Origin of the sequence: Synechococcus sp. C9 (assembly GCF_022984075.1) — a bacterium.
Lineage (GTDB): Bacteria > Cyanobacteriota > Cyanobacteriia > Gloeomargaritales > Gloeomargaritaceae > Gloeomargarita.
Genome location: NZ_JALAAD010000001.1, coordinates 114,069 through 344,754 on the forward strand (window position 1 = coordinate 114,069; position 230,686 = coordinate 344,754).

Sequence of the window (230,686 nt, forward strand, 5' to 3'; positions counted from 1 at the left end):
CACACCGGAGGAACTGGCCGCCCGCAAGCAAGCCAGCCAACCCAAGGATGCCAAGGGCAAAACCCCGGCCACCCAGCAAAAATCGCAGTAATGTTCCGGTGCAACCACCGGCAACAGCATCAACCCCAACATCACGTGACTGGAGGAGTGAACAATATGCGTCAATGGTTACCAGGTACATCTTTAGGGCTGGGTGCCGCCCTGGTGGTGCTTGCCCAACCTGCCCTGGCGGGTACGGCCAAAATTACCGATGTGGAACTCAAGCCGGTGGGGAACAACCTTGCCATCGTCTTGAAAACCCAAGGGGGCAAGCAGATGCAGGTTTTGGGGAGTCGCCAGGGCAATACCTGGGTGGCGGAAATTCCCAACGCCCAACTGCAACTGCCCCAGGGGAATTTTCAACAGGAGCGTCCTATCCCTGGGATTGACTCGGTGCGGGTAGCTCCCCTGAGTGATGGGGGTGTGCGGGTGACGGTGGCCGGGAGTGGTAAAAATCTGGCCGGTCGCATCGGGCAACGCACGGATGACCAGGTGAGTTTTTTGATTGAACCCCAGCGGGTGGCCCAAGCCAATCCCACCGTAGCCCAGGCGGAAGCCACCGACCCCACCCCCCGGCCAGGGACGGGTTCCCCCCGGACGATTCCCCCCAATTTACCCCAGGGGCCGAACCCTGTGCCTCCGGTCTTGCCGCGGGCGGTTGCCCCGCCAGTGGGGGATATTGCCGTCGGACAGGTGAATGTGTCTGCCGAAATCATTGACCTGGGTCCGAAGGGTGCGACCCGGATTCCCCGGTTGGTACTGCGGGATGCGCCGGTGCGGGAAGTCCTGACCCTGTTGGCGCGGGCGGCGGGGATGAACCTGGTCTATGTACCGGATACGGAAAAAACGACGGTGCGGGAAACCGAGTTGCAGGAAATCACGGGCGGGTTCCGGTTGCAGACCAAGGGTGAAGCCACAGTGGAACGGGAAATTGGGCAAACCACTGTTTCTCTGGATATTGAAAACGAGGCCGCCCAAAATGTGTTGAACTACGTCCTGCGGGTGGCACGTCTGCGGGCGAATCGGGTGGGCAATACCCTGTTTGTGGGGCGGAACTTGCCTGCTGAAGCGGACAATGTGATCAGCCGTACCCTCCGGATCAACCAAGCCCAAGCGGCGGGGGTAGCGGCTCATTTAGCCTCCCAAGGTGCCGAGGTCTATCGGACGATTGTGGAAACCGTGTTGGTGACCAACCAAGTGGTGGCTTCCCCCGGTTCGCCGCCAGTGGTGCAGAGTTTTCCCCAGGAGCAGGTGCGGGTGGAACGAATTGCGGCTCCGGCAGGGATTTCCAATGCGGTCTTAACGGGACTGCGGGCGGTGGTGGATGCCCGTACCAATGCTGTCACTCTGACTGGGCCAGCCCGCTTGGTGGAAATCGCCAGTGCGACGGCGGCGCAGTTGGATGTGCGGAAACGGCAGGCAATGGTGAATGTGAAGGTGATTGATGTGGTGTTGAACAATACCCAGGCGCAGGGGTTCAGCTTCTCCTTTGGTGCCAACCAAACCTTCTTCCGGTTTGACAATGGGGCAGCCGTGATCAATTTTGGTGCCAGTCCCCTAACCGGCGTTGGGAGTTTAATTCCAGGGGGATTTCCGCCTGGCATCGGCACACCTTCCCAACCCCAGCCGTTTAGCCAGACCTTCTTTGCCGCATTGCAAGCCCAGATCGCCCAAAACAATGCCAAAGTCCTCACCGACCCTACCCTGTTGATCCAGGAGGGGGAACTGGCGACGGTGCAATTGACAGCGGAGGTGGTGACGAATGTGCGGGTGACCCCCTCTGCCACTGAGGGACAGCCGCCTACCATCACGGTGGAGCGTGATCCGGCGGGCTTACTCCTATCTATCAATGTGGAGCGGATTGATGACAACGGGTTTATTACCCTATCGGCAAGCCCCGATTTGAGTGCCCCCTCTGGAACCTTTACGCTCACCACCCCGGGGCCAGTGGGTCAAGGGAATGCGGTTAACACCATTACCCTGTTGTCCCGGCGCCGGGTGACTACGGGGCGGGTGCGGTTGCGGGATGGACAACCCCTGGTCTTGAGCGGTGTGATCCAGGACAGCGACCGGGTGCAGGCATCCAAAGTGCCGATTTTGGGCGATATTCCTATCCTGGGTGCCCTATTCCGCTCCACCAGTAAAATTAATCAGCGCAACGAGGTAATCGTGGTACTCACCCCGCAGATTGTCAACGATAACGATGCCGCCACCTTCAACTACACCCCGGTGCCGACCAACCCTGGCCCCCGCAGTGCGGTTCCGGGGCAACCAGTGAGCCAGAATGCCCCCGTGTTGGATGCCACCGGCGGTCAACGTTAAATTTGGCAGTTTTAACCTCCAGTGTGTTGCCCTCTACCAGGGATGGTGGGGGGCTTTTTGCACTCGATTCCCTTTGCATTTTTTCATTCACCCCACCGGTAGGCTTTGATTGGTGTAGTGACGCACCAGGGCATAAAATTCTTCCCCTTCGATGGTTTCCTGTTCTAATAAACGCTCTACCAACTGGTCCATCAGGGGGCGGTGGGCACGCAGTAGGCGGCGGGCTTCCTGATAGGCTCGCTCAGTCATGGTACGCACCAAATGATCCACCTGATTCGCCAGTTCATCGGAATAGGTAGGGCGTTGCCACCACTCGGTTGTCTCCTCCAAACTCACCAATCCCAACTCGGACATCCCGTAACGGGTGACCATTTCCCGCGCCAATCCCGTGACCATTTGGAGGTCATTACTGGCACCCACGGTGATTTCACTGTCCCCAAATACCTCCGCTTCGGCGGCCCGCCCCCCCAGGGTAGCAATGATCTGGTTCTCCATCCAACTGCGGGTGTAGAGACCGCTGTCCACCCGTTCTTCATTAAAAATCTGCTGGCTAAAACCGCCAATCCCCCCGGAGCGGGGAATAATCGTCACTTTATTGAGCGGGTCCGTGTCCGGCAGAAGCGCAATCAGCAGGGCATGGCCGATTTCGTGGTAGGCGATCAAACGCTTTTTTTTGCTGTCCAGCAGGGGATTGAGCGTCAGGCCAATCGTCACCCGGTCAATGGCATCTTCAATTTCCGCTGGCGTCATGGCTTCCTTGCGGCGACGGGCCGTGAGAATAGCCGCTTCGTTGAGCAAATTCGCCAAGGCGGCCCCGGAAAACCCCGGCGTGCGGCGAGCCACCGTTTCCAGCGAGACCTCCGGTGCCAATTTTTTGTCCCGGGCGTGTACCCGCAAAATTCCCAACCGCCCCTGAAAGGTGGGCAAATCCACCATCACCTGCCGGTCAAACCGCCCTGGGCGCAGGAGTGCCCCATCCAACACATCCGGGCGATTGGTGGCCGCAATCACGATCACCCCCGTATTCCCCTCAAACCCGTCCATTTCCGTCAAAAGTTGGTTGAGGGTTTGCTCCCGCTCATCATTGCCGCCGCCGATGCCTACCCCCCGCTGGCGACCCACCGCATCAATTTCATCAATAAATACAATACAGGGTGCCTGTTCTTTGGCTTTGCGGAACAAATCCCGCACCCGGGACGCCCCCACCCCCACAAACAATTCCACAAACTCCGAACCGGAAATACTCAAAAATGGCACCCCCGCCTCCCCCGCAATCGCCTTGGCCAACAGGGTTTTCCCCGTCCCCGGCGGCCCCACCAACAACACCCCCCGGGGAATTCGAGCCCCAATCGCCGTAAACCGCTCTGGATACTTGAGGAAGGTCACCACCTCCTGCAACTCTTCCTTGGCTTCCTCAATCCCCGCCACATCGTCAAACTTGACCCCAGTTTTAGCGGCCACCTGGAACCGGGCCCGGGACTGCCCAAAACTCAGGGCTTGCCCCGGCCCCCCCGGCGCATTACTCAACCGCCGCAACAGGGCAATCAGCAACAGCAACAGCACCAAACCCAACAGCAGATTCGCCAGCAACCCCATCACCGCCTGATTGTTGGGCTGATCCAGCACGGTTAATTTGACCTTGGCCTGACGAATCTGGCGCAGGAGTTCCGGGTTTTGCTCAAACAACTGCACCTCCAGGGGCGGCTCATTGGCGGGACGGTCTTTCAAGCGCACCCGTGCCACCTGGTTTTGCCGGTTGATGGCAATTTCCGATACCTGGTTCTGCTGAATTTTTTGTAGCAATTCCGTATAGCTCAAGCTCAAATCCGCCGGTTGCCGCACCTGTGCCAGCCCCGGTGTCGCCGTCGTCAGTGCCAGACTGAGTACCGCCGCCGAGAACCAACGGTGGGGTCGGACGCTGTCTTTTGCCCTCATATCGCCTCGAATGCCAGACCTTTATCCTATCCTAGCTTGGGAGCCGCTCCTCCCTAGCACTGGGCATGGCATGGGTGACCAACAGATGCCGGTCCGTGCCCCAGTCCACCCAGCCCCAGGTGTGAAACCGCCCCAACAACCGGGTACAGGTTACCCGACTGGTGCCAATCGCATTCGCCAAACTCTGGTGGGTCAGCCGCACCTGCAAGCGCACCCCCCGGGGCACCGGTTCCCCCACCTCCTGCGCCAACAGCAACAGCAAATGCCGCAACCGATCCTCCACCCGTCGTTGCCCCGCCGTAATTGCCAACAACGCCTCAGTTTGCCGCAACCGCCGCATCAATGGGAAAAACAACGCCTGCGCCAATGCACTCGAACGCTCTAATTCCGTCAAACTCAGCCACAGGCAGTACACATCCGTCAACGCCCGCGCTTGGTAGGACACCAACCCGGTCAAGGGCATTCCCAAAGGCATCCCCGGCCCCGCCAACCCCACCAACACCTCATCCCCATTGCTCTGAGCGGTGCTCAACTGCACCACCCCCTGGCTCACCTGCCACAACCCATCCCCCTCCAGGGGCAACAGCTCATTGCGGGGAAAAAAACGCCCGTGCCGCACCCTGCCGGTCAGTTCCAACGCAGAACCCACCAGCTCCCGCCAACTCGTTTCCAGGGCAAAAACGCCGGAATCCCCCCGCATGGTCACGGTCATGGCGTACCCCCTACCGAGGCTTGATACCTGTCACTTTACTCCCCCAAAATCAACAATATGTAATCAAAAGGTTAGGATTTGGTTAAGGACATCTTGATTGGCATGGGCAGAAATTTACGTTCCTGGCATGACCCCATAAATGGCTAGGTTACGCAGGCTATTGAGAAGGAGAGCCGTACCCTGCGATCTTTGATTTTTGCAAGGGCACTTCTAAAAATTAGGTCGCAGGGGCACCATCCCCTCTTTGGTTCTCGATAGTATGGGCATTCCAGCGAGATAACCTTCAATGAGTGCAAATAAATAGAGGTGTCCTGTGAAATTATTCTACTTACAGAACGGCTCAGTTATTTTTATATCCAAAGCACCGCATAGATAATCTGAGATGGCTACATAAGTACAAAAAATAACCCATACAGGTATCCTGAAGTCATTTTTCTTGATCCCCGGCTCATCGTTGACTATTCTAAAAGCAGAGTTACCTAAAAAACCATGATTCCTGAAACCCTTGGTGCCGATGCGGTGGATGTAGCCATTGCCCAGGGCATTGACTTGGATGGCACCCCCATCCCTGCGTCACGCCTGGCACTTTACCATGAGGTGATGGCCTTGGAAGCCAACCGTCAGCGCAGTGGTGTGACCAATACCATGCGTTCTCGCATTGTTCGCATCGGTGCCAAACATTTGCCCTTAGAGACATTAAATGAAAAACTAGTGGCGGCAGATTTTGCACCCCTCAAACCGAAGGAAATTGCCTTTTACTACGGGGAAAAGTAAATTCCCCACCAGGGCTTTTTATGTGAATAACCAGGTGGCTTAGAACCAAAACGGGGCTAGGCTCGGTGACCCTCAACGCTCCAAGCATAAATTTTTTTACTCACAATACAGGTGAAATTACCCTAGGGGGATACCCGTATTTTTTCCCCAACCATGTGTGTATATTAGAAACATATTGTAATCTCACGTTGATTAGGATGCGTCTGGTTGTTTGGACAGGATTGTTGGTGACTGTGGTGCTTTGGGGGCAACCCACGCCAGCGCAACCGGGCAACCCGGAAGCCCAGATCAAATTTCAACAGGCGACTCAGTCCCTCAGCCGCAACGAAAACACCAAAGCCCTGCAGGAATTTCAAGAAGCCCTCAAAATTAACCCCAATTTGGCTGGGGCATGGCGGGGCATGGGGGTCGCTCTGGGACGCTTGGGACGCTGGGCGGATGCCGCTCAAGCGCAGGCACGGGCAACGGCTTTGGCACCGAAACACGCCCCCGGTTGGGTGATGCGGGGCTGGGCCGAACATCGCAGTGGCAATTCCGCCTTGGGGGCACAGTGGCTCAACCATGCCCTCACCCTTGACCCCAAAAATGTGGAAGCCCACAATGCCCTGGGGGTGGTGTATTTGTTCCTCAATCAACCCCAAAAAGCGGAAGCCAGCACCCGCCGGGTCATTCAACTCGACCCCCAAAATGGCACCGCCTATTACAATCTAGGGTTAAGTTTAGACCGGCAGGGACGCTACGCCGAAGCCATTGCCGCCCAAACCCAAGCCCAAAAATGGGAACCCCGCAACCCCCATCCTTTGCTCGCCCAAGCGGTCAGCTATCTGGGGCAAAACCAAATGTCCCAGGCGCAAACGGTGTTTCGACGTGCCTTGACCCTTGACCCCTGGTATGGGCAAGCCGCTGGGATGGATGACCTGGTGCGCGCCGGGTTTAGCCCTGCCCAAATCGCCCGGTTAAAAAAATTACTCTAAATTACTGCAATCCGGTTAGGCGTTCCAGGGAGCGATACTGCACCGCTTCTTTAATATCTTCCCAATCCAAGTAGGGGCTGGTCTGCCCTCGCAAATCCGCAATGGTACGGGCGACTTTCAGTAACCGGTCCATCCCCCGCACCGACAATCCCAGCCTGCGAATTACCATTTCCAATTTACTGCGGTTTTCCGGGGACAATTGACACCACTGGCGAATCTGGGCGGACTGCATCTGGGCATTGTGCTGAATGTGTAATGTTTGAGCAAATCGTTCCCTCGCCAATTGACGGGCGTTTTGCACCCGTTCTCGCACGGTCGCTGAATCTTCCCCCGTGGGTTGTTGTACCATTTCTTCCGGTTTGAGCCGACCCACCTGCACCTGCAAATCAATCCGGTCCAACAGGGGCCCCGACAATTTGCCCCAGTACTGCTGACGTTGATGTGGTGTACAGACACAAGCCTGCACCGAATCCCCATAGTAACCGCAGGCGCAGGGGTTGGTGGAAGCTACCAGGGTAAAGCGAGCCGGAAACGTGACCGTCTGCCGTGCCCGGGAGACCGTGACCAGTCCATCCTCCAGGGGTTGGCGCAGAAATTCCAGCACATCCCGCTTAAATTCCGTCAGTTCATCGCAGTACAAAATTCCGTGATGCGCCAGGGACACCTCCCCCGGTTTGGGAATACTGCCCCCTCCCACCAAGGCAGGACCAGAGGCGGAGTGGTGCGGGCTACGAAAGGGACGCTGATTCACCAACGCCCCCCGTTCCGGCAGTAAACCGGCGACGGAATAAATCTGCGTGACCTCCAGGGCTTCCTGCAGGGTCATGGTGGGCAAAATCCCAGGTAACCGCCGTGCCAGCATGGTTTTGCCACTCCCCGGCGGTCCCACCAGCAACAGGTTATGTCCCCCGGCGGCGGCAATTTCCAACGCCCGTCGAGCCAAATGTTGCCCCTTCACATCCCGCAAATCCAGTTCCATGTGCCCCGCCTGCTGATGCAATTCCTGCAATGGGTCCACTTGGGCAGGGGTAAAGCGTTCCGGGGCTTGGAGCAATGCCGCCACCTCCCGCAGATGGGCGCACCCATACACCCGTAACCCTTGGATCAGAGCCGCTTCCCGCACATTCGCCGCAGGTACAATCAGCCGAGTAATGCCCAATTTCTCCGCCGTTGCTGCCATTGGTAGCACCCCCGCCACCCCCCGCAGGGCACCATCCAGGGACAATTCCCCCAGAAACAAAGTTGTCTCCACCCCCTCCGCAGGCACCTGTTCGGAAGCCAGCAAAATCGCTACGGCAATGGGCAGGTCAAACCCCGGTCCCTCCTTGCGTAAATCCGCTGGGGTGAGATTCACCACCACCTTCCGCTGGGGCATGGCAAACCCGGAATTTTTCAACGCCACCCGCACCCGCTCCCGGGATTCCTGCACCGCACTGTCCGGCAGACCGACGACCACCAGTCCCGGCAGTCCCCCGGCAATGTCCACCTCCACGCCGACTTTCACCGCTTGAATACCCAGCAGGGCGGCACTCCAGACCCGGGTGTGCATGGTGAATCCCCCATCCTTTGCCTCCAGTGTAATCCGGGCGAAGTACACTAAAAGAGCCGAGTCAAGGGAAAACCAAAGTGACCGATTGGGATGCGATTGTGATTGGGGCAGGCATCGGCGGACTGGTAACCGCCAGCCAACTCGCCCGGCGGGGTGCCAAGGTTTTGGTGTTGGAAAAATATTTGATTCCTGGGGGGAGTGCAGGTTATTTCGAGCGGTCGGGCTATCGGTTTGATGTGGGCGCTTCCATGATTTTTGGGTTTGGCACCCAGGGGACGACCAATCTTCTCACCCGTGCCCTCGCCGCTGTGGATCAAAAGTTAGAAACCATCCCCGATCCGGTGCAAGTCCATTACCATTTGCCAGGTCATCAAGAGGTGCGGGTGCATCGGGATTATGAGCAATTTATCCAAGAATTAACCCAGATTTTTCCCCAGGAAAAGCAAGGGATTCGCCGCTTTTATGATGAATGTTGGCGGGTGTTTCGATACCTGAACTCTATAGAACTTTTATCCCTGGAAGAACCCCGGTATCTCCTGCGGGTTTTTACCCAAAATCCCTTAGCTTGTTTGGGACTTGCCGCCTATTTACCCTGGAATGTGGGAACCATCGCCCGCAAATATATCCGTGACCCGGAATTACTCAAATTTATTGATTTAGAATGCTACATCTGGTCGGTGGTTCCCGCTAATCAAACCCCGATGATCAATGCGGGAATGGTGTTTTCCGACCGGCATTACGGGGGGATTAATTATCCCAAAGGCGGGGTGGGACAAATTGCCCAAAAATTAGTCGCTGGTCTGCAAAAGTACGGCGGTGAAATCCACTACAAAAGTCGGGTAACCCGCATCCTTATTGAACAGGGAAAAGCGGTGGGGGTGGAATTAGCGACCGGGCAAACCTATCGAGGCAAACGGGTCATTTCCAATGCCACCCGTTGGGATACCTTTGGCAATTTATTATCAGATATTCCCCGCTCTGAACAGCGCTGGCGCCAATGGTATCAACCCTCCCCAAGTTTCCTCAGTTTACATTTAGGAGTACGAGCGTCAGCCATTCCTGAAAATACCGATTGCCATCATGTTTTATTAGAGGATTGGGCGCAGATGGAAGCCCCCTACCAAACCCTTTTTGTTTCCATTCCCACCTTACTTGACCCGGATTTAGCCCCGGAAGGATACCACATCATTCATGCGTTTACCCCCTGTTGGTTGACGGATTGGGAACAGTTGCCTCCTACGGAATATGAGCAAAAAAAAGAGGCAATGGCGGGGCAAATCATTACTCGGTTAATGAAATTATTCCCCCGGCTGGATCAAGATTTGGACTACATGGAAGTGGGCACCCCCCGCACCCACCGGCGGTTTTTAGGACGGATGGACGGTTCCTATGGTCCCATGCCCCGGCGACCTCTCCCCGGACTGCTCACCATGCCGTTTAATCGCACCAGTGTTCCAGGATTGTACTGCGTGGGGGACAGTACCTTTCCCGGTCAAGGTCTGAATGCGGTGGCTTTTTCCGGCTTTGCCTGCGCCCATCGGGTCGCTACGGATTTGAATCTTTGAAGCAATGTTGCGGAAATGTAAAATTTTAGTTACATTATGGGTATAGGGATTTAGTGATGGGTCAAGCAGGAGTCAATCATGGACAATCAAGATCGCAATGTTTGGAGTTGGGGTTTTACCGCCGGTGCCGAAAACTGGAATGGTCGTTTGGCGATGCTGGGCTTTGTTTCCGCTTTGATTGTGGAAGCCATTAGTGGTAAAGGTGTACTGCACTTTTTGGGGTTGATGTAGTTTTGAGCTGGGGGATTCTCGCAGTGGGGAGTCCCCTATTCCATGAAAACTAAGGCTTTAGCGTGAACATAATCTAAAGTAGTGAGATCAGGACACCTCATGGCGATTTTTGGCTTTGGTAAAAAAGTGATGCTCCCTCAGCCGGAGGAGGCTTTACCCGGTCGTCCTACCCCCATGCCCGTGCCGGAAAACCATTATGTAAATGGTTCTCGGTTGACCCCACCGTTTCCTGAGGGAATGGAATTGGCGATGTTTGGCATGGGCTGTTTTTGGGGAGCGGAGCGGAAGTTTTGGCAAATGCCGGGGGTGTACAGTACGGCGGTGGGCTATGCCGCTGGGTTTACGCCTAATCCCACCTATCAGGAAGTGTGTACGGGGATGACGGGGCACAATGAGGTGGTGCGGGTGGTCTTTGACCCCCAACAGGTCAGTTACAGCGATTTGCTCAAAACCTTCTGGGAAAGCCACAATCCCACCCAGGGGATGCGCCAAGGTAATGATGTGGGAACGCAATACCGTTCGGGTATTTATGTGTACTCTCCCCAGCAGAGGGAATTGGCAGAACAATCTCGGGATGCTTACCAAAAGGTACTCAGTGCCGCTGGGTATGGTGCCATCACCACGGAAATTTTGGATGCCCCGGAGTTTTACTACGCCGAAGCCTACCACCAGCAATATCTAGCGAAAAATCCGGGGGGCTACTGCGGTTTGGGGGGTACGGGAATTGCTTGTCCCGTGGGTGTCACCGCCGCCCAAGGTTAAGCTAATATAGGAATCTGTGCGTGTGGCTCAGTAGCTCAGCGGTAGAGCAGGGGACTCATAAGCCCTTGGTCGCGTGTTCAAATCACGCCTGAGCCATTTCCTTATAACCCCATCATCATAAGACTCTTAGCCTTACCTATGTACTCGTAAAGTACATCGTTATTCAGAGACCACTTCACCAAAAATAGGGGCTAGAAGGCGCAAGAATCGGCTATGGTGGACTGAAAAGTAGTCCAGATTTAGTCCAAGATGGCAGAGCAGGAGACTGGAATAGAAGTCAAAATCACCGAGGTCAACCAGAGACTGAAGCTATGGCAATCCTAATTGAGAGTGGAACAGGGGTCGCAGGGGCACCGTCCCCGTATTTGGTTCTGGAGAATTGCTGTTTGTTAATCAAGCAGGATTGCTATATAGAACCCATTTGAGATTTCAAGGAGGAGATGCGAGACGCTTCAACATAAGGCGAATAAATTTAGTGACGGCATGGGTCAGAGTTCGTTCAAAGTTCTTGACCAGACTCTTGCACCGCTCCATCCAAGCATGGGATCGCTCAATCACCCACCTAGCTGTCACGGGCACAAAGCCTGATTTCTTTTGTTTTGACGGCTTCGTTGACATTTCAAAGCGGATTTTGGTCATAATTTGTGGATAAATCTGCCCCAATTTTTGATTAAAAAGTTAATATGATACCCCCGGTCTAACAAAATCGTAATTTTGGGAATCGTCACCGGCTTAGCCCTGAAATAATCCATATTTAGGGTCAACATTTCCACTAATCCCACATCATCCGGTACATTGGCAGGCGTACAATGAGTGAAAAAAGGAAACCCAAGGGTATCGACAGCCAGATGTCGCTTGATACCATGAGTGGCTTTATAAAAACAATATCCTTTAGCATCAATACTCGCATTACAAGTATTTTTTACCGCTTGGGAGTCAACGATGATTAGGGTTGTCCATTGGGATTTTTTTTTACAGTCTTTTAAGTAGTTATGGGATACAGTTGAACCCCGTTTGCCGTAGGTCAATCATGCTGAGGTTTTAGAATAATCAAGACTTTTTGTATCCTTTAATTGACAAATAGACTGTACCTGTTGGTGCAATCGGTGCATCAACTCGGTCAATACGCCAGCGGCTCGCCATTGTTTATAGTGCCAGTAAACAGTTGAATAAGGGGGTAAGTCGCACCAATTACAACCATTTTTGAGTTGATACAAAATGCCATTCATGATTTGTCTATTTGTCCATTTGGGGGGACGAGTTTTTTCTTCTTAGGTAGTAATTCCAATAATAGCGGTTCAACAATCTCCCATTCTGCATCACTAAGGTCGCTGGAATACGCCATACTATCTCCACTGAGTCCATGCAATTTCTCTATATTCTATAAGATGTCAAATGGGTTCTATAGATGCGCCAATATACATCAATAAAACCTTTTATGATCCAGTCACCTTCATTAGTAGCAACTGCCTCGGCGAAAGACCTTGTATGAGATGGCAAATAAAGGAGAAATTGGTCTGGGATCATTTGTGGCGTATAACGTCTTAGTTGATTGTAGATGTTAGCGGTGCAAAAATTACAACAACTCCCGCACATCCGTCACCCGCCCCGTGACCGCCGCCGCCGCCACCATCGCCGGACTCATCAACAGGGTACGCCCCGCCGCCGAACCCTGCCGCCCCTTGAAATTGCGGTTGGAAGAGGAAGCACTCACCTGCCGCCCCTGCAACTTGTCCGGGTTCATCGCCAAACACATGGAACACCCCGGCGACCGCCACTCAAACCCAGCCGCCAGAAACACCTCATGCAGCCCCTCCTGTTCCGCCTGCCGTTTCACCGCCTCCGAACCGGGCACCACAAAGGCTTTCACCCCCGGCACCACCCGCCGCCCCTGGGCTACCCGCGCCGCCTCCCGCAAATCCGTAATGCGCCCGTTGGTACAACTGCCGATAAAACACACCTCCACCGGCATCCCGGCAATCGGTTCCCCCGGCGTCACCCCCATGTACTGATAGGCTTCGGCGGCTAAATCCCGCTCCTTCGGGGGCAAATCCGTTAAATGGGGCACCCGTTCATCCACCCCGATGCCCTGTCCCGGCGTAATCCCCCAGGTCACCGTCGGGGCAATCTCTGCGGCGTTAAACGTCACCGTATCGTCGTAGGTGGCATCCGGGTCACTCGCCAAACCCTGCCACAGGGACACCGCCCGTTCCCAATCCTGGGGCGCATGGGGACGTTCCCGCAGATAGTCGTAGGTCACCTGATCCGGGTTCACATAACCACAGCGGGCACCCCCTTCGATGGACATATTGCAGACCGTCATGCGTTCTTCCATATTTAGTCCATGAATTGTACTGCCCGTGTACTCATAGGCATACCCCACCCCCGCCTGCACCCCCAGACTGCGAATGATATGCAAAATCACATCTTTGGCGTAAACCCCAGGGGCTAAATCCCCGTCCACCTGAATCTTCCGCACCTTTAACCGGGAAATCGCCAAGGTCTGGGTCGCCAACACATCCCGCACCTGGGACGTGCCAATCCCAAAGGCAATCGCCCCAAACGCCCCATGCGTCGAAGTATGGCTATCCCCACAGGCGATGGTCATCCCCGGTTGCGTCAACCCCAATTCCGGCGCAATCACATGGACAATCCCCTGATTCCCGGAGCCAATGTTGTACAATTTAATGCCAAAATCTTTGCAATTTCGTTCCAGGGTTTGAATCATTTCTTCCGCCAAGCTATCCAGAAACGGGCGTTGCTGGTTTTCCGTCGGGACAATGTGATCCACCGTCGCCACCGTGCGTTCAGGAAACAGTACCGATAACCCCCGTTCCCGCAACATGGCAAAGGCTTGGGGGCTGGTCACCTCATGGATCAGGTGCAGACCGATAAACAATTGGGTTTGTCCCCCCGGCAAAACTGCCACCTGATGCCGTTCCCAGACCTTATCAAACAATGTTCCCCGACTCATGAATACTAAATTGACTCGTACCAACGCCATTGATCTATTTTAGGGTCAAACCGCCAGACCCGGGGGTATTTTTTTTGCCACCGCCATTGGCACCAGTCCCAGGTGTGCTGTAATTTTGCCCCCAGGGGAGCCGGTTGGGTCATCTGCGCCACCTCCTGATTGTACCTATCCCGCCGTTCGGACAATTGCCCCGGATGACGTTTGAATCCCCCCAAATAACTGCTGACCACCTGCAATTCCGTCTGGTTTGCGAACTGTAACCAGAGAAAATAATCCCCCGCATATTGCCAGGATTTTAAGCGTTGTAAATCTAATTTTTGATGAACTTTTTGTGTCCAAAACGTGGATTCCTGTTGCACCCGACACCAGGCTTGGTTGTACAAACCATAGGCAAACAATTCCCGCCGGTAGGGGTAGGGCAAATCCATGTGAATCACCTGGGAATGTTGGTTGTAAATTACCCGATAACCCGTTAACCAATCCACCTGACCGGTTTGGATAATATCCGCCACCACCGCAAAGGCTTGGGGGTAATAAAAATCCCCCGCATTTAGATAGGCAATCACATCCCCTGTGGTTTGCGAAAACCCCTGCGCCAAAGCATCATACATCCCCTGGTCTTTGGCAGAATGAATATGCACATTGGGGTAATCGTAACTTTTTAATAATTCCAGGGTGTGATCCGTCGAACCCCCATCCATGACCCAATATTCCAACTGCACCCGCCCGGAACGTACTGCCGTTTGATTCAGTACCGAATCTAAGGTTTCCGCTAAGTAGGGGGCGGCATTGTAACAGGGGGTAACAATCGAAAATTTCATCTGGCAGTGGGGTTCATTCTGCATTAAAGTATAGAAGCCGGTTGGTTGGGGGGTCAGCCCAGCCAGGTAACGGGGAAAGTGTGGTGCAAATCCACCGCTGTCCCGCAACTGTGAGGGAATTGTGCGTCAATTCCTGAGTCAGGATGCCCGCCGGTGTTGTCCTAAATTCTGCGAGGTACAGATGAATGCAATTGTTTCCCCCGCCCCAGGTTAGTTGATCCTTACTCAAATCGGCACCGTTGAACCGTTTTCACCGGTGGGAATAGCCGATTTTCACAGCAATTTTCATGGAATTGGGAATAGTAGCTGTCGGGGCTTAATTCCCGGACTTACTTTCCTTGAAAATCCATCTCTAAATTGGGTGAAATTGCTATGGGTCGCTGGAATAGACGGGTTCTTTCCCGTTTTTCAAGATTAATTTTTGCAGGATTCAATTGACACAATCATTTGGGGTGTGATTTATGACCGTTGATTCCACTTTGTTTGTCTGCACCACCTGTGGGAGTACCTGGGAAGATGGCAAACGCATTGGCACCAGTGCGGGAGAATTTTTGCTTCAGGATTTGCAGGTGGCTTTAGCGGATTCGGGCATCCAACTCCAAGCCGTTAAATGTTTAAGTGCCTGCCTCAATTCCTGTGCGGTAGCGATCACTGCCCCTGGTAAATTTTCCTATGTTTTGGGGCAATTACCGGCGCAAGACCAGCGTTCGGAAACCGTAACCGCCCTGGTGCAATTAGCCCAATTACATCGGGAAAAAACGGATGGCTTTGTACCCTACGGGGAACGACCAGAATTATTAAAAAATCGGGTGTTGGGACGCATTCCGCCCCTGGTTCCGTCTAAGTAGTTCCTGGGTAATTTTATCCATTGGACATCACCAATTTTAGGGGCATCTCCTAATTTGAGTTCTCCCGAATTTCTACATCGCATGGCTAAGATGTTCGGTTGATTCCAGTAATACTGATGCCCTGTATTTCGTTCCACTTTTGAGGTAGCGATGAGTAAAATTCCAGTCACAGTAATCACTGGCTTTTTGGGAGCAGGGAAAACCACTTTAGTTCGCCAGGTATTGCAATCACCCCAGAGTGCCGGTTTAGCGGTTTTAGTGAATGAATTTGGGGAAGTGGGAATTGATGGCTCCCTATTGGAAAACTGTTGCGATACGCCGGTGGTGGAACTGACCAATGGATGCCTGTGCTGTACGGTGCAGGAGGATTTTTTACCCACCATGCGGTATTTGCTGGAGCGACCGACCCCACCGACGGGGATTTTGATTGAGACTTCCGGGCTGGCTCTGCCCAAACCCCTGGTGCAAGCCTTCACCTGGCCGGATATTCGCACCCGGACAACGGTGGATGGGGTGATTACCCTGGTGGATGGGGAGAATCTGCTCACCGGGCAATTGTCCCGCTATTATACTGACGGTGTACCCCTGACTGAACACGATACCCCTTTGGCAGAATTATTGTCAGACCAATTGGCTTGTGCTGACTTGGTACTCCTCAACAAAGCCGATACCCTGACCTCCGAGCAACAAACGCAATTAATCACCTGGTTACAAACCCAAGTCCGTCCGGGGGTAAAAATCATACCTTGTCATTACGGGCAAGTGCCGGTGGAAGTATTGCTTGCCCAGGGGATGGCGGTGGAAGATGATTTAGCCCAACGTCCTAGCCACCATGACCAGGAACACGACGAGGACGACCACGACCAGGAAGTGCAGGCGGTGGTGCTGACCGGGGGAGCCATTGCCCAGCCGGAATTGCTCATCCAACGGTTGCAGGAAATGATCAACCACTATGAAATTTATCGAGCCAAGGGTTGGGCGAATGTGGCAGGCAAACCCCTGCGTCTCGTCATCCAAGGGGTAGGCACCCGCATACATACTTACTACGACCGCCCTTGGAAGGAACAGGAATCTCGGCGCACCCAAGTCGTTTTGATTGGTCGAAACATTCCCGACGGGTTGGGGTTGGGATTTTAGGGTGGGGCAATTCCAGAGGGTTTAGGAACGCTTGACCATCGGCGTTAGTGTAGCCATAAGCCCCGTGCTCAGCAGTTATGAACAACTCAGGGGTCATTCTTAATAGCCATGAATGAATACAGGTGGCTTTTTGAGTAGCCCTGTGGCTGACATAAATTGCTTGAGATTACTATAGCCATCCGACTCGATGAACGAACAAAAATTTTCCAGAACCAAGAAGTGTCCATAAATTAAAATTAGTAGATGGGGTGAGATGGCTACCAATTCGTAAGAGGGTTCATTATTTTAAGAGAGTCTCACAATGGTACAAACTCCTGCGAAGCCCCTGAACTTGGAGGAATTTCTCAAGTTGCCGGAGACGAAACCCGCCAGCGAGTATATTCATGGGGTGATCATCCCAAAACCCATGCCCCAGGGAGTGCATAGTGCCATTCAGACGGAATTAGCTTCGGCAATTAACGGGGTTATAAAACCTAAAAAAATTGCCCGGGCTTTCACTGAATTACGTTGCACCTTTGGCGGATGTTCAACGGTGCCGGATATTTCCATATTTCTGTGGGAACGAATTCCCCGCCAGGAAAATGGTGCAGTGGCGAATGTTTTTGCGATTGCTCCAGATTGGACGGTTGCAATTCTCTCCCCTGGGCAGAACCAAACTCAAGTCATTAAAAATATCCTGCATTGTCTCAAGCATGGAACTCAGATGGGATGGCTAATTGATCCAGAAGAACAATCTATTTTTGTCTATTTCCCTGACCAACCAACCACTGTTTATGATACGCCGGGGGAACCATTGCCAGTGCCAGCATTTGCCCAGGATTTTCACCTGACGTTGGATGCGTTATTGAATTGGTTAATGGAGTAAATTTCAGCTTGTATCTTGCCTCTTAAGGGCACCTCCATAAATTCAAACTTAGCGGTCGCAGGGGGGCATCCCTGCCCTTGGTTCTGGGTCATATGGGCATTCCCACGATGGGATTGATGATTGGTTCCAAGGAATAGAGGTTTCCTATTCTACCATTTCAAGAGATTAAAACGTTCCATATCAATGGTGTCCCGATTGCGGTAAATCGCTAAAACAATTGCCAATCCGACAGCGGCTTCAGCGGCAGCAACCGTAATCACAAAAACCGCAAATACCTGCCCCTTGATGTCCGCCGGGTCAAGATAGTTGGCAAAAGCCAGAAAATTCAAATTCACCGCATTCAACAGGAGTTCCACCGACATCAACACCCGCACCGCATTCCGACTGGTCACCAAGCCATAAATGCCAATGCAAAACAACGCCGCCGCCAACAGTAGAAAGTAATTGAGTTGCAGAGCCATAATTTTCCCCAGCACATCTGTGGGTATGATAACTCAGTTTCCGCTCCGAAAGACTTACACAATGCTGAACGAAAGCGAACTTTTGTTCAACTTGTTGCTGACTTCCTGATTCAACGACTCATGCCTAGTTGGCGAACCAACCCCGGCAGAGGAATCTCCACAGGCGTAACTTCCCCTAGAGCTTAGGGTAGTTTGATACCACTTCACCAGGTTTAAGGTTGCATTCTTCTATAGACCCCAATATCTTATTACACAACAAAGAAAAAAGAACAACAACAACGGGATTTTATGTGCTAGGCTATATGTGTCTTAGATTCTTTAACGTATAATGAGTGTGACCGTAGAGACAGCGATTGACCCCGCCACAGGTGAGCACTTTCGTTGTGTATTTGACTCCAAGACCTGTTTGCCCGTTGAACCAATTCAGAGATTTCTGAACTACTGCCGGAAGCGAGGGTTAGCGGCCAACACGGTCGAAACCTACGCTTACCGCTTGGTGGATTACTGGCGGTGGCTGGAGTACAAAGCCTTGAGCTGGGATAGTGTTGGACTAGATGAGTTGGCTGATTTCGTAAACTGGTATTTGCTCGGGGGTGATGTGGAGGTCATCCACGAGTCCTTAAGGGAGCGAGTTTCCAAGCGTAGCCCCAAGACAGTCAACCAGGCGATGACCGCCATTCAAGGGCTGTACGAGTTTCATGCGGCGGAGGGGCGGATTGACGATAAGCGGTTTATCAAGCTGGCTCACGGCTGGGGTAAACGTGGCGGCTTCCTGCGGGGCATCGTCAAGAGCGGGCCGGAGCGTCGTAAGCGGCTCAAGCTCAAAGAACCCAAGGTCTTCCCTGGTTGCCTCAGTGATGCGGATGTCGTGCGCCTGGTTGAAGGTTGCCTCTGCTACCGCGACAAGCTGATTGTGATGCTCTTACGTGAGACGGGTCTGCGCCGTGGCGAGCTACTGGGGTTGCATCTGATTGATGTTCAGGATGTGGATGTGACAGGGCGGTTGCGTGTTGTCCGGCGTGATAATCCCAACGGTGCCTGGGCGAAAGGAACTGAGCGAGTTGTACCTATCCTGCACAACCGCCGCACTGTGCAAGAGATGCTGCGTTCGTACCTGCTGGAGGAGTATCCGCCCGAAGCGGAACAGCTCGGTCACGGGATGCTGTTTGTCTCCTTAGAGGGGGAGCAGCGCGGTCAGCCCATGAGCCTTGTGCGACTGAACAAGCTCTTTGAAGAATTGCACAGTCGTACTGGCATCAAGGCGCACCCACATCTGTTCCGCCACACTTTTGCCACACGGATGTTGCAACAGGGCTACCTCGACCAGTATGTGCAGCAATTGCTTGGCCATCGTTCCATCAGCACCACCAAAGACATCTACAGCCATGTTCTCGATGAGATGAGTTTGGGAAGTTTTATGGATGGGGAGGAAGAGCAATGAGTGCTGTACTTTTAGCTGACCTGTATGAGCGGGTCAAGCAATCAGAGCTAGGTAGTCAGTGGTGCAGTGACCCGCTGATGCAACAAGATGTCTGGCCACTAACAGCATTGGGCTTCGACGAAGAGTATTGTCGTGTCCACGGCGCAAAGAACGTCTATTTCACACGCATTACGCTTCCTTGGCTGAATTATTTAGCAAAACTTACGGCGAAGGCGCGGGTGCGAGAGAAGTGTTCAGCCAGACGAATCATTGCTGATACCCTCTGCTTAGCCCACCTCAATGAGTTTTTGCTGGCTCATGGCTACAGCCAACCCGTAGGCATCACAGACAGTCTCCTTAAAACGTTCATCTCAGAGGCTAACAAGGGGCATCGGCACAGCACCTTGGTATTTGCAACACGCCTTTGGGCAGAGGAGGGTTGGTTGACCCTGCCATTCACCCCCATGCGAATGAGGAAGCCGACACCCAAGGTGGAGACTATTCCTGAAGAGGTGTTGCACCAAATCTACGAGCATCTTGACCTTTTTCCTGCGCCCTTGGAACGCTTGTTTCGGTTGCAAATTGCTTTAGGGTGCCGCATCAACGAGATGTTGCTCATGCCGCGCCATTGCCTCAAGCAGGAAGGAGAGCACTGGTTTTTACTACGCTGGGTAGCCAAACGGAAGCAGTGGCGTTATTTCCAGGTGCATCCTCTGGTTGCCGAGTTAGTGCAAGAGCAGCAACGTTTTTTGGACGAACAGTTTGGCAAGGATTCTCAGTTCAACAAACTTTTCTGTAAAACATCCACAGCATTTAAGGACGGGGCAGAAGTAGGAGGGCGTTTTCAAGTTGAGCCTGTTTATGAGCCTAGCCCCTTGTCGTTTATGGTAATTCACTTATGGCTCAAAGCGTTCAGGGAAGTTGCCAATCTCAAGGACAAGCAGGGCAAGCCTTTTCCTCTCACCAGCCACATGTTTCGTCGCACCAAGGCCAGTGTGATGGCGCATTGTGAAGTTGAAGACGAGTACATTGCTGCGGTTTTAGGGCATGGTTCCCTCGACATGTTGCCTCATTATCGTAAGCGGTCTTTAGAACGGCTAGAGAAACAGGCAGAAACCAAGGGATACGTGGACATGTACGGGCGGGTAACCACCTACAAGCCCCGCAAGCAACGCTACGAAAAGTTAGCTGACCTGATGAAGGTTACGACTCCCCTTGGTGAGTGCCATCGCCCCAGTATGTTGGGCGATTGCCAGTACCGTTACGCCTGCCTAAGTTGCACCCATCACCGAGTTACAGAAGCAGACATTCCACAACTAGAGGCAGATAAGCAACAAATGGAGCTTGACCTTGAACGTGCCCAAATAGCTCAACAAGAGCGGCGCGTAACCGAGATTCAAAGGTTGCTGGAACTTGTAAACAATCGCCTGCAAGGATTAAAGGAACTGCAAAAAGTACGGGAGGAAAATCAACATGAGTCAGCGTAAACACCTGCCGATTTCAAGGCATCAAACGCTCAACGGGATTCTTGAAGTGAATTGGCTGCAAGACTACCAAGGTGAGTTTACCTGCCCACAATGCAATCAAGGAAGACTTACTAAGGCTTACTTCGCACACGGAAGTATTAATGGTGTTCGGCTTGAATGTAACTCCTGCGGTCAGTACACTTACCTCTCATGTACAAGCCAGCGTAAGCATCTGCCGATTTCAAGGCATCAAACACTCAATGGGATTCTTGAAGTGGATTGGCTTCAAGACTACAAAGGTGAGTTTACCTGCCCACAATGCAATCAAGGAAGACTTACTAAGGCTTACTTCGCGCACGGAAGTGTTAATGGTGTCCGTCTTGGATGCAACTCCTGTGGTCAATACACTTTCCTCTCCTGTGAAAATCCTGCTTACATCTACAACTATCAAGCAGACTTGGAATGTCCTAACCCTCTTTGTACTGGCATTGGTCCAAGGGGTCAAAGGGGATGGATTTACAAATGTAACGATCTAGGGTACGGCAGATGTCGCTATTGCAAGATAATTTTTGAGCCTTCAGCTACCGTTCAATACAACTGGCAGGGTAGGCAGAAGTTGCAAGAACTACTCCCGTTTGACTTTGCCGCTAATACCTGGGACTTGCGGCACTTCTATGAAAAGCCCTACTACCGACTCCTTACTTTTGATGGCATTGAACCTGATTGGTTCTGCTTGCAGGCAAAACAGTATTTGCACTACCTACTCAAAGCTCAAGTATATTCTTCAACATCCCAAATCCGTGCCATCCGTGCTGTGCTGGGACAGTTGGGCGAAGTGCTTAAGCAAAGAAAATGTTCATCACTGCAAGACATCAAGCGCAGTGACATTCTGAACCTGATTGATGCTTGGCAAAGCATAAAAGGGCGAACAGTATACACAAAGCTCTATCAGCTTAAGGAGTTTTTGAGTTGGGCTGGCCTTGAGGCTGAAGCCTTAGTTAAACGCAGAGACTTTCCCAAGATTCGTCATGATGACCCCGTATGGTTGGATGAACCCACTCGTTCTGCTATCAAGTCGCACCTGCACAAATTACCAGAGCCACTAGCAAGGCACTACTTGGTTCAGGAGTACACAGCCGCACGACCCGGTGATGTCTGCCAGATGCAGTTTGACTGCCTCGTTGCGGAAAACAGCAAGTGGTACATCCGTTTCTTTCAGCAGAAGACCAAACGTTGGCATCAGATTCCAGCTAACCGTGAAATCCGGCGCATCATTGAAGCACAGCAAGCTTGGATACGACAGACCTTAGGCCCAGACTACAATTACCTGTTCTGCCACTTCAGGGTTTTCAAAAAAGGTTCTTACCCGAAATTCAGCCGTATTAAACCTCTCCCAGAACCACCTAAGACAAATGCTGATGTTAACCCAATGGTGCGAGCGATTCGCTATCTCATTGAAGCGGAGGACATTCGGGACAGCAACGGTCAACAACCCCACTTCACGGGTCGAATCACCCGCTCTAGCCGCCTCCAAGAGATACGGGTCAAGCACGGGATAGAAGCAGCCCAACTCTACGCTGACCATGTTTCCAGCACAACAACCTTTCAGCACTACGCCCCACCCACTCGTGAGCAGGTTGCAACGGCTGACCTCCCCTTCCAAGAGCTACTGCTTAACCCCGACAACAAGTTCCTGCCCTGGCAATCCCTGCCCGAGAGCCTGCTGAAAAACCCTAAAGCCCATGAGTTAGACATTGAGATAAACCCCCGTCTTACCGTCTACGGCCATTGCGCTCTTGACCCCAAGACTCCCTGCCCTCACAACCTTTACCCCAAGTGCTACGGCTGTAGTAGTTTCCGACCCAGCACTGGCAAGTTGCCCCTTTACGAGCGGCAGTACCAAAGCGAAGTACAGCGTATGGAACAAGCAAAGACAGCAGGCGCAGAGCTGTCCTACGAGGAGGCTAAAGCGACTGTGGAAGCGATGAAGCAGTGGCTACCACAACTCAGGGAGGTGGCTCATGGCTAGAGGCAACCGTGAGAAGCAGACTGAAACGCTCCGCCAGGCACAACAGCAACGCAAAGAGCAGAAGCGGCAACAGGTGTTTGAGGCGGTACGGACGCTCCAGCAACAGGGCAAGACCATCACCTTTGCAGCTATTGCTCGTGTTGCTCAAGTTTCTATCAGCTATCTCTACAAATGGCCGGAAGTCAAGGACTACATTCAGTCGCTTCGCGAGGAACAATCTCATCAGCTTGCCCCCTTACCTCAAGAAGCTGAACCTGGGCCATACAGCCTCAAGACCCTGCATGAGGTCGCCCGCAAGCGTATCAAAGAGCTAGAGGCTGAGATTCAGGAGCTAAAGCGCCAGAACGAACTGTACCGAGGGCATGTTGCGGAAATCTTTGAGTTGCGCGATGAGGTAGAACGCTTGCGGGAGTTGTTGCGGCAGTTCACTGAGCCTCGCCCCACCTCCAAGGTTGTGGCACTCCAAGCGGTAGCCCCCAGCACCGCCTCAGACATTGATCCAGACATTGTACAGAAGCTAGAAACTTTGGGTGTAAAGCTCGGTGTACGCCTCCAGCGTGAGATTAAGCAACACAAGCCAGAGAAAGTCATGCTGGCAATTGAAGCCTTTGAGCAGTACCGCTCGCAGCATGTGGTGGAGAACCCTGCGGGTTGCCTCCTACAGATGATTCGAGATGGGGCGGAACCGAACGTACCCTTGGAGGCACCTGTACCTGAGATGGATGAGTTTGACCGCTGGTACGCTGAGGCCATTGCTCAGGGATTCTGCCTTGACATCCCCCGCCGCTACCTAAGCACGATGGGAACGGAGCCTTTGGTTAAGGTAGTGGATAAGAGCCGTTCTGAGGGCTATCAAGTCATGCCCTGGAGGGAGGCTAGAGAGTATCAAAAGAGCTTACGTCGTGGAAGATAGAGACTATTATTTAGGCTAAACAAGACTTTTACAACGTGGAGTATACATAAGAATTTAAGTCGCGATCTATCTCCTCTAAACTGCAACTTTCACAACTAAACACCCTTTGGCTCAGCGGTATCTTTTGTTGATGACCACAGCGAGAACACAGCTGGCTGGACGGATAGAACCTATCCACCACCACCAACTGACAGGCGTAGAGTTTGGCTTTGTACTCTAGCTGTCGCTTGAACTCATAAAAACCGCAGTCAGCGATACTACTCGCTAACTTATGGTTCTTGAGCATACCTGATACATTCAGGTTCTCAACTACCACCACCCGGTGTTTTCGGGTTAAGTAAGTAGTAATCTTGTGCAGATTGTCTTTCCTGATGTCTGCAATTCTTTTATGAACTTTTGCCACCCGCTTGACCGCTTTCTTCCGGTTCTGCGAGCCTTTTTTCTTCCGGCTTACCTGCCTTTGCAACCGCTTTAAGCGCTTCTTCGCTCTTCGGTAGGGCTTAGGGTTAGCAAAGACTTTCCCATTAGAACAAGCGGCGAGGTTGTTAATGCCTAAATCAACCCCGACAACTTCTTCTTCTTTCTCTGGTAGTTCTGGCTCAGGAGCTTCAAACGTAAAAGAGATAAACCAACGGTCGGCTTGACGACTGATGGTTACGTTCTTAGGGCATACCGCTGGCAACTGCTCATGGCATTTTAACCACCCAAAGATGGGAACCTTGATTTTGTTCCCAGAAATTCTCGTGCGCCCCTCTAAATAGAAACTATCTCGTCTGCCCCTTTTCTTGAATACAGGGAATTTTCTCTCACCCTTACACCAACTCTTAAAACCTGCCTCTAAGTTTCGTAAAGCTTGCTGTGGGGCGCATTTAGAACATTGGTAGTACCAAGGATTTTCCTTCTTAACCTCCGCAACCAACCGCTTATGCAAATCTATAGCCGTGGGAACCTTTTGCTTTTCCTCTATTGCCTTTTTGCAGACCGCTAAACCCCAGTTGTAAGCGTGTCTGGCTACCCCAGCGTGTTGGCTTGCCAAGGTTCTTTGCTTGTTATTCAGGTCTAGCTCTGTTTTGAAAGCTAACAACACAAGTTGAATCGCTGAAAGCCTAATTCACAATAACATACCCCCAGAAAAAGCGAATTGTGTTAATTAAAGTAAGGACTCCGTCCCGCTTACGTGAGCAGTATTTCTCAGTAAAAACCCGAATAGAAACATACCCTCGGTGAACACGGTCAAAACGAAATGGTAGCGGTGGTTGGTCGGGCCACTACTCGCCAAAACATAATAGTCCCCGCTGGCGGGCAGTTGGTATTCCCAGGGACGAGCCCCATTACCCAAGCCGACCAGTTGCTTCCCCTGTGGATCAAACACCAACACCATCGCCCGGGCACCCATACTCTGGGGTTCCACCCGCAACCATTGCCCCCGCTGGGCATTCACCACATACACCCGGTTCACCGCACCGGCAATGACCACGCCAATCGTGTGGGGCGAAAATTGCAAACGGCTGGTGGGGGTTGTCGGCAATACCTGTTTGAGGTTGACCTGAGCCAACGCCAGCGGTGCCTGGAGCAACCAACTCACTAACACCAAAATGCCATAACGCCAACCCACAACCGGCTTTCCCAAGGTGAACGATTTGCTCTCACAATAACATCAAAAGGTCACGGGGTAATGATTCCCAACCCATAGCCCAGCACCCCCAAAACTGCGCCCAAACCAATCAACCAGGGCGCCGCCACCCACCCCCGAAATAATAGAATTCCACTCAAAATCGCAATGCCCAGCACCCAGACCCCCTGCCCCACGGTCATCGTAAAAGACCCCACCCCCATCTGCCAACCCAAACGCACTGCTACCACTCCAATCAATGCCACCGCCCCCACATTCAACCCATCCAAAAACGCCCCCGTCCAAGCTGTGCGCCGACACCAGAGCAAAATCGGATGCAACAGTGCCACAAACACAAACGAAGGCAGGAAAATTGCCACCGTTGACACCACCGCCCCCGCCCACCCAGCGATTTGAAACCCAATAAAACTAGCAGTGGAGGACACCGGCCCGGGCGTAAATTGCCCCACCGCAATCGCATCCAATAGCTGTTGTTGGGTCAGCCAACCGTAGCGATTCACCAAATCATTTTCAATGAAGGCGATCAGCAGATAACCGCCCCCAAATAAAACCGCCCCCACCTTGAGAAAAAACAACGCCAACAACCCCAAATTCGGAGCAGGCAGTTCCGCCCCGGGCATCGCCGCCACCCCGACCGGGAACCCCAGCCAAGGCCACCCAGCCCCCTGGGTTGGTTGCGGAGGTCGCCGTACCAAAATCCCCAGCAGTCCCCCCGCCAGCAGTGCCAGCACTTCCCCGACCCCCAGCCAGGATAAAATAATCACCCCCACCCCCACCCACAGCAGGAGGGAGCTTTTCACCGCCTTTTGCCCCAACCGCCAGCCCGCATCCAGAATCAACACCACCGTCACCGGCTTAATCCCCACCAGCAACGGTGCCACCTGGGGCAATGTCCCCCATTCCCGGTACCCCCAGGCAACCAGGGTGGTGATCAGAAATGCTGGCAGGATAAAACACACCCCCGCCACCCCTAACCCCGCCCAACCCGCCCGGCGCAACCCCACCAAAATCGCCATTTCCGTAGAATTGGGACCAGGGATGAGATTGACCGCCCCCATCAAGTCCAAAAATTCCGCCGCCTCCAACCACCGACGCTCCTCCACCACCTCTTTTTGCATCAACGCCGTATGCGCCGCCGGTCCACCAAACGCCACGGTTCCCAAACGCAGAAAGACCTGGGCTAGTTCCAACAGACGTGGGGTCATCGGGGAGTTGGGGATAGGCTGGTTTTTTATCATCCTAGTAGGAGAATGATTCTGCCTCGAAACTAAGCGTCAGCTTCAGCCAATTTTGCCCAGCGGTCGTCAACGTACTGCCCCTGACCCAATTTCCGACCCCAAACATGATATAGCAATCCTACTTGCTTAGTGAACAGAGATTCCCCAGAACCAAGGACGGGACCCCTATTCCATTCTCATTTAGGACTGCTATAGAAGGAATTACATGGGAATAACCCAGGGAATGTCATTACAGGTTAGGGGTGGAAATGCCTTTAGTAGCGGTGTTTTTGGCTTAATGATTGGTAAGCGGGCGATGGGACTCGAACCCACGACGTTCAGCTTGGGAAGCTGACATTCTACCACTGAATTACGCCCGCAGTGCTTAGATATAATAGCACTCTACTTGGACAACTGGGGGCAGGTAATTAAAACCTTATCCACCCGATTGCCATCCATATCCACAATCTCAAACCCCAGCCCACCCCATTCAAACTGCTCCGCCACCTGGGGAATATGCCCTAAATGGTCAATAATTAACCCGGCGAGGGTGTGATAAGAGGGATTTTCTGGCAATTCGGGAATGGGAAATAATTCCTGAAATTTGTCAATGCCCAACAGTCCATCCACCAACCAAGAGCCGTCTTCCCGTTGGATTGCCCCCGGTTCATCCTCATCATCCAGCGAGGGAATATCCCCAATCAGGGCTTCCAAAATGTCCTTAAAGGTCACCAATCCCTGAATTACCCCGTATTCATCCACCACCAAAGCCATGGGCGAGCCGGACTGGCGCAGGAGTTCCAGCACCTTCAGGGCATGGGTATTTTCTGGCACATAGAGGGGCGGGCTGAGTTGACGGGTGAGGTCAAAGGGTTGATTTTGAATCGCTTGCGCCAATAAATCCTGGGCAGAAACAATCCCCACCACATGGTCTAAATCCCCTTGGCACACGGGGAAACGGGAGTAACTATTTTCGCAGATTTCCTGCTGATTTTTACTGGGCGGGTCTTCCAAATCCAGCCAGACAATATCCGGGCGGGGGGTCATCAGGGCACTAATCCGTTGATCCCCCAACCGAAACACCCGCTCGACCAAGTCCTGTTCCGATTCGGCAAAGGTACCCGCTTCCGTACCCTGTTGGATGAGAATTTTAATTTCTTCCTCGGAAACCTGCGGCTCTTGGATGGGTTCAATCCCCATCAGGGTGAGAATGGTCTGCGCCGAAATGCTGAGGACGGTCACGAAGGGTGCCATCAGCCGTGATAACCAATCCAGGGGGGCGGCCATGAAAATGGCAATGGGTTCCGGGTGGCTCAAACCTATCTGTTTGGGTACCAATTCCCCCACCACTAGAGCAATGTAGGTACTGCCTATGGCTACCCCTAAAGTCGCCAGGACAGACGCATAGGGTGCCAGGAAGGAAATTTGGGTTAAACTAGCCTCTAAACTGTTGCCGAGGGTCGCTTCCCCAAAAGCCCCAATCAGGATACCGATGAGGGTAATCACGATTTGAATGGTGGAGAGCATACGGGTCGGATTGCTGGCTAAATCCAAAACCCTTTGGGCACCGGCATTACCCTCGTTCGCCTGTTGTTGGAGGCGGGCTTTGCGGGCGGAAATAATTGCCAGTTCTGACATGGCAAACAGACCACTGATGAGGGTCAGAACCAGAATTAAGCCGAGCGCAGACAAGGTGTTCATGTATAAAGGGTTAGGAAGCCACCCTAGTACCTCATTATGACCCCCGCCCGTACGATTTGTCTCGGTTTTCTTCTGGTGATTGGGGTGGGAACCCTGTTGTTGTGGTTGCCCCTGTCCACCCAGGCACCGGGCTGGGATTCCCTATGGACGGCTTTATTTACCGCCACATCGGCGGTGTGCGTCACCGGCTTGTCCGTGGTGGATGTGGGCACCCATTACTCCTTCTGGGGACAGTTGATCCTGCTTTTGTTAGTACAAATTGGCGGGTTGGGCTACATGACCTCCATGACCCTATTGATGTTGTTATTAGGGCGACGGTTTCGTTTGAAGGATAAATTGGCGGTGCAACAGGCTTTGGATCAAACGGGAATGGGTGGCATCCGCGGACTCCTGCGTTCCATTCTCCTGGCAACCGGGATATTGGAATTTTTGGGTGGGTTAGCGTTGATGGCATTTTTTGTGCCAAGATTTGGATTTTGGGGCGGTCTGTGGCACAGCATTTTTCATAGTATTAGTGCATTTAATAATGCGGGATTTAGTTTGTTTTCTAATAGTTTCATGAGTTATTTTAATGCACCTCTGTTAGTATTTACAACAACGGTTTTGATTATTTTAGGGGGGATTGGCTATCAAGTCTTGCTGGAATTTTACTTAAGGCTCACCTGCAAACATCCAGAACGGTTTACCTTTAGTCTGAATACGAAAGTAGTGGTGAGTACGACCCTAGTGCTTTTGGGGGTCGGAACCGTAGCGTTTTGGTTGATTGAGGGGAATAATCCCGATACCCTGGGGCGGATGAATTTAGGGGAACAGTTTTTGGCGGCTTGGTTCCAATCGGTTACAACCAGAACGGCGGGTTTTAATACCATTGATATTGGCAAAATGACGGCGACCGGTTTATTTTTTACGATTGTTTTGATGTTTATTGGGGCGAGTCCTGGGGGCACCGGCGGGGGGATTAAAACGACAACCTTACGGGTGTTATTGCGGGCAACCCGGGCGATTTTACGGGGGCATGAGGAGGTGATTATTTACGAACGGGAAATTCCCCCCATTTTGATTTATAAAGCAATTGCCGTATTGGTGGGTTCCATGAGTTTGGTACTGCTGATGCTGACCTTGATTTCAATTACGGAAGCGGAACATGGATTTACTTTTTTGCAATTATTCTTTGAGGTGGTTTCCGCCTTTGCGACGGTGGGACTTTCGACGGGGATTACCGGTGGTTTAACCCTATCAGGAAAGCTATTGATTATTCTCACCATGTATGCGGGGCGGGTGGGGGTATTATTACTGATGGCGGCTCTGTTTCGAGAACCCCGTCCCCTGCGTACCCATTACCCAGAGGAGACTTTTTTGGTAGGGTAAAATAAGCGCACTGGCAGGAACTTTATGCAGGCTTTTTGGAACCGGCGTCGCCAACACAGCCAGCAATTTGCGGTGATTGGTTTGGGTCGCTTTGGGCGGTCGGTCTGCCGGACATTGAAAAGTATGGGCTGTGAAGTCCTGGGGGTGGATAAGGATGAACACCTGGTGGCGTCTGTTTCCGATGAGGCGGTGGTGGATCATGCGGTGGAACTGGATAGCACGGACCCAGGCGCTTTGAAGGATGCGGGTTTATTTGAATTTGAAACGGTGATTGTGGCGATTGGAAATTTTATCCAGGAAAGTGTGGTCACCACCTTGAATTTGAAGGAAGGGAATGTTGCCAATATCATCGCCAAGGCTTCCACGGATATTCACGGTCGTTTGTTAGAAAAAGTAGGGGCAACCAAAGTGGTTTATCCTGAGAAACAAATGGGAGAACATCTGGCTCGTTCGTTGGTGCGTCCCAATATCATTGAACGGTTGGAACTTGACCCGGAAAATAGCATTGTGGAGGTGCGGGTACCGGAGGCATTTGTGGGCAAAAGTATTGTGGATTTGCGACTCAGAAATGAATACGGTATTAGCGTGATTGCCCTGGGTCGCCAGGGGTCCCATTTTGAGATCAATCCCAACCCCACGGCGCCGTTGGAAGCGGGGATGATGATGTGGGTGATTGGCAGTAACCAAGCCCTAAATAAAATTACGGATTTGGGGCGATGAAACCCCTCTGGATAACTTTGGTGTTAGCCATTCTCACCGGCTGTACGGCGGTTCAACCGGAGGTTGCCCAGGAATCCACTGCCCCGGTCACCCAAGCGGAAGCCCTCTCCGCCACCCAGGTTGCCAAAACGGTGGATACGGCTAAAATCCAGCCCCAACTGGCGAAAACTGCCCAAATATCCCTGGAAGTGGACAATATGGACAAGAGTGCCCAGCAAGCCGTTGGTTGGACACGCCAAGCGGGGGGGGAGGTGCTGAACTTGACGGATAACGGGATGAAGGGGGAGGTGCGCCGTTTGAGCTTGGAGGTGCAGGTGCCCGCGCCCCAACTGGATGCGGTGTTGGCTCAATTCAGCACGCTGGGCAAGCTGGAAAGCCGGGAGGTCACCGCCGAGGATGTCAGCAACCAACTGGTGGATGTGGGAGCCAGATTGCGGAATTTGCGTAAATCGGAAGAATTGCTCTTGAAAATCATGGAGCGCTCCGGTTCGGTGGGGGATGTGCTGAAAGTTACCCAGGAATTGAGCCAAGTGCGGGAACAGATTGAGCAGTGGGAAGCACAACGGGTGAATTTGCTCAACCGCGTCCGTTTTTCCCGCATTCGCCTAAATTTGACCAGCCCGCTGGCGGCAACCCCTGGTCGTTCTATCCCTGAGCGGTTGGGGGAAACCTGGCAACAGGCGACGAGTACCCTGGGCAATATCACCCTGGGTTTGGTGCAATTGGCTTTGTGGTTGCTCGTATTTAGCCCTTACCTTTTGGTGGTGGGGCTGGTGGGGTGGCTGGTGCGACGGCGTTGGCGCGCTTCCCGCCCCTGAATGATCGAAGGCTCATTAGGGACAATCACGGAGGGGACAACGGCTGGCTCCCCGGCATATTTCCGTAATTCTACGGTATTAGTAATTTCTATCGAAAAGCCTGTAGTGAGCTACAAGCTGTCTGGGTAATTTAACGGTGAGTGATGGGAATCACAGTCAAGCGAGGATCGCTTTATGTCCACCCTTCTCCTCCTACGGTATCTGCGCACCCAACAGCGTCAGCGGATTGGTAACGGCGGCTTTACGCTGGTTGAACTTTTGGTGGTGGTGGTAATTATTGGGATTTTGGCGGCCATTGCCCTACCCTCGTTTTTAGCCCAGTCGGCGAAAGCCAAACAATCCGAGGCGCAGGTAACGCTCAACGCCTGGATCAAGGGGCAACAGCTCTATCGCTATGAATACGGTCATTTTGCGAAATTTAACAGTTTACCCATAGGTATGCCTGCGGATACCAAAAACTACAACTATGTAGGTGGCGGCGGGGACGAAGACGTGAATCAAGATTTTGTGACCTTGACGCCTTTCACGAAAGACTCGGCGCTCAAGCGATATTCAGCGGGGGTCGAGTGGGATGTGCTGGAGGTGACCTTGCCCGATGGCACAACGGAGCGGAAGTCTATAGATGCGCCGGTTTTGTGTGAAAGCATTGCCCCTAGTTCAGGTATTTCGGTCGCCCCGAATGTGAATGGGGCAGGGGATGGAACCCCGCCAACTTGCCCCGGCGGTTATGTGAATATTTTCCGTCCAGGGAATTAACTCCCCCAGGGCACGCAACAATAAATCCGGTTCCCAGATCAGGTTCATGGCTTCGTCCTGCAGATGTCGCCACAACCATGCCCCATCGCCCCCAGTGATCACCACCTTGCCAGCCCATTGCCGCAGGTAAAACCGCAAGCCCGCCAGGAGTGTATAAGCCATCCCGCCTTGCATCGCCTGCACCGTATCCTTTGCCCACACGGGGGGTAAGGTCTCCGGCCAGTTCACCAAGGGTAACGCCCCTGTCCCCTGATGCAGACCTTTACATTGTAATGTCAAACCTGGCAGAATCGCCCCGCCCATGAACTGCCCCTGAGCATCCACCGCACTAATGCTAATCGCCGTCCCCGCATCAATCACCAGCACCGGCGTCCCGTAGAACCGACGGGCACCCCAGGCCGCCAACGCCCGGTCCACCCCTAAGGTCGGATAAACCCCTGGCAAGGGAATGTCTGACAAAGTAATTACTTGCACATGGGGATAGGTCTGCCACATCTGCACCTGCGCTGGCACCGGGGAGACCCCATAGACCGGCCAAACGCAATGGTTTTGTACCCAAGTCGTGGTGGGACTATGCCAAGGGGTGTGCCAGGTGCGTTTTAATTGCCCGTTGCGCCACCAACCCCAGTGATAACGGCTATTTCCGGCGATCAGCCCCAGGACATTCACGGGGTACCAGGGGGCAAAAGTAACACCGCATGGGGCGTGGGACGGGGTTCGTAGTACGTGTACCGTTTCCCCTGGTAAGCTAAGGCGGCACTGGCCCCCGAATCCAACATCACCGCCTCCCGAAATCCCGCCTGCGCCAACACCCGCCCCAGCCGCACCGAATCCACCCGATTGGTGGAAATGCCAATCATGGGCTGGCCGCTCTGGTTCAACCCCCAGAACGCCCGGTGACGCTCGGCATCAAAGCCATACAACGTCCCAAAACTGGCGGTATCCCGGGGCTGTCCGTCCTTGACCAACCAGGCAGAAGCCACAAACAAATCCGTGACCCCCGGCACCTGCGCCTGCACCCCTGCCAAGGTGTTGTGTTGCAGAGGGTCAAAGGGCAAAAATTGCACCGTCTTGGGCGTAATCACCACCAAGGGTCGCCCCTTCAGCTTGGGATTGTCCCCATTGCCGCCGGGGATAAATTGCCGGGTATTTTGGGCGTACACCGGCCCAATCATCACATTGGACGTCAGGGATTCCAGGGAGAAAAACCCCCCATCCACCACCGCCGTCGCCCGGGGTTCCTTCTGCAAAAATTCCTCCACCTGGTAACGGGAATCCGCATGGTAGGTGACCGGCCGCCCGCCGCTGACCAGCACCAAATCCACCCCGTCAATGGTCGTGCGTTGCAGGGCAATGGGTGCGCTAAAATCCACCCCCGCCAAGGGAGCCGCCGGTGCCGCCCCTCCCCAGACCGTATCCACCAAACTCGCCAAACGGGATTGCCCAAACCGCTCAATGGTCAGCAGGTCCCCCGATTGCCCCGCATAAAATTCCTCTCCATTCCGCATCGTAAACGCCGCCACATAGCCCGCCTTTTGGGTAGCCGCCTTCACCCGGTCGTCATAATGCCCCACCGGATAGGTGAAATAATGAACCGGTTTGCCCAATTCCCGCTCCAAAATTTGCTTCGATTCGCTCAATTCCCGCTCCAGGTCGCTATCGCTCAAGGGACGCAAATCCAAGGGATGGGTGACGCTGTGGGAGGTAATCGTCACCAAGGGGTCTTGCGCCATCTCCCGCAACTGCGCCCAGGTCACCTTGGGTCGCCCCGCCGTTTGCCCAACCCCCTGGGTGTAAATGGAAAACGCCGCCGGGTAATTGTACTTTTTCAACAGGGGATAAACGTACTCATAATGCCCCGCATACCCGTCATCAAAAGTCAGCAAAATCGGCTTGGGGGGCAGGGGTAAACCGGTGCGCAAATGGGTGACCAGCGCATCCAAACTCACCGGCGTTAACCCCCGTTCTTGGATCAATTGCAAATGGTCTGCAAATTCCTGGGGGGTGACATCAAAAAAAACCTGTTTCTCCGGCAGAATATCGTGGTACATCAGCACCGGCACCCGAGCGGTTTTCGCCGCCGCCGCTATCTCCGGCCAGGGGGCTTGCCGGACAAAAGGGATAAGGGAGTCCCCCAAATTCGCCGCAAAGGTAACCGCATCCCACCGTTGTTGGGTCATGGTTTGGGTCATGGGCAGGTGCCAGCAGGTGAGCATATCCAACTCGGTTAATGCCCCCGCTGTACAATCTTCACTCTTACTGTCAACGGATTGCCCCGCCCAGAGGGAACCCCAGCGTTCCGGGTTGAGCACCAGTACCGCCGCCACCCCCACCAAAGCACCCACCCCCAAACCCGCCACCAGGGGAGGCCAAAGGGAACGTTTCCGCTGGATTCGACCCTTCGCTTTGACCATAAAAAACTGCGTGAGAGAATCATGACCCAGAACCCGCCCCCATTGTACGATGTACCGCCAGTTCTGCAAAGGGGCACCGGGATTTAGCCCGCCGTCACCTGCGCCCCCCGCTCGCTCACCTGGGCAATCCGACCCACCGCCGCTATCCCCACCCCTTGCCACGCCTGCACCATCGCCTGTGCCACCCCATCCGCATGCACCGGAGCCGTTAACGCCAACAACGTCGGCCCCGCCCCGCTGATCACCATCCCGTAGGCACCTGCCGCCAGCGCCGCCCGCTCCACCAGGTCATAACCGGGAATCAAACCCCGCCGGTAGGGCTGATGCAAACGGTCTTGCAACCCCGCCCGCAACAATTCCGGCGACCCCTGCTGTAACCCCTGGAGCAAACACCCCAACGCCCCCAGATTCGCCACCGCATCCCGGTAGGGGACATGACTCGGCAACACCGCTCGAGCCTCCGCCGTAGATAAGGCAAACTCAGGAATCGCCAAAACGGGGGTCACTTCAGGATGCCAAGGAATCCCAGCAACGCATTCCCCGCAGGTCAACCGACAGCCCCCCCACCAGGCAGGCACCACATTATCGGGATGCCCCTCCAACGCCACCCCCCAAGCCAACACCTGGGAAGCCGGGAGCGGTTCCCCCAGGAAATAGTGCGCCGCCCGCAGACCCGCCACAATTGCCGTCGCCGAACTGCCCAACCCCCGCGCCAAAGGCACCTCCAATTCCAGGGTTAACGTCACCGCTGGCACCGCCTGACCCAACCGTTCATACACCAGGGCAAAAGCCCGATAGGCTAAATTTTCCCCCGGCACCGTCGCCCCCAAGGTAATGACCGGTTCCCCCCCCGGCCGCAGGGCAAACTGAAACCGGTTGCCAAAATCCAACGCCGCCCCCAGGCAGTCAAACCCCGACCCCAGATTCGCCGTCGTCGCCGGTACCCAGACCGTAACCGCTTGCCCCATCTAGCCCTGGCACCGACGTTGCCGCCGCACCCACAAGCTCAACAAAAGGTAAATGCACCCAATATAACCCGTCGCACCCAGCAAGATTGCCATCGGTAACGGAATGACCATCGCCCCCATCCCCAATAATTATGATGCCTGCACTGGCTCCTCACCCACCACCGCTCTGCCACCTGAACCGCACAGTCAACCACTGCCCGATTCCCACCGTAACCCCTCACTGCCCTTCATCAAAATTTACTAAAATTAAACTTCGCAATCCCTGCTTCCCAGGCAAACCCCCAGAAACAGCGATCACGACATCCGAACCCGTTAAACTTGTACCTTAAACTTAACACAAAGCGGGAGAAATCTGAAAAATTTATAACCGTTTTGTAAAGGTAAGCATGGAAAAGATATCTATCAGTACAATAGCAATCTGACCACCGCCCTGCCATGCCGTTTCAGCCAAGGAAAACCCAACCCAAGTACCCCTTAAACCCCAGGATATTCCCTTCCCAGTGGTCTGCCCCGGGTGCAATCCCTTAGAATAGAGATACATAATGTAAAAAAATGTAACTCAACCGCCATGACTCTTGTGACCGCCCCTTTTGCCCCTGTGGAAGCTGACCTCCAGCAGTTGAGTGAACATTTGCGCCAGTTGGTGGGGGGGCGGCATCCCATCCTCTCCGCCGCCGCTGAGTATCTGTTTGGGGCGGGGGGAAAGCATCTGCGCCCAGCCTTGGTGCTGTTGGTGGCGCGGGCCACGGCAGGGGAGGTGACCCTCCGGCATCGGCGCTTGGCGGAAATTACGGAGATGATCCACACGGCTAGTTTGGTGCATGACGATGTGGTGGATGGGGCGGATTTACGCCGGAATGTGCCCACAGTACACAGTTATTTTGGCAACCGGGTGGCGATTTTGGCGGGGGATTTTTTATTCGCCCAGTCCTCCTGGTATTTGGCGAATTTGGATAATTTAACCGTAGTCAAGTTGCTCTCCCGGGTGATTATGGACTTTGCCGAGGGGGAAATTCGCCAGAGTATGACCCATTTTGACCCGGATTTATCCTTTGAAGATTATTTAGAAAAAACGTTTTTGAAAACCGCTTCCTTGATGGCAGCCAGTTGCAAGGCGGCGGCGGTGTTGAGTGGTTGCCCGGAGGAGTTGTGTGAACAAATGTATCAATACGGGCGGTATTTGGGTTTGGCATTTCAGGTGGTGGATGATATTTTTGATTTCACAGCTTCTACGGCGGTGTTGGGGAAACCGGCGGGGTCGGATTTGCAGGAGGGGAATCTGACGGCACCGGTGTTGTTTACCTTGGAGGAAACCCCGGCGTTGCGGACGTTGGTGGCACGGAAATTCAGCGAACCGGGGGATTTGGAGCAGGCGGTGGCGTTGGTGCGGATGGGCAATGGGATTGAGCGTTCCCGGCAAATGGCGCAGGAGTATGCCCAGGTGGCGGCGACGTTTTTGACGGATGTGCCCCCCTCCCCGGCGCGGCAGTCCTTGGCGGATTTAACGGATTATGTGTTGTCCCGGTTACACTGACCCGGATCATGTTAAGGTCAAGTTCACGATTGCCCAGGCAGTTGTCCATCGGAGAAGGTTAAAGCGTCTATGTCCACGTGGCGGCAGGATTTGAAGAATGATTTGATCGCCGGGTTGCTGGTGGTGATTCCCCTGGCGACGACGATTTGGGCGACGTTTGTGAGTGCCAGTTGGGTGGTGCAGTTGTTGACCCGCATTCCCAAACAACTCAATCCCTTGAGTTTGCCGCCGCTTCTGCAGGATTTGGTGAATTTATCCGTGGGGTTGACGGTGCCCTTGTTGGGGATTTTGCTGATTGGCTTGATGGCGCGCAACATCGTCGGGCGGTGGCTGTTGAATTTGGGGGAGCAGATTTTGCAACAGATTCCCCTGGCCGGGTCGGTGTACAAAACCCTGAAGCAATTGCTGGAAACCCTCCTGCGGGATTCCAATCAGAAATTTCGCCGGGTGGTGTTGGTGGAATATCCCCGCCGGGATGTGTGGGCGGTAGCCTTTGTGACGGGAACGCCAGGGGAGGTGATTGAGCGGTCGTTGCCGGTGCCCCGCCAGGAAACCCTGGTGAGTGTGTTTATCCCGTCCACGCCGAACCCGGCCACGGGCTGGTATGCGATGGTGCCGGAGCGGGATGTGGTGGCTTTGCCGATCACGGTGGAGGAGGCGTTCAAGCTGTTGATTTCCGGGGGTATCGTCAATCCGACCCTGGGAGTCCGCCCGGAAACCCTCCTGCGTTCGGAGCATACCTAATGCAACCCCGCCGGGTGGCTCGGGAATTGGCTTTGTTGGGGTTGAGCCAGGTGTCCCCAACCCGGGAGGTGACCGCCCAAGATTTAGAGGAACTAATTCTGGGGGCGGTGCGGGTATTGACCCAGGAATTAGAAGACACCCTGGAGCAGGCGAGCAGTCACCTGAAACGGGCGTACCAACACATCGAATCCCATCCGGCCCTGACGGAGGCGAGTTTGCGGGAGGCGATGGCAACCACCCGGACAGCGATCAACCACCTGGGGGCGGCGACCCATTTACCGGAGTGGGTCTATTTGGCGGGGCAGGCGGAGGTGCAGGCGTTTGCCCACAAATTGCTGTCCACCTGGCAAAGCCACCAGTCGGAGATTGACGACCTGATGCAACGGGGGATCAAGGGGTGGCAAATCCAACGTCTGCATCGCATGGAGCGGGACATTCTCCGCTTGGGGACGGCGGAATTGGTGTTTCTAGGAACGCCGGTGCAGGTGGTGATGAATGAGGCGGTGGAGTTAGCCAAACGTTATTGCGGCGAAGACAGCCATCGGTTTATCAACGGCACCCTGCGGCAAATTTACCTTTTGCACCAAGATGCCTCCCACACTTGAAAACCTGGTCAAAGGGGATGAGTTGCCCCCGCAGATCACCACTCCCAGAATGATTTGGTTACCCTATTACAACAGTTGCTAGCAAGCATTTTGGTAAAAGAGTATAATTATTGACAGTACTTCACGAAGATTCAAAACAACTATAGAGAGGAAAATGGAGATAAATAATGTTCGAGCAAATCACGCTATGGAGTCAGCAAGCAACCACCAGAGAAGACAGTCCTACCATAGGGAAAGTCCTCTTATCATTAGATGGTGAAGTTGTTTTCTACAAGGGCTTTTTTAGCAATGATGAAAGTGACAAATTCTTTGACAAGTTACACCACGAGACCGAGTGGCAACAAGAAACCATACAAATTTTCGGCAAGTGCACTCCTTTGCCAAGGCTTACCGCATGGTATGGTGATCCCGGTAAAACCTATATCTACTCAGGGATAGAACAACATTCTAAACCTTGGACTCCAACCTTGCTATCTATTAAAACCAGAATTGAGAAAATTGCAAAAGTAGAATTTAATAGTGTTCTTTTAAATCTCTATCGTCATGGAAGGGATGGGGTTGCTTGGCATAGTGATGACGAACCAGAATTAGGACAAAATCCAGTCATTGGCTCGGTTAGTTTTGGTGCTACTCGCCGTTTCTCTTTCAGGCATAAACAAATGAAGGAGCGCAAAATTGATATTGACTTACCTCATGGTAGCTTTTTGTTGATGAGAGGCGAGACTCAGCATCATTGGCAACATCAAATTCCTAAGACCACTAAGGATGTAAGTCCCAGAATTAACCTAACCTTTAGAATAATTCATTAGTTGAACTTACTAAGCTGGAAAGAAGCAATGCAAAAGCTCTATGAAGCTATCCTAAAGGGCTTACAAGAGTCGGGAGGGTTTTATAATGCCCGAATACAGGGTCATTTTGAGAGTTATTTAGCATCTCTTCAATCTTTCGTAAAAAGACTTCGTCAAGCCTATCGTAATAACAGGGTTGCAGTCGATTACTCCAGCACGGACATGCAAGCAGCTTACTTGATTGCATATTATCCTCACTATGTGGAGATGACGCTTAAGATTCTAAAATTACTGTCCTCATATCTGAAATTTAATCAAGAAATTAAAGCCTGCTTCTTTGGAGCCGGTCCTTGTCCAGAAGTCGCTGGTTTGACTCAATTCTTAGCCGAGCAATTTCCAAAAACCAAGCGACTAGTTGCCAATGTTTACGATATTGCTTCCAATACATGGACTCCAAGCAGGAATATCACGCACCAATATGTTATCCCACAGCTCTGGCAAGGGCAAGTAGAACTAAACAGCTATAGTCTAAATTTGTGTGCAAGACAGTCCTTTCAAGGCATTAGATCGAGTCTTGAAGGAGCTGATCTTTATATATTCCAAAACTGTTTAAATGAACTCGGTGATACCCTACCCGCTCAGGAAAATGTCAACTTTTTATTCGATACATCTTCTCAGGGAAGCATAATCATTATCGCAGACCTTCAGTACGGTCAAAATCATACCTTTGTTCAAGTCGTAAGAGAGATGATTAATAGGAAAAATGATTTTAAGATTCTTGCGGATGAAAGAAGATTAGCGATCCGCTGTTCATTGCCCCCGCTAATGGTGCGACGAAACTTATTAACCGACCCGTTAGGTCCTAGTCTTCTAAGTCCCCGTGTCAACGTTAATTTCTTAGTTTTAGCCGCTCGCAAGAATAAACAAGCTTATAATTATTCCGATGATGTCCCATTCTGACACCCTCATAATCATAAAAAGTATCTGACGATACCTTTTCACAAGAATATCAACTGGTGAATAATTCCAATTGTTTCTGCTGAGAACTATCTTTGCTTTCATGCCACCCAATCAAGGATGGCGAGCGAAAATCATGCTTTTTGTTATTTTCTTCTGATTTCTTGAAGTCTGTAGTTGCATAGCAGTACTGGCAACCAAACAAGCAAGAATCATACATACCAATATCTTTACTTACCACACATCCACAAGCTTCTCTTTGAGCTGAATCCTTTTTGTGGCTCACGGCTAAATGAAATACTCTTTCAATGTATTCATCATCTATACACTTACCTGGAAGAATTCCATAAGAACTAAAATCAATTGCTTCAGCACAACTAAATATCTCCATGCCATTTGAGTGAGCTATTTCCGCTAGAGATGGTAACAACTTGGTAAGTAAATGCTGAGAATCAGCTATATTTACAATCTTAAGGTTATATGTATTTTCAACTTCTCGCAATCGCTTGTTATTTTTTGCATAGCCATCCATTATACTAATAACAGACCTACGAGTGTAGCCTGACAGTAAAGCCGCAATTTCTTTGTATGTTTTGATATGAAAATCAATACCTGTAGCATCGCTCAGCACAATAGGATCGTATCTCCATATAACCCGATCCGGGCTCACATAATTAGCTAGCTTTTGAAAAACCTTGACAGCAGAGGTGTATGGCGGACTTTTAGTATCTAAGAAGCGGGGATTATTCATAAGTGTAAACTGAAAATAATACTTATAGCCACGCTGGTCTAGCTCTTCTAAATGTGGAATTAAAGGAGCGGGATTCCTCGACCAAAAAACAATCACATCTACATCTTCTGGCTTTAGGGATATGTGTGAAACCTGATTCTTATTAAATGGATTCGGCACTGTGCAGTAACCGGCACGAATTCTATTGATAAACCACTTGGCGTAAAAAGCCGGAATATCAGTGCGACGACTTGCGCTGATAATCATAACATACCTACCATTTCATCTAAGAACGAAGTATTTCATTTAAGAAAAATAATAACGCAAGTCGAGAAAATTAGGATGTATGTACAGAAAAACTTAACTTTATCTGTCAGTCATAACATGACTATTTAATCAGGATTGTTGCATTTATTCACTAAGCACCTGAGATGGCCACCAGTGCTCCTGAACACCCCGGTTAACGCCGTACCTTGGCACTAAAGCCCATCGCCTTAAACTGACTCAACTGGAGGGGTGCGGGTTGCGCCGCCGGTACCATCAAGGGCAGATGAAACTCACTCACCCCCGGCGGAATCTGCTCAATGGTTCCCACCCGTCCCCGATTGGGCAAAGCCGGTTCCCCGTTGGCATCGTAAATCCGCCCAAACACATCCGCATCGTAAACCGTCTTGTTGGTGGGATTTTCCGCCTGCCCCGTCAGCCAATAACAGCGGGCCGGGAGGGTATTGCCCCCACTGGTCACGGCTCCAGCCGCCAAGTCCGCCGGACAGTCCTCCACCTGCAAATGGGACAACCGCACTTCCGTCAGCGCATCGGCGGGTTGGATGTGCCCCCACCCAAAGACCAGAAGTGCCACCAGCGCCACCAGGAAACGTAACACAGGGATCACCGCAAACGCTATCTCTAGGGTATCAAAATTGGGAAGCGGCGAGAAATTAAACAAATATCTCCTCCAGTCACAATCTGCAAAGAGTTATCACAATCATGTAATAAGGGTTGCCAAGGGGGGAGGGGATTTTTTATCTTGATAGTAGGCACCTAGGAAATACCTCCTGAAAGTCGGATCGAGACGCAGGTGCCCCGGTCGAGATCCAACCCAGTTCCGATCCAGATTGAGTCTAACCCGTGCTAAACCAATGGATTGCTGGTTTGGTTGGGTATTCCAAAAGGTTCTGAGTTCGGTGGCAAGAGATGAGGGCGGTGTAACCCAGAGTTCTTGGTTGGCTCAAGCGGGTTAAGCCCTGGAGATGGGTCTGGATTGACCCAGCCACCATCAGAAGAGCAGGATGCGGAAGTGGGCGTGTTGTCCATTACATTCACACCTTAGTTCACCAAACACATTCTGAATACCTTGATGATCTCACCCTGAGGGTTTGGCTCCATGCGACAGCCAAGCCCTTGTTGCGTTATGGGGCATTTTGGGGCAATTTTAGGGTAGGCTGGGGGTAGTGGTGGAGGTGTGGTGATGGTGGCATCCCCGGAGTTGGTGAAGCAGGCGAAACAGGCGGTCGGTCGGCAGGCGGCGCAGTGGGTGCAATCGGGCATGGTGGTGGGGCTGGGGACGGGTTCGACGGCGGCATTTATGATTCAATCCCTGGGGGAGCGGCTCCAGCGGGGGGAAATCCAACAGGTGCGGGGGATTCCCACCTCCTTTCAGGCGACGGTGTTGGCTCGGCAAGCGGGGATTCCCCTGACCACCCTGGATGAGGTGAGCGAGATTGACCTGGCAATTGATGGGGCGGACGAGGTGGACCCCCAGAAAAATCTGATCAAGGGCGGCGGGGCGGCGCACACCCGGGAAAAAATTGTGGATAGCCTGGCGAAAGAATTTATCGTGGTGGTGGATGGCTCCAAGTTGGTGGAGCGGTTGGGCAGTACGTTCCCTGTGCCGGTGGAGGTGTTGCCCCTGGCGGTGGTGCCGGTGATGCGCGCCTTAGCCAAACTGGGGGGGGAACCGGAAATCCGCATGGCGGTGAAAAAGGATGGGCCGGTGATCACGGACCAGGGGAATATGGTGGTGGATGTGAAGTTTACAGCAATTCCTGACCCAGCCCGCCTGGAAGCCCAAATCAACAACATTCCTGGGGTGTTGGAAAATGGCTTGTTTGTGGGTTTAGCGGGGCGGGTGCTGGTGGGGGAAGTGGTCAATGGTCAACCCCAGGTGCGGGTATGGTGAGGGGAATTCTGATAAAATGCTTAACCGATGTGCTGGTGATGGCGGCATGGCGGTAAAACGGCCCCGGATTGCGGTGGATGCGATGGGTGGCGACCACGCTCCCGAAGAAATAGTGACGGGTGCCCTCCGGGCGCAGGCGGAATTGACAGCGGATATTCTCTTGGTGGGTGACCCCGAACGGTTGCACTCCCTGTTGGGGGCGCATCAGCACCGGATGACCCTGGTGCCCGCTCAGGAGGCGATTGGCATGAGCGAGGAACCCCTGACGGCTTTGCGCCAGAAACCGGATGCCTCGATTACGGTGGCGATGAATTTGGTGCGGGACGGGCAGGCGGATGCGGTCTATTCGGCGGGGCACACGGGGGCGGTGATGGCGGCGGCATTATTGCAGTTGGGGCGGTTGCCGGGGATTGACCGACCGGCGATTGGGGTTTCTCTGCCCACCCTGCTCCCGGATAAGTCGGTTTTACTATTAGATGTGGGGGCGAATGTGGACTGCCGCCCGAAGTTTTTGAACCAATTTGCCCTGATGGGTTCTATTTACAGCCAATGTGTGTTGGGCATTCCCTCGCCCAAAGTGGGTTTGCTGAATATCGGCGAGGAAGCCTGCAAGGGGAATGATGTTTCCGTGCGGGCGTATCAATTACTGGCGCAAAATCCCCAGATTGAATTTGTGGGGAATGCGGAGGGGCGGGATGTGATTTCCGGTGCCTACGATGTGGTGGTTTGTGATGGATTTGTGGGGAATATTTTGCTGAAATTTGCGGAGGGGTTTGGGCGGGTGATTGTGCAACTCCTGCGGGATGAATTGCCCCGGGGCTGGCAGGGTCAGTTGGGGGTGCCCCTCCTGCGGGGCAATTTGCGGCGGGTGAAGCAACGCCTGGATGATGCGGAACACGGGGGTGCGCTCTTGCTTGGGGTGCCGGGGGTGTGCGTGATCGGTCACGGCAGTTCCCATGCCCCTTCGGTGTTCAATGCCATCCGGCTGGCCGCCGAAGCGGTGGAGCAAGGGGTGGTGCAACGGTTGCAGGAACAGGTGGGTGCCCTGACCCGGCGGGACGGTCGTTAGTGGTGCCGGGGGTGCGTTGGGCGGGAACGGGGCGGGCAGAGGTATCCCCGGTGCTGGATAACCACCAGTTGAGCCAGTTGGTGGACACCAATGACGAGTGGATCACGACCCGCACCGGGATTCAGACCCGGCGTTTAGTAGCGGCGGGGCAAGGGGTGACGGATTTGGCGGTACAGGCGGCGGAAAATGCCCTGACGGCGGCGGGCTTAACCCCTCTGGATGTGGAGTTGATTGTCCTGGCGACTTCGACCCCCGATGACCTGTTTGGTTCCGCCAGTTTAGTGCAGGAGCGGTTGGGGGCAAAACGGGCGGTGGCTTTTGACCTGACGGCGGCCTGTTCCGGGTTTGTGTTTGGGGTGGTGACGGCGGCGCAGTTTTTACGCACGGGCACCTACGGGACGACCCTGGTGATCGGGGCGGATGTGCTGTCCCGCTGGGTGGATTGGCAGGACCGACGCACCTGTATTTTGTTTGGGGATGGGGCGGGGGCGGTAGTGTTACAGCCCAGTCCTGAGGAGCATCTCCTGGGATTTGAATTGCAAAATGATGGCAGTCAAAATGCCTGTCTCACCCTCACCTACCAGGGGCAACCGCAACCGTTGATTGATGAATTGATCGTGCATTCCGGTAGCTATCAACCCGTGTGGATGAACGGTCAAGAGGTGTATAAATTTGCGGTGAAACGGGTGCCAGAGGTGATTGAAAAAGCCCTATTTCGGGCGGGGCTGGACAGTCAGCAGGTGGATCATTTTGTGCTTCATCAGGCGAATCAACGGATTTTGGATGCGGTGGCGGCAAAATTGAGCGTACCCCCCACCCGGATGCTCAGTAATTTGGCGCATTACGGCAACACCTCGGCGGCTTCCATTCCCATCATGTTGGACGAAGCGGTGCGGGATGGGCGGATTCAGCGGGGGCAGACCTTGGTGCTGGCGGGGTTTGGGGCGGGTTTGACCCTGGGTGCCGTCGTCTGCCAGTGGGGGTAAATTACCTTGGTTTTTTGCATCTGGGAAATCGCAGAATGCCCATCTTACCCAGAACCAAGGGCGGGGCTAACTGTGAATTGATAGAGGTGCCCTACAAAGACCGGGGAGCGATGGACTGGGAACCGTTGTTCTCAATTTAATTAAATTAAGATTGCTATGGAGTTGCGCCAACGATCACCCGTCAGCATGGATGTTTTAATCATTGGGGGAGGCATCATCGGGCTGAGCATTGCCGTTGAACTCGCCAAGACCCAAGGACGTGTGGGCATCATTGATGGGGGTTTCCCCGGTACCGCCGCCCAGGCCGCCGCTGGGATGTTGGCCCCCGGTGCGGAGCAGATTCCCCCCGGTGCCATGCGGGATTTGTGCGAAGCCAGTTTACAGTGCTACCCGGCTTGGATTCAGGATTTAGAGGAGCGCACGGGACAAAGCACCGGCTACTGGCCTTGCGGGATTGTGGTGCCGGTGACCAGTCAAGCGGCGGGTCACCACCGGGGTTTATGGCTCAACCGGGAGCAACTCGACCAACGCCAGCCCGGTTTGGGGGCAGATTTCATTGGGGGTTGGTGGTATCCCAACGATGGTCAGGTGGATAACCGCTTGCTCCACGCCGTTTTGTACCAAGCCGCCCAATCCCTGGGGGTGCAGTTCTTTTCCCATGAAACCGTGGTACGCATCGCCTCCCAAGGCACCCAAATCACCCAGGTCGTTACCCATGAGGCTTCCCATCAGGCCGGGCATTATGTGTTAACCACTGGCGCCTGGACCTGCAAACTTTTGTCCCTACCCGTACGCCCCCGCAAAGGGCAAATGCTGGCTCTCCAGGCCCCCCACGCCCCGGGCTTAAATCAGGTGGTTTTTGCCAGTGCCTACCTGGTACCCCGCCGGGATGGACGCTTGGTGGTGGGGGCGACCAGCGAAGATGTGGGCTTTCAAGATGGCATCACCGCTGGGGGATTGCACCAACTCCTAGCGACGGCAATGCAAACCTACCCACCGCTCCAAAATTGGCCGCTCTTAGAAACCTGGTGGGGCTACCGACCCGCCACCCCCGATGAATTTCCCATCCTCGGCCCTAGCCCCTGGGAGAATCTCACCCTCGCCACCGGGCACTACCGGAATGGAATTTTACTCGCTCCCATCACCGCTCAAGTGATTGGCAAGTACCTGAATGGTCATCCCTGGCCTGCGGAGCTGGCGTTTTGCCGATGGGATCGCTTTGGTCATGCGCTGAACCTTCTGTAATTTTTTAGGTCATTTTCTGGTAATTAACTATCATCTCTTTACAAATAGTTTATGTACAATTTATAGATAATTTATATACATCATTAGGACATCATCCAACTTTGACCCCGCCAAAGCCAGGGATGGAATTGTTAAAAATTATTACAATTTTTTGGGTCAAACCTGTGGATAAGTTGTGGATAAGTGGCAAAAATCTGTGGATAAGTCGGGCTAAAGCTGTGGATTATTTGGGGATAAGTCGGGGGGGGCTGTGGATAAAAAAAGGGGGCTGTGGATAACTTGGCATTTTATCCACAGGTTATCCACAGGTTATCCACAGGGGGGGGTGGTCTGAAACCCCGTCGCCGTCAATCATCCCCATAAGTTATCCACATATCCACAGGCTCTACTACTATCTACTAAAGAAAAATTTTTATTCTTGAAGACCGGAGTAGAGCGACGCTGGGGCAAGGGGGGTGGTAGGATGGCATCACTTTGGGGTACATTGCCGGTATGCACGTGACCTGTTCCCAAAAAGACCTGAGCAACCATTTGAGCATGGTCAGCCGTGCCGTCGCCAACCGACCCACCAATCCGATTTTGGCGAATGTGTTGTTTTCAGCGGATGCGACCTCGGCCCAGTTGACCTTGAGTGCCTTTGACCAAACCCTCTGCTTACAAAGTCGTTTGTCCGCAACGGTTTACGAACCGGGAATGATTACCTTGCCCGCCCGCACATTGGGGGATTTGGTTTCCCGTTTGCCGGAGGCGGTGGTGGAACTGAAAATCAGCGATACCCAGGCGACGGTGCGGGCCCGTTTGGAACGGGAGGGGAAAAAAGATACCCTGGCGGGACCCTACCAGATTGCCGGTTTGCCGGGGGAGGAATTTCCCGCCCTACCGGAGGTGACGGCAACGGCGGTGCCCCTGGACCGAGAAGCGTTTTTGCAGGGCTTGCGGGGGGTGTTGTTTGCCGCCAGTAGCGATGAAACCAAACAAATTTTAACGGGGGTACATCTGCAAACGAGGGGGGAAAGCCTGGAATTTGCCGCTACGGATGGGCATCGGTTGGCGATTGTGGAAACGGAGTTAGCCAGCGGGGGACAGCCGGTGCAAGCCACGATTCCAGCCAGGGCACTGCGGGAGGTGGAGCGGCTCTTGGCAAAATACGAGGGGGAGGTGGTGCGGTTTTGCTTGGAACCCCACCAGGCGGATTTTCAACTGCCCCAGGAGGAGGGGTTTCAGCAGCGGTTGGTCACCCGTTTGTTGGATGGGATGTACCCCAACTATCGCCAGTTGCTCCCCAGGGAGTTCGCCCGGCGGGTGGTGATGGAGCGGGAGGATGTGATCCATGCCCTGGAGCGGTTGGCAGTGTTGGCGGGCAGTCGCAATGTGGTGAAATTTTCCCTGGATTTGGACAATGTGATCCTGGCGACGGAGGGCGGCGAATTGGGGCAGGGACAGGAGCAAATCCCGGCGGAAATTGAGGGGGAAGCCCTGGATGTGGCGTTCAATGTCAAGTATGTCCTGGAGGGTTTGAAAGCCATGTCCACCAGCCAGGTGCAAATGCAGTTAAATTCCGCCACCGCCCCGGTGATTTTTTCGCCCCTGGGGGATGTGAAAATGACCTATCTGGTCATGCCGATTCAATTGCGGGGTTAGCTAGGGGTCACAGGTTCACCACATAGGCATCCTGAATCCCCTGAATTTGCACCACCTCGCTCACCACCCCGTCCGGCAGGGGGTCATCAATGCTCAAGACCATCACCGCATCCCCCCGCACCAGTTTGCGCCCCACCTGCATACTGGCAATGTTTACATTAAAACTGCCCAGTAGGGAGCCAATTTTGCCGATGATCCCCGGCATATCCTGGTGCAAGGTAATCAACATATAGCGGGTGGGAGCAACGCTGATGGGAAAACCGTCAATGCTGGTGATCCGCAGTTCCCCCGTCCCCAGTAAGGCACCGGCGACGCTGTGTTCCCCCTGGGTGCCCTGGGCAGTGACCACCAAAGAGCCGCTGTAGTCCCGCACGGATTCATCCCGGGTTTCCACCACCCGAATTCCCCGTTCTTTGGCTTCTAGGGCGGCATTGACGTAATTCACCCGCTCCTGCAACGCTGGTCCTAGCAAACCCTTGATGGCGGCAATCACCACCGGCTGGCTGGCATTGTTCGCCAATTCCCCTTGCAACCGCACGCCCAGGGTTTCCACCCGTCCCCCCGCCAACTGCCCCGCCAGATTGCCTAGGAGTTCCGCCAATTCCAGGTAGGGTTTTAGGCGGGTTAAGACCTCCGCACTCAAACCGGGGATATTCACCGCCGAGCGAGCCGGTAGTCCCAACAGCACATCCCGGATTTGCTCCGCCACATCGGTTGCCACGTTGCTCTGGGCTTCAATGGTCGAAGCTCCCAGATGGGGTGTAAGGACAACTTCTTTACCCAGTAATAACAGGGGGCTATTGGTAGGCGGTTCCTGTTCAAACACATCCAAGGCAGCCCCGGCAATCCGCCCCGCTTTGATGGCATCTACGAGAGCCACTTCGTCAATCAGTCCCCCCCGGGCGCAGTTGATGATCCGGGTGGTGGGCTTCATTTTTTTGAAACTTTCCCGGTTGATCAGATGGGTGGTGTCCGGGGTTTTGGGAATGTGCAGGGTGATGTAGTCCGCCTCCCGCAGGAGAACCTCCAACTCCATCAACGTACAGCCCAACTGTTCCGCCCGTTCCTGGGAGATAAACGGGTCATAGGCTAATAGACGCATTCCCATCGCCCGGGCAATGGTCGCCACATGGGAGCCGATTTTCCCCAAACCCACGATGCCCAGGGTTTTTTTGTAAACCTCCACCCCCAAAAATTCCTTGCGGTTCCACTCCCCGGCTTTGACCATCTGGTTTGCTTGGGGAACGTAGCGGGAAAGCGCCAGCATCAGGGCAATGGTATGCTCGGCGGCGGCGATGGTGTTGCCCTCCGGGGAATTGACCACCACAATCCCTTGGCGGGTAGCCGCTGGGACATCAATATTGTCCACCCCCACCCCGGCTCGACCAATGATTTTCAGGTTGTGCCCCGCCGTGATCACGTCCTGGGTAACTTTAGTAGCGGAACGCACCAGCAGACCATCGTATGCGCCGATACAGGCTTTGAGTTCCTCGGGGGAAAGGTTGTGGCGTTGGTCCACCTGGGCGACCTGGGATAAAATGGCGACCCCTGCCGGGTCAATGGGTTCCGTCACCAATACACGGGGCATAGCAGTTCACATTAAACAATTGCCCTTTAATTTACCCTGTTTGGTAGGGATTCGGATAGGATTTTTTTATGAATTGGTGGCACCATCCCCTGGCTCGTTGGGGGGCAATGATTCTCCTGGTATTGTACTTGGGAATGGTAGGGGCGGATTTTTTGGCTCCCTACGACCCCTACGCCAGCCAAGAAAACGGGGCACTACTCCCCCCCACCCAAATATACTGGCGACCCTGGCCGCAGGTTTACCCCACCACCCAAGGCCCCTTGGATTTGGAAACCGGGGAGCGGGAATTGCGGGTGGATCGCACCCAACCCAGACCAGTGCGGTTTTTTGTCCGGGGTTATGCCTACCGTTGGTTGGAATTGACCGTGCCCGTACCCCAGTGGACGCAACGGGGTTGGCAGGTGACGGATTGGCGGGTGTTTCCCGGTATCCCCAGCGACTGGCATCTGTTTGGGGTGGCGGCACCGGCGTATCTCAATCTCTTGGGCACCGATGACCAGGGGCGGGACCAGTTCAGCCGGTTACTGTTGGGGAGCCGGATTAGTTTGTCGGTGGGCTTGGTGGGAATTCTCATCACGTTTCCCATCGGTATCCTGCTGGGGGGGGTGGCGGGTTATGCGGGGGGGTGGGTGGATGCCCTGCTGATGCGCCTGGTGGAGGTGTTGATGACCATTCCCAGCATTTATCTTTTGGTGGCCTTGGCGGCGGTTTTGCCCCCCGGTTTGACCAGCAGTCAACGGTTTTTGTTAATTGTACTGATTACTTCATTTATCAATTGGGCGGGGTTGGCGCGGGTGATTCGGGGGCAGGTGTTGAGTATCAAAGAGCAGGGTTTTGTCCAAGCGGCTCGGGTGTTGGGGGCGAGACCCTTGGGGATTTTGTGGCGGCATATTTTGCCCCAGACCACGACCTATGTGATCATTTCTGCCACCCTGACGGTGCCGGGGTTTATCGTGGCAGAATCGGTGTTGAGTTTGATTGGCTTGGGAATTGAACAGCCGGATGCGTCTTGGGGGAATATGCTCTCTCTGGCGACGAACGTATCGATCATGTTATTACACCCGTGGTTGGTGTGGCCCCCGGCGCTGATGATTGTCCTGGCGGTATTGGGTTTCAATCTCCTGGGGGATGGTCTGCGGGATAGTCTGGACCCCCGGCAGAAAGGGCGTTGATCGGGGGATTGATATAGTAAAAATAGCCTTTTTTTGTCTAGCAGTTGCCACCGTGACTCCCCCTCTGGAATCGGATGAATTTTTGGCTCGTTATGCGGAGGGGGAACGGGATTTTAGTGGTAGCAATTTAACCAAACTCATTCTTGTCCAAGCGCACGTGCCGGGGTTGAATTTAACCAATGCAGATTTGACCGGAGCTATTTTTTACATGGGGAATCTCGCTGGTTCCTGTTTCCAGGGGGCTTGTTTACAGAATGGTAATTTTTACCGCGCCCAGATGTACCGGAGTGACTTTACGGAAGCGGTAGGTGTCGGGGCGAATTTCGTAAATGCTAACCTGAGTTGGTCAAATTTAACCGGTGTTATCCTGCAGGAAACATCCATGAGTATCGCCGATTTGACGGGCGTGATTTTGCATCAGGCGAATTGTCGCCGGGTAGATTGGGTGGGAGCCAATTTGACCCAAGCCTATATGCAAGGATTAAATGCTGCTGAGGCGACGTTAACCAACGCTCTTTTGGTAGAAGCCAACCTGCGGGGTGCCAACCTAATGGGTAGTAATCTGGTCAATGCCAATCTGTCCTATGCCAATTTGGATTATGCGGATTGCGATGGAGTGAATTGGAGTGGTGCAAATTTATTCAAAACCTCACTCCGCTATGCCTGTCTGCGTTTTGGTCAGTTTTTTCAGAGCAATTTACTCCTAGCGGATTTATCCGGGGCGGATGTCACAGGCATTAACCTCGAAGAAGCCCAGGGTGCAGTTAAAATACCCCGGTCAGAGGTGCCTAAATTTCACCCGCCAGCGGCTTCCGGCTGACTCTTTGCTCCGGCTTTAACCATAGGCAATGTGGTAGCTTGGGGGATGGATGATAAACTGATATTGCTACCTTTAGTTGCATCTTCGCTGAATAAATTTATTTATGGCTATGATCGCCGTACCCAATAACGACCATTATTTTTCACCAGAGGAATATTTTGCTTGGGAAGCACAGCAATTAGAGAAACATGAGTTAATCAATGGTCGAGTGTATGCCATGACCGGTGGCACCAGGAACCACAGTGATATTGCAGGCAACATCATGACCATTTTCAAAACCCATCTACGGGGGAGTGGTTGCAAGGTTTACAACTCTGATTGTCGTATCAATATCATCGGTACTAATGATTTTACTTACCCTGATTTGAGCGTGACTTGCGACCCCCGAGATCGGGAGCATTCTTTGTATATCACCTATCCCTGTTTGATTGTGGAAGTCTTATCCCCAACAACCGAAGCCTACGACCGGGGTAAAAAGTTTGCGAGATACCGCCGCAATCCTCACTTAATTGACTATGTTTTGGTCAGTTCTGAAGAGATAGCAATTGATATTTATCACAAAAATCAGGCGGGGGATTGGTTAATTTTGAGCTATCGGGCGGGAGATACGGTGGAATTTCAAAGTATCAATTTACGGGTGCCGATTGAGCAAATTTACGAGGAAATCATTTTTGAAGAATCGCCAGGGGGGGCTTAGGGTGATAAACTCTCTGCCTCATAATTCTCTATAATTACCACTAAAATTACCAGTAATTAGAGGTGCCCTAGCTATGATCGCCGTACCCAATAAGGATCACTATTTTTCGCCAGAGGAGTATTTTGCTTGGGAAGCACAGCAGTTAGAAAAATATGAGTTAATCAATGGTCGAGTGTATGCCATGACCGGTGGCACTCAAAATCATAGTGCGATTAAATTAAATCTTGCCAGTTTAATCAGAGGATATTTGCGAGGAAAACCTTGTCGTGTTTTTAACTCCGATTTGAAGGTTAACATTCTTTACACGTCCAACTATACCTATCCTGATTTGAGCGTGACTTGCGACCCCCGAGATAGGGAGCATTCTTTGTATATCACTTATCCCTGTTTGATTGTGGAGGTCTTGTCCCCAACTACCGAAGCCTACGACCGGGGTAAAAAGTTTGCGAGATACCGCCGCAATCCTAACTTAATTGATTATGTTTTAGTCAGTTCTGAAGAGATGGCAATTGATATTTATCACAAAAATCAGGCGGGGGATTGGTTAATTTTGAGCTATCGGGCGGGAGATACGGTGGAATTTCAAAGTATCAATTTACGGGTGCCGGTTGAGCAAATTTACGAGGAAATCATTTTTGAAGAATCACCGGGGGAGATTTAGGGTGATGATTTTTTCACAACCAGCCATGATTTAATAGTGCCTCAGCCCCTTTGTCGTTGTTTCCCCATGCCAATTGCCATTTCTGAGCAATTTCGCCGACTGCAAGCCCAATCCCGGTGCGCCCTGATTCCCTTCATTACCGCCGGTGACCCGGATTTAGCCACCACTGCCCAAGCCTTGCTCACCCTGGCGCACGCCGGAGCCGACATTATCGAACTGGGGGTGCCCTATTCCGACCCCCTGGCGGATGGTTCTGTGATCCAAGCGGCCGCTACCCGTGCCCTCAAACGGGGAACCACCCTGACGCAGGTTTTAGAATTAGTACATACTTTGTCTGGTCAAATCACTGCCCCGATTGTTTTATTTAGTTATTACAATCCCATTCTCAACCGGGGCGTGGAACCCTTCCTAAAAGACATTGCCCAGGCGGGGGTGCGGGGGTTGGTGGTGCCGGATTTGCCCCTGGAGGAAGCCCACGTTCTCGCCCAGCCTGCCCAGGATTACGGGGTCGAACTTACCCTGCTGGCGGCTCCCACCAGTCCCCCGGAGCGGTTGGCAGCCATTGCTCGACAATCCCAGGGGTTTGTGTATCTGGTCAGTGTGACGGGGGTGACGGGGGCACGACAGGCGGTGTCGGAGAAAATTCCCCATCTACTGCGCCAACTGCATCAGGTCACGGAGAAACCGATTGGGGTGGGGTTTGGGGTGTCCCAGCCGGAACAGGCGCAACAAATTCGGGATTGGGGTGCGGATGGGGTGATCGTTGGCAGTGCGTTTGTCCAGCGGTTGTATGAACAGGGCATCCCGGCGGTGCAAACCTTTTGCCAGCAGTTGCGTCAAGCCTTAGATAGCAACGATTGATATAGGTTGGCTGTGCGCTCCACCATTTTGGCGACGGTAAATTCCTGCACCAAGCGGGCGTAACCGGCGGCACCCATGCGGGCACGTTGTTCCGGGTTGGTTAGTAACTGCACCACTGCTTGCGCTAGGGCGGGCGGGTCGTTGGGGGGAATGAGTAACCCGGTTTCGCCGTCTATGACAATTTCGGGAATGGCACTGACCCGGGTGGCGACAATCGGTAGGCGGGCGGCCATCGCTTCCAACAAAACCAGGCCAAAACCCTCATGTTGGGAAGGGTGGATCAGCAGGTCAAACTGCCGCATCCATTCGACGGCTTGGGATTGATAGCCCCAAAATTCCACATAGGCAGTGAGATGTAATTGGTCGGCTAGGGTGGTTAATTCCTGACGTAGCGGGCCATCCCCCAGAATGACTAACCGCACCTGGGGAACACTTTTTAAGATGATTGGTAATGCCTGTATGGCGGTGGCGTGGGACTTTTGGGGCACCAACCGCCCGACCATCCCCAGGGTCAATGTGCCAGAGGGTTTGGGAGGAATCGGGGCTTCCCGAACCGGCGGGTCATAGCCGTAGGGAATCACGGTGATTTTATCCTCCGGCACCCGCTGGTAGTACTGGTTAAACCGCTTGATATGTTCAGAAATGGCGATCACATGGTGAAACCAACGGGTATTCCAGGTGATCAGGGGACGCATGGGCCACCGCTGGCGATACCGGTTATCGTTGTGCCGGGTACACAGGACTTTCACGCCGGGGAGACACCGGGCGGCTAACCCCCCATACAGGTCGGCATAGAGTAAATGGGTATGCACAATGTCATAATTCCCCTGGCGCAGGATATGTACTAATTGGGGGAGAATTTCCGGTTGCCATTCCGACGCTACCCGCTGGTCAATCACGGGCACACCCCGGCTGTGGAGGGCTTGGGTAAAGGGGCTGGGGGCTTCCTGGGGTTTGGTGAGGGCTAAAAAAGTTACGTCATAACCCCGCTGGCGCAACCCCGGCAGTAGCTGGAGCAGGTGGTTTTCCGCCCCGGCGATGGCACCCGCCCGTTGGATGTGCAAAATTTTGACCATAGGGGAGAAATCTGTTTGCAAAAGTTTACACTGGGTTACGATAGGAATAATTATTTCATTGGCTCAACGTTCGTAAACCTTTGCCTATGCATCCCCTGTGGTTGGTCAGTCCATTTTTCTTTTGGGGTACAGCCATGATCGTCATGAAGGCGATCCTACCCCAGACGGCTCCCCTGTTTTTGGGGGCGTTTCGTTTGATCCCGGCGGGGCTGTTGGTGTTGGCGGCGGCGGTGGTGCTGGGACGTTCGCAACCCCGTTCCTGGCGGGCGTGGGGCGCAATTCTCCTGTTTGCGTTGGTGGATGGCACCTTGTTTCAGGGGTTTTTGGTTACTGGGTTGGCACGGACTCAGGCGGGGTTGGGTTCGGTGATGATTGATTCCCAACCGTTGGTGGTGGCACTGTTAGCCTGGTGGCTGTACGGGGAAGTGATTGGTCTGTGGGGCTGGCTGGGATTGGCTCTGGGTTTGACGGGGATTGGTATGATTGCCCTGCCTCCCCAGGAATGGGCGCATCTGGGGGACTATTGGGCGCAGGTGGCGGGACATGGGGAATGGTGGATGTTGTTGGCGGCGGTGGCGATGGCATTGGGGACGGTGATGATGCGCTGGTTGAGCCGTTGGGTTGACCCCCTGGTGGCGACGGGCTGGCATCTGGTGTTGGGGGGCATTCCCCTACTGGCGCTGTCCGGGCTGTGGGAAGGGGCGGCGTGGAGCCAGGTGAACGCCTGGGGCTGGCTGGGCATGGCGTACAGTGCGGTGTTGGGCAGTGCCGCTTCCTACGGGTTGTTTTTCTACCTCGCCGCCCAGGGGAACCTCACCAGCTTGAGTGCATTAACGTTTTTAACGCCGGTGTTTGCCCTCACCTTTGGGGCGTTGTTTTTGGGCGAAACCCTGACCCTTTGGCAGTTGAGCGGCGTGATTTTGACCCTGATCAGCATTACGTTGATTAACCAACGGCATCGCTTGCAAACCCCAGTGGCGCAACCTGTACCTGTCCCCGTATCCGTAAAACCCAGCCCTTGAGATAATGGGATTACTTCCGGGCACTGGCTGTGTACATTCCCTTACATCACAAATACCGCCCCCAGACCTTTCAGCAATTGGTGGGTCAGGCGGTCATCGCCACCACCCTGAGTAACGGGGTACGCACGGGACGGATTGCCCCAGCCTATATGTTCACGGGGCCCAGGGGTACGGGGAAAACCTCCTCCGCCCGGATTCTCGCCAAGGCATTGAACTGCCAAAGTACGAACCAACCCACTCCGGAACCCTGCGGGGTCTGCGCCCTCTGCCAAGCCATTACCCAGGGGAATGCCCTGGACATCATCGAGATTGATGCCGCCAGCCATACGGGGGTGGACAATGTGCGGGAGATGATCGAGCGGGCGCAGTTTGCCCCCGTCCAAGCCCGGTACAAAGTCTTTATCATTGACGAATGCCATATGCTCTCCGGGGCGGCGTTTAATGCCCTGTTAAAAACCCTGGAGGAACCGCCGGAGCGGGTGGTGTTTATCCTGGCGACGACCGACCCCCAACGGGTGCCTGCTACGATTATTTCCCGGTGTCAGCGGTTTGATTTTCGCCGCATTGCCCAGGCGGACATGGAAGCCCATTTGCGCCAGATTGCCGAGCAGGAGGGGATTGAGATTACCCCGGCGGCGTTGACCTTGGTGGCGCAGTTGGCACAGGGGGGGATGCGGGATGCGGAAAGCCTGCTGGATCAACTCAGTTTACTGCCGCCGCCGATTCAGCCGGAACAGGTGTGGCAGTTGGCGGGACGGGTGCCGGAACGGGATTTGTTGGAGTTAGTACAGGGGATTTATACCGAACCTTTGATGGCGGTGTTGCAACGGGGGCGGGCACTGCTGGAACGGGGCTGGGAACCCCTGCAACTGTACCAACAACTGGTGGGGTTTGTGCGGGATGGGTTGATCGCCCTCACTGCCCCGCAGGAACGGCATTTGACGACCCTGATGGCGGATACCTGGCAGGCTTGGCAGACCTTGGGGGAACGGATCACGGCGACGGATTTGCTCCACGCCCAGGAGTATTTGCGCCAAAGCGAACCTCAGCTTCGCCATACGACCCAGCCCCATCTATGGTTGGAGGTGACGTTGTTGGGATGGTGGCATCTGTGGCAGGAGAAAACCGCCTCCGCAACACCTGCGCCTGCTTCAGCAATAAATTCATCTTCAATAGCTAAGGCTTCACCCGCTCCGGCAATCACTTCATCTACTCCGGCGATTAATTCATCTGAACCGGCAATACCTTCGCCTGCTTCGGCAAATAATTCATCTCTAATTGCTAAGGCATCACCTGCTCCGGCAATCGCTTCATCACCACTGCCAACGCCTACGCCTACTCCGGTAGTTAAATCATCGCAACCCGCAACAGCTTCACCCAGTTCAACAATTAATTCATCTCCAGCGGCAACAACTTCACCGAGTTCCGAGATTCAATCACTATCTGCGGCAATTGCTTCGGCTAAACCAGCAGTAAATTCATCCCCAACGGCAACCGGGACTACTTCAGAAATGCCGGATTTAGCCACCCTTTGGGCACAGGTGGTAGCACATATCAAAAAACCGCCTGCCCGTTCCCTATTTCAAGAAGCGAGCCTGGTGAAATTAGAAAACCAACACGCTGAAATTGCGCTCAAAACTCCAGCCTTACTGCGAAATGCTGAAGGGAAAATCAAGGAGGTGCAGGCGGCTTTCCAGAAGGTGCTTGCCCAACCCATTACAATTACGCTGACGGTACCCAAGGGAAACGCTCCCCCCATAAGCGATTCGCCGGTTAGCAATACGGTTAGTAATAACAGTAATAATAATAGTAATAGCAATGCCCATCATTCCTCAGTTCAGACACCGGTTCCAGCCACGCCCCCAGAACGCCCGTCTTTATCTACCATTCCCAGCGAGGATGGGGTCATGATAGCCGCCCGACGGTTGGCGGACTTTTTCCAGGGAGAGGTGATTGTCCCCCCAGATGAGAGCGAAGATTTTTAGAAGTCAACCATCAGGGCACCTCTATCAATTCAAAGTTAGCCCCGTCCTTGGTTCTGGCTAATATGGGCATTCCCACGATGGGATTTATGATTGGTTCAAATAAGGTTCAAATAAATAGAGGTTCCCATCAGTCATCCCTACCTCAAATCATCTGGAACAAACCCGCCCATAGACCGCTAAAGTTTCCCGTAGCAATCGTTCAAACGTGAAATATTTCTCATAACGTTGTCGCCCCGCCTGTCCAAGGAGTCGCCGTTGTGCCGGGTCAGCCACCAGTCGCTGGAGGCAAGTCACCAATTGTGCCTGATCGCCTGGGGGCACCACATAGCCCGTCACCCCGGGAATAACCGCTTCGGCGGCACCCCCCACATCGGCAACAATCACCGGCAAACCCGCCCGCATCGCTTCTAAGGTCGAACGGGGAAAAGCCTCCCAATGGGAAATCAAGGCAAAAATATGGGCTTGAGCCAGCAAATTGGCAACATCACTGCGATAGCCCCAAAAAGTTACTCGTGCAGTTAAATTTAACTGGTCAACCAACTGTTTTAATGAGGTTAATAAAGGACCATCCCCCACCAAATCTACCCGTACATCCGGTGGTTGTAAAACTGCCACTGCCCGCAGTAAATCCGCCTGAGCTTTTTGGGGTTCTAAACGCCCGACCATGATAATCCGTACCGGCTGACCCTGATCCGGTTGTGCCATCAATTCGGGATGAATATCCGGCATGGCATTGTAAATCGTGACTAATTTTTCTGGTGGTAAACCTAATTTTATCCCCTGTTGGCGGATGGTTTCGGCAACACAAATAATTTGGGGGGTAATCGTCGCAAAGATTCGTTCTAAAACTTGATAAACAAAAGCTGTCCAGCCGGGAGTGGCAAAGGACCAACCATGTACCGTAAAAACAAAAGGAATTTTTTGTTGATAGCAAACTAAACGCCCCAAAATACCCGCTTTACTAGAATGAATCGAGACTAAATCCGGTCGCAAGTCACCAAGTAATTGATGGAGTTTTACGAGGGCTTGGGCATCTTTTATGAAATCAATGGGACGCACCAATTCGGGAATAATATAATGGGGGATTCGATAGTTTTTTAATAGATTTTGCAAAGGTTCCCCTGCCCCGGAAATCACTCCCACCTGATGCCCCTGTTGCCCTAACTGTTGGGCTAAATCTTTGACGTGAATTTGTGCCCCGCCAATCGCATCCCCCCGGGTGACCAAAAAGCAAATATACATTACGACACCTCGATTAATTTACAGTGATAAAAAATCATCTTTTAGGAAACCTTGTAGTTAGAAGAACCAAGTTGGGAACCTACCCCCTGGGATCGTTAATTGGTCATTTAATTGGTAATTTTTAGGGTTGCTCATTAGGTAATGTGGTAGTAATCTCGATACCAGGCGACGAATCGGGGAATTCCTACCTCAATGGGCGTTTGCGGTACAAATCCCACAGCGTTGGTTAAATCCTCAATGTCCGCATAGGTAGCTGGCACATCCCCCGGTTGCATGGGCAAAAATTCCTTGATGGCTGGACACCCTAAGGCTGATTCTAAAACCTGAATAAAATCGAGTAACTGCACGGGGCGATGGTTGCCGATATTATATAAACGGTAGGGGGCAGTGCTGATCCCTGGGTGTAAATGTATATTCGCTTGGGGCGTGGGGATATGTTCTAAAACCCCTAACATTCCCGCCACAATGTCATCAATATAAGTAAAATCCCGTTGCATTTTACCGTGGTTATAGACCTGAATGGGACGCTGTTCTAAAATGGCTTGGGTAAACTTAAATAAAGCCATGTCCGGTCGTCCCCAGGGTCCATAAACGGTGAAAAATCGCAGTCCGGTGGTGGGGATATGAAACAAATAACTGTAGGTATGTGCCATCAGTTCATTGGATTTTTTGGTAGCCGCATACAAACTAATGGGATGATCCACGTTATCTTGCACGGAAAAAGGCATTTTTGTATTTAATCCATACACGGAACTAGAGGAGGCAAAAACCAAATGTTTCACCCCATACTGCCGACACCCTTCTAAAATATGCAAAAAACCCACCACATTGCTTTCCACGTAGGTATGGGGATGGTCGAGGGAATAACGCACCCCCGCTTGGGCGGCTAGATGCACCACAATTTCCGGTGGATGTTCGGCAAACAATTGCTCCATACCCTGACGGTCAGCCACATCTAACAGGAGAAAAATAAAGTTAGGATGATTTTTTAATTGATGCAAACGATCCTGTTTTAATTGCACCGCATAGTAGGGATTGAGATTATCCAAACCCACCACCGACCGCCCTTGTGCCAATAATGCCTGGGCAAAATGAAACCCAATAAAACCCGCCACCCCTGTGACCAACACCTTACCCGTCATGTTTACAATTCCTCAGCGGTGTGATTTTTGATCTTATGCTGAAGTGCCCGCCGTACCCCCAACACCAGGGTCAAATTTGCCACCGTCAGCCAAAGTTCCGCCGCTCCGTGCAGGACATCCACATTCGCCAAAGTCTGCCCGTAGAACCGCTGTGCCACAATCCCCGCCGGAATGGTAATTGCCACAAACAGCAGGGTCAACCCAAACCCCAGGAGAATCCCCCGGGGTGCCTGCGCCCGCCACAAACACCAGAGAAAACCCAGGTAGGGAAACAGGGACAACCCAAACAACAGGCTCTCGGTCATGGTTTCGCCACCCGCATTAGCCCCCAAGCCGCCCACCAGAGGGCAATATTCCCCACCAGGGTTAACCCCGCTTGCCAGGTCACCAACCAATCCAGGTGGGGGTCATTGTCAAAAAAATGCCAGGTAATCGCACAGAGGGCACTGCCCAAAGCGGGAATCATTGCCCAGGTGATCCGGCGCCAACCGTACTGCCAAAATAAATACATCGCTACGCTCCATTCCAACACACTGGCGATGTGGATCATCCAAGTGGGCAGGGACAGGACGTGCATCGTACTAACTCCGACTGCGGTTGATCAGCAGGCAATTTACCAGATAGCCTACCAGAAATCCCCCGACCGCCAACCAAAAACCCGGGTGATACTCCAACCGCAGTACCCCCGCCCCCTCCGTCGCCACCCGCTGGTCAAAGCGGGATTTGAGCATCAGCAACAGGGTGCCGCCCACCGCCCCGGAACCCACTGGTAACCACAATCCCCAGCGGGAGGGGAGAAAACTGGTGGTCAACCCCACCCAAGCCGCCGTGAAAGCCACCCCCGCCGCCGGTTGCGGTTGAATTTGAGGGATGCTGGTCGGGCTAGGACTAGGTTGAGTGCCGGTTATCAGTTGGATACCGGAGATTTGGGTTTGCAGGGGTTGCACCGTGCAGGACAAAGTTACAAAAGGCAGGAAGAAAGCGACAATCACTACCCCAAAAATCCCCGCCCGCAGGCGATGCAACCACCGCCAAGCCCCGTCAAGAGGACTCATTCGCCAAACGTACTTTGGTCGCCAGCCCCAACTTCTGCAACAGCCACACCGTCATCCAAGTCGCATCAATCTCCCACCAGCGCAGACCGTGCCGGGCGGAATGGGGATAGGCATGGTGGTTATTGTGCCAGCCCTCCCCGTAGGACAACAGCGCCACCCACCAACAATTCGTGGAACGATCCCCGGATTCATGGGAACGGTAGCCAAACTGATGGGTCGCACTATTCACCAACCAAGTGCAGTGATACACCAAAACCAAACGCACAAAAATGCCCCAAATCACCCAAGGCCAGCCCCCTAGAGCCAACAGCAATAAACCAAATGCCACCTGAATCCCCAGCATCCAATTCTGCATAAATAAGTAAACGGGGTCCGTATTAATATCTTTGGTGTATTTTTCCACATCCGCATCGGCGGGAATATGGTGCAACATCCAGCCCAAATGGCTCCACCAAAACCCCCGGTTGGAATCATGGGGATCCCCCGGCTGATCCGAGTGCAGATGATGAATCCGATGCAAACCCACCCAATCAATGGGTCCCCCTTGACAGGCTAAAGTGCCACAAAAAACCAAAAAATACTCCAACCATTTGGGGGTTTGAAAACTGCGATGGGTCACCAAACGATGAAATCCCAAGGTAATGCCCAACCCGGCGGTCACCCAGTGCAGCACCAGCATCACCCCAATCGCACTCCAATTGGTCATCCCCGGCACCAAGGCGACCAGGGCACCCAAGTGAATCCCTCCCATGAAGATAATGGTTACCCAATCCAGGGGCAAACGTGTCTCTGCGGCAGTGGTCATGAAATAAATCCTTATAGTCAACGCTCTCACCCTATCATGAAATTCCCCTTCTGTGGATCATTGCCCGGGGGTCTTATGTTAGGGTAAACTCGATCCGCCCCTTTGCCCGTGAATATGGCTCTCCTTGCAATTCAATCTGTGCTAGTTTTGTTAGTCATTTGTAGTGCAATATTTTATGTAATGACGGGGGTGGTGGTGCGCCAATTTGCCCAGGAATGTCACCAAAGTTACCCAATGGTTGATCCCGGTGGGGTTTCCCTCCTGATTCCTGTGCGGGGCTTGGATGAAGATGCGGCGACCAATTGGCGTTCCTTCTGTCAACAAAATCATCCCCAATACGAGGTCATTTTTGGGGTGATGGAACCTGATGATCTAGCGGTTCCTACGCTTCAAGAGTTATTAAACAGCTATGATCATGTGCGCCTGATTTATTGTTTGCAGATTCACGGTATCAACTATCAAATTAGTAATCTCATGCACCTGTTGGATGTTGCCCGTTATGAAACCATCGTTTTTGCCGACAGTGATATTCGGGTGACCCCGGATTATTTAACCAGTGTAACGACTCCGTTACAATTGCCCGAAATTGGTCTAGTGACCTGCGGCTATATGGATCATCATCCCCGCTTTTTGGGGGCGGCTCTGGCATCCCTGAACCGGTGTGTGGAATTTCTCCCCGCTTTTCTGCTGGGGCGGGCGTTGGACGGGGGGTTGCGGTTTGCCCTGGGGCCGACCATTGCCACCCGTAAGGAGGTGGTACGGGCGTGGGGTGGTTTAGAGCAGGTGGTGAATCGGATTGGTTCGGATTTCCACATGGGACGGTTGGCGCGCCGGGCGGGATTTCGGGTGGAATTGTCCGGCTACATCCTGGATAACTGTTGTGGGCGGGAATCCGTACCCCAGGTGTTACAGCGGGAATTGCGTTGGGCGAGAACCATTCGCCTCAATCGGGGTGCCCAATACTATGGCTTGGGGGCAACGTTTGGGTTGATTTACGGGGGCGTGCTCCTGCTGACCACCGGGTTGGCTGTCTGGTCGGTACTGCTGGTGTTGGTCTTGTATAGCCTCCGGGTGGCCCAGGCGGGGATAGCCATCCACACCTTCCGTTGTCCGGGGTTGTATCCCTGGTTGTGGGCATTGCCCCTGCGGGATGTGTTGAGTTTTGGGGTATGGCTGGCGGGAGCGTGGGGGCAACGGGTGTACTGGCGGGGGCGGTGGTTGGTGATCCAACCGGGGGGCACGTTACAGGCATCTTAGCGGATGAATGCCCCGATGATTAGATAGGGCATCTCTATTTATTTAAGCCAACCCATAGTCTGCGTGGCGTAGCCATAAATCTCATCCTTGGCATACCAATATTACCCAGAACCAAAGGCGGGGGTGCCCCCCTGCGACCGCTAACTTGGAATTGATAGAGGTGCCCTAAAGTTAACTACCTATTGATGAAGAAATTTTCAAATGACCATTGGTATGATTCGGCATGACTTACCTATGGGTGCCCATTCCCCCGGCTTGCTTTTCCCTTCCTGACCGGGAACCCACACCGGGGTCGCCACCGTCTCAGGGGTGGTACAGTAAAAAACTACCGCCGTTACTTTGGGAGTGAATGGGATGCGTTATGGGATGCTGATGGGTTTGATTCCCGCCGTTGTCATCACTATGGCTGTACCAGCCTATGCACAGGATGGGGAAGAGCAAATCCAAAATGCCGCCGATACCTTCGCTTCGTTCATGGCGAATCCCAACCAACGGATTCCCAGGAGTGTCATGCGCCAAGCCCAGGGAATTGCCATTATCCCGAATGTCACCACCGCTGGGTTTATTTTTGGCGGCACGGGAGGGGAGGGCATTATTACCGTCAAAGATGAAAAAGGCCGTTGGAGCAATCCCATTTTTGTCAACCTTTCCGGGGGTAGTTTCGGACTGCAAGTGGGGGCAAAGTCCTCGGACATTGTCCTGGTCTTTATGAACCAACGGGCGGTGCGTACGCTCCTGCGCCAGTCTTTTAATTTGGGGGGGGATGTGGGGGTTGCCGCCGGACCCGTGGGGAGTAATGCGGTCATGCCTACGGATGCACCGGGAAATAACGATATTTTTGCCTATTCCCGCAGTGCTGGTCTATTCGCTGGGGTCAGCCTCTCTGGGAACAAAATTTCCTATAACCGGGATCGCACCGAAGAATTTTATGGACGGGCACCCCTGACGGCTCAAACCGTTTTCAATGACCCCAACATCCCAGTGGTGCCAGTGGTGGAGCGACTCCATCAAGTCCTCAACCGCTCCATGCAGTAGGAGATTCATTAATTGGGGTTATGGCAATCCTATTTGATTAACGTTAGCTTGCGTGCCGTAGGCGTACAAAAACTCTTTAGAACCAAGGGCGGGGCTAACTCTGAATTTATAGAGGTGCCCTTAAGATTTTAATTATAAAACTATTATTCACAATGCAAATGTGATTGCCATATTCGTAAAGATATAACGCTAACAAACCACGACAGAGATCGCCCTAGCGTTTTTTGTTAGTTTTAATCAGTAAAAATTCCCGTCCGTAGGTTTGACCTCGACAGAGCGTGATATTTGACACTCCCCGACCTAAAGGTGCGAAGATTCTTGGTTCAACGAGATGACTTGTTGAAAACAATTCTCATTGCTCAAAGTAGCGGTCAAACTCTCCCCAAGCGTTCCCTCTTGCGTTCACAAAGTGTTGTGAAGCAATGGCGGTTCCCTTATGCCCTAAGGTACCGTTGAACTAACCAAAAACCTTGGTTGTTTTTTTAGCCGTTAGGCTATCGGGTTTTTAGAGAGGTTGATTACCCTCGCCTCTGATTTTAGTATAGCAAAAGCCGCCTTCCTAGGCGTAGCCGTGCCGGAGGCATTAGGCGGGGTTTTAGACCCACGTTTTTTGATAAACAACAGGGCTTGGAGGCAATCTCGGATGAAATGGTCCGTACTGAGTCGGCGGGTGGCGGTTTTCGTGGGGTTGGTGGTGATTAGCCTCTGGGTGGTGGGGCCGGGGACACGCTGGATCACGCCCAAAATTCAAACGACGGAAGCCTTGGCGGGATTTGTGGCGACCTTGGCGGAAGTGTTGGCGGGGGTGTTGGGATTTACCATCTCGGCGGTGGCAATTGTCGTCCAGTTGAGTGCGGAACGGTTTAGCCCCAAAGTGACAGAATTATTCCTGCGGGAACGCACCAATTTGTTAACGATTTTATTTTTAATTATTGCCAATTTAATTAGCGTTTGGACAACGTTAGCCTTTGCATTTCACCCCATTCCCTTAGCATTAGTAGTGATTAATTTAATCCTGGGAAGTATGGCATTTATTATTTTGATTCCCTATTTTATTTTTGTGCTAGATTTTCTGCAACCGAATTCGATCATCCAAAATTTAGAACGGCAAGTGCGACAGGGAATCATGCAACGGTTTGAACCCTCCGAATCCCCGATGCATATTCAACAGGTTCACCGCATTTGTTTATCCGCATTGGGGGAATTTCGCTCCATTGCCATCAGTGCCATTCAACAGCGGGATCAGGCAATCATCTTGGGATGTTTGGAGAGTTTACGGAATTTGGCGGTCTTTTATGGGGAATATAAATCCCAACTGCCAGAACTCTGGTTCCGCCTGACGCCACCCGTATATAAAGATTCAGAATTTGTCTCGGTGGATGCCATGAAACTGCGGGAAATTGAGGCTCAAAAAATTTGGTTGGAAGTAAAGATTTTCCGCCAGTATCAAGGGATATTGACCAATTCCCTATTGGTCTCAGCGGAAACCTGTACCCTGGTAGGCATTTGCACCCGGGAGATTGGAGAACAGGCTCTGGATTTGGGACATACCTATATGATTCATTTGACGGTGAAATTTTTTAATACCTATCTGCGTTTGGTGATCAATCAACGGGATATTCGGGCTGGATATAATATTATTAAACAATATCGTTTATTGGCGGAAGAAGCCCTCTTACAAGGTTTTGATGAAACGGCGTTAGAAATCGGCCACCATTTTCGTTACTACAGTATTATTGCATACAAAACCAATCTTTATTTTTTATGCGAAACCTTTGCCTATGATTTGGGGCATTTGGTGCAAACCTGCTCAAATTTGGGGGATGAGGTGCATCGGAATTTGTTAGATATTTTCTTAAAAATTGACCATGACCCGGAGAGCGAACAGCAGGAACAATCTTCTCGGGGGGTGCGGAAATCCCAGGTGAAATTGGCGGCCTATTACCTCAGCCGAGGGGATCGGGAATTGGCGGATTTAATTTTCCAGGATATGCACCACGAACCCTACACCCGGGTGCAGATTATTTGTGAGGAATTGTTAGCCACCACGGAGGATTTTTGGGAATTTACCGACCGGGGGGAAAGTTTCTATTACCTGGAACCGGAGCTACGTCCCTACGTGCAGGAGTTTTTCAGCTGGTTTGCCCAGCCATCAATTCCGGTTCAGGGATAATCTCGTAGGCCGCCGGGGCAATCAGGGATTGGCCAGTCATGTCCGCTGGTTGGGGCAATCGTAAAATTTCCAAAATCGTGGGCGCCACATCCGCTAAGCGTCCCCCCGTCCGCAGGTGCACGTCCCCCCCATGCCCCGGAATTTTTGCCCCTTCCCCCTCGACCAAAATAAAGGGTACGGGGTTGGTGGTGTGGGCGGTCCAGGGGTTGCCTGCCTCATCCTGCATGGTTTCGGCGTTGCCGTGGTCGGCGGTGATCAGCACGGTTGCCCCGACTTGGCTGGCGCTGGCAAGCAGTTGTCCCAAGCAGTGATCCACCGTTTCAATGGCGGTGATGGCGGCGGGCATTTGCCCCGTATGGCCGACCATATCGGGATTGGCATAGTTGACCACAATCAATTGGTACGCCCGGGACTCCAGGGCATGGATAACGGCATCGGTGACGGCCTGGGCAGACATGGCGGGTGCCTGGTCATAGGTGGGGACTTGGGGGCTGGGAATCATCACCCGTTCCTCCCCAGGGAATGGCTGTTCCCGACCGCCGTTGAAAAAGTAGGTCACATGGGCGTATTTTTCCGTTTCGGCGGCACGCAACTGCTTTAGCCCGTGGTTGGCAACCACTTCCCCCAGGAGGTTGGCAAAACTTTGGGGGGGAAAGACCATTGGCACCCCGAGGCTGGGGTCGTATTCCGTAAAGGTGACCACATCTAAGGGGGTTACATAGGGCCGCTCAAACCCCTGGAATTGGGGGTCCACAAACGCCCGCACCAACTGCCGCATCCGGTCGGGACGGAAATTGTAAAAAATTACCCCATCCCCACTGCGAATCGCCCCAGGGGTCAACCGCACCGGTGGGATAAATTCGTCCGTCACCCCCTCTGCATAACAGGTGGTTAATAATTCCACCGCCGGGATGCCTTTGCCCGCCCCATCCGTGGTCATGACTGCATAGGCCTGCTGAATGCGCTCCCACCGCTTGTCCCGGTCCATCGCATAGTACCGACCGCTGACCGTGGCAATTTTGCCGATGCCCAAATGGGTTAAATAATCCTGAATGGTCTGCAAGTACTCCTGCCCGGAGGTGGTCAAGGTGTCCCGCCCGTCCGTGATGGCATGGACGCACACCTGGTCAAAACCCTGCGCCTTGGCAAAATCCAGCAGTGCCAACAGGTGATCCAGATGGGAATGCACCCCTCCGGTGGAACACAGCCCCACCAGATGCAGATTGCCGCCCCGCACCCGCACCCGCTCCGCCATTGCCAGCAAAACCGGGTGGCGCAAAAGCTCCCCCTCAGCGGCGGCATCGGAAATACGCACAAATTCCTGGGGGATGACCCGACCCGCCCCCAGATTCAAATGCCCCACCTCGGAATTGCCCATTTGCCCGGCTGGTAAACCCACATCCCGCCCCGACGCTTGAATCAAGGTGTGGGGATACACCCGCCACAGGCTATCCATCACGGGAGTTGTGGCACTGGCAATGGCATTCGCCCTCGGGTTTTCCCGATAACCCCAACCATCCAAAATCACCAAAACAACCGGAGCAGTAGGGTGGGTCATACGTGGCTCTCTCTAGGGATGGATTTTGTCCTCAATGATACTATTTACGATGAAATCCCCAGAAATGGCAAATCCTCACCCGCTGGCGGCTTCCATCCGAGGTTAAAAGTTCCGGCGCAGCGCCAGATCACCACCAGATCACAGCCGTAAGACCCCAGGAGCCACCCGTCCCCAAACCGCCCGCTGTGACCTGGGAGCCTGTCCGTGGTTACCATGATTGGCTTAATTATTGGATTTATTTAACTTAAACTTAAGGTGCTTGTTGATGCACTTGTACGGTAATCTCACCTGAATTATGAGTAAAAATTGAATCACCAGAGAGCCAAGGATTAGAGTACATAAATCTGTTTTGGTTGCCAGTAGCTTTATTCATCCCATGAATCATTTGGGATGGCTATAGGGCACCTCTATCAATTCAAAGTTAGCGGTCGCAGGGGGGTACCCCCGCCCTGGTTTCTGGATACTATGGGCATTCCCACGATGGGATTGATGATTGGTTCAAATAAATAAAAGTTCTCTTTAACAAGCTCTTTCAACTATATCGTGCTTTCTCACGAGTCAGATATATATAGCAATCCTAAATGAGAACAGTCTATTTTTGAGAGTTTCAAGTAAGTAATGATGTCGTATGGTGATCAACGCCCAAAATCCTTTCAGGGAGAGAAGTTTGCTAAGATTATGTCCCATGCCAACATTAGTAAAGTGAAACTCTCTAAAATTGAAACTCTCAATTATAAATCTCTGTTTGCCATACATCATCTGAAATACGCTACAATTTCCAAAAGCGAGACCGAATCAGCCCAATCCCTACAAGTACTGGGAAAATAATAAATACGCTAATCAGTCGCATCGCATAGCCTACGGAATCCCAAGTCAAAATTCCTTGTTGTTGTTGCCAAACTAAGACAGCAATCCAGAGAACTACTAAGACCACCAACAAAATTAGAGTCTTGCGAGAGATGCGTTGCCACTGCCAGACAATAGGTTGTCGGATGATTCCCAACATTTTATTGGCATAGTGACCCATCTGATGAAGTATGGTGCCACGAAAGCGCATCTCCAGGAGTAATACGGAAGTGATTAAGCAGAAACCTACCCATGAATCAGCACTGTAGCGTAGTAGGTGAAATCGGTCATAAATTAAGCCAAAGGGCAAATTAAATGCCAAGCTGGGAAGCCCCCAAATCCCACTGGGGAATGCCCCAATCGAACCAGCAGTGATAGCGTTGACAACCAGAGCCAAGAGAAATAGCCCGTAGCCAAGGGTGATATATCCCAGCAATCCCCTAAGACTGGCACTCCCAGGTGTGGGCTGGCGTTGATTGTAATGGGCGATGAGTAGGGGGACGAATCCGGCAATTGCCATCCCAGAACCAAAACTGTGGCGACCCAGCCAGTACATCGTGACCAGACTCACACTGGATATGAGGGGGGCAAGTCGCCCATACCGCTTCAAAAGCTGGGTGTACCCTAGGAGTAACAATCCCAGAAAACCGACACCACCGAATACCCACCCCATCACCAATGGTTGGGAGACCAGTGGCAAGGCAGTGACGGGTAAACCAAAGGATTGTTCTGCCCAATGCACCATCGCCAATTGCAAATGGGCATCGTAGGGAGCCAGGGCGTGGTCAGTGGTAGCCGAGACCACCAGCGACCGGGCAGTTCCTCTCTGAAAGTCCCCCAGGACAACAAACGGGGCGGTCTCATGGCGGGCATTCGTCTCGGCAAAGAGGGTCTGCATCGCTGGTACTGGATTTAATTCCTCATACATACCCGTTGCCAGCAGGAGATTGGCGGGGTGGGTAGGGCTGGCAGCACCTGCCATAGACAGCAAGAGCGTGGTGCGGATGCTGGGGTGCGCCTGGGCAAGAGCCAAAGCGGTTGTGCCACCCATCGAATGCCCCATGACTCCCAATCGTTGCGGGTCAATCCCCGGTTGTTGGGCAAGCCAAGTAAGGATGCGGGTGGCTTCCTCATAGTTAGCGGTCAGGGAATTCGGTCGCCAGTCGGAGCGTCCATAACCGCCAAAATCAAACACCACTGCCGCCATACCCCGGCGAGCAAATTCCCGTGCTAGAGGTGCCAAGGTGTCTTTACTGGAATTAACCCCGTGGCAAAGGACAAGACCAGGCACCCGCTCCCTCCCGACTGGGCGATAGAGCCGTCCGACCAGGGTGTGATGGGGGCGCACCTCGACCTGGAAGCCCTGAACCATGAGTGTGCCATCCAAACTCGTCGCCCAGAGTGCCAGACCAAGTGCCAAACAAATTCCTGGTAGGAGTAGTCCACGCATGGACAGTTTCGCAAGCAAGGGGAAACTGCCATTCATGTTCTCATAAGTTGGGATCAGGTGGTTATGTTTTCGACACAAGTGAAAATGATAATAACTACCAGTTCTTAGCTTGATTTGAAAGAAGTTAGGCTCTGATTATTCTTAGGTTCTCTGCTTGTTGCATTTGATATATTTGTGAGCAAAAAACTCCAGGAGATAACGGTGAATAAAAATATAACCTCCTCCCACTTTTTGGAGAAACGTTAGCTGGGTTCCATAGTTCATAAACTGTGCATAATTCCAGGGCATATACCCATACCCCCACAATACAATTCGTAGGATAAAATAATGTTGATAACACGCCAAACCCGCTGGTGAGAACAGCCCAAATAGAAGCCCCACGACCATACCAAAAAAACTAAGACCAAATGTATAGCCGACAATACCGAGGGTGATGGTACCGATTGTGCCAAATAACAGGGCATTGTGATTAGTAAAGTGAAACTCTCCCCTAAACCAATACTCACCTCGTTCTATTCTCATTTAGGATTGCTATATAAGGCTCATCAGCCATCCCTATCCATTGAGCAGACACAGCCAATCCATGCGCCCGTCTGACCTGATTGTGTCGGGGAGATTAGGCCATCGGGCGAGAACTATCTAACCATCTCAGCGAATCTATTTGGGGAAATTGCCCCCTTTGCGTATAATTAGGGTTATCGTCACGCCTTGTCGTTACCCATGACCCGTTGCGCTCTGAGCGTTTGTACTGTGCCCATGTTGGCGGTGGTACTTCTGGGGGCAGGGTGGCAACAGGTGAATCAAACGCTGGGGATTTGGGCGCAAGAGGTGTTTCGGGGGGAACGGTTACCCGTGTTGCCCGCACCGACTGGAGAATAGCTTCGTTAGAGCCTTGCCGTGGCTAGGGGCTGAGGATAGGCGGCAATCCTACAGGAGTCTGAAAGATGAGTACGCTGTTGAGTGCCAGTCTGGTGGAATCGGCGGATGTGGTACCGGTGGTCGGGATGCGCCATCTGGGTTTGATTGAATCCCTGTTGGCATCGGTACTCCAGCAGGAAGGTGGGCAGCATTTGGTGGATTTACTGCGCCAGTTGCAGTCCGTGTGTCTGTTGGAGGGGAAGGCGCAGAGTGTCGCCAGTGCGGAGGCGGCGGCTTTGGTGGAAAAGTTAGATTTGAATGCGGCGATCCGGGCGACCCGGGCGTTTGCTTTGTATTTTCAATTAATTAATATCGTCGAGCAATACCACGAACAATGTGAGAAAAAACGGCGGCAGAAACTTCCGGCAACCAGCGGCAATGGTCATGCGCCCCCCACCTGGTCCTATTTGGAACAATCCCTGGCACCCCCGGAGGAAGTGGGCAGTTTGCGCTGGCTGTTTCCCCACCTGAAGCGGATCAATGTGCCCCCGGGTCGGATTCAAAGCGTGATTGACCAGATGGAAATTCGCCTGGTGTTTACCGCCCACCCGACGGAAATTGTGCGCCATACGATCCGGGACCGGCAACGGCGGATCGGGCATCTGTTGGCGAAATTGGACTGGACGGAAGCGGGTTTGGAAAAGGGGGTGACGGCGCTGTGGGAAGTGGAGGCGGTGAAAGCGGAATTATTGGAGGAAATTCGCCTCTGGTGGCGCACGGATGAATTGCACCAGATCAAGCCGACGGTGTTGGATGAGGTGGACTACACCCTGCACTATTTCCAGGAGGTGCTGTTTGATGCGGTACCGCTATTGCATGAACGGTTTCGCCAGTCCTTGCACGCCGTGTTTCCCCATCTACGCCCGCCGAAGCTGGATTTTTGCCAGTTTGGTTCCTGGGTGGGGGCGGATCGGGACGGCAATCCCTCGGTGACCCCCCAAGTGACCTGGCAAACGGCGGTATTCCAACGCAGTATCGTATTAAAAAAATACTTACAATCTATAGAAAAACTTACCAGTTTGCTTAGCCTGTCCCTGCATTGGAGCAATGTGCTACCGGAGTTGTTGGAGTCTTTGGAGCAGGACAAGTTGCAAATGCCGGAGGTGTATGACCAGTATGCGATTCGCTATCGGCAGGAGCCGTATCGGTTGAAGTTGGCGTATATGCGCCAGCGGTTGCAGAATACCTTACAGCGCAACCAGCAGATGACCCACCCGGATTGTGTCCTGCCGGGGGGGCTGGTGTATTACGCTACGGGGGCGGAATTTTTGCAGGAACTGAACCTGATCCAGCGCAGTTTGCAGGCGAGTGGCTTGACCTGCCGGGCGTTGGAGCATCTGCTGATCCAGGTGGCGACGTTTGGGTTTATTTTGGCACGGTTGGACATTCGCCAGGAGAGTAGCCGCCATGAGCAGGCGTTGGCGGAGATTGCCCGGTATGTGCAGGTTTTGCCCCAGGATTATCTGGAGTTGGGGGAGGCGGAGCGGTGTGCCTGGTTGTTGGGGGAATTGCAAACTCGCCGTCCCTTGATTCCTGCCCGGTTACCGCTTTCGGAGGCGACCCAGGAGACGGTAGCCACGGTGCAGATGGTGGCACGGTTGCAACAGGAATTTGGCAGGGAGATTTGCGAGACGTACATTATCAGCATGAGTCATGCCTTGAGCGATCTGCTGGAGGTGTGGCTGTTGCTTAAGGAAGCCCAAATTTACGACCCGGTGACCCATCGCAGTTCGGTGCAGGTGGTGCCCCTGTTTGAGACGGTGGAGGACTTGCAACGCTCGCCCCAGGTGATGGAGCAGTTGTTCCGTCTGCCCTGGTATCAGCAGTATTTGGCGCAGGAGCGGGAGCCGTTGCAGGAGGTGATGTTGGGCTATTCGGATAGCAATAAGGACTCGGGGTTTCTCAGTAGCAATTGGGAGATTTACAAGGCGCAGAGGGCATTGCAACGGGTGGCGGCGCAGTACGGGGTGACCCTGCGCTTTTTTCACGGGCGGGGGGGTTCCGTCGGGCGGGGGGGGGGACCCACCTATGAGGCAATCCTGGCGCAACCGGGGGATACGGTCAACGGGCGGATCAAAATTACGGAGCAGGGGGAGGTGCTGGCTTCCAAGTATTCCCTGCCGGAATTGTGTTTATTTAATCTGGAAAATGTCAGTACGGCGGTACTCCAAGCCAGTTCTTTGAAGTTGGGGTTTGATGAAATTACCCCCTGGCATGAAATTATGGACGAGTTGGCACAGCGTTCCCGGCAACACTATCGCCAATTGATTTATGAACACCCGGATTTTTTAGATTTTTTCCATCAGGTCACGCCGATTGAGGAAATCAGCCAATTGCAGATTAGTTCTCGCCCATCCCGCCGCAAGGGGAAACGGGATTTTGCCAGTTTACGGGCGATTCCTTGGGTGTTTAGCTGGACGCAAATGCGCCTGTTACTGCCCGCCTGGTATGGGTTGGGAACGGCTTTGGCGGAATTTGTTGCCCAGAACCCGGAGGAACATTTGAAATTGCTGTGTTATTTTCATGCCAAGTGGCCGTTTTTTCGGATGGTGATTTCCAAGGCGGAAATGACCCTGGCGAAGGTGGATTTGAAGATGGCGCACCACTATTTAGAGCAGTTGGCGCAACCCCAGGATAAGCCCCGGTTTGAGCCAATTTTTACCCAAATTACTGAGGAATATCAGCGCACCCGGGAGATGGTTTTGACGATTACCCGGCGGGAACGGCTGTTGGATGAGGATGTGAATTTACAGCAGTCGGTGCAGTTGCGGAATGGGACGATTGTGCCCTTGGGATTTTTGCAGGTGTCTCTGCTCAAGCGGTTACGGCAACCCCAGCCGGTGGGTTTGTCCTCTCGTTACAGCAAAAGTGAGTTGTTGCGGGGGGCGTTGTTGACGATTAATGGGATTGCCGCCGGGATGCGAAATACGGGTTAAAAAGGTCGGTTCCGTTGGCGAACTTTGCCCGGGGGGGATTCGCAGATGGTGCGTCCCGAACGGGAAAACTATGGGATACTGAACGTGGCGTGTGTGGGGCTGTGCCATGAGAACCTTTCCGACCACCGAGACCCTGCGGCGGTTGCCCTTCGGTTTGGCGGATGTGGCGGTCATCCTGGGGACGTTGGTGCTGTTGGCGGTGATCGCCCGGGTGGGGGTGGGGACGTTGGATGTGTTTCACCCGCCCATGAATGTGCCCCGGATTGACCTCGACCCCCGGAATTTGCCCTACTATGCGGGGCGTTCCACCCTGCGGATGTTTGTGGCGTTGTTGTTTTCGACGATGTTTACGCTGACCTACGGATATATTGCCGCCAATAGTCGCCGGGCGGAGCGGGTGATGATTCCGCTGTTGGATATTTTGCAATCCGTGCCGGTGCTGGGGTTTTTGGCGATTACGGTGACGGGGTTTATTGCCTTGTTTCCGGGGAGTTTGTTGGGGCTGGAGGCGGCTTCCGTGTTTGCCATTTTTACCAGCCAGGTCTGGAATATGACGTTTTCGTTTTACCAATCCCTGCGGACGGTGCCCCAGGAGTTGCATGAGGCGGCGACCTTGTATCAGCTGTCCCGCTGGCAAAGGTTTGTGAAATTGGAAGTGCCTTCGGCGATGATTGGGTTGCTCTGGAATGGCATGATGAGCTTTGGGGGGGGCTGGTTTTTTGTGGCGGAAAGTGAGGCGATTAGTGTATTGAACCAGGAATATACCCTGCCGGGGATTGGTTCCTATATGGCGGGGGCGATTGCGGCGGAAAATCTCCCGGCTTTGGGGTGGGCGGTGGTGACGATGGCGGTGGTGATTGTGCTGGTGGATCAATTGTTTTGGCGTCCTTTGATTGCCTGGGCGGATAAGTTTCGCATGGAGCAGAGTGCTTCGGCGGAAGCCCCGGAATCCTGGGTGTATGACCTGATCCAAGCGGCGCGTTTGCCCCGGTTGTTGGGACAGGTATTTTTACCGGTGCGGGAGGGGGTGAATCAGTTTTTGTCCCGGTTGACCCGGATGGTGCCGCCGCCGGAGATGGCTCCTGAGGTGAACCCCCAGCAGGACCGGATTTATAACGCTTTTTTATTGTTACTGATTGGGGTGTTGTTGGCTTGGGGGTTGCATTTTGTCATTACCGAGGTGGGGTTGGCGGAGGTGGGGGTGGTGTTCGGGTTGGGGTTGTTGACCTTGGGGCGGGTGTTGATTTTGTTGGCGGTGGCGACGGTGATTTGGACACCGATTGGGGTGGCGATTGGGTTTCAGCCCCGCTTAGCCCGTTTGTTGCAACCGGTGGTGCAGTTTTTGGCTTCCTTCCCGGCGAATTTTATCTTTCCGTTTGCCACCTTATTTTTTATCCGCACGGGGATTAGTTTGAATTGGGGCAGTATTCTCCTGATGGCGTTGGGTTCCCAGTGGTATATCCTGTTTAATTCGATTGCCGGGGCGCAGAGTATTCCCACGGATTTGCGGGAGATGTGTGCGGATGTGGGGTTGACGGGCTGGCAACGGTGGCGCAAGTTGATTATTCCGGGGATTTTTTCCGCCTGGGTGACGGGGGGGGTGACGGCGAGCGGCGGGGCGTGGAATGCTAGTATCGTGTCCGAGGTGGTGAGTTGGGGGGGGCGCACCCTGAAGGCGACGGGGTTGGGGGCGTATATTACGGAGGCGACGGTGCAGGGGGACTGGGCACGGATTACCCTGGGAATTGGCATGATGAGTTTGTTTGTGGTGGGGCTGAATCGGGTGTTTTGGCGCAGGCTCTACACCCTAGCTGAAAATAAATATCATCTGTGAGGTGAGCTATGACCCCGTTGATTTTGGTCGAACAGGTTTACAAGAGTTTTCCGCTTCCCCAGGGCAAGGGCGGGTTTTTGGTGCTGAATGATATTAGTTTGCAACTCCAGGCGGGGGAGGTGGTGGCACTCCTAGGGCGCAGTGGCAGTGGCAAAAGTACCCTCCTGCGGATTATGGCGGGGTTGATTCCGCCGACGCAAGGGCGGGTGTGGAGCAATGGGGTGTTGTTGCGGGGGGCAAACCGGCACGTGGCAATGGTGTTTCAGAGTTTTGCCCTCCTGCCCTGGTTGACGGTGCAGGAAAATGTGGAGTTGGGGTTGGAAGCCCGGGGGGTGGCGCGGGAGGAACGCAGGCGGCGGGCGTTGAAAGCCATTGACCTGGTGGGGTTGGACGGGTTTGAAAGTGCCTATCCCCGGGAGCTATCCGGGGGGATGAAACAGCGGGTGGGATTCGCCCGTGCCTTTGCCCTGGAGCCGCAAGCCCTGTTTATGGATGAACCCTTTAGTGCGTTAGATGTCCTGACGGCGGAAAACCTGCGGGGGGAGATTGACGACCTGTGGCAGGCGGGGATGTTTCCGTCCCAAAGTATTCTCATCGTCACCCACAACATTGAGGAGGCGGTGTTTTTGGCGGATCGGGTGATCGTTTTGGGTGCCAATCCCGGTCGGATTCGGGGCGAGGTGGTGATTGATTTACCCCGTCCCCACGACCGGACATCCCCCCGGTTCAAAGCCCTGGTGGACTACATTTACACGGTGATGACCAACCCGGATATTGAAGTCACGGGCAAGGTGGAAGTGGCACAGCCGCCCCAACCTACCTCTCCCTTTGCCCAGCCGTTGCCCCATGTGCGGGTGGGGGGGATCAGCGGTCTGCTGGAATTGGTGGTGGATCAACCGGAGGCGCAGGTGGATATTCCCCTGTTGGCGGAGCGGTTGCAAATGGCGGTGGATGACCTCCTGCCCATTTTGGATGCCGCCCAGATGCTGGGGTTTGCGGAGGTGTCCCAGGGGGATGTGCGCCTAACCCCGGTGGGGCAGGACTTTGCGACCACCACGATTTTACGCAGTAAGGATTTGTTCCGTCAGCAGGTATTGCAGAATGTGCCGGTTTTGGTGAGCATGGTGCAAACCCTGCGGGAAAAGCGCAGTCATTCGATGGGGGCGGACTTTTTCCTAGACCTGTGGGATGACTATTTTCCCCGGGCGGAGGCGGAGCGGTTGTTTGCCACGGCGGTGGACTGGGGACGCTATGCGGAGTTGTTTGAATACGATGCCAGCGAAGAACGAATTTATCTCTCGGAACCAACGGCGGTCAACGGTAGTAATATGCCCCCGATGGAGGAGGAGTTGGGCTAAGATTTAGGGATTCATTAAGTATTTTTTTATTTTTTTGAGAATTGCAAGTAAGTAATGCTAAATTAACAGGCCCATTAATCCTTAACTTAGCCAACAGGGGCAGAGTTAATTCAACCATTTTCTTACTTTTAGGGAACCTCTATAGCAATCCTACTTGATTAGTGAACAGAGATTTGCCAGAACTAGGGACGGGGGCACTGCCCCTGCGACCCCTGTTCTATTTTCATTTAGGACTGCTATAGTGTTAGGAACTGGTTTGTTGGATAACCCAATTCAAGTACCGTTCCGAGGCGGCCACCACGGGCAGGGCAAGGATTTCCGGGATTTCGTAGCTATGAAGTTCTAAAATTTTGGCTTCCACTTGGGGATAACGGCTTTTCACGGTTTTAATTAATAGTTGAAATTCCACCTGGTTTTCCCATTCCCCTTCCCAGAGATACATGGATTCAATCGGCACAATCCCCACGCAGGCGGCCAGCTTTTCCCCCACCAGGGCTTGGGCGATGTTGTCCGCTTCGCTCCGCTCCCCCACGGTGACCAGGACAATCAGTGCTTCCGCCATTGGGTCAACCTAGGCTCCGCCGGATATGCTCAAACACCTTTTGCTTGCGGGCATCTCGGTCGCTGGCGGTGCGCTGAAAATTGATGTCCGTGGTGCGGCGCAAGTGTTCCTGAATTTGCCTCTGCCGGGATTCTGAGTTGGCCATGAAATTCCCCTCTGGTCTCCAGCCCCTATCATACCCGAATTTAGGCCGGGAAAATACGGAGACGGCGGTTGGGTTCTTCCCCAAAACTATCGGAACGCAGACGGTAATGCTCCACCAGTTCGTGTTGCATTTTGCGGATGGCGGGGGGACGGGGCAAAAGTTCCACCGGCTGACCCGTGGGAATGACGATCTGCTCCACGGCTAAACGGGCTTCCTCCAGGGCTTCCACCTCGTCCTCCTCCCGCCCCTGGGTGAGGAGCGGCCAATCGTCCCCCGGTTCCCCCTCATCCAGACGTAGGAGCCGCCGCAATGCCCGGGTGATGTGGGGCAGGGTATTGCCTTTGACCGTGTAAACCGGAATTTGCCGGGATTTGGACATCTGCCGCACCTTGGGATTTTGCCGGGCCTGCACCCGGGGGGTCAGCATTACATCCGCTTGGTGAATATCCCGCACCAAAATCACGGGCAAATCCAGAGCCATGATCACCTGGTTGAGCAATTCCAAACTTACCCCGTAGGGATACAGATGCACCGGGTCGTCCCCCTCCCGCTGTAAGTATGCCTCAAAGGGCAGGGGGTCTTCGTTCATGGCATGGTCGAGCAGTTGGGCAAATTCCTCCCCCGCTTCTGAGGTTTCCGGGAGAGCCACCATCCGTCCCGCCCGTCGCCACCGCCGCAGTTGGGTCGGGGGTTGGGGTTCCGGGGTGGGCAGTTCGTGGGTGGTGATTACCTGGCCGTTTTCCCCCAGGGTACGCAGTTGGGTCGCCCCTTTCCGCCCCCGCAAGAGGTTGTCCACCGTGTCCGCCACCTGTTCGTGGATTACCCAGCGGTACCGCTCCTGCATTTCCACGGCGATGGTAAAGGTGGGGGGGGCTTTGCGCTCCAAAACGGTTTTTTGGGTGCCCCGGCGGCGGGCTTCGTCATCTCCCAAGGTGACCGCCTGAATGCCACCGATCAAATCCGCCAGGGTGGGGTTTTTCATCAAGTTTTCAATTTGATTGCCATGCGCCGTGCCGATCAACTGCACCCCCCGTTCGGCAATCGTCCGGGCCGCCAGGGCTTCCAATTCCGTGCCAATCTCGTCAATGATGATCGCCTCGGGCATATGGTTTTCCACCGCTTCGATCATCACCTGATGCTGCAATTCCGGGCGCGCCACCTGCATCCGCCGGGCCCGACCAATGGCCGGATGGGGAATGTCGCCATCCCCGGCGATTTCATTCGAGGTGTCAATGATCACCACCCGTTTGCCCAGGTCATCCGCCAGCACCCGGGCGATTTCCCGCAGGGCCGTAGTTTTCCCCACCCCCGGTCGCCCCAACAGGAGAATGGACTGGCCCGTTTCCACCAAATCCCGGATCATGCTCACCGTGCCAAATACCGCCCGCCCGACCCGACAGGTGAGGCCAATGATTTTCCCTTGCCGGTTGCGGATGCCGCTGATCCGGTGCAGGGTACGCTCGATCCCCGCCCGATTGTCACCGCTAAATTCCCCCACCTGGGCGATGGCGTATTCCAAATCCTGGTGGGTCACGGGTTCAGTCCGCAGGTATTCCGTGCCGTTGGGAAACCGGGCCTCCGGCGGTCGCCCCAAATCCAGGACAATTTCAATAATTTCTTGACGCTGGGGGTGAACTTCCAGGGGTTGGCGAATCGGGGGCGGAATAATGGCCAGTAGCTGATCCAGGTCGTCGGTAACGGTGAGATGTTCGGGATGGGCGGGGGAATGAACCATGCCTTCGCACCCACGGGTGAGCCGCTTAGTATTACTTATCATATTTAGCATTATTGCAGGCAGTTTTGCTAGAGCCGGGGGGAAATTTTTGGCCCTGGTTTTGCCCCTCCCCCAGCAGTCGCCCAAATGGAGGGGGAATTCCCTGATCCCTGGGGGCATTGGGCCAAAAAAACTTTAGATTTGCTCTAGCTTTCATTACACTGGAGGGGTAACCATTGGGGCAGAGGATTATGGCAGGAAAATCCGTGGTCATTGCGCCGTCGATCCTATCGGCGGATTTTAGCCGTCTGGGGGCGGAGGTGCAGGCGGTGGATGCGGCGGGGGCGGACTGGATTCATGTGGATGTGATGGATGGCCGGTTTGTCCCCAATATCACCATCGGGCCCTTGATTGTGGAAGCCCTGCGCCCGGTGACGGCCAAACCCCTGGATGTGCATTTGATGATTGTGGAGCCGGAGCGGTATGTGGCGGATTTTGCCAAAGCCGGTGCCGATATTATTTCCGTTCACGCCGAAAGTAGTGCCACGATTCACCTGCATCGCACCCTGAGTCAGATTAAAGAATTGGGCAAGCAGGCGGGGGTGGTGCTGAACCCGGCCAGTCCCCTGGATTTGATTGAATATGTTTTGGATGTGGTGGACTTGGTGCTGATTATGAGCGTGAATCCGGGGTTTGGCGGTCAGGGGTTTATTCCCCAGGTGGTGCCCAAAATCCGGCGACTGCGGCAGATGTGCGATGAACGGGGGCTGGACCCCTGGATCGAGGTGGATGGGGGTCTCAAAGCCAACAATACCTGGCAAGTCCTGGAAGCGGGTGCCAATGCGATTGTGGCGGGTTCGGCGGTGTTCAAAGCCCCGGATTACCGCATGGCGATTGAGGGGATTCGTCATTCCCGTCGCCCGGAGTTGGTACCCGCCTAAGTTACCCCATTGAATTGGGGGCTGATCCTGGGGTATAATTTGGAGCAGGGCCCCGCCGGGTGATCAACCAGCGATCAACCTGGGGGTTAGTGCCTGTTAATCAGCCGCCGGGCAAGGGTTTCGCTCCTGACTGCTATTGATTAACACGATTGAGGGGTGTCCTGGCAAATCCAGGGTAATTTTTTCATGCGGTGGTGGCGTGGAGTGATAGGCCTGCTGGTCATGGCAGGGGTGTCCGGTTGGCCTGGGTCGAGCCAGCCGCAAAGTGTGGCAACGGGGGGTTGGCATCAGGCTTCCTTTCCGGTGGAACAGTTTGTCAGCTACACCTCACCCTTTGGCCCCCGGGGGGAGGAATTTCACTACGGACTGGATATTGCCGCACCCGAGGGGAGCTACATCCGCAACTGGTGGGTGGGGCAGGTGGTGGAGGTGAGCCAGGATGGGCTATGTGGCACAACGTTGATCATTGCCTCCGGGCGGTGGCGGCACATTTACTGCCATTTGCGGGGCCGGGCGGTGGCGGTCAAAGGGGTGAATTATTTGGATGACCCCGGTAGTGGCCTGGTGATCCGGGAGGGGCAATGGGTCGCCACGGGGGCCCGGGTGGGGCGGGTGGGGATGACGGGGCGTACCACGGGGCCCCATCTGCACTGGGGACTCAAGTACGACGGGGGATGGATTGACCCGGCCACCATTCTCCGGGTGATGTATAGCCAACGGCGGGCACAGAATTCCCCCCTGCCCAAGGTAGGCCTATAGCCATCCCACTTGATTAACCAATGGGAATTACTTAGAACCAAGGACGGGGACGGCTCCCCTGCGACTCTTATTCTATTTCTATTTTCATTTAGGATTGCTATATTTATTCTATCGGTGTATTTATCCCGTAGAAATTTACTCTGGTAAAAAATCCTCATCTAAAACTTGCTCAGGAGTGAATGGGGATGCTTGGGGAAAAGTGGTAATTGCCATCTCGGTTTCCACGCTAGCCAGTTTTCTTGCCCCTTGGTAACACTCGGCAAAGGTTTCTAAAAAATATCGTTTCAAACTGGGACTGATTCTAAAGTCTCTTTTCAATCTCCGGCGATGCTCCAAAAGAGTCACCCGCCAACTATTTGAACGTTTTTCTGGTTGATATTTGTATTTTAATAAATGTACTAAAATCACTTCTAAATTACTTTCAACACTCTTTTTTTCACTCCTACCCATACATTCAATTTCTTCCACGAGGTTTTCCACATCTAGCTTTTCAAATTTTCGTGCTTTCAATAACGCCGCAGTCTCTTCCAACCACAAATAAAAATCCTGCTCGTAAAGATTAGAGATGGGAGTGTTGGTCATCGGCGGTTACTCTGGTAAAAAATCCTCATCCAAAACTTGCTCAGGAGTGAATGGAGATTCTCGGGGAAAAGTGGTAATTGCCATCTCGGTTTCCACGCTAGCCAGTTTTCTTGCCCCTTGGTAACAATAGGCAAAGGTTTCTAAAAAATAGCGTCTGAGACTGGGGCTAAATTGAAATATGTCCTGTAACCTACGCCGATGTTCTAACAGGGTGTAACGCCAACTATTTGAACGCTTTTCTGGTTGATATTTATACTTTAGTAGGTGCATTAAAATCACTTCCAAATTGCTACGCAAGGCTTGTTTCTCACGCCTCCCCATACATTCGATTTCTTCCACGAGGTTTTCCACATCTAGCTTTTCAAATTTTCGTGCTTTCAATAACGCCGCAGTCTCTTCTAACCACAGATAAAAATCCTGCTCGTAAAGATTAGAGACGGGAGTATTAGTCATGGGGATTAAATCTAAACAAGTTCTGGATACTGAATCTATCTTACCCAGGGGTATGGGATCAGGGCAACCAATATCGAACCATGATTAGGCTGGGTGGTAATAAAACGCCGAGGCGATCACCACATAGCTGGCTAAGAGCAAACTTCCTTCTAACCAATTGGAACGCCCGTCCAAACTAATCAAATTTGCTACCGTTACCGACACCGCCACCGCCACGACCTCGAATAAATTGAAATTCAAATCCATCGGTTGCCCCAAAAATTCCCCAGCAATCACCAATACGGGTGCCACGAATAAAGCCACCAGAGAACTCGAACCCATCGCCACCGATACGGACAAATCCATATTATTTTTCAATGCCACATTCACCGCCGTGACATACTCCGCCGCCCCACCCAACAAGGGCAGAACAATCACCCCGGTAAATAGGGGTGTGAGACCAATTCTATGGGTAGCGGATTCAATCACCCCCACAAAAATTTCCGACTCCACCGCAATGCCAATCGTCACCACCCCTAAAACCCCTAACCACAGCCAGAGACTGGGTTTTTCGTGCGCTTCGCCCAACTCCGCCACCCCCACATCGTAGAGATAACTATGGGTTTTGAGGGAGAAAAATAGGGTCAAAGCATAGACAATGATTAACACTAAAGCGACGATTTCCGATAGGTTTTGAATGGCACGGGGGGCAATGGTGGTTCCTTCGATGGTACTCCCTAATAAGGTGGGTAAAAAGATGGCAATTACTGCTAAGGTCATCGCCGGTGCATTCACCTGGGGGACAATGGCTTGGAAATTTTGTTCCTTGTGCTTAATTCCCCCCAAAAACATCGCTAAACCCAACACTAATAATAAATTTGCCACCACGGTGCCAGTAATGCTCGCCTTGACCACCTCTACCAATCCCGCCCGCAGAGCCACAATGGCGATAATTAACTCGGTGGCATTCCCAAAAACCGCATTCAGCAGTCCCCCCACCCCCGGCCCGGTGACCAGGGCAATTTCCTCCGTCGCCGTACTCAGCCAAATCGCCAAGGGCACAATCGCCAACCCCGCCGTCACGCAAACGACCAATTCATCCCAGTGGAGCCACTCCGCCGCCCAGGAAACGGGCAGAAAGACCAGTAAACCAAAGGCAATCACTTGCTTGAATGTCATGGGAAAAAGGGGCTTGTGCTAAAAGAATTTTCTCATGATAGCAGGTTGTGATACGGGCTAAAGCTACCAGGAAAAGGCGACGCTAAACTAGAAGCAAATCCACCCCCTGGCGTGATGGTGGCACCGGCGGAGCCTAACCTGGTCTGGCAGAAACTCAAAAGCGGTGATTTGACCCCCACCGCCGCCCTAGCCTTACTTGTGCAACCGGATGGAACGGTGAACTTACCGCTACTCAACCCGGATGTCAGCCGCCGCTTTTTTCAAAAAGTCCCCCCCAGCCCCAATCTGCCCAAGGTATTGCCCCTGTTGCTGTGGCGCAATTGTTATTACCTGGGCATTTGCGAACCCCTGACCCCGGAGCAGGTGGAATTTATCAGCAATCGCACCCGCACGGGCATTGAAACCATCCCCATTCGCCCGGAAAGTTATCGGCAATGGTATCGGCAACGGCACGCCACCCCCCCCCATCAGATTACCCTTGCGCCGCTGGTCAACCCTTGGACGGGGGAACCGGACCGAGCCGATGTGACTGAGGATGCGGAACTGTATTTGGGCAAAGCCGATAATTCTATTCACCGCATCAATGCCCTGTTGGCGGTTGCCCTCAACCACCGGGCCAGCGACATTCACCTGGAACCAAGCAGTGAAGGCTTGCGGGTGCGGTTTCGGATTGACGGGATTATGCGCCCGATTACCACCCTGCCGCCCCATTTGAGCCGTCCCACCGTAGTTGCCACCAAAGTGATGGCGGAGATGGATATTGCCGATAGCCGCCGTCCCCATGATGGTCGGATTGGCAAAAAATACCTCAAGGATGGGGGTGGGGCGCAACATTTAGACCTGCGGGTGAGTACCCTACCCTGTGTCGGCGGGGAAAAGGTGGTGATTCGGCTCCTGCCCCAGGAAAACCCCTTCACCTGTTTGGAAGATTTGGGGTTCAGCGGTTCCACCCTCGCCACCTACACCCGTTGGCTGGAACAACCCCAAGGGTTAATCATTCTCACCGGCCCGACCGGCTCTGGCAAAACCAGTACTTTGTACACCAGTTTGCAACGGATTGCTACCCCGGAAGTGAATGTGACCACGGTGGAAGACCCGGTGGAATACGTTTTGCCCCATATCACCCAGACCCAGGTACACGGGCGGGCGGGGATGACCTTTGCGGCTGGTCTGCGCTCGATTTTGCGCCAGGACCCGGACATCATCATGGTGGGGGAAATCCGGGATGGGGAAACCGCCGAAACTGTGGTGCGAGCGGCTTTGACCGGGCATTTGGTGCTGACGACCATGCACACCATTGATGCGGCGACGGCGATTCCCCGCCTGCGGGATTTGGGACCTGACCCCGGACTGATCAGCGATGCCCTGCTGGGGGTGGTGGGGCAACGGTTGGTTCGCAAAATCTGCCCCCACTGTGCGGTTCCCTACACTCCGACTGTGCAGGAGTTGACCTGGTTGGGACTCACCCCGGAACATCCCTGGGCGCACAACTGGCGGATGGGCAAGGGCTGTGACCAATGTCTGGGCACTGGGTATCTGGGGCGGTTGGCGGTGGTGGAAGTGCTGAATGCGGACGACCGGATTCGCCAACTGGTCTATGGGGGCACCATTGGGGAATTGCGCCGCTATCTCACCGAGATTGATTTTGATTCCTTTCGCAAGGATGGCATTCGCAAAATTAGCCAAGGGTTAACCACCTTGCCGGAATTGCGCCGAGTCCTCCCCTACAGCATTCACCAGTGCGGCGAAATTTAATTAACTATTCTTGGGTGACAGGTTTCACGCCCCGATTGCTCAGGACTTCCTGAAGTTCCGCCTCTTTATCCTTGGTCAGGGACGTGCGTAACACCTTACCACCGTAGGGGGCAATTTCCTCCAACACCTTATCCGGCGTGAATTTCCGCACCAGGACAAACAGGGCTGACGTGCCGGGGCGCATGGTTTCCGCCAACTCCCGCATAAAATCATCATCCACCCCAATATCGGTCAAGGCACCGCTAATCGCTCCCGTAGTCGCCCCAATCGCCAACCCCGCCAAGGGCATGAAGAACAACGTACCAATGAGCAAACCCCAAAAACCGCCGCTCACTGCGCCCATAGCCGTCAAATTCACCGCCTGTTTGAGTTGCACCTTGCCTTCCGTATCCTTGACCACCACGGCGGCATCCCCCAGTTCAATCAAATGTTCCTTTTGCAATTTCGCCAGGGTCAAACGCACTTCCTCAGCTTTGAACATATCATCGTAGGCAATGGCAATTAGTTCACTCATGGCTAACCTCCAAGACGTACCCCCACCCTATCACATCTGCACCCAGCTACCCGTTTAAGTTCAGATTAAGTAAACACGACGGTTTTGTTGTGGTACACCAGCACCCGGCGTTCCAGATGCCAACGCACCGCCTGCGCCAATACCCGCCGTTCCACATCCCGCCCTTGGCGAACCAAATCCGCCACCGTGTCCCGATGACTGACCCGCACCACATCCTGTTCGATAATTGGTCCGGCATCCAGTTCTGGGGTGACGTAGTGGGCGGTGGCACCGATAATTTTCACCCCCCGTTGGTGCGCCCGTTGGTAGGGATTGGCACCAGGAAAAGCGGGTAAAAAAGAATGGTGAATGTTAATCACTGGCGGGCATTGATCAATAAAATCTTGACTCAAAATTTGCATATATTTTGCCAGAATAATTAACTCAATATTATAGGCTTTAATCAGGGTTAATTGCTCCATTTCTGCCTGGAATTTATCTTCTATTTTGATGCAATAAAAAGGGATATGAAATTGCTCCGCAATGGGGGCACATTCCCAGTGATTGCTAATAATGAGCGTAATTTCTCCCGGTAATTCTCCCGCCCGGTATCGCCAGAGTAAATCCCACAGGCAATGGCTTTGTTTGCCCACAAAAACTGCGACCTTGGGGCGTTCATCCCGGGTGTGGTAGAACCACTGGGCATGGATGGTTTGGGCAAGCGGGGCAAATTCTGCACGGGTCGCCGCTGGAGAGAGTTCAAACCCTGTCAATTCCCATTCCAACCGGCTGAGAAATAACCCCTCATCCAAGTGATGATCCGCATGGACAATATTGCCGCCCCACTGGTGGACAAACTGGCTGATTTTAGCAACCAACCCCCGTTGATCCGGGCAACACACCTGTAAAATTCCGTGCATAGGGACACCTCTATGTTTGGGTACTCGCAGAAAATTATCCCATTTCATTAGCGAACTAAGATTCTGAAAACCAGATAGGGGGGCGGTGCCCCTGCGACCTCTATGCTCTTCTCATTTAGGATGGTTATATCTATAAACATAAACAGAAATTCCCTAGAATTAAATAGGGGGGTAATGCCTCTGCGACCACTGTGCGGTTCACCATACCAGCCAGGTTCCTCCCGAGCGTGGTAAATTATTAAAACCCATAAAATTACACCCAACGGGTTCATCTAACCCCTGCCCCATGTTTGAAGCCCTCTCTGAACAACTCGAAGCCGCTTGGAAAAAACTCCGAGGTCAGGACAAACTCACCCCTAGTAACATCCAAGAAGCCCTGAAGGTTGTCCGCCGTGCCCTGATTGATGCGGATGTGAATGTGCAGGTGGTGCGGGAATTTATCCAGGGGGTGGAAGCCAGGGCGGTGGGCAAGGAAGTCATCGCCGGAGTGCGCCCGGATCAACAATTTATTAAAGTCGTTTACGACGAACTCGTGCAGGTGATGGGCACGGAACAGGCTCCCCTGATTGCCGCCCCCGCACCTCCCAGCATTATTCTCATGGCGGGTTTGCAAGGGACAGGGAAAACCACCGCCGCCGCTAAACTGGCTTTGTACTTAAAAAAACAGGACAAGAAACCGTTGCTGGTGGCGACTGATATTTACCGTCCGGCGGCCATTGACCAACTGCAAACCCTGGGGCGGCAGATTCAGGTGCCTGTGTTTGCCCTGGGGACGGACGTAAACCCGGTGAGCATTGCTGAGCAAGGGGTCGCCCATGCCCGCAGTGAGGGCTACGACTGGGTGATCGTGGATACGGCGGGGCGGTTGCAAATTGACCAGGACATGATGGCGGAACTCGCCCAGATCAAAGCGGCCATTCAACCCCAGGAAGTCCTGCTGGTGGTGGATGCCATGACCGGTCAGGAGGCGGCCAACCTCACCCGCACCTTCCATGAGCAAATTGGCATTACCGGGGCGATTTTGACCAAATTGGATGGGGATTCCCGGGGTGGGGCGGCGCTGTCCGTGCGGCATATTTCTGGTCAGCCGATCAAATTCATGGGCACTGGCGAGAAGGTGGAAGCCCTGCAACCTTTTTATCCTGAGCGGATGGCCTCCCGGATTTTGGGGATGGGAGATGTGCTGACCCTGGTGGAAAAAGCCCAGGAAGCGGTGGATTTAGCCGATGCGGAACGGATGCAGGAGAAAATCCTGCGGGCGCAGTTTGATTTCACGGATTTTGTCCAACAGTTGCGCCTGCTCAAAAATATGGGTTCCCTGGGGGGGTTTCTCAAGCTCATCCCCGGCATGAATCAGATCAAACCGGAGCAAATCCAACAGGCGGAAAAGCAGTTAAAACGTGCCGAAGCGATGATCAATTCCATGACCCCGCTGGAACGGCAACAACCGGATATTCTGGCCAGTAGTCCCTCCCGTCGCCGCCGCATTGCCCGGGGTTCGGGGCACACGGAAGCGGAGGTACAAAAGCTGGTACAGGATTTTCAACAGATGCGTACCATGATGCAACGGATGAGCATGGGGGGAATGCCAAACCTGGCCGCCGCTGGGATGGGTTCAGGACGGTCGGCTCGCCGCAAGCAACAACCCAAAAAACGCAAGGGCTTTGGTCAATTATAGGGTAGCGCTATGACAGCCTTGTAAGTGGCTACGGGATAGGGCGGTAAACCCACTGGCTCTAAGGAACTATAGCAATCCTAAATGAGAATGGAACAGGGGTCGCAGGGGCACCGCCCCCGCCCTTGGTTCTGGGTACTATGGGTATGCCAACGATGGGATTTATAACACAACAATTTTTAGATATTTGTAATCGCTCTATTTCCTGGCACCTCTATCAATTCAAAGTTAGCGGTCGCAGGGGGCACCCCCGTCTTTGGTTCTGGGTAGTATGGGTATGCCAACGATGGGATTTATGGCTACGCCACGCAGGCTATGGGTTAGCTCAAATAAATTAAAGATGTAAATTAAAGATGCCCTAAAACCATTCCTGGTCATTGAGATGATTCTTCGATTACAATCACGCACAATCAGTTAAAATCACGCAAAGAACGCATGGATTGGCAATGGTTTCGCACCCAACTGTTGACCTGGTATGCCGTGCATGGGCGGGATTTACCCTGGCGGCGCACCCGTGACCCCTACGCCATTTTGGTATCCGAATTGATGCTCCAACAAACCCAGGTGGCAACGGTGATTCCCTATTATCAAAAATGGTTACAACAATTGCCCACATTGACTGCCTGTGCCGAAGCGCAACCCCAGGATATATTCAAACTTTGGGAGGGTTTAGGCTATTACCGCCGGGCGACCTATCTGCATCAAACCTGTCAAAAAATTGTGCAGGAATACGGGGGGCAAATTCCTCAAGAATTGAAGATTTTAATGACTCTGCCGGGGATTGGACGCACCACCGCCGGGGGGATTTTGAGCCATGCGTTTAACCTGCCAACCCCGATTTTGGATGGCAATGTCCAGCGGGTATTGAGCCGTTTATTTGCCCTCACCACGCCCCCCCATCGGAATCAAAAACAACTCTGGCATTATTCGCAAAGGTTGCTTGATCCGGTGGTGCCGGGTCGGTTTAACCAAGCCCTGATGGATGTGGGTGCCGGGGTGTGTTTGCCCAAAGACCCCCAATGTGGGCAGTGTCCCTGGCAGAATGGATGTATGAGTGCGCAAAGCCAACAACAGCATGACCTGCCGGTGCGGGAACCGGGCAAGGAGATTCCCCATCGCACGATTGGGGTGGGGGTGATTTGGAATGCCCAGGGGCAGGTGTTGATTGACCAGCGTCCAAGCACGGGTTTGTTGGCGAATCTGTGGGAATTTCCGGGGGGTAAAGTAGAACCTGGAGAATCCATCCCCGACTGTATTCGGCGGGAAATTGACGAGGAATTGGGCATTGATATTCAGGTTGGGGAACATCTGATCACCGTGAACCATCGCTATACCCATCTACGGGTGACGTTGGTGGTGCATCATTGTTTTTATCGCCGGGGCACGCCCCAATTGCGGGGATGTCAAGCCTATGCCTGGGTGGCATTGCCGGATTTGTGCCGTTATCCTTTTCCCCAGGCGAATCAGAAAATTATCCAGGCTTTGCAGGCACGTCCGATTCCCCCTGATCCTCTCGAAAGGGGCGGGGGGCGGGTACAATCGAAATGAACTAGGCCAGCCGCAGGTATGATTTTAACGAGGCAATGTCTGAGGTTACTGTGACCCTAGCCCATGCGACGGCGGTCATTCATCCGGGGGCGCAGATTCACCCGACGGTGCGGATCGGTCCCTATGCGGTGATCGGCGAGCGGGTCAAGATCGGTGCGGGGACGGTGATTGATGCCCATGTGGTGATTGATGGGGATACGGAAATTGGCACGGGGAATCACATTTTCCCGGGGGCGGCGATTGGTCTGGAACCCCAGGATTTGAAGTACGACGGTTCCCTGTCTCGGGTGCGGATTGGGGATAATAATTTGATTCGGGAGTACGTCACCATCAACCGGGCGACCCGGGCGGGCGAAGAAACCGTGGTGGGGAACCATAATCTGCTGATGGCTTATGTCCATGTGGCGCACAATTGTGTGTTGGAAAATTCGATTGTGATTGCCAATAATGTGGCTTTGGCAGGGCACGTGCATATCGAGTCCCGGGCGACGATTGGCGGGATGTTGGGGGTGCATCAGTTTGTGCGGATTGGGCGGTTGGCGATGGTGGGAGGCATGAGCCGCATTGACCGGGATGTGCCGCCCTATATGTTGGTGGAGGGGCATCCGGCGCGGGTACGTCTGCTCAACCGGGTGGGTTTGCAACGGGCGGGGCTGGCGCAAGGGGAGGAAGGTCAGGCGCTCAAACGGGCATTTCGCCTGCTGTATCGTTCCGGCTTAACCCTGTCCCAAGCCCTCGAACAACTCCAGCCCTTGACCGACCAGTACGAAACCCTGCGGCATTTGCATCAGTTTTTGGTGGAGTCCCAGGGCCCGGGGCGACGGGGACCCATTCCAGGAATCAAACAGCGTGCCGAGGATTCTGATTAGTACGGGGGAAGTGTCCGGGGATTTGCAAGGGGCGTTGCTCGTCCGAGCCTTGCGTCACCTGCGCCCGGATGTGGAAATTCTCGCCATTGGGGGGGAACGGATGGCCCAGGCGGGAGCCAAATTACTGGCCAATACGACGCACCTGGGTTCCATTGGTCTGCTGGAACATTTGCCGTTTGTCTTTCCCACCCTGCGGTTACTGCAAAAAATGCGCCGGGTTTTAGCCCCCCAGCCCCCGGATGTGGTGGTGTTGATTGACTATGTGGGGTTTAATCTGCCCCTCGCCCGCACCTGCAAACGCTGGGGGTGTCCCCTGATTTATTACATCGCCCCCCAGGAGTGGGTTTGGCGGACGGCAAATACCCAGGGCATTGTGGCACTGATTGACCAGGTGTTGGCGGTCTTTCCCCAGGAGGCGGAGTATTACCAAAAGGTGGGGGTGCCCCGGGTGGATTGGGTGGGACATCCCCTGGTGGATGACCTAGCGACCGCCGAATCCCGCCAGGAGGCTCGCCAAAAATTAGGCATTGCCCCGACGCAAAAGGTGGTTGCCCTATTGCCCGCTTCCCGCCGCCAGGAACTCAAGTATCTTTGGCCGGTACTGGCGCAAACCGCCCAGCAACTGCAACAGCATCACCCGGATGTGGAATTTTGGTTGCCCCTCGCCCTGCCCCAATATCAGGCGCAACTGCAAAAAACTATTGACCAATCCCATCTGCGGGTGCGGGTGGTGAACGAACCTGCCCGCCGGGTAATTGCCGCCGCCGACCTCGCCCTCGCCAAATCCGGGACAGTGAACCTGGAAACCGCCCTGTTGGATGTGCCCCAGGTGGTGATCTACCGGGTAAGTCCCGCCACTGCCTGGTTAGCCCGCCATCTCCTGCGCTTCCAGATTCCCTTCATGTCGCCGGTGAATTTGGTGGTGATGCGGGAAATCATCCCGGAGTTATTACAAGAGCAGGCGGAACCCCACCGGTTGACCCAACTCGCCCTCACCTATTTGGCAAACCCCGCCCCCATGCGCCAACGGTATCAGGAATTTCGCCAAGCCCTCGGTGCCCCCGGTGCCACAGCCCGAGCCGCCCAAGCCATCTTAGCCCATTGTGCTAAAGTTGGCTGAACAGACCCGCACCCCATCCTGCCCCACCCCGATCACCGAACAGTCTTGCCCCCAGGCATTAAACTAAAATTAATCTTGAATGTTGTGAGGCAATGCGTCCCCCGCTGACCACCCATACGGTTTTACAAAATCGGTACCGGATTGTGCGGGTATTGGGACAGGGCGGGTTTGGGCGCACCTATTTAGCCCAGGATCAAAACCGCTTTAATGAATACTGCGTCCTCAAGGAATTTATGCCCGCCCGGGGGGAACCCCACCAAATCCAAAAAGCTAAGGAATTATTCAAACGGGAAGCTGCGGTTTTATACCAACTGCGCCATCCGCAAATTCCCCGGTTTCATGCCCTCTTTGAGCAGGAACAACGGTTATTTTTAGTGCAGGATTATGTGGAGGGCAAAAACTATCGCACCCTCCTAGCCGAACGCCTGCGCCGCCAACAAACCTTCACCGAACCGGAAGCCTATGAACTATTAATCAAAGTCCTGCCCGTCTTGGAATACATCCACAGTTGCGGGGTGATTCACCGGGACATTTCCCCCGACAATTTGATGTTGCGCCAACAGGATCAAATGCCGGTTTTGATTGATTTTGGGGTGGTGAAAGATATTGCCAGCCGCCTGCAACCCGCCCAGGCATCCGCCGCCACCTCGGTAGGCAAACTCGGCTATGCCCCTTCCGAACAACTGCAAACCGGACGGGTGTACCCCGCCAGCGACCTCTATACCCTCGCCGTGACCGTGTTGGTGCTCCTCACCGGCTGTGAACCCCAAGAACTGTACGATGACCACACATTGACCTGGCGATGGCAACAGCGCATTACCCTGAGTCCCGCCTTGACCAACGTCCTGAATAAAATGCTCAGCCATCGTCCGGGAGACCGCTACGCCAGCGCCAAGGATGTCCTGAAAGCGCTCGGGGAAATGCCCCCCAGTGGCACCAGCCCAGAATTGCCTCCAGTGACCAGCCTGCCTACGGTGGTCGCCCGTCCCCCACTGACCCCGCCCTCCCCCGTCTATGCCGCCAAACCCACCCCCCTGGCGGTGCCCAAGCCTAGCCCCTGGGAAAGTCCCATCGCCCTCGCGTTGGTCAGCGTTTTACTCGTCCTCTTTACGGGCACCCTGTCCTGGGTGGTGGTGAGTTGGTTGATGCGCCGTACCCCAGACACCCCCACCTGGGAAAATCCCGTGGTTCCCACCCCCCAAGCCAGCCCCAGCCCCACCGTAACGAAAGACCCCCTACCAGTAGTACCCCTCCCCTTGCAGGTGGGTATAGAAAGTACCCTCAACGACCGCCTCGCCCCAGGGCAAACCCAGGTCTACGAATTTACCACCCCCGCCCCCCGGCAATTAACCCTCACCTTCAATGGGGACGGACTCACCGCCAGCCTGGTCATGCCGGACAAGAAAACCATTGCGTTGTCCAAACAATGGCAGGACAAAATCCCCGCAGGCAAATATCAAATCCTAGTCACCAATCCCACTGATGTCCCCCAGGAGTACCGGTTAAGCGTCTTGTTGAGTGGAGCCCCACCCCCTGCCCCCACCCTGGAAGCGGTGCCCATTACCCTGGCGGAGGGAGCCACCCAGACCGAAGTAACCGCTCGCATCAGCCCCACTCAAGGCAAACGGTTTTTGTTCACCGCCCCCCCGGATCAGGAATTATTTGTCGAGCTTCGCAGTATTGGCATGGCGACCCTCACCTGTCGTACCCCGGAAGGGCGGGTATTGGCGGCACAGACTTTGTACTGCACAGCCCAACCCACGGTAGCGGGCACTTACGAATTGGACGTGACCAGCACGGATGTGACCAACGCCACCCTAATTGTGGTACTCCGACCATTGACTAATTGATGAATCCAGAGCAGTTGCACTGACCCACCGTTATTAAAATTATTAACTTTCTACCAAATTTGCCTCGGTTGCAGGGATTTCTTAGCCCTCCACAACTGAAACTGAATAATGGGAATCTCTATTTATTTGAACCAATCATCAATCCCATCGTGGGAATGCCCCTATAGTCAAGCAGGGTAAGTTTGTCCTATTATAGAATAGATATTTTGGAGAAAAGCGATGGCAAGACCATACAGTTACGATTTGCGTCAAAAAGCAGTCGAAGCAGTCTTAAATGGGGCAAAACTGGTTGAGGTTAGTGAGTTATTTGGTATGAGCAGAAGAACCGTACAAAGATGGTTAAAAATGTGGTCAGAAAGTGGTGATTATCGCCCGAAACAGAACTATCAAAAAGGTCATAGTGCTAAGATCACTGATTTGGAGGGATTTCGCCAATTTGTAGAAGCAAATCAAGGGTTGACGCAAAAAGAAATGGGAGTCATTCTCGGTGTAAGTCATACAACCGTTGGTCAAGCCCTTAAAAAAATCAACTTTACCCGTAAAAAAAAACATACTCTTATGAAGAACAAAACGAGGAAGAGCGACAACAATTTATCAAGATGATAAAAGAGGAAAAGAATGAAGATTTAGTCTATGTTGACCAGTCTGGGATGGATAATCGAGATATTTATGAATATGGTTGGGGGCTAGAAGGACAAAGAATATATGGTCAACGACCTGGCAAAAAGAGAGAGAGAATAAGCATGATGAGTGGTTATCATTTAGGGAAATTGGTTGCACCATTTACTTGGATTGGTAGTTGTAATTTGCAAGTATTGATTACCTGGTTAACAGAGATTTGGAGCAGGGAAGAAAATTGTTTTAGATAATGCAAGTTTTCATCGTTGCCAACTGGTTAGGAAGGTTGTGGAAGCCGCTGGGTGCGAATTGATATATCTACCAAAATACTCTCCCGATTTAAATCCGATTGAGCATCAATGGCATAGAATCAAGCAGAGAGTTAGAAAAACCATGACATCTACAACCCAAAATCTTCATGATCTTATAGATTCAGTCATCTGCTCTATATGCCAACCTTTGCCTGCTTAGCTATATTACCCAGAACCAAGGGCGGGGGTGCCCCCCTGCGACCGCTAACTTTGAATTGATAGAAGTGCCCAACAAACAGAAATTTCCCAGAACCAAAAACGGGGGCGGTGCCCCTATGACCTATTTTTAGAAGTGCCCATAATTCAGATGCGATGGTTAGAGTTCCTGCCAGCCGGAAATTGCCCCAAGGCTCGGTTCGGTTCTCAGCGCAGGTTTTGCTAAGGTGAGGGTAAGCAGTCATCAACCGTTGCACCATTGCCCGCCCATGAGTGACCCCCGCACCACCGAAGTGATTGAACGCTTGGCCGCTGATTTGGGCGACCGGGTATATATGGACATTGCCCGCTGGCATTTGTACCTGAAAGATGCCCATTTAGACAAAATCCTTGCCCAACGCCTCTACGCCCAGGCCGAACAGGGCACCCTCAAGGAAGACCAAGCCCTGGCCATTTTGCGGGAAATTCTGGTGGATATTGGCGGCGGGCGGCGGCAAATTCCCCTGCTGGACTTGGTGCCCGTGCAGGCGCAGTTGGCGTACATGGATGTGGTGGAAGCCTTCCAAAAACGCCTCCCCTAAGTTCGGAAACCCCACCTTTTAAGTCGGAAATCTATCGCCCATCATAGGAAATACGGGGGTAAACCCACCGAAATTTGCTTTTTTTAGGAGCGGCAGAGATTCATGGCTAAAGTTGTGGGCATTGACCTAGGGACAACCAACTCGGTGGTGGCAGTGATGGAAGGCGGACAGCCCGTTGTCATTGCCAATGCGGAAGGATTTCGCACCACCCCTTCGATTGTGGCTTATGCCAAAAACGGCGACCGTCTGGTAGGGCAGATCGCCAAACGTCAGGCGGTGATTAATCCCGATAACACCTTCTATTCGGTGAAACGATTTATCGGGCGTAAGTACGATGAAGTCACCAATGAAGCCAAGCAGGTTCCCTACAAAGTCCTGCGGGATAGTAATGGCAATGTGAAGATTGACTGCCCCCAACTGGGCAAGCAATTTGCGCCGGAGGAAATTTCGGCTCAGGTGTTGCGGAAACTGGCGGATGATGCCAGCAAGTACCTGGGGGAACCGGTGACCCAGGCGGTGATTACCGTTCCAGCGTATTTCAATGATTCCCAGCGGCAAGCGACTAAGGATGCGGGCAAAATTGCCGGTTTGGAAGTCCTGCGGATTATCAATGAACCGACGGCGGCTTCCCTGGCGTATGGGCTGGATAAGAAGGCTAATGAAACCATCCTGGTGTTTGACCTGGGGGGTGGGACATTTGACGTGTCCATTCTGGAGGTCGGGGATGGGGTGTTTGAGGTACTTGCCACCTCCGGGGATACCCACCTGGGCGGGGATGACTTTGACAAAAAAATCGTGGACTGGATGGCGCAGGATTTTCTGGCCAAGGAAGGCATTGACCTGCGCAAGGACAAGCAAGCCCTGCAACGGCTGACCGAAGCCGCCGAAAAAGCCAAAATCGAACTTTCCAGCGTCAGCCAGACGGACATCAACCTGCCCTTTATTACCGCCACCCAGGATGGGCCCAAGCACCTGGAAATGACCCTGACCCGGGCGAAATTTGAGGAACTCTGTAGCGACCTGTTTGACCGGTGTAAGGTGCCGGTGGAGCAAGCCCTGCGGGATGCCAAGCTGGACAGGAGCAAAATTGATGAGGTGGTGATGGTAGGGGGTTCCACCCGGATTCCCGCCGTGCAACAACTGGTGCGCCAAATCCTGGGCAAAGAACCCAACCAGAGCGTCAACCCGGACGAGGTGGTGGCAGTGGGAGCCGCCGTGCAAGCCGGGGTACTTTCCGGGGAAGTCAAGGACATTCTGCTGTTGGATGTCACGCCCTTGTCCCTGGGGGTGGAAACCCTGGGCGGGGTGATGACCAAAATGATTCCCCGCAATACCACCATTCCCACCAAAAAAACCGAGGTGTTTTCCACCGCTGTGGACAACCAAACCAATGTGGAAATCCACGTCCTGCAAGGGGAGCGGGAATTGGCGTCCGGGAACAAGAGCCTGGGTACCTTCCGTTTGGATGGGATTCCCCCGGCGCCCCGGGGAGTGCCCCAGATTGAAGTTACCTTTGACATTGATGCCAACGGCATTCTGAATGTCACCGCCAAAGACAAAGCCTCCGGCAAGGTGCAGTCCATCACCATTTCCGGTTCCTCCACCCTGTCCAAAGAAGAGGTGGAGCGGATGGTGCGGGATGCAGAAATGAACGCCGCCGCCGACCGGGAGCGCAAGGAGCAGGTGGAGTTGAAAAACCAAGCCGACTCCCTCGCCTACCAAGCGGAACGGCAACTCAAAGAGTTGGGGGACAAACTCCCCGCCGCCGATAAAACCAAAATTGAGGGCTTGGTCAAAGACCTGCGGGAAGCCATCAACCAGGAAAACTGGGAGCGGATCAAAACCCTCAACAACGACCTGCAACAGACCCTCTACAGCGTCAACACCAACCTCTACCAGCAGGCCAGTGGGGACACCCCCCAATCGCCGCCGCCAGGGGATGGGGACGTGATTGATGCGGACTTCTCGGAAGGGAAATAGGACACCAAACCGGCCATGAATCCAACTGCCAGTGGGCTACCCCGCTGGTTTTTTTTGGCGATAGATTTTTTACAAAAGTTAACATTCATGGTAAGGTGTTAACATAGTTTGAACTTTAGGAGTTTGACCATGACCACCCAACAAGAGACCCTGCGTCCCCGGAGCTACACGGTGGAAGACGGCGGGCGTTTGAATAACTTTGCCATCGAACCCAAGATGTATGTGGATGAGGAGTCCCGGGTTGGGTTTACCGAGTACGCCGAGCGGTTGAACGGTCGTTTGGCGATGATTGGCTTTGTCTCCCTGATTGCTTTGGAATTGCTGACGGGTAAGGGACTGGTGGCGCTGTTGTCCAGCCTGCAATAGAGCATCTAACGGGCACCGGCCTGGATGGCTGTGTTAGCGTACTGCACCAAGCCGTCCAGGTCAGCATTTCTAGCGGTCATGCGGTAACGCACCCCCTGGTTGAGCCATTCCACCATGGCTGTACAGTACGCCCCGCAACTGTTGACAAACTGACCTGGGATGCCCCCCGCTAAGGTTACTTTTTGACGGGTTTCACCAGGAAATTCCCGGTTAGGGGTGGATAATTTGCCGCCCCGTTCGCCGCTGAGGGAACCAAACGTACAGGCACCGGCAGTACAACCGGGAAAGGTGTACAACCCAATGTCATAACGGTCGGGCTGGACAGTTGCACTCACAAAAAAGAGTTGCATCGCTCCCGCTCGCAGGGGTTCCTGGGGCAGAAAAACTGGGATTTTGGTGCGTTTTAAGGTGTCCATGATCTGGCGTACCTGACCAGCGGCATCCACCCAGGGGCGAAAATTTGCAGTCACATCCAGCCATTGGGCGATTCGTTCCCCGGTGAGGTTGAGGGTGGTCACCCGTAGCGTTTGGGATTGGTTGCCCACTTGGAGGGGGACGGTTTGCTCCTGTCCCTTGCCAAACCTATTCAGCATCGTACTCGCCATCTCGCAGGGGATGCGAAATTCCCCCATCGGTATCTGCCCACCCCCCGCCCGGTAATCCCACCGCCAGCCCTGCACCTGGGGAAATTGGCGGCACAGTCCCCCGGTCACGGCAAACATCTGGGCAATATGCTGGTCATAAATCCGCAGGGGACGGCCTGGGGTGGTGCGGGTTTCCTGGGCAATCAACTGGGCAGAAAACCAAGTGCCTGGGGCGGGAGTCCCGGCTAAACGCACCTGGGGAGATGGCGTAGCACCCAGGGCATGGGAGGTTAAAGTGGAGACAAAACCCGCCAGAAGCAAACCCGCGAGTTTAGAGAGATGCGCCATAGGGATTTTTAGGGAGCCAGGGGCAATTGTACCAAGTCATTCCCCCGCCAATTGCCACCAGCCCAAGCCAGGACCAATGAAGCGGATGGTGACCCAAAAAAGTCCCAGAATGATAATGCCCGCCCACGTTCCCCGAGTTGTCCAGGTCATAAATTGTTGCATTAGAACGGCACGCCGGTTGGGAGAGGCAGGGGTGGTGGTAGCTTGACGACGTTTGGCTTCGCCCATAAAATCAGCCGGTGGGTGGGTCAAACGTATTATACAATTTCAATAAACTTTCAATAAACTTTGAGATTTCGATGTCCGACCGCCAGTTTCTTTGGATTTTTGGGGGCATCTTTGCCGGAGTTGGGGCAATTTTTTTTGCCGTTGGGTTGGTTTTTTTGCACCACACCCGCACCTTTTTGGCAACAGCGGCGACTGCACCGGGGGAGGTCATCGCCCTAGAACGCAGGGGGGGTTATCATCCCGTTGTGCAATTTCAATTACCGGACGGGGAACCGATGCGATTTGCCGGTCAGGTGGGGCAATCCGTAGAGGTGTTGTACAACCCGGAGCAACCTCGTTCGGCTCGCATTCGCAGTTTTTTAGAACTTTGGTTTGTCGCCACCCTTTTCACTAGCATGGGGGGATTATTCCTACTCATTGGCGGGGTGCCCCTGCTCAGTCAATTCCGACCTCGGTAAGCAAAATGATTTCCCGCTTTTTTTATGCTTCCCCCGCCGTCATCCCCATAATTTCATAGCCCGCATCCACGTAGAGAATTTGCCCCGTAATCCCACTGGCTAAATCGCTACACAGGAACGCCGCCGCATTCCCCACCTCCACCTGGGTCACCGACCGGCGCAAGGGCGCCACCTGCCGCACCTGCTGAATCATGTCCCGAATCCCCCCCACCGCCGAAGAAGCCAGGGTTTTAATGGGGCCAGCGGAAATCGCATTCACCCGCACCCCCTGCGCCCCCAACTCGTAGGCGAGATAACGCACACACATCTCCAACCCTGCCTTGGTAATCCCCGCCGTATTGTAATTGGGCACCACCCGCACCCCGCCCAAATAGGTCAATGTAATCACAGAAGCCGTTGGGGTAAACAGGGGTTTCGCCGCCCGACATAGAGCAACCAGCGAATAGGTACTGACATCCAAGGCTTGCATAAACCCAGCACGGGAAATCCGGCTAAAATCCCCTTCCAAACCCTCTTTCGGGACAAAAGCCAGACAATGCACTAATATATCTAAACTGCCCCACTTGGCTGTTACGGCTTGAAACAGCGCTTCAATCTGCTCATCTTTTTGCACATCGCAGGGGAGAAACAACTCCGGCTCCAGGGGGGCGGTCAACTGCCCGACCTTTTGCTTGAAGCGGTCTTTTTCATCCGGGAGATAGGTCACCCCCAAAGTCGCCCCCGCCTGATGCAACTGTTGGGCAATCCCCCAGGCAATCGAATACTCATTGGCAATCCCCAAAATTAAGGCTTTTTTCCCCTGCAAATTCAACATGAATGTTTCGCCAAAAATGTCTGTACCCTGTTTCACCCTACCCTGGAATGTGCCCGAACACAAGAGCAAGCCAATGGTTACAAGGGATACAATCTATTTTGACCAGTTCCCGATAGGTTGAAATGATAGTTATTTATCCTTAGAACTGGTGCCCCCAAGCGATGGCTGTACTGCAAGACAAACCCCTTTACACCCTTTTACAGCGTCTATCGAACGGCACCTTTCCCCAGGGCGTAGAAACCTTTGAGCGGGGTAAAACCATTTTTTTCCCTGGCGACCCTGCCGAGCGGGTTTATTTTTTAATCAAAGGGGCGGTCAAACTCTCCCGGGTCTATGAATCAGGGGAGGAGATTACCGTAGCATTACTGAGGGAAAATAGTGTGTTTGGGGTGCTTTCATTTATTACCGGACATCGCTCGGATCGGTTTTATCATTCCGTGGCTTTTACCACCACGCAATTGTATTCGGTGCCGATTGAACAGATTGAAATCCTGTTGAAAAGTGACCCGGAATTATCCCTCATGTTGCTACGGGGGTTGTCCTCACGCATTTTGCAAACGGAAATGATGATTGAAACCTTGGCGCATCGGGATATGGGGGCACGGTTGGCGAGTTTTTTATTGATTTTGTGTCGGGATTTTGGGGTACCTGCCAGTATGGGGGTGACGATTGATCTGAAACTTTCACACCAGGCGATTGCGGAAGCGATTGGTTCGACGCGGGTGACGGTCACCCGTTTGCTGGGGGATTTGCGCCAAAGTGGCATGATTTCAATTAGTAAGAAAAAAATTACCGTCCATGACCCGATGAATCTCAGTCAACAATTTACTTAGGAACACTTTCTACAGCATTTACACTTGCAGTCCCACCGCATCCACAGGGGAGCGGCCATAGAAGGGTTGGGCGGCTGACCAATGGGGACGTTCCCCGTTCACCCAAAGCTGTCCCGCCCAGTGGAGCAGTTGATCCGCCGGGGCCTGGGTATGAATGTCCTCTGCCACCTGCACCGGTTCCGGCCAATTTTTGATCAGTTCCTGCCAGGCAGCGAGGGTAAAGACCTGGTCGGGGTGCTGAACATAGCCCCGGTGGTAGATGCCCCCATAGATTAAATCTGTCCCCGCCGGCCAGGAGAGGGCGACCGGTTCCGAGTAGGCAAAACTGGCAACCCCCAGGGTGGACAGGGCAAATAGGGGAATGTGCAACTCCTGCGCCAAAATCCGTGCGGTTACCAGCCCCAACCGCAGGGTGGTAAAGGAACCTGGACCCCGGGTCACCGCCAGCAAGTCCAGGTCTGCCCACCGATAGGGCTGGAGGAATTGGGCGAGTTGGGCATGAAAGTGACGGTTGGTGTCCCACCCCCAGGCGTATTGCTCGACCCGATAAGGTTCACCGATCTGACCCACCGCCAGCCCCACCGTGGCACCCGCCGTATGGAGTGCCAGCCCCAGGGTCATGTGGGCACCGGTTCCCCCGGACGCAGGCGGCTCCACCGTCCCATTTCCAGGGCAAAGGACTCGCACCCCACCACGTCCCATTCCATCTCAATCACCTCTGCCCGGGAGCGGATATTCACATTGATGCTGGGGGATACCGGCTCAAAGGTGGGCGTATCGGTCAAATGGGGTTGCTGGTGTTGGTGTTCCACCGCATGGTAGGTGACGCACTGATCCACATAGGCACAATTCACACAAATACACATGGTCGCTAGCCCTCGGGGGCGGAATTACCTTACTGCTAATCTAACCCAGACAGCAGGGGTCAGGATTGGGTGCCAAAAATTTCTTCAATTAATTCCGGGTTGGTGGGGGTGGGGGGCATGGTCAGTTGCGCTCGCCGCAGGGGGGGGTGGGTGCCATCCTGGGGTAAAATCGCATCGGTTAAAATCGTCTCTTGCAAATTCACCCCCGTGAGGTTGGCGCCGCTCAGGTTGGTTTCCGTCAGGTCTGCCCCTGTAAGAATGGCACCCCGCAAATTCGCCACGATCAAAAACGCCCCCCGCAGGTTGGCACCCGTGAGGTTGGCACCGTAGAGATTGGCTTCAATCAGGTTGGCACCGCTCAAATCCGCCCCGCTTAAGCCCGCCCGGGTCAAATCCGCCCCCCGCAAATAAGCCTTGCTCAAATTAGCGTGATCCAGTTTTGCCCCGTTCAAATTCGCCATGTATAAATCCGTTGCCCGCAAAATTGCCCCGGTCAAATTGGCACCGCTGAGATTTACCCGGCAGGCGACCGCATAGCTGAGATTGCTTTTTTCCAATTGGGCGAGCAATAGGTCAGTGCGAAACAAATTGGCACGGTTCAAACTGGCTTCGCTGAGGACAATCCGGCTCAAATCCAAACGGCTTAAATCAGCGCCATCGAAATTGCGCTCCCCACTGCGATACCGTTCCTGCAATTCCCGATTGCTCATGCCTTGTCCCCAGGGATTACCGGCATTTTACCCCAATTCCTGGGCAACCTGAGCCAAGGTACTGGTAATGGACTGGACCAAGCCCGCCACCTGCTCCGGGTTCTGCTCATGGCTGGCGAGTTCCTCCAACTGCTGGGCAAGGCTTCGCATCCCGTCCGCTCCCACGTTGGCACTGGCACCCTTGAGTTGATGGGCTTCCTGGCGCAGGCGTTCCCATTGCACCGGCTGACTCGCCTGTTGCAACGCCGCCACCCGCTCCTGGGCATCGCTGAGATACAACCCCAGCAATTCCTGGATAAATTCCGGGTCATCCCCAAAGGTTTCCCGTAAATAATCTTTATTAATCACCCCGTTGACATTTGCCATTCGCTGATCCTCCTGTTGTGGTGCCGTAACCCGTGCCCCCCATTGCTGGAGGGCTACCCCCAGATGCTCCCGGGCAATCGGCTTACTTAAATAATCATCCATCCCGGCGGCTAAACATTTCTCCCGGTCATCTTTCATCACATGGGCGGTCAGGGCGATGATCACCGGCTGGGGAATAGCTAACTGCCGTATGCGTCGGGAGGTTTCATACCCGTCCAAATCCGGCATCTGACAGTCCATGAGAATAATATCATAAGTATGATGTTCTAATAATTTTAGTACTTCAACCCCGTTGTTTGCCACCTCCGCCTGGTAGCCCAACTGGCGCAGCTGTCCGAGGGCGACTTTTTGGTTCACCACGTTGTCCTCTGCCAGCAAAATCCGCAGGGGCAGGGCATTGGGGGCACTGGGTGGGGGCGGGGGCGCTGGGGTGGGTGCCTGCCAGAGTTCTTGCAAGAGATTCACCAGGCGTTCCTGGCTGACGGGTTTGGGCAAAAAACCCCGCACCTGGCGGTCCAAGGGGGGAAACAGGGTGGGACTTTGGGTGGAGGTGGTCAACAGCACCAGCGGCAGGGGACGGTCAGCGGTTTTGGCTAGTTCCGCCGCCCAATCCACCTGGGACACCAGCACCCCCTGGTAGGTTTGGGTACGCAAGTGCTGAAGGGCATGGGCAACATCCTCACACAGCGTCACCTGCAACCCCAGACTGGCTCCCTGGTAAAAGAGACTGCGGCGGCTGGGGCTATGGTCATCCACCACCAATAGGTGATTGCCGCGCCAGGGGTATTCGGGGGGCGGTGGGGGCGGGATTTGCCGGGGCAGAGTCAAATCGAACCAAAAACAGGAACCTTCCCCCAAAATGCTGTCCACCCCAATCCTGCCGCCCATCAACTGCACCAACTGTTTGCAAATGGTCAACCCCAAGCCCGTACCCCCTTGCCGCCGCGCCGGGGACGCATCCACCTGCACAAACCGCTCAAAAAGACTGTCCCGTTTGTCGTTGGGGATGCCAATGCCCGTATCGGTAACGCTGAAATGCAAGGTCGCCTGGGTTTCCTCCACCTGCACCGGGTCAACTTGAATGGTGATACTCCCCCGTTCGGTGAACTTGATGCCATTCCCCACCAAATTCACCAAAATCTGCCGCAGACGGGTGCTGTCTCCCCGCAAATGCACGGGGATTTCCGGGGGCAAAAGCAGGGTTAAATACAGCCCCTTTTCCAAAGCCAGGGGCGCCTGCAAATCCAGCACCGCTTCCAGGCAGTGGCGCAGGTTGAAATCCTCACAGACCAACTGCATTTTCCCGGCTTCCAATTTCCCCAGGTCGAGCAGTTCATTGATTTGGTGCAGGAGAATTTTGGCACTGGTTTGGATGGTGGTCAGGTAATCCCGTTGCTCCCGAGTCAGCGGCGTATCCAACAGCAGTTCGGTCATCCCCAACACCCCATTCATCGGGGTACGGATTTCGTGGCTGATATTGGCTAAAAATTCCGATTTGGCACGGCTCGCCGCCTCCGCCGCCCGCCGGGTTTCCTCCAAAATGCGGTTTTGCGCCGCCAACTGCGCCCGCTGTTCCCGCTCCTGCTCCAAGAGACGGGCTTGCGCCAGGGCAATTCCCACCTGGTTCGCCACGTCCTCCAACAGGGTAATTTCCGCCGTCGTCCAGTCCCGGTACCGGTCGCACTGGTGTAACCCGATCACCCCATTGGCTTGTCCCTTGTAGGAAGTGCGTACCGCCAACATCGAGTGAATCTGCAAGGTTTGGCACAGGGACTGCATCGGTGCCAGCAGGGGGTCCTGGGTAACATCCGCCGTCGCCACCGCCGTATCATGAGCCAGTACCTTTTGGGCGTGGGGATTACCCAGCACCGGAATGGTGTAGGTCTGACTGGGGGCAACCCCTGGAGCCACGTATTCCGCCACGCATACCAGGTAAGGTTCCGGTTTCGGCTCATAGACCAACAACAGACAACGGCTCGCTTGAAATGCCGGACCGACCTGTTGCACGGTGGTCTGGAAAATCTTTTGGGCATCCAAACTGCGGCGAATTTCCTCGGTGATCTGTTTGAGCAAAAGCGAGCGTTGCAGTTGTTGGTGCAAAGCCATGGCCGCCTGTTTCCGCTCGGTAATATCACTCTGGGAACCTGCCATGCGGTACACCTGCCCATCGCTATCCCGGATCGCCAACCCCCGGCTGAGCATCCACCGATATTCCCCCGATTCATGGCGCATACGGTATTCGCTTTCAAAATACTCCCGTTCCCCCTGGAGATGGGCCGCCACATCCTGCCGCACCCGCCCATAGTCCTCCGGGTGAATGCGCTCAAACCATTGTTCCGGGTCCCAGACAGCGGCTTCCGGCGGCAGTCCCAAAATGGCGTGCCAGCGGGGGGAGACGTAAATGGTATTGGCCTCCAAATCCCAGTCCCACAGCCCGTCATTGGCCCCATTCATCGCCAGCACATACCGTTCCTCATTCAAACGGCTGGCTTCTGCCATTTGTTTGCTAGCGGTAATGTCACTCAAGGTACAGACCAATTCCTCCACCTGCCCCTGGGCATCCAGTTCCACCGCTACGGAGATCATCAACCACACCCGCTCCTGGGTATTCGCCCGGTACAAGCCCATCACCACCTGATGCACCGGCTTGCCCGTGAGCAGTGCTTGGGTAATCGGATGGGTATCGAGGGTGTAGAACGTACCATCCTCCTGAATGGCATTCCAATCCAAACTCAAGCGGTCAGAGCTAAGCAATTGCCGTCCCGTCAGCCCCAGCAGTCGCAGCGCCATCGGGTTAATCAACCGCACTTCCAACTGGCGACCCAAAACCAACACCCCCACCTGCAGGTTTTGGATCAACCGGCGGTTGCGGGCTTCACTGGCAGCCAGGGCAATTTGCGTCGTTTTTTGCTGTTGTTCCAAGCCCAATTGGGTCAGCCCCCGTTCCAAAAATTGCGCCAACAACTGCGCCAGGTGTTTCTGCAGGGGGGACAGGGGTGCCGGGGGCGTGAGGGCGGCAAAACGCAGATACCCCACCCCTTTTTGGGGAACCTGCACGGGCAAAGAAATCCCCAAATACAGCCCTTTTTGGCTAAAGGCATTCACCCCCGCCAGGATGCTCCCCGTCCGCAAGGGACAGTCCCCGCCCACCAAACGCACGGTTTCCCCCTCCGTCCAAAGCCCAATGGGCAGACCCAAAATCTGGCAACCGGTATCCAGATAGGCTTGGATCATCGCATCGGGTTCGGCATAGGTGGTTTGCCCCAGGTGGTGCAATTGGCTGAGCTGTGCCTGGGGGGCATCAGCACAAGGCGGTTCCACCCGTTGGAGTACCCCTTGCACCCGTTCCAAAGTCATATCTTGGCGGGGCAGATAGGCATACGCGCCCCTATGGAGACTGGTGATGGCTAGGGCGCTATCCCGGGGACCAAGCACACAGTGGGGCAACCCCTGCCAAACCTGCACCACCCGTTGTTGCCGTTGGATTTCTCCCGTTTCCCCCAAATCCACCCAGACCATCGGCGCCAGGGGACAGGTTTGGGGCATCACTTGGTCAGGGATCAGGCAGTCCCACTCGACACCTAATTGCGTCAAATACTGCCCCAATTCCTCGACCAATTGGGGGTCAGCACTGACCAGTAATACCCGTTCCATGCCGCTGGTTTGTAGGATGAGCACTAATGGAAATTCTAACGCTCTACACGGAACCATCGGGCTGAATTACCGCCCCCGCACGGAACCATCGGGCATCAACGTCCCCCGCCAAATCACACTGGTGAGCAATGCCCCCTGCATCTGCGCCCCGTACAAATTCGCCCCACTCAGATTCGCCCCGGTGAGATTTGCCCCCCCCAAATTCGCCCGGGTTAAATTCGCCCCAGTCAGATTTGCCCCCCGCAAATTCGCCCCCTGGAGGTTCGCCCCGCTCAAATTGGCTTCATTCAAATTGGTCAAAGACATCGCCGTAAACTGCAAATTACTCTCAGATAAATTCGCCTGGTAAAGTTGGGCTTTGATCAAGAGAGCGCCGCTGAGATTTGCCTTGTGGAAATTTACCCCTGTTAAATCCGCATCCCGCAGGTCAGTTTTGATGAGCGTCGCCCCCGGTAATTCAGCTTTAATTAGTTTGGCTGTGACCAAAAAAGATTCATTCAAAATGGCACCGGTGAGATTCGCCTGGGTGAAATTGCTCAAAATCAAATTGCATTTACTCAAATCCGCCCCCTGAAGATTTGCCCCGGTAAAATTCGCCTGTTGCAGAACGCTACCTGTGGCTTTAATTCCCGGTAAATTCGCCCCCTGCCAGTCGGTTTGGGCAAGATCGCATCGCAAACATTCCCCTTGTTTCAGCTTTTGGATATGTTCTGGGTTGGCTTGCCGGACTTGTGCCTGGGCAATTGCCGCTCCACCCACCGCCAGCAGTGCCATGCCGATGATTAACCGCGCCTGAGTCATGGGGAAATTTCCTCTGTTGGGTCTATGGCTAATTTAGATGATCCCCCCTAGAGACGGTGAACCATTGGGGGAAGTTTCCGTTAAAAATAGGTTGCAGGGTCGTAATTACTGGCGTTCCATAAAGGGCATTTTTATTTATTTGCGGCAACTATAAATCTCATCCTTGGCATACCCATATTACCCAGGATCAAGGGTGCTAAGACCGCTAACTTGAAATTGCTAGAGCTACCCTTTTATCAAGATGATTTCTGGCTAATTCAAAAAAAATAAAAATGTGGTTAACTCGATCAGAATATATAGCAATCCCACTTAATTTAGAAACAAGAATTTTCTAGAACCAAGGGCGGGGGATGCCCCCTGCGACCGCTAACTTTGAATTGATATGTAGCAATCCCACTTAATTTAGAAACAAGAATTTTCCAAAACCAAGGGCGGGGGATGCCCCCTGCGACCGCTAACTTTGAATTGATACATAGCAATCCCACTTAATTTAGAAACAAGAATTTTCCAAAACCAAGGGCGGGGGATGCCCCCTGCGACCTATTTTTAGAGGTGTCCTAAATATAGAGGTGTTCTAAAATGATAAAAACGGCTGATGAACCAATAATGGATGGGTTTTTGAACCTGAATAAACCCCTGGGCATCACCTCCCATGACTGTGTGGCACAGGTGCGGCGATGTCTGCGACTCAAACGGGTGGGGCATGGGGGTACGCTTGACCCTTTGGCTACCGGGGTTCTGCCCATTGCCCTCGGACGGGCGACCCGTCTGCTGGATTTTCTCCCCAAAACCAAACGCTACCGAGCCACCCTTCGCTTCGGTCTGCAAACCACTACGGATGACTTGGGGGGAGGTATATTAGTACAAAAAACTGCTGAAGATTTGACGCTAAACCAAGTCCAGAGCGTCCTCCCAGAATTTATCGGCTCGATTCACCAAACCCCGCCCGCCTTTAGTGCCATCCATATCCAAGGACAACGAGCCTACGACCTCGCCCGCCGGGGGGAACCCGTCCACCTGCCAGAACGGTCAGTGGAAATTTTTGAGATCACCGTTGAGGACTGGCGACCGGGGGACTTTCCTGAATTGACGTTATTAGTACATTGTGGCGCAGGCACCTATATCCGTTCCCTAGCACGGGATGTGGGACAAAAATTAAGTATCCCCGCCACGCTGAGTGCCTTAACCCGGATGCAGAGCGGGGGCATGGTTATAGAAAACAGTATGACCTTAGAACAATTGCAGGACAAAATCCGGGCAAAAACTTGTCCGATCCAAGCCCCGGATCACCTGCTCAACCATTTGCCCGCCGTCACCTTAACTTTAGCCCAGGCGCAGGCGTGGTGTCAGGGACAAAAGCAGGTGTGGTCAGCCCCCCCATCGCCCTGGTGGCGGGTGTATGATGAACAGGGACGTTTTTTGGGAATCGGGCAACAAATTGGGGCAACGGAACTGAAGCCGCATATCGTTTTGGTTGATCCCCGCCGAGAATGCTACCTTTGATCTATGGATTTTTCTGCGGTTAGCACCTGTATTCTGCCTACCACTTCCCTGGAACGGGACCCGCAACAGTTCTGGGGAAACCTGACTTTGGAACAGCGGCAGGAGTGGTTACACCAGTTGCGAACCTTGTATTCAGTAGTGTTGAATGTCCGTAATAAAACTTAACATAAGGGGTCAGGGTTATCCTACGAGCGGCTCTACCCCTACGAGTTCCATGAAGCTACAGTGTCGGCCTATTTCTATTTGTAAATATCGCAACTTGTCAATCAATTCATAGGTCTTATTGTGACCTATCTCCAGCAATCTTAAAATTAGATAACCAATCAATACGGCATAAATCTGTAGCCGCACACCATTCTCATTCTTGGTAATGATTCTATCCAATTTCAAGTGCATCTTTAGTGCCTTCCAAAGCAACTCAATTCGCCAGCGCAAACGATAGGCTGAACAAATCTCTTCATCCGTCATCGAAGTCACGTTAGTCGCTAGCCTATATTCTGTGTTTTCCTCTTCATTAAAAAATTGAATTACCCGAATATCCGGATTGTCAGGTTGCAACTTCATATTATTTCTAATCCGCACAATAAACAATGTATTTCGTTTACACATTTCGTCCATTAATTTCCAGGAAGCAAAACCCCTATCCATGATACCAACGGCATTCTCAGGTATCGTCCCAATCACAAGATGCCCAATTTTATGGTCATTAGTCTTTCCAAATATAATTGATTCGTCACCGATATTGCCCTCATTTATATCCAGGCCAAGCGTCAATTTTACCTGCTTGTAGTGCCAGAATAATTTGCTGGTCAGGGTGATAATGGTAGAATCTAATGGGAATAAGTGCTTAAATTCACCTTGATGATGTTTAAGCCGTTTTTGCAGTTCTCTTAGGATCACTTGAAACGGCTCGGTGCTACGATGTTTACACGCCTTAGAAAACGTTGATATGTCAACTTTAAAATTGAGATGATTCAAGAGGAAGAATAAGCCCCGCATGGTGGCGACTCTTGCATCTAAAATGAAGTGCATCCATATGAGTACAAACAAGCGAGTATCCAAGACTGGATAGTCGTTTTTGGGAAGAAGGTTCAGCAAGGGCTTGATAAGTCCCTGAATTTGTCGTCTCATAAAAATACTGTTACTCGTGGTTTCTACCAATCTAAAATACCATTTTTAGTCTCCCTTTTCCACCCTTTCGTTAACATTCAACACTACTGCCTTGTATTATCAAATCATTTTGCTCTACTTTCGGGATGCCCCGGATGTCCACGAACGGATTGCCCAGTTCACCTACATTGCCTATATGCTGAATTTGCCGATTTCCGAGGTATTGGGGATGCATATGCACTTTATGGATGAAATCATCAAACAATTGAAACTAGAAGGACGCAGTGAGGAGGTGGTATTGGACTATCGGCTGACGTTAATTGATGTGATTGCCCATTTGTGTGAACGGTATCGCCGTGCTATGGTCGAAGTGACGAGGGAAACACCATGAATCGCACCACCAAAAAAGTCTATATTCTCAAACTGTATGTGGCGGGCAATACCCCCAATTCCGTGCGGGCTTTAGCCACCCTGCGGGACATTTTGGCTACCGAATTTAAGGGGGTTTATACTTTGAAAGTGATTGACATTTTAGCCAACCCCCGGCTGGCGGAGGAGGATAAAATTTTAGCCACCCCCACCCTGTCCCGGATTTTGCCCCCACCGGTGCGGCGGATCATCGGGGATTTGTCGGATCGGGAAAAGGTCTTGATCGGACTTGACCTCCTGTATGATGAATTAGTGGAAGACGAATCATCGGGTTAGTTATGTCCGCTGGAAGCGTAATGGGTGTGCAAAAAATTCGCACCTTAATTGAAGGATTTGATGAGGTAAGTCACGGGGGATTACCGGCGGGTCGTTGTACGATTGTCAGCGGCACCTCCGGGACGGGAAAAACGATTTTTGCCATGCAGTTTTTATACAATGGCATCATCCATTTTGATGAACCAGGGATTTTCGTCACCTTTGAGGAGTCCCCGGAGGATATTATCAAAAACGCCCTCAGTTTTGGTTGGAATTTACAAGCCCTGATTGACCAGGGAAAGTTATTTATTTTGGATGCTTCCCCGGAGCCGGAGGGACAGCAAATTATTGGGGAATTTGATTTATCCGCCCTGATCGCCCGGATCGAATATGCGGTGGAGAAATTCAAAGCCAAACGGGTGTCTATTGATTCGGTAACGGCGATTTTTCAGCAGTATAGCGGTAACAATGGGGTGTCCATGATCCGCAATGAGTTATTCATCATGGTCGCCCGGTTAAAGAAATTGCAAGTTACGACGGTGATGACCACAGAACGGATTGATGAATATGGTCCCATTGCCCGGTTTGATGTGGAAGAATTTGTCTCGGATAATGTGGTAATTTTACGCAATGTTTTAGAGATGGAACGCCGCCATCGCACGATTGAAATCCTCAAATTGCGGGGCACGACCCACATGAAGGGGGAATATCCATTTACGATTAGCCAGGATGGGGTGAATATCTTTCCTTTGGGGGCGATGCAGTTGACCCAGCGTTCTTCCAATGTGCGGGTGTCTTCCGGGATTCCCACCCTGGACGAGATGTGTGGCGGGGGCTTTTTCAAGGATTCGATTATTTTGGCGACGGGGGCGACGGGGACGGGCAAAACCCTGTTGGTGAGCCGGTTTTTGGAAAATGCCTGTCAACGGGGGGAACGGGCGCTGTTGTTTGCCTATGAGGAATCCCGGGCGCAATTGTCCCGCAATGCTTCTTCCTGGGGGGTGGATTTTGAGCGGTTTGAACGCCAGGGGTTGCTGAAAATTATCTGCGCCTACCCGGAATCCACTGGGTTAGAGGATCATATGCAGATTGTGCGCTCGGAAATTTCCAGTTTTCGTCCTTCCTGTTTTGCCATTGATTCCCTATCGGCGCTGGCACGGGGGGTGAGCAATAATGCGTTTCGGCAGTTTGTGATTGGGGTGACGGGGTTTGCCAAACAGCAGGAAATTACCGGATTTTTTACGAATACGTTAGACCAGTTTTTGGGTTCTCATTCGATTACGGAGTCCCATATTTCCACGATTACGGATACGATTTTGCTCTTGCAATATGTGGAGATTCGGGGGGAAATTTCCCGGGCGATCAATGTGTTCAAAATGCGGGGTTCTTGGCATGATAAAGGCATCCGGGAATATGTGATTACCAACCAGGGTCCAGATATTCAGGATTCCTTCCGCAACTTAGAACGGATTATCAGTGGTTCGCCCACCCGGGTGATGGTGGATGAAAAAACGGAACTTTCCCGGATCATGCGGGGGGTACAGAATCCAGAAACGCCCCTCTAGGCACGGGTTGCCCTAATTCAGTGAGGTTGATTGCCCACCCCCCGGTGACGAGGTACACCTGGTCAGCGATGGCACCAATTGCCTGCACCAATTCTCCCAAACGATCCCGAAATGAACGCCCGGAAGGATAGGCGGGCACCACCCCCCAACCTACTTCTTCGGCGACCAAAATGATCGGGGTAGAAATGGTTTTTAAGGCAGTCAGCAATTGGGTTTCTAGGGTGAGCCATTCGGAGGGATTTAATGCTAAAAATTCTGCCACCCAAGTCCCCAGGGAATCCACCAATAAACAGGTATCGGGCGGCGGATTGTGGCAAAGGGCGACCAAATCCAGAGGCGGTTCCAGGGTACGCCAGTGGGCGGGTCGTCGCTGTTGGTGGTGGCGAATCCGGTTTTGCCATTCCGGGTCGTCGGGGGCGGGGTGACTGGTGGCGACGTAAATGACGGGTAATTGCGAGCAGTGCGCCAGATGTTCCGCCCAGCGGCTTTTGCCGGAGCGACTAGGACCGGTGACCAGGGTGATCGGGCAGGGCATGGGGGATTGTGAACTTGGGATCGATCTAATCTTAAGTTGGGGCAAGCATGGGTCAAAAAGCTGACGACCGCAATCTGCCCAAATTTATTTTTATCCCCCATCCCTCTTGCCATTCTTTTGGATGGGTTCTGAGGCGCATTTTGAACATTCAATCATTCATGCTCCCACTGGGCAACGCCTTTATTTATTGACCTGCGCCAAAAATGCTTTCACCAAATTTTCCTTTTCAGATTCTGATAGCTGATTATTGGGATTTGAATAAATACGAATTTCCGTAAACCGGTCATTTTTCACTTGTGTTCCCGATGACTGAAATCCATTGCCCCAACGGGCAGGAGGCTTGAGCAACGGTGAAAAACTATTTTCTTTGGGACGATAAACATCATGTAAAATGACGTAATTTCGCTCCGAAACTGTTATTTGTTTGTGAAAGGGAAAAATGGATTGGGGTTCCTCGGCAAGGGTTCTGTCCCTGGTGTAAGCAATCAAAATTACTGGCGATGGATTGGTGGAAGCGTCTATGGTAAATTCCCGGGAACTGTAACCATACCACAGTGCCACGCCAGCCAAGAACACAACTTCTACAGTGGAAAGTAGCACTAACGGCACTGTCATTGAAAGCCATCGGTCCAGTCCCCAAAGTCCCCCTAAAATGGCAATGCCAATCAATAGATATATGCCGCCAATCGCTGACACGGAATCTCGGCTCAGGAGGTAAAGCGCATAGGGCAATCCTATCGCCATGAGCAACGGACACAGGACAGAGAAAATAGTTACCCTTTGGAAGAATAGATTCATTTGGCAGTGACCCCTAGGGTGGACTTAGAAAGGTTGGGTTTTTCGTCTTCAAAAATAACATGAATCTCCAAAAACTCCCTTCCTCTCACCGTAACCACTAGGTTGTTAGTGGTACCCGAAGTTATCTCTTTACCGTTACCATAAGGACACCTCTATTTATTCACAACGATACAAAATTATCTCGCTGGAACCCTTATATTCAGGAGAACCAGAGATGGGGGCTACGCCCCTGCGACCTATTTTTAGAGGTGTCCATAATTTATTTTTTTGATCCACTCTAGCAATCCTACTTGATTTACAAACAAAAATTTTCCAAAACCAAGGACCGGGGCGGTGCCCCTGCAACCCCTGTTCCATTTTCATTTAGGATTGCTACAGATGGGGTTTGAGCCGCATTTTAGACATTTATAGTCGTTTCACAAGAAAATGCAACACTTTGAGGCACTGGTAATCACTGCATCCCCTTCTAGGACAGGGTTTGCAGGTAAAGGCGAATGTCGCAAACTTGTTTGAAATTACTACAATCCTGGGCTAATCCCATAGGCAACGCTGAAAATTTGATGCGGATGGCGAGACTCGAACTCGCAAGGCGAAGCCACACGCCCCTCAAACGTGCGCGTATACCAATTCCGCCACATCCGCATTCAGAGCTTTAGTTTAGCATGGGCAAAAAGCACCTGCCCTGCCTCCGCCGCCGTGCGCCCAAAACTAAAGATACCGTCCTGGTGACCCGCCATGACAAAGCAATTGCGCTCAAAGGGGTCATGGGGGTAGAGTGCCCGGATCGCCTGCGCCATCGCCTGGGTGCCGTAGGGAATCTCCGGGGGGGTGCGGGGCATCTCCGGCTGTTGCAGTAACTGCGTCCAGAGGGTGGGGCAGTGAATATGAAACACGACCTGAATCCGGGGGTCCAGTTGGTAGATTGCCCAGTGGGTGGGGGCTTCGCTACTGGCACAGGTAGAACCGATGACGGTGAGGGTATGGGTCGCCGGGTCGTAATCGGTCACCAGTACATAATCAGCACAAGTTAATTTTGTCCGATGCGCCACCTGGGTCGCCGTGATCACCAACCCGCCTTGGGGATGGCGTTGGCTGACATTCCCATAGCTCACCCCGTCCGGGTACTGCCCCAACCACCCCTGTTGGTGTAACCGTTGCCGCCAGGATTCCAAAAGCTGGAGGTCTGCCCAGTCCAGGGGCGCACCTGGTTGATGAACCACCCGGTATTTGACGACCCCTTCCCGATCAGCAGTCCTAGCTCCCAATGCCCTGCGCTCCTTGCACCAATTTCCACATCCCAAATCCCATCAGCACCACTGCCGCCGTGACATTTACCCACCGCTGGGGAAATTTCGCCCGGGTGTTTTGCCCCAGCCATTGTCCCAGGGAGATGGGCAGGATGCTAAAGACAAACATCAGGAGCGTCATCCGCCCCGGGTCAAAGCCCGCCAGTCCCGCCCCAACCCCACCGGCTAAATTGCTAACGGCAGTCCCCAACCCCACCGCCCCCGCTTCCCGGTAGGAAACCCGTACTGGTACCACCGGCGGGAACCCATCCTCCACCTGTGCCTCCACCGATTGTTCTGCTAAATAAACTTCCCAAACGGTCAACATTCCCAAGGTTAAAAAAGCCAAACCCCCCAGCAATTCCCCTACGGATTCACTCAAAAATTGGCGCAGAAAATCCCCAGCCAGTACTGAAAAAAACGTAGCAGACGCATTACATATTGCAATCATCAAATTGCCCAGAAAATTGATCCGTCTGCCCCGTAGCCCATAGGTGGTGCCAATAATCAAATTGTCAATATTCGTCGCCACTCCTAAGAGCAAGTAGGTCAATACCATGGGTATCCCATTCATCATTAGGTCTCCTGGTTTAAGTTAGGTCATCGTCACTGCTAATACTTGTATCTGACTGCCATTTTAGCCAAAGCGGTTAGGAAATCCCCATTCAGGGAAAATTCCCCAGTGAATAACTATTTTGCTTAGGACATCACCCCCCCGATCAATTTCCAAATGCCAAACCCGGTAAGCACGGGAGCGGCTGTGATATTTGCCCACCGCTGGGGAAATTTAGAGGCGGTATGTTGACCAATCCATTGCCCCAGGGAAATGGGTAAAATGCTGAAAGTAAACATTAAAAGGGTCATCCGCACCACCTCAAATCCTGCTAAGCCCGCCCCCACGCCCCCGGCGATATTGGTCACACTCAACCCCAACCCCAGACCCAAGGCTTCCTGGCGAGATACTCGGACATAGCCGGATTTAATATTGTCCGGTGGTGCTTCCCCCTCTGCCTCGAGTTCTTGATCCATCATGTAGGTTTCTGCAATCGTCAAAAAACCCAACGTCAAAAAGACCAATCCACCCAACAATTCCCCCACCTGGGCGGTCAAAAATTGCCGTAAAAAATCCCCGATCAATACTGAAATAAAGGTAACCGCCCCATTCAGGGAGCCAATCATCACATTGTTGACAAAATCAATCCGGTGCCGCTTGAGACCATAGGTCGTGCCGATGATCATATTGTCAATGTTGGTGGCGACCCCCAAGAGCAGGTAAGCAACAACTTCATTCATGGCACGACTCCTACAGCAAAATTAGTCAATTCCTGGCAAATTATACCCCTTTTTTGAACAAAAACTAGATTAGCTTGATTTATTATTCTGGCTTGGAATAACCGATAAAAAACTATTTCCGAGAATTTGCCAGATTGCCAGTATTTATACAAAGTAATTACCAAAATTTTTGAATTAAACCCAAAACTATTGGTGCAGTTTTATGACGACAGGTGATTGAAAACCAGTGGATAACCAGGATTTATAAGTTTTTTTACCGATTGAGAATCGTTCTATGACTGTGTCTTTCCCTGGCTATACATCCGATGGCAAGGGGCATCCCTCGCTTCACCCGCATGGGTACGTTAAGATCAAAGAAAAGTAAATTTTTGTAACAAAAATCATGAGAATCGGCGTGATTGGGGCGGGGATCGGGGGCTTGACGGCGGCGGCTTTGTTGGCTCGGCGGGGGTTTGAGGTGGTGGTGTGGGAGCAGGCGGCGCAGGTGGGGGGGTGTGCGTCCACGTTCCGGCGGGGTGGGTTTACGTTTGACGTGGGGGCGACCCAGGTGGCGGGTTTGGAACCGGGGGGGATTCATTACAAAATCTTTACAGAATTGGGGATACCTGTCCCGCCGGGGGTATGGTGCGACCCGGCTTGTGCGGTGTATTTGCCGGGGGAATCCCAGCCGGTGCGGGTGTGGCGGGACCCGGAGGCTTGGCGGGCAGAGCGACAACGGCAATTCCCTGGAAGTGAACGGTTTTGGCAGTGGCTGGATTGGCTGTTTGCGGTGGGCTGGCAATTTCAACAACGGCAACCGGTGATTCCGCCTCGCTCCTGGGGAGATTGGGGGCAATTGTTGCGGGCGTTGGACGGGGATACCCTGCTCATCAGTCCCCTAGCCCTGCTCACGGTGGGGCAGGCATTACAACTTTTCGGTCTGGGGGGGGAGCGCCGCTTGCAAACTTTTTTGGATATGCAGTTAAAATTATATTCACAATGTAATGCAAATGAAACGGCTTTGTTATACGGGGCAACGGCTTTGGGAGTGGCGCATAGTCCCCAGGGTTTACAGCATTTGCACGGCAGTATGCAGGTTTTGAGCCAGGGGTTGCTCCAGAGCTTGCAGAAGTGGGGGGGACGGGTGCGGCGGCGGCATCGGGTGACGGCAATTACTGTAGAGCGGGGGCAGGTGCGGGGGGTGTGGGTAGAAAATCAGCGGGGCAAGGGTTGGTACGAGCCGGTGGATCACCTGGTGGCGAATGTGACGGCGGTGGATTTGGTGCGGTTGCTGGGGGATGCGGCGCCTGAGGGGTATCGCCAGCGGATTGCCGGGTTGCCCCCTGCGTCCGGGTGCTTTGTTCTGTATCTAGGGGTGAAACAGTCGGCGATTCCGGCGGGCTGTCCTCTGCATTTACAATTTATGTACGATGCCCAGGGGGAGATTGGGGAAAACAATTCCCTGTTTGTCTCGGTCAGCCAACCGGGGGATGGGCGGGCACCGGCGGGCATGGCGACAATCATTGCCTCATCCTTTACGGCGATTCACCGTTGGCAACAGGGGGATTATGACGCATTAAAACAGCAGTACACGGCGCAAGCCCTGGCTCGGCTGGGGGAATTTTTTGATTTATCCCCAGGACAAGTGGTTCACTGTGAAGCGGCGACCCCCCGGACGTTTGCCCGCTATACGGCTCGCACCCAGGGTATGGTGGGGGGCATTGGGCAACGGGTGCATACCTTTGGTCCGTGGGGATTGGCAACCCGCACGCCGATCCGGCACCTGTGGTTGGTGGGGGATTCGGTGCATCCAGGGGAAGGTACTGCTGGGGTGAGTTATGCCGCTGTGCAGGCGGTGGGGCAAATTCTCGCCAGTGGGCAACGGCGCAAACATTAAGTTTCCGTAGTCAAACCGGCATCAATCAAACAAGCGCAGGTAGGGGTAACGCACGGGGGTTCCCGGCTCCTTATCCAAATAAAAATTAATCACTTCCCAGCAGGGTTCCGTTGCCGGGTCGGGGCTGAAAACCACCGGCAGTCCATAGAGCCGATAGCGACATCCCTCCTCGCCGGGGCGGTTGGCTTTTTCCAGGTATCCCGTCATCAATTCCTGATACCGCTGGGCAATTGTCACTTTGGTCGCCCGATAGCCCTGGCTATACAGTTGGTCCAACGCCTCATGGATTTCAAAGCGGATGCCGTCCGGGTGCGTATGTTGTCGGTACCAATGCTGTTGCCATTGCCGCCAGCGTCGCCCCGATTGCAGATGTACCAATTCCCCTGTCTCTGGGTTGGATTCAAACGCCCCATGCCGTGGACATAGGTAGGTATCCGTCAGGGTGAGGGCGGGAATCATTTGCCGACAGTGGGGGCAGGCAATCTCTGGTCCAAAAATCGGGTACTGCCAACTCGGTGAAATCAAGGGCACAACTCCCAACAACCTAATGCTATTGTAACGGTCTATTTCGCCGGGATGGTGATAAATTGTCGGGCGATGCCAATGGTGCGATAGGTATTCCCAAAAAGCTCGGTGGTGTAGAGGCTAAAGAAAAAATAGTTTTGTACCCGGGTATTTCGGCGTAAAAAGTCCTCTGTGGTGCCCCGGATGGCGGTTAAAATATCCGCGCAGGATTGATTCAGATAGGTGGTTAAAAATTGGGGAATTTCTTGAGCCTCAGTAGCCTCTTTGAGGATGTCCGGCAAACGGGGGCAAAGTTCCTGGCGCAGGGTGACAAAGGCAAAGCCAATAAATTCCTGTTCCGAGGGATTGGTCAGCCCCAAACCCAAACCGACCGCCGCCACCACCCCCAAGCTACCCAATAGAATATGCCGTTTCACTAATCCTGACTCCTAAATTTGAATTGGTTGATGGGCATCTTGAGCAATTGAGAAATCCTAGAAAGCAATTGAGAATCAGAATATGGATTCATGATCACGCAACCCCCGTCTTTGGCTCTCATTAACATAGGTATTTCATCGAGATCATTTTCGGCACCTGCCCCTAAATCTACTGGCATGGGTTTTATTCTACTGGAATCAGCATCCACTCAGGCGACTTGTAACAATATCACCTGAATTGTGAGTAAATTTTACACTTAAAAGATTAAGGGTCGCAGGGCATTACTGCGTCTTTGATTCTCCATAATCTGATGATTTACATCAATCATCTAGGATTGCGTGAAATTACGATAGGATCAAACAATGATTGGGGGATGGCATGGCACTGGTGGGCATCATTATGGGAAGCGACTCGGATTTGCCGGTCATGTCCCAGGCGGCTCAGGTCTGTGAGGATTTTCACCTCGCCTACGACTTGGCAATTGTTTCCGCCCATCGCACTCCCCACCGGATGGTCTCCTACGCCGAAACCGCCCACCAACGGGGCTTGCGGGTGATTATTGCCGGAGCCGGGGGAGCCGCCCATCTGCCGGGTATGGTCGCCGCTTTGACCCCCCTGCCGGTCATTGGGGTGCCTATTCCCACCGCCCAGATGCAGGGTTTAGATTCCCTGTACTCGATTGTACAAATGCCCAAGGGGATTCCCGTCGCCACCGTCGCCATCGGCAACGCCACGAATGCGGGGTTACTCGCCGTGCAGATTCTCGCCTGTGGGAACGAGGAACTCTGGAGCCGCCTGCACGCCTATCGCCAACAGCTTACCGAGCAGGTTTTGGACAAGCAGGAACGATTGGCACAACAGGGTTGGCGCAGTTATCTCAACCCTTGATGGCAAAAATTTTCTCAATCACATCCGCCACCACCTTATCCGGGGTAGAAGCCCCCGAGGTTACCCCCACTGTAATCGGTCCCGCCGGGAGCCAGGGTTCCACCGTTTCCAGGTAATGCAAATCCGGGCTGAGGGGTTTGTGTTGCACCCGATTCCCCGGTCCAATCCGATCCGCACTGTCAATGTGGTAGGAAGGAATCCCATGCTCAATGGCAATTTCCTGCAAATGGGTCGTATTGGAAGAATTAAATCCACCAATCACCACCATCACATCCAAGGGGTTTTTCACCAGGTCAAACATGGCATCCTGGCGTTCCTGCGTGGCATCGCAAATCGTATTAAAACTGAGAAAATGCTCATGCAAATTCACGGGTCCATATTTTTTCAGCATGGTATGTTCAAACAGTTTGCCAATTGCCTCCGTTTCCCCCTTGAGCATGGTGGTTTGATTGGCAATTCCCACCCGTTCCAAATCCCGATCCGGATCAAATCCCTCCGAACAGGCATGGCGAAATTTGGCTAAAAATTCCTGCCGGTCGCCCCCCTGCAAAATGTAGTTGGCAACATAGCGAGCTTCCTCCAAATTCAACACCACCAAATACCGCTCCGCATGGGAACTGGTGGCAATCGTTTCCTCATGTTTGTATTTCCCATGAATAATGGAAGTGTAGCCCCCCTTGCGGTGCTTGCCGACCCGATTCCAGACTTTGGAAACCCAAGGACAAGTCGTATCTACGATCACGCATTCCCGTTCATGGAGCAATTCCATCTCCTGCACACTGGCACCAAAGGCGGGTAAAATCACCACCGACCCCCGGTCCACCCCGCTAAAATCCTTGCGTCCGTCCGCTGTCACCGGGATAAATTCGATCTGCATTTGCCGCAGATTTTCATTCACCGAGGGGTTGTGAATAATCTCATTGGTAATCCAAATCCGCCCATCGGGAAACTGCCTGCGGGTCTCATAAGCCATAGCGATTGCCCGTTCCACCCCCCAACAAAACCCAAAGGCTGACGCCAGCCGAATCGTCACCTCTCCCTGGGTGAGGGTGTAATGTTCATTCCGCAGGCGTTGCACCAGGGAACTTTGGTACTCGCTTTGTAATACGGGTTCCACCTCCGCCTCCCGCCCAAAACTCTTGCGGAAGTAGCGGTCAGAGTCCCGGAGGTTTTGACGGAGGACACGGGGGTTCATGGGCAGGCACCATCACTACACTTCGCATGATAAAGGAGTTTTCCCTATTCTGGTACAAATTGTTTTGGGCTATAATGATTAATCGCCCGCCGGGATAGCTCAGTCGGTAGAGCAGAGGACTGAAAATCCTCGTGTCACCAGTTCAAATCTGGTTCCTGGCATAGCTCCACAACCGAATACCGAAGCCAATTCCAGAAAAATTTGTACTGATTAAGTATGGCGATATGCCCCTGGCTGTTGCCAGGGTATTGGGTCTAAAAGCCCAGCGGGTCGGCAATGGGGAACCGACAGCATAGCTCATGATCCCCATTTCTTAAGCCATAGTAATCCTAACTAAGTTTAGAGCAGGGGTCGCAGGGGCACTGCCCCCGTCTTGGCTTCTGGAGGATTTTGGTATGCCAATCAAATATAGCAATCCTAAATGAAAATAGAATAGGGGTCGCAGGGGCACCGCCCCCGTCCTTGGTTCTGGGAAATCTCTGTTCGCTAATTCAAGTAGGATTGCTATATATTGTCTTCTGAGATTTTCTAAGGACAGCAACTCATCCTTACTTGAGAAACTTAAATCCAAAAGATATGATTCTGCCCATTTATCCCCACTCATATATTCATTGGCAGTAACCAAACCAAGATGTTGTACTTGAATAAATTTATCAAAATAAATCTCACTTGGAACTTGATTTGACTTGGATGAATTGACTGATTTGGGAACAGGAATTAGATTCCATAATTGGTTGTGGGCTACAAATGTCCAAGGTAAGTAATGATCTAGAGAAAAATTCTCTTGTACTATCTGATTTGAGTAGATGCAACGGAGATTTTCAGAATATTTGATAATAAGATTCTAAAAGTTAGTTTGTTGTGTTATTGGCTCCTATGTGAGAGGAGGAAAAATTTTATTAGCAATGGCTGGCGTACTCGGATTTTTACCTTGCATATATTGTAAAAACTCCCATGCTGCCCATGCCCGAACAATTGAAAAATTCACTTTAAGATATTCAATCCACAGAGGGTGTAATATAATACTGTCTTTTGTAAGTTTATATAATGGTTTACGATTTTCAAATTCTTGCTCAGCAAGATCGCTAATCCTTTGATTAACCTGTTGGTCTTTAAGTCCTCTTAGCAGATCAGAAAAAAAGGGTCTGATCAATCTGTAAGGTACATATCTTAGTAGGTCTATAGTTGTCGAACTAAGACTACATTGAGAGATAATTTCTCTTATCTTTTCCTGTTCATTTTGCGAGACTCCTGACAAATATTTATCAATTTTTAACTCATTTCTAAGTGTATCAAGCTCCCTGGCAATCATATCTTGTGAACCGAAAGATAAATTAAAAACAGAATGAGGATACCAAGCGATTGCTAGCATTCCGACCAAAATATCCTTAAACCTAAATAAATCTTGATCAAACTGACTTCTCTCTAATAACTGCATAATGCTCAATAAAAAGAGGAATTTATAGGAATTAGTCCTATCACTAAATATACTAGAGAGTACAGAGATATTTAGATATTTTGAGTGTGGCAACTGGTATAAATTTTTATTTTCCATTAGAAAGAATCTCCTTACAGAGATGATCCTAGTATATATCTAGCTTGCCCCATAAATTATGTTCTTAATAATTGCAAAGCTGAAAATGACCCGATTTTACCAATATTTACAGGTTTTGTCTAGGGCAACGATCTAAAACTTAGATAACTGTTCGACTGTTAACGCTAAGTGGGTTAGTAAGCCAGACCTGATTAGAGCTTGACCCATGTACTCAGTGGATGTGTAAGAGCGGTCTTTCAATAAACAAACCGTAACTTTCTGTTCTTCTGCGTCAATAATCCAATACTCAGGAATGCCCATCTGTAGATATTCTTCCCGTTTTTTTTGATAATCCCGCTCCTGATTTTCACTCCTTGGACTGACCACTTCGATAACCAGTAACAGTGGACGTTCGACAATGGCTGACTTGGGATTTTGTTTACGCAATGCTTCCCACTCTTCCCGATGCAGAATACATAAATCTGGTTCTCTTGACGAACGGATACCAGTGCGTACACTGATACCGCCAGGAAAAATTTCTAGGGATAGATTATGATCGTTTATGTATTGTTGAATTAGGGAATATAAAAAGCGAATAATTGCAATATGTTGGGGACTGGCGGTGGACATGATAATTAATTTCCCATCTTCTAATTCCACACGATCATCCTCCGCATCATAGTCCAAGAACTCTGCAAAAGTATATTTTTTGATCTGTGTTTGAGCCATGATCCTACTCCTTATTTCAGATATGATTGCCTAATTTTCTGTGTGCCAGTCAAGCAACAACGCTTAGCCATCTAGTTACCCTTGAAGATATGGGAACAAGGAATTGCTCAGGGCGAACCCTGTGGACTAACTGGCTTTAGTATACAACTTTATTGTCGAGTTTACAACTTTATTGTCCAGTATACAAGTTTATTTTCTGCGAACAACACGTACAACAGCTAATTTTTTCGACTATTCCACAGTGACAGACTTGGCGAGGTTGCGGGGTTGATCCACATCTAAACCCCGATGGGCGGCAATGTAATATGCTAGCAATTGTAAAGGAATGACTGTAACTAGAGGAGAGAGTAATTCGGGTACTTCTGGTATGGTTAAATTCACCTGAAATAGATCGGGAATTTCCATATTGGCGGCTGAACCCACCCCAATAATATGGGCTTCCCGCGCTCGGGCTTCTTGTACGTTACTCAAAACTTTGTCGTACACGGTTCCTGGGGTGGCAATGGCAATGACCGGCACACCCTTATCCAATAGGGCAATGGGACCATGTTTCATCTCTCCGGCAGGATAACCCTCGGCGTGAATGTAGCTAATTTCTTTCAGTTTCAATGCCCCTTCTAAAGCAATTGGAAAATTGATGCCCCGCCCTAAATAAATGACGTGTTGCACTTCTTGAAATTCATAGGCAAGTTGTTCAATGGCTGGTGCTTGAGTTTCTAAAATCCACTCCAATTGGTTGGGAATTTTTTGCAAATTGGCTAAGTATAATTCCAATTTTTCTTGGCTGAGGATTTGCCGTTGGTAGGCTAGGTCAAAAGCTAATAAATAAAAGGCAACGACCTGAGCGATAAAGGTTTTGGTGGCGGCTACCCCAATTTCAATTCCCGCACGGGTGTCTATCACATAGGGCACCAGGCGACCCAAACTACTCTCCGGGCGGTTGGTAATCCCCAATAACCAGGGGGTACCCGTCAACTGGCGGCTGGATTCCAAACTCAAGGCGGCAAGGGTGTCGGCGGTTTCCCCGGACTGGGTGACCCCAATGGTGAGGGTGCGGGGACGGTAGGGGGGCGGAGCATAGCGAAATTCGGACGCATAATGTACGGTGGTGGGTACCTGCGCCACTTGCTGTAAAATGTACTGCCCGACCAAACCGGCGTGCCAACTCGTACCACAGGCGACAATTTGAATTTGCTCCACCTGGGGATACAATTCCTGCACGGGTCCCAGGGCAATCTGCCCGTCCAAAAGATGGGACTCCAACCCCTGGCGCAACACCCCCGGCTGGTCGTGGATTTCCTTGAGCATATAATGCTTGAACCCACCTTTTTCCACCAGGACGGGACTCCAGGTGAGCCGCTCAGGATAACGCCGCACCCGCTCCCCGGCAAAGCTGTACAGTTCCACCCCCAGGGGCGTGAGCCGGGCGAGTTCCCCATTTTCCAAACTCAAAAACGCCTGGGTATGATTCACCAAAGCGGTGGTATCGGAGGCGCAAAACAATTCCCCCTGCCCCAACCCCACCACCAACGGTGCCTGCTGACGGGCAATGATAATCTCATCCGGCGCATCGGTGGCAATGGCGGCAATGGCAAAAGCCCCCTCCAATTGGGCAACGGTGAGACGCATCGCCTCGAGGAATGGGTAATTATTTTGTAAATACTGGCTCAACAGGTGGGGAATGACTTCCGTGTCCGTGTCAGAGGTAAACACACAGCCCTGGGCAGTGAGTTCTTCCCGCAGGGGGCGATAGTTTTCGATAATGCCGTTTTGCACGACGGCGACCCGGTGCTGATTGTCGCAATGGGGATGGGCGTTGCGCTCTTCCGGCTTGCCGTGGGTTGCCCAGCGGGTGTGACCAATCCCGATGTGGCTGTTCGTATTCGGCAGACGGGCTTGGAGATTGTGCAGTTTTCCCGGTGCCCGCAGGACGTGAATTTCCCCGTCACTTTGCCAGGCAATCCCGGCGGAATCGTAACCCCGGTATTCCAGACGGCGCAAGCCTTCCATCAAAATCGGGGTGGCTGATTGTAACCCCACATAGCCCACGATACCGCACATAACCCCTCACATCAGTTGGAACGAACCGGGCTGAGCATCCAACGAAAATGTAAATGTATTTTAATTTTATTTAGATTAAAGCAACGCCGAATGAATTAGGCTGATTGTACTGGATAAGGCTGGTTTTTGTCATCACTCTGCCGCCGTCGCCTGGGCAATACTCCGCACAATATCCCCCCGGGTGAGGATGCCCACCACCCGATTTTCCGAATTCACCACCGGCAGACGGCGAATCCGATGCTGGTGCATTTTGTGTGCCGCCACGCTCACCAATTCCTCCGGGCGAATACTGATTGGATTAGGAGTCATCACATCCCCTACCGTCGCCCCCAAAACCTTGTGCAGTTCTTGCCGATAGTGATGGGGATTTTCCAGCCAAATCACCGCATCCATAAACCAAAAAAACACCGGCGGACGCACCCCTTCCTGGCGTTCCAAAATGTCCTGGTTGGATAGCACCCCCACCAATTGATGCCGCTCATTCACCACCGGCAGTCCGCTGAACTTGTGTTCCCCCAGGATGGCAATCGCCTCCTCAATCGGGGTCTCGGGGTAGGTCACCACCGGGTTGGCGGTCATCACCTCGGCAACGGTTTGGGTCATAGATTGCTCTCTGTTCGGATTATTGTGGATTTTAGCGCAGAGCGTCGCCCCGCCATTAGGTTAGGTACGCCGTTACCCCAGGGGTTTGCGCCACCACCTGCCGCTCACGGTTGAATAAAATCACCTCCACCCCCAGGGGACTGCCCCCGTGCGCTTGGAGGTATTGCCGGGTGCGCTGTTGAATTTGGGCTAAAATCACTTCATACAATGTTCGTACTTTGAGGGGTTGCACCTGCTGTAAATAGGTGATAGCCGCATCTACCGTGGGTTGGGTCAAGAGTTTTTGCAAGATGGGCAGGGACAGCCCACAGCGCAGACCACAGGCGGTGAGAATTTCCAACCGGGCATCGGCAAGGTGATGATGGGTGTGGAAAATGCCCCCGGCTAATTTCAGCAATTTACCGTGATAGCCCAGCAGGACAATGGTTTTAATTTGTAATAACGATGCCTCGACCAATAGCGGACCCAGCCAATTCCCGGTTTTCACTAGAACATTTTCAGGGATGCCCCAACTGCGGGCTAAATCCAAGCCGTTTTCCCCAATACAAAAAACCAAATTCCCCTGGTCTGCCTTCTGGCGCAATTCCTCCCGAAAGCAGTCTAATTGCTCCGGGGCACTGAGGGGATGGGCGATGCCGCTGGTGCCCAGCAGGGCTAAACCCTCCACCACCCCAAAGGCGGCATTCGAGGTGCGTTCTGCCAATACCCGTCCCTGGGGCAAGATGATCTCCACCCGCAGAGGACGACTGGGTTTTAAGTGGTGATGGAACAGCCGTTGGGCGTAGCGATAAATAGCCGCCTGCCCCGTATCCTTGTGCCAGCCCACCCCAAAACCACCGGCAATCGTAAGTAATTCGTTTGTACTTGATACGTCCTCTGCCCAAGCCACCACCGCCCACACCGGCGTATTCCGGGTCAGGTCTAAATTATCCCCCGGCTGGGAGCGGGTAATGGCTAACACCCCACCCCCCGGCAGAGGTGCCACCTGTTCGATGGGAAGGCGGGCGGTTTGGGCGGGTTCGAGCAAATCCAAAGTGACCGATGCTAAAACTTCCCCCGTTTGTAGGTAATGCAACGCCGCCACCGCACTGGCACAGGCAAACACGGGCAGGGTATAACCGGCTTCAGCCATGCCCGTAACACTCCCGAAATTCCGCCAAAATCCCCACCAATTCCTGGATATGGGCGGGGGTATGGGTACACATGACGGATAAGCGCAGGCGGCTGGTGGGCACGGTGGGGGGACGGACAACGGCGGCAAACACCCCCGCTTGTAGTAACGCTGGTTCCAACGCCTGGGCAATCGCCGCAGACCGCAGGGGCAGGCAAATGATCGGGGACGGCACGGAGGAAAGCAGGGGCAAACCCGCTTGGGTCAAGCCTTCCCGCAGGTGGTGGACGTTCTGCCATAACTGTTGTTGCCGCTGGGGTTCCCCCTGGATAATCGCCACCGCCATTGCCGCCGCCGCCGTATCGGGGATGGATAAGCCAGTGCTATAAATCCAGGTGGGTGCCCGGTGCCGGAGGTATTCGATTAAAACCCTGCTCCCCGCCACATAGCCCCCCATGCTCCCCAGGGCTTTGCTGAGATTGCCCACTTGCACCAAAGGTCGCCCCTGGCAGTTGCTCGCCTGCACCCAACCCATGCCATTGTCGCCAAACACCCCGTTGGCGTGGGCTTCATCCACCAACACCATGCTGTTGTACTGCTCTGCTAAATCCAGAATTTCCGCCAGGGGACAGCAATCCCCATCCATACTAAACAGGGTTTCGGTGGCAATCAAACAACGCCGGTACTGGGAACGATGGGTTTGTAATAATTCTTGCAAATGCTGTATATCGTTATGCTTATAGCTGTACACTTGCGCTTGGCTCAACTTGGCTCCCTGTTGCAGACAACTGTGGTTGTACTGGTCTTGGAAAATCACATCCCGACTGCCCACCAAAGCCATGACCGTACCCAGGCACGCCCCATAGCCACTGCTGAATACCAGGGCTTCTTCCGTGCGTTTCCAACGGGCGAGACCAATTTCCAACTTGCGATGCAATGCCCGGTGACCGCTCAATACCTGGGAACCCGTCGCCCCCACCCCGTAGTCCTGCATGGCACGGGTCGCCGCCTGCACCAAGCGGGGGTCACTGGCTAACCCCAGGTAATCATTGCTGGCGAAATTGAGGACATTCTGCGCCCCAATTTCCACAACCGCCCCGGAGCGGCTGGTGACCTGCTTGCGGCTCCGTTTCCAGTGGGCACGTTCCAGGGTATCCAAGGCTGTCGTCACCCAGTGGTAGGCATCCAGGTTGTCCACCTAAATCCGTAGAAATACTGCCTTGCCCCAAAGTATAGCAGGGTTACTTGTCCTCCCCGGTGGCTGGTGGGGTTTTGGGGGGTAACAGTTGCTTCAGGTCAACCCCCGTGACCGCCCGTACCTGTTCCAAAAGCGTGACCACCCCCGTCATGGGCGAAGTCCCATCCAAAACCGTCACCTGTTGCACCTTCACCGCCGGAACGGTAGCCGCCAGGGCTTGCAGGAGGGGTTCGAGCTTCTGGAGTAGGAAAATTTGCCGGGCGTAGGGGCCTGCCTTTTGCCAGGAGGCCGCCAGTTGGCGCATCCCCTCCACCAGGGCTTTCCCGTCTTCAATAATTTGGGCGGCATTCGCCTTGGCGGTTTCCGTGCCCCCAGTGCATTGGGCTTCCGCCGGGGCGACCACATCCGCCTGGAGTTGTTGGCGCACCTGCATAATCCGCTCCCGTTGGACTGCCAAATCCGCCTGGGTACGGGCGAGCTTTGACCCCACCTCCGCCTGGGTTTCGGCGATCAGGGCTTCCCGCCGGGTGACCGCATCCCGAATCCGCCGTTGGGCTTCCGCCCGGACAATCTGCATTTCCGAGTCAATCTGGGCAAACACGGTTAACCGGGCATTTTCCGCGGCTTGAATCGCCGATTGGGACTGGGCTTGGGCTTCGGCAATCCGGGCATCCCGCAGGAGTTCTGCCCGTTGTTTGCGCCCCAAGGAGTCCAAATACCCCACATCGTCGGAGATGTTTTGAATTTGCAGGGTATCCAAAACCAGCCCCAATTTCCCTAAATCTTCCTCCGCCTCATCCTGTAAACTGCGGACAAACGCCAATTTATCCTCATTCACCTGTTGGGGCGTGAGACTGGCTAAAACGCCGCGCAAATTCCCTTCTAAAGTTTCTTTGGCAATGCGCTTAATTTCCTCCCGATTTTTCCCCAACAACCGCTCAATCGCATTGTGGATCACCGGCTCTTCCCCGGCGATTTTGATATTCGCCACCCCTTCCACTTTCAGGGGAATGCCCCCTTTGGAATAGGCACCGGAAACCTTAAGTTCAATAATTAAATTGGTTAAATCCAAGCGCAAAACCCGCTCAAACAGGGGCATCCGCAAACTACTCCCCCCTTTGACCAACCGATACCCCACCCGCCGTTTCAGGGATGGCACCCAACGGGTCGTGCCCGCAAAAATTAAAACCTCATTGGGTTGACAAATGTAATACAAATTGCGAATGGCGGTGGTAATAATGCCCACCCCAATCACCGCAATGACCACAAATTCCATACTTTGCCCCCAAGTGACCCGTTGCTTATCATCATAGCCGCTCTCGGTCAACCACTTCCCCCACCACCACCAGCGCCGGTGCCGTAAAACCCGCCTGGGCAACCAAATCATTCACCGTCCCCAAGGTGGCATACAAACGCCGTTCCTGCGGCCAAGTGCCCCACTGCACCACGCATACTGGCGTTTCTCCCGCCCGTCCCCCCCGCATCAATGCCGCCGTAATCTGGGGTAAGCGGTGCATCCCCATGTAAATCACCAGGGTATCGGCGGACTGGGCCAAGCCCTCCCAATGCACCGAGTCCTGGGATTTTTCCACCGCCTCGTGCCCCGTGACCAAGACCACGCTGGAACTCACCTGCCGGTGGGTGAGGGGAAACCCCAGCGCCAACCCCGCACTGATCCCCGGCACCACCTCGACGGGAATCCCGGCCTGCCGCAGACCCGCCACCTCCTCCCCGCCCCGGCCAAAAATAAAGGGATCGCCTGCCTTTAAGCGCACCACGGTTTGATATTGCTGGGCCTTGCTCACCAACAGGGCGGTGATCTGCGCCTGGGGTAAACTGTGCCAACCCCGATATTTCCCCACAAAAATCCGTTCCGCCTGGGGGTTGATCATGGCGAGGATGGGCGGGCTGACCAGGGCATCGTAAATCACCACCTCCGCCAATTCCAAAAGGGTTTTGCCCTTGAGGGTCAATAAACCGGGGTCCCCAGGGCCCGCCCCGACCAGATAAACCGTGCCTGTCATTGCGAGGGTGTTGCCAATAATGCCGCCAATTGTGAACCGCAGAGATAATCAGAGATTATTAAAACTACAATACTTGCGCCGATTTGACTACCCGGATTGCCCTAGGCTGAACTCAACAACCGAATCGCCTTGCGAATCCACAGTTCCACATCCGTACTGGGTTGGCATTCCTGGTCCTGTGCCAGTTGGGCGAGGGCGTGGCTGATTTCCGCAGTGGTGTACCCCAAGGCCCCCAGGGTGAGGGTGACTTCTTCTTGGAGGGAGGGCGGTAACGTGGGGACTGGGAGTGCCCCCTGCCACTGTTGCAAGGGCTGGCGCAGTTCCAAACTCAAGCGCTGGGCGGTTTTGGCTCCTATCCCTGGGGTCTGGCTCAATAAGGCGGTGTTGCCGGTGACAATTGCCTGCACCAGGTCCGCTGGGGTGAGGGTATCGAGCAAGGCCAAGGCCAACTGGGGCCCCACCCCATTCACCCGGATCAACTGCCGAAACAAATCCCGTTCCTCCACCGTGCTGAAGCCGTACAAGACGGGCTGTTCCTCCCGGATTTGCAGATGGGTAAAGAGCTGAGCCGTGCTCCCAGGAATCAGGCTCTGCCCGCACCGTTGCCCCACCTGGAGTTCCCAGCCCACCCCCTGCACCACCAGGGTGACCACCCATTTCCCCTGGAGAAGGTTCAGCCCTGCCACCTGCCCAGTCAGGGAGCCGATCATGCCCGTTTGTGAAACACATAAGGCCCCATCAAGGCACCCCAGAGGACTTGCCCAGTGCTGGGGTCAACCCCCCGGTCGTAGATGGTCAAGGTTTGGGCGTTCACCCGCCACCCCAATTCCACCCGCCGGGTCTGGCCGTTGTACGCAAATTCACAGCGATACCCAGGGGCGGGGCTGGCCTCGTATTCTGGGTTGGTTTCTAGGTAATTGCACCGTCGTAATTGCAACACACAACCGGGCAGGGGGATTAAATCCTCTGCCGTCAGGCGGGTCAATCGTTCCGGTTGCGCCCCACTCCCCCGCCACTTTTGGGGTTCCCGACAACTGTAGTACTGCACCTGGTCGGGGAAGAGCACCATCACCCTGGGTCGGTAGGCCTGCGCTGGGGTGAGGGCACTGGCCTGCTCGATAAATAGGGCGGGTTGCCCCTGGATGCCCCCCGGAATCAACCGTTGCCAGAGCCACAAATGCACATACCAGGCCGGTTCCGCCAGGGCTTGAGTGCGGTTATCAAACCAACCCGTTAACCAATCGCCCAACTGGGTCATTTCCTTGGTAGAAATACTCATTTTTTAACCATTTTTAACCATTGGGGGAGAGCGGGGGCAAAAATCTTCTATCGTTAAAAATACACCGGTCAATTGCCAGTCGGGCATGGTGCTTTTTCCCTCCCTATTGCAGGATTTGTTGCAGACCCATCCCCATCTGCGACCCCAGATTTATTTCAAAGCGTCCCTGACGGCGCTTTCCCATGCGATGGAAGACCAGGTGCTGGGCAGTGGGGATGAACCCCTGGTGATTGCCAATTTCCAAAAGGAACGCTACTACCGCCAGGAAACCCGTCGCTATCGCCAATTGGCCCAATACACCCCGCAAATTTATGTCCTGGCCGCCCCGGAGACGGATTTTGCCCAGGTGAGCGAACCCTACGCCACCATTCCCTTTGACCCCCAAGACCCCCTGGCGCAGGAATGGCATCTGGTGGTGCTCGGCTCCCATTACGCCGCCTGTTTGGTCTGCCGGGAACGACCGAGCGATACCCCCTTGATGGACCAGGCCCGCCGGTTTGAGGGGATTTGGACCTTTGACCGCACCGTGAGCCAGACCGTCGCCCGCCTGCTGTTGGAACGGATTCTCAGTTACCAGCCCCAATTGGCGGAGAAAATTCACCAGGCGCTGACCCGCTACGCCTGGACGGTGGAACCGCAGGAGACGGGCACATCCGGCTTGCACCCCGGCCCGTTTGTGGAGCGGCTGGTCACCTATCTCCAATCCAGTCAGTACAAAGTCCTGAAAGCCTACCGGGCCCTCAGCGACCAGGAACGGCAACAACGGCTGGTGAATTTAATCACCTCTGCCATCCGCAGTACCCTCAACCCGGAGCAAATTTTTCCGATTGCCGTGCAGGAGTTGGGGCAAAATTTCCCAGAATGTCGCTGTATTTTGTACCGCTGTCGTTCGCACCACCAGTCCGCCCGGATTGAATACGAATACACGTCGCCGGGGGTGCCATCCCTGAAGGGGGTGGATTGGCCTTTGGGGGAAAATCCCCTGTTTGGGTTGGCCTTGGGGCGGGACCGGGCGATTGGCTTGAACGATGTGACCACCGCCCCGGAATTGCGGGAATACGACCAACTGCGGGCCTTGCTCGCCCAGCACCGGGTGCGTTCCTGGTTGATGGCACCCATCATTCACCAGGGGATGTTGTTGGGGATGCTGGAATTGCACCACTGCGGCGGCGCTCCCTACCCTTGGCGGGAGGTGGATTTGAACTTGGTGACGGCGATTGCCAACCAGGTAGGCTTGGGGTTGGTGCAGGCGCAGGCGTACAAAAGTTTGGCGGAACTGAACCAGCAGTTGGAAGCCCTGGACCGCACCCGCACCAATTTGATCGCCATCATTGGGCACGAATTGCGTACCCCCCTGTCCACGATTCAGGTCTGTTTGGAAAGTCTGGCCACGGAGCCGGAGATGCCTGCTTCCGTGCGCCAGGAGATGTTGGCGGCGGCGATGAGCGATGCGGAACGTTTGCACAAACTGATTCAGGATTTTCTCACCCTGTCCCGGTTAGAGAGTGGTCGGGTGCAGTGGCAAAGTGAGGCGATTACCCTCTCGGAATGTGTGGAGTTGGCTTTGGCGCATCTGCGTTCCCGGGCACAGCGTTTGCCCCAGATTCAGGTGGATTTACCGGCGGATTTGCCCCTATTGCGTACCGATGGGGAGGGCATCGTGGAAGTGTTAGTAAAATTACTGGACAATGCCTGTAAATTTACCAGCCCGGAGGGACGGGTGACGGTGCGGGCACAGGTGCAATCGGGGCAGATGTTAGAGGTGGTGGTGGCGGATACGGGGCGGGGCATTGAACCCAGCCAACTCCAGGCGGTGTTTGACCGGTTTTACCAGGAGGAGGGGGCTTTGCGCCGCACGGTGGGGGGGACGGGGTTGGGGCTGGCGATTTGTCGGCAGATTGTCAGTGGCTTGGGGGGGCAAATTTGGGCGGAATCGGCGGGGCGGGGGCAGGGAAGCAAATTTCACTTTACGATTCCCCTGGGGGTACGCCCGGATTGGGGGGATATGTCCCGTCCGGTTGAAACTTGAACACCACCAGGGCCATGTCATCTAAAATTGCCGCCGGGCCGATAAAGGCTTGGACATTGCGCATAATCGCCTGCTGAATCCTGGCCACGGGCTGATGCCAATGGGTGCGGGCGACCTGGCAGAGCCGTTCGATGCCGTAGAGTTCCCCCTGGGGGTTGGCCGCTTCGGTGATGCCATCGGTGAATAAAATGCCCCCGTCCCCCGGTTGCAAGCGCACTTGGCGGTTCCGGACGTAGGGCTGAATGTCCGGTTCCAAGGCCAGGGGAAACCCCAAATCCAGGGTGTCAATCCGTTCCCAGTCCCCGTTGGTTCGCAAAATAATCACTTCCTCGTGTTGCCCGGTGATGGACAACTGCCCCCGGTCGTGGTGCAAAAGGGTGAGGGTGAGGGTGCGGCCGTAGCCCATCCGGGCCACGCTGTCATAAATCACCCGATTGAGAATGGTGAGCAAATGCGCCCCGCAGGATTCCCCCTGGGTGAGGAGCGTCCGTACCGCCACCTGGGTCATCAGCATCAGCACCCCACTTTCCAGACCATGCCCGGTAATATCGCCGATGCTCAACCAGGTCTGTTGCCCCTGGGGATAGACGTCGTAATAATCCCCCCCCACCTCCGTCGCCGGGTACATCACACCGCTGACCGCCAACTGGGGGGTATGGGCCAATTCCTCGGGCCGGGGCAGGGACAGGGCTTGCAATTGGCGGGCCACCGCCACTTCCGCCCTAAGGCGCAGGTTATCCGATTGGAGTTGGTGGTTGAGGGTTTGAATCTGGGCATTCGCCTCTGCCAGTTGGTTGGTGCGCTGTTGGACTTTTTCCTCCAGTTCTTCATTCAATTGCTCCAAGCGCTGAATCATCGGGTTGCTCACCCGCAGGAAGAGAAACGCCCCCAGCCCATTCACCACCATCGCCGCCCCCAGGGCGATCCAACTGGCGTGGAGAAAGGGTTCCCGCACCTCGCTCAGATGAATTTGGTTGGCCACCACCCAATTCAAACCCTGCACCGGCTCGATGGCGGCCAAGACCTGCCTCTGGGTTTGCAAGGGGATTACCCCAACGAAGCGCTGGGGTGGGGTGCGGACCATTGCCGCCAGTAATCCCCCTTCTCGCAGTAAGGTCTGGCGGGATTTGATGTTGACCGCTAGTTCCAGTTCCACATCGTCCCAACGGCTGACGAAAATTTGGAAATCATCACCCGTGGGGATCAGGAGAATAAACTCCCCCGTCCGGGCGGAGCCGGTAAAACGACGGGCGGCTTCCTGGGCAATACTTAAGGTGAGCGGGATGTTTTTCGTTTGCCGGAATGTCTCTTCCAATAACCGCACCTGGCTATTGTTGGTTTCCTGGAGCCGCTCCAGGTTTTCCCGCACCGTCGCCCGAAACAAAATCAGCATCACCACCCCTGCCACCACCAGGGCGACCCCATTCATAATCAGGAGCAACAACCCAAACCGTTGCCGGTAACGGGACCAGGGCATGATTCACGCCGGGGCAATCAGGGCACCGCTGGCATCCACCCAGACCAGTCCCTGGGAAGGCGGTTCCTGGGGCGGTGTCAGCGCCAATTCCACCCGCTGGTCGGGGTATTGGTGCCGCAGGGATTGGGCATGATCCAGGGCCGCCCGGTAGGCCGTTTCCCCCCGGGGAATCACCACCCAATCGGGACGGGCGGGGCGTTGGGGCAAAACCCCCAAGGGCAAAAGTTGCTGATGCAGGGTTTCCAAATTCAGGGAAAAGCCAATCCCCGGCACGGTTTTCCCCTGGGGATGGTAGGCACCCACCAGGTCATCGTAACGCCCTCCCTGCCCCACCAACTGCACCGTATGCCCCTGGGTCACCGCCACCTGCAGGACGATCCCCGTGTAATAATCCCAGGGTTGCAAGAGACTCACATCCACAACCAGGGGAAACCCGGCGGGCAGAAGTTCCACCAGGGATTTCAGGTGATTCACCCGCTGCCATTGCTGGGGCGTGAGTTCCCAGGTACCCAACCGCTGAAAGACCTGTGCCGGTTCCCCCCGCAAATCCAGCCACGCCAACGCCTGTTCTCGCCAGGGGGAGGGCAATTGCCCCAAGGCCACCCGGTCTAAATGGATGAGTGCCTGGGTCACCAGGGTCTGCCAAACCGGGGGAAACCCCTGAATCCACAACCGGGTCAACCCCGCCTCCCCCAAAACCACCCGCCAGGGGGGCAAGTGAATCGCCGTCAAGCCATCCTGCAACAGCCGTAATATTTCCGCATCCGCCAAGAGTCCCCCCGCTCCCAGCAGTTCCACCCCCACCTGAAACGACTCCTGGCAATGCCCCCGTTGGGGATGGGGCCGAAATACATTCGCCACATAGTAAAGCCGTTGGGGATGGGGCACCTGCCCCCAGCGACTGGCCGCCACCCGGGCAATGGAAGCCGTCACATCGGGACGCAGGCCGTAAATCCCATCCCGGTCTTGAATTTGTACCACCCGCTCCGGGCGCACCCGTCCTCCCGCCACCAGGGTATCCAACCGCTCCAGGGTGGGGGTGACCACCCGTTGATAGCCCCAGCGGTGAAAGGCTCCCTGCAACCGTTCCCGAATCCAGGTTTTCTGGATCACCTCCAGGGGCAATAAATCCCGACTGCCGGTGGGCGGCTGGAAGCTCATGTACCGCTCATTTACCAAAGAAACCAAACAGACCCTTGCCCTTCTTCTTTTCGGGGGTGGTTTTGGCTTTGGCCTCGTTCTCCTTGGCTTGCTTGGCCAGCATTTTCTCCACCACTTCCAGCCCTTGGCTCGCCCGGGTATTACTTGGGTCCCGTTTCAAGGCCCGTTCAAAATGGATTTTCGCCATTTTCAGTTGGTTGGTCTGGAGGTAAACATAACCCTTTAGGCTCAAACAACGGGCATCGCCACTGTCCAATTTCAACGCATCATCCAATTCCCGCAGGGCACCGGGATAATCTTTCATCCGCACCAATTCCTCGGCTCGGTTGTAGAACTGATCCAGGAAGGAAGGTTTCGCCGGTTCGGGGGCGGCTGGGGGTGGGGTGCTCGCCGCTGGGGCTTCCGGGGTCGCAACTGGGGTCGGGGCGGGACGATTCACAAAGGCCACCGTATTCCCCGCATACTGCCAGCGCAACATGGCGAGATTCAGTTCGCTGATTTCGTTGATCACCTGCATGGTTTCGTGGGGGACGGCAAACTGCCGCTCGTTGAGTTTTCCCAAGGTTTCCCGGTAATAGGTTTCCGGGTCGGATTGGCGCAACAGCAGATTGGCGGCTTCGGTTTCAAAAGGGAGGGTGTCCTGGGCGACCCGTTGCCCAATCATTTTCAAAATCAGGTTATGCTCCGCCCGCACCTTATCGTTGAACAGTTTTTCGTAGGCGGGATTCACCAACCGGGAGAGGAGTTGGGCGGCAATCTGCCGGTCTTCTTCACTCAGATGGCCGGTGGTGTCCGGGTGCAAGGCCCGCGCTACCCGCATATAGCGACGGCGAATGTCCTGGGGACCCGCATCCAAGGGCACGCCCAAAATGGCATGGTAATCTATTTGCTGAAAGCGGCCTAGTCCTTGTTGAATGCTGAAATCCATAGGGTTTGGCGGGTGAAGCAGATGTGGTCTAATCAGTATAACCTGGACTTTTCGTCATGTCTGATTCCCGATTGAACCCGTGCGTGAGAGTTTTGTGTCATGTCTCTTTCTATCCTACTGTACCAAGTGGATGCCTTCACCGACCAACTCTTTGGCGGTAATCCGGCGGCGGTTTGTCCCTTGGCGGCACCCCTTCCCCCTGGGCTATGTCAGGCGATTGCCCTGGAAAATCACCTCTCGGAAACGGCGTTTCTCTGGCCGGATGGGACGGGCGGCTACCACATCCGCTGGTTTACCCCGACTCAGGAGGTGGATTTGTGCGGCCATGCCACTTTGGCGGCGGCCTACGTGGTGGGGGAATTTGTGGAACCCGGTTGTGACCAGGTGCGGTTCCAGAGTCGCCAAGAAACCCTGACCGTTCGCAAACAGGGGGATTTGTGGGAATTGGATTTCCCCCGCTGGCCGTTGACCCCGGCGGAACCGACGGCGCCGTTAATTGCTGGGTTGGGACTCACTCCCCAAGCGGTCTGCCGCAGTCCCAGGGATATTGTGGCGGTGGTCGCCGACCCGGAGGTGGTGAAACATCTGCAACCGGATTACGCCCAACTGGCTCAGTTGGACTGTTTGGGGGTGATCGTCACGGCTGAGGGGCGGGGGGTGGATTTTGTCTCCCGGTTTTTTGCTCCCCAAGCGGGCATTCCCGAAGACCCGGTGACGGGTTCGGCGCACTGTGCCTTGGTGCCCTACTGGGGCGAACGCCTGGGCAAAACTGAACTGCACGCCCGGCAACTCTCCCCCCGGGGCGGCGAATTGTGGTGTACCCTCACGCCCGAGCGGGTGCTAATCCGGGGCGGGGCGGTCTGCTATCTCACCGGGCAAATTCATCTGGGGGAACCCATGACCCCCATCCCTCAACAAATGTAAAAAAAACTCTAAAAATCTTAAACAATTAACACCTCTGCCCCAAGGTTTCTTTGATACTTGTAAGTAAGTATGATTTGTATGATTTGGGGGCAAAATTAATGAATCACTCCTGGAGTAAGCAGGTAGGTTGGCTCGGTATGACCCTGGTAACGGCGGTGGCTCTGGTGACCCTGCCCACGCCAGCCGGGAACACCCAACCGGATACCTTTGGTGCCATCAGTTGGTCGCGACGCACGGGTGCCCAGGGGTATGCCTGGGGCTACAATAACCGGGCGGCGGCGGAAAATCGTTCCCTGCGGGAATGTGAAGCCAGTGCCGGGACAGGGGATTGCCGGGTGATGGTGTGGTTCCGCAATGCCTGTGGTTCGATTGCCCAAACCCGGGATGGGTCGGTGGGCACGGGCTGGGGGAGCAATCCCGCCCTGGCGGAAAAATACGCCCTGCAATCCTGTCGCCAATATGGACCCTGCCGGGTCTCCCGCACCTTCTGTTCCAACGAATAGGCGTTCAAAACCCAGCTTCCGCTAAGCGTTGGCTAAATTCCGCCCAACTGAGATTTTGCTCCAAGTACTGAATCTGCTGGGGATGATAGGGGGCTTGGATGCGATCCACCCACAGAATTTCCGCATCCGCTGCCAAAACCGGCACATCCGGCTCAAAGGCGGTGGCACGGGTCAGGGAACTGGTAAAGCCTTTGTAGATTAGAATTTCCCCCTCCCCCTGTTCATCCCGAACCGTTAACCGCAGTACCTCCCGGGGGTGGGAACGGCTGTAATTTTCCAAACGCTCTTGGGGAGTGGTCATGGTTTAAGAAAGAGCCGTGCGACCTTGTTTGGCTAACCGTACCAGCAGAAAATAAGCCAGACAAAAGCCATACACCACCAAACCCACAATCCCCCAAAACCCCAAATCCGCCGGGGATGTGCCCCGATGGAACCATTCCCGATAGCCCCAGGGTGCCGCCAACCACACCCGACATTGGTTATCCGCCAGCAGGGCAGGCATACTCTTTAGCCCACAGCCCCAAAAGGGTACCATTGCCACCGCCCCCAAACTCGCTGACCAGGTGACAACCCACCGCCAGATATTCGTCACCCGCGCCAACAGCCCCGGACGTTCCACCAGTTCCTCATTCAAATCCAGCCAAAACCACAGGGAAACCGGGATCAACACCTGCGCCAAAAAAGAAGTGAAAAAACTCACCGGCAAAGCGGCAATCATTAAATACACATTGATCATCAACAAACTCGCCACCTGCCAATAAATCCGCAATAGGGTCACCACCGCCCGTGCCCGCTGACTCCACGCCCAGACCAGCAACCCCAGGGGCACCAGCACATAAAACAGTACCGCCACCCGGTAATACATCCAAACCAACGTAGTCAACCAGCTTTCCGGCATAGGGCTTTGGACACAGGTGGGGAAACATCACAGCCAAACTTAGTCTAAACCAACTTTGTCCCCCCGCTCACCCCCAGTCACGGTATTATTAAGTAGTGTAAACATTAAAAAAATATAAAAACTTGTTTCAGAAGACCGGTTATACCCTGCGGTGGCTGAAGGGGGTGGGGGAGGTGCCCGCCCAACAGTGGAATGCGCTGGCATTGCCCTTGGCGACTCCCTTTTTGGAGTGGGAGTGGTTGAACCACCTGGAGACCTCCGGCAGTGCCATTCCCCGCACCGGCTGGTTGCCCCGGCATTTGACCCTTTGGCGGGGAAATACCCTGGTGGCGGCGGCTCCCCTCTACCTCAAGGGGCACAGCTACGGGGAATTTGTCTTTGACCACCAGTGGGCGGAATTAGCCTATCGGTTGGGGGAACCCTACTATCCCAAGCTGGTGGGGATGACCCCTTTTACCCCGGCGGTGGGCTATCGGTTTTTGATAGCGCAGGGGGAAAGTGGGGTGAATGAGCTTTTTTTGGAAGCGATTGACCAGTTTTGCCAACGGGAGGGCATTTCCAGTTGTCATTTTTTATTTGCCGACCCGGAATGGAGCGAGGCGGTCGTGCCCCTGGGCTGGCATCGGTGGTTACATCACCATTACCTTTGGCAAAATCACCATTACCAGTCCTTTGAAGATTATTTAGCCCATTTCAATGCCAATCAGCGGCGCAATATCAAACGGGAACGGCAGGCGGTACACAAGGCGGGGATACGGATGCACACCTTGCACGGGGCGGAGATTCCCGAGCATTTTTTGAGTGTGATGTATGACCTGTATAGCAACACCTGCGACCGATTTCTCTGGGGGAGTAAGTATTTAACGCGGCAATTTTTTCAAAGTTTATACCGGGATTATCGGCATCGCTTATTATTCAGTGTTGCCACTACCAACCAAGGGGGAAATGAGCCAGTGGGGATGGCTTTTTGTATCATCAAAAACCAGCAATTGTATGGGCGGTATTGGGGGGCATGGCAGGAGGTGGATTCCCTGCATTTTGAGACCTGTTATTACACTCCCATTGCCTGGGCGATTGACCAGGGGGTGCAGACGTTTGACCCTGGGGCGGGAGGACGGCACAAGAAACGGCGGGGTTTTTGGGCAACTCCTAATTTCAGCCTGCACCGATTTTATACCCACCGGTTGGGAGCGATTTTGCCGGAATATATTCACCAGACCAACGAATATACGATCCAGGAAATTCAGGCAATCAACGAAAACATTCCGCTCAAAGCGACTCCCCCCCAAACCCAGGTGGCGGGGATGACCCTTTCCATCCATGAGGAAACCGAAGAGGGAAATGATTAATTAATGCTTTCAATAAATCCCGATAATCCATAGGCTAGAACTAAGATGATGTAGTGCTGTGACCTTTGGCTTTCTATAGTCTTTTAAGTAGTTATGGGATGCAGTTAAAACTGACTTGCCATAGGGGAATTATGCCAAATTTTCAGAAACAATCAGTGACTCTTTGGGGGCGATAAGATGATTGATGTGGGGGTGATTCCTGAAGATTAGGGATTGGTATGCTATAATTAGGGAAAAATTTTTATGTTCTAGGATAAAACGATGCAAATCTTAATTGACATTCCTGACTCGCTCTCTACTGAAAAGATTGATCAAATTATTGAAATGATTAAGAATCAATTAAACAATGAATCTGTTTCTATCAGAGTAGAAAAAGTGAAGCCTCGAAAAGTTTTTGCTCATCGTTTTGAAGTAGAGCAAATCAATATATCTAGTCGAGAATCTCTGCATGAGAGATAGAGTCTTTATTGATACTAATATTTGGGTGTACTCTCATCTCAAACAAAAAGATGACCGTAAATCTGATATTGCCACCTCATTGTTAGAAAATCTACCTACATTGGTGATCAGTACTCAAGTTTTGAGTGAATACTACAGTGCAATGCTCAAGAATAAGGTTCCAGATCACCTAATCCAAGAGAATCTGGAGGTAATGATTAGCGTGTCCGAAGTTCAAGTTATTCAAATCAGCACTATCAGACTTTGCCATCGCCTAAAAATAAATAACGGTTTATCCTATTGGGACAGCTTGATTATGGCTAGTGCGATTGAGTCCAATTGTCAGTATTTGTATTCTGAAGATATGCAAAAAAATCAGATTATTGATAAACAAGTCCAAATTATTAATCCATTTCAATAGTTATAGGGAATCTCTATTTAGGGCACTTCTATAAATTTAAAGTTAGCGGTCGCAGGGGGGTACCCCCGCCCTTGGTTCTGTGTAATCTGAGCATTTTAGCGAAATAATCTTCCAGTGGTGACAATAAATAGAGGTACCTAATAGTCACTTAAACAATTACACTAAAAACTAGGACGGGGTAGTGTTGCGACCTTTGGCTTGCGATAGTTTTTTAAGCAGTTATAGAATACAGTTAAAATAAAAACTGACTTGCCATAGGGGAATTATGCCAAATTTTCAGAAACAATCAGTGACTCTTTAGGGGCTATCGCAATCCTCATTCTCGCCTTGGTGATTATCAATAATGCGGGTATTATTCTCAATAGCCATGAGTTAATATATGAAAAAATGACAATTCCCCAGAACGTTCCCCCTGGTTTATCCTAGGGACAACCACGATAAGTGCATTGTTTTGCCCATGAAGCTGGGGGATTTATTAAATTCCATCACGCCCTATCTTCCGCCCCTCGCTGGGCAGAACCCCCTCTGGCAGGCATCGGTGACCGGGATTACCTGTGATTCCCGCCAATGCCAACCGGGGATGGTGTTTGTGGGTTTGCCCGGTACCCAGGTGGATGGGGGGGACTTTTGGCCGCAAGCCCTGGCCAATGGTGCGATTGTTGCCCTGGTCACACCCCGCCCGGATTTGCCCCCCCAGGTACTGCCGGTGTCGGACATTGCCCAAGCCTGTGGGGAATTGGCCGCCGCATTTTATGGTTATCCCTGCCGGTGTTTGCAAATGGTGGGGGTCACGGGTACCAACGGCAAAACCACCACCACCCACATTCTGGAATTTTTATTACAAAATGCTTTGGGAAATACAGCTTTATTAGGTACATTGTACAACCGCTGGCCGGGTTATACCCAAACGGCGAGTCACACCACCCCCTTGGCGGTGGAGTTGCAACGGGATTTGGCGCAGGCGGTGCAAGCGGGCTGTCGGGTGGCGGTGATGGAGGTAAGTTCCCATGCCCTGGCGCAGGGACGGGTGGCGGGGTGTGCCTACGATGGGGCGGTTTTTACCAACCTCACCCAGGATCATCTGGATTTTCACCGGACGATGGAAAACTACTTTCAGGCGAAGGCACTCTTGTTTGAACCCAACCTGTTGCGGGGGCGGGCGATTGTCAACCAGGATGACCCCTACGGGCAACGGTTGTTACGGGAATTAGAGCAACGCCATACCCCCCGGTGGAGCTACAGTGCGCTGGGGCAACCGGCGGATATAACGGTTCAGCAGGTGGACTATACGCCAGCGGGAATTACTGCCACCATGACCACTCCCGTTGGGGGTGGGATGCTTCGGATTCCCCTGATGGGGCAATTTAATTTGAGCAATACCTTGGCGGCGGTGGGGGCGGCTTTGCATCTGGGCGTTCGGTTTGAGCAAATTCAAGAAATCTTGCCCAAATTTCCGGGGGTGCCGGGGCGGATGGAGCGGGTGCGGGTGTGCCCGGAGCAGGAGATTACCGTCGTGGTGGACTATGCCCATACCCCGGATGGGTTGGCGAATGGTCTGCGGGCGTTGCGTCCGTTTGTGGGCGGGCGGTTGATCTGCGTGTTTGGCTGTGGTGGCGACCGGGATCGCACTAAACGTCCCATGATGGGCAAAATTGCCGCCGAATTGAGCGATATGGTCGTCGTTACCTCGGATAATCCCCGCACGGAAGACCCCCAGCGGATCATCCAGGATATTCTGCAAGGCATTCCTGGCACGCCCTTGGTGATCCCGGATCGGCAGGAGGCAATCCACCGAGCGATTCACATGGCACAGCCTGGGGACGGAGTAATGATCGCCGGGAAAGGTCACGAGGATTACCAAATTTTAGGCACGACCAAAATCCATTTTGACGACCGGGAAGAGGCGACCATTGCGCTGAACAATCGTTACAGTCGGGGTTGAGCCACCACCCGATTGCGGAGGGTACCCAGTCCCGTAATGCGTATTTGCACTTCATCCCCCGGTTGCAGTGGGCCAATCCCCGCAGGCGTGCCCGTCAGCACCACATCCCCCGGCAGGAGGGTCATCACCTGGCTAATATAGCTCACCAACACCGGCGGTTTGAACACCATTTCCTGCAACTTGGCCGCCTGTTTCCGTTCCCCATTCACCCAGGTTTCCAGGGTCGCCTCCAGGGACAATTCCCGCACGATCCCCGGCCCCAAGGGACAAAACGTATCAAACCCCTTACTGCGGGTCCATTGCTCATCCCGTTTTTGCAAATCCCGCGCCGTCACATCGTTGGCAATGGTATAACCCCAAATCGCCGCCACCGCCTCTTCCGGGGTCAAACGCCACGCCTTCTGCCCGATCACCACCGCCAATTCCCCCTCGTAGTCCACCCGCCGGGACTGGGCAGGATAAACGATGTCCCCCCCCGGAGCCAACAGGGTGGTGGGGGGTTTGAGAAAAATCACCGGCTCCACCGGCACCGTCGCCTGCATCTCGGCGGCATGGTCAATGTAATTACGCCCAGCGGCAACAATTTTACTGGGCAGGGTGGGTACCAAAAGCTGATAAGTGCCCGGTGCCAACCTTTCCCCGGTTTCTCTCCCCCCCAACCAGGGCGCATCCGTCCACACCTGCATGGACTCATCCGCCGCCACCGTGCCATACACCACCCGCTCTGCCGTCCACACCCGCACTTGCATACGCTACCTATCATCACCTCTGAATTGTTTGTTATAATACTAGACTGTTTCGTTCATGCAGGAGCCATTGAACCCCCTATGACCGTTGCCCCCAAACCCTTTTATGAGACCATGTACATTCTGCGCCCGGACTTGGGGGATGAGTTGACCCAGCAGGCGATTGAGAAATTCAAAACCACTTTGAGCGAAGTGGGGGGCGAGGAAATTCAGGTGTTGAACCGGAGACGGCGGCGACTGGCCTACCCAATCCAAAAATTTTCCGATGGCATCTATGTCCAGTTAAACTACTACGGCAACAGCAGGACGGTAGCGGCCTTCGAGCGAGCCATGCGTCTCAGTGAAGAGGTGATTCGGTTTTTGACCATTGCCCAAACGCCTCCCCAACCCGCACCAGCAGTAGAACCGACCGCCGTTGCCACCCCGGAGTAGGCATTGGCGGTAAAAAAATTAGCAGTAAAATGCCCTAACATAGTTTTCTATAGATTGCATGGCAAACTCCTCGCCCTGGTGTTAAACTGAAGCCAGGTCAGTTGGATTTTGGTGAGGAGTTAATCCCCGTGACTGCCAGTTCCCTACAGGAGAATGTTGCGACCCTGCAACAACAGCTTGACCAGAGAAACCAGCTTGTCCACCAACTCTCCCAAGAGTTATTTCACCGGGTGGTGCCCCAGCGGGGACGGCAACAGGTTTTCGAGTATCTTCTGCGTGCCCAAGCCCAGGAAATTCAGCGGTTAAAAGCCCGGCTAAACCAGTACAGCCATCTGGTCAACCAGTTATCGGCGGAATTGTTTCACCGTCTGCATCAGGAGCGGCGGGTGGATGCGGGCACGGTGGTGGCACTGCAAGGGCAGATTGAAAAATTGCAGGGGGAATTGCGCCAGGCTCAGCAGGATGTGCAACGGCGGGAACAGGAATTAGTCCAGGTGCATGGGTCGTTGGTGTCGGCACGGGAACGCAACCAAAATTTAGAAACCATCCTGCGGGATTTGCCGGAGGTCTATCGCCGTCGGTTCAATGCCCGGCTTGCCCCGGTGAAAGAGCAACTGGCGAAGCTCCAGGAGGAAAATCGCCGCCTCCAGTCCGAATTACAGCGCTATGGTGCTTTGACCCAAACCATAAACAAGCGGGAACCTGCCGCCAGTATTGATCTGCCCAAATTCCCGCCCCTACAGGCTATATCCCGGGTGATGTCCTGATGCCACCCCGTTGGTCTCGCCGACCTGACCCCGCAGACCCGGCTTACCGGCGGTTGGCTGACCGCATTAATTTGGCAGTACATATTGCTTTTTTTGCCGCCACCAATTCTACTTTGTGGTTTTTCCATGAATTGAATGGAGCCTTTCCCCGTTTGCCCTGGGTGACGGGGTTGTGGGGGTTGGGACTCCTGGTGCATGGGTTTTATGTGGTGAAATTGAGTGGGGGTGAGAATCAATAAATTTGCCATATCTTTACCAATAACATCCCCCTTCTACCACCTGAAAATTGCCTGGCACTTCGGTCGGATTCGGGCGCACCCAATAGTCGTTAAATAATTTTTGAAAAAACGGGTCATCATCCCAGCGTTTGCCCCGAATGCCAAATAAAATTTGGGTGGCTCCCCCCAAATGTATCCCTTTTTTCCCCAAGCGTTTCACATGGGCGGCTAAGGGTAAGCCATAGGCTCCGGCACCAATAATCGCTATATCAAATTCTATTTGGGTAACTTGTTCCTTCATCCACTCAAAAGCGGCAAACCAATCAGGAAAACCGCAATCATTCCCGGCAATGGACTGCACCGACTTAAAAGTTTTTAGGGTAAATTCGGGTAAGATATTGGGGTTAGGAAATAATAACTCTCGCTTGCGATATTGTTGTTCAATCGTCTTGGCAAATGGGTGAATCACTAATAGGGTTTTACCCCCTAGTGCGACTGACCAAGGCTGTTCGTGATAATAGGGTTCCAAATCCGGCAATTTAACGGTAATGACCCTAGGCATCCGTTCCCTTAAAAATCGTTCTTCCGGCAACCAGGAACCTAAAATATCAATTTCTTGTATATCCTGTAACATCTGTTCGCAAAAACGTTCTAAATACTCCGGTTCAACTGGGAAAAATCCCGCATTATAGCGCATCTTTTTTTGGATATTTTCATCCCACCAAAACGGACGGTTTTCCCCTTGGATATAGGCTAAACTTTTGTGTAACAAAAACTGGGATTTTTGGTGAATGCTGTAGTAGTACATCAAAGCCGCCATTTCCACACCCCCAAACCGGCAAATCATACAGGGTTCCGGGGCAGAAATTTTGGCTTGAATTACATCACTCGCTGCCTGCCCCGAGTAATCTACCGCTGGTAAGGATGGGGCAATGTGCTGGCGGGTCCATCGCTTTCCCCACCCATAAATCCGGCGGCTGGTATTCAAAATAGAAATTACGGCAGGATGTACCATTGTCCTAGCTACCAATAGGCTTTTACACGGTCAATTTTCGGCGGCACTTCTTGAGGCGCCGGTCGCACCCAATGTTCGTTATATAACTGTTGAAAAAATGGCATTTCATCCCACCGCCCCCCTTTGATACCAAAAAGGATTTGCGTGGGGCCCCCCAAATGGATGCCTTTTTTGCCAAGACGTTTCACATGGGCGGCTAAGGGCAATCCATACGCCCCGGCACCGATAATCGCTATATCAAATTCGATTTGAGCAATTTCACCACACATCCATTCAAAAGCGGCAAACCAATCGGGAAAACCGCATTCATTCCCGGCAATAGACTGCACGGACTTAAACGTTTTTAGGGTAAATTCGGGTAAAATTTTGGGGTTTTGAAATAATAATGCTCGCTTTTGATATTGCTGTTTGATCGTCTCCACAAAGGGATGCACGACCAATACGGTTTTACCCGCTAATGCTTCTGACCAGGGATGTTCATGGTAATAGGGTTCTAAATCCTGAAAACTGACGAATTTGGCTTGGGTTAACAAATGCTGAATTTGCCGCACATAACCATCCTGTTTCCCTTCCCAAAAAGCCAGAATATCAATGATTTGCATATCCTGGAGCATCCGTTCGCCAAAGCGTTCCAAATACTCCGGGGTATCTGGGAAAAAACCCGCATCAATTCGCATGGATTCCTGGGCACTTTGATCCCACCAAAAATGCAGAATTTCTCCCTGAATATAACGCCAGGATTTTTCCCCCCAATATTCGGAAGCCCGCCGTCGGTGATAGGCACGCAGGGTAGCATTTAATTCCACGTTGCCAAAGCGACAAATCAGACAGGGGGCAGGGGATTCCAGAGTTTTTTTGATCCAATCGCTCCCGGCTTGACCGGCATAATCCACCTGAATCGGTGCTGGGGATGGCAGGGGCAAAACCCCATACAGCCGCCGCAGTAATTTTAATAATTTGATCGTGAACGATGCGGACAACAGCGTATTTCCTTTTAGGGAGATTTTTTTAACCTATTTCCCCTGATTATACCCTGCTTCACACATCATCTAACCAATCCCATTGGGTAAACATCGCCGCCTGCCCATAAAGGTTACCCATTGCATCGACAACATTCCATAAAATGGCATTGCGAATGAAAAATTTGCGACCTTGACGGCTGATGCGGATGCCCTGGTAATGGTTTGCCCAACCCTGTTGTTGCACCTGTTGTAAAAAATGTTTACGTTCGGGTTGCACTTCTGGTTCCGCAGAGAACCGAGATGGCAGACCGATCAATTGATCCCAGGTGGTTTCCCATAAATCCAAAGCCCTTTGATTGGCATAATTAAACTGGGGGTCAGCTTGGGTGTCATGGGATAAAACCACCCTTGGGCTGTGAAATAAAGCCGCTCCGAATGAAGTCAATTCACCCATTTCAGGGAGTAATGGTTGCCCTGTCCAATGATAGAAACTCTCGCACAAAAGCGCACTGTGTTGTTCCACCCATGCCTCTTGCCAAGGGTATGCGTTCATTCTCTTAGCCCGTTGTCAGGGTATCCAATTTCGCCCGCACCGCCTGAATGTCCTGCCACATCAGCCATTTGGGGCTACCCACCTCCCGGGATGGGTTCCGCAGGAGATAGGCAGGATGCAACACGGGCATACAATCGTACCCCTGCCAGGTGAACCACTGCCCGCGAATTTTGGTAATGCCCCGTTTTTCTTCCAAAATGGCTTGCACCGCCACTGCGCCAGTGAGGAGAATCACCTTCGGGTTCACCAACCGGATTTGCTCCAAAAGATAGGGTTTACAAGCGTCCACCTCCTGGGGTTCCGGGGTGCGATTGCCCGGTGGACGGCACTTGACCACATTGCAGATGTACACATCCCGTTCGGAATCCAAATGGACGGAAGCCAGGATTTTATCCAGCAATTGCCCCGCCCGTCCCACAAACGGCAAGCCGGTTTCGTCCTCCTGTTGCCCTGGACCTTCGCCGATGATCATCAGGGGTGCGTGGGGATTGCCCCGGCTGACGACCACATGGGTGCGGGTGGCGGCTAATTCACACTTCTGACAGGTCAGACAGGTGGCGGTTAATTCTTCCAAATTGGCATAGGTAGCGGTTGGAGCGGGTGGGTCGGGGGGAGCCGCCAATTGAAATAAGTCCATCTGTTCAGCCATAGATTAGCCCAGTGAAGCGGGATTATTGGATTGATTGACCTCGATTTGTCCGTTGGTGGCAGACTCGGTAGCAGTTCGCGCCCAATGCTGCACCACCTGCTCCAAGGCGGGAATATGCACATCCCGTTGGGGGAACGGAATAGTGATATTGTATTTCGCCAAACTCTCCACCACCCGGTAGTACAGGTCACTTTTGATGCGATATTGCTCCCGGGGTTCACAAATCCACACCAGCAGGTCGAACATAATGGCACTTTCCCCGAAATTCACCAACCACACCTGGGGCGCGGGATTGGCTAACACATCCGTATGACGACGAGCCGCCTCCAGCAAAGCCGTCCGCACCGTTTCCACCGGCGAACCGTAGGCGACCCCCACCGGCAGATGCAACCGGGACACGGGATTGCCCAAACTCCAATTGATCACCTGGTTGTCCACAAACCGGGAATTCGGCACGATGATGGACACTCGATCCAGGGTGCGAATTTCCGTCGTGCGAGTGCCGATCCGCTCCACCGTCCCCTGCAAATCCCCCACGTTGATAAAATCCCCCACCTGAATCGGGCGCTCCAGGGTGATGATCAGACCGCTGACAAAATTATTCGCCGTATTTTGCAACCCAAACCCGATCCCCACCCCCAGCACACTCGCCAACAGGGTCAGGGAACTCACATCCAAGCCCCAAATTTGCAAAAGAATAATCGAACCCAGCAGTACCATCGCATAGCGGGTAAACACCGCCACCAATTCCCGCACCCGCTGATCCGCCCCCGCCATCTGCAACACCCGGGATTTGAGTACCCCCGCCACCGTCCCGGATAAAATCCACAGCAGGACAAACAAGGTCACCAGCACCAGCAAATCCAACAGGGAATACCCCCGGTTCCCCAGGGTGACAATGGAAGTGGTCAACCCCACCACCAACGCCCGGAACAGGGAATAGCGGACACTCCGGCTCAGGGGAAATAAATCCGTGGTGTACAGAAACACCGCCAGCCACAGCCCAGTTTGCATGCCGATAAACCCCATCTGGGTAATCAGGCGCAGGGTGCCCTCCAAATGGGGAGCCGTTGTATGTACTGCCCGGGTGAGTGCCCGCACCGACCACTGGCGGAGCCAACCCAGCCCCAAATGCCCCACCAAAGCCATGACCAGCGTAATCGCCGTAAATACCAACGCCTGGGAACGATAGTCGGGAGTGCGTTCCTGTTGCGCCTGGTTCAGGGCACTGTCAATCTCCCGCTTCCAAACCTCCGCCTGCACCTGGGGACTGCGCTCGCCCCCCAAGTCCGCACTGGTGACCGTCAACAAATGCTGGTCATTCAACCGCAGGGTGATCTGCCCAGTGGTGGGGTCCGGCACAATCGTCACCGCCGATACCCGCTGGGGGTCTGCTTGCCGCCGCTCGATTTCCTGAGAGAGTACCCGATTGACCGTATCCGCCCGTTCCACCCCGGTCAAATTGCCCGAATCCCGCACATCAAATAAAGGACGACCATCCACCACCACCGCCGAAGCCTTGCGGGAGAGCAACTGGGGTATGGGTCGTTGCTGTGCCCCCACCGGCAGACTCGTGAGGAGCCACCATACCGCCACTAAGGCTAGTAACCCACTCCACCAGCGACGCATACACCCCCCTGTTCAATCCCTTTTGATATTTTTAGTTAATTTAGTTAATCCCAGTGTAACTTACTCTGCCAGAGCCGCTGGCATTTCCACCGGGGCAATTGTATAGCTTCCGTAATTACGCAAACAACTGGTTTCCTGCGCTAATGCCGCCAACGCCTGCGCAATCCGGGGCTGGCACTGGGCACCCTCTAAATCCACTGAGAAAAAATACTCCCCCAGGGAACGGCGGGTGGGACGGGATTCAATGCGGCTGAGATTGATCCCCGCCTGGGCAAAATGCGCCAATGCCCGCACCAAGGCTCCCGGTGCGTTTTCCGGCACACTAAACGCTAAGGTGGTGTGGCTCCCCTGCCGGTGAGGATTGGTTCCAATGACCCAAAAACGGGTGAGATTATCTGCCGCCAAATCCACCGCCAAGACGGGTAAATGCGCTAACTCAGCCGCCCGGGGGGAAGCAATCGCCGCCGCCGCCGGTTCCCGCTGGACGTACTGCAAGGCTTCGCTCGTAGAACGGGTGGGCAACCAGGGCACATGGGGTAAATGCTCCTCCAGCCAGTACTGACATTGTCCGAGGGCTTGGGGATGGGAATACACCCGTTGAATCTGGTTCATTTCCGAACAGTGGCTAATCAGGACGTGGGCAATGGGCAGGATCAACCCCTGCTGAATGTACAAATCCGGCAACCGCCAGAGCAAATCCAACGTGGTCGTGACGCTCCCTTCCAGGGAATTTTCCACCGGCACCACCCCGTAGTCCGCCTCCCCCTGCGCCACGCTGTGCAACACCTGGGCAATCGTACTGGTGGGCAACCATTGCGGACGCTCCCAGCGCTCCCCAAACCGATGGGCAACCGTTTCACTGTTGGTGCCCGTAGGTCCGAGATAGGCAATGCGGGGATCAGCAAACATACGGAGTTGGGGGCATTCAGTGTTAAGATAATTTACAACGTCAGTAATTAGGTGTTTTATGTTGGTACATTTTGCGGCTCAGGAATCGGTGACCGTGCCCGTGCCGCGCCAACCTATTCCTATTGAACACTACCTGCGCCAACCCCAGCGATTGGTCTATGCGATTGCCGACCCCCAGCAGGTGGAAGTGTTGGCTGACCAGGTGTACCGACTGAAAATGCGCCCCCGCAATTTTTTTTCGTTTACCATCCAGCCCGTGGTGGATATGCGGGTGTGGACGGAAGCTTCTAATATTTTGCACATCCAGTCCGTCGGCTGTGAAATCCGGGGCGTGCCCTACATTGACCGCCGGTTTCGGCTGAATTTAACGGGTACCCTACAGGCGGTGCGTTCGTCCCGGGCTTCCTCCTTGGTGGGGCAAGCCCAGTTGCAGGTGGAAGTGGAGGTGCCCCCGCCTTTGAATATGATGCCTAAGATCATTGTGGAAGCCGCCGGGGACAGCCTGCTCAGCAGTGTGTTGGGGTTGATCAAACAGCAATTGACCCGGCAATTGATTACCGATTATCAGCAATGGGTCGCCAGCACCACCCAGGCGGACGCCAACCCCCAAGGTCATCTGGTTTGGGAAACCTGACAGGGACGAAAGGACAGGCGATGGATGCTACTGGGTCCGTACCGTTGCAGGGCAAGGCGATGGGTAGGCGTACCGTACCCCTTATTGCGGGCTAAATCATAAACGGGGTAGGTTGATGCAAGTTGCGTTAGACATTCATCCCGCCAGACTTTCGCCAATACACTGGCGGCAGCAATGCTGATTTCAGTGGCATCCCCGTCAATCACCGTTTTTTGGGGGTAGGGCAAATCGGGAATGGCATGGCACCCATCCACCAGACATACATCGGGTGTGAGGGGAATGGCAGTAATGGCTCGGTACATGGAGCGCAAGGTGGCTTGGAGAATATTATAGGTATCAATTTCCCAGGGGTCTGCCCAGGCGATGTGCCACCCCAGCGCTATGTTTTGAATGCGGGGCACCCAGGCTTGCCTCTGCCGGGGGGTCAATTGTTTGCTTTCACAGAGTCCCCAGCGGTGCAATTGGGCTTTGCCCGTTGCATCCAGCACCACGGCGGCACTCACCACCGGTCCGCAGAGGGCACCCCGTCCCACTTCATCCACGCCCAATTCCCGGTGGGTTAGCATGGGCACAACCCGGTACATGGTTTATGGCTGAGTTTACCCCGTTTCAGAGTAGCTTTAGCGACTGTATGCCCATGTACGCCCCGGCGCAACAGGTGGCGGACTATTTGGATGCCCACCAGGGTTGGTTTCACCGCTGTGCCCAGCCGATGCAGGTGGAACCGATTGGGAAAACCGGCTATGCCCTGGGGTTGGGGCGGTTTGGGGCATTGGGTTATGAATTGGAACCCCGGATTGGCTTGGATTTGCTCCCCGCTGAGGGGCGAACCTACCGCATTCAAACCGTCCCCGTGCCGGGATTTACCCCGGAGGACTATCAGGTGGATTTTCAGGCGAGTTTAACCCTCGTGGAAATGCCTTTATCCCCGGAACTTGCCCCGGAATTGCCCCATTTGAGCGTCATGACCCAGGTGGAATGGCATTTGGATTTGGGGGTGGCGGTGCATTTTCCCCGGTTTATCAAGGTACTACCGGAAACCCTGATCCAACGCACGGGGGATGGGCTACTGCGGCAGATTGTCCGGCAAGTGTCCCGCCGTTTGACCCGCCGGGTGCAGGAGGATTTTCACCACAGCCAGGGTTTGCCCATGCCCAAACCGGTGCATCAGTTTCGCTGGTGGCGTCGCCACGACCAACGCCGGTGCTGAGCCGCCTGGTAAAGTTCCGTGCGGGTAAGGGGACGACCCTGCTGGGTTTGCCGCTGGGCTAAATCCAGTAACCATTGGGCATTACAGGCGGTCACCACATCCTGCCATTCCGGTCGGGTTACATCTGCCAAAGTTAAGCAGGTGCCCGTCATCGCTCGTCCTTTACCAAAACTGAGACTGAGCAATGGGTCTGTTTGCCAGTTCAAGCCAATTTCCACCGGTTCCCCGTCCGGCAATACCCCTTGTGCCAACCGGGTCGTGCCTTGGGGATAGGGGGCAGGCGGACGCAGGGTGAGGGAATTGAGAATCACCCCCAGGGAACTGCCCGCCATCAACGCCGCCGCCCAAGTGGGGGTCAATGCCCAACCCCAGGGGAGAAACACCCCCGCCGCCAGGGGAATGGCAACCGCATTGTACAAAAACGCCCAAGCCAGATTTTGGTAAATTTTCGCCAGGGTGCGTTGGCTCAAGGTCAAAGCCGCCAGCACATCCCGCAGGTCGTTGTGAATGAGGACAATGCCCGCACTTTCCAACGCCACCTGGGTACCCTGCGCCATGGCAATGCCCACCTGCGCCGCCATCAACGCCGGGGCATCGTTACTGCCGTCCCCCACCACCGCCACCCGCAGACCTTGCGCTTGCCATTGGTTCACCCAGTCCACCTTATCCGCCGGGAAGAGTCCCCCTTTGACCTGATCCGACCCTAACCCCAGGGTTTGCGCCAGGTATTGCACCACTTCCGGGCGGTCCCCGCTCAACACCCGCACCTGCATCCCCTGTGCCTGCAACGCCTGCACCACCTCAGCGGCTTCCGGGCGCACCTGATCCCGCAGGAGGATCACCCCCACCGGTTCACCCGCTACCTGCAATGCCACCAGGGTTTGACCGGGTGCCAGTGCCAGGGGTAATTCCCGTTCCTGCGTCCAACGTCCCAGGGAAACCGGATAACCCGCCACCTCAGCGGTCACCCCCACCCCCGGTTGCGGCTGAAGGGCTGTAATCTGCCAGGTGCGGTTAACCGACGGTGCCCCGGTGCGAATCCCCACTGCCAAGGGATGGGTACTGCCCCATTCCAACTGCGCCGCCAACTGCCAGAGTTCCGCTTCATTGCTCACCAACGGATGGGGAGTCAGTAATTTCACCTGCTCCACCCGGGGTTGTCCTTGGGTCAACGTACCCGTTTTGTCAAACACCAGGCAATCAATCCCCGCCACCCGCTCCAAAATATCGCCACCCCGGATCAACAGCCCCCGTTGCGCCCCCCGGGTCAACCCCACCAAAATCCCCATCGGCGTTGCCAAACCCAATGCACAGGGGCAAGCCACCACCAGCACCGCCGTCACCCGATGCACCGCCACCAGCCAAGGGTGTGCCAAATCCGACCACCACCAGGGTGCCACCACCCCCCAAAACAGCAAGGTCAGCCCGGCGATCCCCATCACCGCATAGGTAAACCACCCCGCCACCCGGTCAGCGATCCCCTGCACTGGTGCTTTGCGGGCTTGTGCCGCCAGGACAAGCTGGATAATCTGCCCCAAACGGGTCGCCCCCCCGGTTGCCGTGACCTCAACGTTCACCGCATCGCCCACATTCACCGTACCGCTGTACACCGGGTCTCCAGGTATGCGGGTCACCGGCAGGGATTCCCCCGTCAATGTCGCCTGATCCACCAGGGTCATCCCCTCCTGAACGACCCCATCCACCGGAAACGTTTCCCCTGCTTCCACCCGCACCTGTTGCCCCACCTGCACCTGGTTCAGCGGCACCATTTCCCACACCCCCTGGGGCGACAGCCAGCGTGCCAGCGGCGGTTGCAGCGCCACCAACCCCTGTAATGCCCGTCCCGCCCGTGCCCGTGCCCGCAGTTCCAACGTCTGCCCCACCAACATCAGGGCAACTACCATCACCACCTCTACAAAAAACCGATCCCACCCCAACCCTGGCAACAGCCACGCCACTGTACTGCCAATGTACGCCACCGAGACCCCCAACCCCACCAGGGTGTACATGGTCGGTGCCCCATTCCGCCAACTTTGCCACCCAGAAATCAACATTCCCCGCCCCGGCACCAACAGGGTCACCGTCGCCAACAGCCATTCCGTCAGCGGGTGATGCAACCACGGCCAATGGTGATGCCCCCAGGGGAGATGCCCTAGCCCCGAAATCAACAACAATCCCATCGCCAGCGCCAACTGCCAGCCCGACCGATTGGCAGAAAACCCAGGGCTGTCCCACAGGTGATGGGGTTGACTGGGAAACCCCTTTTGGGTGAGAAATTGAGCCAATTTTTCTGGGATAACCTGGGTGACATCGGCAACCACCTGGGCTTGCCGGGTCGCCAAATTCACCGTCACCGCCAGCACTCCTGGATAGGACTGGAGATGCTTCTCAATGGCACGCACACAGCCGCCGCATTTCATCCCCTCGACATCGAGGACAATGTGCTGGGTTGCCGGAAGCCTCGTAGTGGTGGTCATAGCCATTCGGTAATGATATGAGCTTGCTTAATTCTTACTTAAATTTACTTAAGGACACCATTATTCGTTCAAAATTTAGAATCTATTAAAGAATCTGGGGTTACAGGGGCACCGTCTGGTTTTGGGTAACATAGTTATTTTAGCGAAATAACTTGCTAGTGGTGCCTGCCAATAGAGGGCACTTCTAAAAATAGGTCGCAGGGGCGTAGTCCCCGTCAAAGAAGCACCTGCGGTCTATGGTTCTCGATAGCCTCCGTGGCGTAGCCATTAGTATGGGCATTTTAGCGAAATAATCTTCCAGTGGTGGCAATAAATAGAGGTGCCCTATCGCCATCCTCAACGAGAATGGAACAAAGGTCGCAAGGACAGCAACCCCATACTTAGTTCTACAGAATTGTTGTTGGTTAATCACAGCGGATAGATAGGCCCTATAATAATTAGGGGGTTAGAGAATCAAGCCACGAACAATTTAGTCCAGTTAGTCCAAATATATTTCCCCTGATTTTTCCTATGACCCTTGGGAGTGCCCCCCGGATCAAATGCCCCCGTTGTGGTTATGACCAGAACCCTGCCAGTGCGACCCATTGTGAAATTTGCAATTTTCCCCTCAAAAAACGCTCCCCCTTACCCTGGATACTGTTAGCTTTGGTAGCCGCATTAGCGGGAGCCGGGGGCTACTGGTTGTTCACCCGCCGTCCTGCCCAGGTTGCAACCGAGTCCGTTGTTTCCCCGCCGCCTCCAACGCCAGACATTCCCCACCAAACGACTCCCCCTGTCCCCAACAATGCACCGGGTCAACTGCGAGCCACCTTGGCGGGTCACACGGGCTACATCAATACGGTGGTTTTTACCCCGGATGGACGCTATTTGTTCAGTGCCAGCGAGGACAAGACGATCCGGGTTTGGGAGGTGGCGACGGGCAAAGCCTTGCGTACCCTGGTGGGGCATCGGCAGGAAGTGCTGGGGATGGCGGTCACCCCGGATGGGCGCACCCTGGTCAGCGGCGGCAAGGACAATCTCATCAAAATTTGGGATGTGGCGACGGGCGAGGAACGGCAAACCCTGCGGGGACATGGGTATTGGGTCACGTCCATTAGCATCCATCCCCAAGGCAAAACCTTTGCCAGTGCCAGCTACGACCGTACCGTGCGGCTGTGGGACCTCAGCGGCAAACCCCTGAATACCCTCAAGGGACATGAGGACATTGTACTCTACGTGACCTACAGCCCCGACGGTCAAACCCTGCTCAGTGCCAGCGTGGACCGTACCATTCGCATTTGGCAGGGGGGACAACTGCGCCACACCCTCACGGGTCATACCAGCGACGTGAACTGGTTAGCTTTTACCCCCGACGGTCAAGCCTTTGTCAGCGTCAGCCGGGATGCCACCCTCAAATACTGGAATCTCAACACCCGGCAAGTGGTGAAAACCCTCACCGGTCATGTGGGGGAAATCTTTACTGTCGCCGTACATCGTAATGAAAAATGGGTCGCCAGCGCTGGTCGGGATCAGGTCATTCGCCTCTGGGACTTGACCCAAGGGCAAGAAATCGCCCAACTGCGGGGGCACACGGGTTGGATTTATGGGATCACTTTCAGCCCCGATGGTCGCCTGCTTGCCAGTGGTAGTGTGGACAAACTGGTCAAGTTGTGGAGCATTAACCCCTAGGCGTGAGTGGGTATTTTTATGGCAATCGCACTTGAATTGTAAGTAAAAGTTTTATTCTTAAAAAGGCAAAGGTCCGATAGCATTGCCTTGTCCTAGTTATCAGTAATCTTTTTATTCACATAAATATAGTAATCCTAAATAAGAATGGAATAGGGGTCGCAGGGGCACCGTCGCCGTATTTGGTTCTGGAAAATTTCTGTATGCCTACGGCACGCAAGCTCACGTTAATCAAATAGGATTGCTATATGAATTCAATTACAGTCTATTAAGGGGTTGCGGTTGTCAACCCACTTGCTCTCACCTCGTTAAGGCTCAGCCTTGGAAACAGAATTTTTTGTATCCCTTTCCTTTAATTTCCTTTAATGGGCACCTCTATTTATTTGCACCCATTGAAGGTTATCTCGCTGGAATGCCCATCCCATTGAGAACCAAAGCCGGGGGCTACGCCCCTGCGACCTATTTTTAGAAGTACCCTATAACAAAGCATTACTTGGATAGCACTACCCTGCAACTGCTGTTTTGAATTGTGGGCACCTCTATTTATTGGCACCCCTCGAAGGTTATCTCGTTAGAATGCTCATGTTATCGAAAACCAAGGACGGGGGCAAAGCCCCTGCGACCTATTTTTAGAAGTACCCTATAACAAAGCATTACTTGGATAGCACTACCCTGCAACTGCTGTTTTGAATTGTATTAGGACTGCCCTGGTGCTACTCCATCGGTAAATCAAAGGCTTCGCCACGCAAGCTATCAGTGATCGGAATCACCTCACCCGGTTCCTTCAGTAAATATACGTTCATTTAGAAAAATGGCTTATTTTTTACGAAAAAATACTTACTTTTTAGGGATTAGGGATTTTTTGTGATTTTTATCACTGGCAAGCCTTATCCCTAACTACAAGGATGGAATTACTGTGATTGACCCTGCTTCTGGTTTGTCCTATGACCCACCCCAACCCCGACCTTTCCCCGTCACGGCAGAAGCAGTCGCAGCGATTGCAGGCGGTGCCACTCCAGGCGGAAGGTTTTTACCACCAGGGGTTAAAGAAGGTGGAGCAGGGGGATTTGCCCAGGGCGATCCAGTTTTTTACCCAGGCGTTGCAATGCTATCCGCAGTACAGCCCAGCCTATTACCAGCGGGGACTGGCAAAGTTGCATTCCCATGATTACCAGGGCGCTCAGGCGGATTTCGACCGGGCACTGACCCTGGAGCCGGATCATGCCATGACCTACTACCACCGGGGGTTGACCCGCTATCGGTTGGGTAATCGCCAGGGGGCGATTGGGGATTATACGCAAGCGATTCGTCTGCAACCGAATTTGGCAGATGCCTATTACAACCGCAGTATTGCCCGTCGTCGGGAAGGGGATTTTCAGGGGGCGTTGGCTGACCATGCCCAGGCGTTGAAACTGAATCCCAACTACACCCACATTCACGGGACGGCGCAGGGTGTGGCGCACAACAGTGCGGGGCAATTTTATCAAAAGGGGTTGGCGCAGGCGGAGCTAAAAAATTGGGCGGCGGCGATTGAGGCGTACAATCAATGTCTGCGGGTGAAGCCGGATTTTGCCCCAGCCTATTTGCAGCGGGGGTTGGCACGGCAGGCGGCGGCGGATGTGCGGGGGGCGATTGCGGATTACACCCGGGCGTTACTGCTTGACCCGAACCTGACCCAGGTGTATTACCATCGGGCGGAGGCACGGGCGGCGTTGGGAGATCAGCGGGGGGCGATGGAGGATTTTAACCGGGTACAGCCGGAACCCCGCCGTTGTCCACCCCTGGTCACGGAACCCCCCGTAGCGGCAGAGCAACATTTCCAGGCGGCTTTAACCCATATGCGGGAGGGACAAACGGAGCAGGCGATTGCCCGGCTCACCGAGGCGTTGCGGCTTTTTCCCCAGCACGGGGAAGCCTATTTCCGGCGGGGATGGTTGCGGTTTTATCTGGGGGACAATCGGGGGGCGTTGGAGGATTACCACCAGGCATTGCAGTGGTTGCCCAAGCGGGCGGATATTTACTACCAACGGGGCTTGACCCGCTATCGGTTGGGGGATAAGCAGGGGGCGGTGCAGGACTACACCCAGGCGATTGCCCTGCAACCGGATTTTGCCGATGCCTATTACAATCGCAGTATTGCGTACCGGCGTATGGGGTACTATACCGAGGCGGTGAAAGACCATAACCAAGCCCTGCGTTTGAATCCCAATTTTGCCTATGTGCATGGCACGGCGCTGAATCCCACGAGCGAGGATGCCCAGGATTTTTATGAGGTGGGCAATGGCAAGGCACAGCGGGGGGATTTTCAGGGGGCGATTCGGGACTACAACCAAAGTCTGCGGTTGAACCCCAATTTTGCTTTAGCGTATTACCGGCGGGGTTTACTGCGCTACGAATTGCGGGATCAGCGGGGGGCGATTGGGGATATTCGCCGGGCGTTGGAACTTGATCCCACGCTAGAAATTCCCGTGTTTATGTTGCCCCAGGGGTAGGGGGAAATTGCCAGTGGTCATAGGGTTCAAAGGGCTGATGAATCCAGGGGTTATGGGGGAGACATTCCACATAGTAATCGGGTTGAAATTGGGCGTGTCCTTTCACCCAAATCACCGCCGTTTTTAGCTCTATAATCTGGGGATGTTCCTGGAATAAACGGGACACAATTGCCGCTAACGTTTTACCTGAATCTACTAAATCATCCACCACCAAAAGCCGGGCGCTGAGATGCCTTTGGGTCATGGTAATGTGGGGGGCAATGTGTAGGGAACCTTGCTGTTGACCGGTGTAGGATTGGGCAATGAGAATCGCCAGCGGTTTTTGAAACATTCGTGAACATATATCCCCTACCCGCAAGCCACCCCGGGCAATCGCTAAAATTTGGTCAAATTCCCACCCAGAATCGTGAATGGTTTGGGCGAGTTGTTCAATTTTTTGGTGATACTGTTCCCAACTCAGGTGGTAATCCTGGGGCAAGTCCCATTCCCCCCATCAGTAACTTTTTGTAATTATTGGTAATTATAGCGATTCTCCATCCCTTGCCAACGCTTTTCTTGCGCAACAGGTGAGGAGGATTAAATAAATCTAAAAAATGGCTTCAGGGCACCTCCCTAAATGTAACGGGAGTGGTCACAGGGGAGCATCCCCCGCCCTTGGTTCTGGTATGGGTTGGCTCAAATAAGAAATGCCCTTCAATAAATCTAAAATCAAAGTGAGAGGTTTTGCCGTTTTCCTAGCGCATGGATGAGTGGTCTAAATGCGCATTTAACCGTTCAATAGCCAGCGCCAATCGCTCCTCGGTCGTGGGTTCGGTAGGGGTATCTGGCTCTGGGGCTGGGCGGGTGAGGATGAACCGAATCAACAGAAATAACACCAGGGCCACGATCAGGAAATCCACAATTGCTCCCAAAAAGTTGCCGATTTTCACCCCTGGGCCAATGGTTAACAGCCGCCAGTCGCCCCCAGGGATCAGCGGGTTCACCAAAGGCATCACCACATCTTCCACGAAGGAAGTGATAATCTTACCAAAAGCACCACCAATAATCACGGCTACAGCCAAATCTACCACATTACCTTTGAAGGCAAAATTGCGGAATTCTTGCCAAAATTGCCCCAGTCTCGGGCGAGGCCGTCTTCTTACCATGCCGGTGTCCTGTTGAGGAGCATCAGAGCCTACTCAACCGGTTTGGCCGCATCCCCGACCTTCAACCCTTGCCCACTCAAAATCCGCCCCACCGCCGAAACTCCATCCACTTCCGTCAACTGTACCCGTCCCACCGGCTGGGTATCCTTCCGCAGGACTTTGCCGGTTTGGGGGTCCTTGATTTCTCGGACGACCCGCTCCACCGACATCACCATGCCGGGTTTGAGTCCATCTTTGGCTCCCTTATTCAAAATGACCCGCCCGGGGGCGACATCCGCCACAATCGCAATCACATCGGGCAGGAGGGGGGGCAAAGCGGCCAAAACGGCAGATTGCTGTACCAGCCCATCGGCGAGTTGGGCAACGGCCTGTTCCGCGGCGGCACTCAGCAATTGATCCCGGGCATCGGTTGTACTCCCCCCACCAATGCCGTAAACCGTAGCCCCACCGGTGCCTTTATCCGCCGTACCCGCTCCCTCCGCCACCGCCAAAATCTCCCCGGTGCTGGTGTTGACGATTCGGGCGTTGAGTTTCACATCCGCTTTCTGTTTTTGACTGCTAGTGGAAATGCCAAAGAAACCCACATTTACCCCAGATTGGGATTGTTCAAGATTGAACTGGGTAATGGTGCCAATAATCACCGCATCGGCTCCCAGTAAACGGCCAATTTGAGCGGCGGTTGCGGGTTCAATCCGTCCACTTGCCCCCAGGTTTTGTTCCGCCAAAATTTGATTAATCCGACTGCGCTCCACCATGATAAATGTACCATTTTGCACCAACCGATTGGTCAAGAGGTCGCTAACGCCCTTCGCCGGGCCAACGGTTCCGGTTAGCCCTAACCCCGTTAAGCCAGTGCTGGCAAAATCAAAATCTAACACTGCCAAGCGTTTCTTGGTTTGCACTTGGATTTGCTCTAACCCCACCCCCTGCGCCACCACGATGGACGGCAGAGCCACCGATACGCAACCCGCCACGACCATCCCCACCAGCAAGCCCCTCATCCCAGTATTCATCCCCTTCATGCTCCCGTTGATCATTAACCAGTCGTTTTAGTCATGATTCCTTCCCGGTACTATACCACGTCTGTTCTCCCCCGGAAAATGTTCCTATAATTTGCTTAATTTTATCGGTAAAATCGGGGGTAGATACTTAATAATTAAAATGCAATGAATCCAGCCAATCAGACGCTCCGGTGGACGATGCGGGATGTGGAAGCCCTGCCCGATAACGAGTGGATTCGCTACGAAATTATTGATGGAGAACTGTACGTGACCCGTGCCCCCCACCATCGCCACCAATATACGGTCGGGCGGATTTTTGCTCTGCTGGATGCCTGGTCTCGCCAAACCGGATTGGGGGAGCCTTCCATCCTGCCAGGGTTGATTTTTTCCGACTCGGATTATGTGGCACCGGATGTGGCGTGGTTGAGCTACGGGCGGTTGCGGCATCTCCAGGATGAGGTCGGGCATTTTCGGGGTGCGCCGGAATTGGTGGTGGAGGTGCTGTCCCCCGGCAAAGCCAATGAGGATCGGGATCGCCTGGCGAAATTGAAGCTCTATTCCCGGCAGGGGGTGCAGGAATACTGGATCGTTGACCCGGTGCTCCAGCAGGTGGAATTGTACCGACGGGAACAGGCGCAGTTGGTGCGCTTTGCCACGCTCTTGCCAACGGATGAACTCACTTCGCCGGTATTGCCGGGGTTTCGCTGTACCGTCGCCGAGGTGTTTACCAGCCGGGCAGAGTCGTATAATACGGGCAGTTGAGGGGAGAATATCATGGTTTGGTGGGGACGTTGCTTGGCGTTGGGGCTGGCACTGTGGTTCTTCTTTCTGAGTCCGGTGGGGGCGGAAGATTACAACAAACGTTCCTTGATTGGCATGAATTTTGCGGGGCAGGATTTGACCGATTCCAGTTTTGTGAAAGCTGTCCTGCGGCAGGCAAATTTCCAGGGGGCGGACTTGCGGGGGGTGAGTTTTTTTGGGGCGAACCTGGATGGTGCCAATTTAGCCGGGGCAAATCTGGCAGGAGCGACTCTGGATACGGCTTTGATGACCCGCACGAACTTGCAAAATGCGATTTTGACCGGAGCCTACGCCTACCTGACCAATTTCAAGGGGGCAGACATTACCGGGGCGGATTTTACGGATGTGGGTCTGCGACGGGATGCCCAAATGCTCTTGTGTGAGCGGGCTAGTGGGGTGAATCCAGTCACCGGCGTAGCCACCCGGGAGAGTTTGGGATGCCCTCCTTGAGCGAAAATTGGGGTTATAGCACTCTCATGTGAATTGTGAGTATAAATTTTAGTTCTCCATCTGTGAGCATCCTCATTAAATAAATTTAGAATAGGGGTCGCAGGGAAACTCCCACGCATTTGGTTCTGTAAAATTTCTGTTCCTTAATTAAGTGAGGTTGCGGGGCATAATTGGGTTGTGATTCTGACCGACTTCAATTTACTGCGCTCGAAGTAGGGCGGCGATGGCTGGGGCTAAACTTTGCACGAGGGGGGTAAAAATGGTAGCGGCGGCGGCGGCAATGATCACCGTGCGGCTGATGGACAAATTATCTCGTGATAGTTGCAGGAATCGTTCTTCCCACTTGTCCACCCGTTGCACCGTCTCCCTAATGTCCACCTCCAATTTATCTACCTTGCCTTCCAATTTATCTACCTTGTCTTCCAGGTTATCTACCTTGCCTTCCAGGTTATCTACCTTGTCTTCCAGGGCGGAGAGCCGGGAATCAATCCTGTCCAGGCGATTCAACACCTGATTTTGGAAGTCTTGGGGTTCTAAGTCTTGCATGGTGGATACTCCGTTGATATGTCAAGTGTATCCCCTATCGTCATTGCAGAACCTCTCTCTCCCTCATTTTTAACAATTGTAGTTTTGTGAAGTTTTCTTATTCACATGCAGGACGCTTTGTAGAGAACTTCTATAGCAATCCTACTTGATTAGTGAACAGAGATTCCCCAGAACCAAGGACGGGGACGGTGCCCCTGCGACTGCTAACTTTGAATTGATAGAGATGCCCTGTAGTTAAAATATTTTAGGGCAATTTTAATTTTTTCATTGATGAGAATCAGCAAAAAATCCCGTCCCCATCCGTGCCACCAGTTGCACTACCACCGTCACCCCCAAGAGCACCAACGCCGCATACATCAACGCCGCCACCTGCATCCCCTGGGCTTCGGCAAATTGATTTGCCAGCAAACTGGGGATCGTACTGCCCGCTTGCCATAGGGACGTGCTCACCCGGTTGGCATTGCCAATCAGCATGGTCACCGCCATTGTTTCCCCCAACGCCCGGGCTAAAGCCAGCAAAATTCCCGCACCAATCCCCGCCCGTGCCGCCGGTAGCAAAATCCCCAACAGGGTTTCCCAGCGGGTCGCCCCCACCGCCATCGCCGCCCAACGGTACTCCTGGGGCACCTGCGCCAAACTACTGCGTGCCACTGCCGCCACCGTCGGCAAAATCATTACAGCTAACACTAAGGTGGCGACCCCCACCGATGGTCCAATGGTTGATCCGCCGAAGACTTGCGGCAGTAACTTTTGCGCCGTTCGCAGAGCCGGAATCAGGATAAAAATCCCCCACAGCCCATAGACCACACTGGGAATCGCCGCCAACACCTCCACCGCCGCCGCCGCCGCCGCCTGCCAAACCGGGGAAATGTGCGCCCAGGACTCGGTTAACCCAATCGCCACCCCCACCCCCAAGGGCACCGCCAAGCTCAAGGATAGCCCCGCCGTCAGCACCGTTCCCCACACCTGCGGCAAAATGCCGTACTGCCCCTGCACCGGATTCCACACCTGCCCTAACAAAAAATTCCCACCGAAGGCACGGATGGCTGGGGTCGCTTGGACAAATAACACACCGACGATTGCCAGCAACAAGCCCCCGGTTCCCAGGGCACACACCGCTGTCAGTCCCAGGAATAGCCGCTCCCAAACCTGGGTCATCTTAGCCCTCCGGGGGTGACCAAGCCACCTGCACCGCCAAGGCAACCAGCCCGACGGTAAACACCCCCAAGACCACCACCGCCAGGGTGCCGCCCCCCACCAACACCGTGCGTACCAAGCTCGCCAAACGCAGAACCAGGGGGTTTTGACTGTGGATGGGATGGGCAGTTAACCCCGCCACCATCGCCCGGGTGAGGGCATACACCGCCAACCCCAGCGCACCGCTAATCGCCGCCCCAGTCAAGCACCGTCCGGGGGTCAAAGGGGGTTGGGGTTCAGACATCCACCGGCTCCCCTTCCAGATAGATAGACCAAATATCCGCAGGCAGGTGGGTCACCAACTCCCGCTGACCGATGGGAATCAAAGCGGCGACCTGCTCCGGGGTTAATGCCAATTCCTGGGCAATTTGCTCCTCCGACCAATGCCCAATGGTTTTCAATAACATTACCAACCGCAGGGGCGTGGCTAATTTCTGCAATGCCTCTTCCAAATAACACCACAGGGGTGGGGGTGCCGCCGGTAAGCGGTAGTGAATGCTCTCCGGGGCGGGAACTTCCACCCGGGTCAACCAATCCCCCGTGCGGTCCACCAGCCAGGTTTGTAAACTGGTCATGCCCTCCGGGGGAACCAAGTCCCGCAACTGTTGGTACAAATACCGCCAGGTGGTGGCAAACAAATAATCCACCTGTACCCCCGTCGGTGCCGCATGGCTGACCAGGGCATATACCACTAAGGCATAGCGACAAAATAAAGCCACAAACGCCCGTCCCTGTTCCGGTTCCTGTTGCAACTGGCGCAATAATTTAACATCTTCCTGTCCCTGCAACGCTTGCACCAACGGGTGTTGACACTCGCAAAAATTCGGCAATTGCATCCAGGAATCTCCAGAACCTTTTGGGGTTATGTTATAGTACAGGTCTATTCTAAATCTACCCGGAGAGGTGGCTGAGTGGTCGAAAGCGGCAGATTGCTAATCTGTTGATAGGCAGGCAACTCCTATCCGAGGGTTCGAATCCCTCCCTCTCCGTCGCTACCTTCAGGATTAAACCCTATGACTTGGCGCAGTTCTACCACCCCCCTCGACCGGACTTTTGCGGCATTGGTGTACCTGATCCCCCTATATGATGGGATTGTCTATGGTCGCTTTCTGTTCGCCCAATTCCCCTTTTTAACCTATCTGCAATATCCCCTGCTTCCCTTGGCGATTGTGTACAGCTTAATTCCCTTTGGATTAGGCAGTTTATTGGTGTTTATTGCCCTGTTTGTGGGGGTAGTGCGGAATGAAAAAATCCCCCATTTCATCCGGTTTAATACCATGCAGGCAATTTTAATCAGCATTATATTAGCCATAGTTAGCCTGATTTACCAAGTTATTTTGCAACCCCTGATTCGGGGATTTTTCGCTGAAGTTTTGTTCAATACCATTTTCCTAGGGGTGTTGGTAATGGTGGGCTATAGCGTGGTGCAATCCGCCCGGGGTCGCTATGCGGAAATGCCAGTGATTTCCGAAGCCAGCTATCTACAAACCCGGTAATGGCGGTTGAGTACAACGTCGTTATTTTGGGGGGACATTTAGAGGCGCGTTGGGTGGCGCTTTGGGCGGCACAGCAGGGGGCACGGGTGGCTCTGGTGACGGACGGAACCCAGGACTGGGGCATGGTGGCAGTGGCACTCTGGGCACAGGTGGCGGTCATGGCTCATCAGGCGCAACAGTCGGCGTGGCTGTTCACCGGGGAATGGGGCACCCAGCCGGTGTGGGAGCGGGCGTGCCGTTGGGTGGAACAACAACTGTGGGTCTATCAAACCCAGTACAGCGATAGTTGGCTGTTGCAGTGCGGAGTGGATGTGGTTGCGGGACCTGGGGTGTTTGCTACGGAGCCGCATCTGGCGGTGGAAACCCCGGAACGTCGCCTGCGGGGGTGTGGTTATGTGGTGGCAACCACGGGCGTGCCGGTTTTGCCAGAGGTGCCCCAACTGCGGCAAGTGCCTTTTTTCACCCTGGCGCAGCTTCATACCCTGTCCCAACATCCCCGGCGCACCGCCATTTTGGGCAATACTCCGGCGGCGATTGGGTTGGCGCAGGCGTGGAACCGGTTGGGTGTGCCCGTGTTTTTGCCGGTCGGGGAACATCGGTTACTGCCGGGGGAAGAGGGACTGCTGGCACGGCGGTTGGAGCGCATCCTGCGGGCGGAAGGGGTACACATCGAGACGGAAACGCCCCTCAAATCCGTGACCGCCCGGACGACGGGGGTATATTTAGACGGCGGGCATTGCGCCAGCGAAGTGGATACCCTGGTGGTGGCGACCCCCAACCACGTCCCCCCGGAAACCCTGGGCACGGTGGAACTGCGGCGGCAAGGGCACTACCTGCGGGTGAATCGCTACCTCCAGACCAGTCACCCCCGGATTTATGCGGTGGGGGATGCGGTGGGGCACTATCCCATACCGGCGGTGCTGGGCTATGAATTGCACATTGCCGTACAGAATATCCTCTACCGGCGGCGCCAACCCCTCTATCGCCATTTGTCCTGGGTGATTCCCACCGACCCGGTACTCCTGCGCCAAGGGTGGACGGAAGCCCAAGCCCGCCCGCACACCCCCCGTTTGCAGGTGGAAACCCCGCCCCTGAGCAAACGCATTCGCAACCGCCGGGGACAAACCCTGGGCTGGCATACCCTGGCACCCCATGCCCTACATCGTCATTACAGCCAATTGCCACCAGCGCAAATTTCTTGGGATAGTTGGCGGTGGGTTTTGGGAGAAACCACGTTACCCACTCCTCCGCAACCCTCTTTTTGGCGGGAACTGCGCTGGACTTGGCAAAGAGATGGCACAGATTAACCGGCGGACATACCAGTTTACAATTAATTAAAACGCATTGAACTTAGCACCCTAACTATTACCAATTGCCAACCGATGCAACGAATTGCCACCGTCCACCGCCAAACCGGGGAAACCCAAGTGCAAGTGACCCTCAACCTCGACGGGCAGGGGGAATGTCAGGCGGCGACGGGCATTCCCTTCCTGGATCACATGTTGCATCAGTTAGCCGCCCACGGGTTGCTGGATGTGACCGTCCAGGCGGAGGGTGACTACGAAATTGACGACCACCACACCAACGAGGACGTGGGCATCGCCCTGGGGCAAGCCTTGGCAAAAGCTCTCGGGGACAAACAGGGGATTCACCGGTTCGGGCATATTGTCGCCCCCTTGGATGAAGCCCTGGTGCAGGTAACGTTGGACTGTTCCGGTCGCCCCCACCTGAGCTACGGGCTGAACATTCCCACCCAGCGGGTCGGCACCTACGATACGCAGTTGGTGCGGGAATTTTTTGTGGCGCTGGTGAATCACAGTGCCATGACATTGCACATCCATCAGCAGGCGGGGATCAATTCCCATCACATCATCGAGGCGACCTTTAAGGCATTCGCCCGGGCACTGCGGCAGGCGGTGGACTATGACCCCCGGCGAGGTGCCCAAATTCCCAGTTCCAAAGGTTCCCTGTGCGGCTGAAAGACCTCGGCGAAGCGGGATTATTAAACCTACTGCACCAATTTTGCCCGGCGGAACTGATTGGCGATGATGCCGCCCTGTTTACCCCACCGGCAGGACGGGAATTAGTTATTACAACCGATGTACTGGTAGAAGGGGTGCATTTTAGCAGTAGTCCCCTCAGTTCCCTGCCCTACCCAACCATGAGTGCGGCGGATGTGGGCTGGCGGGCGGTGGCGGCGAATTACTCCGATTTAGCGGCAATGGGGGCGCAACCGTTGGGGATCACGGTGGGACTGGGTTTACCGCCAGAATTACCTGTGGAGTGGGTACAGCAAATGTACGCAGGCATGGCAGAATTACTGCGGATTTACGGCGGCGTGATTTGGGGGGGGGATGTGGTGCGCTCCACCGTTATTGTCATTAGTATTACCGCAGTCGGTTGTATTAATAGTTGCATCATCAAACGTTCGGTGGCAGAACCGGGGGATTGGATTGTTGTGACCGGCGATCACGGGTTGTCCCGGGCTGGTTTAGCCGCCTTAACTGGAGAAGTCGAGCCAAAAATTCCCGAATTTATCACGGCGCATCAGCGACCCCGTCCCCGTTTAGACGTAGTACCTGTACTGCAAAGCCTAGGCGTGTCACGGGTGGCAGGGATGGACAGTAGTGATGGGTTGGCGGATGCGGTGGCGCAAATCTGTCGGGCGAGTGGCGTCGGGGCAGTGTTACGGCACGAGATTACCGTTCATCCCTTACTCAAAGCTGAATTTCCGCAACAGGCTTGGGAATGGTTCTGGTATGGGGGCGAAGACTTTGAATTGGTGTTAACGTTACCCCCAGAACCAGCGCAAACATTGGTGCAACGTTTGGGACATCCTGCCCAGGTGATTGGTGAAATTATCGCTGGGGATCAGGTGTTTTGGGGAGAAACGGTATTGCCTGCCCGGGGTGGGTTTCAACATTTTGACTCACCCATTTAGCGGTTAATTTGCCATTTTTGCCACAATTGTTGACCCAAAATCGTGATGACTAAAGTAAACGTAGCGATTAAAATAATTAACGGTCCCGTCGGCAGATTCAAATAATAACTACTGTAAATTCCCACCCCACAACTCAGCACGCCCACACCGGAGCCAATCAGCATCATCCCCTGCAATTCATCCGCCAAAACATAGCCCACTAAGGCGGGTCCAACCATCAACGCCATCACCAAAATCACCCCCACCGCCTGCATACTGACAATAATGGTCAACGTCACCGCCACCAGCAATCCCCAGTTCAGCCATTGCACCGGCAAACCGACCGCCTGCGCCCCCACCGGGTCAAAGGTAAAAAATAGCAAAGGATGATAAAATCGCCTCACTAATATCCCAATTAAGCCCATCACAATTAGCGTTTTCCATAAATCACTTTCAGTCACACTCAAAATATCACCAAATAATAAATGTTCTAAATCCTGTTGCGTTCGCAGTACGGTAATCAACAAAACGCCCAGGGCAAAAAAGCTGGCAAAGGTAAATGCCATCGCCCCATCCACCTTAATCCGGGTGCGTTGCTGTACCCAGTGAATCACCCCCGTACTCATCATTCCAAAAATAAATGCGCCCCACAGCCTATCTATCTGGAAAAATAGGGACAAAGCCACGCCAGGTAGAACACAATGGGCAATCACATCCCCAAGTAAAGCGAGTCGTTGTACCACCAAATAACTACCCACTACCGGGCATAATATTCCCGTTAAAATTCCCATGAATAATGCCCGCTGGATAAACGTAAACTGCAACGGTGCGAGTAAAAATTCTGTCATCACCCATCCCCACTTATTGAACTTGCTTATGGGCACCTCTATTTATTTACACCCATTGAACTTTATCTCACTGGAATACCCATACTATCAAAAACCAGAGACGGGGGCTACGCCCCTGCGACCTATTTTTAGAAGTGCCCTAAATTTATTTTAATTTTATTAAAAATTAATCCCAGTCATCGGCAAAATCCCATTCGTCCTCCGATGGGGGGGGTCGCCGCCGGGGGTATTCCACATCCTCCGGTTCAAGGATAATGACCTCCTCCTCAGGTTTGGGACGTTGCGACGTTTCCACCCACCAATTCAAACCCCAGGCACAGAGGATGCCCAGGCAAAAAGCCAGCACAAATCCTAACCCCAGGGGAATCGCAAACATCGGTTGCCCAAACACCACCACCGGGAGCAAGGGTTGCCAATTTTGCACCAAAAAACCCAACAGCAATACCCCCAAACCCAACCCCACCCACTTCATCGCCACCGCCGCAAAGGAACACAATCAATATCCAATTGATCCAAAGCCCGTGCCACCACAAAATCCACCAAATCTAATACGGATTGGGGTTGATGATACCAAGCTGGAATCGCCGGGACAATCCGCGCGCCTGCCTCCGCCAAAGTGGTCAAATTCCGCAGATGAATCAAACTAAACGGGGTTTCCCGGGGCACCAACACCAACCGCCGCCCTTCCTTGAGATGCACATCTGCTGTACGTTCCAACAAATCCCCGCTCATGCCACCAGCCAATTTCGCCACCGTCCCCATACTGCACGGCATCACCACCATTCCCCGCGTGCGGTAGGAACCACTGGCAATCCCCGCCCCCACATCATTCCAGTGATGGCAAATTAATTTCCCTGCCGTTTCTACCCCCACCTGTTGCCGCCAAAATTCCGCCTGGGTCGCCACCGCCGGGATTTTTACCCCCATTTCCTCCCGCCAAACCGTGTAGGCTCCCTTGGAGAAGATGAGTTCAACAATGTACTCCGATTGTAATAAATACTTGAGGGCTTGCAAGGCATAGATTTGCCCCGATGCCCCGGTTACTGCCAGGACAATCGGTAGGGATGCCCCGCTCATGCCTGGGTCGCCTGTTGTACCAGGAGGCAAACCTCTTGATGACTAAACCCCAGGGTTTCCCCCAGCAGTGCCACCAGGTCATTTTCTTCAATCAAGGTTTCCCCATCCGCCAACGCCAAACGTGCCACCATCTGTACGGCAATTTCCCGATCCTGGGGAACCAACCCCTGCACCCCCGCCCAAAACAACTCCAGGGGGTCCACCTCCTGCACCCACTGGGTCAGCCGTTCCAACAAGGGGGGGCTGAGGTCAACCCCAGCCAACGTGAGTTGATCCGTAAGCTGGGCTAACTCGACCGGCAATACTTCATCATCAATGGCAATCACAGCGGCGGCGAGGGCGGTCAGGGATTCCTGCCGGTTCAGGGTGAGTGCCGTAGGCATCGGCTGACGAAAACGCTCCCAAACGTAACGCATGACCAGCAGGAGTAAAAGTCACTCCCATTCTAACCCTGTAACGGGCGGCACCCCCCCAGGGAATGACCCATTCATTAATATATCATCTGAATTGTAAGCAATAACTTGACAACCCAAAAGTTAAAAATGCTACAGTAAAAACTTATTTACATCCTGAGCAGTCTTAATTGTTCTCACAAATCACTTGAAATTACCGTAATGTCCTGCTAACGCCAAGAGGTGAACCTGTCCACCAGGAAATTATTAAATAAAAACAAATTTCAATAAAAAGAGCCAGAGCATGACACCCCGGCTGACCTGTGTATCCATCTGAGAGAGGAGAACTCTGGGATTACCCTAACACTTAATGAAAATCTATGTCAAGAAGATTGTTCAAGATGGGGCATGGAACCGAAATGGCTGGCACAACATCGAGAGTTATGGACTAGAATCTTGCCACAGGAGTTTTATGAACAGTAGCGTGCAGGTGAAACGGGCGGTCGTAACCGGGATTTTGGGTTTAGGGCTGTGGGGGCTGGGGGTCACGGGTTTGCCGGGTCTGCCGCTTCCCATCGCCCTGGCGCAACAGGTGAGCGACCCCAACCCGGAGCCGGATAGCCGTCAGGTGCCCCCGGATACCTCGATTTCCGGCGTGTTTACGGAGGGGCAGGTGAACCCCAGTTCCGTGCGGATCGTGGTCAACGACCGGGATGTGACCAGCCAAAGTACGATTACCCGGACATTTTTCAGCTATAAACCCAGTAGTCCCTTGCCTACGGGACGCAATACGGTGCGGGTGACCTATGCGGGGGCAGGGGGAGCGACCCGGACAGTGCAATGGTCATTTCGGGTGCAACCCCCCCAGGCGCAGGTGAAAATTAATAGCATTACCCACAACGCCGACAGCCAACCCCTGGGACCCGGCAGTACGTTTCTTGCCACGATCAATGGCACCCCCCGCGCCCAGGCGACCGTGTGGTTGGTGCGGGAAGGACGGGCACCGGAAGCCTTGAGTACCCAGGAGGTATCGCCAGGGGTTTATGTGGCGACCTTGACCGTGCGGAGCGGGGATGTGTTTCGCAACGGGGCGGTGGTGGGGCGGCTCCAGCGCAATGAGCAGTTGGTCTATGGGGCGGCGACCCAGCCGGTGGAGTTTGTGAATACGGCGACCAATACGCCCGTACCGCCGGTGGGCACGGTTCCTTCCCCGGCACCCACCAACCCCAGCGTCACCCCTTTGCAACCCCAGTTCACCAACCATCGCAGTGGGGACGAAATCCGTACTCGGGGCTTTACCTTAGTGGGGCAAACCCGACCGGGGGCGGTGGTACAAATCCGGGTGACTTCCCAAGTGCCCGTTTTGGGCGGGGTAATCACCGTTGCCCCCCAAACCCTGGTGAATCAGGACGTGGTGGCGGATGGGAACGGTCGCTTTGAAATTGCCGTGCCCTACCGGGGGGTGGTGCCAGCGGGGGCGGAATATCGGGTGCGGGCGGTGGGACGCTTCGGCAATGAAGTCAGTGCCCCGACGGAATTGGTCTTGGTGCAGGGGCGATGAACACCCTGGCGGGTCGGGACATTTTGAGCATGGCGGATATGACCGCCGCCGAAATTCATGCGCTCTTGGACTTGGCTCGCCAGTACAAACGGGGGCACACCACCCCCACAGCCCAGGGACGGGTGTTGGGGTTATTGTTCACCAAAGCCTCCACCCGCACCCGGGTCAGTTTTTCCGTCGCCATGATGCGGTTGGGGGGGCAGGTGCTCGACCTCAACCCTGGCACCACCCAGATGGGGCGGGGGGAACCCCTCTGCGATACGGCACGGGTGTTGGACCGGTATTTGGACGTGCTGGCAATCCGTACCTTTGCCCAGGCGGACGTGGTCACCTTTGCCGAATGGGCACAGATGCCGGTGATCAACGCCCTGACGGATCGGGAACACCCCTGTCAAGTGCTGGCGGATTTGCTGACGGTGCAGGAATCTTTTGGCGACCTGCGGGGGCTGAAAATGGCGTACTTGGGAGATGGGAACAACGTCAGCCATTCCCTGATGCTGGGCTGTGCCCTGGTGGGCATCACCCTCACGGTGGCGACCCCACCCCAACACCCCCCGGATCGGGACATTCTGCACCAGGCGCAGGCATTGGCGGCAGCACCCAGCCCGATTACCCACACCCACGACCCGGAAGTGGCGGTTCAACAGGCACAGGTGGTCTATACGGACGTGTGGGCGAGCATGGGGCAGGAGGCAGAAAACCAGGAGCGCATCCCCCGCTTTCAGCCCTACCAGGTGAATGAAGCGTTATTACAAAAAGCAGACCCCCAGGCGATTGTCCTGCACTGCTTACCGGCGCACCGGGGAGAAGAAATTACCGAAGCAGTCTTAGAAGGCAGACAGTCCCGGGTGTGGGATCAGGCGGAAAACCGGCTCCACGCCCAACAAGCCCTCCTTGCTCAGGTGTTGGGTTTGGTGTAACCCCTGGACTTGCAAAAGCCATCCCTTACCCTGTATGATTATAGATTGTGACGTTTAACGCATAAGTTGTGACTGCGGGGCAATCCATGAACACCACCCACACCCCTTCGATGGCGACCGTGACCCCTACTTGGTATGTGGTGGATGCCAAAGGTCAGCGGCTGGGGCGGTTGGCGACGGCGGTGGCACGGGTGTTGCGGGGCAAGGATAAACCCATCTACACCCCCTTTTTGGACACGGGGGACTATGTGATTGTGGTGAATGCCAAGGAGATTGAAGTCACCGGCAAAAAACGTTCCCAAAAGCTGTATCGGCGGCACTCCGGGCGACCGGGGGGGATGAAGGTGGAAACCTTTGCCCAACTGAATGCCCGCCTGCCCGAACGGATTATTGAGGAGGCGGTGCGGGGGATGTTGCCCAAAAACCGCCTGGGACGTACCCTGTTTACCAAACTGCGGGTGTATCCGGGCCCCGATCATCCCCACGAGGCGCAACAACCCCAAGTTTTACCATTGGAGGGAGCATAAGATGGCAGAACGGGTGACCTACTGGGGCACGGGGCGGCGAAAAACGGCGATTGCCCGGGTGCGGCTGTGTCCTGGCGAGGGCAAAGTGATCATCAACGACCGGGACGGTCAGGATTATTTGCAGTCCATTCCCGCCTATTTGTTAGCGGTGAAAGCTCCTTTGGAAACCCTGGGGCTGGAAAACGAGTATGATATTTTGGTCAACGCCCACGGGGGAGGCTTAACGGGTCAGGCGGAAGCCATTTGTTTGGGGGTCGCCCGTGCTCTGTGCGAACTCGACCCGGAAAACCGGCAACCCCTGAAAGCCGAGGGTTATCTCACCCGGGATCCCCGTGCCAAGGAACGGCGCAAGTACGGGTTACGCAAAGCCCGCAAAGCTCCGCAGTACTCCAAGCGTTAAATTTTATTTCAATTACCCATCAATTACAGGAGCCGTAGCCATGCCCAAACCTGGAATCCACCCCGAATGGTACCCGGAAGCCAAAGTCTTTTGTAATGGCGAAGTTGTGATGACCGTGGGTTCCACCAAACCCCAACTGCACGTGGATATTTGGTCAGGGAACCACCCCTTTTACACCGGCACCCAAAAAATCATTGACACGGAAGGGCGGGTGGAACGGTTTATGCGGAAGTACAACAAACCGGCGGCTACCCCTGCCAAGTCCAAAACCGCTGAAAAAGGCACGGGAACCCAAGGGCAAAAAGCCCAACCCAAGCCCGCCCGCCCCACCAAAAAGAAATAAGCAACCGGAAACAGGAAACCCGCATGGATTGGCACCGGTGGTTCCACAGTCTGCCCCGCCGGTTTACCTTCACCCGCATCGGCGGTATTTTTACCGGGGTGACGGTGCTGGTCAGTATTGGGGCGTTTAACACCGGCAATAATCTGCTGTACCTGCTTTTTGGAATGTTGCTGAGCCTGATGATTGCCAGCGGTGTGCTTTCTGAGGAGGTGATGAAGGGCTTGGTGGTGGAGCGGAGTTTTCCCCGGCAAATTTTTGCCACCGTTCCCACGCTGGTTACCCTGAAATTGCACAACCGTAAACGGCGGATTCCCACTTTTTCGGTCACGGTTACCGACCGCATCCCCGGCATGACCGCCCCGGAAAATTATTTTTTGAAAGTAGATGCCCAGGGGACGGCGCAGGTCAGTTATCACTTGCATTTTCCCCACCGGGGTTGGTGGACGGTGACGGGGTATGAAATTAGTACCCGGTTTCCCTTCGATCTTTTTTGTAAGGTGCGGGTATTTCGGGAGCCGGTGTCGGTTTTGGTGTACCCGGCTTTGGCGCCAGTGCCCAATTTGCGGTTTTTAGCCCTGGTGGGTCAGGGTACCCGTCCTCAAGTGCAGGCAGGGGGGGAGGGGGAGTTTCTTTCCCTGCGGGATTTTCGCACCGGGGATGATGCCCGCCGCATTCACTGGAAGGCTTCCGCCCGTCGGGATACCTGGCTCCTTCGGGATTTGGAACGCCAGGACAGCGAAGCATTGACCCTGTACTTCTACCCGGTGGCGCCGCCCAGTCTGGAACCCCAGCGATTGGAACAGGGGGTGAGTCTCTGTGCCGGTTTAGCCGAAGCACTCCTGCAACGGGGGTATCCGCTGGCGTTGGTGACCCCCCAGGAACGGACGGCGATGGGACGGGGTTTGAGCCATTTGGATAGCATTTTACGGCTGTTGGCAGTGGTGGAATTTTCGCCCCAGCCCCCGACCCAGGTGCCTTTAACCGCCCAAGACCGCTGTATTGTCCTGTCGGCGAGCGGAATGCCCAACCTGGGAGCCGCCCAACTCCTGGCACACCTGCCTTTTTAACTGCATAATGGGGGTGACGGTTGCGGGGCAATACAATGCGGATACTACACACCATGCTCAGGGTGAGCGATTTGGAGGCATCCATCCGGTTTTATTGCGAGGTGTTGGGGATGAAACTCCTGCGGCGGCAGGACTATCCCGGCGGGGAATTTACCCTGGCGTTTGTGGGCTATGGGAATGAAGCGGACCAAGCGGTGATTGAACTCACCTATAACTGGGGGCGCAGTGAATATAACTTGGGAGATGGGTTCGGTCACATTGCCCTGGGGGTGGATGACATTTATACAACGTGTGAACAAATTAAAGCCAAAGGTGGGAAAGTTGTCCGGGAACCGGGTGCCATGAAGCATGGTTCGACGGTGATTGCTTTTGTGGAGGACCCGACGGGGTACAAGATTGAACTGATCCAACTCAGCACCCACGAATCCAGTCAAAACCGGGAATTGAGTGGGTCAATTAAATAAAGTAAACAAGGTTGCGGGCTTGGTGGGCACAAAGCCAGAGGCAAATCGGTCTGCAACCCTGTTGTTGGGGCGGATTCTAATCAAGGAATATTATGGGAACCTCTATTGATTTGAACCAACCATAAACCCCATTGTGGGAATACCCATATTACCCAGAACTAAATACGGGGGCGGTACCCCTGCGACCCCTATTCCATTTTCATTTAGGATTACTATATTTTAATTGTGTACTTTTGCCCTGAGGATCACGATAAGCTCCCTAACTTCGTACACTTCAGGATGGGCTATCATTTGGCTCACACCGGTTAATTCAGGGTCAATTCGGCTTTTTTCCCGAGCAAGCCTTGGGGTCGCCAGACCAATACCAAAATCAGTAACAGCCCAATGATCATCACCCGTAACGCCCCCATACGACTCCCATCAAGCGGGATCAAAGCTGGAAGCAGAAAGCGGGTCAGGGAATCATACGCCCAAAAAATCAACGCCCCCAAAAGGGTTCCCGCATGGTTGCCACCGCCGCCAATAATCACAATCATCCAGGCTTGAAAGGTAATCAAAGGCACGAACGATTCGGGATTGATAAATGTTAACTGCCACGCATAAAATGCCCCACTAATCCCCCCAATCATCCCCCCTAAAATCAGGCTATGTAATTTGTAAATAAATACATTTTTCCCCAAAGCCTGAGCGGCTATTTCATCCTCCCGAATCGCTTTGAGTAATCGTCCCCAAGGGGAATGACTTAACTGTTCTAAAAGTAAAAATGTGCCCAACAGGACACCCGCCAATAGCACTAATAACCTTACTTTGTAATCCCCCTGATAAAGGGTGGTTAGCCCCGCAAGATAGATAATCAAAAGTAAAATTCCTACCCCGACAATCAGCCATCTTTTGAACCAAATGGGTATCCGCATGGCATAGCACAATTGCCGCATACTTATCCCAAAAAATACTGTCCAGAGTAAAATGGCAGGCCAGCGACTCCAGGTTCCTTGCCAGGGAAGCGGATAACTAAAGAGTCCCAATGCCCCCCGGGTCAACCACTGTTCATTCAGGGCAATTAAACGCACTAATTCCGAAGTGCCAATGGTGACAATCGCTAAGTAATCTTCCCGCAACCGTAGGGTAGTTAATCCCAAAATAATCGCTAATACACCTGCTAAGAGCGTTCCCACGGTCATTGCCCAAAACCAAGGGACTCCCTGGAGGGTGAGCAATACGGTGGTATAGGCTCCGATGGTCATAAATGCCACATGACCAAAATTAATTAATCCCGTTACCCCCCACTGGAGATTTAACCCCAAACTAAACAGGGCAAAAATCCCCGTGTTAAGCGCTAAAAAAATCAGGTAATTGGTGAACATAGTTGGGAGGAATACGGCACAGTTGAATTACGGCTAAATTATTCTACCGGAATTGTCAATGAATCTGGTAGTGCTATCTTGGTCATGCGGAATAATTTAGGATGGATACAAACGTTAGCTTGCGTGCCGTAGGCATACAGAAATTCCCCAGAACCATACACCACAGGTGCTGTTTCGGGGGTGGTGCCCCTGCAACCCTCTGTTCCATTCTCATTTAGGATTACTATATTCTATAAAACGAATAACTAATTGGTATGATTGTTCCCTTGACTCGCTCTAATTCGGAATTTACATTAATCGTTTAGACATGATTTTTAAGAGATGAGGAGTGCTTCATGGCTAGCAGGGGACGGTTGCTGATGCGACTGGTGGTAGTGGGTTTGTGCGGCGTAGCAGGGGTAGCTGGGAAACCAGTCCGGGCAGAAGTTCCCTCGAACCGGGAATCCATTCGGCAGGTGCGGGAGTATATCAAAGACTTACAGGACGGGGATGAATTGGGGCAGGTGACTTCCGTTTCCGAGTTTGTGGATGTGAAACCTACGGATTGGGCTTTTTTGGCTTTGCAATCCCTGGTGGAGCGCTACGGCTGTATCGTTGGCTATCCCACGAATCCCCCTACCTACAAGGGACATAGAGCTTTGACCCGGTACGAGTTTGCCGCTGGCTTGAATGCGTGTCTGGATCGGATGAATGAACTGATTGCGGCGGCGGTGGAGCCTTTGGTGACCAAGGAAGACATGAAGTTGGTGCAACGGTTGCAGGAGGAATTTGCCGCAGAATTGGCTCTGTTACGGGGGCGGGTGGATACGCTGGAGGCGCGGACGGCGACCTTGGAAGCCCAACAGTTTTCTACGACCACCAAGCTCAAGGGTGAGGCGATCTTTGGGGTGGTGGCGGCCGGGGGAGGGAACCAAAATGCTCCGGCGCGGGGGGATGCCCCCACCTTGTCCTATCGGGCGCGCTTGAATTTCGTCAGTAGTTTCACGGGGCAAGACCTGTTGGTGACGGGGTTGCAGGTTTATGACATTGGCAATTATAGTCATTTCGGTTTAGAATGCGACACTAACTTGCGCAATAATTACGAATGACTTCATCAATGGTGGTACCAGGGGGAGCGTACATCCTCAATTTTTTTAATGCGCTAAAGTCATGCTCAATGTCATTGAGGTCTGGGGAATAAGTTGGCAAAAATAATACGATATGCCCCGCCGCTTCCACTAATTCTCGAATGCGTTTCTTACGATGAATCGGTGCGTTGTCCAAAATTAACACCGATAGTCTCGTCAATGCTGGTAATAAATGCACCTCTAACCATCGCTCAAAAGTCACCGCATCTAAACTGCCGTCAAATAGCATGGGAGCAATTAAATCCTTGCTATGTTTGCGCCGACCCGCTACGAGATTCTCTCGTTTATACCGCCGTCCCTGACGCTCTCCATAAATCTTTTTTCCCCGTTTAGCCCAACCATAAATCAGACTGACGAACCTCTCAAAGCCCGTCTCATCAATAAATAGCAGACTTTCTATCCCATACTTCTTGATTAATTCTCTCAATGTCCGGTAGTGTAATATTCTATCGGAATGATTTCTTTCTCGATAGCGAAACTGTTTTTTTTCTCGTGATATTTAGCCGCTTCAATTGATAATATATTGAGCTTGGCACTACCCCAAACTCTTGTGCTCTTTGCTGAAGAGTCTTATCGGGGTATTTCTCCACATCTTGATTCAGTCTGGCAATATCGATTTTCCTCTTCCTTCTCACTACTCTCGTGCGCTCCAGATTGGGTCTGTCTAGCCACCGGTACACGGTTGCTCGGTTGATGCCGAAGATTCGCGCCGCTTTCGTGATACTATTCCCGTTCTCAATGAAACTTATCACCTTTTTCCGTAAATCCAGACTGTAACACATCCTGATTCTTCTCCTTAATTCCTACTTCTCTTCTATCTTACACCCTCTTCTCATAAAATGTTGCATTTTTATTAAAAATGACTATACAACGGCAGTTTGGGGGTGACGACGGTACCGGTTTTGAATAACGGGGTCACCAACCTCAGTTACACGCCGGGGTTTGCATACCTGAATCCCCAAAACAGTGCTCTCTACACTCCTGGTACCCTCGCCCTGTATAAATTAGCCTATCTATTTCCGGCACCTGGGGTGAAGGGGATGACCCTATTTGTGGCACCCAAGGTGGAAACCACCGATGCCTTTCCGACGGTGTTGCCCTTTTATGGGGAAGGGAGTGAAGCCGTGTCCCGCTGGGGGCAAGTCAATCCGATTTTGCGGCTTTCCACCGGGACTTCTGGTATCGGCAATGCCTCGGCTGTTGGGTTTACCTGGAATGCCAATGACTGGATCAACTGGACCCTAGCCTATGCCAGTGCCAATGCCCAACAACCGGGAGACACCCCGGCGACGTTGCTGGGATCGGGGTTATTTGGGGGCAGTACGGTGGTGATGACCCAGTTGACGTTTACCCCGTTCAAAAATTTCCAGGCTGCCCTGACCTACGCCAATGCCTACCACCAAATCAATGTGTTGGGCACCTCCCTCACCAATGCGGATATTATCACGGCGTTGGATAGTCCTTTGAGTAGTCCGATTCGCATCAATGGGGTGGGGGGGACTTTCAAATGGGAATTTCTCCCCAAATTCTCCCTGGCGGGTTACGGTGCCTATATCATGTCCGAAACCTTTACGGATGGCAACTATGCCAATTTGTTGTCCTGGATGATCGGGCTACACGTGAGGGACCCAGGACTGCCGGGGAGCGCTGGATTGATGTTTGGTAGCCCCCTCTATCGAACGTCCGCTAGCCTGTTGACATCCCCCACCGCTGCGGGTGCCGATACCCCTTGGCAACTGGAAGCCTATTACCGCTTCCAAATCAACCAAAACATCAGCGTGACCCCCGGTGTCTTTTTCATCTTCAATCCCGAGGGGAATCCCACCGCTTGGGACGCTCAGACGGTAACGGTGGGGGTGTTACGCACCACGTTCACGTTTTAGCCAAATCCCCCGTCCCCATGCGGTAAACTGTTCATACCCCCTTGGGTGTGATCCAGACCTAGGATAATGACCACCACCGCCGCCTTTTGGCTCAACGGCACTGCCCATCCCCATCGCCCCGGTCTCTCGGTGGCGGAGTTACTGGCGGAATGTGGGTGGCATCAAAAACCCGTCGTGATTGAGTACAACGGGGAAATTTTGCACCGCCCTTGGTGGGCAACAACTCCGATCCAACCGGGGGATAAAATCGAAGTGGTGACGATTGTGGGCGGCGGATGACCCGCATCCTTGGCTTTGACCCCGGACTGGCGACCCTGGGGTACGGGGTAATTGATATTGAACAAAAACGCCCCGTCATGCGGGATTTTGGCGTGATCCACACCCCTGCCCACCAATCCCTGGGAGAACGCCTGTGTACGATTTACGAAGATGTGCATACGTTGTTAGAACAATGGCAACCGGCACAGGTAGCGGCTGAGAAGTTATTTTTTTACCGGATGGCGAATACGATCACGGTGGCGCAGGCGCGGGGGGTCTTGTTGCTGGTTTTGGCGCAACGGGGGCTGTCCCTGGTGGAATTTGCCCCGCCGGTGGTCAAGCAAACCCTGACGGGGTATGGCAAGGCGGATAAGCAGGCCGTGCAACAGGCGGTGGCGCAGGAATTGACCCTGGAGCGGATTCCCCGCCCGGATGATGCCGCTGATGCCCTGGCGGTGGCCCTGACCGCTTGGCTGGCCGCTGGGGGGACAAGAGTCTTAAACAAAAGCTGAAGAAATGGCACCCTGGGAGGGACTCCGCCCATAATTGGGGTGTCTGTATGATACCGATTCTCCAGGTGCTTTTATGACGACTGCGATGCCCGTAGCTTCCCAGTATGAGGATGACCGGACTGGGTTGAGCGTGGAAACGCTGAAACGAGCTTTTATGGACAATTTGTTCTACATTCAGGGCAAGTTTCCCCAAATTGCGTCCGAGAATGATTATTATATGGCACTGGCTTACACGGTGCGGGATCGGATGTTGCAACGGTGGATCAGCACGGCGCAGACCTACACCACCCAGCGCTCCCGGACGGTGTGCTATCTCTCGGCGGAATTTTTGATGGGGCCGCACCTGGGAAATAATTTGATCAATTTGGGGATTTACGACCAGGTCAAACAGGCGATTACGGAACTGGGGTTGGATTTTGAGTCCCTGCTGTACCAGGAGGAGGAACCGGGGCTGGGCAACGGGGGGTTGGGGCGGTTGGCGGCCTGTTTTTTGGACTCCCTGGCGACCCTGCAAATTCCGGCGATTGGCTATGGGATTCGCTACGAATTTGGCATTTTTGACCAGGAAATCCGGGACGGCTGGCAGGTGGAAATTACGGATAAGTGGTTGCGCTTTGGCAATCCCTGGGAATTGCCCCGACCGGAATGGGCGGTGGAGGTGAAATTGGGCGGGCATACGGAAGCCTACACGGATGAACAGGGGCAGTACCGGGTGCGCTGGCATCCCTACCAGGTGATCAAGGGGGTGCCCTACGACACGCCGATTTTGGGTTATCTGGTGAATACGGCTAATACCCTGCGCCTGTGGAAGGCGGAAGCCCCGGAGTCCTTTGATTTCACTGCCTTTAACCGGGGGGATTACTACGGGGCGGTGGATGAAAAAATCATTTCTGAAAACGTCACCAAGGTGCTTTACCCCAACGATGAACCCCTCCAGGGCAAGCGCCTGCGCCTGATTCAACAAATTTTCTTCGTTTCCTGTTCCTTGCAGGATATGTTCCGCATCCTCAAAGGGCAGGGGTTGCCGGTGACCCGCTTTCATGAAAAATTCGCTATCCAACTAAATGACACCCACCCGGCGGTGGCGGTGGCGGAATTGATGCGGTTGTTGCTGGATGAATACGGGGTGGATTGGGATACGGCCTGGGACATCACCACCCGCAGTTGCGCCTACACCAACCATACCCTTTTGCCGGAAGCCCTGGAGCGTTGGCCGTTGAGTTTGTTTGGTTCCCTATTGCCCCGGCATCTGGAAATTATTTACGAAATCAACCGCCGCTTTTTGGATTTGGTGCGGGAGCGGTTCCCGGGGGATGCGGGCAAAATTCAGCGGATGTCCTTGATTGATGAAAGTGGCGAACGCTACGTCCGCATGGCGAATCTGGCGACGGTGGGCAGTATGGCGGTGAATGGGGTGGCGGCCCTGCACACGGACCTGCTGAAACAAACGGTGCTGAAGGATTTTTACGACCTGTGGCCGGACAAGTTCCAAAACAAAACCAATGGGGTCACGCCCCGGCGCTGGATGCTCTTGAGCAATTTGCGGTTGAGCAAGCTGATCGCCAGCCGCATTGGCAAAACCTGGGTCACCCACTACGACGAATTGCAACGGTTGGAAGAACACATCCATGACCCGGAATTTCGGCAGGAATGGCGAGCCATCAAACAGGCGATCAAGCAAGACCTGACGGGCTACATCCAAGAGCGCACGGGCATTCTGGTCAACCCGGACTCGATTTTTGATGTGCAAATCAAGCGCATCCATGAGTACAAACGGCAACATTTGCAAGCCCTGCATATTATTGCCCTGTACAACCGGCTCAAACGTGACCCGCACCTGAATATCCCCGCCCGCACCTTCCTGTTTGGGGGCAAGGCGGCACCGGGGTATTTCATGGCCAAATTGATCATCAAACTGATTAATTCCATCGGGGAAGTGGTGAATAATGACCCGGATATTCAGGGGAAAATCAAGGTGGTGTTTTTGCCGGATTACAATGTCAAATTTGCCCAACGGGTGTTTCCTGCCGCCGACCTCTCGGAGCAAATTTCCACCGCTGGGAAGGAAGCCTCCGGGACGGGGAACATGAAGTTTGCCATGAACGGAGCCTTGACCATCGGCACCCTGGACGGGGCGAATGTGGAAATCCGGGAGAAGGTGGGGGCGGAAAATTTCTTCCTATTTGGCTTAAATGCCCAGGAAGTCATGGCACTGCGGGCGCACGGCTACCGACCTTGGGAATATTACAACAACAACCCGGTGCTGAAAGAGGTGATTGACCAGATCGCCGGGGGGATGTTCTCCCGGGGGGATAGCTCCCTGTTCCGCCCGATTGTGGACTCACTGCTCAACCATGACCCGTTTTTCCTGATGGCGGATTTTCAATCCTTTGTGGACTGCCAGGACCAGGTCAGCCAAGCCTACCAGGATACGGAGCGGTGGACCCGGATGTCCATTCTGAACACGGCCCGCACCGGGTTTTTCTCCTCAGACCGGAGTATGCAGGAGTATTGCCAAGACATTTGGCACGTCTCGCCGGTACCCATCGAGGTCAAACCCTACGACCACAACCAAGCCGGTCAGCGTCTTTAGGGGGTGTTATGGGACTGCATTTGTATTTCCTGCGGCACGGGGAAACCACCTTCAGCCAAACCGGTGGCTACTGCGGCCATCTCGACCCGGAGTTGACCAGCGAGGGGCAGAAAATGGCGGTGGAATTTGCCCAGGCGTACCAACATTTACCCTGGCAGGCGGTCTTTGCCAGTCCCATGCGGCGGGCGGTGGCGACGGCGGAACCCTTGGCAAACGCGGTGGGGCTGTCTTTGCAACTGCGGGACGGGTTGAAGGAGGGGTACTACGGCGTTTGGGAGGGGCAAACCCCGGAGTGGGTGAAGCAGCATCATCTGGAGGACTACATCCGCTGGATGACCGAACCCGCTTGGAACAGTCCCACGGGGGGCGAAACGGCGGTACAAATTGCGACCCGGGCGATGGCGGTCATGGCTGAAATCGAAGCCAACTATACGGAGGGGCCGGTGCTGGTGGTGTCCCACAAGGCCACCCTGCGGATTATTTTGTGCAGTCTGCTGGGAATTGACCTGGGGCGGTATCGGGACCGGATCAATGTGTTGGTGGCCTCGGTCAGCCTGGTGCGGTTTACCCAGTACGGGCCCCTGTTGGAATTCATGGGGGATCGGAACCATCTGAATCCCGAATTGCGTTCCCGCCCTGGTACCTAATCGAGTGCTAATCGTGAATGGGTTTTTGTTCTGATTTTGGAGGCAACGACGATGACCTTAAAGGTAGGAATTAATGGTTTTGGGCGCATCGGTCGCCTGGTGTTTCGCGCCGGGGTCGGTGATCCCCATATCGAATTTGTGGGGGTGAATGATTTGGTGCCGCCGGATAATTTGGCCTATCTCCTGCAATACGATTCCACCCACGGGCGGTTTGCGGGCCAGGTGGAAGCCAGGGAAGATGGGATTGTGGTGAATGACCGGTTTATCCCCTGTTTTGCCAGCAAGGACCCGGCGGAATTGCCCTGGAGCAAAGTCGGGGCGGATTATGTGGTGGAATCCACCGGGATTTTTACCACCTATGAGGGTGCCAGCAAGCATCTGAGTGCCGGAGCCAAACGGGTGGTGATTTCGGCCCCCACCAAGGACCCGGACAAGGTGGCGACCCTGGTGATGGGGGTGAATGAGGCGCAATACGACCCCGCCCAACACACAATTGTTTCCAATGCCAGTTGTACGACCAACTGTTTGGCACCCATTGCCAAGGTGATCCACGAAACCTTTGGCCTGGCGGAGGGTTTGATGACCACGGTGCATTCCTACACAGCCACTCAACCCACGGTGGATGGCCCGAGCCGCAAGGACTGGCGGGGGGGACGGGGAGCCGCCCAAAACATCATTCCCTCTTCCACGGGGGCGGCCAAGGCGGTGGCCCTGGTGTTGCCTGCTTTGAAAGGGCGGTTGACGGGCATGGCCTTCCGGGTGCCGACCCCCAACGTCTCGGTGGTGGATTTGACCTTCAAAACCGAACGGAGCACCAGTTACCAAGAGATTTGCGCCGCCATGAAAGCCGCCAGTGAAGGTTCTCTGCGGGGCATTTTGGGTTACACGGAAGCGGAGGTGGTCTCCACGGATTTCAACGGGGATAGCCATTCCAGCATTTTCGATGCCGGGGCGGGGATCGAGTTAAACCCCAATTTCTTCAAGGTGGTGTCCTGGTACGACAACGAATGGGGCTATTCCCGGCGGGTGTTGGATTTACTGATTCACATGGCCAAAAAAGAGGGGCTATTGACCTAACCGATGGGTGCAAATTCCTGGTATGAATGGCTCTTCCGGGGTTTGCGCCTATTCGGAGGGATTTATGTGGGTTTATTGTTGGTGTTGCTATTCGGTCAAGCCCGGCTGATGTATTTCCCCAGTCGTCAAATCATCAATACCCCCAAAGATACGGGGTTGGACTACGAAGACCTGCGCCTCATGACCAGCGATGGGGTGAGGATTGCCGCTTGGTGGATTCCCGGAAAAAATCCCCAGGCTCCAGTGATTTTATTTGCCCACGGGAATGGGGGAAATATCAGCTATCGTCTGCCCTACATTCGGATTTTTCAACAAATGGGCTTGGCTAGCCTGTTTTTTGACTACCGGGGTTATGGGGAAAGTGAGGGGGAACCGAGCGAAGCGGGCACTTATTTAGATGGGGCCGCCAGTTGGCAATATCTCACCCAAACCCGGGGCATTGCTCCCCAACGGATTATTATTTATGGGGAATCTTTAGGCGGGGGAATTGCTACCTATTTAGCGGCGAAATATCAACCGGCGGGGTTAATTTTAGGGTCAACTTTTACCAGTGTTCCCGACCGAGCCAAAGAGCTTTTTCCCCTGATGCCCATTGATCTGATTGCCCAATTTCAGTACAACAATTTAGAGCGTTTGGGGCAAATTCATCTGCCGGTTTTAATTATTCACAGTCCCCAGGATGAAATTATTCCGTTTCACCACGGGCGCAGGTTGTATGAAGCGGCGAATGAACCCAAATTTTTCTTAGAAATTCAAGGCAGTCACAACGAAGGTTTTTTGGATTCACTCCCCATTTATCAAGCGGGAATGGAGCAATTTGTCCAGGGAATTATCCCTAAACAGTAGGTGGGGCATTAAGGGCACCTCTATTTAATTTATATTTAATTTATTTACACCAATCATCAATCCCATCCTGGGAATGCCCCTATTACCCAGAACTAAACACGGGGGCGGTGCCCCTGCGACCCCTATTCTATTCTCACTTAGGATGGCTATAGAAGTACCCTAATATAAGTCCGGCATTATTGGTGTAATTATTATTATTGACCTGGGGATGGTACTGCTTCGGGGCTAGGGGTAGGGCTGGGGCTGGCAGGGGCTTGGGCTTGTTCCAGGGCAATATCCCGCAGTTCAATAAAGGGAATGGTCTGCCCCACATCGGTCAATCCCACCCGGACTTTACCCAAACTCACCGGGAGTTTCACCCGAATTGCCGTGGCCTGATTGCCGGGAGCCAACTGCACCGGTAGCCCTTCGATTTCCGGGTCGAGGATATTCCCCTGGTTGTCCCGCACCAGAAACTGCCGTTGCAATTGTACTGCCATCGCCCGTTCATTCTGAATCCGCAGTACCAACACCGCTTGGTCGCCCACCGCTTCGATCTGTTCGAGGGCAATGTACACCCCCCCCTCTTGCACCGCCAACAGGGGCAAACGAGTTGCTGGGTCAGGGCGAACCGCCGTCGGGTTAATGGGCGTGACCTGGCTGGTCCCCATGACCACCCCCACCTGCTGAATGACCTCATCTTCGGTCAGCAAACGGAATGGTTCTGGGTCATCATTGGCGTTGGTAGCGGCGGGATTGATTGCGGGTTGACGAACCTTACCCAACGCTTCCTGACCGATCCGATAGCCCAGCCAAGCCGACACCCCCCCCCCGATGACCGCCAGTGCCATCATGCCCAGGGTGACAATCCCCATCCACCGTTTTGACTGCACCATGATTCTGTTAGGATAACTCATGCCATTGTATCAGCCTGCACGAGTGGCCGACTGGTAAGGCAAGCGACTCATAATCGCCGGTATGTGGGTTCAATTCCCTCCTCGTGCATTTTATACTGTTGTGCAATCTCAGATTACAGTCTATTTATCAATTAAAGGATACAAAAAGCCTCCATCATTCTCAAGGCTCAGAATAATTGACTCACGGCAAGTGGGGTTCAACTGTATCCCATAAGCACTTAAAAGACTGTATCATTGAATTTATGGAAGGGATTAATTCTAGTCTTTGATAAAATGAGAAGAGGCAGTGATTAATAGGAGCTAAAAGTATGACCAGAATTTACTCGATTGAATGCATTTGTGCTGTTTGTGGGACTAGTTTTGCATATTCCAAACTGATGAGTACGAATGCTTTTGGTTACCCTGACCTGGATGGACGGCCCCCAGAAATGAAACGGAGTACCATGCACTTTTGGTTACAGTACTGTGAGAACTGTAGCTACATCAATAGGACTATAGATGAATTGCGCCCGAATGCTCACGCATTGATGAATTCTCACGAGTACAGAAACATTTTAACTAATGAGAAATATCCGTTTCTCGCTCGGTTGTTTCTCTGTGATGCCCTGTTTTACCCCGATGACCATCTGCAAGCAGCTAACCAGATTTTGTGTGCGGCTTGGGTCTGCGATGATGAGGGCAATCACGAACTGGCTAAGGAGCTTCGCAACCAGGTAGCCAATCGGTTGTTAACTTTGCAACCTTTTACCGGTAGCCAAGCTGGGGACATCAATACGGGGATGATGTTGGTGGATATTCTCAGGCGGGGAGAACGGCTTGGGGATGCAATGGATTTGGTGAATAGTTTGCTCGCTGACCCAGGTGTGCAAACGAATGAAAATACGGTCAAAATTTTAGAATATCAAGCTCGACTTTGCCAGAATCAGGATACTTCTTGCCACACGATTAGGGAGGCTTTGGAAAGTTTTCGCACTGCTACTTAAAGACACTTCTATCTATTGGGGTGTTGCATGATGGAAGTATGAATTACAGTTTGTGGCTAATTTCACATCCTGTAGGGGCGGCATTTTCCCCGTGATACTTTGCGATTGCCATCATTCAGCAACGCCAGCGTGTTTAGGCAAGAATACCACCTACCCTTACCAAATACCCAAGTATGAACGAAAAAGAAATCGAAGAACTCAAAAAGGACATTCAGGCTATCTGTAGCGAGTTTGTTCCTGTGAGTGCCGTCCATTTTCACTACCGCCGTTGCCACTTCATCTCCCCCCTCTACAAGGAGGAGGGGGTATGGTATTACGACGATGCCGATAAGGCGGTGTATAAGGAACCCTTCGTTGGCGGTGCCAGCGAGTTGATTGACAAGATAGCGGCTGAAGAAGGCATTACCCCCTACCGACTGGCGGTGTTTGCCTACGACGGAGGCCGCAAGCGCCCCACCGACCATCACGCCACTCTATTAGCCAAAGAGAACGGCGGGGCGACCTACTACTGCGAAGAGTTCGACCACCCCTTCTGGCTCTGTGCCCATCTGTTTGATGATTTCGATGAGCCACCCCAGAGCCTCGGATTCTACCTGCTGAGCAAAGAACGGTGCGTTGATGAATGAAAAGGAATGCAGATATGCCTAACGTGGTACTCCAGATTTTAGGTACGAGTGATGTTCTGGTAGATGGAAAACCGGGACGGGAGCTAATTACTGGCTTTAATCTGGATGACATGCAAGAAATTGCTCTGGATATTAGGGATGAATTGCTAGGGAATCTGAATCGTGTGGATTTTCCTTTAATTCGTCAGGCACATCAGTATTTAGAAGAATCCCCAGAATTGGTGGTGCTTTTGACGGATCAAACGGATTGGTTTCTCGCTCACCCTGCAACTGGAGAAGGATGGCGGGAGATCATCTCCTCCGATGGGCATTGGTGGGAAGAGGTGTTGCTGGCTTGGGCTGAAAACCAGGGTATTCGCTGTCATTGTGTGCGCTTTAGGGTACCGCCTGAGGTGGAATCGGGGGTTGCGGATTGGGAAGGCATGGCAAAGCAAGTAACTGAGTTTTTCAACCAATTTATTCAAAATAGCCAGATTCATTTACCTAATGGGCAAGTGCTTTCTTTTGAGACGCTTTTTATTCAGCATAGTAGTGGGACTCCGGCGCTGAGTAGTGCCCTGTATTTGTGGGGAATTGAGCAACGATTGGAGGGACGAGCGGTGGAGTTTTTGTATCTGTCTCGGCAGGGGGAAGAACCCAGACAACATGATGGCTCCCATTGGCAGTGGCGGTTAAAGGTGCCTCAGATTCGGCAATTGTTGGCAGTGCAGGATTTTGCTGGGATTCTGCAATTGGTGAAGGGAGATGTAAACAAGAATGTGGAAAAACAAATCTGGCGATTGGATCGGGCGGTGTCTTTCAATTTGCAAGCGTTAAATCTGGGGCTAAATCCTGAAGCAGAAATTTTGGAGCGGCTTGCGATTGCGTGTTGGAGTGAGCGAGCCTTTCGGGAGCGGGGGCAATGGATGCACTGGATTTTCAGAATCGCAGGGGCGTTTGAGTTGGTGTTGAAGTGTTTGCTGGTACAGCAGGGGCAAGGGCAGTTTGTATGGCAACGTCAAGAGGATAGGTCGGTAGATTTATTCCATGAACATGAGCCTGTTTTTGCACCCATCACAGGGATTGCCAAAGGTATTTCTCAAGGGAGTTTTGAAGGCAAGAAAAATTATCGAGATTTCACCTATGAGTTCGAGCCTATTCCTAGTAGCCCAGCTCTGGTTCAATTTCAAAATTTCTATTGTAATGCTCCGGGCTGGGTGCTAAATCAAGGTACAACGATTAAATTTGCCGAGATTCGGAATGACCTTTATCATGCCCTGCAAGGGGATGTGATTAACCAAGCCTTGGATCAAAAGACTCAGCAGTTACGATGTGTTACTCACTCAGACCACCCGGCGCAGGTGGCGGTGGGTCATCTGGAGTTTTTGATTGGGTTGGCAGGGATGCAGGGCAAGGTTCAACAGCGGGTGCGGGACTATCAAACGCAAGTGCAAACCATCGAGGAGCAACCGTAAATGGATTTGGAGCAATGGTTGGTTCAACAGCGGCGGCTCTATGGGGGCGGAGTGCCGGAAGCGGAAACGCAGTTGGCAACCCATCCGGTGAGCGGCGAGTGGCAAGCATCAGGATATTTACGCAACCAGTTTTGGTGGGGCGGCGGGGCGAGTCGGGAAGCATGGCGGCAGATTGAACAGGACTTGGAAAACCGACCCGAACTGACTCAGGTGGCGGCGTTGACCTTTGGACCGGTGCAGACCTTTTTAGGGGCAGGGCAACGGTTGCGGGACTGGGCGGTGGCCTCCTGGTTGTGTCATTACTTGGCGGCGGTGACGGTCTATCGCTGGCAGGAGCGGGGTGGGGTGGTGCTGTTGCCCCGGCACCAGGGGGTGGATTTGGTGCGATGGTTGCGGCAGACCGACGATAGCGGGGGGGAGGGCTTTTGGCGGGCGGAGTTGCCCAATGTGTTCACAGGGTTGCATCCCGACCAACCAGGGTGGATTGAGGGTCAACGGCGGGTGATCCGGCAGGAGTGGTTGCGGTTGATTACCGCCCTGGAAAGGGTGGTGGTGGCGCGTTATCCAAGGTTGCTCAATGGGGTCGGGTGGCGGGTGATTCATCGGGATCATGCCTGTTTGTGGACGGTGTACGCCGAGTCGGAGCCGATGCGGGCGGCGGGGCTGAGTGAACAGATTGGCGGATTGCATAAACAGATCGAGGAACGGAAATTAGCAAGGCGGTGGCAGTATCCCTGGTGGGGGGGGCGCACCAGTCCGACGGCGGGCAGTCTTTCCACATGGCACCCGGGGCTGAAGCCGCTGGATCAGGGGGGAACTTGGGGGATACCCGATGAGCAACTCCAGTCCTGGTGGGAACGGGTGGCTGAGGGCAGTGGCTTGGCGGGCTTGTTTTCTAAAGAGGAGCGGTTGAACAGTTTGGAGATGGTGAAGCGGTTGGCATCAACCCCGGATGTGATTGAGTCGGTTTTGCACGAATTGTGGGGGAAGCAACCCCCGGCTTGTCCCTGGGAGCGGTTCCCGGATCAGACGGCAACGGCGGCGGCTTGGATTACCCAAGTGGTGAATCCTGGGGTGTGGAATGACCAGGTGGAAACGTTTAACGAACTGATTTTTGCACAGCAACCCTTGACCCATTGGGGCATCCCTGGGGTGGATCGGGCGGGACAACGATTTGCCCATCCCAGGATTTTGGAGCGGCGGACGGTGCGGGATCAGGCACCGGAATTGCTGGATGAGTGGGAAAACGAAAAGCTGGCGGGTTGGGAGCGTGTGATCGAGTGGACGGTAGGCTGGCGGGGGGATGGGGACCAGATGGGGCAATGGCTATCGGGCACCCAGTATCAGGCGCGGCAATTGGCTTGGGAACGCTGGCATCTGGATGGGGACAAAATTCAGAGCTATGGGTTGGGGATTCAACCGCCGGTGATTCCGCCTCAGCCCCGACAAATTGAGTTGCCCCACGTATTAGACCTGTCGGTGTTGTTCAGTTATTGGAATGGGGTGTTGTATCCGCTGGTGGAAGATCACCATCTGGGGCGGGTCATTTTTGCCGGTGGGGATGATTTTCTCCTGCTGGGACCCATTACAGAGGCGGTTGCATTGACCAGTGATCTATTAAAACTCTGGCGGGGGTTGCCCAATCCGGTGACGAGTCCGTTGGAACCGCCCTGTGATGGTTGGGTGCGGCGGGGGAACGAAATTTATCCGGTGCCGGGGGAAAAGATGGATTTTAGTTTGGGGGTGGTGATTGCCCAGCGACGGATTCCCCAATCCCTTTGGCATCGCAACCTGAATCAGGCGTACAAGCAAGCGAAAAAGCTGGGGCGCAATCGGGTGTGTGTGCGGGTGCTGTTCAACAGTGGGCAGAGTTTGGAGTGGGTGTGTCCCTGGCCCCTCTGGACGTTGCTGATGGAGGAGGTACAGCCGCAACGGGATGCGAAACAGACGGAGTTGAATCGCTGGGAGAAATTATTGGGCTATGTGGAGAGTACCCGCCTATCCTCCCAGGCGCAGACGGTGTTGGGGGTTGGCTCCCTGATGCGGACCTTGTGGGCGAGTGTGGGGATTGAGCCGGAGGGGTGGGATCGGGTGTTGGAGTATCGGCGGCGGTTTCCGAGGGAACTGGAGCGTTGGGATTGGTGGCTGAGTTGGATCAGTTTGCGGGGTTTTTTGGCGCGGCAGGAGCGGGAGCGGCAACGGTGGATGGAGTTGGTGGGAGGGCGGAACCATGCCTGAAAATACGGTGAATTGGTTGACCTTGACTCCGGCGGGGCCGTTGAGTTTGGGCAATTTGACCCCGGTGGGGCAGAACAGTGGGCAGGTGGGCTGTCGCTGGCCTCCCAATGGGCATCAGTTGGCGGCCTGTTTGGGATTGCCCAGTTCGGCGCAGTTGTGGGGGCCGTTTTGGCATTCGCTCGCTTTACCCCAATCCTTCTATGTGCCGTTGCCCTTGCCGGTGTATGCCTTGGATGAGGGCAGGGATGAGGTCACGCAAGTCTTTCGCCTGCGGGAGGTGGGGGGCTATTGGCAGTCTCGACCGGAGCATGAAGGGCAACCGATTGAGGTGGTGGGGGGTTCCCTGCTGATTACGGCGGTGGGGTTACGCCGTCTTTGGCAAGAGAAAACGGTAGAAGCAAAGGAGTTGGTGCAGTTGCCCTGGCGGACGCTGACGTTGAGCCACAACAGCCGCCACGATTACCAAGTGCGGGAGGAGGGGGGCTTTTTTGCGGAAATGACCACCTTGATGGAACCGGGCTGGTCAATCTTAGTGGGGGTTTTGGGGGACTATGAACCGCCGCAGTGGGGGACTTTGGGGGCGGGGGGGATGCCGGTGGCGATTCAGTCGGTGCGGTTGCGGGGTTGGGAGTGGCTGGGGGAGGAATGTGCCGGGGCAACGGGCGGGGTGTTGTTGACCGGGGCATTGTGGAGCAAACAAACCTATTCGGTGCCCTATCCTGAGGGGGTGCGGGCCTATGCGGCGGAAACCGGGGTGCCCTGGCAATCCTGGAAAAAGGTGAAGGACCGGCAGGATGTCTCCAAGCGGGTGACGGTGTTGACTCCGGGGGAATGGCTGACTCCGGCGGGGGCGGTTTATCTTTGGGAACGGGGTTCTCCGGTGCAGCGGTCGGGGCCAATGCCTGACCCTTTTCATCGGGATGCGTTGGGGTATGGACATCTTTGGTTGTTTCGAGATGAGGAAGGATAACGATGGCAAATGAGTGGTTGGTGTGTTTGTCGCCGGTGCATATTGGCGGGGCGGATAGCGATAGTCGGGGCAACAATAATCCGGTGTTTCGCCTGCCGGATCGGATGCCTGCGATTCCGGGGAGTTCCCTGCGGGGGGCACTGCGGGAGGATGCGGAAAGCCAAACTGCCTTCCGGGGCTATGTGGTGAACTGGTTTGGGGGGCCGACGGACAATATATCGCCGGGGCGCATTTCCCTGGGGTGGGGCTGGCCGGTGTGGTGGCCGGTGCATGTCTTGGGCTATGGCAATTGGTGGGTGAGTTGTCCGGCTTGGCTCAACCGTTTTCAACAACTGAATCACCGCTCCCCGTTTAACTTTGCCCCGGATCAGGTGTACATGACCCATCCTGACTTGGCAAGGGGTTCTAACCTGTATTTGCGCTGGCTGAAGTTGACCAATATCCAAAAATGGACGGAACCCTTACCGGCTCCAGAGGGGGTGACGGCGGAATGTCGGATTGTGGTGCCGGATCATTGCATCAATCTGATTGTGGATATGGGGTTGGTGCGCCAGCCCAGGGTGAGTTTGCGGGATGAACCGGATGCTAGGGGCAATTTGGTGGAAAATTTGTTTGCGGTCGAGGGGTATCCACCGGGGGCGGTGTTTATGTTTAGCTGGACGGTGCGCCAAAAGGTGGAACATCTGGAGGAGTGGCAATCCTTTTTGGAGGGGGATCACACCCTGGGGGGATTGTGGAGTGTGGGTTATGGCAATGTGCGGATTATGAACATTGGGGGGGCATGATGGCGGTCGAACATTACGATTTGGACAGGCGGGTTTTTGACCAACTGCACCGGGGGATACAGCATATCCAGGATTGGCAGGGGGCGGCGAGTGGCATTGCGGACTATGTAGCCACCTGGGGGCTGGAGCGGTTTTGGTCTATGTCCCGGTCAATGGCTCTGCTGGGGGGGGCGATCCCGGCACCGGGGCAGGGCAACAATGAACAACGGCGTTATTTTGCCTGGGGGGTGGCACGGCTGGTGTTGGCGGAGATTGTGGGGGCGGAATTGCGGATACGGGGGGATATGACCACCCAGCAGTTTCAGGAGCGGCTGGGAGAATTGAATTTTAATCAGCAGGTGTTGATGAGTGACCTGTTGATTGCCATTGCGGAAACGATTCAGTTTTGGACAATGCGCCTGAAGGATGCCCGAGATGCTGACATGGATGCCTAACCGCCAACCCCAACCCATGCCCTCAATCCCCGATTCTGTGGTAAAGGTCGGCGGAGTGGCTCCTACACGGGATTTGCAGGTTTTACAGGGGCGTTTTTGGGCAAAATGTACTAACACCTGTAGGGGGTCGGCGGAAATGGACGCTGGAACCCGCTCTGGGCAAAGGGTGTAGAATAGGGGAGTCGCAGACCTTCTCAGAAGGTAAAGGCGTTGAAACCAGCTCCCAGTCAACCTTCCCTTCAGTGCCACGGTACTGTCGCAGACCTTCTCAGAAGGTAAAGGCGTTGAAACCAATTGCACAACTGTCTGGGGGCCGCCTACGTTGAGAAGTCGCAGACCTTCTCAGAAGGTAAAGGCGTTGAAACCCGCCTGTCCAAGGTCGGGTACGCCTCTCTTGAAGAGGCGACCGCTGCGGCCATGTCGCAGACCTTCTCAGAAGGTAAAGGCGTTGAAACTGCCCTGGTAACGCTGAGGTTTATGTCAATGTTCAGTCGCAGACCTTCTCAGAAGGTAAAGGCGTTGAAACTTCAGGGGCCATACGACCCCCACGAAACAGCCCTCAAGTCGCAGACCTTCTCAGAAGGTAAAGGCGTTGAAACATGCTCAAACATGAGCACATAACGCCCGTCGTCGAGTCGCAGACCTTCTCAGAAGGTAAAGGCGTTGAAACTCCGGCCGGGGTGTCCAGGCTTCAGGGCTTTAATTTCAGCCCGTCGCAGACCTTCTCAGAAGGTAAAGGCGTTGAAACTTGAGCTTCGGAGGCAGCTTTGGGTTGGAGAAGCAACTACGTCGCAGACCTTCTCAGAAGGTAAAGGCGTTGAAACCGTACCTTCATAAGTACGCGCACCCACGGGTCGCCAGTCGCAGACCTTCTCAGAAGGTAAAGGCGTTGAAACCCCAAGGGCACCGGGCGCCACCCGGCGGAAATATACAGTCGCAGACCTTCTCAGAAGGTAAAGGTGTTGAAACAGCAGTAGAGGATGATCGTCCAGCCCCCACCCTGGATCAGGGTCGCAGACCTTCTCAGAAGGTAAAGGTGTTGAAACAGGGACGGGGCGATCGCCACAGGCGCTTCCCAGACGGTCGCAGACCTTCTCAGAAGGTAAAGGTGTTGAAACTTGAAGGCAGCCCCAGCCTTCATTTCCAAGTCCTCCTTGTGTCGCAGACCTTCTCAGAAGGTAAAGGTGTTGAAACTTCCTCCGGCTTTCGGTGGTCGGGTAGCACCGGTATGTCGCAGACCTTCTCAGAAGGTAAAGGTGTTGAAACTAACGCCAAGAGCGTTCGTACTCCCGGCGGTCACGCGTCGCAGACCTTCTCAGAAGGTAAAGGTGTTGAAACTGGTCGTAGTTGTACCCGTGTGCCTTTGCACAATGTGCGTCGCAGACCTTCCCAGAAGGTAAAGGTGTTGAAACGATTGCAAAAAAATCTCCATGCAAACTTGAGAATACGTCGCAGACCTTCCCAGAAGGTAAAGGTGTTGAAACTCCGGGACTGGATGCGAGCCGGCCCGCGCATATATAAGTCGCAGACCTTCCCAGAAGGTAAAGGTGTTGAAACCGAGTGGAATTTATCCTCTACTGCCCGGAGCAGTAGGTCGCAGACCTTCTCAGAAGGTAAAGGTGTTGAAACTTGGTGCCAGAGGGCGACCATCTCTCGTTCCGGGGGTCGCAGACCTTCTCAGAAGGTAAAGGTGTTGAAACCGAGTGGAATTTATCCTCTACTGCCCGGAGCAGTAGGTCGCAGACCTTCTCAGAAGGTAAAGGTGTTGAAACTTTGCCCCCCATCACCTTGACCAATTTCTGGTAGATGTCGCAGACCTTCTCAGAAGGTAAAGGTGTTGAAACTGCCTGAATTTCGGCCTCAAGCTCGGCATCGAGCCGAAGCGTCGCAGACCTTCTCAGAAGGTAAAGGTGTTGAAACTGATGGCTCCGGATGTAGACCTTGACCATCCGGCATTTGTCGCAGACCTTCTCAGAAGGTAAAGGTGTTGAAACCCCCAAGGGAACTCATGCTCGCCAGGAGCATAACCTGTCGCAGACCTTCTCAGAAGGTAAAGGTGTTGAAACTCGAGAGATGTATACCACCAGTGGGGAATGTATTTGAGTCGCAGACCTTCCCAGAAGGTAAAGGTGTTGAAACGTGAATTGCGGCTCTTCTACCCCTCCCACAATGCGGTGTCGCAGACCTTCCCAGAAGGTAAAGGTGTTGAAACCGGAATCTAGGTCAACGGTCAACCCAGGGACGAACCGTCGCAGACCTTCCCAGAAGGTAAAGGTGTTGAAACTCATTCGTAGCAAACCAGTTCGGCACCGGGTGAGAAGTCGCAGACCTTCCCAGAAGGTAAAGGTGTTGAAACCTTGTAGCGCTCCACCAACTTCTCGTTGATTTCCCCAGTCGCAGACCTTCCCAGAAGGTAAAGGTGTTGAAACCACCACCGCCGAGTCTGTTTATCAAGGGGGAGGTTTGTCGCAGACCTTCCCGGAAGGTAAAGGTGTGGAAGCCTTTGATTCAAACGGCGGAGAAAATGGAGATGTAATCGCAGATTGTTCCAGAAGGTAGTTGCAACCAGTAGGAATGTATATGCTAGATTTCCAACCACTGCTCTCTTATCTCTGGAAATTCAACCTGAGAGAGTTTCAGCTTACCCTCATTTACCAAGGCATCAAAGGAGAATGTGAAATCAAGGACAGCATAAAGGATCGTATATGTGAAACCGGTGAAGATTGGGATGCCGAAGACTTAGTTGCATCTATACAGCTTGGGCGAATTTGCACTCCTCTCCTTAAAGAGTGGTGTAAAAAGCTAGGAGTGGATATAGATGAGATGTCTCAGGGGAGTATCCAACTCACTATCCAAGGAGATGAAGCTCACCTGCGGATCAAGATGAACGATATAGAGAAGCTTTTTTAGCTTCTGAACGACTCAACAAACACTCACAAAGGATGGTGAATTATGCCTTTACGTCCACTTTTACCGACCCAACGCTCCCGCTGGTATGGAGTGAAAAAACATCCCGACGACCCCGATAGAGAATGCGGCTACACCCCCCAAACATCCGACATTCCCGATAAGCCAGAAAACAGAGACATTACCCACGCTTGGAATGGCAAACCCTTTGCTACTTTCCAAAAAACTGCTGATCCTCACACCATTTCCATCTCAGACCTCAAGCTCATTAGTCCACTTCAAATTGGCGGCGGTAGCTTTCCCGAAGGGGGCATACTTCCTGCCCAAGTTGCCGGTATTCCCTGGATTCCCGGTTCGAGCATTCGTGGTTCTTTCCTGCATTATTTGCGCCAAAATTGGCAGAATATCCCCGCCGAAGAACAAGCCTTTTGGGAAACATTATTGAATGACGACCACACCGCTTGGCGACCCAAAAAGATTCGCTTTGAAAATCTCTTTTTGGATAGATCACATCTCAAACCTTATCCACTGAACGCTCAGCAATCTTGGCAAGTATTTGGAGAGGCGAATAGAAATTTAGGCGTACAATGGCAACTCCCCGCTGATATAGGCATGAATGCCCCCAAATATACCCTCAGCATCACCCTCAAAGACATCCCCACCCAAGCTCAGAAAACCTGGATCATCCAACGGGTGAAAGAAATGTTGTGCTCTCAGGGTTTAGGGCGTGGCGTCCATGCCGGATTTGGACGAATGGCAGAGAGGATTCCCACCACCGGGCAATGGGAAATTCATTTGCAAGGGATGAAACCCTGTGTGCAACAACACATGACTAAAAGTGGGCAAGTAACGCAACCAGGACAATATCGCTGGAGTCCCCAAGTTTTACGGGCAAATTTGCGGGGTTGGTTTACCCGTTTAGCTTTGCCTTTATTGGGGAGAGAAAACACTGAGAAATTAACCAATCAAATCTTTGGCGGCTTAGGTTGTCCTGCCGATTTAGTGCTGTGTAGTTTTAGAACTACCGACCGACTACCCGACCTCAGCATGGAAGATAAATTAGCCAATGGCTATGCCAACATACCCGCCCATGATGCTCATGAAACCTGGGCAATTCGTGTTGAATGCAACGAGCGATTTCAGCCCCTAATTGACAATCTTTTGAACCTTGCCCAACAACTGGGTGGACTGGGGCCTGGTTGGAGACGACCGCCGCACCAACTCACTCGTTTTAGGGGCTTTCGTGGCAGTCAATTCACCATCAAAAATGTCGCTCCCTTGCCTTTAACTGAGCTAATCAATACGCTTCATGACCAGGTTAGAAATTTGGCTGGAGAGTATGGTATTCCAGTTTTAAGACAGCCTTATCGTGGCATGGGGTGCATCGTCAGCATTTGGGAGTCAGAAGAACCTGATGCTTGGGAAGCGATTGTGCATGGGGTGTGTCGGACAGAAAATAATCCTGGTCGCCCTGCCTGGTGTGGAGATTCACAGCATCGTCCCTCTGGATACGCCGTTAAAAAACTTGCAGATCGGTGTCGGATTACTGTATTTGATCCCGATGTAGAACCCACTTTGCGCCAGCAACAATTTAATCGAGTATGGACGAGGGTTTAGTTCTGAAAATTTAGACAGCTTAATTTACTTGAGAAACCTCAAATTTCCAGGTAAATAATCGCTTAATTTTTTGCGAATTACCTGATGCTCATCCTATAGGCGGCTGATGGTAATTTTTTTTGCTAAAATTTGAAGCCAACTAATTTCTAAGTACAAACTATATTGTGGGAACCTTAATTTATTTGAACCAACCCTAAATCCCATCGTAAAAATGCCCATATTACCCAGAACCAAGGGCGGGGGTTGTCCCCTGCGACCACTAACTTGGAATTGATAGAGGTACCCTTATTTATATTGATAGATTGAGCCGATGATCACCCCAGGATTTTTTCTGCCATGAGCTACCTGGTCATTGACACCGAAGGCAACCCCGACCTCAAGGAAATCGCCCTCATTGACAGTAGCGGTCAGGTCATCTACCACGCCCACAGCCAAGAATACGCACCCGACCACCCCCAGCCCAAACCCCTGGCGCAAATCGTCGCTGACCTACAACGTCTCGCCCAAAACAAACTGCTGATCTTCCACTACGCCGACCACGACCTCAAAATTCTCCAACGTGCCTTCCAAAAAGCCCGCCAACCTTGGCTGTCTAACCCCACCTTTTGCACCTGGTTAGCCGCTAAGCAATACTTCCCCAACCTCGCCAGCTATAGCCTCGAACACCTCAGCCAACACCTTGGCATTCAACTGGCAAGCGGTTACTTCAACCCCAACATCGCTCACGATGCCAGCTACGATGCCCTTTTTACCTATCACCTCTACCGCCACCTCACCCACGCCCAACTCAAAGCCCAAAATCTCCCTAACCCGTTTGCCAACAGCAAAGTTGACCATCCCTTCCAGCACTATCCCGATGACACCACCACCTATCACGCCCAGTACCAGCAACTCACCGCCGCCCTACAAGACATTCAACAGGATGCCAACCACCAGAGCCGGGGGGTGATTCTCTTGGGAGAACCCGGTTCCGGGAAAACCCATCTCATCATGCGGGTCGCCCAAAATTTACTCTGCCACAACCGTCTGCTGTTCATCCCCCAGCCTACCCATCCTGACAACATTTACCACCACATTTACAGCCACACCCTTGAATCCCTGCGGGAGTATGTGGATGACCACCACCACACCCAACTGGATTATCTGATTGCCAAGAGCTTTGTGGAAATCCTCAAAACCTTACCCCAGACCCAAAAAAATCAAAACCTTCTCGCCGCCCTCACTGCCGACCCCCTCAATCTGTTTCACCGCCTGGGAGCAGAGGGTACGGACCGTCGCCGTCACCAATGGCAACTCATCGAAAAACAAGTTCTGCGCTGGTGGGCGGAGCGTAACTTTCTCACGGGTGCTACGGAAAGCCTCCTCAAAGGCATCATCAAGTATTGCAGTTACACCGACCCGAACCGTCGTCAACAGATCATCCGCTGGCTCAGTGGCAATGACCTGAACCCGGAAGACACCGCCTTGATTGGTTTACCCGCCTGGAGTGCCGACCTCGACCGCAACACCTTTGCCCTGGAAGGGATGAAAGTGATTGGCAGACTAGCCCTGCTCGACCAACCGCTGATCATCGTCTTTGACCAACTGGAAGCCCTGGGGCGGTCAGAAAACCGAGACATCCTGCTCAACCTGGGGGATGCCCTCAAAGAACTCTTGACCCTGATCCCCAACAGTTTATTCATCCTGAACCTTTTCCCCGACCGCTGGCAACACTTCCAAACCCAATGGGATCGGGCTACCCTCGACCGCCTCTCCCAAACCGTCATCACCCTCAATCCCCCACCCCTCCCCCAGTTGCAAAAACTCCTGCAAACCCGCCTCCCCTCCGACATTCACCTCTCAGCCCTCTTCAGCCCCGATGACCTGGACGACATCCTCAGCCAGCCCTCCATCCGTGCCATGCTCAACCGTGCCGCCGCCTACTACCGTTACACCATCAACGGCATCCCCCTCCCCCCGCTGATACAGCCCCTCCCCACCGCCAGCGACTTACCCGCCCGTGTCCAACGCCTGGAAGCCGAACTGCAAACCCTCAAGGAACTACTCATTCCCCTCCTGCCTAACGGTACCGCCATCGCCCTATCCCCCCCTGCCCAACCGGACACCCCCTCGGTGGGTCTCATAGAAGAACTGGAGTGTTATCTCAGCAATACCGAGAAGCTACTACGTGTCAAGTATTTTGACGAGGCAATCATTGACAGCACCGCCGACATTGGCAAACTCCGCACCATCCTCAATGCCCTCCAAGCCATCCATCCCCTGCCCATGAGTACCCTCAAACTGAACAAACGCAAACTCCCAGACCATCTCTATTTCCCTACCCAAAAGCGGGTGGTCGCCTTGATCCAAGTAGCCGCCAGCAGTATGTACCGACAACTCCAAAACTTTAACCAACTGGTGATTTCCCACCCCGAACTGCAATTCCTTTTGCTACGAGATGCCCGTCTCCCCCCTCCTTCCAGAACCGCTACTGCCACCCAATCCGCCCTTGCCGCCCTGAACAATAGTGAAAATGGTCATTATGCTCTGCTTCCCCAGGACGACCGCATCCATCTGGAACTCATGCACAAGCTGATTACCGACATCCAAAACCGAGACTTAGAAATAGACCTTACCCAAGCCGTCCGCCATTATCTCCAACACCAAAAGCCCCCACTCATCGCTTGGATTCTCGGGCAATCCCCCACCTTTGTAACCCACCACAGCAATAATCACTAGATTTACCAAAAGAGTCGTAAGGGTACCGCCCCCGTAAAAAGAAGTGCCCCCATATCTGAAGGTTAGGACTGATAGCGAGCCAATTGTTCTAAAGCCATTGCCAAGGAAGTCGCTGGTTCCTGGCACGTCAAACCTTGGCATACTAACGCTACCCCAGGGATGTCCGTCGCTGATTGCAGTACAGTGGTTGGGAAAAAGTGGGAAGCAATCTGTGCCAAAATCTCCGGTTGCGCCTTCACCTGTATCGGGTAAAACCAAGCATCCAGGGCAGTCACCAAACTTGGGCAACTTTGGGGAGCTTCCTTTAAGATTTGCCCAAACGCCTGCAATCCCCGTTCCGCCCGCTCCAGGTAGGTCAAATCCCCGGTCAGTAGGGACAAACGCACCAAATTGGTCAGCGCAACCCCATTGGCTGAGGGAATGGCATTGTCCTCACAGGGACGTTCCCGTACCAGTAAATCCCCACTCGCCCCCATCGCCGTAGCGTAATAACCTTGTGATGCACTACTCCAATACTGTTCATCAAAATTAGCCTGAAATTCTTTCACTTTAGTTAACCAAAACTCTGCATTCATTGCCCCCGTTAGACCAACTGCCATTTGATGCAAATCCAGCAGGGCTTTGATCCACAGGGCATAATCTTCCGCCTGGGCGATCACTGCCACCTGACCATCATAATTCAGGCGATAAAATTGCCCATTGACCCATTGGGATTGGAGAATAAATTCAGCGCATCGGCTCGCCAATTCCCCATAATGGGGTTGCTGAAAGACCACCGCCGCCCGTGCCAAACCAGAAATCATCAAACTATTCCAAGCCACGATCATCTTGGTATCCGTGACAGGGGGAATGCGTCCTGGCCAATGGGTCGTTTTAGCTTGCTGGGCATCCACTGCCGGTGGGAATTTTGAGCATAGTTCAGGAGTAGAGCCATAGCGGTGGGCAAATAGTTTATCCAATGCGGATTCTACCACCGGGGATAAAGCCCCCCCCTGTAACCGTTGCAGAACAATCAAGCCCTCAAAATTGCCAGCGGGTTCAATATCAAAAGCAGATGTTAAGCCCTGGAATTCCGGTTCTGTTAATAATTCTTGTAATTCCTGATAAGCCCATACATAAAATCGCCCTTCCTCTGGTTCCAAGTCTTCAGAATGCACAAAATTATCCGCATCCTGGGCGGCATAAAAGTAACCCGCTTCCGAGCGCATTTCCCGTTCTAACCAAGCTACGGTTTTTTGCACCGCCCGCCGCAGAGAATCATCCTGAATCCCCGCACTCCACAGATTACTGATGTATTCCAAAATCAAGCCATTGTCATACAACATCTTTTCAAAATGGGGCACTGTCCAGGTCGGGTCAACCGTGTAGCGATGCCAGCCCCCCGCCACATGGTCAAAAATGCCCCCCAGCACCAGATTGATCCCCCTTTGTACCGCCGGATGTTCCGTACCCAAGGGCGCACCCCGGCGACTCGATTGCAGTACCGCCTGGGCGTAGGGAATCATGGGAAAAGAATTTCCCGGCCCTTGGTACGCCAAAATACTGGTGGCTTTGCGATAGCCATTGTCCAGCATATTTTTATCCAATGTACTGAGGGCTGGCAGTTTGCCGGGGGATTCCAGATATTCCAAAATCTGGGATTTAACCAATTCCACTTGGTCTTTGCCCTGGTCGTATCGCTGTCGTACTGCCCGCAAAAGTTCTAAAAAGCCGGGACGACCGTAGCGGGGGGTGAGGGGGAAATAGGTGCCGCCGTAAAAGGGAGCCAGATCATAGGGGTCAAGGAACACATTGAGGGGCCAACCCGCCTGCCCAATCATCAACTGCACCGCCTGGATGTAGATATGGTCAATGTCCGGGCGTTCCTCCCGATCCACCTTGATGGGTAAAAAATAGCGATTCATTATCTCCGCCACCGCCTGATCCGAGAAGGCTTCCCCCTCCATCACCGTGCACCAGTGGCAACTGGAATAGCCAATCGAGAGAAAAATGGGTTTATTATCCTGGCGAGCTTGGGCAATGGCTTCCTCACACCACGGCCACCAGTCAATGGGATTATGACCGTGCTTACGCAGGTAGAGACTTTGGGCATGGATGAGACGGTTAGCCATAGGTGCGCTCAAGGGGTGACTTCTGCTTCCCAGTGTAAAGCCCTTATGGATATTGAGCCATGCCAATATTTCTGTGATCACCAAGTTCTGAGTAAGCCGGTAGTCCTTCACACTACCAAGTCGGGGATGCTTTTTAGATAGGCACACGAATCAGATTGACAGGCAAATTGTGCTTTTTCTCGTTCATCATCACCCCAGGATTTCATCAACCCCAAAAACAAATTCCGGGAATTGCAGGGGGGTTAGGGATTGCCCCCGGCGCAAAATCTGCGGCTCCTTTTGGCGGTAAACTTCTAAACAATCTTCATCCAGGTTAACTAACCAAACTTCGGGAATGCCTGCTGATAAATATAGGGGAACTTTTACCCCCCGGTCGTAGGTAATGGTGGTATCAGCAACTTCAATGACCCAGTAAATGTCAGGGGGTGTGGGATGCCCCGCCAAGTAAAAATCATCCCGCCAGCGGACAATTGCCACATCCGGTTGGGGTTCCGAATCCGCCAGGGTAATCGGGTTTTGGATGCGACATCTGGCTTTTTGTCCCAAACGGTTGAGCAACAAATAAACGAGGCGGTCAACCCCAGCGGCGTGACGACGGTTGATTGGTGACATTTTGACAAGCTCTCCGTGAATCAATTCCAGCCGGTCATCGGGGGCAAAAATGCCAGCATCAATCATCTGGTGATATTGCTCGACGCTGAACCGGTGGCGAATCATTTCACTGGGGGACATGAATTTACTCCGTTGGGTTATGGTGGGTAATTTTCCCAGTTTCTTAGATGTTTATTAGTCGAAAAAATGACTATTTTGCATCATTATCCTAACAATTCATCAACCCCAAAAACAAATTCCGGGAATTGGATGGGTGTTAGGGATTGCCCCCGGCGCAAAATCTGCGGCTCCTTTTGGCGGTAAACTTCTAAACAATCTTCATCCAGGTTAACTAACCAAACTTCGGGAATGCCCGCTCCCAAGTACAGGGGCACTTTTACCCCCCGGTCGTAGGTAATAGTGGTATCAGCAACTTCAATGACCCAGTAAATGTCAGGGGGCGTGGGATGTCCCGCCAGGTAAAAATCATCCCGCCAGCGGACAATCGCCACATCCGGTTGGGGTTCCGAATCCGCCAGGGTAATCGGGTTTTGGATGCGATGCAAAGCCCTCCGATTTAACCGGTCAGCCAGTAGTAAATTTAAGCGGTCAACCCCAGCGGCGTGACGACGGTTAATTGGTGACATTTTGACAAGCTCTCCGTGAATCAATTCCAGCCGGTCATCGGGGGCAAAAATGCCAGCATCAATCATCTGGTGATATTGCTCGACGCTGAACCGGTGGCGAATCATTTCACTGGGGGACATGAATTTACTCCGTTGGGTTATGGTGGGTAATTTTCCCAGTTTCTTAGATGTTTATTAGTCGAAAAAATGACTATTTTGCATCATTATCCTAACAATTCATCAACCCCAAAAACAAATTCCGGGAATTGGATGGGTGTTAGGGATTGCCCCCGGCGCAAAATCTGCGGCTCCTTTTGGCGGTAAACTTCTAAACAATCTTCATCCAGGTTAACTAACCAAGCTTCGGGAATGCCCGCTGATAAATATAGGGGAACTTTTACCCCTCGGTCGTAGGTAATAGTGGTATCCGCAACTTCAATGACCCAGTAAATATCAGGGGGTGTGGGATGCCCCGCCAAGTAAAAATCATCCCGCCAGCGGACAATTGCCACATCCGGTTGGGGTTCCGAATCCGCTAGGGTAATGGGGTCTTGAATGCGCTTCATTGCTCGCCTCCCCAAACATTCTAAAAGGTAACTGATACGGGCACAACAGGCGGCGTGGCGGCGGTTAATTGGTGACATTTTGACAAGCTCTCCGTGAATCAATTCCAGTCGGTCATCGGGGGCAAAAATGCCAGCATCAATCATCTGGTGATATTGCTCGACGCTGAACCGGTGGCGAATCATTTCACTGGGGGACATGAATTTACTCCGTTGGGTTATGATGGGTAATTTTCCCAGTTTCTTAGATGTTTCTTAGTCGAAAAAATGACTATTTTGCATCATTATCCTAACAATTCATCAACCCCAAAAACAAATTCCGGGAATTGCAGGGGGGTTAGGGATTGCCCCCGGCGCAAAATCTGCGGTTCCTTTTGGCGGTAAACTTCTAAACAATCTTCATCCAGGTTAACTAACCAAACTTCGGGAATGCCCGCTCCCAAGTACAGGGGCACTTTTACCCCCCGGTCGTAGGTAATAGTGGTATCAGCAACTTCAATGACCCAGTAAATGTCAGGGGGCGTGGGATGCCCCGCCAGGTAAAAATCATCCCGCCAGCGGACAATTGCCACATCCGGTTGGGGTTCCGAATCCGTTAGGGTAATCGGGTTTTGGATGATATGCAATGCTTTTTGGTGCAAAAGTCTCCCTAAAATTATGTTGAGACGATTCACTCCAGCGGCGTGACGACGATTAATCGGGGACATTTTGACAAGCTCTCCGTGAATCAATTCCAGCCGGTCATCCGGGGCAAAAATGCCAGCATCAATCATCTGGTGATATTGTTCAACGCTGAACCGGTGGCGAATCATGGGCTACCCCCCGCAACATACCCAATTGCTCCCTGTTTTCATTCCCGAAATCTAAGCGGGTAACGCGATTCGAACGCGCGACATCAACCTTGGCAAGGTTGCGCTCTACCACTGAGCTATACCCGCATGGATTTTTATTTTAACCTGTGGATGTACCATGTCAAGCACGGGATTCGGGCAAATCCGCCACCCGTGGCAGGGACGGGGCATAGGGGGAACGCAAAGACCGCACTTGGCGCATTAAACTCGCCATTTCCAGGGCATTCATGGCATATTCCCAGCCCTTGTTGCTTTTCACCCCCGCCCGCTCAATCGCCTGTTGCAAATTATCCGTGGTGAGAATGCCAAACACGACGGGCACGCCGGTCTGAAACCCAGTGGCGGCAATCCCTTTGGCAACTTCGGCGGCGACATAGTCAAAGTGGGGCGTATCCCCCCGAATCACCGCTCCCAAGCAAATCAGGGCATCATAGCGTTGGGTTTGCGCCAATTGATGCACCACCACGGGAATTTCAAAACTCCCCGGCACCCAAAAATAATCCACCTGGGTATCCACATTCACCCCATGCCGTTTGAGGGCATCCTGACACCCGTCCAACAGCTTGCCCACAATCAGGTCATTGAACCGACCAATGACAATGCCCAGGCGCAACCCCTCGACATCGGTAAAGGCACCTTCAAAGACTGTCATTAGATAAACAATACATCCATTAAGCCGACCGCAATGACTAACAATGTCCAAACCCCGGCACCCAGGTAAATTACCCGTTGATACCGTTGCCATTCCCCAGGGGTCGCCAGCACCACCGGCACGCCCACAACCAACACAAAGGACAATACCACCAACGCCAACACCAACGCCTGAAATAAAATGGTCATCGTTTTGCTCCCAACACAGCCCATCTATCAGGCTATCAAAAAGTGCGCCCCGGCAACCAAAACCTCCCCAGCCCGGACAAACGATATTACAATGCTCAGTAATTCCCTAATTTCCTCGCCGTAGGTGCGCCATGACCGTTTCCCCCGCCTTTTGTCAGGGCATTGATTATTTCGGTTCCCCCTGGCACCTGTGGTCGGAGTATGCCAGTGAGGCGGTTGTCAACCCCAAAACTGGGCGGATTGATGACCCCCATGACCCTAAAGCGGTGTATCAAACCCTGGTGGCGGCGGATGCCCTGCGCTATTTGGTGGTGCAAACCACAGCCAGTAAGGCTTCAGGACATCCGGGGGGCTTTGCCAGTTGTGCTGAAGCGATGGCGGCGTTGGTCATGCTGGGCTACAAAAATATCCCCACCGAGGTCGGGCATCATGCGCCGGGGTTTTACAGCCTACTGTTTTTGGATGGTTCCCTGGAAGCGATGGGGATTACTACGGTTGCCCAAATGCGGGAGAAATTTCGGGAACTGCATGGATTACTGGGGCATCTGTCGGGAGCGATTCCGGGGGTGTTGTCCCCTGCGGGTCCCTTAGGACAAGGTCAGCACTTTGCAATGGCTGGGGCTTATCTCCATCCTGGGGTTTTGTTCCCGGTGACGATTGGGGATGGGGGGTTGGGGGAACCCTATGTGATGAGCAGTTTTCAACATTTCCATACGGCATTTCCCCAGGTGACCAATTTCCTGCCGGTGCTGGTCTGGAATGGGTACAGCCAAGAGCATCACAGTATGGTGGCAACGCTGGACAATGAACGGATGGAACGGTTTTGGCGTGCCAGCGGGTTTGCGGAAGTAATTTTGGTGGATGCCAAAGCCTTTGACGACCAGGGGCAACCTGGGGACTACGTTGACAGTACTTTATTTAGCTTGGAGCAACGGCTGAAATTTACCGAGGCGGTACTCACCGGGCTAGACCGGGCGGCGCAAAGTGCCTTGAGTGGGAATTTAACCGTTTTTATCATCAAACAATTGAAGGGGGCAGGGGTACACGCCCGGGGTGCCAAATCCCATAATCTTTATGCCCAACATACCTTACAAAATCCTGACATTATCCAGGCGTTGCAACAGCGGGCATTACCCCCGGAGGCTTGGACATTGGTGCGGGAGAATTTCCAACGGGCGGGGGGCGGTTCAGCTTCACAAGTAGCGGTTACGGAATCGGTGCGGGCGTTGCCAGCCTTACCCCAATTTACCCAGCAGGAATTTCCCCTGGGGGACAAGCAGGTAGCGACAACGGCGGTGGGGCATCTGGTGGTGCAATTAGGGCAAAGCGACCCCAAGTTTTTGGTTACGAATGCGGATGGCAACGAGGCTTCCGGGATTGGCAATATTAACCAGGGCTTGAAAATCATTCACCCCACTGTAGATACGTTGTACAACCAATCGCCCCAGGGACAGGTGTATGAACCCTTGAGCGAGGATGCCTGTGCGGGGTTGGCGGCGGCGTTGTGTCTGTTGGGGGGGCGTTCCCTGTGGTGTTCTTACGAATCCTTTGCGATTAATGGACTTCCCATCTGGCAGACCGTGACCCAGGCGATGGCGGAATTGCGGCGACCGACCCCCTCGACGATTGCCTTGTTTACGGCGGGGGCTTTGGAACAGGGGCGCAACGGGTGGACGCACCAACGCCCGGAGATTGAGGCGTACTACATGGCGTTGATGCACAACGGCAATGTTTATCCCCTGTTTCCGCCGGATGCCAATTGTGCCCAGGCGGCGTATCTGTGGGCGGTGCGGACGTTCAATAAGGGGATTGCCATTTTTGCCAGCAAAACGCCCTTGCCGGTGCGGACGACGTGGGAACAGGCACAGGCGGGGGTGGAACAGGGGGCGATTGTATTACAGGAAACGCCTGGGGAACGGCTGGTGGTGTTGGCGGTGGTGGGGGATATGGTGCTGTTGCCGGTGTTTGCGGCGGTAGAGCAATTAAAATCCCAGGGGATTGGTACACGCATTGTCAGTATGGTGAATTTACGGCGGCTGTGTCGTCCCCAGGATGTGGCGTGGTCACGTTGTGCACAGCCGGACGGGGATTTTATGGAGGATGGGACGTTTGCGCAATTCTTTAGCGGGGATGCGCTGTTGGGGATTACGGGGGGACCGGTGAGTACCCTGGAACCTTTGATGTTGCGTTCCCAGGTGGCACGGCGGGAGATGCTGGGCTGGCAACGGGGGGAAACGACGGCTACGCCGGGGGTATTGATGGAGTACAACGGGTTGAGTGGGGAGCGCATTGCTCAGCGGGCGATGGCTTTGTTGGGGTAGGGAAAATATCACTTTTACTGTACAATGTTAGTATAACAAACTCTCTATAGGGAACTGCCTTTGCCTGGGTATTGTCCCCAGATTTTTATGAACATTCGTTCCCCAAGTGTGCCTAAAAATCCTGGCTAATTCTCCGGCACCGTCCCCTTGGGCAAGTCAATAAATACCCGTTCCCCGGCTTTTAAGCCCTGCAAGACCTGGGTGTATTCATTCAGCGTTACCCCCAAAACCACCGGCTGAAACTGGGGTTTGCCTTGGGCATTGGGTACCAGCACCCCGGTTTTGCCCCGTTCCGTCACCACTGAAGCGGTGGGAATCGTCAGGGCTTGGGGCAACTGTTCGCCGATAAAGACCACATCCACATTCATCCCCGACCGCAGGCGATTCTGCCCCGTGACCAGTTGTACCCGCACCTCAAAAAAGGTGACATTTTGTTCCACCACCGCTTCCGGCGCAATCAACGCCACCCGCCCCCGAAAGGTTTCCCCTGGATAGGCATCCGCCTGAATTTCCACCGTCTGCCCAGGGCGAATCTGGCTGATGTCCGTCTCCGCCACCCGGGCAATAATTTCCAGGTCGCTGGCTAATGCCACAATCGAACTCGAAGTCGCCGAAGACGTGGCGGAAGTGAAACTGCTGGGGGTGACAAATGCGCCCACGGACGCATACCTCTGGGTAATGATCCCGTCAAAGGGTGCCCGAATCACCGTATCACTAATCTGTACATTGATGGTACGCAGTTGGGCTTGGGCGGCGGCTACCTGTGCCCGTGCCTGGGCAATCGCTTCCACCCGTGTCCCCGCTTGCAATAAATCCAACCGGCGTTGGGTCTCCTTTAAGGTGGCTTCCGCCGTCGCCTCTTCCGTAATTGCCGCATCCAGGGTGTCCTGGGCAATCGCTCCCTGGGCAAAAAGTTCCTGATTCCGTTGCCGCCGTTGCCGTGCCAATTCATAACGGGACTGAGCCGCCGCCACCTGCGCCCGCACCTGGGCAATTTCCTCGGGACGATTCCCCCGCTCCAACTCCAGCAGTCGGGCTTCCGCCTGGGCTAAATTGGCGAGGGTTTGTTGCCGACGGGCTTGCAATTCCCGGTCATCCATGCGGGCAATCACCTGCCCCCGGGTCACCCGCTGTCCCTGCTCCACATTCAACGCCACCAACTGCCCAGACACCTTCGGGCTGAGATTCACCCGTTGCTGTGGCTCCACCCTGCCGCTCGCCGGTATCCGCACCGTTAAATTCCGGGGGGTCGCAGGTACAGTCAAAGTACTTATATCCGGTTGATTGCGTTGGCGGTTCCCCCGCACCCACAGCCCGGCTCCGAAAAGGATCAAGACCGCCACCCCAGCGATGACCAACCACCGGGGAACGACCTTAACGGTTTTACCAACAAAACTGATGGGAGCCATAGGCATCCTGGCGGGGTAGGGAATTTTTCATATCTTTAATAATTGTAAAGACTTTTTTCCGGGTCAGGGGGTTCCTTCAGGAGCCAAGGGCAGTGGACAACGCCTGGGCAATCCGGGAATTCCCATCGGTTGCCAACCGCTCTGGGGCTTGGGGGGGCAAGGGTTCCCAGCGCAAAAATTCCCAGGGATGGCTGTAAAAATCGGCGACGGGGATCACCCGATGGTAGCAGTACTTTGCCAACCCCTTCAGCAATAAATCCGCTTCCGCAAAACCCCGCCGTTCCAGGGAATAGATGGGTATGCCCAAGCGATAGGCTTCCGAGTAGGTGCTGTAACCGGGTTTGGTCACCACTTTGCCACACAAGGGCATCACATCCGCAGGACGATAGGGGCTGTCCAGACACCGGCGCAGGTTGGGTAACGGGGGGGCTTGGGGGTCAAAACTGAGGAAACACCAATCGGGAAATTGGTCGAAATCCTGGTAGGGAACCCCCTGCACACCGTAACCGCCAAATGCCAATAAAACCGTGCGTTCCAGCGGGGTAGAAATCTCTAATTTGTGGCGAATTATCTCCACTGGAAAACGGGGATTTTGTCCGGTTAAACCCACATCTATTTTACTGGGAAATGTGGACATTTCTTCACAAAAAGGCAGACGAAATAACCGCTGACAATAACGATACCCTTGGGCATATTGGTCGGCTAAGTCCCTAAAATCATCCCCCCAACTGCGGTAGATAAAATCCCAGCCAAAATTACTCGCCATCCAGCAGGGAATCCCGGCTTTTTGGGCAATCAAACCCGCTAGCGCCGGAATGTCGGCAAAAATTAAATTCACCCCCGTTTTTTGCATATAGTCCGCTTCCTGTTGCACCCGCATTTCGCTTTGTTGGGCTAAGATTTCTAAAGCTGAGCGGGTTGCCTGGACATCCTGGATCAAGCTATCCTGTTGCACCACCCCCACATCCAATTGCACCGGGCGATGAGCAAATGGTTTGTCCAAATAACGTTGCAAAACCGTTGGGGGTACTTCAGTCGCCAGGGTTAATTGTAGATGGGGCTGAAGCGCCAGCAATTCCTGAATCACTGCGAGGGTGCGGGTGACGTGCCCTAGTCCGTGTCCACTGATGGCAATGTATAGGTGGGGTGGGGTTTTCATTTCCACATTCTCGAATCAAAAGAAAACGGTTGTGCTTCATGGACTTGAATTTGCGAAAAATCAGGATGATTGGGATTAAGTAGAATATTTTTTTCTTGGGGAATAATCACGGAAGGAACAATCAGCGCCACTGTGGCATTTGACCTAACCCAATTGTCACCCAAACGGGCAAGGCTACTGGGGGCTGGAAAACTTCGCCAATTATCAGGGAGCATTGTTGCAGTAATTTCTGTTTTTTCTACCGTCTCAGGAATGGTAGCAGAAATTGCCACTAGTGATAAATAATTGGCATCAGAAATTTCCATGTGAACAAACATTTCTAAAGCGGCAAGTGACAAACTACTAGAACCATAAACAACGGCAATTCCTTGGCTATTCCACCGTCCCCCAAATTGTCTTGCTCCTTCACCCGTAAATGCGCTGGTGGCATATTTTGTTTTGGTAATGCGCCAAATCTGCATCAACTCAAGACCCCATGTTCAATCCTCCCCAACAGATTGCTCACGTCAAGTGTACCGGCATCCGTATCCAGAAAATCTAAAGGAATCCCTCCCCCCAAAGCGGGATTGGGACGTTTGAGCCAGGCTTGCGCCGTTTCTCGATTTTCAAAAACCGCTTCTGCTTGCGCCACAATCCGGGCAAGGCGATAAATCCGGTCAGAGCTAATTGGATCAAGACGGGTTTGATGATGCCGCTTCCGGGTCAAGGTACGCTCAGAAATTCCCACCAATTTCGGCACCATCGCCGATTTCAACTTCAAATAGTTCACGATCCGAGGTAAAACTTCCGGGGGAAATCCCGACTGAATCGCCTGTCTCACTGATGTTAACTCATTGGGTACCTCCAACCCCAGAATTTCCAGGGTTCTGCTATCGGTGGCATTCATCCCTTGACCTTAAAACGACAGATGTCTTCCATTATAGAGTCATTTGTCCAAAATAATTCATTTGGTTCTAACATTTGATACTAATTTTATATTTACATTGTCATGATGGCGTGCTGGACATCTTCCGGGCGCAAATGATCCTGAAGCACCTGCCCATCCCGGAACCAGATGATCCGTTCCGCCCTGCGAGCAATGTCTGGTTCGTGGGTCACCATCACAATCGTTACCCCTGCCTGGTGCAGTTGGGCGAATAATTCCATCACCTCATGGCTGGTGCGGGAATCCAAAGCCCCGGTGGGTTCGTCCGCCAGGAGTAAAGCCGGTTGATTGACCATCGCCCGGGCAATCGCCACCCGTTGTTGTTGCCCGCCGGAGAGTTGGGTAGGTTTATTCTCCAAGCGATGTCCCAGCCCCACCTGTTCCAGAGCCAGGCGCGCCCGCCGTTGCCGTTCCCGGGGCGGTACCCCCGCATACACCAGGGGCAGGGTCACATTCTCCAGGGCGGTGAGTTGGGGCAGGAGATGGAACTGCTGAAACACAAACCCAATCTGCCGGTTACGGATGTGCGCCAACTGGGCAGAGGTACAACCTGCCACATTCTCCCCCTGGAAGTAATAATCCCCGGCGGTAGGACGGTCTAAACAGCCAATGATATTCATCGCTGTGGACTTGCCGGAGCCGGAAGTTCCCATGATGGCGCAGTATTCCCCGCTTTGGATGGTCAGGGACACTTCCCGCAGGGCGTGGACGAGGTTATCCCCCTGTCCATAGGTTTTGCTGACCCGCTCGAACTGGATTAAATTCCCCACTGCCCCATGCTCCCTTATGCGGTTCGCAAGGCGACAATCGGGTCTAATCGGGCGGCTCGTTGTGCCGGTGCCACCCCAAACACCAGTCCAATCGTTCCCGATACCCCCACCGCCAGCGCCACTGCTCCCCAGGATACCTGGGCAGATAGGGGCGTGACCAGGGCAATGGTGACCACCCCCGCCGTTCCCACCGCCGTACCCAACACCCCCCCAGCCATCGCCAGCACAATTGCCTCCAGCAAAAACTGTTGCAAAATATCCCGTTCCGTCGCCCCAATCGCCTTGCGTAACCCAATTTCCTGGGTACGTTCGGTCACGGAAACCAGCATGATATTCATGATCCCAATCCCCCCCACCAGCAGGGAAATGCCCGCCGTTGCCGCCAGCACAATCGTCAAGACCCCGGTGACATTCCCCGCAATTGCCACCGCTTCTTTTTGGGTGCGGATATAAAAATCATCCTCATCGGTAATCTTGTGCCGACGGCGTAATAAATTCGTCATCTGAAACTGGGCGGCACTCACACTCGCCTCATCCCGCGCCGAGACGGAAATAAACCCCACGGTCAATCCATAGGGGGAACGGCGGCCCGTGAGTTGATTCGCCATGGTGGTCAGGGGAATGTAGGCCGCATCATCCCGGTTACTGCCCAGAAATGCCCCCTTGGGTTCCAGCACCCCAATCACGGCAAAACTGAGATTATTCAGGCGTATCCGGTTGCCCAGGGGGGAACGGTCGCCAAATAATTTTACCGCCAAATCGCTCCCCAGCACCACCACCCGGCTGTGCCGCTGCACATCCAGTTCGTTAAAAAACCGCCCCCCCGCCAGGTCAAAACTCTGCACCCGGAAAAAATCCGCCTCCGTGCCCGTGACATTGGTGCGGGTGGTGCGACTGCCGTAGCTGGCCAAAAAACTGTCACTGATCTGGGCGGCAACCCACCGGGCCGCTGGGACTTGGGTGGCAATGGCCTGGGCATCCTCCCAGGTGAGGGTAGCGGGGGGTTGAATTCCCCGCCGTCGGGCATCCTCCCGCCCCGGCACCACAAATAAAACATTGGTTCCCAAGGAGGCAAATTGCCCCTGGGTATAGCGTTGGGCGGCCTGGCCTAGCCCCACCATCCCAATCACGGCGGCATTGCCGATGACAATTCCCAGCACGGTCAGGAAACTGCGTAACCGGTTGGCGGCCAGGGTGCGGGTGGCCATCCCCAGGGATTCACGAATGTCCATAGAACCAGGGGGCAAAGGGGGTACAATACGGGTGGACGGAGGGGGAGCAAAATTGTGCCACAGATGGTTTCTTTTTTACAAGTTACCCCTTAATATGTTAGGGATAAAATTGTTCCGGTTGCCTGGAGCAGCGTTGGGTTCATTGGCAGATAATGTCCATAACCGATAATGTCTATATAGTGAGTGTGATGTGCCGGACTTTGAGGCTGAAATCTTGGCTTCCCCTGCGGCGGGAGCCGACGGGAACCCTACGCCTGGGCAAATTTATCATCAGGTTGACGCTGTGAGTTATAGCAACGAGATTGTTCCTGGGAGTTTGGCTCGGATTAAAGTCATCGGGGTCGGTGGCGGCGGGGGGAATGCGGTCAGTCGCATGGTGGCGGGCAGTCTGGGGGGGATCGAGTTTTGGATGGTGAATACGGATGCCCAAGCCCTCAACCATGTGGTCAATACCAAGCGGCTCCAGATCGGCCAAAAGCTCACCCGGGGTCTGGGAGCGGGGGGCAATCCTGCCATTGGGCAAAAGGCCGCCGAAGAGTCCCGGGAAGAAATTATGGCCGCCCTGGATCAGTCGGATTTAGTGTTTATCACCGCTGGGATGGGAGGGGGCACGGGTACGGGGGCGGCACCGATTGTGGCGGAGGTGGCGAAGGAGTTGGGGGCGTTGACCGTGGCGATTGTCACCCGTCCCTTTACCTTTGAGGGCAAACGGCGGGCGGCCCAGGCGGAGGAGGGGATCAATATGCTCCAGAGCCGGGTGGATACCTTGATCGTCATTCCCAACGACCGCCTGTTGACCGCCATTGGAGAATCTACCCCGGTGCAGGAAGCCTTCCGGGTGGCGGATGATATTTTGCGCCAAGGGGTACAGGGGATTTCCGATATTATCACCATTCCGGGGTTGGTGAATGTGGATTTTGCCGACGTGAAGGCGATTATGGCGGATGCCGGGTCAGCCTTGATGGGGATTGGCACCGGTTCCGGGAAGGGACGGGCGGCGGAGGCGGCCAATATGGCGATTGCTTCCCCCCTGCTGGAATCCTCCATCCAGGGCGCCAAGGGGGTGCTGTTCAATATCACCGGGGGGAACGACCTGAGCCTGCATGAGGTAAATACGGCGGCGGAAACCATTTACAACGTGGTTGACCCGGATGCGAATATTATCTTTGGGGCGGTCTTGGATGACCGTTTGCAGGGGGAAGTGCGGATTACGGTGATTGCCACGGGGTTCCAACCGGCCCTGCCCAGCACCGGCCCCTTGCCCCGTACCCCCCCCTTGCGTTCCGTGTCCCCGGTACCCCCGCCCACCCCCAGCCCGGAGGTGAAGCCCAAACCGGAGGAGCCACCCCCGGAGATTGATATTCCTGATTTTCTGAAACGGCGGCGGCCCCGGCGGTAGCGCCAGGTTTTGCCCTGCCACTGCCAGGGGGAAATGGTAGGATGTCAGATAGCATTTCCAGTCCCTAGCCGTGTTACAAACCCCCCATCCCCTCCCGTCACCCCTGCCGGTGACCAATGACCACAGTCGGTTACGGCTGTTGGCTGGGTCGGCCAATGTGCCCCTGGCGGAGGAAATTGCCCGCTATCTGGGGGTGGATTTGGGGCCGATTGTCCGCAAGCGGTTCTCGGATGGGGAACTGTATGTGCAAATTCAGGAGTCGGTGCGGGGCTGTGATGTGTACCTCCTGCAACCCACCTGCCATCCGGTGAATGACCACCTGATGGAATTGCTGATCATGATTGATGCCTGTCGGCGGGCTTCGGCACGGCAGATTACGGCGGTGATTCCCTACTATGGCTACGCCCGGGCGGATCGGAAAACGGCGGGACGGGAGGCGATTACCGCTAAGTTGGTGGCGAATTTGATTACCGGGGCGGGGGCTAGCCGGATTTTGGCGATGGATTTGCACGTGGCCCAGATTCAAGCCTATTTTGATATTCCCTTTGACCATGTGTATGCCAGCAATGTGCTTCAGCAATACATTGTCAGTAAGGGACTGCGGGATTTTGTGGTGGTTTCTCCCGATGTGGGAGGGGTGGCCCGGGCACGGGCATTTGCCAAAAAACTGAACGATGCGCCTTTAGCCATCATTGACAAACGGCGCCAGGGGCATAATGTGGCGGAGGTGTTGAACATCATCGGGGATGTGGCGGGGAAAACGGCGATCCTGGTGGACGACATGATTGATACGGGGGGGACAATGACGGAGGGGGCGCGCTTACTCATGGAACAGGGGGCGCAATCCGTGTATGCCTGTGCCACCCATGCGGTACTGTCGGGGCGGGCACCGGAGATTTTGGCTGAGAGCGTGTTTACGGAGGTGGTGGTCACCAACACGATTCCCGTGCCGCCGGTCAAGCATTTCCCCCAGCTGAAAATCCTCTCGGTGGCGAATGTGATTGGGGAGGCGATTTGGCGGGTGCATGAGGACAGTTCCGTGAGCAGTATGTTCCGTTAAATGGGGAAGTGCTTTCGGAATTGTCACCGAACCAGGGCTTGCCGGAACGGTCGCTCCAGGGGTAAAGTCGCATCAAACAGTGTTTCATGAGGTAGGTTTGATGGAATCTGAAATGCAGACCCCGGAGGTTCAGGAAACGGCTCCCAGTGTTGAACCGAGTGCGGAACCAGCGGCAGCCCCTGCGGACAAGGCTGGCTCGTTGGTGGACTCATTACGGCAAACGTTGGCGGATTCCCTCAGTTTTTTGGGGCCGACCTGGGACAAGGTGCAGGCGTTTTTTGCGGAGCAACGCAAGACCATCAGTGGGGTGGTGTTGATTTCCCTGGCGGTGCTGGTGCTGGTTTTGGTATCGGGGGTGTTGGGGATCATCAATGCCATTCCCTTCCTACCGGCGGTGTTGGAAATTTTGGGGCTGTGGTTCGCCGCGCGCTATCTGGTGATGGCGGAATCCCGGCGGGCGGTGGTGCAGGAGTTTAGCGAGTTCATCGGCAAAATCACCGGCCAAAGTTAACCCGAATTACGGCGGTGTTGGGGGAATTTCGCCAGCGGTATCCCTTGGGATGCCTGACCAGTGAATTGCTCCAAATCCATGAGGGGCAGTACCTGGTGCGGGTGACGGTGCAAGCGGGCGGGGTGACTTTGGCAACGGGGCTGGGGGGGGGAACGACGATTGAAGCCGCAGAAGACCGGGCCCGGGAGCGGGCATTGGTGGCCTTGGGGCTGACCCCACCCCCAGTTAAGGAACCCAACCGTCCCGTTTTACCCCCCACGGAAGGGAAACCACCGCCCCCAGCCACGATTGAAACCCAGGCGGTGACCACCGTGACCCCTGCCCCAGCAACGGTCGAAACCCCCGCCCCCAAGCTGGATATGTTGGACGTTTTGGCACAGACGACGGCGGAGATGAAGCGGTTGGGGTGGAGCAATACCCAGGGGCGGGAGTATCTGCGGCGCACCTATGGCCGGAACAGTCGTCAGGATTTGAATGACCAGGAATTGCTGGATTTTTTGCACTATCTCCGCAGTCAGCCTGCCGGGAATCCCGACCCGCTTTCCTAAATCCACGTTGTACGCTCGGCAGGTTTTTGCCCAAGCCCGCAGTGGCCCCAAAGGTTAAATCGTGTAATGTTCTGCTAGATATTTCACCGTTGCTGGACCTATGTTTTTGATTGAGAGAAACTCTTGGAAACTCTGAATAGGGGAATGATTTTGGAGGAAATTAAAAATAGCTTCGGCATTGGGTTTAGTGATAGGTTTAGGATGTTGTTTTAACTCTGCTAATGTAACTTCATGGATGTTTTTCTTGGGCGGTGGTGGCGGGGGCGGGGGCGGCAAACGGTCGAGGATTTTGTTGATTTGGTTCTCGAAATTATGTACTGTAAATCGGAGTTTCTCGTCTAACTCTTGGGAGAATATTCTTAACTTTTGGTCAATAATTTCCGTAAGAATAATGCGTATTTCTTGAGCAGATAAGTGAACGATAGATTCAGATGAAAGTTCCTGGGGCTGAGCAGTTGTATTCAGCAATTGCTCAATCTGGGTAATTTGTTCATTAGTTAGGTCGAATACCCAAACCCAGATTTTTTTCAGACCTGCTCGTTTAGCCGCTTGATACCAATCCCCGCCATAGATTAACTCATACTCCTGGTCTTCCCCATATTGATCCGTCCGCCGGACAACAATCGGATGTAAATTAGCCTGAAAATGATTGATGATTTCCACATATCCATCTGGTGGCGGAATCACTTGTTTTTCGGGCACATAAATCTGCGATATATCCAGTTGCCCATGATGAATGGGTTTAACTTTCAAGTATTCGATAATTTTTTGACGTTCAGCCTCGGAGTAATTCATAATGGTTTCCAGGAGTAGTCTTATGGGGTTGTCAGTTGAATCACATACTTTGCCAATTCTAAATAGGCATTAAACGCATCCAGAGCCGCTTCTTTCTCACTTGTACTGAGGTTACTATCATACTCTGCCCAAGCCAAAGGATAACCTTTCCCTGGGGTATTGGCGACAATGTTGCGCTGGGGTATCCAAGTATTTTCAGGAAAGACTGGCACCATCGCACCCAGGGGATGATGATTTAAGATGCGATTCATTTCCTGAAGCATTTCGTAGGCTTGTTTGGTAGCGGAACGATTGTACATACTGACCGCCAAACCTAAAACGTTTAATTGTCCATCCCGTGCCGCACGAATAGCCATAATCCGATTCATGACATACTCTAAGGCTCGAATCGGATAAGGTGCCAATTGGGTCGGAATTAAAACATTATCCGAAGCCATCAAAGAAATAGTATTGACTTTGCCAAAGGATGGGGGCGGGTCAATAAAAATGTAATCATAATTCGCACGAATTTTACTCAATTTTTTTGCCAGAACCCGGTCAACATCAATGATCTGTATTAGAGTGGCTTCCATGTCACTCAAACGAATATGGGAAGGTACAATATCTAAAACAATTTTATTCCAACGCTTAGAAATAATCGTATCCGCAACGTTCACACTATTTTCAGTCAACAGGTGCGTAATGTCTTTTTTGTCTTGTTGTTCCACATCTAATAACGGGTCAATGCCCAAACCCGTCGTTAAGTTTGCCTGCGGGTCAATATCAATGAGTAAAACCCGTTTGCCTAAATGGCTGAGGGCGGCAGCCATATTAATGGTGGTCGTGGTTTTGCCTACCCCACCTTTGTTGTTAAATACGGTAGTGATAATAGCTGAGGTTGGGGCGGTCGGGCTAGGGGCATTAGCTGTCATGGGATTAGGAGGAGTCAGGGCACTGGCGGGAAAAAATTTGTACAAATTCATCATAACCTGTTGGTGAAATGCAATACGAGTTTTTTGGAGATACTGACTGACTTGTATGCTGGTGGGACGACCGAGAACGATACGCAACCGCTGGAGGTTATCGGCAAATTCCTGTTGATTGTATCGGCATAGGGAGATGATTTCTTGATGATTTTGATAAAACAACTGAAATTCCAAACCGTTGGTGAGTAAACCAAACAAGGCTTGGCTGTGCCGTAAATAATCATGTAATTGCCAAACTTGATTGTTGAGCTGGCATCGAGGTGCTTTAACTTCAATCACCAGATAGGGAATTTGGAATGGGGTCTGGTTTGGTAAACATAGGATAAAATCCGCTCGTTTCCGACCAAGCCACACTTCCCGTTGCCAATCGGATTCCTGATACCCCCAGGACTTTAAGAGGGGAATAATGAGCTTTTGTTCGATGTCTTTTTCCGTACTCCTGCGGGAGATATTCTTGAATAATTCCATAATTCTGAAATGAGTGTAACACCGTGATATACTTAACCAAGGTAACACTTGCAACACGCCTTGGCGAGAGATGCGGATTGAACGGCTACCGGCTCTGCGGGATAATTACATTTTTGTCCTCTGGGATGAAATGGGGGGACAGGCGGCGGTGGTTGACCCAGCGGAACCCGCACCGGTTTTAGATTTTTTACGCACGCAACGATTAGAATTAACCGCTATTTTGAATACCCATCATCACGGGGATCACGTGGGTGCCAATCAGGATTTATTGCATTATTTCCCCAATTTAACGGTTTATGGAGGGGCGCAGGATCGGGGTCGGATTCCAGGACAAAATGTATTTTTAGAAGCAGGAGATCAGATAAATTTTGCGGATAGAACTGCCAGAATTTATTTTGTGCCTGGGCATACCCGCGCCCACATTGCTTACTATTTTTTACCCACAGTACAAGAGCCAGGGGAACTTTTTATTGGGGATACATTATTTTCGGGGGGATGTGGTCGTTTGTTTGAAGGCACCCCTGCCCAAATGCTTAATTCCCTGGAGCAAATTCGCTCGTTACCCGCCGATACTCGGATATGGTGCGCCCATGAATATACGGAAAATAATTTACGGTTTGCCCTGACCATTGAACCGGAGAATATAGCCCTGAGAACTTATGCCCAGCAGGTACAACAGTTACGCCGGGAAGGAAGAGCCACCATTCCCAGTACGATAGGTTTAGAGTGCGACATTAACCCTTTTTTGCGCTGGGATCAACCGAGGATTCAACAGGTGATGGGGACACGATCACCTGTGGCAACATTTACCCAATTACGCCAACGCAAAGACCATTTTTAAGATGATTCTATAGCACTCATAACTATAGCAATCCTACTTGATTTGCATTAGCTTGCGTGCCGTAGGCATACAAAAATTTTTCAGAACCAAAGACGGGGGCGGTGCCCCTGCGACCCCCTCTTCGATTCTCATTTAGGATTGCTATAGAATTGAATAGGAGTCGCAATTTTTGTGCATTGATCAAGTAAAATTGCTATACATGATGGTTTTAATCCTTTCGTGATCATCCAATGCTGGACACGATTGTATTAAATAATATCCGTGCTTATGGATATACGGGTTTGTTACCGGAGGAACGCACCCTGGGACAATGGTTTGCGGTGGATGTGCGTTTGGAATTGTGCCTGGAAAAGGCGGGTCAAACGGATGACATACGGGATACTTTGGATTATCGGGGGGTGATTGACCAAATTAAAAATACGATTAGAACCGAGCGGTTTTTACTCCTGGAACGGCTGGCGCAGGTGCTGACCCAACAGGTTTTGGCATTTCCTTTGGTGCAGGCGGTGACCTTGCGGGTGACCAAGGTGGCTCCCCCCATTCCCGATTTTACGGGGCAGATTAGTATCGAACTGCATCGTGGTAAAGTGCAGGTACAGTCCTGAGGTGCGCTGGGATGACGTGGCCGGTACAACGATGGTTGGTCAGTCCGACCTACCCTGAGCGAGTGAAATTGGCGCAGGAACTGGGTTTATCCCCCTTGACTGTACAGATTTTGTTTGACCGGGGGTTGCAGACGGCGGCAGAAATTCAGCGTTTTTTTGACCCCCACCAGGAACCGCTTCCCCCCCCATTCCCGGATTTTACGGATTTGCCCGTAGCTGTAGATATTTTGGCAGAGGCGGCGAAACGACAGCAAAACATTGCCATCTGCGGGGATTATGATGCGGACGGGATGACCAGTACATCGTTATTACTGCGGTTACTGCGGGGGGTGGGGGCACAGGCGGATTATGCCATTCCCAGTCGGATGCGGGAAGGATATGGAATTAACGAACGGATTGTCCAAGAATTTTATGAACAAGGTATTGATATTATTATTACGGTAGATAACGGCATTGCCGCCCATGCCCCGATTGCCCTCGCCCGGGAGTTGGGGATGACGGTGATTGTGACCGACCACCACGAGCCGTCGCCGGAGTTGCCCCCGGCCCATGCGATTTTGAACCCCCGGTTGATCCCGGCGGATTCCCCCTACAGCAGTTTGGCGGGGGTGGGGGTGGCCTATTTGCTGGGGTTGGGGGTGGCAGAACGTTTGGGCTATGGGGAGGATTTGACCGAGCCGTTGTTGGAGCTGTGTACGCTGGGGACGATTGCGGATATTGCCCCCTTGACCGGAGTAAACCGCCGCTGGGTACAGCAGGGCTTGCGGTTGTTGACCCGTTCCCGGCTGTTGGGGGTACGCACGTTGATCCAGGTGGCGGGGTTGGGGACGGCGGAGGAATTAAACCCGGACCATGTGGGGTTTCAGATAGGACCGCGGATCAATGCGGTGGGGCGGATTGGCGACCCCCAGGTGGTGATCGAATTGTTTACCACCGAGGATGAAACCCTCGCGCTCCAACGGGCAGAGGAATGTGAGGCGACGAATCTGCGGCGGCGGCAATTGTGTAGCCAAATTGAGCAGGAAGCCATTAGCATTTGCGAGCAGCAGCCCCCGGATTTTTCCCAGGAGCCGGTGCTGGTGTTGGTGCAGCCCGGTTGGCATCACGGGGTGATCGGGATTGTCGCCTCCCGGTTGGTGGAGCGGTACGGGGTGCCGGTGTTTTTGGGGACGTATGAAAATGAGGCGCAGACGGTGATTCGGGGTTCCGCCCGGGGGATTCCTGAGTTTCATGTGTATGAAGCCTTGCACGCCAGCGGAGAATTTTTGGAACGGTATGGGGGGCATCGGGCGGCGGGGGGATTTACGCTGTCGGCGGCGCATTTTTCCCAGTGGCGGGAACGGCTCCAGAGCTTTGGTCGCCAGTGTTTGCAACCCCATCATCTCCGCCCCTTGGTGGAATTGCACGCCCAGGCGCAGTTGGGGGAACTGACCCTGACGTTGTATGACGAACTGCAACGGTTGCAACCCTACGGGATGGCGAACCCAGCCCCCCAATTCTGGAGCCAGCGGGTGCGGGTGGTGGAGCAACAGGTGATGGGCAAGGAGAAAAATCACGCCAAATTGACGGTGACGGATGGGACGGGGGAGAAAAAAGTTTTGGCCTGGAATTGGGCGCCCCATGTGCCCCTACCGGAATGGGTGGACATGGCCTACACCCTCCGCCCCAACGAATTTCAGGGACAAACGACCCTGGAATTACAACTCCTGGGGGTGCGTTACCCTATCCCGCAACTGGAAATCAAACCTGCGCCTGCCCATGCCCATACGCCCCGGTGCGTGCCCTTGGAGAACCTGGAACAGTTGTTATGCCAAAATACGGATAAAAAACTACTTTTGTATGGCTATCAACGGCCCGAATTGCCGCATCACCCCCATCTGGATTATGACCGTCCCCGGGGCACCTATGGGGCGTTGATTCTCTGGAGCTTACCCCCGGCCCCCATTTATCTGCGCTGGTTGGTGGCGGTGGCACAACCCAACATTCTCTATGTTCATAACGTCCATGCCCACATCCCCCCCCTGCCGACGGTGGCACAGGTACACTGCTGGGTGTGGGAGACCCTACGTCAGCCTAGCCTCCACCCCTGGAACCTCCTGGCTCTGGGACAACAGCATTGGGTCAGCCCCCAGGTATGGATTGCCGGGCTGAGGGAACTGGGCTATAGTCACCCGGATTGGCCGGAGACCCAATCGGTGGAGGGGGAATTGGCGGAGCTAAAGGCCTGGTACCACACCCCCCTGACCGAGTTGCCCAAGCTGTGGAATGCCCTGTAACCAAGCGGGGCTTTACCCCTGGGCGTTGCTACCCCCGTCGGCCACCTTTTCCCGAAATAATTTGCCTGCGGAAAACGTCGGTACCGTCTTGGCGGGAATGTGGAGTGGGTCGCCCGTGCCGGGGTTGCGGCCTTCCCGAGCCTGCCGTTTGCGAGCCTCAAAGGAGCCAAACCCCACCAGCGTCACCTTTTGCCCTTCCGCCACGGATTCAATGATCGCTTCGAGGGTAGCATCTAAAACCGATTCTGCCACTTTTTTCGTGGTTCCCGCTTTCGAGGCAACTTCAGTGACTAACTCTTCCTTATTCATACCATGCGCCTCAACAAAAAGTTAAGAATTTTCCACCCATCCCCCTGGCTTAATCGTAGCACTCGCTTTCTAATTAAGGCTGTGACCTGCGATAAACCAATGGTTTGACGCTTCCAAGCTTAATCAACTTTCCCCAATCCGTCAACTCCTGATAGGAACTAATAAAGCCACCGCATGGGCGGCAATTCCTTCCTCCCGTCCCACCGGCCCTAACCGCTCATTCGTGGTGGCCTTCACCCCTACCTGCGCCGGTGCTACCCCCAACGCCTCTGCTAGCCGTGCCTGCATCGCCGGGATGTGGGGTTTGAGCTTGGGTCGCTCCGCCACCACCACCGTGTCCACATTCGCCACCTGCCAGCCCTGCTCTGCCACCCACCGCCGTACCTGGGTCAATAACATCACACTATCTGCCCCCGCCCACTGCGGGTCATCCGGGGGAAAGTAATGCCCAATATCCCCTAAACCCAACGCCCCCAACAGGGCATCCATCACCGCATGGGTCAAGACATCCGCATCACTATGTCCCAGCAAACCTAGGGTATGGGGAATATTAACACCCCCCAGGATCAAAGGTCGTTCCGGCACCAGGCGGTGAATATCGTACCCGTTACCGATGCGAAAGGGGGGGGTCACAGTTGATTCAGGTCAATCCCCGCTGACTGGGCCATCGCCTGCAAGCCCCGCCGCTGGAGGGTGCGAATCGCCTGGGTGGAAAGCCGTAGCCGTACCCAGCGTTGCCGCTCTGGCCACCAAACCCGCTTCCACTGCAAATTCACCTCCTGGAGCCGCTTGGTGCGCCGGTGGGAGTGGGAAACAGCAAAGGCATTATTCGCCCGCTTGCCGGTCAATTGACAACGCCGTGCCATAGTGAACCGTACTCCTTTATGCCGATAAATGCTGTTGTAACGCTTTGACCAGGGTGGTTTTGGGCACTGCCCCCATCACCACGTCCACTTTCTGACCGCCTTTGAAAATCATCAGAGTCGGGATACTGCGAATGCCATATTCGTTGGCGGTTTTGGGATTGTCGTCGGTGTTGAGTTTCAGCACTTTCACCCGACCCTCAAATTCCTTCGCCACTTCATCCACCACGGGCGCTACCATACGACATGGCCCGCACCAGGGTGCCCAAAAGTCAACCAGCACCGGAATCGGGCTGTGAATTACCTCCTGCTCAAAGGTTGCATCCGTGACCGGGGCTGCATCTGACATAAGCATCCATCCTCTGAATGATTTTGAAATCCGCATTTTTGATCCTATCATAAAAATTTGGCGTTACCGGTTTCCCCCCAAGGTACCCCCAGACCCAAAATGGACAAAAAAAGACCTAAGCACCAGCTTAGGCCAGAGTGTGGTGTGAGGAGTGAACGGAAACTTGCGTCTCCGCACTCCATCATTATATACAAATTTCTTCAGACGCAACCACTCCCCTGTCAGTATTTCTTAAGGATCGGTGCCAACCCAGTCACCTCAGTACATTGAAGCCACAGGTTCAGAGCGGAGTGAACAGCATTTGTACTGATAATGAACTACGGTTATTTGCCCATACCCAGTTTCTGTGCCCGTTGATAGACCTTACCTTCTGTCAACAGGGATGGGGCAATGACCACCTCCGTCTGTTGCATTTCCCGCAGGTTTTTCGCACCCACCGTTGCCATGCTGTTTTTCAACGCCCCTAGCAGGTTGTGGGTACCGTCATCCAGGAGGGCTGGTCCCCGCAGAATTTGCGCCAAGGTGCCGGTGGTGCCCACCCGAATCCGAGTGCCCCGGGGGAGAACCGGGCTAGGGGTCGCCATGCCCCAATGGTAGCCCCGACCGGGAGCCTCCTGCGCCCGTGCCAAGGGGGAACCGATCATCACCCCGTCCGCCCCGCAGGCAATCGCTTTACAAATATCCCCGCCCGTGACCAGCCCCCCATCGGCAATCACCGGGACGTAGCGACCGGTTTGAGCGTGGTAATCCTCCCGAGCCGCCGCACAGTCCGCCACCGCCGTCGCCTGGGGAACCCCCACCCCCAACACCCCCCGGGACGTACAGGCTGCCCCTGGACCAATCCCCACCAACACCGCCGCCGCCCCCGCCTTCATCAGGTTCAGAGCCACTTCGTAGGTGACACAGTTGCCCAGCACCACGGGCATGGGTAACTCCTGGCAAAACCGGTGCAAATCCAGAGAGTCCACCCCCGGCAGAGCCAAATGGGCTGTGGAGACCACCGTCGCCTGCACGAAAAACAAATCCGCCCCCGCCTGCGCCGCCAAGGGTGCCAAGGTGGTTGCCCGCCCCGGCGTACTGCTCACCGCGGCAATGCCCCCCCGTTGCTTGATTTCCTGAATCCGGGCGGTGACCAATTCCGGCTTGATCGGCTCCTGGTACAACTCCTGCATCAGCCCCACAAATTCCTCATTGCCCACCTGGGTAATCCGCTCCAGAATGGGGGTCGGGGATTCATAACGGGTTTGTAACCCCTCCAAATTCAGCACCCCCATCGCCCCCAACTCCGTCAACCGCACCGCCACATTCCCATCCACCACCCCGTCCATCGCACTGGCAATGATGGGAATTTCCCGTACAATGCCACCTATGGACCAAGTGGTGTCTGCCAAGGCTGGGTCGAGGGTGCCTGACCCCGGAACAAGGGCGATTTCGTCAATACCGTAGGCTCGCCGTGCTAGTTTGCCCCGCCCAATCGGGATGAGTGCCTCCATGATTAACGTTCCCTAAATTTTATTTAAGTTAACAAATTCCGATGGGTTGTGTCAAAAAGTAGGTTTTCCCGCATCCTATAGCAATCCTACTTGATTAATGAACAGAGATTCCCTATAACGAAGGACGGGGGTGGTGCCCCTGCGACCCCTATTCCATTTTCATTTAGGATTGCTATAGTCTGAAATCAAAGTTTTGCCAACCTATAGAGTGCAACCTATTCATAGATTCATAGGAGTAATTTCTCACTATTGAGAACACTCCTGGGGTTGTTGACAATTGTCAAGAAAATTGTACTTTCGGTTACACCAGACTAGGAGCGCAACCTGTGTCCCTAAATAATACCAATATCCTAGCGGAATAACATCCTAATTGTGTGAATATCAATTTTATAAACAAATGTAAATATTTTGCAGACATCTGTAAAGTACTGTAAGATCAGAAACATCTGGGATGGGTGAAGTGCTTGTGGATTGTAGGGAATTTTATGCACTGTTGACGGAAATGACTCGCCGCCTCCAAGCGGGGGATGTGGTAGCAGATGTACTGCAAGACACTCTGGGACAATTGCAACAGGGGTGGGGCGTACAGCATCTGGCGCTCTACCGCAATGAACAGTTGGTACTGAGCAGTGGGGAAACGTTTCACCCTGGGCAATTACCGGATACGTGGCAGGTGGAAAAACGTGCAAATACGAATGGGGAAACTTGGTTTTGCCCAGTCATGGTTCACCAACAAAAATGGGGTTGGTTGGTGGCTCATTGGCTGGTACCACCGGCGGAATCTATCACTGCTCAAGGGAAATTGTTCACTGCCCATTTGGGTTTGGTCATCGCCGCCACCGGATGGGAATATGCGGCAACGGTAAAGCCCGGTTTTCACCAAACGACGTTGGCGGATGAACCCTATCATTTTTTACTCGATGTTTTGCCCATCGGTGTAGCACTGAGAAACCCGGCGGGGGATTTCATTTATGTCAATGAATATCTGGTGGAACAATTGTTGCAAATGCCGCCCCATGAATTATTAGGAAGGGGGTGGATAACAGTACTTCATCCAGAGGATCGGGGACGGGTGATCCAGTCATGGCTGAGAAGGACTCAACCCCCGCTCTACCAGAAAGAAGAATACCGGCTCAAACGCCAAAATGGTTCTGTCATTTACCTGCGGGAACAATCGGTAGCTCTTAACAATCCCGATGGCATGACCGTTGGTTTTATTGCGATATTTACTGACATTACCGAAGAGAAAACACTCCAGTCCCTACTCACCAAAAATGAACAAAAATATCGGCAGATCGTCGAGTATCAAACTGATTTTCTGGCTTATTCTTTACCAGATCAAACGATTACCTTTGCTAACCGATGTTTGTATGAAGCGCTAGGCTATTCCTTAGAGTCAGCCGAGTTGGTAGGGATGAAATGGGAGCAGGTGGTGCTGAACCCTGAAGATTTGCAGATTTTAGAGCAACATATTCGCCAATTAACCCCCAAAAAT

224 protein-coding genes, 7 tRNA genes, 4 pseudogenes and 1 riboswitch (2 of these 236 only partly in view) are annotated in these 230,686 nt (G+C 53.6%); of the genes and pseudogenes, 123 read left to right on the forward strand and 112 right to left on the reverse strand.

Annotated elements, in window-relative coordinates; all coding sequences use genetic code 11:
* Both MLD66_RS00570 and MLD66_RS00575 read left to right on the forward strand, forming a co-directional pair.
* Positions 1-91, forward strand: partial view of a hypothetical protein gene (locus MLD66_RS00570; protein ID WP_247215013.1) — the end only. It extends 680 nt beyond the left edge of the window; the window shows 91 of its 771 coding nt (coding positions 681-771); its start codon lies off the left edge, out of view; it ends in the stop codon at positions 89-91.
* A gap of 65 nt (positions 92-156) precedes the next feature.
* Positions 157-2,361 carry an AMIN domain-containing protein gene (locus MLD66_RS00575; protein ID WP_247215014.1) on the forward strand — a complete coding sequence of 735 codons (2,205 nt, stop codon included), beginning with the start codon at positions 157-159 and terminating at the stop codon, positions 2,359-2,361.
* A gap of 87 nt (positions 2,362-2,448) precedes the next feature.
* Here the strand turns inward: MLD66_RS00575 and ftsH are convergent, their stop codons facing one another.
* The gene (ftsH, locus tag MLD66_RS00580; RefSeq protein WP_247215015.1) at positions 2,449-4,296 is read right to left on the reverse strand and encodes an ATP-dependent zinc metalloprotease FtsH; all 1,848 of its coding nucleotides are present in this window, start codon (positions 4,294-4,296) and stop codon (positions 2,449-2,451) included.
* Between the two features lie 31 nt (positions 4,297-4,327).
* Positions 4,328-5,008, reverse strand: a complete 681-nt coding sequence (locus MLD66_RS00585) for a Crp/Fnr family transcriptional regulator (RefSeq protein WP_247215016.1) — start codon at positions 5,006-5,008, stop codon at positions 4,328-4,330.
* A 489-nt stretch (positions 5,009-5,497) separates the two neighbouring features.
* On the opposite strand from MLD66_RS00585, the gene MLD66_RS00590 reads away from it, so the two are divergent.
* Both MLD66_RS00590 and MLD66_RS00595 read left to right on the forward strand, forming a co-directional pair.
* Positions 5,498-5,782 carry a DUF4090 family protein gene (locus tag MLD66_RS00590; protein ID WP_247215017.1) on the forward strand — a complete coding sequence of 95 codons (285 nt, stop codon included), beginning with the start codon at positions 5,498-5,500 and terminating at the stop codon, positions 5,780-5,782.
* Between the two features lie 197 nt (positions 5,783-5,979).
* Positions 5,980-6,756, forward strand: a complete 777-nt coding sequence (locus MLD66_RS00595) for a tetratricopeptide repeat protein (protein ID WP_247215018.1) — start codon at positions 5,980-5,982, stop codon at positions 6,754-6,756.
* Position 6,757: 1 nt separating this feature from the next.
* Here MLD66_RS00595 and MLD66_RS00600 read toward each other — a convergent pair whose 3' ends face one another.
* Positions 6,758-8,305: a YifB family Mg chelatase-like AAA ATPase gene (locus MLD66_RS00600; RefSeq protein WP_247215019.1), complete on the reverse strand. Its 1,548-nt coding sequence runs from the start codon at positions 8,303-8,305 to the stop codon at positions 6,758-6,760.
* A 77-nt stretch (positions 8,306-8,382) separates the two neighbouring features.
* Between MLD66_RS00600 and crtH the strand changes: the two genes are divergently transcribed.
* The 4 genes and pseudogenes from crtH (at position 8,383) to MLD66_RS00620 (ending at position 10,959) form a co-directional block, all read left to right on the forward strand.
* Complete coding sequence (crtH, locus tag MLD66_RS00605) at positions 8,383-9,870, forward strand: carotenoid isomerase (RefSeq protein ID WP_247215020.1); 1,488 nt, start codon at positions 8,383-8,385, stop codon at positions 9,868-9,870.
* 87 nt (positions 9,871-9,957) lie between these two features.
* Positions 9,958-10,101: pseudogene (locus MLD66_RS00610) on the forward strand (high light inducible protein); the annotation flags it as partial.
* A 99-nt stretch (positions 10,102-10,200) separates the two neighbouring features.
* The gene (msrA, locus tag MLD66_RS00615; protein WP_247215021.1) at positions 10,201-10,863 is read left to right on the forward strand and encodes a peptide-methionine (S)-S-oxide reductase MsrA; all 663 of its coding nucleotides are present in this window, start codon (positions 10,201-10,203) and stop codon (positions 10,861-10,863) included.
* Positions 10,864-10,887: 24 nt separating this feature from the next.
* Positions 10,888-10,959: transfer RNA gene (locus tag MLD66_RS00620), tRNA-Met, on the forward strand.
* Between the two features lie 539 nt (positions 10,960-11,498).
* Here the strand turns inward: MLD66_RS00620 and MLD66_RS00630 are convergent.
* From MLD66_RS00630 to MLD66_RS00640, 3 genes and pseudogenes are all read right to left on the reverse strand, one after another.
* Positions 11,499-11,819 (reverse strand): annotated as a pseudogene (locus MLD66_RS00630) (transposase); the annotation flags it as partial.
* A 620-nt stretch (positions 11,820-12,439) separates the two neighbouring features.
* Positions 12,440-13,837 (reverse strand): 3-isopropylmalate dehydratase large subunit, encoded by a 1,398-nt coding sequence (gene leuC, locus MLD66_RS00635; RefSeq protein WP_247215022.1) that lies wholly within the window; start codon positions 13,835-13,837, stop codon positions 12,440-12,442.
* Between the two features lie 5 nt (positions 13,838-13,842).
* Positions 13,843-14,658, reverse strand: a complete 816-nt coding sequence (locus MLD66_RS00640) for a glycosyltransferase (protein ID WP_247215023.1) — start codon at positions 14,656-14,658, stop codon at positions 13,843-13,845.
* A gap of 21 nt (positions 14,659-14,679) precedes the next feature.
* Positions 14,680-14,828: riboswitch (cobalamin riboswitch) on the forward strand.
* A gap of 291 nt (positions 14,829-15,119) precedes the next feature.
* Here MLD66_RS00640 and MLD66_RS00645 point away from each other — a divergent pair.
* The 3 genes from MLD66_RS00645 to MLD66_RS00655 all read left to right on the forward strand — a co-directional run bounded on the left by MLD66_RS00645 (position 15,120) and on the right by MLD66_RS00655 (position 17,508).
* Entirely contained in the window at positions 15,120-15,506 is a 387-nt protein-coding gene (locus tag MLD66_RS00645) for a DUF1636 domain-containing protein (RefSeq protein WP_247215024.1), read from the forward strand.
* A 150-nt stretch (positions 15,507-15,656) separates the two neighbouring features.
* Complete coding sequence (gene cobW / locus MLD66_RS00650) at positions 15,657-16,643, forward strand: cobalamin biosynthesis protein CobW (protein WP_247215025.1); 987 nt, start codon at positions 15,657-15,659, stop codon at positions 16,641-16,643.
* A gap of 301 nt (positions 16,644-16,944) precedes the next feature.
* Entirely contained in the window at positions 16,945-17,508 is a 564-nt protein-coding gene (locus MLD66_RS00655) for a Uma2 family endonuclease (RefSeq protein WP_247215026.1), read from the forward strand.
* 149 nt (positions 17,509-17,657) lie between these two features.
* Here the strand turns inward: MLD66_RS00655 and nuoK are convergent, their stop codons facing one another.
* Positions 17,658-17,963 carry an NADH-quinone oxidoreductase subunit NuoK gene (nuoK, locus tag MLD66_RS00660; RefSeq protein WP_247218867.1) on the reverse strand — a complete coding sequence of 102 codons (306 nt, stop codon included), beginning with the start codon at positions 17,961-17,963 and terminating at the stop codon, positions 17,658-17,660.
* A gap of 334 nt (positions 17,964-18,297) precedes the next feature.
* Here nuoK and MLD66_RS00665 point away from each other — a divergent pair, with 334 nt between their 5' ends.
* Genes MLD66_RS00665 through MLD66_RS00680 form a run of 4 tightly spaced genes read left to right on the forward strand, consistent with a single transcriptional unit; the run spans position 18,298 to position 23,797 of the window.
* On the forward strand, positions 18,298-19,410 hold the full coding sequence (locus tag MLD66_RS00665; protein WP_247215027.1) for a tyrosine-type recombinase/integrase: 1,113 nt from the start codon (positions 18,298-18,300) through the stop codon (positions 19,408-19,410).
* On the forward strand, positions 19,407-20,876 hold the full coding sequence (locus tag MLD66_RS00670) for a tyrosine-type recombinase/integrase (RefSeq protein ID WP_247215028.1): 1,470 nt from the start codon (positions 19,407-19,409) through the stop codon (positions 20,874-20,876). Before MLD66_RS00665 ends, MLD66_RS00670 begins: the two co-directional genes overlap by 4 nt.
* Entirely contained in the window at positions 20,863-22,884 is a 2,022-nt protein-coding gene (locus MLD66_RS00675) for a hypothetical protein (protein WP_247215029.1), read from the forward strand. The genes MLD66_RS00670 and MLD66_RS00675 overlap by 14 nt, the downstream gene beginning before the upstream one ends.
* Complete coding sequence (locus MLD66_RS00680) at positions 22,877-23,797, forward strand: DUF6262 family protein (RefSeq protein ID WP_247215030.1); 921 nt, start codon at positions 22,877-22,879, stop codon at positions 23,795-23,797. Before MLD66_RS00675 ends, MLD66_RS00680 begins: the two co-directional genes overlap by 8 nt.
* 28 nt (positions 23,798-23,825) lie before the next feature.
* On the opposite strand, the gene MLD66_RS00685 is transcribed toward MLD66_RS00680, so the two are convergent.
* The 5 genes from MLD66_RS00685 to MLD66_RS00705 all read right to left on the reverse strand — a co-directional run bounded on the left by MLD66_RS00685 (position 23,826) and on the right by MLD66_RS00705 (position 28,348).
* Positions 23,826-24,884: a transposase gene (locus MLD66_RS00685; protein ID WP_247215031.1), complete on the reverse strand. Its 1,059-nt coding sequence runs from the start codon at positions 24,882-24,884 to the stop codon at positions 23,826-23,828.
* 63 nt (positions 24,885-24,947) lie between these two features.
* Positions 24,948-25,412: a hypothetical protein gene (locus MLD66_RS00690; protein ID WP_247215032.1), complete on the reverse strand. Its 465-nt coding sequence runs from the start codon at positions 25,410-25,412 to the stop codon at positions 24,948-24,950.
* A gap of 50 nt (positions 25,413-25,462) precedes the next feature.
* Positions 25,463-26,635, reverse strand: coding sequence for a chromate efflux transporter (gene chrA, locus MLD66_RS00695; RefSeq protein ID WP_247215033.1), 1,173 nt, complete (start codon positions 26,633-26,635; stop codon positions 25,463-25,465).
* A gap of 320 nt (positions 26,636-26,955) precedes the next feature.
* Positions 26,956-27,027, reverse strand: a tRNA-Gly gene (locus MLD66_RS00700).
* 22 nt (positions 27,028-27,049) lie between these two features.
* Entirely contained in the window at positions 27,050-28,348 is a 1,299-nt protein-coding gene (locus tag MLD66_RS00705) for a hemolysin family protein (protein ID WP_247215034.1), read from the reverse strand.
* A gap of 36 nt (positions 28,349-28,384) precedes the next feature.
* Between MLD66_RS00705 and MLD66_RS00710 the strand changes: the two genes are divergently transcribed.
* The 4 genes from MLD66_RS00710 to MLD66_RS00725 all read left to right on the forward strand — a co-directional run bounded on the left by MLD66_RS00710 (position 28,385) and on the right by MLD66_RS00725 (position 32,010).
* Positions 28,385-29,716, forward strand: a complete 1,332-nt coding sequence (locus tag MLD66_RS00710; protein ID WP_247215035.1) for a TrkH family potassium uptake protein — start codon at positions 28,385-28,387, stop codon at positions 29,714-29,716.
* Positions 29,717-29,740: 24 nt separating this feature from the next.
* Positions 29,741-30,436, forward strand: coding sequence for a TrkA family potassium uptake protein (locus tag MLD66_RS00715; RefSeq protein ID WP_247215036.1), 696 nt, complete (start codon positions 29,741-29,743; stop codon positions 30,434-30,436).
* The gene (locus MLD66_RS00720; protein ID WP_247215037.1) at positions 30,433-31,254 is read left to right on the forward strand and encodes a DUF4349 domain-containing protein; all 822 of its coding nucleotides are present in this window, start codon (positions 30,433-30,435) and stop codon (positions 31,252-31,254) included. Before MLD66_RS00715 ends, MLD66_RS00720 begins: the two co-directional genes overlap by 4 nt.
* A 174-nt stretch (positions 31,255-31,428) precedes the next feature.
* Entirely contained in the window at positions 31,429-32,010 is a 582-nt protein-coding gene (locus MLD66_RS00725; protein WP_247215038.1) for a type IV pilin-like G/H family protein, read from the forward strand.
* On the opposite strand, the gene MLD66_RS00730 is transcribed toward MLD66_RS00725, so the two are convergent.
* The 3 genes from MLD66_RS00730 to thrB are packed head-to-tail and all read right to left on the reverse strand — an operon-like array spanning position 31,912 to position 35,392.
* Positions 31,912-32,679 carry a type III pantothenate kinase gene (locus MLD66_RS00730; protein ID WP_247215039.1) on the reverse strand — a complete coding sequence of 256 codons (768 nt, stop codon included), beginning with the start codon at positions 32,677-32,679 and terminating at the stop codon, positions 31,912-31,914. The two genes, MLD66_RS00725 and MLD66_RS00730, sit on opposite strands and share 99 nt — an antisense overlap.
* Positions 32,676-34,586 carry a polysaccharide deacetylase family protein gene (locus tag MLD66_RS00735; protein WP_247215040.1) on the reverse strand — a complete coding sequence of 637 codons (1,911 nt, stop codon included), beginning with the start codon at positions 34,584-34,586 and terminating at the stop codon, positions 32,676-32,678. Before MLD66_RS00735 ends, MLD66_RS00730 begins: the two co-directional genes overlap by 4 nt.
* Positions 34,508-35,392, reverse strand: coding sequence for a homoserine kinase (gene thrB, locus MLD66_RS00740; RefSeq protein ID WP_247215041.1), 885 nt, complete (start codon positions 35,390-35,392; stop codon positions 34,508-34,510). The genes MLD66_RS00735 and thrB overlap by 79 nt, the downstream gene beginning before the upstream one ends.
* Positions 35,393-35,960: 568 nt before the next feature.
* Here thrB and sds point away from each other — a divergent pair.
* From sds to MLD66_RS00765, 5 genes are all read left to right on the forward strand, one after another.
* Positions 35,961-36,926, forward strand: coding sequence for a solanesyl diphosphate synthase (gene sds / locus MLD66_RS00745; protein WP_247215042.1), 966 nt, complete (start codon positions 35,961-35,963; stop codon positions 36,924-36,926).
* 69 nt (positions 36,927-36,995) lie between these two features.
* Positions 36,996-37,670, forward strand: a complete 675-nt coding sequence (locus MLD66_RS00750; RefSeq protein ID WP_247215043.1) for a DUF502 domain-containing protein — start codon at positions 36,996-36,998, stop codon at positions 37,668-37,670.
* The gene (gene nusB / locus MLD66_RS00755; RefSeq protein WP_247215044.1) at positions 37,670-38,275 is read left to right on the forward strand and encodes a transcription antitermination factor NusB; all 606 of its coding nucleotides are present in this window, start codon (positions 37,670-37,672) and stop codon (positions 38,273-38,275) included. The genes MLD66_RS00750 and nusB overlap by 1 nt, the downstream gene beginning before the upstream one ends.
* A 167-nt stretch (positions 38,276-38,442) precedes the next feature.
* A complete protein-coding gene (locus tag MLD66_RS00760; RefSeq protein ID WP_247215045.1) occupies positions 38,443-39,084 on the forward strand; it encodes an alpha-ketoglutarate-dependent dioxygenase AlkB in 642 nt (213 codons plus the stop codon).
* Complete coding sequence (locus MLD66_RS00765; protein WP_247215046.1) at positions 39,085-40,023, forward strand: hypothetical protein; 939 nt, start codon at positions 39,085-39,087, stop codon at positions 40,021-40,023.
* Between the two features lie 49 nt (positions 40,024-40,072).
* Here MLD66_RS00765 and MLD66_RS00770 read toward each other — a convergent pair whose 3' ends face one another.
* Both MLD66_RS00770 and MLD66_RS00775 read right to left on the reverse strand, forming a co-directional pair.
* Positions 40,073-41,017: a DUF1848 domain-containing protein gene (locus MLD66_RS00770; protein ID WP_247215047.1), complete on the reverse strand. Its 945-nt coding sequence runs from the start codon at positions 41,015-41,017 to the stop codon at positions 40,073-40,075.
* Between the two features lie 193 nt (positions 41,018-41,210).
* Complete coding sequence (locus tag MLD66_RS00775; RefSeq protein WP_247215048.1) at positions 41,211-41,633, reverse strand: hypothetical protein; 423 nt, start codon at positions 41,631-41,633, stop codon at positions 41,211-41,213.
* 585 nt (positions 41,634-42,218) lie between these two features.
* Here MLD66_RS00775 and rpiA point away from each other — a divergent pair.
* The 5 genes from rpiA (at position 42,219) to dnaN (ending at position 47,870) form a co-directional block, all read left to right on the forward strand.
* Complete coding sequence (rpiA, locus tag MLD66_RS00780) at positions 42,219-42,929, forward strand: ribose-5-phosphate isomerase RpiA (RefSeq protein ID WP_247215049.1); 711 nt, start codon at positions 42,219-42,221, stop codon at positions 42,927-42,929.
* Between the two features lie 46 nt (positions 42,930-42,975).
* Complete coding sequence (plsX, locus tag MLD66_RS00785) at positions 42,976-43,998, forward strand: phosphate acyltransferase PlsX (protein ID WP_247215050.1); 1,023 nt, start codon at positions 42,976-42,978, stop codon at positions 43,996-43,998.
* A gap of 2 nt (positions 43,999-44,000) precedes the next feature.
* Positions 44,001-44,984 carry a beta-ketoacyl-ACP synthase III gene (locus MLD66_RS00790; RefSeq protein ID WP_247218869.1) on the forward strand — a complete coding sequence of 328 codons (984 nt, stop codon included), beginning with the start codon at positions 44,001-44,003 and terminating at the stop codon, positions 44,982-44,984.
* Positions 44,985-45,170: 186 nt separating this feature from the next.
* Positions 45,171-46,229, forward strand: a complete 1,059-nt coding sequence (gene thiO / locus MLD66_RS00795) for a glycine oxidase ThiO (RefSeq protein WP_247215051.1) — start codon at positions 45,171-45,173, stop codon at positions 46,227-46,229.
* A 492-nt stretch (positions 46,230-46,721) separates the two neighbouring features.
* Positions 46,722-47,870: a DNA polymerase III subunit beta gene (gene dnaN / locus MLD66_RS00800; protein WP_247215052.1), complete on the forward strand. Its 1,149-nt coding sequence runs from the start codon at positions 46,722-46,724 to the stop codon at positions 47,868-47,870.
* A gap of 7 nt (positions 47,871-47,877) precedes the next feature.
* Here dnaN and serA read toward each other — a convergent pair whose 3' ends face one another.
* Complete coding sequence (gene serA / locus MLD66_RS00805; RefSeq protein WP_247215053.1) at positions 47,878-49,458, reverse strand: phosphoglycerate dehydrogenase; 1,581 nt, start codon at positions 49,456-49,458, stop codon at positions 47,878-47,880.
* 68 nt (positions 49,459-49,526) lie between these two features.
* On the opposite strand from serA, the gene MLD66_RS00810 reads away from it, so the two are divergent.
* The 5 genes from MLD66_RS00810 (at position 49,527) to trpA (ending at position 53,669) form a co-directional block, all read left to right on the forward strand.
* A complete protein-coding gene (locus MLD66_RS00810) occupies positions 49,527-50,630 on the forward strand; it encodes an ABC transporter permease (RefSeq protein ID WP_247215054.1) in 1,104 nt (367 codons plus the stop codon).
* 52 nt (positions 50,631-50,682) lie between these two features.
* Entirely contained in the window at positions 50,683-51,450 is a 768-nt protein-coding gene (locus tag MLD66_RS00815) for a pentapeptide repeat-containing protein (protein WP_247215055.1), read from the forward strand.
* A gap of 109 nt (positions 51,451-51,559) precedes the next feature.
* Positions 51,560-52,147 carry a Uma2 family endonuclease gene (locus MLD66_RS00820; RefSeq protein ID WP_247218871.1) on the forward strand — a complete coding sequence of 196 codons (588 nt, stop codon included), beginning with the start codon at positions 51,560-51,562 and terminating at the stop codon, positions 52,145-52,147.
* A gap of 73 nt (positions 52,148-52,220) precedes the next feature.
* Complete coding sequence (locus tag MLD66_RS00825) at positions 52,221-52,808, forward strand: Uma2 family endonuclease (protein WP_247215056.1); 588 nt, start codon at positions 52,221-52,223, stop codon at positions 52,806-52,808.
* A 66-nt stretch (positions 52,809-52,874) separates the two neighbouring features.
* Positions 52,875-53,669 (forward strand): tryptophan synthase subunit alpha, encoded by a 795-nt coding sequence (trpA, locus tag MLD66_RS00830; RefSeq protein WP_247215057.1) that lies wholly within the window; start codon positions 52,875-52,877, stop codon positions 53,667-53,669.
* On the opposite strand, the gene MLD66_RS00835 is transcribed toward trpA, so the two are convergent.
* Entirely contained in the window at positions 53,645-54,745 is a 1,101-nt protein-coding gene (locus tag MLD66_RS00835; RefSeq protein WP_247215058.1) for a glycosyltransferase family 4 protein, read from the reverse strand. The genes trpA and MLD66_RS00835 overlap by 25 nt on opposite strands.
* Before the next feature lie 86 nt (positions 54,746-54,831).
* Between MLD66_RS00835 and MLD66_RS00840 the strand changes: the two genes are divergently transcribed.
* Positions 54,832-55,767 carry a DMT family transporter gene (locus MLD66_RS00840; protein WP_247218873.1) on the forward strand — a complete coding sequence of 312 codons (936 nt, stop codon included), beginning with the start codon at positions 54,832-54,834 and terminating at the stop codon, positions 55,765-55,767.
* Positions 55,768-55,796: 29 nt separating this feature from the next.
* A complete protein-coding gene (locus MLD66_RS00845) occupies positions 55,797-57,752 on the forward strand; it encodes a DNA polymerase III subunit gamma/tau (RefSeq protein WP_247215059.1) in 1,956 nt (651 codons plus the stop codon).
* A 147-nt stretch (positions 57,753-57,899) separates the two neighbouring features.
* Here MLD66_RS00845 and MLD66_RS00850 read toward each other — a convergent pair whose 3' ends face one another.
* From MLD66_RS00850 to MLD66_RS00875, 6 genes are all read right to left on the reverse strand, one after another.
* The gene (locus MLD66_RS00850) at positions 57,900-58,994 is read right to left on the reverse strand and encodes a glycosyltransferase family 4 protein (RefSeq protein ID WP_247215060.1); all 1,095 of its coding nucleotides are present in this window, start codon (positions 58,992-58,994) and stop codon (positions 57,900-57,902) included.
* 134 nt (positions 58,995-59,128) lie between these two features.
* On the reverse strand, positions 59,129-60,136 hold the full coding sequence (locus MLD66_RS00855) for an NAD-dependent epimerase (RefSeq protein WP_247215061.1): 1,008 nt from the start codon (positions 60,134-60,136) through the stop codon (positions 59,129-59,131).
* A 2-nt stretch (positions 60,137-60,138) separates the two neighbouring features.
* The gene (locus tag MLD66_RS00860) at positions 60,139-60,441 is read right to left on the reverse strand and encodes a DUF3593 domain-containing protein (protein ID WP_247215062.1); all 303 of its coding nucleotides are present in this window, start codon (positions 60,439-60,441) and stop codon (positions 60,139-60,141) included.
* Positions 60,438-60,713, reverse strand: coding sequence for a DUF2499 domain-containing protein (locus tag MLD66_RS00865; protein WP_247215063.1), 276 nt, complete (start codon positions 60,711-60,713; stop codon positions 60,438-60,440). Before MLD66_RS00865 ends, MLD66_RS00860 begins: the two co-directional genes overlap by 4 nt.
* 4 nt (positions 60,714-60,717) lie before the next feature.
* The gene (locus MLD66_RS00870; RefSeq protein ID WP_247215064.1) at positions 60,718-61,191 is read right to left on the reverse strand and encodes a hypothetical protein; all 474 of its coding nucleotides are present in this window, start codon (positions 61,189-61,191) and stop codon (positions 60,718-60,720) included.
* Positions 61,178-61,996 (reverse strand): fatty acid desaturase, encoded by an 819-nt coding sequence (locus MLD66_RS00875; protein WP_247215065.1) that lies wholly within the window; start codon positions 61,994-61,996, stop codon positions 61,178-61,180. Before MLD66_RS00875 ends, MLD66_RS00870 begins: the two co-directional genes overlap by 14 nt.
* Positions 61,997-62,176: 180 nt before the next feature.
* Here MLD66_RS00875 and MLD66_RS00880 point away from each other — a divergent pair, with 180 nt between their 5' ends.
* From MLD66_RS00880 to MLD66_RS00890, 3 genes are all read left to right on the forward strand, one after another.
* Positions 62,177-63,253, forward strand: coding sequence for a glycosyltransferase (locus MLD66_RS00880; protein ID WP_247215066.1), 1,077 nt, complete (start codon positions 62,177-62,179; stop codon positions 63,251-63,253).
* A gap of 354 nt (positions 63,254-63,607) precedes the next feature.
* Entirely contained in the window at positions 63,608-64,288 is a 681-nt protein-coding gene (locus MLD66_RS00885; protein WP_247218875.1) for a lipid-binding SYLF domain-containing protein, read from the forward strand.
* A 643-nt stretch (positions 64,289-64,931) separates the two neighbouring features.
* Positions 64,932-66,461, forward strand: a complete 1,530-nt coding sequence (locus MLD66_RS00890) for a DUF2254 family protein (protein WP_247215067.1) — start codon at positions 64,932-64,934, stop codon at positions 66,459-66,461.
* Here the strand turns inward: MLD66_RS00890 and gpmI are convergent.
* Positions 66,421-68,019: a 2,3-bisphosphoglycerate-independent phosphoglycerate mutase gene (gene gpmI, locus MLD66_RS00895; protein ID WP_247215068.1), complete on the reverse strand. Its 1,599-nt coding sequence runs from the start codon at positions 68,017-68,019 to the stop codon at positions 66,421-66,423. The two genes, MLD66_RS00890 and gpmI, sit on opposite strands and share 41 nt — an antisense overlap.
* Before the next feature lie 769 nt (positions 68,020-68,788).
* On the reverse strand, positions 68,789-70,315 hold the full coding sequence (locus MLD66_RS00900) for an alpha/beta hydrolase (RefSeq protein ID WP_247215069.1): 1,527 nt from the start codon (positions 70,313-70,315) through the stop codon (positions 68,789-68,791).
* Positions 70,316-71,035: 720 nt separating this feature from the next.
* Here MLD66_RS00900 and MLD66_RS00905 point away from each other — a divergent pair.
* From MLD66_RS00905 to MLD66_RS00920, 4 genes are all read left to right on the forward strand, one after another.
* On the forward strand, positions 71,036-71,194 hold the full coding sequence (locus tag MLD66_RS00905) for a hypothetical protein (protein ID WP_157776164.1): 159 nt from the start codon (positions 71,036-71,038) through the stop codon (positions 71,192-71,194).
* Between the two features lie 125 nt (positions 71,195-71,319).
* Entirely contained in the window at positions 71,320-74,169 is a 2,850-nt protein-coding gene (gene ppc, locus MLD66_RS00910; RefSeq protein WP_339397019.1) for a phosphoenolpyruvate carboxylase, read from the forward strand.
* A 106-nt stretch (positions 74,170-74,275) separates the two neighbouring features.
* Positions 74,276-76,003 (forward strand): ABC transporter permease subunit, encoded by a 1,728-nt coding sequence (locus tag MLD66_RS00915; RefSeq protein ID WP_247215071.1) that lies wholly within the window; start codon positions 74,276-74,278, stop codon positions 76,001-76,003.
* A gap of 8 nt (positions 76,004-76,011) precedes the next feature.
* Positions 76,012-77,361, forward strand: coding sequence for a nitrate/sulfonate/bicarbonate ABC transporter ATP-binding protein (locus MLD66_RS00920; RefSeq protein ID WP_247215072.1), 1,350 nt, complete (start codon positions 76,012-76,014; stop codon positions 77,359-77,361).
* Between the two features lie 244 nt (positions 77,362-77,605).
* Here MLD66_RS00920 and cutA read toward each other — a convergent pair whose 3' ends face one another.
* From cutA to MLD66_RS00935, 3 genes are read right to left on the reverse strand one after another with little or no spacing between them, the layout of a single operon-like run.
* Positions 77,606-77,923 carry a divalent-cation tolerance protein CutA gene (cutA, locus tag MLD66_RS00925; protein WP_247215073.1) on the reverse strand — a complete coding sequence of 106 codons (318 nt, stop codon included), beginning with the start codon at positions 77,921-77,923 and terminating at the stop codon, positions 77,606-77,608.
* Positions 77,924-77,927: 4 nt separating this feature from the next.
* The gene (locus MLD66_RS00930; protein WP_247215074.1) at positions 77,928-78,068 is read right to left on the reverse strand and encodes a hypothetical protein; all 141 of its coding nucleotides are present in this window, start codon (positions 78,066-78,068) and stop codon (positions 77,928-77,930) included.
* Between the two features lie 40 nt (positions 78,069-78,108).
* Entirely contained in the window at positions 78,109-79,803 is a 1,695-nt protein-coding gene (locus MLD66_RS00935; protein ID WP_247215075.1) for a R3H domain-containing nucleic acid-binding protein, read from the reverse strand.
* Positions 79,804-80,033: 230 nt separating this feature from the next.
* Here MLD66_RS00935 and rpe point away from each other — a divergent pair, with 230 nt between their 5' ends.
* Complete coding sequence (gene rpe / locus MLD66_RS00940) at positions 80,034-80,723, forward strand: ribulose-phosphate 3-epimerase (protein ID WP_247215076.1); 690 nt, start codon at positions 80,034-80,036, stop codon at positions 80,721-80,723.
* Between the two features lie 186 nt (positions 80,724-80,909).
* Positions 80,910-81,482 (forward strand): M23 family metallopeptidase, encoded by a 573-nt coding sequence (locus MLD66_RS00945; RefSeq protein WP_247215077.1) that lies wholly within the window; start codon positions 80,910-80,912, stop codon positions 81,480-81,482.
* A 135-nt stretch (positions 81,483-81,617) separates the two neighbouring features.
* On the opposite strand, the gene MLD66_RS00950 is transcribed toward MLD66_RS00945, so the two are convergent.
* The 3 genes from MLD66_RS00950 to cax form a co-directional block, all read right to left on the reverse strand.
* Positions 81,618-82,064: a DUF29 domain-containing protein gene (locus tag MLD66_RS00950; RefSeq protein WP_247215078.1), complete on the reverse strand. Its 447-nt coding sequence runs from the start codon at positions 82,062-82,064 to the stop codon at positions 81,618-81,620.
* Positions 82,065-82,070: 6 nt separating this feature from the next.
* Positions 82,071-82,517, reverse strand: coding sequence for a DUF29 domain-containing protein (locus MLD66_RS00955; RefSeq protein ID WP_247215079.1), 447 nt, complete (start codon positions 82,515-82,517; stop codon positions 82,071-82,073).
* 84 nt (positions 82,518-82,601) lie between these two features.
* Positions 82,602-83,675: a calcium/proton exchanger gene (gene cax / locus MLD66_RS00960; RefSeq protein WP_247215080.1), complete on the reverse strand. Its 1,074-nt coding sequence runs from the start codon at positions 83,673-83,675 to the stop codon at positions 82,602-82,604.
* A gap of 114 nt (positions 83,676-83,789) precedes the next feature.
* Here cax and MLD66_RS00965 point away from each other — a divergent pair, with 114 nt between their 5' ends.
* A complete protein-coding gene (locus tag MLD66_RS00965; protein WP_247215081.1) occupies positions 83,790-85,430 on the forward strand; it encodes a GspE/PulE family protein in 1,641 nt (546 codons plus the stop codon).
* 4 nt (positions 85,431-85,434) lie between these two features.
* On the opposite strand, the gene MLD66_RS00970 is transcribed toward MLD66_RS00965, so the two are convergent.
* Together MLD66_RS00970 and purU are read right to left on the reverse strand one after the other, a co-directional pair.
* A complete protein-coding gene (locus tag MLD66_RS00970; RefSeq protein ID WP_247215082.1) occupies positions 85,435-85,944 on the reverse strand; it encodes a DUF1269 domain-containing protein in 510 nt (169 codons plus the stop codon).
* 65 nt (positions 85,945-86,009) lie between these two features.
* Positions 86,010-86,843 (reverse strand): formyltetrahydrofolate deformylase, encoded by an 834-nt coding sequence (purU, locus tag MLD66_RS00975; RefSeq protein WP_247215083.1) that lies wholly within the window; start codon positions 86,841-86,843, stop codon positions 86,010-86,012.
* Positions 86,844-87,129: 286 nt separating this feature from the next.
* On the opposite strand from purU, the gene ffh reads away from it, so the two are divergent.
* From ffh to MLD66_RS01025, 10 genes are all read left to right on the forward strand, one after another.
* Complete coding sequence (ffh, locus tag MLD66_RS00980; RefSeq protein ID WP_247215084.1) at positions 87,130-88,521, forward strand: signal recognition particle protein; 1,392 nt, start codon at positions 87,130-87,132, stop codon at positions 88,519-88,521.
* Positions 88,522-88,953: 432 nt separating this feature from the next.
* Entirely contained in the window at positions 88,954-90,066 is a 1,113-nt protein-coding gene (mutY, locus tag MLD66_RS00985) for an A/G-specific adenine glycosylase (RefSeq protein ID WP_247215085.1), read from the forward strand.
* Between the two features lie 35 nt (positions 90,067-90,101).
* Complete coding sequence (lpxA, locus tag MLD66_RS00990; RefSeq protein ID WP_247215086.1) at positions 90,102-90,935, forward strand: acyl-ACP--UDP-N-acetylglucosamine O-acyltransferase; 834 nt, start codon at positions 90,102-90,104, stop codon at positions 90,933-90,935.
* Positions 90,916-92,055, forward strand: a complete 1,140-nt coding sequence (gene lpxB, locus MLD66_RS00995) for a lipid-A-disaccharide synthase (protein ID WP_247215087.1) — start codon at positions 90,916-90,918, stop codon at positions 92,053-92,055. Before lpxA ends, lpxB begins: the two co-directional genes overlap by 20 nt.
* Before the next feature lie 92 nt (positions 92,056-92,147).
* The gene (locus tag MLD66_RS01000) at positions 92,148-93,905 is read left to right on the forward strand and encodes a serine/threonine-protein kinase (RefSeq protein ID WP_247215088.1); all 1,758 of its coding nucleotides are present in this window, start codon (positions 92,148-92,150) and stop codon (positions 93,903-93,905) included.
* 219 nt (positions 93,906-94,124) lie between these two features.
* Positions 94,125-94,508 (forward strand): IS630 transposase-related protein, encoded by a 384-nt coding sequence (locus MLD66_RS01005; protein WP_247215089.1) that lies wholly within the window; start codon positions 94,125-94,127, stop codon positions 94,506-94,508.
* Positions 94,505-94,774, forward strand: coding sequence for a transposase (locus MLD66_RS01010; RefSeq protein ID WP_247215090.1), 270 nt, complete (start codon positions 94,505-94,507; stop codon positions 94,772-94,774). Before MLD66_RS01005 ends, MLD66_RS01010 begins: the two co-directional genes overlap by 4 nt.
* A 443-nt stretch (positions 94,775-95,217) precedes the next feature.
* A complete protein-coding gene (locus MLD66_RS01015) occupies positions 95,218-95,571 on the forward strand; it encodes a DUF3181 family protein (protein WP_247215091.1) in 354 nt (117 codons plus the stop codon).
* Between the two features lie 102 nt (positions 95,572-95,673).
* The gene (gene dnaK / locus MLD66_RS01020) at positions 95,674-97,551 is read left to right on the forward strand and encodes a molecular chaperone DnaK (protein ID WP_247215092.1); all 1,878 of its coding nucleotides are present in this window, start codon (positions 95,674-95,676) and stop codon (positions 97,549-97,551) included.
* Between the two features lie 129 nt (positions 97,552-97,680).
* Complete coding sequence (locus tag MLD66_RS01025) at positions 97,681-97,917, forward strand: chlorophyll a/b-binding protein (protein ID WP_247215093.1); 237 nt, start codon at positions 97,681-97,683, stop codon at positions 97,915-97,917.
* A 5-nt stretch (positions 97,918-97,922) separates the two neighbouring features.
* On the opposite strand, the gene MLD66_RS01030 is transcribed toward MLD66_RS01025, so the two are convergent.
* Positions 97,923-98,849 (reverse strand): hypothetical protein, encoded by a 927-nt coding sequence (locus MLD66_RS01030; RefSeq protein ID WP_247215094.1) that lies wholly within the window; start codon positions 98,847-98,849, stop codon positions 97,923-97,925.
* 36 nt (positions 98,850-98,885) lie between these two features.
* Complete coding sequence (locus MLD66_RS01035; protein ID WP_247215095.1) at positions 98,886-99,077, reverse strand: DUF2839 domain-containing protein; 192 nt, start codon at positions 99,075-99,077, stop codon at positions 98,886-98,888.
* A gap of 71 nt (positions 99,078-99,148) precedes the next feature.
* On the opposite strand from MLD66_RS01035, the gene MLD66_RS01040 reads away from it, so the two are divergent.
* A complete protein-coding gene (locus tag MLD66_RS01040) occupies positions 99,149-99,535 on the forward strand; it encodes a DUF3592 domain-containing protein (RefSeq protein WP_247215096.1) in 387 nt (128 codons plus the stop codon).
* 22 nt (positions 99,536-99,557) lie between these two features.
* Here the strand turns inward: MLD66_RS01040 and fabI are convergent, their stop codons facing one another.
* Positions 99,558-100,349: an enoyl-ACP reductase FabI gene (gene fabI / locus MLD66_RS01045; RefSeq protein WP_247218877.1), complete on the reverse strand. Its 792-nt coding sequence runs from the start codon at positions 100,347-100,349 to the stop codon at positions 99,558-99,560.
* A gap of 161 nt (positions 100,350-100,510) precedes the next feature.
* On the opposite strand from fabI, the gene ntcA reads away from it, so the two are divergent.
* Positions 100,511-101,182 carry a global nitrogen regulator NtcA gene (gene ntcA, locus MLD66_RS01050; RefSeq protein ID WP_247215097.1) on the forward strand — a complete coding sequence of 224 codons (672 nt, stop codon included), beginning with the start codon at positions 100,511-100,513 and terminating at the stop codon, positions 101,180-101,182.
* An 18-nt stretch (positions 101,183-101,200) separates the two neighbouring features.
* On the opposite strand, the gene tsaB is transcribed toward ntcA, so the two are convergent.
* The 5 genes from tsaB to MLD66_RS14430 form a co-directional block, all read right to left on the reverse strand.
* Positions 101,201-101,884 (reverse strand): tRNA (adenosine(37)-N6)-threonylcarbamoyltransferase complex dimerization subunit type 1 TsaB, encoded by a 684-nt coding sequence (gene tsaB / locus MLD66_RS01055; protein WP_247215098.1) that lies wholly within the window; start codon positions 101,882-101,884, stop codon positions 101,201-101,203.
* Complete coding sequence (locus MLD66_RS01060; protein ID WP_247215099.1) at positions 101,800-102,048, reverse strand: Ycf34 family protein; 249 nt, start codon at positions 102,046-102,048, stop codon at positions 101,800-101,802. The genes tsaB and MLD66_RS01060 overlap by 85 nt, the downstream gene beginning before the upstream one ends.
* 59 nt (positions 102,049-102,107) lie before the next feature.
* Positions 102,108-102,758, reverse strand: coding sequence for a pentapeptide repeat-containing protein (locus tag MLD66_RS01065; RefSeq protein ID WP_247215100.1), 651 nt, complete (start codon positions 102,756-102,758; stop codon positions 102,108-102,110).
* Positions 102,759-102,785: 27 nt separating this feature from the next.
* Positions 102,786-106,778, reverse strand: coding sequence for a response regulator (locus MLD66_RS01070; protein WP_247215101.1), 3,993 nt, complete (start codon positions 106,776-106,778; stop codon positions 102,786-102,788).
* Positions 106,779-106,844: 66 nt separating this feature from the next.
* Positions 106,845-107,579, reverse strand: a complete 735-nt coding sequence (locus MLD66_RS14430) for a pentapeptide repeat-containing protein (RefSeq protein ID WP_281438395.1) — start codon at positions 107,577-107,579, stop codon at positions 106,845-106,847.
* A gap of 579 nt (positions 107,580-108,158) precedes the next feature.
* Between MLD66_RS14430 and truB the strand changes: the two genes are divergently transcribed.
* Entirely contained in the window at positions 108,159-109,082 is a 924-nt protein-coding gene (gene truB, locus MLD66_RS01085) for a tRNA pseudouridine(55) synthase TruB (protein ID WP_247215102.1), read from the forward strand.
* Positions 109,083-109,085: 3 nt separating this feature from the next.
* Entirely contained in the window at positions 109,086-109,247 is a 162-nt protein-coding gene (locus MLD66_RS01090; protein ID WP_247215103.1) for a hypothetical protein, read from the forward strand.
* Positions 109,248-109,262: 15 nt separating this feature from the next.
* On the opposite strand, the gene MLD66_RS01095 is transcribed toward MLD66_RS01090, so the two are convergent.
* The gene (locus MLD66_RS01095) at positions 109,263-110,213 is read right to left on the reverse strand and encodes a transposase (protein ID WP_247214935.1); all 951 of its coding nucleotides are present in this window, start codon (positions 110,211-110,213) and stop codon (positions 109,263-109,265) included.
* A gap of 91 nt (positions 110,214-110,304) precedes the next feature.
* On the opposite strand from MLD66_RS01095, the gene MLD66_RS01100 reads away from it, so the two are divergent.
* From MLD66_RS01100 to kaiC, 3 genes are read left to right on the forward strand one after another with little or no spacing between them, the layout of a single operon-like run.
* On the forward strand, positions 110,305-110,583 hold the full coding sequence (locus tag MLD66_RS01100; protein ID WP_247215104.1) for a circadian clock protein KaiA: 279 nt from the start codon (positions 110,305-110,307) through the stop codon (positions 110,581-110,583).
* The gene (gene kaiB, locus MLD66_RS01105; RefSeq protein WP_247215105.1) at positions 110,580-110,897 is read left to right on the forward strand and encodes a circadian clock protein KaiB; all 318 of its coding nucleotides are present in this window, start codon (positions 110,580-110,582) and stop codon (positions 110,895-110,897) included. Before MLD66_RS01100 ends, kaiB begins: the two co-directional genes overlap by 4 nt.
* A gap of 2 nt (positions 110,898-110,899) precedes the next feature.
* Entirely contained in the window at positions 110,900-112,441 is a 1,542-nt protein-coding gene (gene kaiC / locus MLD66_RS01110; RefSeq protein WP_247215106.1) for a circadian clock protein KaiC, read from the forward strand.
* On the opposite strand, the gene cobU is transcribed toward kaiC, so the two are convergent.
* From cobU to MLD66_RS01140, 6 genes are all read right to left on the reverse strand, one after another.
* Entirely contained in the window at positions 112,404-112,976 is a 573-nt protein-coding gene (gene cobU / locus MLD66_RS01115) for a bifunctional adenosylcobinamide kinase/adenosylcobinamide-phosphate guanylyltransferase (RefSeq protein WP_247215107.1), read from the reverse strand. The genes kaiC and cobU overlap by 38 nt on opposite strands.
* A gap of 180 nt (positions 112,977-113,156) precedes the next feature.
* Positions 113,157-113,720 (reverse strand): hypothetical protein, encoded by a 564-nt coding sequence (locus tag MLD66_RS01120; protein ID WP_247215108.1) that lies wholly within the window; start codon positions 113,718-113,720, stop codon positions 113,157-113,159.
* Between the two features lie 615 nt (positions 113,721-114,335).
* Positions 114,336-114,416, reverse strand: a tRNA-Leu gene (locus tag MLD66_RS01125).
* A gap of 2 nt (positions 114,417-114,418) precedes the next feature.
* A complete protein-coding gene (locus MLD66_RS01130; RefSeq protein WP_247215109.1) occupies positions 114,419-114,994 on the reverse strand; it encodes a class II aldolase/adducin family protein in 576 nt (191 codons plus the stop codon).
* Between the two features lie 34 nt (positions 114,995-115,028).
* A complete protein-coding gene (locus MLD66_RS01135; protein WP_247215110.1) occupies positions 115,029-115,619 on the reverse strand; it encodes a hypothetical protein in 591 nt (196 codons plus the stop codon).
* A 140-nt stretch (positions 115,620-115,759) separates the two neighbouring features.
* Positions 115,760-116,353 carry a manganese efflux pump gene (locus MLD66_RS01140; protein ID WP_247215111.1) on the reverse strand — a complete coding sequence of 198 codons (594 nt, stop codon included), beginning with the start codon at positions 116,351-116,353 and terminating at the stop codon, positions 115,760-115,762.
* 382 nt (positions 116,354-116,735) lie between these two features.
* Between MLD66_RS01140 and crtD the strand changes: the two genes are divergently transcribed.
* Positions 116,736-118,229 (forward strand): C-3',4' desaturase CrtD, encoded by a 1,494-nt coding sequence (gene crtD / locus MLD66_RS01145; RefSeq protein WP_247215112.1) that lies wholly within the window; start codon positions 116,736-116,738, stop codon positions 118,227-118,229.
* Positions 118,230-118,250: 21 nt separating this feature from the next.
* Here the strand turns inward: crtD and MLD66_RS01150 are convergent, their stop codons facing one another.
* Complete coding sequence (locus tag MLD66_RS01150; RefSeq protein ID WP_247218879.1) at positions 118,251-118,754, reverse strand: TIGR02652 family protein; 504 nt, start codon at positions 118,752-118,754, stop codon at positions 118,251-118,253.
* A gap of 38 nt (positions 118,755-118,792) precedes the next feature.
* A complete protein-coding gene (locus MLD66_RS01155; RefSeq protein WP_247215113.1) occupies positions 118,793-119,170 on the reverse strand; it encodes a DUF4359 domain-containing protein in 378 nt (125 codons plus the stop codon).
* 379 nt (positions 119,171-119,549) lie between these two features.
* Here MLD66_RS01155 and purE point away from each other — a divergent pair, with 379 nt between their 5' ends.
* Complete coding sequence (gene purE, locus MLD66_RS01160) at positions 119,550-120,059, forward strand: 5-(carboxyamino)imidazole ribonucleotide mutase (RefSeq protein ID WP_247215114.1); 510 nt, start codon at positions 119,550-119,552, stop codon at positions 120,057-120,059.
* On the opposite strand, the gene MLD66_RS01165 is transcribed toward purE, so the two are convergent.
* Positions 120,049-121,254: a 4-hydroxy-3-methylbut-2-enyl diphosphate reductase gene (locus tag MLD66_RS01165; protein WP_247215115.1), complete on the reverse strand. Its 1,206-nt coding sequence runs from the start codon at positions 121,252-121,254 to the stop codon at positions 120,049-120,051. The genes purE and MLD66_RS01165 overlap by 11 nt on opposite strands.
* Before the next feature lie 88 nt (positions 121,255-121,342).
* Between MLD66_RS01165 and MLD66_RS01170 the strand changes: the two genes are divergently transcribed.
* A tRNA-Phe gene (locus MLD66_RS01170) sits at positions 121,343-121,415 on the forward strand.
* Positions 121,416-122,128: 713 nt separating this feature from the next.
* Here MLD66_RS01170 and MLD66_RS01175 read toward each other — a convergent pair.
* The 10 genes from MLD66_RS01175 to MLD66_RS01220 all read right to left on the reverse strand — a co-directional run bounded on the left by MLD66_RS01175 (position 122,129) and on the right by MLD66_RS01220 (position 131,793).
* Positions 122,129-122,809 (reverse strand): hypothetical protein, encoded by a 681-nt coding sequence (locus MLD66_RS01175; protein WP_247215116.1) that lies wholly within the window; start codon positions 122,807-122,809, stop codon positions 122,129-122,131.
* Between the two features lie 132 nt (positions 122,810-122,941).
* Positions 122,942-123,517 (reverse strand): Uma2 family endonuclease, encoded by a 576-nt coding sequence (locus tag MLD66_RS01180; RefSeq protein ID WP_247215117.1) that lies wholly within the window; start codon positions 123,515-123,517, stop codon positions 122,942-122,944.
* 231 nt (positions 123,518-123,748) lie between these two features.
* On the reverse strand, positions 123,749-125,578 hold the full coding sequence (gene glmS / locus MLD66_RS01185) for a glutamine--fructose-6-phosphate transaminase (isomerizing) (protein ID WP_247215118.1): 1,830 nt from the start codon (positions 125,576-125,578) through the stop codon (positions 123,749-123,751).
* Between the two features lie 132 nt (positions 125,579-125,710).
* The gene (locus tag MLD66_RS01190; RefSeq protein WP_247215119.1) at positions 125,711-126,181 is read right to left on the reverse strand and encodes a CBS domain-containing protein; all 471 of its coding nucleotides are present in this window, start codon (positions 126,179-126,181) and stop codon (positions 125,711-125,713) included.
* Positions 126,182-126,236: 55 nt separating this feature from the next.
* Positions 126,237-127,313 carry a cobalt-precorrin-5B (C(1))-methyltransferase CbiD gene (cbiD, locus tag MLD66_RS01195; protein WP_247215120.1) on the reverse strand — a complete coding sequence of 359 codons (1,077 nt, stop codon included), beginning with the start codon at positions 127,311-127,313 and terminating at the stop codon, positions 126,237-126,239.
* A complete protein-coding gene (locus MLD66_RS01200; protein WP_247215121.1) occupies positions 127,306-128,490 on the reverse strand; it encodes an 8-amino-7-oxononanoate synthase in 1,185 nt (394 codons plus the stop codon). Before MLD66_RS01200 ends, cbiD begins: the two co-directional genes overlap by 8 nt.
* A gap of 43 nt (positions 128,491-128,533) precedes the next feature.
* Positions 128,534-129,877 carry an SPFH domain-containing protein gene (locus tag MLD66_RS01205; protein WP_247215122.1) on the reverse strand — a complete coding sequence of 448 codons (1,344 nt, stop codon included), beginning with the start codon at positions 129,875-129,877 and terminating at the stop codon, positions 128,534-128,536.
* Positions 129,798-130,514 carry a uroporphyrinogen-III C-methyltransferase gene (gene cobA, locus MLD66_RS01210; protein ID WP_247215123.1) on the reverse strand — a complete coding sequence of 239 codons (717 nt, stop codon included), beginning with the start codon at positions 130,512-130,514 and terminating at the stop codon, positions 129,798-129,800. The genes MLD66_RS01205 and cobA overlap by 80 nt, the downstream gene beginning before the upstream one ends.
* A gap of 101 nt (positions 130,515-130,615) precedes the next feature.
* Entirely contained in the window at positions 130,616-131,224 is a 609-nt protein-coding gene (gene ruvA, locus MLD66_RS01215; protein ID WP_247215124.1) for a Holliday junction branch migration protein RuvA, read from the reverse strand.
* Positions 131,221-131,793, reverse strand: coding sequence for a chromophore lyase CpcT/CpeT (locus MLD66_RS01220; protein ID WP_247215125.1), 573 nt, complete (start codon positions 131,791-131,793; stop codon positions 131,221-131,223). Before MLD66_RS01220 ends, ruvA begins: the two co-directional genes overlap by 4 nt.
* Positions 131,794-131,878: 85 nt before the next feature.
* Here MLD66_RS01220 and MLD66_RS01225 point away from each other — a divergent pair, with 85 nt between their 5' ends.
* The gene (locus MLD66_RS01225) at positions 131,879-133,822 is read left to right on the forward strand and encodes a DICT sensory domain-containing protein (RefSeq protein ID WP_247215126.1); all 1,944 of its coding nucleotides are present in this window, start codon (positions 131,879-131,881) and stop codon (positions 133,820-133,822) included.
* On the opposite strand, the gene MLD66_RS01230 is transcribed toward MLD66_RS01225, so the two are convergent.
* The 3 genes from MLD66_RS01230 to MLD66_RS01240 are packed head-to-tail and all read right to left on the reverse strand — an operon-like array spanning position 133,761 to position 137,388.
* Positions 133,761-135,299 carry a PP2C family protein-serine/threonine phosphatase gene (locus MLD66_RS01230; protein ID WP_247215127.1) on the reverse strand — a complete coding sequence of 513 codons (1,539 nt, stop codon included), beginning with the start codon at positions 135,297-135,299 and terminating at the stop codon, positions 133,761-133,763. The genes MLD66_RS01225 and MLD66_RS01230 overlap by 62 nt on opposite strands.
* A 3-nt stretch (positions 135,300-135,302) precedes the next feature.
* Positions 135,303-136,487: an ATP phosphoribosyltransferase regulatory subunit gene (locus tag MLD66_RS01235; RefSeq protein WP_247215128.1), complete on the reverse strand. Its 1,185-nt coding sequence runs from the start codon at positions 136,485-136,487 to the stop codon at positions 135,303-135,305.
* The gene (locus tag MLD66_RS01240) at positions 136,468-137,388 is read right to left on the reverse strand and encodes a J domain-containing protein (protein ID WP_247215129.1); all 921 of its coding nucleotides are present in this window, start codon (positions 137,386-137,388) and stop codon (positions 136,468-136,470) included. The genes MLD66_RS01235 and MLD66_RS01240 overlap by 20 nt, the downstream gene beginning before the upstream one ends.
* 99 nt (positions 137,389-137,487) lie before the next feature.
* Here MLD66_RS01240 and MLD66_RS01245 point away from each other — a divergent pair, with 99 nt between their 5' ends.
* The gene (locus MLD66_RS01245) at positions 137,488-138,312 is read left to right on the forward strand and encodes a PhzF family phenazine biosynthesis protein (protein ID WP_247215130.1); all 825 of its coding nucleotides are present in this window, start codon (positions 137,488-137,490) and stop codon (positions 138,310-138,312) included.
* 98 nt (positions 138,313-138,410) lie between these two features.
* On the forward strand, positions 138,411-138,815 hold the full coding sequence (locus MLD66_RS01250) for a DUF4189 domain-containing protein (protein WP_247215131.1): 405 nt from the start codon (positions 138,411-138,413) through the stop codon (positions 138,813-138,815).
* Positions 138,816-138,819: 4 nt separating this feature from the next.
* Here the strand turns inward: MLD66_RS01250 and MLD66_RS01255 are convergent, their stop codons facing one another.
* A complete protein-coding gene (locus MLD66_RS01255; RefSeq protein WP_247215132.1) occupies positions 138,820-139,116 on the reverse strand; it encodes a hypothetical protein in 297 nt (98 codons plus the stop codon).
* A 3-nt stretch (positions 139,117-139,119) separates the two neighbouring features.
* Positions 139,120-139,713: a DUF3177 family protein gene (locus tag MLD66_RS01260; RefSeq protein WP_247215133.1), complete on the reverse strand. Its 594-nt coding sequence runs from the start codon at positions 139,711-139,713 to the stop codon at positions 139,120-139,122.
* Positions 139,714-139,835: 122 nt separating this feature from the next.
* On the opposite strand from MLD66_RS01260, the gene MLD66_RS01265 reads away from it, so the two are divergent.
* The 4 genes from MLD66_RS01265 (at position 139,836) to MLD66_RS01280 (ending at position 143,863) form a co-directional block, all read left to right on the forward strand.
* Positions 139,836-141,062, forward strand: coding sequence for a GNAT family N-acetyltransferase (locus MLD66_RS01265; protein WP_247215134.1), 1,227 nt, complete (start codon positions 139,836-139,838; stop codon positions 141,060-141,062).
* Positions 141,063-141,323: 261 nt separating this feature from the next.
* On the forward strand, positions 141,324-141,521 hold the full coding sequence (locus MLD66_RS01270) for a hypothetical protein (RefSeq protein ID WP_247215135.1): 198 nt from the start codon (positions 141,324-141,326) through the stop codon (positions 141,519-141,521).
* On the forward strand, positions 141,511-141,921 hold the full coding sequence (locus tag MLD66_RS01275; RefSeq protein ID WP_247215136.1) for a PIN domain-containing protein: 411 nt from the start codon (positions 141,511-141,513) through the stop codon (positions 141,919-141,921). Before MLD66_RS01270 ends, MLD66_RS01275 begins: the two co-directional genes overlap by 11 nt.
* Before the next feature lie 457 nt (positions 141,922-142,378).
* A complete protein-coding gene (locus MLD66_RS01280; protein ID WP_247218887.1) occupies positions 142,379-143,863 on the forward strand; it encodes a UDP-N-acetylmuramoyl-L-alanyl-D-glutamate--2,6-diaminopimelate ligase in 1,485 nt (494 codons plus the stop codon).
* Here the strand turns inward: MLD66_RS01280 and MLD66_RS01285 are convergent.
* Positions 143,848-144,612 (reverse strand): fumarylacetoacetate hydrolase family protein, encoded by a 765-nt coding sequence (locus MLD66_RS01285; RefSeq protein ID WP_247215137.1) that lies wholly within the window; start codon positions 144,610-144,612, stop codon positions 143,848-143,850. The two genes, MLD66_RS01280 and MLD66_RS01285, sit on opposite strands and share 16 nt — an antisense overlap.
* 78 nt (positions 144,613-144,690) lie before the next feature.
* Here MLD66_RS01285 and rpsF point away from each other — a divergent pair, with 78 nt between their 5' ends.
* The 3 genes from rpsF (at position 144,691) to MLD66_RS01300 (ending at position 146,047) form a co-directional block, all read left to right on the forward strand.
* The gene (gene rpsF, locus MLD66_RS01290; protein WP_247215138.1) at positions 144,691-145,041 is read left to right on the forward strand and encodes a 30S ribosomal protein S6; all 351 of its coding nucleotides are present in this window, start codon (positions 144,691-144,693) and stop codon (positions 145,039-145,041) included.
* Positions 145,042-145,169: 128 nt separating this feature from the next.
* Positions 145,170-145,808, forward strand: a complete 639-nt coding sequence (locus tag MLD66_RS01295) for a hypothetical protein (RefSeq protein WP_247215139.1) — start codon at positions 145,170-145,172, stop codon at positions 145,806-145,808.
* Positions 145,808-146,047 carry a 2TM domain-containing protein gene (locus MLD66_RS01300; protein ID WP_247215140.1) on the forward strand — a complete coding sequence of 80 codons (240 nt, stop codon included), beginning with the start codon at positions 145,808-145,810 and terminating at the stop codon, positions 146,045-146,047. Before MLD66_RS01295 ends, MLD66_RS01300 begins: the two co-directional genes overlap by 1 nt.
* 13 nt (positions 146,048-146,060) lie before the next feature.
* Here the strand turns inward: MLD66_RS01300 and MLD66_RS01305 are convergent, their stop codons facing one another.
* From MLD66_RS01305 to pheA, 6 genes are read right to left on the reverse strand one after another with little or no spacing between them, the layout of a single operon-like run.
* Positions 146,061-147,014: a hypothetical protein gene (locus MLD66_RS01305; protein WP_247215141.1), complete on the reverse strand. Its 954-nt coding sequence runs from the start codon at positions 147,012-147,014 to the stop codon at positions 146,061-146,063.
* A gap of 35 nt (positions 147,015-147,049) precedes the next feature.
* The gene (locus MLD66_RS01310) at positions 147,050-148,021 is read right to left on the reverse strand and encodes a hypothetical protein (RefSeq protein ID WP_247215142.1); all 972 of its coding nucleotides are present in this window, start codon (positions 148,019-148,021) and stop codon (positions 147,050-147,052) included.
* Positions 148,022-148,079: 58 nt separating this feature from the next.
* Positions 148,080-148,556, reverse strand: coding sequence for an MEKHLA domain-containing protein (locus MLD66_RS01315; protein ID WP_247215143.1), 477 nt, complete (start codon positions 148,554-148,556; stop codon positions 148,080-148,082).
* 4 nt (positions 148,557-148,560) lie between these two features.
* The gene (locus tag MLD66_RS01320; RefSeq protein WP_339397021.1) at positions 148,561-149,193 is read right to left on the reverse strand and encodes a uracil-DNA glycosylase; all 633 of its coding nucleotides are present in this window, start codon (positions 149,191-149,193) and stop codon (positions 148,561-148,563) included.
* Positions 149,194-149,208: 15 nt separating this feature from the next.
* Entirely contained in the window at positions 149,209-150,834 is a 1,626-nt protein-coding gene (locus MLD66_RS01325; RefSeq protein WP_247215145.1) for a mechanosensitive ion channel domain-containing protein, read from the reverse strand.
* A 60-nt stretch (positions 150,835-150,894) separates the two neighbouring features.
* Positions 150,895-151,743, reverse strand: a complete 849-nt coding sequence (pheA, locus tag MLD66_RS01330) for a prephenate dehydratase (RefSeq protein WP_247215146.1) — start codon at positions 151,741-151,743, stop codon at positions 150,895-150,897.
* A 58-nt stretch (positions 151,744-151,801) separates the two neighbouring features.
* Between pheA and MLD66_RS01335 the strand changes: the two genes are divergently transcribed.
* On the forward strand, positions 151,802-152,377 hold the full coding sequence (locus MLD66_RS01335) for a DUF1997 domain-containing protein (RefSeq protein ID WP_247215147.1): 576 nt from the start codon (positions 151,802-151,804) through the stop codon (positions 152,375-152,377).
* On the opposite strand, the gene MLD66_RS01340 is transcribed toward MLD66_RS01335, so the two are convergent.
* The gene (locus MLD66_RS01340; RefSeq protein ID WP_247215148.1) at positions 152,356-152,943 is read right to left on the reverse strand and encodes a ribonuclease HII; all 588 of its coding nucleotides are present in this window, start codon (positions 152,941-152,943) and stop codon (positions 152,356-152,358) included. The genes MLD66_RS01335 and MLD66_RS01340 overlap by 22 nt on opposite strands.
* 23 nt (positions 152,944-152,966) lie before the next feature.
* Between MLD66_RS01340 and MLD66_RS01345 the strand changes: the two genes are divergently transcribed.
* On the forward strand, positions 152,967-153,587 hold the full coding sequence (locus MLD66_RS01345; protein ID WP_247215149.1) for a DUF1997 domain-containing protein: 621 nt from the start codon (positions 152,967-152,969) through the stop codon (positions 153,585-153,587).
* Here MLD66_RS01345 and MLD66_RS01350 read toward each other — a convergent pair.
* On the reverse strand, positions 153,545-156,064 hold the full coding sequence (locus MLD66_RS01350) for a cation-translocating P-type ATPase (protein ID WP_247215150.1): 2,520 nt from the start codon (positions 156,062-156,064) through the stop codon (positions 153,545-153,547). The two genes, MLD66_RS01345 and MLD66_RS01350, sit on opposite strands and share 43 nt — an antisense overlap.
* A 510-nt stretch (positions 156,065-156,574) precedes the next feature.
* Here MLD66_RS01350 and MLD66_RS01355 point away from each other — a divergent pair.
* Positions 156,575-157,732: a WD40 repeat domain-containing protein gene (locus MLD66_RS01355; RefSeq protein WP_247215151.1), complete on the forward strand. Its 1,158-nt coding sequence runs from the start codon at positions 156,575-156,577 to the stop codon at positions 157,730-157,732.
* A 941-nt stretch (positions 157,733-158,673) separates the two neighbouring features.
* Positions 158,674-160,221: a tetratricopeptide repeat protein gene (locus MLD66_RS01360; RefSeq protein ID WP_247215152.1), complete on the forward strand. Its 1,548-nt coding sequence runs from the start codon at positions 158,674-158,676 to the stop codon at positions 160,219-160,221.
* Here MLD66_RS01360 and MLD66_RS01365 read toward each other — a convergent pair.
* The 3 genes from MLD66_RS01365 to MLD66_RS01375 form a co-directional block, all read right to left on the reverse strand.
* Positions 160,202-160,699 (reverse strand): phosphoribosyltransferase family protein, encoded by a 498-nt coding sequence (locus tag MLD66_RS01365; RefSeq protein WP_247215153.1) that lies wholly within the window; start codon positions 160,697-160,699, stop codon positions 160,202-160,204. The genes MLD66_RS01360 and MLD66_RS01365 overlap by 20 nt on opposite strands.
* Before the next feature lie 256 nt (positions 160,700-160,955).
* Positions 160,956-161,366 (reverse strand): large conductance mechanosensitive channel protein MscL, encoded by a 411-nt coding sequence (gene mscL / locus MLD66_RS01370; RefSeq protein ID WP_281438396.1) that lies wholly within the window; start codon positions 161,364-161,366, stop codon positions 160,956-160,958.
* 29 nt (positions 161,367-161,395) lie between these two features.
* Positions 161,396-162,379, reverse strand: coding sequence for a CsgG/HfaB family protein (locus MLD66_RS01375; protein ID WP_247215154.1), 984 nt, complete (start codon positions 162,377-162,379; stop codon positions 161,396-161,398).
* Between the two features lie 153 nt (positions 162,380-162,532).
* Between MLD66_RS01375 and MLD66_RS01380 the strand changes: the two genes are divergently transcribed.
* Entirely contained in the window at positions 162,533-163,129 is a 597-nt protein-coding gene (locus MLD66_RS01380) for a Uma2 family endonuclease (protein WP_247215155.1), read from the forward strand.
* Positions 163,130-163,141: 12 nt separating this feature from the next.
* Positions 163,142-163,618, forward strand: coding sequence for a pentapeptide repeat-containing protein (locus tag MLD66_RS01385; protein ID WP_247215156.1), 477 nt, complete (start codon positions 163,142-163,144; stop codon positions 163,616-163,618).
* 198 nt (positions 163,619-163,816) lie between these two features.
* Here MLD66_RS01385 and MLD66_RS01390 read toward each other — a convergent pair whose 3' ends face one another.
* From MLD66_RS01390 to MLD66_RS01405, 4 genes are all read right to left on the reverse strand, one after another.
* Entirely contained in the window at positions 163,817-164,164 is a 348-nt protein-coding gene (locus tag MLD66_RS01390; protein ID WP_247215157.1) for a hypothetical protein, read from the reverse strand.
* A 264-nt stretch (positions 164,165-164,428) separates the two neighbouring features.
* Positions 164,429-165,322: a phosphate ABC transporter permease subunit PstC gene (pstC, locus tag MLD66_RS01395; RefSeq protein ID WP_247215158.1), complete on the reverse strand. Its 894-nt coding sequence runs from the start codon at positions 165,320-165,322 to the stop codon at positions 164,429-164,431.
* A 1-nt stretch (position 165,323) separates the two neighbouring features.
* Positions 165,324-165,605: a DUF3082 domain-containing protein gene (locus tag MLD66_RS01400; RefSeq protein WP_247215159.1), complete on the reverse strand. Its 282-nt coding sequence runs from the start codon at positions 165,603-165,605 to the stop codon at positions 165,324-165,326.
* Positions 165,598-166,197 (reverse strand): sigma-70 family RNA polymerase sigma factor, encoded by a 600-nt coding sequence (locus MLD66_RS01405; RefSeq protein ID WP_247215160.1) that lies wholly within the window; start codon positions 166,195-166,197, stop codon positions 165,598-165,600. Before MLD66_RS01405 ends, MLD66_RS01400 begins: the two co-directional genes overlap by 8 nt.
* Positions 166,198-166,258: 61 nt before the next feature.
* Between MLD66_RS01405 and MLD66_RS01410 the strand changes: the two genes are divergently transcribed.
* The 5 genes from MLD66_RS01410 (at position 166,259) to thiL (ending at position 169,798) form a co-directional block, all read left to right on the forward strand.
* A tRNA-Ser gene (locus tag MLD66_RS01410) sits at positions 166,259-166,350 on the forward strand.
* 24 nt (positions 166,351-166,374) lie between these two features.
* Positions 166,375-166,857, forward strand: a complete 483-nt coding sequence (locus tag MLD66_RS01415; RefSeq protein WP_247215161.1) for a Tic20 family protein — start codon at positions 166,375-166,377, stop codon at positions 166,855-166,857.
* Positions 166,857-168,164, forward strand: coding sequence for an FAD-dependent oxidoreductase (locus tag MLD66_RS01420; protein ID WP_247215162.1), 1,308 nt, complete (start codon positions 166,857-166,859; stop codon positions 168,162-168,164). The genes MLD66_RS01415 and MLD66_RS01420 overlap by 1 nt, the downstream gene beginning before the upstream one ends.
* A gap of 75 nt (positions 168,165-168,239) precedes the next feature.
* On the forward strand, positions 168,240-168,836 hold the full coding sequence (hisB, locus tag MLD66_RS01425; RefSeq protein WP_247215163.1) for an imidazoleglycerol-phosphate dehydratase HisB: 597 nt from the start codon (positions 168,240-168,242) through the stop codon (positions 168,834-168,836).
* A complete protein-coding gene (gene thiL / locus MLD66_RS01430) occupies positions 168,827-169,798 on the forward strand; it encodes a thiamine-phosphate kinase (protein WP_247215164.1) in 972 nt (323 codons plus the stop codon). Before hisB ends, thiL begins: the two co-directional genes overlap by 10 nt.
* Here the strand turns inward: thiL and MLD66_RS01435 are convergent.
* The 4 genes from MLD66_RS01435 to MLD66_RS01450 form a co-directional block, all read right to left on the reverse strand.
* Positions 169,795-170,625, reverse strand: a complete 831-nt coding sequence (locus MLD66_RS01435) for a metal ABC transporter permease (protein ID WP_247215165.1) — start codon at positions 170,623-170,625, stop codon at positions 169,795-169,797. The two genes, thiL and MLD66_RS01435, sit on opposite strands and share 4 nt — an antisense overlap.
* A 166-nt stretch (positions 170,626-170,791) precedes the next feature.
* A complete protein-coding gene (locus MLD66_RS01440) occupies positions 170,792-171,103 on the reverse strand; it encodes a hypothetical protein (protein ID WP_247215166.1) in 312 nt (103 codons plus the stop codon).
* On the reverse strand, positions 171,094-171,702 hold the full coding sequence (locus tag MLD66_RS01445) for a flavin prenyltransferase UbiX (RefSeq protein WP_247215167.1): 609 nt from the start codon (positions 171,700-171,702) through the stop codon (positions 171,094-171,096). The genes MLD66_RS01440 and MLD66_RS01445 overlap by 10 nt, the downstream gene beginning before the upstream one ends.
* Complete coding sequence (locus MLD66_RS01450; RefSeq protein WP_247215168.1) at positions 171,699-172,118, reverse strand: TerB family tellurite resistance protein; 420 nt, start codon at positions 172,116-172,118, stop codon at positions 171,699-171,701. The genes MLD66_RS01445 and MLD66_RS01450 overlap by 4 nt, the downstream gene beginning before the upstream one ends.
* 448 nt (positions 172,119-172,566) lie before the next feature.
* Here MLD66_RS01450 and MLD66_RS01455 point away from each other — a divergent pair, with 448 nt between their 5' ends.
* From MLD66_RS01455 to gloA, 7 genes are all read left to right on the forward strand, one after another.
* The gene (locus tag MLD66_RS01455; protein WP_247215169.1) at positions 172,567-173,655 is read left to right on the forward strand and encodes a hypothetical protein; all 1,089 of its coding nucleotides are present in this window, start codon (positions 172,567-172,569) and stop codon (positions 173,653-173,655) included.
* Positions 173,652-174,575 carry an ornithine carbamoyltransferase gene (gene argF / locus MLD66_RS01460; RefSeq protein WP_247215170.1) on the forward strand — a complete coding sequence of 308 codons (924 nt, stop codon included), beginning with the start codon at positions 173,652-173,654 and terminating at the stop codon, positions 174,573-174,575. Before MLD66_RS01455 ends, argF begins: the two co-directional genes overlap by 4 nt.
* Positions 174,576-174,661: 86 nt before the next feature.
* Positions 174,662-175,102 (forward strand): 50S ribosomal protein L13, encoded by a 441-nt coding sequence (gene rplM, locus MLD66_RS01465; protein ID WP_247215171.1) that lies wholly within the window; start codon positions 174,662-174,664, stop codon positions 175,100-175,102.
* A 1-nt stretch (position 175,103) separates the two neighbouring features.
* The gene (gene rpsI / locus MLD66_RS01470; RefSeq protein WP_247215172.1) at positions 175,104-175,502 is read left to right on the forward strand and encodes a 30S ribosomal protein S9; all 399 of its coding nucleotides are present in this window, start codon (positions 175,104-175,106) and stop codon (positions 175,500-175,502) included.
* Positions 175,503-175,542: 40 nt separating this feature from the next.
* Positions 175,543-175,845 carry a 50S ribosomal protein L31 gene (rpmE, locus tag MLD66_RS01475; protein WP_247215173.1) on the forward strand — a complete coding sequence of 101 codons (303 nt, stop codon included), beginning with the start codon at positions 175,543-175,545 and terminating at the stop codon, positions 175,843-175,845.
* A 23-nt stretch (positions 175,846-175,868) separates the two neighbouring features.
* A complete protein-coding gene (locus MLD66_RS01480; RefSeq protein ID WP_247215174.1) occupies positions 175,869-176,912 on the forward strand; it encodes a DUF58 domain-containing protein in 1,044 nt (347 codons plus the stop codon).
* A gap of 35 nt (positions 176,913-176,947) precedes the next feature.
* The gene (gloA, locus tag MLD66_RS01485; protein ID WP_247215175.1) at positions 176,948-177,376 is read left to right on the forward strand and encodes a lactoylglutathione lyase; all 429 of its coding nucleotides are present in this window, start codon (positions 176,948-176,950) and stop codon (positions 177,374-177,376) included.
* A 305-nt stretch (positions 177,377-177,681) separates the two neighbouring features.
* On the opposite strand, the gene MLD66_RS01490 is transcribed toward gloA, so the two are convergent.
* Entirely contained in the window at positions 177,682-178,740 is a 1,059-nt protein-coding gene (locus tag MLD66_RS01490) for a branched-chain amino acid ABC transporter permease (protein ID WP_247215176.1), read from the reverse strand.
* Between the two features lie 446 nt (positions 178,741-179,186).
* Between MLD66_RS01490 and MLD66_RS01495 the strand changes: the two are divergent.
* Positions 179,187-179,768 (forward strand): annotated as a pseudogene (locus MLD66_RS01495) (iron uptake porin); the annotation flags it as partial.
* A 34-nt stretch (positions 179,769-179,802) separates the two neighbouring features.
* On the opposite strand, the pseudogene MLD66_RS01500 reads toward MLD66_RS01495, so the two are convergent.
* Positions 179,803-180,649, reverse strand: a pseudogene (locus MLD66_RS01500) (IS630 family transposase).
* 102 nt (positions 180,650-180,751) lie between these two features.
* Here MLD66_RS01500 and MLD66_RS01505 point away from each other — a divergent pair.
* From MLD66_RS01505 to MLD66_RS01535, 7 genes are all read left to right on the forward strand, one after another.
* Positions 180,752-181,750 (forward strand): iron uptake porin, encoded by a 999-nt coding sequence (locus MLD66_RS01505; RefSeq protein ID WP_247215177.1) that lies wholly within the window; start codon positions 180,752-180,754, stop codon positions 181,748-181,750.
* A 66-nt stretch (positions 181,751-181,816) separates the two neighbouring features.
* Positions 181,817-182,029, forward strand: a complete 213-nt coding sequence (gene thiS / locus MLD66_RS01510) for a sulfur carrier protein ThiS (RefSeq protein WP_247215178.1) — start codon at positions 181,817-181,819, stop codon at positions 182,027-182,029.
* Complete coding sequence (gene ruvC, locus MLD66_RS01515) at positions 182,026-182,520, forward strand: crossover junction endodeoxyribonuclease RuvC (RefSeq protein WP_247215179.1); 495 nt, start codon at positions 182,026-182,028, stop codon at positions 182,518-182,520. Before thiS ends, ruvC begins: the two co-directional genes overlap by 4 nt.
* A gap of 73 nt (positions 182,521-182,593) precedes the next feature.
* The gene (locus MLD66_RS01520) at positions 182,594-185,113 is read left to right on the forward strand and encodes a glycogen/starch/alpha-glucan phosphorylase (protein WP_247215180.1); all 2,520 of its coding nucleotides are present in this window, start codon (positions 182,594-182,596) and stop codon (positions 185,111-185,113) included.
* 8 nt (positions 185,114-185,121) lie between these two features.
* Positions 185,122-185,760 (forward strand): histidine phosphatase family protein, encoded by a 639-nt coding sequence (locus MLD66_RS01525; protein WP_247215181.1) that lies wholly within the window; start codon positions 185,122-185,124, stop codon positions 185,758-185,760.
* 51 nt (positions 185,761-185,811) lie between these two features.
* Positions 185,812-186,837: a type I glyceraldehyde-3-phosphate dehydrogenase gene (gene gap / locus MLD66_RS01530; protein WP_247215182.1), complete on the forward strand. Its 1,026-nt coding sequence runs from the start codon at positions 185,812-185,814 to the stop codon at positions 186,835-186,837.
* 3 nt (positions 186,838-186,840) lie between these two features.
* The gene (locus tag MLD66_RS01535) at positions 186,841-187,683 is read left to right on the forward strand and encodes an alpha/beta hydrolase (RefSeq protein ID WP_247215183.1); all 843 of its coding nucleotides are present in this window, start codon (positions 186,841-186,843) and stop codon (positions 187,681-187,683) included.
* 194 nt (positions 187,684-187,877) lie between these two features.
* Here the strand turns inward: MLD66_RS01535 and MLD66_RS01540 are convergent, their stop codons facing one another.
* A complete protein-coding gene (locus MLD66_RS01540) occupies positions 187,878-188,558 on the reverse strand; it encodes a hypothetical protein (RefSeq protein WP_247215184.1) in 681 nt (226 codons plus the stop codon).
* A 37-nt stretch (positions 188,559-188,595) separates the two neighbouring features.
* On the opposite strand from MLD66_RS01540, the gene MLD66_RS01545 reads away from it, so the two are divergent.
* From MLD66_RS01545 to MLD66_RS01600, 12 genes are all read left to right on the forward strand, one after another.
* Positions 188,596-188,667, forward strand: a tRNA-Ile gene (locus tag MLD66_RS01545).
* 439 nt (positions 188,668-189,106) lie between these two features.
* Entirely contained in the window at positions 189,107-189,562 is a 456-nt protein-coding gene (locus tag MLD66_RS01550; RefSeq protein WP_247215185.1) for a hypothetical protein, read from the forward strand.
* Positions 189,563-189,735: 173 nt separating this feature from the next.
* The gene (locus MLD66_RS01555) at positions 189,736-190,188 is read left to right on the forward strand and encodes a DUF6717 family protein (protein ID WP_247215186.1); all 453 of its coding nucleotides are present in this window, start codon (positions 189,736-189,738) and stop codon (positions 190,186-190,188) included.
* Positions 190,189-190,202: 14 nt separating this feature from the next.
* Complete coding sequence (locus MLD66_RS01560; RefSeq protein ID WP_247215187.1) at positions 190,203-191,642, forward strand: hypothetical protein; 1,440 nt, start codon at positions 190,203-190,205, stop codon at positions 191,640-191,642.
* Entirely contained in the window at positions 191,643-193,880 is a 2,238-nt protein-coding gene (locus MLD66_RS01565) for a type III-B CRISPR-associated protein Cas10/Cmr2 (RefSeq protein WP_247215188.1), read from the forward strand.
* On the forward strand, positions 193,873-194,850 hold the full coding sequence (locus tag MLD66_RS01570) for a type III-B CRISPR module-associated protein Cmr3 (RefSeq protein WP_247215189.1): 978 nt from the start codon (positions 193,873-193,875) through the stop codon (positions 194,848-194,850). Before MLD66_RS01565 ends, MLD66_RS01570 begins: the two co-directional genes overlap by 8 nt.
* Positions 194,851-194,852: 2 nt before the next feature.
* Complete coding sequence (locus MLD66_RS01575) at positions 194,853-195,635, forward strand: RAMP superfamily CRISPR-associated protein (protein WP_247215190.1); 783 nt, start codon at positions 194,853-194,855, stop codon at positions 195,633-195,635.
* Positions 195,632-196,069, forward strand: a complete 438-nt coding sequence (locus MLD66_RS01580) for a hypothetical protein (RefSeq protein ID WP_247215191.1) — start codon at positions 195,632-195,634, stop codon at positions 196,067-196,069. The genes MLD66_RS01575 and MLD66_RS01580 overlap by 4 nt, the downstream gene beginning before the upstream one ends.
* 294 nt (positions 196,070-196,363) lie before the next feature.
* Positions 196,364-196,690: a hypothetical protein gene (locus MLD66_RS01585; RefSeq protein ID WP_247215192.1), complete on the forward strand. Its 327-nt coding sequence runs from the start codon at positions 196,364-196,366 to the stop codon at positions 196,688-196,690.
* A 1,959-nt stretch (positions 196,691-198,649) separates the two neighbouring features.
* On the forward strand, positions 198,650-198,979 hold the full coding sequence (locus MLD66_RS01590; RefSeq protein WP_247215193.1) for a hypothetical protein: 330 nt from the start codon (positions 198,650-198,652) through the stop codon (positions 198,977-198,979).
* A gap of 42 nt (positions 198,980-199,021) precedes the next feature.
* On the forward strand, positions 199,022-200,593 hold the full coding sequence (locus tag MLD66_RS01595; RefSeq protein ID WP_247215195.1) for an RAMP superfamily CRISPR-associated protein: 1,572 nt from the start codon (positions 199,022-199,024) through the stop codon (positions 200,591-200,593).
* A 336-nt stretch (positions 200,594-200,929) separates the two neighbouring features.
* On the forward strand, positions 200,930-203,311 hold the full coding sequence (locus tag MLD66_RS01600; protein ID WP_247215196.1) for a 3'-5' exonuclease: 2,382 nt from the start codon (positions 200,930-200,932) through the stop codon (positions 203,309-203,311).
* Between the two features lie 62 nt (positions 203,312-203,373).
* On the opposite strand, the gene MLD66_RS01605 is transcribed toward MLD66_RS01600, so the two are convergent.
* From MLD66_RS01605 to psbZ, 8 genes are all read right to left on the reverse strand, one after another.
* On the reverse strand, positions 203,374-205,422 hold the full coding sequence (locus tag MLD66_RS01605; RefSeq protein WP_247215197.1) for a thioredoxin domain-containing protein: 2,049 nt from the start codon (positions 205,420-205,422) through the stop codon (positions 203,374-203,376).
* Between the two features lie 189 nt (positions 205,423-205,611).
* On the reverse strand, positions 205,612-206,154 hold the full coding sequence (locus MLD66_RS01610) for a Uma2 family endonuclease (protein WP_247215198.1): 543 nt from the start codon (positions 206,152-206,154) through the stop codon (positions 205,612-205,614).
* Between the two features lie 83 nt (positions 206,155-206,237).
* Entirely contained in the window at positions 206,238-206,780 is a 543-nt protein-coding gene (locus MLD66_RS01615) for a Uma2 family endonuclease (RefSeq protein WP_247215199.1), read from the reverse strand.
* A gap of 83 nt (positions 206,781-206,863) precedes the next feature.
* A complete protein-coding gene (locus MLD66_RS01620; protein WP_247215200.1) occupies positions 206,864-207,403 on the reverse strand; it encodes a Uma2 family endonuclease in 540 nt (179 codons plus the stop codon).
* An 83-nt stretch (positions 207,404-207,486) separates the two neighbouring features.
* On the reverse strand, positions 207,487-208,014 hold the full coding sequence (locus MLD66_RS01625) for a Uma2 family endonuclease (RefSeq protein WP_247215201.1): 528 nt from the start codon (positions 208,012-208,014) through the stop codon (positions 207,487-207,489).
* A gap of 54 nt (positions 208,015-208,068) precedes the next feature.
* Positions 208,069-208,140: transfer RNA gene (locus MLD66_RS01630), tRNA-Gly, on the reverse strand.
* Positions 208,141-208,174: 34 nt separating this feature from the next.
* Positions 208,175-208,705 (reverse strand): 6,7-dimethyl-8-ribityllumazine synthase, encoded by a 531-nt coding sequence (gene ribH, locus MLD66_RS01635; RefSeq protein ID WP_247215203.1) that lies wholly within the window; start codon positions 208,703-208,705, stop codon positions 208,175-208,177.
* Positions 208,705-208,893, reverse strand: a complete 189-nt coding sequence (psbZ, locus tag MLD66_RS01640; RefSeq protein WP_247215204.1) for a photosystem II reaction center protein PsbZ — start codon at positions 208,891-208,893, stop codon at positions 208,705-208,707. Before psbZ ends, ribH begins: the two co-directional genes overlap by 1 nt.
* Before the next feature lie 131 nt (positions 208,894-209,024).
* On the opposite strand from psbZ, the gene MLD66_RS01645 reads away from it, so the two are divergent.
* Positions 209,025-211,214 carry a phosphoketolase gene (locus MLD66_RS01645; RefSeq protein WP_247215205.1) on the forward strand — a complete coding sequence of 730 codons (2,190 nt, stop codon included), beginning with the start codon at positions 209,025-209,027 and terminating at the stop codon, positions 211,212-211,214.
* Positions 211,215-211,339: 125 nt separating this feature from the next.
* Here the strand turns inward: MLD66_RS01645 and MLD66_RS01650 are convergent, their stop codons facing one another.
* The 6 genes from MLD66_RS01650 to MLD66_RS01675 all read right to left on the reverse strand — a co-directional run bounded on the left by MLD66_RS01650 (position 211,340) and on the right by MLD66_RS01675 (position 216,709).
* Positions 211,340-212,623: an efflux RND transporter periplasmic adaptor subunit gene (locus MLD66_RS01650; protein WP_247215206.1), complete on the reverse strand. Its 1,284-nt coding sequence runs from the start codon at positions 212,621-212,623 to the stop codon at positions 211,340-211,342.
* A 76-nt stretch (positions 212,624-212,699) separates the two neighbouring features.
* Entirely contained in the window at positions 212,700-213,782 is a 1,083-nt protein-coding gene (locus MLD66_RS01655) for a glycosyl transferase (RefSeq protein WP_247215207.1), read from the reverse strand.
* Positions 213,779-214,243: an RES family NAD+ phosphorylase gene (locus MLD66_RS01660; protein ID WP_247215208.1), complete on the reverse strand. Its 465-nt coding sequence runs from the start codon at positions 214,241-214,243 to the stop codon at positions 213,779-213,781. The genes MLD66_RS01655 and MLD66_RS01660 overlap by 4 nt, the downstream gene beginning before the upstream one ends.
* Complete coding sequence (locus tag MLD66_RS01665) at positions 214,243-214,668, reverse strand: antitoxin Xre/MbcA/ParS toxin-binding domain-containing protein (RefSeq protein ID WP_247215209.1); 426 nt, start codon at positions 214,666-214,668, stop codon at positions 214,243-214,245. Before MLD66_RS01665 ends, MLD66_RS01660 begins: the two co-directional genes overlap by 1 nt.
* 92 nt (positions 214,669-214,760) lie before the next feature.
* Positions 214,761-215,477 (reverse strand): ABC transporter ATP-binding protein, encoded by a 717-nt coding sequence (locus MLD66_RS01670; protein ID WP_247215210.1) that lies wholly within the window; start codon positions 215,475-215,477, stop codon positions 214,761-214,763.
* A gap of 14 nt (positions 215,478-215,491) precedes the next feature.
* Positions 215,492-216,709 (reverse strand): ABC transporter permease, encoded by a 1,218-nt coding sequence (locus MLD66_RS01675; protein WP_247215211.1) that lies wholly within the window; start codon positions 216,707-216,709, stop codon positions 215,492-215,494.
* Between the two features lie 262 nt (positions 216,710-216,971).
* Here MLD66_RS01675 and ftsZ point away from each other — a divergent pair, with 262 nt between their 5' ends.
* The 4 genes from ftsZ (at position 216,972) to MLD66_RS01695 (ending at position 220,227) form a co-directional block, all read left to right on the forward strand.
* Positions 216,972-218,108 (forward strand): cell division protein FtsZ, encoded by a 1,137-nt coding sequence (gene ftsZ, locus MLD66_RS01680; RefSeq protein ID WP_339397023.1) that lies wholly within the window; start codon positions 216,972-216,974, stop codon positions 218,106-218,108.
* A 70-nt stretch (positions 218,109-218,178) separates the two neighbouring features.
* On the forward strand, positions 218,179-219,168 hold the full coding sequence (locus MLD66_RS01685; protein WP_247215212.1) for a ribose-phosphate pyrophosphokinase: 990 nt from the start codon (positions 218,179-218,181) through the stop codon (positions 219,166-219,168).
* A 100-nt stretch (positions 219,169-219,268) separates the two neighbouring features.
* Complete coding sequence (locus MLD66_RS01690) at positions 219,269-219,679, forward strand: CAAD domain-containing protein (protein WP_247215213.1); 411 nt, start codon at positions 219,269-219,271, stop codon at positions 219,677-219,679.
* Positions 219,680-219,693: 14 nt separating this feature from the next.
* On the forward strand, positions 219,694-220,227 hold the full coding sequence (locus MLD66_RS01695; RefSeq protein WP_247215214.1) for a hypothetical protein: 534 nt from the start codon (positions 219,694-219,696) through the stop codon (positions 220,225-220,227).
* A gap of 54 nt (positions 220,228-220,281) precedes the next feature.
* Here MLD66_RS01695 and MLD66_RS01700 read toward each other — a convergent pair whose 3' ends face one another.
* Together MLD66_RS01700 and MLD66_RS01705 are read right to left on the reverse strand one after the other, a co-directional pair.
* Positions 220,282-221,022, reverse strand: coding sequence for a ParB/RepB/Spo0J family partition protein (locus MLD66_RS01700; protein ID WP_247215215.1), 741 nt, complete (start codon positions 221,020-221,022; stop codon positions 220,282-220,284).
* 20 nt (positions 221,023-221,042) lie between these two features.
* Positions 221,043-222,455 carry an AAA family ATPase gene (locus MLD66_RS01705; protein WP_247215216.1) on the reverse strand — a complete coding sequence of 471 codons (1,413 nt, stop codon included), beginning with the start codon at positions 222,453-222,455 and terminating at the stop codon, positions 221,043-221,045.
* Positions 222,456-222,525: 70 nt separating this feature from the next.
* On the opposite strand from MLD66_RS01705, the gene gloB reads away from it, so the two are divergent.
* The 3 genes from gloB to recJ all read left to right on the forward strand — a co-directional run bounded on the left by gloB (position 222,526) and on the right by recJ (position 226,177).
* Positions 222,526-223,296 carry a hydroxyacylglutathione hydrolase gene (gloB, locus tag MLD66_RS01710; protein WP_247215217.1) on the forward strand — a complete coding sequence of 257 codons (771 nt, stop codon included), beginning with the start codon at positions 222,526-222,528 and terminating at the stop codon, positions 223,294-223,296.
* A gap of 230 nt (positions 223,297-223,526) precedes the next feature.
* The gene (folB, locus tag MLD66_RS01715) at positions 223,527-223,901 is read left to right on the forward strand and encodes a dihydroneopterin aldolase (protein ID WP_247215218.1); all 375 of its coding nucleotides are present in this window, start codon (positions 223,527-223,529) and stop codon (positions 223,899-223,901) included.
* 11 nt (positions 223,902-223,912) lie between these two features.
* A complete protein-coding gene (gene recJ / locus MLD66_RS01720) occupies positions 223,913-226,177 on the forward strand; it encodes a single-stranded-DNA-specific exonuclease RecJ (protein WP_247215219.1) in 2,265 nt (754 codons plus the stop codon).
* A gap of 12 nt (positions 226,178-226,189) precedes the next feature.
* On the opposite strand, the gene MLD66_RS01725 is transcribed toward recJ, so the two are convergent.
* The 5 genes from MLD66_RS01725 to MLD66_RS01745 all read right to left on the reverse strand — a co-directional run bounded on the left by MLD66_RS01725 (position 226,190) and on the right by MLD66_RS01745 (position 229,191).
* A complete protein-coding gene (locus MLD66_RS01725; RefSeq protein ID WP_247215220.1) occupies positions 226,190-226,486 on the reverse strand; it encodes an HU family DNA-binding protein in 297 nt (98 codons plus the stop codon).
* A gap of 141 nt (positions 226,487-226,627) precedes the next feature.
* Entirely contained in the window at positions 226,628-227,119 is a 492-nt protein-coding gene (gene ispF, locus MLD66_RS01730) for a 2-C-methyl-D-erythritol 2,4-cyclodiphosphate synthase (RefSeq protein ID WP_247215221.1), read from the reverse strand.
* Positions 227,116-227,352 carry a 50S ribosomal protein L28 gene (gene rpmB / locus MLD66_RS01735; protein WP_247215222.1) on the reverse strand — a complete coding sequence of 79 codons (237 nt, stop codon included), beginning with the start codon at positions 227,350-227,352 and terminating at the stop codon, positions 227,116-227,118. Before rpmB ends, ispF begins: the two co-directional genes overlap by 4 nt.
* 16 nt (positions 227,353-227,368) lie before the next feature.
* Positions 227,369-227,698 carry a thioredoxin gene (gene trxA, locus MLD66_RS01740; protein WP_247215223.1) on the reverse strand — a complete coding sequence of 110 codons (330 nt, stop codon included), beginning with the start codon at positions 227,696-227,698 and terminating at the stop codon, positions 227,369-227,371.
* A 323-nt stretch (positions 227,699-228,021) separates the two neighbouring features.
* Positions 228,022-229,191 carry a GuaB3 family IMP dehydrogenase-related protein gene (locus MLD66_RS01745; RefSeq protein WP_247215224.1) on the reverse strand — a complete coding sequence of 390 codons (1,170 nt, stop codon included), beginning with the start codon at positions 229,189-229,191 and terminating at the stop codon, positions 228,022-228,024.
* A 502-nt stretch (positions 229,192-229,693) separates the two neighbouring features.
* Between MLD66_RS01745 and MLD66_RS01750 the strand changes: the two genes are divergently transcribed.
* Positions 229,694-230,686: the start of a PAS domain-containing protein gene (locus MLD66_RS01750; protein ID WP_247215225.1), read on the forward strand. The gene runs 2,721 nt beyond the window's last position; the window shows 993 of its 3,714 coding nt (coding positions 1-993); the start codon lies at positions 229,694-229,696; its stop codon lies beyond the right edge, outside the window.

Coding starts and splice junctions, on each gene's coding strand:
- MLD66_RS00640 (WP_247215023.1), bottom strand. CDS start 14,658: ATGAAATTTTCGATTGTTACCCCCTGTTACAATGCCGCCCCCTACTTA.
- MLD66_RS00835 (WP_247215058.1), bottom strand. CDS start 54,745: ATGGTCAAAATTTTGCACATCCAACGGGCGGGTGCCATCGCCGGGGCG.
- MLD66_RS00950 (WP_247215078.1), bottom strand. CDS start 82,064: ATGACCAACACTCCCATCTCTAATCTTTACGAGCAGGATTTTTATTTG.
- MLD66_RS01005 (WP_247215089.1), top strand. CDS start 94,125: ATGGCAAGACCATACAGTTACGATTTGCGTCAAAAAGCAGTCGAAGCA.
- MLD66_RS01180 (WP_247215117.1), bottom strand. CDS start 123,517: ATGGCTCAAACACAGATCAAAAAATATACTTTTGCAGAGTTCTTGGAC.
- MLD66_RS01550 (WP_247215185.1), top strand. CDS start 189,107: ATGAATTCTCACGAGTACAGAAACATTTTAACTAATGAGAAATATCCG.
- MLD66_RS01340 (WP_247215148.1), bottom strand. CDS start 152,943: ATGCTAACCCACCGGGAATTGGGCGTGGATGAAGTGGGACGGGGTGCC.
- MLD66_RS01385 (WP_247215156.1), top strand. CDS start 163,142: ATGGTTTGGTGGGGACGTTGCTTGGCGTTGGGGCTGGCACTGTGGTTC.
- rpmB (WP_247215222.1), bottom strand. CDS start 227,352: ATGGCACGGCGTTGTCAATTGACCGGCAAGCGGGCGAATAATGCCTTT.
- cbiD (WP_247215120.1), bottom strand. CDS start 127,313: ATGGCTGAAGCCGGTTATACCCTGCCCGTGTTTGCCTGTGCCAGTGCG.
- MLD66_RS01360 (WP_247215152.1), top strand. CDS start 158,674: ATGACCCACCCCAACCCCGACCTTTCCCCGTCACGGCAGAAGCAGTCG.
- MLD66_RS01025 (WP_247215093.1), top strand. CDS start 97,681: ATGACCACCCAACAAGAGACCCTGCGTCCCCGGAGCTACACGGTGGAA.
- rpmE (WP_247215173.1), top strand. CDS start 175,543: ATGCCCAAACCTGGAATCCACCCCGAATGGTACCCGGAAGCCAAAGTC.
- MLD66_RS01615 (WP_247215199.1), bottom strand. CDS start 206,780: ATGTCCCCCAGTGAAATGATTCGCCACCGGTTCAGCGTCGAGCAATAT.
- sds (WP_247215042.1), top strand. CDS start 35,961: ATGACTCTTGTGACCGCCCCTTTTGCCCCTGTGGAAGCTGACCTCCAG.
- MLD66_RS01205 (WP_247215122.1), bottom strand. CDS start 129,877: ATGATTTGGTTGCCCAGGCGGGTTTTACGGCACCGGCGCTGGTGGTGG.
- MLD66_RS01610 (WP_247215198.1), bottom strand. CDS start 206,154: ATGTCCCCCAGTGAAATGATTCGCCACCGGTTCAGCGTCGAGCAATAT.
- MLD66_RS00850 (WP_247215060.1), bottom strand. CDS start 58,994: ATGTATATTTGCTTTTTGGTCACCCGGGGGGATGCGATTGGCGGGGCA.
- mutY (WP_247215085.1), top strand. CDS start 88,954: ATGGATTGGCAATGGTTTCGCACCCAACTGTTGACCTGGTATGCCGTG.
- MLD66_RS01445 (WP_247215167.1), bottom strand. CDS start 171,702: ATGAGCGGGGCATCCCTACCGATTGTCCTGGCAGTAACCGGGGCATCG.
- MLD66_RS00880 (WP_247215066.1), top strand. CDS start 62,177: ATGACGGGGGTGGTGGTGCGCCAATTTGCCCAGGAATGTCACCAAAGT.
- MLD66_RS00970 (WP_247215082.1), bottom strand. CDS start 85,944: ATGAGTGAACTAATTGCCATTGCCTACGATGATATGTTCAAAGCTGAG.
- MLD66_RS00670 (WP_247215028.1), top strand. CDS start 19,407: ATGAGTGCTGTACTTTTAGCTGACCTGTATGAGCGGGTCAAGCAATCA.
- MLD66_RS00885 (WP_247218875.1), top strand. CDS start 63,608: ATGCGTTATGGGATGCTGATGGGTTTGATTCCCGCCGTTGTCATCACT.
- MLD66_RS01300 (WP_247215140.1), top strand. CDS start 145,808: ATGCCACCCCGTTGGTCTCGCCGACCTGACCCCGCAGACCCGGCTTAC.
- MLD66_RS01650 (WP_247215206.1), bottom strand. CDS start 212,623: ATGGCTCCCATCAGTTTTGTTGGTAAAACCGTTAAGGTCGTTCCCCGG.
- rpe (WP_247215076.1), top strand. CDS start 80,034: ATGGCAGGAAAATCCGTGGTCATTGCGCCGTCGATCCTATCGGCGGAT.
- MLD66_RS00590 (WP_247215017.1), top strand. CDS start 5,498: ATGATTCCTGAAACCCTTGGTGCCGATGCGGTGGATGTAGCCATTGCC.
- MLD66_RS01325 (WP_247215145.1), bottom strand. CDS start 150,834: ATGCGTCGCTGGTGGAGTGGGTTACTAGCCTTAGTGGCGGTATGGTGG.
- MLD66_RS01335 (WP_247215147.1), top strand. CDS start 151,802: ATGTTGGTACATTTTGCGGCTCAGGAATCGGTGACCGTGCCCGTGCCG.
- MLD66_RS01175 (WP_247215116.1), bottom strand. CDS start 122,809: ATGGAAAATAAAAATTTATACCAGTTGCCACACTCAAAATATCTAAAT.
- MLD66_RS00585 (WP_247215016.1), bottom strand. CDS start 5,008: ATGACCGTGACCATGCGGGGGGATTCCGGCGTTTTTGCCCTGGAAACG.
- MLD66_RS01040 (WP_247215096.1), top strand. CDS start 99,149: ATGTCCGACCGCCAGTTTCTTTGGATTTTTGGGGGCATCTTTGCCGGA.
- hisB (WP_247215163.1), top strand. CDS start 168,240: ATGCAACGAATTGCCACCGTCCACCGCCAAACCGGGGAAACCCAAGTG.
- MLD66_RS00655 (WP_247215026.1), top strand. CDS start 16,945: ATGGTACAAACTCCTGCGAAGCCCCTGAACTTGGAGGAATTTCTCAAG.
- kaiC (WP_247215106.1), top strand. CDS start 110,900: ATGTCCGCTGGAAGCGTAATGGGTGTGCAAAAAATTCGCACCTTAATT.
- ruvA (WP_247215124.1), bottom strand. CDS start 131,224: ATGATCGGCTCCCTGACTGGGCAGGTGGCAGGGCTGAACCTTCTCCAG.
- MLD66_RS01580 (WP_247215191.1), top strand. CDS start 195,632: ATGATGGCGGTCGAACATTACGATTTGGACAGGCGGGTTTTTGACCAA.
- pheA (WP_247215146.1), bottom strand. CDS start 151,743: ATGTTTGCTGATCCCCGCATTGCCTATCTCGGACCTACGGGCACCAAC.
- MLD66_RS01230 (WP_247215127.1), bottom strand. CDS start 135,299: ATGCCCTGGTCCCGTTACCGGCAACGGTTTGGGTTGTTGCTCCTGATT.
- MLD66_RS01060 (WP_247215099.1), bottom strand. CDS start 102,048: ATGTGTATTTGTGTGAATTGTGCCTATGTGGATCAGTGCGTCACCTAC.
- MLD66_RS00905 (WP_157776164.1), top strand. CDS start 71,036: ATGACCCGTTGCGCTCTGAGCGTTTGTACTGTGCCCATGTTGGCGGTG.
- MLD66_RS00680 (WP_247215030.1), top strand. CDS start 22,877: ATGGCTAGAGGCAACCGTGAGAAGCAGACTGAAACGCTCCGCCAGGCA.
- msrA (WP_247215021.1), top strand. CDS start 10,201: ATGGCGATTTTTGGCTTTGGTAAAAAAGTGATGCTCCCTCAGCCGGAG.
- MLD66_RS01380 (WP_247215155.1), top strand. CDS start 162,533: ATGAATCCAGCCAATCAGACGCTCCGGTGGACGATGCGGGATGTGGAA.
- pstC (WP_247215158.1), bottom strand. CDS start 165,322: ATGACCCAGGTTTGGGAGCGGCTATTCCTGGGACTGACAGCGGTGTGT.
- MLD66_RS01350 (WP_247215150.1), bottom strand. CDS start 156,064: ATGACCACCACTACGAGGCTTCCGGCAACCCAGCACATTGTCCTCGAT.
- MLD66_RS01525 (WP_247215181.1), top strand. CDS start 185,122: ATGGGACTGCATTTGTATTTCCTGCGGCACGGGGAAACCACCTTCAGC.
- MLD66_RS01355 (WP_247215151.1), top strand. CDS start 156,575: ATGACCCTTGGGAGTGCCCCCCGGATCAAATGCCCCCGTTGTGGTTAT.
- MLD66_RS01140 (WP_247215111.1), bottom strand. CDS start 116,353: ATGAATGAAGTTGTTGCTTACCTGCTCTTGGGGGTCGCCACCAACATT.
- MLD66_RS01240 (WP_247215129.1), bottom strand. CDS start 137,388: ATGGATTTCAGCATTCAACAAGGACTAGGCCGCTTTCAGCAAATAGAT.
- rpsF (WP_247215138.1), top strand. CDS start 144,691: ATGACCGTTGCCCCCAAACCCTTTTATGAGACCATGTACATTCTGCGC.
- thiO (WP_247215051.1), top strand. CDS start 45,171: ATGGATGTTTTAATCATTGGGGGAGGCATCATCGGGCTGAGCATTGCC.
- ribH (WP_247215203.1), bottom strand. CDS start 208,705: ATGACAGTCTTTGAAGGTGCCTTTACCGATGTCGAGGGGTTGCGCCTG.
- MLD66_RS00900 (WP_247215069.1), bottom strand. CDS start 70,315: ATGCGTGGACTACTCCTACCAGGAATTTGTTTGGCACTTGGTCTGGCA.
- MLD66_RS00865 (WP_247215063.1), bottom strand. CDS start 60,713: ATGCACGTCCTGTCCCTGCCCACTTGGATGATCCACATCGCCAGTGTG.
- MLD66_RS00575 (WP_247215014.1), top strand. CDS start 157: ATGCGTCAATGGTTACCAGGTACATCTTTAGGGCTGGGTGCCGCCCTG.
- MLD66_RS01225 (WP_247215126.1), top strand. CDS start 131,879: ATGGTGCTTTTTCCCTCCCTATTGCAGGATTTGTTGCAGACCCATCCC.
- ruvC (WP_247215179.1), top strand. CDS start 182,026: ATGACCCGCATCCTTGGCTTTGACCCCGGACTGGCGACCCTGGGGTAC.
- MLD66_RS01665 (WP_247215209.1), bottom strand. CDS start 214,668: ATGAATGCCACCGATAGCAGAACCCTGGAAATTCTGGGGTTGGAGGTA.
- MLD66_RS01705 (WP_247215216.1), bottom strand. CDS start 222,455: ATGGAATTATTCAAGAATATCTCCCGCAGGAGTACGGAAAAAGACATC.
- leuC (WP_247215022.1), bottom strand. CDS start 13,837: ATGAGTCGGGGAACATTGTTTGATAAGGTCTGGGAACGGCATCAGGTG.
- MLD66_RS01315 (WP_247215143.1), bottom strand. CDS start 148,556: ATGAACGCATACCCTTGGCAAGAGGCATGGGTGGAACAACACAGTGCG.
- MLD66_RS01260 (WP_247215133.1), bottom strand. CDS start 139,713: ATGCCGGAAAGCTGGTTGACTACGTTGGTTTGGATGTATTACCGGGTG.
- trpA (WP_247215057.1), top strand. CDS start 52,875: ATGCCAATTGCCATTTCTGAGCAATTTCGCCGACTGCAAGCCCAATCC.
- MLD66_RS00860 (WP_247215062.1), bottom strand. CDS start 60,441: ATGACCGAGAGCCTGTTGTTTGGGTTGTCCCTGTTTCCCTACCTGGGT.
- MLD66_RS00715 (WP_247215036.1), top strand. CDS start 29,741: ATGCAGGCTTTTTGGAACCGGCGTCGCCAACACAGCCAGCAATTTGCG.
- ffh (WP_247215084.1), top strand. CDS start 87,130: ATGTTTGAAGCCCTCTCTGAACAACTCGAAGCCGCTTGGAAAAAACTC.
- MLD66_RS00915 (WP_247215071.1), top strand. CDS start 74,276: ATGAGAACCTTTCCGACCACCGAGACCCTGCGGCGGTTGCCCTTCGGT.
- MLD66_RS01095 (WP_247214935.1), bottom strand. CDS start 110,213: ATGAGACGACAAATTCAGGGACTTATCAAGCCCTTGCTGAACCTTCTT.
- MLD66_RS01450 (WP_247215168.1), bottom strand. CDS start 172,118: ATGCGTTACGTTTGGGAGCGTTTTCGTCAGCCGATGCCTACGGCACTC.
- MLD66_RS01245 (WP_247215130.1), top strand. CDS start 137,488: ATGTCTCTTTCTATCCTACTGTACCAAGTGGATGCCTTCACCGACCAA.
- MLD66_RS01535 (WP_247215183.1), top strand. CDS start 186,841: ATGGGTGCAAATTCCTGGTATGAATGGCTCTTCCGGGGTTTGCGCCTA.
- MLD66_RS01030 (WP_247215094.1), bottom strand. CDS start 98,849: ATGGCGCATCTCTCTAAACTCGCGGGTTTGCTTCTGGCGGGTTTTGTC.
- MLD66_RS01455 (WP_247215169.1), top strand. CDS start 172,567: ATGAACAGTAGCGTGCAGGTGAAACGGGCGGTCGTAACCGGGATTTTG.
- MLD66_RS01270 (WP_247215135.1), top strand. CDS start 141,324: ATGCAAATCTTAATTGACATTCCTGACTCGCTCTCTACTGAAAAGATT.
- MLD66_RS00595 (WP_247215018.1), top strand. CDS start 5,980: ATGCGTCTGGTTGTTTGGACAGGATTGTTGGTGACTGTGGTGCTTTGG.
- trxA (WP_247215223.1), bottom strand. CDS start 227,698: ATGTCAGATGCAGCCCCGGTCACGGATGCAACCTTTGAGCAGGAGGTA.
- MLD66_RS01280 (WP_247218887.1), top strand. CDS start 142,379: ATGAAGCTGGGGGATTTATTAAATTCCATCACGCCCTATCTTCCGCCC.
- MLD66_RS01320 (WP_339397021.1), bottom strand. CDS start 149,193: ATGGACTTATTTCAATTGGCGGCTCCCCCCGACCCACCCGCTCCAACC.
- glmS (WP_247215118.1), bottom strand. CDS start 125,578: ATGTGCGGTATCGTGGGCTATGTGGGGTTACAATCAGCCACCCCGATT.
- MLD66_RS01655 (WP_247215207.1), bottom strand. CDS start 213,782: ATGAAAACCCCACCCCACCTATACATTGCCATCAGTGGACACGGACTA.
- MLD66_RS00675 (WP_247215029.1), top strand. CDS start 20,863: ATGAGTCAGCGTAAACACCTGCCGATTTCAAGGCATCAAACGCTCAAC.
- MLD66_RS01345 (WP_247215149.1), top strand. CDS start 152,967: ATGGCTGAGTTTACCCCGTTTCAGAGTAGCTTTAGCGACTGTATGCCC.
- tsaB (WP_247215098.1), bottom strand. CDS start 101,884: ATGGGACGTGGTGGGGTGCGAGTCCTTTGCCCTGGAAATGGGACGGTG.
- MLD66_RS01405 (WP_247215160.1), bottom strand. CDS start 166,197: ATGCAATTGCCGAATTTTTGCGAGTGTCAACACCCGTTGGTGCAAGCG.
- MLD66_RS01595 (WP_247215195.1), top strand. CDS start 199,022: ATGCCTTTACGTCCACTTTTACCGACCCAACGCTCCCGCTGGTATGGA.
- ftsH (WP_247215015.1), bottom strand. CDS start 4,296: ATGAGGGCAAAAGACAGCGTCCGACCCCACCGTTGGTTCTCGGCGGCG.
- MLD66_RS01540 (WP_247215184.1), bottom strand. CDS start 188,558: ATGGTGCAGTCAAAACGGTGGATGGGGATTGTCACCCTGGGCATGATG.
- MLD66_RS01725 (WP_247215220.1), bottom strand. CDS start 226,486: ATGAATAAGGAAGAGTTAGTCACTGAAGTTGCCTCGAAAGCGGGAACC.
- purE (WP_247215114.1), top strand. CDS start 119,550: ATGGCACTGGTGGGCATCATTATGGGAAGCGACTCGGATTTGCCGGTC.
- MLD66_RS01700 (WP_247215215.1), bottom strand. CDS start 221,022: ATGAATTACTCCGAGGCTGAACGTCAAAAAATTATCGAATACTTGAAA.
- MLD66_RS01565 (WP_247215188.1), top strand. CDS start 191,643: ATGGATTTGGAGCAATGGTTGGTTCAACAGCGGCGGCTCTATGGGGGC.
- MLD66_RS00725 (WP_247215038.1), top strand. CDS start 31,429: ATGTCCACCCTTCTCCTCCTACGGTATCTGCGCACCCAACAGCGTCAG.
- MLD66_RS01590 (WP_247215193.1), top strand. CDS start 198,650: ATGCTAGATTTCCAACCACTGCTCTCTTATCTCTGGAAATTCAACCTG.
- lpxA (WP_247215086.1), top strand. CDS start 90,102: ATGTCTGAGGTTACTGTGACCCTAGCCCATGCGACGGCGGTCATTCAT.
- MLD66_RS01390 (WP_247215157.1), bottom strand. CDS start 164,164: ATGCAAGACTTAGAACCCCAAGACTTCCAAAATCAGGTGTTGAATCGC.
- MLD66_RS01190 (WP_247215119.1), bottom strand. CDS start 126,181: ATGACCCAAACCGTTGCCGAGGTGATGACCGCCAACCCGGTGGTGACC.
- gloB (WP_247215217.1), top strand. CDS start 222,526: ATGCGGATTGAACGGCTACCGGCTCTGCGGGATAATTACATTTTTGTC.
- MLD66_RS00665 (WP_247215027.1), top strand. CDS start 18,298: ATGAGTGTGACCGTAGAGACAGCGATTGACCCCGCCACAGGTGAGCAC.
- MLD66_RS01415 (WP_247215161.1), top strand. CDS start 166,375: ATGACTTGGCGCAGTTCTACCACCCCCCTCGACCGGACTTTTGCGGCA.
- MLD66_RS00705 (WP_247215034.1), bottom strand. CDS start 28,348: ATGAACACCTTGTCTGCGCTCGGCTTAATTCTGGTTCTGACCCTCATC.
- MLD66_RS00750 (WP_247215043.1), top strand. CDS start 36,996: ATGTCCACGTGGCGGCAGGATTTGAAGAATGATTTGATCGCCGGGTTG.
- ppc (WP_339397019.1), top strand. CDS start 71,320: ATGCGCCATCTGGGTTTGATTGAATCCCTGTTGGCATCGGTACTCCAG.
- mscL (WP_281438396.1), bottom strand. CDS start 161,366: ATGGTAAGAAGACGGCCTCGCCCGAGACTGGGGCAATTTTGGCAAGAA.
- MLD66_RS00855 (WP_247215061.1), bottom strand. CDS start 60,136: ATGACGGGTAAGGTGTTGGTCACAGGGGTGGCGGGTTTTATTGGGTTT.
- MLD66_RS01645 (WP_247215205.1), top strand. CDS start 209,025: ATGACCGTTTCCCCCGCCTTTTGTCAGGGCATTGATTATTTCGGTTCC.
- MLD66_RS01010 (WP_247215090.1), top strand. CDS start 94,505: ATGATAAAAGAGGAAAAGAATGAAGATTTAGTCTATGTTGACCAGTCT.
- cobW (WP_247215025.1), top strand. CDS start 15,657: ATGAGTAAAATTCCAGTCACAGTAATCACTGGCTTTTTGGGAGCAGGG.
- gpmI (WP_247215068.1), bottom strand. CDS start 68,019: ATGACCCACCCTACTGCTCCGGTTGTTTTGGTGATTTTGGATGGTTGG.
- nusB (WP_247215044.1), top strand. CDS start 37,670: ATGCAACCCCGCCGGGTGGCTCGGGAATTGGCTTTGTTGGGGTTGAGC.
- thrB (WP_247215041.1), bottom strand. CDS start 35,392: ATGGGGCAAGCGGTTACGGTCTGGGTACCGGCGACGACGGCGAATCTG.
- plsX (WP_247215050.1), top strand. CDS start 42,976: ATGGCGGTAAAACGGCCCCGGATTGCGGTGGATGCGATGGGTGGCGAC.
- MLD66_RS01600 (WP_247215196.1), top strand. CDS start 200,930: ATGAGCTACCTGGTCATTGACACCGAAGGCAACCCCGACCTCAAGGAA.
- MLD66_RS00645 (WP_247215024.1), top strand. CDS start 15,120: ATGACCGTTGATTCCACTTTGTTTGTCTGCACCACCTGTGGGAGTACC.
- MLD66_RS01605 (WP_247215197.1), bottom strand. CDS start 205,422: ATGGCTAACCGTCTCATCCATGCCCAAAGTCTCTACCTGCGTAAGCAC.
- MLD66_RS00945 (WP_247215077.1), top strand. CDS start 80,910: ATGCGGTGGTGGCGTGGAGTGATAGGCCTGCTGGTCATGGCAGGGGTG.
- MLD66_RS00770 (WP_247215047.1), bottom strand. CDS start 41,017: ATGATTATCAGCGCAAGTCGTCGCACTGATATTCCGGCTTTTTACGCC.
- MLD66_RS01135 (WP_247215110.1), bottom strand. CDS start 115,619: ATGGTATTGACCTACTTGCTCTTAGGAGTGGCGACGAATATTGACAAT.
- MLD66_RS00875 (WP_247215065.1), bottom strand. CDS start 61,996: ATGACCACTGCCGCAGAGACACGTTTGCCCCTGGATTGGGTAACCATT.
- fabI (WP_247218877.1), bottom strand. CDS start 100,349: ATGTTGAATTTGCAGGGGAAAAAAGCCTTAATTTTGGGGATTGCCAAT.
- MLD66_RS00825 (WP_247215056.1), top strand. CDS start 52,221: ATGATCGCCGTACCCAATAAGGATCACTATTTTTCGCCAGAGGAGTAT.
- psbZ (WP_247215204.1), bottom strand. CDS start 208,893: ATGACCATTTTATTTCAGGCGTTGGTGTTGGCGTTGGTGGTATTGTCC.
- MLD66_RS01070 (WP_247215101.1), bottom strand. CDS start 106,778: ATGGAACGGGTATTACTGGTCAGTGCTGACCCCCAATTGGTCGAGGAA.
- MLD66_RS01275 (WP_247215136.1), top strand. CDS start 141,511: ATGAGAGATAGAGTCTTTATTGATACTAATATTTGGGTGTACTCTCAT.
- MLD66_RS00890 (WP_247215067.1), top strand. CDS start 64,932: ATGAAATGGTCCGTACTGAGTCGGCGGGTGGCGGTTTTCGTGGGGTTG.
- MLD66_RS01690 (WP_247215213.1), top strand. CDS start 219,269: ATGGAATCTGAAATGCAGACCCCGGAGGTTCAGGAAACGGCTCCCAGT.
- MLD66_RS00810 (WP_247215054.1), top strand. CDS start 49,527: ATGAATTGGTGGCACCATCCCCTGGCTCGTTGGGGGGCAATGATTCTC.
- MLD66_RS01490 (WP_247215176.1), bottom strand. CDS start 178,740: ATGTTCACCAATTACCTGATTTTTTTAGCGCTTAACACGGGGATTTTT.
- truB (WP_247215102.1), top strand. CDS start 108,159: ATGATAAAAACGGCTGATGAACCAATAATGGATGGGTTTTTGAACCTG.
- dnaK (WP_247215092.1), top strand. CDS start 95,674: ATGGCTAAAGTTGTGGGCATTGACCTAGGGACAACCAACTCGGTGGTG.
- rpiA (WP_247215049.1), top strand. CDS start 42,219: ATGGTGGCATCCCCGGAGTTGGTGAAGCAGGCGAAACAGGCGGTCGGT.
- MLD66_RS01065 (WP_247215100.1), bottom strand. CDS start 102,758: ATGAGCAATCGGGAATTGCAGGAACGGTATCGCAGTGGGGAGCGCAAT.
- MLD66_RS01435 (WP_247215165.1), bottom strand. CDS start 170,625: ATGACAGAATTTTTACTCGCACCGTTGCAGTTTACGTTTATCCAGCGG.
- MLD66_RS14430 (WP_281438395.1), bottom strand. CDS start 107,579: ATGACTCAGGCGCGGTTAATCATCGGCATGGCACTGCTGGCGGTGGGT.
- MLD66_RS00920 (WP_247215072.1), top strand. CDS start 76,012: ATGACCCCGTTGATTTTGGTCGAACAGGTTTACAAGAGTTTTCCGCTT.
- purU (WP_247215083.1), bottom strand. CDS start 86,843: ATGCACGGAATTTTACAGGTGTGTTGCCCGGATCAACGGGGGTTGGTT.
- MLD66_RS01520 (WP_247215180.1), top strand. CDS start 182,594: ATGACGACTGCGATGCCCGTAGCTTCCCAGTATGAGGATGACCGGACT.
- MLD66_RS00965 (WP_247215081.1), top strand. CDS start 83,790: ATGGTGGCACCGGCGGAGCCTAACCTGGTCTGGCAGAAACTCAAAAGC.
- MLD66_RS00930 (WP_247215074.1), bottom strand. CDS start 78,068: ATGGCCAACTCAGAATCCCGGCAGAGGCAAATTCAGGAACACTTGCGC.
- recJ (WP_247215219.1), top strand. CDS start 223,913: ATGACGTGGCCGGTACAACGATGGTTGGTCAGTCCGACCTACCCTGAG.
- MLD66_RS00955 (WP_247215079.1), bottom strand. CDS start 82,517: ATGACTAATACTCCCGTCTCTAATCTTTACGAGCAGGATTTTTATCTG.
- argF (WP_247215170.1), top strand. CDS start 173,652: ATGAACACCCTGGCGGGTCGGGACATTTTGAGCATGGCGGATATGACC.
- chrA (WP_247215033.1), bottom strand. CDS start 26,635: ATGACCCCACGTCTGTTGGAACTAGCCCAGGTCTTTCTGCGTTTGGGA.
- ntcA (WP_247215097.1), top strand. CDS start 100,511: ATGGCTGTACTGCAAGACAAACCCCTTTACACCCTTTTACAGCGTCTA.
- MLD66_RS00760 (WP_247215045.1), top strand. CDS start 38,443: ATGTTCGAGCAAATCACGCTATGGAGTCAGCAAGCAACCACCAGAGAA.
- MLD66_RS01220 (WP_247215125.1), bottom strand. CDS start 131,793: ATGAGTATTTCTACCAAGGAAATGACCCAGTTGGGCGATTGGTTAACG.
- MLD66_RS01745 (WP_247215224.1), bottom strand. CDS start 229,191: ATGGAGGCACTCATCCCGATTGGGCGGGGCAAACTAGCACGGCGAGCC.
- MLD66_RS01575 (WP_247215190.1), top strand. CDS start 194,853: ATGGCAAATGAGTGGTTGGTGTGTTTGTCGCCGGTGCATATTGGCGGG.
- MLD66_RS00600 (WP_247215019.1), bottom strand. CDS start 8,305: ATGCACACCCGGGTCTGGAGTGCCGCCCTGCTGGGTATTCAAGCGGTG.
- MLD66_RS01375 (WP_247215154.1), bottom strand. CDS start 162,379: ATGAATACTGGGATGAGGGGCTTGCTGGTGGGGATGGTCGTGGCGGGT.
- MLD66_RS00935 (WP_247215075.1), bottom strand. CDS start 79,803: ATGGTTCATTCCCCCGCCCATCCCGAACATCTCACCGTTACCGACGAC.
- MLD66_RS01560 (WP_247215187.1), top strand. CDS start 190,203: ATGCCTAACGTGGTACTCCAGATTTTAGGTACGAGTGATGTTCTGGTA.
- MLD66_RS01675 (WP_247215211.1), bottom strand. CDS start 216,709: ATGGACATTCGTGAATCCCTGGGGATGGCCACCCGCACCCTGGCCGCC.
- MLD66_RS01255 (WP_247215132.1), bottom strand. CDS start 139,116: ATGACCACTCCCCAAGAGCGTTTGGAAAATTACAGCCGTTCCCACCCC.
- MLD66_RS01420 (WP_247215162.1), top strand. CDS start 166,857: ATGGCGGTTGAGTACAACGTCGTTATTTTGGGGGGACATTTAGAGGCG.
- kaiB (WP_247215105.1), top strand. CDS start 110,580: ATGAATCGCACCACCAAAAAAGTCTATATTCTCAAACTGTATGTGGCG.
- MLD66_RS00720 (WP_247215037.1), top strand. CDS start 30,433: ATGAAACCCCTCTGGATAACTTTGGTGTTAGCCATTCTCACCGGCTGT.
- MLD66_RS00840 (WP_247218873.1), top strand. CDS start 54,832: ATGCATCCCCTGTGGTTGGTCAGTCCATTTTTCTTTTGGGGTACAGCC.
- folB (WP_247215218.1), top strand. CDS start 223,527: ATGCTGGACACGATTGTATTAAATAATATCCGTGCTTATGGATATACG.
- thiS (WP_247215178.1), top strand. CDS start 181,817: ATGACCACCACCGCCGCCTTTTGGCTCAACGGCACTGCCCATCCCCAT.
- gap (WP_247215182.1), top strand. CDS start 185,812: ATGACCTTAAAGGTAGGAATTAATGGTTTTGGGCGCATCGGTCGCCTG.
- MLD66_RS01035 (WP_247215095.1), bottom strand. CDS start 99,077: ATGGGCGAAGCCAAACGTCGTCAAGCTACCACCACCCCTGCCTCTCCC.
- MLD66_RS01625 (WP_247215201.1), bottom strand. CDS start 208,014: ATGATTCGCCACCGGTTCAGCGTTGAACAATATCACCAGATGATTGAT.
- MLD66_RS00710 (WP_247215035.1), top strand. CDS start 28,385: ATGACCCCCGCCCGTACGATTTGTCTCGGTTTTCTTCTGGTGATTGGG.
- MLD66_RS01620 (WP_247215200.1), bottom strand. CDS start 207,403: ATGTCCCCCAGTGAAATGATTCGCCACCGGTTCAGCGTCGAGCAATAT.
- cutA (WP_247215073.1), bottom strand. CDS start 77,923: ATGGCGGAAGCACTGATTGTCCTGGTCACCGTGGGGGAGCGGAGCGAA.
- rplM (WP_247215171.1), top strand. CDS start 174,662: ATGAACACCACCCACACCCCTTCGATGGCGACCGTGACCCCTACTTGG.
- MLD66_RS01090 (WP_247215103.1), top strand. CDS start 109,086: ATGGATTTTTCTGCGGTTAGCACCTGTATTCTGCCTACCACTTCCCTG.
- serA (WP_247215053.1), bottom strand. CDS start 49,458: ATGCCCCGTGTATTGGTGACGGAACCCATTGACCCGGCAGGGGTCGCC.
- crtD (WP_247215112.1), top strand. CDS start 116,736: ATGAGAATCGGCGTGATTGGGGCGGGGATCGGGGGCTTGACGGCGGCG.
- MLD66_RS01250 (WP_247215131.1), top strand. CDS start 138,411: ATGAATCACTCCTGGAGTAAGCAGGTAGGTTGGCTCGGTATGACCCTG.
- cobA (WP_247215123.1), bottom strand. CDS start 130,514: ATGACAGGCACGGTTTATCTGGTCGGGGCGGGCCCTGGGGACCCCGGT.
- MLD66_RS01120 (WP_247215108.1), bottom strand. CDS start 113,720: ATGGCGATAGGATTGCCCTATGCGCTTTACCTCCTGAGCCGAGATTCC.
- dnaN (WP_247215052.1), top strand. CDS start 46,722: ATGCACGTGACCTGTTCCCAAAAAGACCTGAGCAACCATTTGAGCATG.
- MLD66_RS01285 (WP_247215137.1), bottom strand. CDS start 144,612: ATGCAAGTGCGGGTGTGGACGGCAGAGCGGGTGGTGTATGGCACGGTG.
- MLD66_RS01570 (WP_247215189.1), top strand. CDS start 193,873: ATGCCTGAAAATACGGTGAATTGGTTGACCTTGACTCCGGCGGGGCCG.
- MLD66_RS01400 (WP_247215159.1), bottom strand. CDS start 165,605: ATGTCTGAACCCCAACCCCCTTTGACCCCCGGACGGTGCTTGACTGGG.
- cax (WP_247215080.1), bottom strand. CDS start 83,675: ATGACATTCAAGCAAGTGATTGCCTTTGGTTTACTGGTCTTTCTGCCC.
- cobU (WP_247215107.1), bottom strand. CDS start 112,976: ATGCCCTGCCCGATCACCCTGGTCACCGGTCCTAGTCGCTCCGGCAAA.
- MLD66_RS01660 (WP_247215208.1), bottom strand. CDS start 214,243: ATGCAGATTTGGCGCATTACCAAAACAAAATATGCCACCAGCGCATTT.
- MLD66_RS00820 (WP_247218871.1), top strand. CDS start 51,560: ATGATCGCCGTACCCAATAACGACCATTATTTTTCACCAGAGGAATAT.
- MLD66_RS00870 (WP_247215064.1), bottom strand. CDS start 61,191: ATGAGTCCTCTTGACGGGGCTTGGCGGTGGTTGCATCGCCTGCGGGCG.
- MLD66_RS01165 (WP_247215115.1), bottom strand. CDS start 121,254: ATGAACCCCCGTGTCCTCCGTCAAAACCTCCGGGACTCTGACCGCTAC.
- MLD66_RS01555 (WP_247215186.1), top strand. CDS start 189,736: ATGAACGAAAAAGAAATCGAAGAACTCAAAAAGGACATTCAGGCTATC.
- MLD66_RS01000 (WP_247215088.1), top strand. CDS start 92,148: ATGCGTCCCCCGCTGACCACCCATACGGTTTTACAAAATCGGTACCGG.
- MLD66_RS01480 (WP_247215174.1), top strand. CDS start 175,869: ATGGATTGGCACCGGTGGTTCCACAGTCTGCCCCGCCGGTTTACCTTC.
- gloA (WP_247215175.1), top strand. CDS start 176,948: ATGCGGATACTACACACCATGCTCAGGGTGAGCGATTTGGAGGCATCC.
- rpsI (WP_247215172.1), top strand. CDS start 175,104: ATGGCAGAACGGGTGACCTACTGGGGCACGGGGCGGCGAAAAACGGCG.